This is a genomic window from Rhodohalobacter sp. SW132 (assembly GCF_003390325.1).
In the GTDB taxonomy this organism is placed as follows: Bacteria; Bacteroidota; Rhodothermia; order Balneolales; family Balneolaceae; genus SW132.
The window spans coordinates 1-230,686 of the sequence record NZ_QUOK01000008.1 but is presented as its reverse complement, the minus strand read 5'-3'; the positions used below and the strand labels follow the sequence as shown (position 1 = coordinate 230,686).

The window sequence follows — 230,686 nt, the reverse complement described above, 5'->3', positions numbered from 1 at the left end:
CCGGGCGGCATCCACCCATCCGATACTTTCCGGGCCGGCGTATCAGAGAATTGAGGATTCACCCATTGATGAATTACTGGTTACCGATACCATTCCGTTAAGGAAACCATCGGAGAAAATTAAAGTTTTAAGTGTCGCCAACATCTTTGCTGAAGCGATACAGCGTATCCATACCAACGATACGATCAGTGCACTTTTTGATGATTAATCAATAATTGATAGAACCATGACGCAACCAGAAATATACCCATTAGAGGGAACTAAAAGAGAATCAGGCAGAAAGGAGTCAGACAGGCTGCGTGATGAACTTCGAATTCCTGCCGTACTCTACGGTCCGAAAATAAAAGAGAATCTTCATTTTTCAATTCTTGAAAGTGATCTTGAAAAAATTCTCGCCGTAAGCCAGACGAAACTTCAAACACTTAAAGTGGATGGTGAAGAATACCGCACCATGCTGAAGGATGTGGATTTTGATCCAGTTTCAGATCGTGCTCTTCATGCCGATTTTTACGTTCTCGATTCAGATGTTCCGGTTACACTGAATGTTCCTGTTCGCATTAAAGGTACGGCAATTGGTGTTCGTGACGGTGGTGGACGTGTGTTCCAGCCGATGCGTATTGTTCGTATCCGGGTACTGCCAGATAAAATCCCTGCGCAATTTGAGGTGGACATTACAAATCTGGAAATCGGAGATTCAATTCATGTAAGTGATATTGAACTGGAAGGCGCAGAAGCGCTGGATGACGACAGCAGAACCATCGTAACGATTGCACCACCGAAATCAGAAGCTCTCTTTACATCATCTATCGCCGAAGCCGGTATTGAAGATGAAGCTGAGGAAGATGCTGAACTCGAAGAGGGTGAAGAGCTTGAAGGCGAAGAGGGTGAGTCTGAAGAAGGTGATGAAGCTGAAGAGGCTGAAAAATAACATCAGTCCCTCCGGCTTTTTAAATAAATAGCTTATGTCTCTGATCGTTGGTTTGGGTAATATCGGTTCCAGATTTGAAGGAACCCGCCATAACATCGGTTTTGAGCTGGCAGACAAACTGGCCCGCGAATTATCCGTTTCATTCAGAACGGATGGCGGGCCTTTTTTGATTGCGGAAGGCTCTTTTAAAGGGAAACCGGTTCATATCATCAAACCAACTACGCTAATGAACCTTAGTGGCCGTGCTGTTTCAAGTGCGCTGGCTCTAACCGGCAGCCGTCTTGAAGATTGCCTGGTTTGTTACGATGATATCAACCTGCCGCCTGGGAAAATACGGCTGAGGCCGTCTGGCAGTGCTGGCGGACATAACGGAATACAGAACATAATCGACCGGATGCAATCAAGGGAGTTTCCGCGCCTGAGAATTGGAATAGGCGACGACTTTTCAAGAGGCCGGCAATCCGACTACGTGCTGGGGCAGTTTACCAGCGTTCAGCGTGAAGAAGTGGATCGAGCCCTTGAAGATTCTGTCGAAGCCGTTTTCACATTTCTCAGAGCCGGCATTGATATGGCGATGAATCATCACAATAGCTGAGATGTAAACCGATCAAACCTAAATCAAACCGGAGAAGCATGGATATTTTCAAACTGATATATGAGCACGATCTCAGGTTAGACCAGCTGAAAAACAGGCACACCGACCGATCCACACAGGATATCTCATCCACTCTTGAAGATTTTTTGAAGCCCGATCTTACCTACTCCAAATTTTACTTTACCGGCACACGGCTCGACAAAGAGCAGTTTGGCTTGAACATACTCGACCGGTATGATGAGATCATGGAAGCTCTCGATTTTCTGTTTGATGAATATCACATTCATGTTTTGGGTAGATCTGAATTGCTTTCTGAGGCTGTGGAAAAAGCAGAAATCGGAGAACCGATTGTGATTTCGAAACAAAGTGAAGTTTCATGGAATCTCAAATCATTGGTTGTGGATTTCAACAGCAATGCGGGACATAAAAAAGAGTCCATTGCAGAGCTATTAAAATCAGACGATCTCTTACTCTACAAAGAACAGGCTCATAACGGGTTTGATCTGCATCTTTTCTCAAAGAACAATATCTACAGGGATCTGTTCTATCCGCTGCAAGCCCTTGTGAATAAGCAGTTTCGTTTCTTCAGCATCAACGGAAAGCGGGTGCGGTCCGAGAGAAAATTTTATTTTGAAACATGGACCCTCGAACGGCCGCCACACGGAGCGGAAGAGGTGTTTCCCGAAACGGTTCTTTGAAGTTTCAAAAAACTCATTTCATGACGGGTCATCAGACTGCTTTTGATAGAATAATGAGGCGTGGCGAATGCTGCACATCAAACGAGCCTCCGTTGTAATCTCCCCAGACGTTGAGCGGTTCAAACCCGGATGAGGTCAGGTTTTCAGCGAACCAGTTTTTATCGAACAGCTGAACACGTTCGGTATACTCTTTTGGAGAATGGTTATGGCCTCCGTCAAATCGAATTATTTTATAGACAAACCCATCTTCAATATACCGGGTGATGCTGTACTGAATACCGTTATGTTCTCCTGATTCGGATGGAACCAGTTCTCGCTCCACTTTTTTGGCGTTCATAAAATCGATCAGAAAAAGGCCGTTTTTTTTGAGCATGGTTCGCACGTTTTTGAGCACCTCAATATTCTGATTTTCAACCATGAAGTACCCAAACGTGGTGAACAGGTTTAGAGCCGCATCAAAAGTGTCCGGGAGCGGATTTCGCATATCATTGACGACAAAAGATACATTTCTAAGATTACGCTTCCGGGCGATTGCCTGTGCTTTTTTTATCGCCTGGGGTGAAAGATCGAAGCCGGTAACGTGGTATCCCCGCTCGGCAAGTGAGATGGAGTGGCGGCCTCTTCCACACCCCACATCCAGGATTTTAGGATACTCTTCCCGTGGAATTCTCTGTTCGATTAAATCGGCAAGTTTGTTTGCTTCTTCTTCGTTTCTATAGGCGTACAATAATTCATACAGCGGACTGTCAAACCAATCTTTATACCAGCTCATTAATAAGATTTTTGAAACAGGATTCTGAGATTAAGCATCTTACATGTGTTGAGGTTTTTACTATCTTTGCCCCAACCTGATGAAAAATACAATGATGACATTTACGCAAAAGCTACAAAGGAGTGTGAGATCTTCCAATTCTGTTTTAAGTGTTGGGCTTGATCCCGATCCAATAAAGATTCCGCAGCCTCTAAAAGCACAATTTCCAGATAAAGAAGAGCTCGTTTTTGAATTTTGCAGACGTATTATTGAGGCTACAAAAACGGAAGCCGCGGCTTATAAGCCAAACCTTGCATTTTTTGAAGCACTCGGGCCCGGCGGCTGGCGCGTTCTGGATGCGCTGATGGATCTGATCCCTGCCGCAAAAGTAACAATAGCAGATGCTAAGCGCGGTGACATCGGTACAACAGCTGAAAAGTATAAAGAAGCTTTTTTTGATGAACTGCATGCCGATTCGGTAACACTGAATCCGCTGATGGGCTTCGATACACTTGAACCCTACTTTTATGATGAGAGCAAAGCGGTATTTGTACTCACCATCACATCAAATAAAGGTTCAGCTGATCTGCTGCGTCTTCCTGTGATGGGGCGGGCATCCGTTGGAGAATATATTGCTGAGCATCTTGCTGCAGCACAGAATAAATCAGCCACACATTTGGGGATGGTTGTTGGTGCTACACAACCCGATTCTGCCCGCCAGGTTCTTAAGGTGAACCCGAATGCACACCTGCTGATGCCTGGCATTGGTGCGCAGGGTGGAGACCTAAATCTCATTGAAGAGCTTCTGAAAGATCACCGTGGAATTCCTATTATCAACTCATCGCGGTCGATTATTTATGCAGGCGGGGACATGGAAAACTGGGAAGAGCTGGTGCAGAAAAAAGCTGCGGAAACACGCGTATCACTCATGGAAATCACAAAAAAATATCTGACACACCAGGAATGAAAACGATTATACTGTATACCGATGGAGCCTGCAGCGGAAATCCCGGCCCCGGCGGCTGGGGCGCACTCCTGATCTGGAATGGTAAGGAAAAAGAGTTATCGGGCGGTGAAACGCATACGACAAATAACCGGATGGAAATGAAGGCCGTTATTGAAGGCCTTAAGGCGCTGAAAGAGCCGTGCAAGGTGAAAATACACAGCGATAGTGCTCTCATTATAAATGCATTTAAACAAAACTGGGTGAAGAACTGGCTGAAAAGGGGCTGGAAAAAATCAAATAAAAAGCCGGTGGAGAATCGGGATCTTTGGGAGGAGATGCTGAAGGTGATGGAGCCTCATTCCGTTGAATGGATCAAAGTGAAGGGCCACTCCACGAACGAACTCAATAACCGGGTGGACCGAATTGCCGTGACTGCATCAAAGAAATATAAATAGATAAATAAAGGGTCTTTGAAGTCCTCATTAAATCATTTCACACATAATCCTGCTATACTATGAGAAATCTAAAAATTGGTTTTATCGGGTCCGGATTTATTGCGCGATTCATTGCAAAAGCGATGATACAGGTGCGCCACTGCGAGATTTCCGCTATTTATGAACGTTCTGACTCCAAACAGCTCGCAGGGTTTGCAGCTGCTAATGGCCTGGGAGATCCGATTGTCTCAAATTCTATTAAAGAGATTGTGGACGCCAGTGATGCCGTTGCGATTTTGACGACAAATTTTGCACGTGTAACTACCATGGAGCAGATCGCCGGGGCGGTAGAATCCGGATCGGAGTTGAAAGGCGTGATTTGTGAAAAGCCGCTGGGCCGGAATGTGGAGGAATCACAGAGAATGGTGGACCTGGCCAAATCAGCCGGTCTAAAAACAGCATATTTTGAAAACATGCTGTTTATGAGCGCCATTAATAGCGGGCTGGAACAGCTTCGCCCGCAGATGGAGTCGATGGGTGGACTGATGATAGCCCGCAGTACTGAAGAGCATGCGGGTCCACACAGTTCCTGGTTCTGGGACCCGACACAGCAGGGCGGGGGAGCCATGTCGGATATGGGCTGTCACAGTGTAGCCGTATGCCGTCACATGCTTACACCGCCCGGTAAAGATCCGTCATTTCTAAAACCGGTGTCGATGCAGTGCGATATGAGCCTGCTGAAATGGGGTCAGCCTAAATACAGGAAGAAGCTTCTGGACACGTATGGTGTGGACTATTCAAAAACACCGGCCGAAGATTTTGCCACGGGAATTGTAGCGTTTCAAAATCCGGAAACCGGACAGATTGTAAAGGGCCAGTTCACAGATTCCTGGATGTTCGATAAGCAGGGCCTACGTCTTTCCATGGATGGACTCGGGCCGGGATATGCCTTGGAGGTGAACACGCTGATATCGCCTTCTGAAATATTCATAGGCGATGAGGCGGCTGAGGCTGTGGCCGATTCGGAAGCTGCGCTTGAGAAATCAACTTCAACCAGAGGCCTGCTGGCCATCCAGCCCAACGAAGCCGATCTGTATGGCTACGTCGCTGAGTTGAGGGATGCCGTGGATGCATTTTTGAAGGGTCAAAACGGCACGCTTACCTGGGAGTATGGCCTCGAAATATCCAGGATTGTCCAGGCCGCATATCTTTCTGCGGAAGAGAAACGAACTATCGATCTGACCGATCCAAGCGTCATCGATAAACTTGAAAGCTACACGTCAAAAATTGCCCGTGGCGAAGGGGCTGACGTTCTGTTTTGAAAAGCGAAGGTGGACTCACCCACTCGTTGATTGAATTCTGAACCTTCCAAAGTCATGGCACACTCAGATGCGGCATCTCTCATTCTGGTTCGAACTGTGGATCCTGCAATTGGCAATTGTTACACGATGCGAAGACGCGAGATCACGGATCGGGGTCCGCGATGACGTTGGTAATCATGTGAGCTTAATGTCAGTTATAGCTTAGCAAACTCTGGCAGGATCCCGCGAAATGCACGCGGGAACTCTACCAGGTTTGTAAAACTACCAGCTGCCTGCTGTATACTGTTAATTTATATTATTGTCCTACAAAGAAGAGGGCGTTGGCAAAGAGGAGTTTTCCATTCTCCCAGAAGCCGCGGAAGAGCGGATTATCTACCATGTAGACTACCTGCCCTGAACCTACTGACTGAACACCAAATGTGAGGCTGCTTTCAAGATTCTCTTTAGCATGAACGCCTGCGAATCCGCTGATGTGTGCATTTTCACGAACCGTTCCAACATTCCAACCGCTGTTCAGGTAGTTATATGCGGTGGCATTTCCTTTGAGTGAGAAATAGTCTGAATCATATCCGTATGCCAGCGGGTGAGTGTTATCCAGTGTGGTTCTGAAAATGGAGCCCGGTGTGCGGTTCATGGCTGCTTCACGGCTGCGGTCTTCATAGATTCGAAGTGCCGATTCCGGCTCGTTATCCGAGTCAAGCGCTGCAGTTTTCCGGCTGATGCTAAAACCATCGATTCCGGAAAGTACCTGCACCGCCTGGTCGATTGCGATCAGGTTGCCTCCATTTCGAACCCATTCACTGAGTTTTTGCTCTCCGCTGTCGTTGAGCATATCGGAATAGGTTCCGCCCGGCATCACAATGGTATCAAAACCGGTGAGGTCGGTTCGGTTAAAATGGTGTGTGTGAAAAAGCGAGACCGGGTAGTTGAGCTGCCGGTCAAAAAAGTGCCACACTTCACCTGCTGCAAGTGACGACGTTCCATCACCCAGAAAAAGCGCAACATTCGGGGCTTCGATAAACTGAACATTTGCCGATCCAAAATCTGATCCGGTGTCTACAAATCCCGTGGATGAGCCGTAAATGGAGCGTTGGTGTTGTTCGGCAGCATCCCGGACAATCGTGTCAAAATCATTTCCAAGCCGGCGATTGTTGTCTCGTGTAATCACCAGTGTGCCCCGGCCAAATTCTTTTCCGGAAATCTCAAACGGTACGGTTGAAAATCTGCTTTTTACACCATTTCTGATCAGCTCTGCAAGGAACCGGGCATCATCCATACTTCCCCACTCGGATACATAAGCGTACGGCCTTTCAGCGCCGCTATATTCAAAATTACGCAGATCATCAGCATTCAATTCGGATTGGGGATCTATCCGGGTTTCGGTTGCAAAGCCGTCGAGGCCGAACCTGTAGTGCGTTTCCCACGCCGTGATATCGTATGTGAGTGAATCAGAAAGAGCGGGATCCGGCTCAAAAAGTACACGGACAAGCTGCGATTTCGGCTGATGAGCACTGATAATAATATCTTCCTCAGATATGGAGAATCGTTCCGTCTCTCCGGTTTGATAGTTAAATCCATTCGCTGATCGGGATGAACCTGCGCGCCCGTACCGGATTTGCTGCGAATCAAGATACCTTAGCAGGTTGTGTATTTTATCGGGATGATTACCGGCGTTAACAATAAACGACCGGTAGGTTCCGGCCGGGTTTTCTGCTGCCTGCCTGAACTGGTTTTCAAATTCAGAAACCACTCGTTCAGCGTGTTCTGCCGTCACCTCAATCGTAGAAATTCCTGTGATGTGATGGTGGGTCAGCCTGTCGTTCAGTGTCAGCGTGTCTCCCTCCTGGGTGATCACCGCAGCACCGGCAAGCCCGTGCCCGGCCTGTTCGTAGGTCATCCCGATCGCGCCGTTAAATGTGGGCCAGGTATCCCCGTAACTTGGGTAGAACAGATCAAACCGTTCACGGGTAAAATAGTGCCACCCTTCCTCATCAAAATAGCGGATGTTGTTCATCCCGATGGTGGTCTGAAACTCCCGCTGCCAGTCGGTGATCGCTTCGTGGAACGGTTCAGCAGCAGGCGCAAAATAGTAGGGTGCATTATAGCTCTGCTCATGAAAATCTACGTGAACATGGGGCATCCACTGCTGATACACTTCAGAGCGCTGCTGTGACTCTTTTTGCACCTGCCACGCCCAGTCGCGGTTCAGGTCGAAGTAGTAGTGGTTGGATCGTCCGCCCGGCCACAGCTCCCGGTGTTCCCGGGTGTTTACATCAGGATTATATTCCGAACCAACCATCGTTCGGAACCAATTCACATAGCGGTCTCTTCCATCGGGATTTAGCATCGGATCCAGAATAACAACCGATTCAGCGAGCCACTCAGCCGCTTTTTGATTGGCCGGATCTGCCAGCTCATGCAGTGTTTTCAGTGCCGCTTCGCTGCTGGAGGTTTCATTCCCGTGAATGTTATAACTGAGCCAAATTATCGCTTTCTTCAGATCTGTGGCTTCACCCTCCATCAGGCCGGTCATTTTCAGATTATTTGTTCTGATTTCTTCAATTTGCTGCTGATTCGCAGGTGAGGAGATCACCAGGTAGACGAGCTCCCGGTGCTCATAGGTTTCTCCATAGGTGTGCAGTGTTACGCGGTCTGATTCCTCTGCCACGTGGCGCACATAAGAGAGAACATTGTGGTGAGGCGTGTAGCGTTCGCCGAGTTCATATCCCAAAAACTGGTCAGGTGTCTGAAGCTGGGCTGAAGCCTGGGTTGAAAAAAAGAGTAATAAAAAGAGTGATAAAAAGGCCGTTGTTAGTCTGGTCATTCGAAAGCAGGGGTTATAATTTGTAAAGGAAAGCTAACTTACTTAAATCCTATCTTTGCTAAAAGCAGCATTTCTGCAGTATATCGGCTGAAGTTCAGAATAAGAAACTGTTTGGATAGCTGGTCTGAGAATTTTGAAAATAAACTTTTACAACATCAGCGGGCTGAAAAATTGAAATTTAACGTTGTCAGGTCGACAACTATCTGATACAAATTTCACACGATTATACTTCCTAACCTGGAATAATAGATGAATCTACGGGCAGTGCTACTTCCGCTTTTAATGCTGAGCCAGGCATTAGTTTTAAGTCTTGTTTCTATCGGTGTGTCCTATTCGCAACAAACTGAGGTAACAGGATCCGTGCTGACCCCGGGTGATGACAGTTATGAACAGCTGAGCGGGGCAACTGTTCAGGTTTTTTCACTTCCCGATACCGTTCGCATAACAGGAGCCGCGACTGACAGGGCAGGAGAGTTCAGCGTTCGAATTCCGGCACAACATGAGTCGGTCTATTTTCAGATCTCTTATCTTGGGTTTTTGAGTCATGCTGAGTCGTATCTGTTAGATGAGCTTTCTGAACCGCTGGAAATTGTGCTTCAACCGGCAGCGATGGAGCTCGATGAGTTTCAGGTAACCGCAAGGCGCCCCCGGGTTGAAATTCGAGGCGATACCACATCTTTTCATGCTGATGGTTATCGAGCTAACCGGGACGCAAACGTTCAGGATCTGGTCACACGGATGCCTGGATTTATGATGGAAAATGGCCGTTTACAGGCACAGGGTGAAGATGTGGGGAGAGTATTGATTGATGGTGAAGAGTTTTTTGGGGATGATGCCATGCTCGCACTCCAGAATCTCCCGGCAGAGATTGTTGCGGAGATTGAAGTGTTCGACCGCGATGGCGAACAGGCACGCTTTACGGGATTTAGCAGCGGCGATACAGAACGAACAATAAATATTGTTACGCGAGATGGACTGAATCGAGGCCAGTTTGGCCGCATCCACTCCGGGTATGGTTCACTCGACCGGTATATGGCGGGCGGAAACTACAACTATTTTCGGGGAGATCAGCGGATTTCAGTTCTGGGAATGAGCAATAATGTAAACCAGCAAAATTTTTCAAGTGAAGATTTGCTGGGGATTTCAGAAGCTTCCGGCTCAGGGAGGCGGGGACGCGGCGGTCGCGCCACCCGTAATTTTATGACGGGCGGACAAAGCGGCATCAGTTCCGTGAACTCAACCGGGATCAATTATAACGACCAGTGGAACGATAACTGGCGAGTAAATGCGAGCTACTTTTTTAACCTGACCGACAACACGCAGAATATCAATCGCGAACGTCAATATCTGACCGGATTTTCCGCGGATCAGCTGTACGATGAAGATGCTTTTGGCAACAGCGATAATTCCAATCACAGGTTTGATATGCGCCTGGAGCACTCCATAGATGACCGGCGTTCGCTTATCATCTCACCGCAAATCAGTCTGCAGCAGAACACCAGTTCCCGCACGGTGGATGGATTTACACTCGATTCCGACAGGCGGCTGATCAACGAAATCCTCACAGAAAATAGCGATGAACAGTCCGCTTTTTCCTTAAACAACACCATTCTATACCGGCACAGTTTTGAAACCGACGGACGCACATTTTCTGCAAATTTCCGAACAAATGTTAACGACCGCAGCTCATTCAGAAATCAGTTTGATGAGAGCCTGCAATTCGATGAGCCGGATAACCGGGTTACGAACGATCAGCAGAGCGAAACGTTTCACGGCGGGTATGATCTGCGTGGAAATCTTACCTATACCGAGCCGCTGACGGAAAATTCCCGTCTGCTGGTAAGTTACCGTTCAACGTATGACGATAGCCGTTCGGAGCAGGATCTGTTCAGGTATGATGAAATGACCAACAGTTACAGCCTGATTGACTCTACTCTTTCCAGCAGTTTTGATAATCGTGTGATCACCAGCCGGATGCGCGGAAGCTATCAGTTAAACAGGGAGAACTACCGGGTAAATGTGAGCCTTTCGTGGCAGCATACGGCGCTGGATGGTGAACAGCATTTCCCGGTGGATGCGGTAACCCGCCAAACGTGGCAGAATTTAATGCCCGATGCGGAGTATCGGTATAATTTTGGAAGAAGATCAAACATTCGAATACGTTATAACACCGGTACCCGAACGCCATCGGCACGGCAGCTTCAGGGTGTGATTGATAACTCCGATCCGCTTCGGTTCACCACCGGAAACCCGGATCTTGAACAGCAGTTTGATCACCGTTTTTCAGTGCGAATGCGTCATACCAATCCGGAAAAGGGGAGTTCCACATCACTGTTTGTGTCGATGAACTACACGGAAAATTATATTGGAAACCGTACTGAAGTAGCTGCCACCGATACCTTGCTTTCCGGTGATGTGCTTCTGCGACAGGGCGGGAGGCTGGTGGCACCGGACAATATCGGAAGTGGCCTGAATCTCTATTCAAGAGTTGATCGCAGTTTCCCGGTAGATCTTATTCAAAGCAATGCCAACCTGAGTGCCGGAGTCAACTTTTCGAGAAACCCTTCGTTTATCGACAGCCGCAGAAACGAGACCGATAACACAAGATTGAGCAGCGGTGCCTCGGTCAGCAGCAACATCAGTGAACGGGTGGATTTCCGTATGGCCTACTATGCAAACTACTCTATTGTGAATAATTCCATTCGTCCTGAGATGAACAATAATTACTACACCGGCCGGGGAAGTACAGGTTTTAACCTGATGCCGTGGGGAGGACTCAATATTTCAAGCGATTTGAATTTTCGCCACTACGAAGGTTTGGGTGATGATTTCAATCAATCCACATTCTTTTGGAACGGTTCGATCGGCTACAAATTCCTGGAAGACCGGGCGGCAGAGTTCAAACTAACCATTTTTGATATTCTTGGGCAGAACAATAACATCAACCGGAATATTCTGGAAGATTATATTGAAGATTACAGAACCAACGTGCTGACCCGATATGCGATTTTTTCTTTCAGCTACAATTTCAGATCATTCAGCTGACCGGCACAAAGAATCAGCGTTGGATTCTATTTGACTCTTTCCGGTATCCAGAATACACTGAAATTCTAAATCTTCGAAACGGGACTTCCGGGAATGCGTTCTATCAAACCGAAAGAAAAACAGCAGAACGGTATACAAAAAATTTTTTTTAGATGGGTTCTCCAACTCAGTACGCTACTTCTCTTTCTGATTTTTCTGATATCTGTTCCGGCTGAAGCGCAGGATCGGATCCCCATTACCATTCTGCATACCAATGATGAACATTCGCACCTGATACCGCATCCCGCCGTGGATCATCACCCGGAACGCGAAAACCCCGCAATTGGCGGATTTGCCCGGCTGGCCGGAAAGGTGAATGAGATCAGGCAGGAGAAAGAGCGAAATGGGGAGCCGGTACTACTCTTCTCCGGCGGAGATTTTATTGGAGGGCCATCGTTTGGCTGGCTGGCGCTTTCGGGACATGCAGCTGAACTCACCCTGATGCAGGAAATCGGTTACGATGCCGTCGTAATTGGAAATCATGAGTTCGATTTTGGAACCGAAGTACTTGCAGAATACCTGGCGGCGGCAGGATACCCGGAGGCTCATGAACACACCGCCGTGCTTGGAACCAACCACCTTGTTCCTGAAGATCACCCGCTTGCCGAAGCAGATATCAAAACAACAGTTTTAAAAACGCTCGACAATGGTCTGAAGATTGGAGTTTTTGGTCTGATTGGGGATGATGCGATCAGTAAAACAGCTTTTCCCGAACCGGTCGAATTCAGAAATTATCTTGAAGCCGCCGAAGAAGCTGTGGCTGAGCTGAAGGCAGAAGGCGCTGAGCTGATTATCTCCGTAAATCATTCCGGTGAGATTGAAGACCAGATATTGGCGAGAGAAGTGGAGGGGATTCACGTGATTGTTGGCGGCCATTTTCACACTCCGTTATACGAGCCGATTGTTGAAGGCGAAACGGTAATTGTTCAGGCCGGGTCATACACGGAATACCTGGGACGGCTTGAATTATACTGGCTGCCGGATGATAATAAAGTGGAGATCCGAAACCCGGAGTACGATAACCCATTTCTCATCCGGCTCGACTCCTCCGTTGAACCGGATCGGGAGATTGCAGAGCGTGTGAGAATGTATGAGCAGGAATTGAATGCCTTAGTGGAAGAGATGACCGGCGGATTCGTGAATGATATTCATCAAACCATAATGCACTCCCGGTTTTCACTGAACCGTGCTTACAAACAGGAGTCGGCCATCGGGAATTTCATTACAGATGCCATGCGGATTGAAACCGGCCGCGCGATCGGGGAGCGGGTTGATGTGGCGGTTCAGGCGAACGGAGCCATTCGCGGAAGCATCCGCCCGGGAACAATGCCATGGTCGGAAGGGGAGGTCTCTTTTTATGATTTAATGATTACCACCGGGCTCGGTTCCGGTCCTGATGGCAAACCGGGTTACCCGGTTGTAGCATTTTATCTTACCGGGGAGGAGGTGCGCCGCGCGATGGAAGTTTCCGTTTTACTTTCCGAAATGCTGATGGACAACTACTTTTTGCAATTTTCCGGCGCATCCATGGAGTATGATCCCAAGAGGGCGCTCTGGCTAACGGTGCCGGTTATTGATCAGCCGATTCCAAGTTCCCGGTCTGTTTTGAATGCATCGTTATATGAAGGCGATGGTATTCAGCAGGAGGATGGCATGCGTCCGCTGGAAAAGGGTGATCAGGAGCTCTATCATGTGGTTACCGACTACTACATCGCCGGTTTTTTACCGATGGTTGGGGAGCTTTTACCGAGCCTGGGAATCGAATTTAAAAATAGCCGGGGCGATATTATAGAACTGGACGACGCAATTGTGAAACAGAATGGAAGTGAGCTGAAAGTATGGCAGACGGTAGCAAATTACGCACTATCGTTTTCTGATGAAGATTCAGAAGAATCGGTAATTCCAGCGGTGTACGAAGAACCGGGAAATCGGCTGATTCGGGTGGAAGCCCGGTCACTTTACTTCTGGCCGCTTGTGGGAGTGATTCTGCTGGCGGGCGGTTTGATGGCGCTGCTGTACCGAAGGCGCAGGTTGAAAAGAGGCTGACGAACGTGGATTTAGATCGGGTTCTATCCTATATATAACCGAAACGCCTGAAACCTCAGTTTGATTAATAAATTAGGTTTTTAAGAGTCCCCCTTTGAAGGGGGAAAGACACACAAAGTGTGTCAGGGGGATGACCTGATAGCCTTGATTCAAACAATAACGTATTTTTAGAGCTCAAAACTCTACACTTCATCCCCCATTGCCCCTTCGAGAGGGGGGACACTCCTTTAAATTATTTCAATCAATAGAATTAAATACCATAGGAATTGTACTCATCTCTGAAGATAACTTACCGGGATTCCAACTATTCAAACAGGTCAGAGCTCAAATAACGATCGCCGCGATCGCAGGTGATGCAAACAATCAATCCATCACTTAGTTCTTCAGATAGCCGGATCGCTGCAGTAAGCGCGCCTCCGCTGCTCATTCCGCCCATAATACCTTCCTCTCTGGCCATTCGGCGGGTCATTTCGCGGGCTTCTTTCTCACTTACGTCAATGGTTCGGTCCACCCGGTCAGCTTCAAAAATCTTCGGCAGATATTCGGGCGACCATCTTCGGATTCCGGGAATGGATGATCCTTCCGTAGGCTGGGTTCCAACAATCTGAATATCGGGATTTTGACGTTTCAGATAGCGCGAAACGCCCATGATGGTACCGGTTGTTCCCATTGCGGAGACAAAGTGCGTGATCTTTCCATCGGTATCCCGCCAGATTTCAGGGCCGGTTGTCTGTTCGTGAAATTTGTAGTTATCCGGATTGGCAAACTGGTTAAGCTGGAAATACCCTTTCTCATCCGCCATTTCCTGGGCGAGCTGACGCGAGTATTCAATCGTTTTATCTGCCGGGGTGAGAATCACTTCGGCACCGTACGCCTTCATCGTTTTGATCCGCTCAGCTGTGGCGCTTTCCGGCATCAGGAGTTTCATATTCAGGCCTTTTACGGATGCAATCATAGCCAGTGCAATCCCGGTATTGCCGCTGGTTGCTTCAACAAGTGTATCTCCCGGTTTGATATCTCCCCGCTCTAGTGCGCCGCTGATCATACCAAGCGCCGGGCGGTCTTTTACACTGCCGCCGGGATTCTGACCCTCCAGCTTGCAAAAAATGCTCACATTTTTATTGGCTGGAATCTGCTGCAGTTTGATGATGGGCGTGTTTCCGACGAGGTCTTCAATATTCATTGTAAAAGGGTGTTGAACAGGTTTATAGATTTATTAAAAGAATTCGGTGTACAGTATTGATGTATAGAAATCGCGAACTGTATTAATTAATTTACCATCATTTTAATCCTTCGTGTTCCCGCGGCTTTGCAGGTTTACAAAATTACCGGAACGTAATCGTATCCGTTTCGCCATCGCTGTTCGTCATTTTGGCCTGATAATAGATTTTTGAACCTTCCGGCACACTTTCAGTCAGCCAAACATTGCCGCCGATAGTACTGCCTTTACCGATCACAGTTTTTCCGCCAAGGATTGACGCCCCGGCATAAAGAACCACGTCATCCTCTATTGTTGGATGCCGTTTTTTACGTGCATCTTCTTTTTTAACGCTGAGCGCACCCAGCGTAACGCCCTGGTAGATCTTTACATTTGAGCCGATTTCTGTGGTTTCGCCAATTACAATTCCCGTACCGTGATCAATGCAAAAGTGGTCACCGATGGTTGCTGCCGGATGAATATCTATCCCGGTTTGTCGGTGGGCGTGTTCGGAAATAATTCGCGGAATCAATTTCACGCCCAGGGAAACCATTTCATGGGCGATTCGGTGAGCCGTGATGGCATAAAACCCTGGATAAGTCCGGATCACCTCCGCCCGGCTGTTAGCTGCCGGATCCCCCAGGTACATGGCATCGATATCCATCAGCAGGCGCGAATGGATATCAGGCAGCGCGCTGAAAAATCGCTCTTCAATTTCCTTCTCACCGCTGCGGATACACTCCCGGTTTTGGCTCAGGATGGTTTTGAGTTCACTGTTCAGGGTGTTGAACATCTCCCGAAGTGCAGATTCATTCTCCACGCGGTTAGCTGAAAACTCAGGAAAAAGCGTTCCGACAAGTTTGTCAAAAAAACGAATGACTTCATCCGGGGGAGGGCATGAAGATGCATCCCGGTGTGAAGCCAGCAGGGTATCGATAAAAGACTGTTTCATAGCTGAAAGGTACCGAAAAAACCTTGTTTGGTAAATTAGTCGGTTTTTTGATTCAGAAACTGAAATAACCCCATCAGAAAACGATCAGAAAACGAACGGTCAAGCATTTGATATTCACCAGGGAGACCGGATTCAGAAACCTGGAACAGATGATTGGTATCAGGAATAATCACGTATTCAAGAAACTCACTGTAGGGTTCCAGTTCGGCGATGTTTTTTTCGGAAATTACCTGGGCGTCGTTTTCTGCGAAGATTGCCAGCATGGAAATTTCAAGTTCTGAAAGTGCATCGCGCGGGTCAGTTTCTATAAATGATTTAAACCAACGGCTTTTGGCACCTTCAAGCTGACGGTTTACCTGTGAATCGATAAAGCTCTCCATATCACCAAGAGTTCTTTGCTGGGCTTCCGGCAATTCTTCAATCTGGTCCCGGAGTCGTCCGGCAATATCCTCTTCAAGCTCACTCCATCCGTCACCGCTTCGCACGGCTTGAAATACTTTATTTTGAAATTCCAGGTTTTGCTCCACAACGTCATCAGGGATCTCCTGTAATTCAGCAATCCGTTCAATTTGAGCGGTAATCACTTCATCACCGGGAAGAATGGGTGTAGCCATCAACACAAGTTTTTGCGGAGCAAGCTCCCGGGCTGCAAGCAGGGCAACCACACCACCCTGGTTATGACCAAGATAGATCGTGGTGGAGAATGAATTCTCTGCCGTATCGCCGGAAAAAAATGTTGCAACTCCTTTCAGGTCTTCGGCAAGTTCCGGGATACTCGCATCCTGAACGCCAGTTGAGGATCCTGTGCCCCGTTCATCATAGCGAAACGTAAAAAATCCACGATCCGCAAACTGAATTGCCAGTTCACGGAAAAGATCAAATCCTCCAATGGTATTATCACGGGTTTGATCACCGCTGCCGGTAGCCAGAATGATCAGTGTTGAATCATTAAACGAGTTTGGAGTAACCAGGCTGCCCGTGATTTCATGAGTATCGAAAGGGATGGTAATTTCCTGTTCCGTATGATCGCCAATAGGGGAGTCCGGGCCCGATAACTCTTTTGACAACGTGAATGGATATTCTGAACCGCCGTGCAGATAGGTTCCGCTGATGAAGTCTGGTGATGATTCTGTGAAAGAAGCCCTGAATTCAGCAGCCCCGCTGCCGGTTTGAAATGTGAAAACAAGAGAGTCAGCCGTTAAATACGGTACTTCAACCGGAAGTTCATACGATGCATGCTGCGGGATATTTATGGCGCCGTCTGTCTCCTCATAAATGGTGTTGAAGATGACCGAAAAGGACATGCGTTCCCCGCTAAAATCGATAACACCTTCCCAGTTGCCATCAAGATATGAGTTTGCCTGTGCAAAAAGGCCCGATACCGAACAAATGACGATACTAACAAAGAGAGTGAAAAATTTCATAAAAAAAAGAACAAATGCATTACAGAAAAAAAGCCTGACGCAGGGAATGTACGGCAGGCTTTAGATTTATAAAAGACCTTCAGCTTTTAAGTTACTCAGATTGAGCAACTCCAATGACGCCGCAAGCAAGACGCGCACCGGCATCCCCGGTTGGCTGACTTTCAAGGTCGTCCTCGCCTGCATGAACAATCACACCTCTGCCAAGAATAGAATCTTCCCCGGTGAATGAAAGAACGGGATCAACATAATCGATATCGGCGATTCCGTTCTCATCGGCAACCAGGTTCCCCATATCGCCTACGTGGCGCTCGTCATCTTCCGGACCGGCGTGTGGCTGATCATGCGGATCAAAGTGCCCGCCGGCTGAAGTGCCGTCAGGAGCGGTGCAGTCGCCAAATTCGTGAATGTGGAATCCGTGTGCGCTATTGGGTTCGAGCTGACTGATTTCCGCTACTACGCGAATTCCTTCATCTGTCTGGTAAAATCGAACGACACCTTCTGCCTGACTTCCCATGGTTGGATGCAGGACAGTAACGAGTTCATAAAAATCGGCGTTTTCAGCCTCAGTTTGATGGTTCATGTTATTCTGTTCAGCACAACCTGCAAACAGTATGAGTGAAAATGTAATCAATGTGAGTTTAATAGTATCAAGCATATCGATTTAATTGTTTTGAAGTTACGGGTTACGGATAGTTCAGATGTACACATCACTCCACTGAGCGATCAGTCTGCCGGTATACTTGCTGTAGGTTTTGTCGGTCAGCAGGTGATCAGCTTCGTGTAATGAAATAAAGCTTTTTGGGTGTTTTGCCAGTTTATAGAGATGAGCAGCATTTTTGATCCCAACGGTTTTATCCAGCGGGGCATGCATGATAAGCAGGGCGCGGTTAAGCTTACGGACCCGCTCATCCATCTTGGTGGCTTCCAAATCATCAAGAAATTGTTTTTTGATTTTAAAAGGGCGTCCGGCCAGTTCAACGGTGGCTTCGCCGGTTTTTTCGATTTCATCCAGTTTAATTGAGAAATTTTCTTTTACGTGAACCGGATCTGCAGGTGCCCCAATGGTTGCAACGGCTTTCACAGAATCGATCTGGTGAGCAGCCTGAATGACGGCAGCTCCACCAAGTGAATGCCCGACCAATATCGAAGGTGACTGAAGATTTTCATCCATGTAGGTGGCTGCGGCAATCAGATCTTCAATATTTGAAGAGAAATTGGTATTCGAAAATTCACCCTCGCTATTTCCAAGGCCTGTAAAATCGAATCTAAGGGTGGATACTCCGTGAGAAGCCAGTGATTTTGTAATATGGCCTACTGCTTTCAGATTTTTAGAGCATGTAAAACAGTGAGCGAACAATGCATACGCTTTAGGTTCGCCATCGGCTTCATCAAGTCTTGCAGAAAGCCGGTCGCCCATCGCCCCGCGAAATTGTATCTCTTTACTGTCCATCGTCAATTCTATACCCTTTTTTCGAGTGCACACCATGATTGATTCTGTGGTGTGTAGTGAGATAATGTAAATATGTTGCAGTTCGTTCAGCGTCAACCTGTTACCGGAGAATTAAAATGGGACGCTCCGGAATAAACTCCATACCGATCCAAAAGGTATGGATCCAAGTTGATACCTCGTGGGCTTTTCCCCGAGGTATTTATTCGAACCGGATCCATTCATGATCCCTGAATGATTCATCCGGTGATTTAAAGAGCTGGAAACTTCTTGTAACCCGCTAATTAGATGAACAAAGTGAACGAATTCATTAATGGCTGGATTAAAGGTCAGCACAATACTGAAACTTTAGAAAATAGTAGTATTAAGAAGATACAGGGTAAAATGAGATCCATTTTTAAATATTTTACATAAAGCTGTTTTTTTTACTTGATGCATAGTATGCATAAGACGACTTTAACCCCATTCATTGAAAAAAATCATTCAACTATATGTATATACACAAAATTGCTACAAAACTATTAATTGGAGCGCTTTCGCTTTTCCTGATTACGGGCTGCGGAATTTTCGGTTCATCTACCGATGACGCCCCCGCTGACAGGCCCACTCCGCCGAGAACAGCCCCTAACGATAATGAAATCAAACCTTTTAGTGAGGTTATTGAAGATTCGTTTGAGAAAGATGACGGACTTTTTACGGTTTATGAAGACGACGGTACGTTTTACTACGAAATTCCAGACTCACTCCTGGGGCGTGAAATGCTGATGGTATCACGAATATCCAGAACAGCAGATGGCATCGGGTATGGCGGTGAGCGACTCAGTAACCAGGTTTTACGCTGGGAGAGACGTCAGGATGATATTCTGCTTCGGCGGGTGTCGTTCCAGAATACGGCAAGCGACTCTCTTCCGATTTATGAAGCGGTAAGAAATTCAAATTTTGAGCCGATCATCATGTCTTTTGATATCAAGGCACTGAATGAAGATTCAACCGGTACGGTAATTGATGTTACAAACCTCTTTTCTACGGATGTCCCGGCGCTTGGCCTTCAGCAGAATCGCCGGCAGCAGTACCAGGTACGCCGGCTTGACGGCAGCAGAAGTTATATAGAACGTATTCGAAGTTTCCCTGAAAATGTAGAAGCACGTCATCTGCTGACTTACGAAGCGGGAAATCCACCCTCGAATTCAGCAACCGGCGCCATCACACTGGAAGTAAATCATAGCATGATCCTGATGGCGAAACAGCCGGTACAGGCACGCACATATGATGAACGCGTGGGTTACTTCAGCGCAACTCAGCGCGATTACGGGCGGGATGTTCACCGGGCAGAACAGGTGCGTAACATCACCCGCTGGAACCTGGTGCCAAAAGATAAAGAAGCGTATTTGCGCGGAGAACTGGTTGAGCCGGAAGAACCGATCATTTTTTATGTTGACCGGGCAACTCCCGAACGCTACCGGGAGTGGCTGATTCAGGGTGTGGATGACTGGCAGGTTGCATTTGAGGCTGCGGGTTTCAAAAATGCAATTTACGGTAAAATGGCTCCGACTGAAGAGGAAGACCCAGATTTTAGTCCAGAAGATGTTCGGTACAGCATGATCCGATATTTCGCGTCATCGACCCAAAATGCATACGGGCCACATGTAAATGATCCGCGTTCAGGGCAGATTATCACCTCATCTATCGGATGGTTCCATAATGTTGCCAACCTGCTTAGAAACTGGTACTTCGTACAAACTGCTGCTGCAAACCCCGAAGCGCGTGCTGTGGATATGGATGACGAAGTAATGGGGGAACTTATTCGATTTGTTTCCGCTCATGAAGTTGGGCATACACTTGGCCTGCCGCATAACTTCGGTTCCAGTTATGCCACGCCGGTTGATTCCCTGCGATCACCAACGTATACCGACAACCACGGTACGGCACCTTCGATCATGGATTATGCACGATTTAATTACATTGCGCAACCCGGCGACGGCGTCACAAACTTCCTGCCGCGTGTGGGTGAGTACGATAAATGGTCTGTAAAATGGGGATATACCTGGTTTGGAGATATGCCGATAGAAGAGCAGCGTGATACGCTGAACAAATGGGTTCGAGAGCGTGCAGACGATCCTCACTATTTCTACGGCAGGCAAACCTCCAGCAGAATCGATCCAAGATCTCAAAATGAAGATCTCGGGGATGATGCCATGCGCGCCAGTGAATATGGGCTGGCAAACCTGCAGGTCATCACGGATAACCTGATCGACTGGATATCAGAAGAAGGCTCTGATTTCAGCCACCTTTCAGAACTCTATGGAAATGTTGTGGCACAATGGGGACGATATATGGGGCATGTTGCCGCAAATATTGGTGGTGTATTTGAAGATCATAAAACGTTTGAGCAGGATGGAGCTGTATACAGCCCTGTATCTGTAGAAGACCAAAAACGCGCGATGGAGTTTCTTGAGCGACACGCTTTCACGGCACCAACTTGGGTATATAATGAAGATATTCTCAGCCGTATCAACCAGGCCGATTTTGTGGACTCTTTCCGCGGTCGCCAGGCCAGTGTGCTGAATAACATCCTCGATCCTCAGCGACTTGCACGGTTGATTGAGTATGAAAACCGGGCCGAAAATGTCTACTCACCATTTGAATTTATGGATGATGTACGGTCAGCGGTATGGACGGAACTGAGCGGCGGATCAGAAATCAACGTTTATCGCAGAAATCTGCAGAGAGCCTACGTTGAACGGATGGAGTATTTGATGACGGGAGACCTTCCTTCCATTCCGGCAGCATTCCGGCAGCAAATAGGTTGGACACAGGTAAATGTAAGCCAGTCTGATATTCGCCCGATGGCAAGAGAACAGCTTGAACAACTTCAGAGTGATGTGCAGAGTGCTAAAAACCGCACAAATCATCGTGCAACCATTGCACACCTGAATGATATAGACAGGCGCATTGATAATATACTGGACCCTTCATAAAGCGAAGGTATTAAATCAGATAAGTACATAAAAAAGCCGCGTTTCGAAAGAGACGCGGCTTTTTTTATCAGGTTATATATCTGCAAATTTCATCCGGATCAATAAAGAAGCCGTTCTGCCGCCGATACAAATTTGCGGGCATCACGCCGTGAAAAGTTTTCTACCACCTTCGAATCGTTGAATTCCAGATCACCAAATATCTCTTTGCCATCTTTATTTAGTATGATTAGCCTTCCGTCTGAATATGAAATCTCATCTATTTCATAATAGGGAATAATCATTGCGCGATCGAGGAAGGTTTGCACGCCGCTGCTTACCATCGACTTTATGATTGCTTCAAATTGGGAGTCGCTTTTATCTCCCTGGATCTCCGCAGCCATCTTCTCCAGACCTTTATTAGAAAATTGAATGACGAGATCGTTCTCGGTCAGCAGCAGGTCAACTGAACCCTCACGGGTTTGTATAGCTTCAATTGCATCGGAAGGCGGAATTCGTTCCGTGAAAAAGACGTCCATTTCATCATCAGAAATGGTGATACCACCCGATTGGCCAATAACCTGGGCAGCAAGAGCAAATTGAAATAGTATGAAAAGAAATGCAGTAGAGAGAATCTGGTTTGATGGTTTCATAATTTCGAAGATGAAGAATTGAAAGGCATTTAAGCCTTGTAAATGTTCTGTTCGAAATTTTACGGGATCGTTTGGAAAAGAGTTTCAACGACGGGGTAAAATAAAAAAAACCACGCCCTGAATGTCAGAACGTGGTTTAGGGTAAAAAATTGAACGGATTTAGTAACCGGATGAGGTATCTTCCGGAGGTAAAATAACCGAATCGATTACATGTACAACACCATTACTGGCTTCAATATCCGCTTCAGATACGGAGGCTTCATCCACACGCACGCCATAATCGGATACCGAAATTGAAACTTCGCTTCCTTGCACAGTCTCGGCACTCATGCCGTCACTCAGATCGCCAGACATTACTTTGCCCGGTACGACATGATAGGTGAGAATTTCAACCAAAAGTTCTCGGTTTTCAGGCTGAAGCAACGATTCCAGCGTACCTTCAGGCAGTGCATCGAAGGCTTCGTTGGTGGGAGCGAAGACAGTAAACGGTCCGTCACCTTCAAGTGTCTCTACAAGGCCTGCAGCATCTATAGCTGCAACAAGTGTAGAGAGGTTTTCATTTTCAGAAGCAAGTTCCACAATATTATGGTGATTGTGATCCTGTTCTTTTTCAGTGGTTGTATGAGGTGCCATTGCGAAAAGCGTTATCGCAATCAGCGCCACAAAAGTGGTTTTAATAATTGTCATTTGATTCGTTGTTTAATTGGGGGTTAAGGATTCTTTCAACAAAGATGCTCTCTGTATATTTGAATCATACGCTGTAACGACCTGCGATTTAGTAATGTTCCCGCAGGTAATATGCTATCTCAGTAGGTGGAAATGCCTATCTTACTGACGGGCAGCAGGTTAATAATCAGTGAAAATTATTTTACAATTGGCAGTTAAATAATTTGAAGAATATATGTGCTGTATGAGAATCTGAACGGGAAAAAGAAGATAATTTGTGATGATTTGAAAAAGATTTTGAAAAACATCCGTTACGTGAAGGGCAATTCGATGCTCTGTGAAATAAATTTTAAGTTCACGATAGGTACATGCTTTAAAGCTTGTGTATAAATGACAGAACAAACAGATGAATAATCCGTCGGATCAACAATTTACTTTGTGGGCGAAGCAGATCAGCCGGTCAAACCGTAAGGCTTTTGATGAACTGTTTCGGAGCAGTTATCCCGTTTTGGTACGGTTTGCGGTGCGGTATACCCGTGACCGAACCGCGGCCTGCGATGTGGTACAGGAGTGTTTTTTCACTCTGTGGAAACGACGTGAAAGGGTTGATCCGGAAAAATCCCTGAAAAGTTTTTTGTATACAATGGTGCGCAACCGGGCACTCAATCTGATTCGTGACAGGTCAGGCGTTTATGTGGATCATGATGTGGCATCTGGTCAGTCAGTTGAAGATTCAGAACATCCGGAAACGGCTCCCGGCGATGAAGATTCACTTCAGCAGAAGTTTACAAATTGGATTGGCGATCTGCCGGAACGCCAAAAAGAAGCTTTTCAACTAAGCCGGTTTGAAGGGCTCGACCATGAAGAAATTGCCGGGGTTATGGATGTATCCCCGAAAACCGTAAACAATCATATCGTGGCTGCACTCCGGACATTGAGGGAGTGTTACGATGAATATCAACAGGAAAAGAGCAAAATCCAGGATGTCTGAGAAAGATAAAAAACCGAAAGATACCCACCCTTTGCAAGATGAAGATCTGCAAAAGATATGGGATGTTTCTGCCGGCGCAGATGAGTGGAAAGATTTTGATTTGCCCGGGGAATCTGAAACCGAAGATGCACTGAAGGATCTGCACATACGGCTCGAAACAGAGTCGCAGAAACCGGAGATTTCCGGCTACATTCACCGTTACAGCCGTTACCTGGTCGCTGCAGTAGCACTGATCCTGTTTGGCGCAGTGCTCTTTTTTATGCCCCGGAATGTTACCGCGCCCTACGGTGAGATTGCGGAGCTCGAGCTGCCCGACGGCAGCCTCATTGAGCTGAACAGCGGTACGACTGTGCAGTTTAACCGTCTGTTTGGGGTAACCAACCGAACACTTTCTCTTAACGGAGAGGCGTGGTTTGATGTGAAAAACGGAAATGTACCATTTATCGTGAAAGCCAACGGAACAGTAACCGAAGTTACAGGGACTGAATTTTCAGTTCGCTCCTGGGCAGATGATCCAGGTGATAAAACCCGTGTAGCTGTAAAAAGCGGTTCGGTTCTCTTTTTCCCGGAAGGAATGGATCAGAACAGGGTAAATCTCACGGCAGGATACAGATCAACGTGGAGTGCCGGCAGTGTTAAGCCTGAAGAACCAGCCGAGGCGGATATGGAACTCATTACCGGCTGGCGGGAGCGAATGTTCGTATTTTATGATGAACCGCTGGGCCATATTTTCAGGGAAGTTGAACGTCGTTTCGGCGTGAGGGTTGATCTGGAAAACAGCCGTGCTGCCACAGAAACGCTAACCGGGTATTACCGGCAGGTGGAGAGTGTTGAATCGCTGCTGGATGATATCTGTACCGTGGCCGGCTTAAATTACGCGAGAACCGCTAACGGTTTCAGGGTTTATTAGCATCTCCAATTATACTTAAAGGCAATTTCTTTGGATTAAATGAAGAATTTTCGTGAGTTGACCGAGCTCAAAATCTATCAATAACGAAGTCAGATGAAGCTACTCCGGATTTATATTGTTTTGGCCGTATCCGCGCTGTCTGTTTTTAGCGTGCCGGCCGCTGCGCAGGATAGTGACCCGGTACGTTTCAGTTTTGATTTCAGGGGAGAGTCGCTGGAAACGGTACTCGACCGAATAGCACGAGAAGCAGAAATAGATCTTGTTTACGATCCGGATATTATCCGGGGTGCTGAGGTGTATCAGAGAGTTCAAAATCTTGAAATCAGAGACCTTCTAAGATCGGTACTGTCCGCTCATGGTCTTGATTTCCTCACGCTTTCATCCGGGACAATCGTGATCGTAACGGTTGCAGCGGAAGACCCAGCCTACGGTGTGTTTACGGGGAAAGTGGTTGATGGCCGTACCGGGCACCCGCTTCCGGGAGCCACCGTGATGCTGGCAGATGCATCAGGCGGAACCAGTACAGGACAGTCCGGCAACTTTGCTATATCAAGGCTGATCAGCGGGGAGTACACCATCATTTTTAGCTATGTGGGATATGAAGCGGTAACTAAATCGGTACGTATCCCGCCAAATGAGCGCATACAGGAGACAGTGAGCTTGCAACCGAAGCAGCTCACTGTTGCTCCTGTAATTGTTGAATCTCATCGCCCGGGAGTTTTTGGCAGCTATTCGAATTCAAATCCGAACAACGGAGAAACTCTTGAAGCGGAAGCCATGATGAGTAGCCCTATCAGGGATTTGAGCCTTGTGCCCGGAGTTCAGCACGGTTTACCTATGAACGGAATTCAGCTGCAGGGCAGTCAGCAGAGCGAAAACCGGCTGCTGCTGGACGGGGCACCGGTCTACAATCCGCACTCAATCGGGAAGATGTTCAGCGCGTTTAGTCCGCACGCCATCGGGCGGGTAACCCTGAACCGCGCAGGATTCGGTGCTTCTGAAGCAAGCAGCCTGTCAGGTGCGGTGGATCTATCCCACGATTTAGGAGCTGTGGGAAATCGGGGAGCCACACTTCAGGCAGATCCCCTGGCGATTAACCTGCGGGGCGACTATTCATTTGATTTGGGTGATGAATCTTCACTGCAGGTGATGAGCGCGTTCAGAAACAGCTATTGGGATACGTACAGAGACCCGGTTTTGCGAGAGTCGCTCCGGTCCTGGGATCAAATTGATCCGCTTATACTAAATCAGACGGAAGCGATTGAAACCGATGCCGCACTTTACAGTCCGGTTGATCATGATTCAGAGCTCAATTTTTATGATGCTCATTTTGCTTCCCGTCTTACCATTAACTCTTTTAATGAACTCTATGCTTCATTTTACGCATCGGAAAACGAATTAAATACAGCGGTGCTGAATCGCTCTATCCCTGACGTGAATGTGGTGCCTTTTTTATATGCTGCTGAGCAGTATCAATGGAAAAACAGGGTTGGGCAAATCAGCTGGAACAGTCTGTTGTCCCCGCGAATCAATTTCCGGACGAAGATGAGCTATAGTTACGGTTCGTTCAGTCACAGCAGTGACATCCGTACCACAAATGCCCCTATATGGTTTACAACTACATTGGACCGGGCATCTTTTTCACATGAAATTGGTGGTTCGGGCAGTTTTACAGAACTGCCGGGATCCATCGAGGGGAATAATATTCATCATTTCAGGGCCGGTTCTGATCTGACCTACAGCTTTTCATCAAACTTTGAAGTGGAAACAGGTTTACATCTCGATCACGTCCGTTCCGGTGTTGATGTGGAAGAAGGAAACTACCTGCCTACATTTTCCAATGTAAAATCTTCAATGGTCAGCTCTCATCTCACGGGAAATTACCGTTTTGGAAGCTTTTGGCATCTGTCGTTAGGCAGCAGGCTGACGTATTTAGACGGCAATCAAACCGTATATGCCGAGCCGAGAATATCCGTACAGTACGACAAGGCAGAATCGCGCATCGGGTACTGGTCGGCCCGGATTTCAGGGGGGCTATACCGGCAGTTTATTAATGAATATTCGATCACAAATACGGGAGCTTCGGCAGTTGTGCCGGGATTTTCAATCTGGTCTCATGCCGGCAATGAAGAGATTCCAAAAGCGTATCATCTTGCCGGATCATGGTATCTTGCACCCTCAGAAAACAGTACACTTCGGCTGGAAGCGTACTATAAATGGCAGCCGGTAACGAACATCACATCATACAGAAACCTTCTTACCGGAGAGGATTTAGACCGTTCGGAAGTGAGCGCGTTTGCCGAATCAACTGAGATGAGAGCCCTGGGCGGAAGCATTCGTGCGAACCGGTCGGTTGCCAATGATCGAATATCATTGATGGGCGGCTACGATTACAGCTTCACCCGGGTAGATATGACATCGCAATTCGGGAAAACGGTTCCGGCTCCATGGAGTGACCCTCATCGTGTGCAATTCCGAATGATGTGGAGAGTGCTCTCTGACTTAAAGGCATCTGTGCGCTGGCAGGGGATTTATGGGCGGACCTGGGCTTATCGGGAGGCGTATTACAACTATTTGCAGCTTGCTGAACCGATCAATGCTGAAGGGTTCGATTTTAGCAGCCCGGAGCAGGATTTTTTAAGCCCCTTTAGTCAGGTAGATTTTTCGCTGGTCTATTCCCCGTCAGCCGGGAGGGCCGATATGGAACTCCGTCTCGACCTGGTGAATATCCTCAACAGGAAAAATGAACTTGAAAAAAACCTTGTGCCTGTATTTGAAAATGGCAGTGTAACAAGGTACAGAACCGGTGAAAGAACGATGCCCGGGTTCTACCCATCGGTAAGTCTTCAGATATCCTTTTAGGCTATCGTGGTATATGTGATTACCTGGTTCAGCACTCTCTATAGAAAAAACCGCTCTCCCCGAGAATCATTTTCCAGTCAAGTAGGTGTCTGATTTTCTGATGTGTATAAAAGGTAAACCCAAAAGAAAAAATATCACACATTATGTTACATGCAGAAAGATGGAATACCCTGTTGATTCTGATCATTTCAGCCATATTCTTCTCCTGCGAGAGCGTGCTCGATTCCGGTGAGGATACCCTGCCTATTGACTGGGAAAATGGACAGTCAATCGCTGAGGCTGAAGATGGCCATCTTACAGCCGGCGAACGCCAAGAGTGGTATAAAAGTGCAGTGGAACTTGCGCTGCGTGATGTAAATTCGGCGGACTCCACAGAAGTTGAAATTCCGGACGGTTTGGTGGATCTGTACTATAATGCGCTCGTTCATGTGGTAAATAGCGGACTGGATGAAGCAAATCGGGTAACCAATGAATTCGAAATCCGAGCCAGGCCCCGCATGAAGCATGGTGAAATTATAGTGATGCCGGATAAAGAAGGTGCATCGGACTGGCTGCAGGCCTGGAGAGAAGGGGAAACGGAAACAGGGAATGCAGCAGTGGATGAGCTGATTCAAAAATATGACCTGGTCTTGGAAAGCTATTCTGAAACTGAAACCAATTCGTACGGAACGGCAATTCTTGCTACTGAAAAGCTTCTCAACCCCGTTGCGATGGCAATGGACTTTGAGAAAATTGAAGAGATCATTAATAGTGAGTCAAACAATATTGCAGGTGATGGAAATGATATCCTTGCCGGGATTGAAGAAACATTTATCTCGTTTCGGTATAAAAAGAAATGGGGAGATTGCCCTGCTGGTTGTATTCACACCCGTTACTTCGAATTTCACATTAATGCCTTTGGCAACGTGCAATTTATTGATGAAGGCGGGGATGATTTCAACGAAGATGGGGTTCAGTAAAAAATCCGTATCTAAGCTAGTTTCAGAAAGCAGCTTTGAGAAATTGAATAGATACTGTAGTTTAACAGAAATTAAAATGACTGTGGGTTAAGAGAATAAAATGAAATCAATAATTATTACAACAGTGGCTGCAATCGTGCTTCTGTTATTTGCTGTTACCATAGCTTTTGCAGGTGACGGAGAAATCATCTCATCAGGAACGTTTGATGCATTTACACAATCGGTTAATCAGACAGGTGTTCCGGGAGGAAATCTGTTTTCTGTTATGATAGGCCTTTTCTCCGCCTGGTTATTTTTGATTGGTTTGATGTGCCACAGACTTGAACAAATTCCGGGTGTGAAACAGAAATCGGGCAGAAGCCTGGATTAATCAACGATTTTGCATCCCCAGCCGGAGTGGGTTTCAGAAGAACTTCGCGAGCCGAAGCGGGGTGGTCGGTAAAAGAGCCGAACACCATCCGAATATTGATCCTTATCAAAAAACGGCAGTTCTATGCAGTCCCGGTTTTCTTTGAACAGGTTTGGAGTTTCGTGATTCAAATACTCCCGGGTTTTGCTATACAACTCTTCAATATATCCTCCTGTAACTTCCAGATCATACACAGCCAGCGAAACAACCGTTTGTACAGATTCTGTAAGTCTGTCGTAAGACTCTGCTGCAATTTTTTCGGCAAGATGGCCCGGATCGATATCCGGAGACTCGTTAAGTAATTCGAGGGATGTGAAATTAATGTGAGACAGATGCAGGTTTTGTGGAGATGCGAGCAGGTATCGCGCGGTTTCCTGAAGATATTTCGCCATGGCCGGTGTTCCGTTACTGCAGCTTGAAAGAGCAACGAGATCGTAGGAGTGATCTTCACCGATAAACGCGCTCAGCCCGGTCGCAAACGCCTTAGTATCAACCACAGTGTTTGAATGGGATGCGTTATATCCCCTGTGAACTTCCAAAGGTATTTCGTGGCCAAAATATAAAAAATAGGCCGGTTTGTCTGCCGGATCCGGATCTGAACCATATAATGCATGCAGCCGGTTTTCGGCCTCCATAAATAGATCATCAGAGGATCGGCGATACTTTATACGCTGAATTTCCTGTCCGTTTTGGAAATGATAAAACTGACTTTTTCTGCGGGGAATCAACCCCAGAAAGTTCTTTTCCGCCCGATGATGAAAGATATAAACCTCACCTGTTTCGGCTTTTTTTGCTGCATTCAGAGCTTTATCAAGGGCGTGTTCATCGGCATGAATTGCTTCTCCGCCGGATTGATGGAAGAGATAATCGGAATCACCATGGATGTAAAAAAAGAGGGTATAATCGGGAGATTCTTCAGGAACCGGTTCTTGTGAAACCAGTGAATGGGTGCTGCATCCCGTAATGAGCAGGAGCAAAAGTGAAAAAAACGTGAATAAAGATGTGTGATCGTTCAATAAGTAAGGAATAAAACAGGCATCTTCCTTAAATCAGAAAGATGCCTGATGTGAGTGAATTGTTATATGCGTTACAAGAGCAGCAGTATCAATACAATTAGCAGTGCAGAGGTGAGGCTGATGGTAACCGTCCGGTTGGCCTGTTCCATCATCTGTTGAGAGAAATTGGAAAAATCATCGAGATCTTCATCTACAATCTCGTCAAATCCGTCGAGTCCGTTAAGCTCGCTTTTTCTCTCTTCAACATCTTCTTTAAATGAGATCAGCTGCGCCTGTTCATCATCTGAAAGGTTTGCTGAACGCTCGATTCGCTCAATGGCAGTGAGCATATCGTCAAATGAATCGTTCAGATAAGTCCGTTTTTCATCTGCACTTTCAGCCTGCTCAACTTTTTGGACTGTTTCATTAAAATGCTGTTTAAATATTTCAGAGAAACTGCCGGACTGTGCAAAGGAAGTCTGGAATGTGAAAAGAACAATCGTAAATAGTAAACCTGCCTTAATAGTTTTCATAGTGGTTAAGGTATATTTGGGTTTTATTTAACGGTTTGTAAGCTGCAATCCATCAGGTAAAATAGAAGAAAAATTATTCTCCGCAATTTCTGATCATTAAATGGTAAGAATAAGCCATCTTGCAGCCGTTTATTGATAGCGATATATACATAACTATTCAGCTGACAGATATTTGTTCCAAAATGAGAATTTGAAACACGTGTTCGAAAGTGGGACACCCAATAATCTGATTACAATTGGACCAACTCAGCCATTTCCCGATGTTTTCCTGTAATTGAGTTGCCCCGACTTGTGGATATGCTTCTGCAATTAAAGTTGTGAGGAAGGATCTTCAAATTCATGACTTATTTCTCTTACAAAAACACCAAGTTTAGATCGTGTAGGCTCAAAATCTACCTTGATTCCATACGAATGAAGTCCGCCGGTGCAAACTGGACCGATTGAAGCAACGAAAAGATTATTCATGGCTTCCTTCAAGGGGCTTTCCATCCCTTTTTCCGATGCCACCTGCATAACATGATCAATTTGCGTTTTACTTGTAAAAAGCGCCATCGCTACATTTCCATCCAAGACGGCCTGTATGCCCTTCATCAAAGGTTTCGTGTCATCCGGTAATTCCCAGCGGTATACGCGTACCGGTAAAACGACAGCTCCTCTCTGTTTGAGTTCACGAAGGAGATCATCATTTGATTCACCATACTCCTGTACCGCCACTGTTTTTTCTGTCAGGCTGCTGGTCTGTTCATCATTATCCATCGATTCAAGAATCTCCTTCCATGTATTAGGGGCGGGTACGGTAACCTCAAACGACACCTTGTATTTTTTTAGTACCCGAATTGGTTTGGGCCCTCGAACCACAATTGTGACACTTCTCAATGCGTCCAGTATTTTCTCCAGCTCATACCTTGTTTCGAGGGCATTAATCAGCATTTGAGTACCTACGCCGGTTGTACAGATGAGAATATCAATCTCACCGTTAAAAAGTTTTTTACCGAACCCGAAAACTTCGTCGTGCTTTTCGAGCGGCACTTCCTGCATAGAGGGAGCACTGATCACATTCGCTCCATATTTCTCAAGAAGATTGGCGGCTGATTCGGATAATCGGCTTTCAAAACAAACAGCATTTAATCCCGATAGTGGTTTATCTGATGTCATATCTGAATAAATTTTTAGTCCGGATGAGTATCAACAGAGAGAAATAGAGTATAGATTTAACTATAAATTAACGTGAGTTCAAGATAAAATCGATGGATAAAAAAGTCCCCCTTAGAAGGGGGAAAAGGCTCGAAAGAGCCTTGGGGGATGATCCGCTGAGCGTTGATTTGATCCAAATATTTAATTTATGGCTTTAATTTCACTACTGTTCATCCCCCATTGCCCCCTTCAAAGGGGACTTTTAAAATCTTAATTTATGAATCGAACTCAGGTAATTAAGCTTTTTCCTCATTAATATTCAACCAGCGGAATAAATTCTGTTTTGGCACTGCTGCACAGCGGACAGATATAATCACCGGGTAATTGATCAAAAGGTGTTCCGGGTTTTACGCCGCTATCGGGGGCGCCATATTTTTTGTCATATACGGTCATACAATTGCTGCATTGATAGCTCGAAACCTGTTTATATGAACTCTTTTTTTCAAATACAGTTTTAATTTCATCCGGTTCTTCTGTAGCCAGCTGCTGGAAATAGATCTTACTTAATTTAATCAGCAAAGTCGGAAGCTGGCGTTTTTCAACATGTTTGGAAAAATTGAAATATTCTGAATGATTCGGATTAAAATCACGTGCATAAAGTATATTATATAACGGTTCGCCATTCAGCCCTGATGTCTCCGACGATTTTTCAATCACCACAGATGTGAACAACAGCATATCGGGATTTGTTTTGATTGTAAACGTAAGCCCATGTGTGCTGATATCCTGCTGATCCAGTTCCCTCACAAGATAGGTTTTGAGTTTCAGAGCCTCTTCATCCATCACGGGCAGATGCCAGTTCAGTTCCAATGAGGAGTGGCGCAAATTAATGCCATACCTGCCCATCAGTTTTTCCCAGTAAATCCGTTTTTTTGGGTGGATTCCTTTAATAATAAAAGATTTCCACGGAGTGATGCTGATTTTGCCCACTTTCGTTTCCTGGCATAATCGACAGGCGTCTTTTAGAAATTCAATATCAAAACAATTATTCCTCCAGTATAAACCGAGCCAGAATAAATTATTCTGCATTGCATTTAATCCTTCATAATAAGGGAACAGGGCAGTTGGCGATGCGATCTCTTCATCAGCAGTTACGCTGTGGAACGTTGAACCATTTTGTACTGCGTCGAATAAACGACGATGATTCATCCCCGGAGACTTTTTCAGTTTTTTTTCAATTTCTTTAGCGATAACGGCGATCTCATTTTCATGGATCAGGGCAGGCCAGGGTGTAGGAGCTTTATTCCCGTTTTCAGTTGGCTGGCGAATAAAAAGATGCCAGTAATGCTCCTGTTTTGAGGCGATAAAGTTTAAATGACCGGTAAAAAGAGGCACCAGGCTTTGGATAGGATCGATAATATTCACCTTCAAAACAGGCTGATAATCGAAACTGTCGAGTATATAGTGAAATATGTCTTCCTTCAGCCACCAGGTGTTATCTGTGATGTTAACGGCCACATAGGAACTTACTATATTTTCATACTGTAAGGGTGCTTTCAGGAGCTGGGAATCGGTAAAATTGTATTTCAATCCTGTTTCATCAAGATGAGAGCGAACATTTTCTTCATCCGAATCCACTACCGGAAACAGAATATCCTGGCGGGACCCAAACATGACATAGGAATTACCAGCTTTGCCGGAAGCTTCCATAATACGGATCAGATCTGCCGGTGATATGACGCCACCTTTTACAAAAACCCGTACAAGAGGTGTTGGGATCGCATTGTTATTATTATTCATGCTAATACAAATTTTTCGTTCAGTATCTGCTGCACCTCTGGTTTACAGCTTCCGCAGCCAAGTCCTGCTCCGGATTTTTCACATAAATCATTAAAATCCTCACATCCGTTTTCAATCAGTTTTTCAATATTCCCCCGGCCCACATGGTTACAGGAACAAACGGTTTTCCCGATAACCGGGTCCCTCGATTTACCCGAACGTAACAGCTGTTTCCGTAAATCGGACAGTTCCATTTTTGATTCTATCAGGCTTTTAAATTCAGCAAATTCATCTTTATCCCCCATCAGAATCGCACCTACCAGCCGGTCATCCTTGATGATGCATTTCTTATAATATTGCTGTGATTTGTCAATAAAGAGAATCTCTTCATATCCCTTTTCTCCGGATGGCACAACCGGCAGCCCGATAGAACAGAGGTCCAGATCCGAAAACTTGAGAATATTCATGCTGATGGAGCCATCGTATAAGGCAAGAGAATCTCCCGCCAGGTTTTTGGCTACTATATCCGCCTGTTGTTCCGCAGCGGCTGTAATTCCGTTCAGTTTTCCGCGATGCTCGGCAATTTCTCCCATGGCAAAAATCGATGGGTCTGACGTTTGAAGTGTATCATCAACCAACACCCCTCTTCCGCAATCAACTCCGGCTTCTTTCAGAATTTCTATATTTGGCCGTGTTCCGATAGCAAAAACTACAGCATCGCAGTGTAATTTTTTGCCGCTTTTTAAAATAGCACCGATTCCCTCTTCAGGTATATATTCGGGATGAGCCTGCGTATGGATTTGCTTTACCTGGTCGTTCACATGAACCGTAATTCCTTTCTGTTCCACAAATTCCATCAGCAACTCGGCTGACAGCGCATCCAGCTGACGCTCCATCAACCTGGAGGCAAGCTGGACGATTGTGATATCGATATCGATTTCGGTTAATGCGGCCGCGAGTTCAAGTCCCAGCAATCCTCCGCCAATGATGAGAACATGAGCCCCATTGTTCACATATTTTTTCAATGCATCAGCATCGGCACGCGTGCGCATGGTAAAAACACCGGGTTCGTCCACTGGTTCGTTGGGAGGGACAAATGCACGGCTTCCGGTACCGGCGATCAGCTTATCGTATGAATGAATTTGACCGCTATCGTCTGTTATTGTTTTGTTTCCCCTGTCGATCGATGTAACTGAGGTGGAATCGTACAGGTGAATATTCAGTTTGTCTATTTCATTTTTCTTGAATTTAAGCAGATCCTCCCAGCTCAGGTGCTCCGTAACATATTCCGGCAGCAGCACCCTGTTATAGAAAGGAGTCGGTTCGTTTGAAAAGACATGGATTTCATCTGTTTGATTCAACTCTCTGTAGGTATTCACAAAACGATAGGACGAAGCTCCGGCACCAATCACAATAATCTTTTCTTTTTCTTTTGTGATTTTTTCAACCTGAACGGTACTGTACTTAAAATCAGGTTCTTTGGAAATCGGATCAATCAGGTTACGGGTTAGATTATTAGCCCTGGCAGTTGATTTACCATTTAATTTTCCCCAGTGCATCGGCAGAAATACCAATCCCTTTCGCACATCCTCCGTAACCCGGGCATGTACCTTTACTTCTCCCCTTGAATTCAGAATCCGGATGTTTTCGCCATCTTTTATATTTCTGTTTGCGGCATCTTTGGGGTGAATCTGCAGAAAAGGCTTGGAAATATGCTGTTTGAGTTTACTCACTTTCCCGGTCTTGGTCATCGTATGCCACTGGTCACGAATACGGCCGGTGGTGAGGACAAGAGGAAATTTGTCAGTCGGTTTTTTGGATGTGTTTGCAGGTGAATCGAGCGGAAAAAGCTGTGCTTTTCCGTTATCGGTATAAAATGTATGATCCGTGAAAAGACGTTTTTGGCCGCTGGAGTGCAGGTTGTTTAAGGGCCACTGCACGGTGTTCTGGGCTTGCAGATGCTCATATTTCAGGCCGGAAATGTTGATATTGGTTCCGGCGGTCAGCCTGCTGTACTCTTCAAATATTTCTCCGGTTGTTTCAAAATCAAACCCGTGGAAACCCATCGCTTTTGCGAACCTCATCAGAATTTCCGAATCGGGCAGCGCTTCCCCCGGCGGGTCGACGATTTTTTGGAGATGGCCGATCCGTCTCTCCGAATTGGTCATCGTGCCTTCTTTTTCCATATGTCCGGCAGCCGGCAGTATCAGATCTGCATATTCCAGCGTATCAGATTTGCGGGATATATCCTGAACAACAACAAAACTGGCCTTCTTTAAGGCTCTTTCAGCTTTATTTACGTCCGGTAAACTCACCATCGGGTTGGTGGCAATGATCCATACGGCTTTCAATTTTCCCTCGTCGAGGGCATCAAACATTTCTGTTGCCGTATATCCCGGTTTTTCCTGTATACCCGGAACGTCCCAAAAATCTGCCACTTCCTGTCTATGCTGTGGATTAGATAAATCTTTGTGAGCAGCCAATAGAGAAGCCATGCCGCCAACCTCACGCCCGCCCATAGCATTGGGCTGGCCGGTGAGAGAAAAAGGGCCGGCGCCCGGTTTACCAATCTGCCCCGTTATCAGGTTCAGGCTGATGAGTGCAAAATTTTTCTTTACCCCGATTGCGCTTTGGTTTAATCCCATCGCCCACATGGTGATAAATCCCTCGGCATCCCCAATCCAGGATGCTGCCTGAAGTATTTGATCCGTTTCAAGTCCGCATATTTGAGCAGATTCTTCTACGGAATATTTAAAAACGGATTTTCGGTATTCATCAAACCCATCTACATGATTCTCGATAAACTCCGGGTTGATGTCTCCGCGTTCAATCAAAACCCTCGCAATAGCATTGCAAAGATAAATATCTGTACCCGGATTCAGAGGCAAATGGAGGTCCGCCAGTTCACAGGACTGAGTTTTTCGCGGATCAGCGACGATGATTTTCACATTCGGGTTTTCGGCTTTATGCTGTTCGATTCTCCGGAATAAAATGGGATGACACCATGCCGGGTTTGCTCCGGTAATGAAGAAGCAGTCGGCCTGCTCAATGTCATCATAGCAGATAGGAACAGCGTCTTCTCCCAGCATTTTTTTATAGGCGGCCACCGCTGAACTCATGCAGAGGCGGCTGTTGGTATCGATGTTGTTTGTGCCAAGAAAGCCTTTCACCAGTTTGTTGGCCAGGTAGTACCCTTCGGTGAGGCATTGCCCTGATACATAAAATCCAACACTGTCGGGACCGTATTTTTTCTGGATGGATGTAAATGCAGCGGCTGCCCGTTCCATTGCCGTATCCCAGCTTACTCTTTTGAAGGGGTGCGCTTTACTCCATTTCATTTCAGGATACAACAGCCGGTCGCTCTGGTCTTCAACAACATACTTCAGGTTCAATCCCTTGGAACAAAGTTTCCCTTTATTTACCGGGTGATCCGGATCTCCCTGAACGGAAATATTTCCTTTATGATCTTTATTAACCACAATTCCGCAGCCCACACCACAATAGGAACAGGTTGTTTTATAGGACTCGGGTTGATTGCCTGACATATTTATCAATTATGAGTTTCTAAGGAGTGTCCCTTCGACAGCTGGCGGGATCGCTTCCCCTTCGAGAGGCTGTGAGAAAATAAATCAACAAGCATTTAAAAAACACATTCTACTTTACCACGAAGTCACGATGACATTAGGAATCACGAAGGCTAGTAATTTGATTTTGTTATACTTCGTGTACCCTCGTGGCTTTGCGTTTTCGTGGTAAAAATAAATGGCCGATATCTTCTTTATTAAGTATTTCCTCACACCCTCTCAAAGGGAGACTTTTATCCTTTCCGTGCCAGAGGGTCGGAGAATTAAACCACTTATAATTAAATTTCATGGTGAATCACCCGCTTCAATTAACTGACTCCACTTCTGCTTTCTCACTCTCTTCAGGTACAGGTTTGATATTCGGATCAAAACCGTTTTTCATCTCTTTTTGACCGTTGGAATAGGCCTTTAACGAGAGGTTTAACTCGCGCCGGGTTTCCACTTCATCCCGTGCTGAAAAACGAACCAGAAGAGCTGCAAAGGAACACACCAGTACAATGCATCCAAGAATAAAAAGAGCGTCCGAATAGGAAAATTCCTCATATCTGAATAAAAATCCTGCGGCCACGGCACCTGTATTTCCACCTGCTCCAACGATACCGGAAATGGCACCTACTGCCTTTTTATTCACAAAAGGGACAACCGAATAGGTCGCTCCCTCTGCCATTTGCACACAAAGGCTGAATAATATCATAGCGGCAATAGCATAGAGAAGCACTGACATTTGAGAAAACAGAATAAGTGTAACTCCTTCGAGAAAAAGAATCCCAAACAAAAACCATACACGGCCCCGTAATCCAAATTTGAGCCCAAACCGGTCGCCCAGGTAGCCGCCTGTAGACCGGGCAAAAATATTCATCAAACCGAAAAGGCCTGCTATCAAACCTGCCGTTTTTAAATCCATACCAAACGTGTCGATATAGTAAATGGCAGCGATATTGTAGATTGTTAATTCTACTCCAAAACTGGCTCCATATATTAAAAAGAGGGCCCACACCCTGTAATCTTTTACTGCCTTTCCAAATGCGTTATTACTCTCTTTGAATTGTGCATCATATTTTTCAGGGTTCAGCTTTTTTAAGTCGCTAAGATTCCCTTCAGGATAATCCTGTGTGAAATTATAATAAATAACAGCCATCACCAGCATGGCTATGCCCGGAACTACCATCGCTAACCTCCAGGATATAGCATCTGTGAAACCGAGTGCCAGGAAGCCTCCAAAAATCAGAGGCATGATCATTTGAGTTACGCCGCCGCCGAGATTTCCCCATCCGGCTGTTGTAGCATTTGCCGTGCCTACTACGTTTGGAGCAAACATCATAGAGGTGTGATACTGGGTGATGACGAACGCGGCTCCGATAACACCAATGGCCAATCTGAATAGGAGGAATGATTCGTAACTGTTTGCCAGGCCAATCAGCATAACCGGTATAGAACCGAAGACAAGCAGGGCCGTATAGGTAATTCTTGGCCCGTAACGATCACAAAGCCAGCCGATGAGCAACCGGGCGAATATGGTAATGGCAACGGAAGCAATAATTGTATTGCCAATCTGAGTCTGTGTCAGTGATAACTCCTCCCTGACAACAGCCATAAGCGGTGCAATGCCAAACCATCCAAAAAAACAGAGGAAAAAAGAAAACCAGGTGATATGGAACGTTCGCATTTGAGGGCTTCTCAAACTGAACAAATTGATTTTCGGAGCTTTAACGGTATTTCGATCTTTCATAACGACAGAATTATAAAAGGGTTCGATTTAGTAACAGATTTTGTCACGGAGGTTTTTACTCTTTCTGATTCTCTTCTGATCCTGTATGGGTACATTTTATATCCCCACATATACATAACCGGCTTCTACTTTAACCGGAAAAGTTTGCAGTGAATACTCTTCACCGTCCAGGTTTTCTCCCGTTTCGAGGGAAAATGTTTTTTTATGAAAAGGGCAGGCTACTTTTGGGATACCGTTTTTATCTCCGATCATCCCCCGTGAGAGAATCATTTGTAATTTATGCGGGCATAAATTCTGACAGGCAAACCACTCATTACGAGACGTGAAATTAAATACGGCGACCTGGAGGTCGTCAATTTTCACACATAATCCACCGTTACGCGGAAACTCTTTAACAGGTGCAGCTTTATACCAGGTTGCTGCTTCTTTAACCGAATTCATCATGATAGCAGGTTTTTTGTTAATCAGATAGGAATACACAATCAGTGCAAACAAAGCTTATAAAGTGGTCCTTTTAGTCACTAACGACTATTATGTGGTTTCTCCCCATCCTTCCGGGACTTTTTGTTCTCTGTATTCTTTGAATTTTATAGTGGGATCCGGGTCATCGGAATTGACAAAATGCCGGAATTTCTTTTGCAGATCAGGATTCTCCACCACTTCTTTCCACTCACATTTGTATGCATCTACCAGCCTTTGCATCTCTTTTTCCAGATCGTCACCAATTTCCAGGGCATCATCTACGACCACTGTTTTCAGGTATTCGAGCCCGCCGTCGAGTTTATTAATCCATGTGGAAGTGCGGGTAAGTGGTTCTGCTGTTTTGATGTAAAACATCAGAAACCGATCCAGGTATTGTATGCAGGTTTCTTCATCAATATCTGAGGCAAGAAGCATGGCGTGTTGTGGTTTGGAACCGCCGTTGCCCCCTACATACAGGTTCCATCCTTTTTCTGTAGCGATGAGTCCAAAATCTTTTCCCCGTGCTTCCGCACATTCACGGATGCATCCCGATACGCCGCCTTTGATTTTATGCGGTGCGCGCAGGCCCCGGTAACGTTTTTCAATATCGAGGGCAAACGTAACCGAATCATGCAGGCCATACCTGCACCAGGTTGAGCCGACGCAGCTTTTCACGGTTCGTAAAGCTTTTGCATAACCGTGGCCGCTTTCAAATCCGGCTTCAACCAGTTCTTGCCAGATATCCGGCAGCTGGTCTACCCGTGCACCAAGCAGATCGATTCGCTGGCCGCCTGTGATCTTGGTATATAAACCATATTTTTTGGCCACCTGGCCTATAACAAGAAGTTTATCAGGGGTGATTTCACCACCGGGTACACGGGGAATTACCGAATAGGTACCGCCCCGCTGAATATTAGCCAGGAAACGGTCGTTTGTATCCTGAATCGTATCCTGATTGATGATCAGGTCGTTCCAGGCACTTGCCAGAAGTGAAGCAACTGCCGGTTTACAAACTTCGCAGCCATCGCCTTTCCCAAACTGATCAAGCAGATCATCATACGTGGTAATGTTTTTAACTTTAATGATGTCGTATAACTCCTGGCGGGAATATTCAAAGTGATCACACAAAGATTTGTCTACAGATTTACCCATCTCTGCCATTGTATGATTCAACAAATCTTTTACAAGGGGGGTGCATCCGCCGCAACCCGTACCAGCTTTCGTATGAGCCCGGATTTCGCCCATTTCTGTGACATCCTCATTTTTGATGAGGTCTGTAATTTGCCCTTTCAAAACATTTTCACATGAACACACCTGTGCATCCTCGGGCAGGTCTTCGACTCCATTTCCACCTCCGGATTCTCCCCGGTTGCCCAAAATCAATTCTTCAGGGTTTTCAGGGCACTCCATTTGATTTATAAATCGTTGATGGAGTTGAGTATACGCGCGGGCATCTCCCACCAGGATTCCGCCAAGCAGCTTTTTCCCGTCTTCAGAAACAACAATTTTCTTATACGTCCCTTTAAATCTGTCCTGGTAGACAATGGGAATGGCGTTCTTTTCCGTAAAAGGATCCCCAAAACTTGCCACATCGATGCCAACAAGCTTTAACTTGGTTGACAGATCAAAGCCAGTGAATTCTTTGTAGTCAGTGTTTGCAATCTGCGAGGCTACCACTTCGGCCATTTCATATCCTGGCGCTACCAGTCCGTATACCATTTCATTATGTAAGGCCGCCTCTCCGATTGCGTAAATGGATTCATCATTCGTTTTCATTAAATCATTTACCAGAATCCCACCTCGTCCGCCTGTATCCAGGCCACATTTTTTGGCTAATTCATCCCGGGGTCGTATTCCGGCAGAAATAACCAGCATATCAACCTTAAGTTCGGTTTCATCGGAAAATTTGAGACTTTCCACCGACCCATTTCCCGTAATTTTCTGCGTTTGTTTATCAGTGAGAATTTCAAGATCAAGATTCTCAAGTTTCTCCTGGAGGGTAGCTGCTCCGGATTCGTCAAGCTGGCGGGGCATAAGCCGCGGAGCGAATTCTACAACGGAAGTATCCAGGCCCATATCGAGCAGAGCTTTTGCCGCTTCAAGTCCCAGCAGCCCTCCGCCAAGAACAGCCACCCGTTTGCATTTTTGTCCATATTGCTGAATAGCTTCCAGGTCTTCAATCGTGCGGTATACAAAAACACCCTCTTTATCCGTGCCATCTATCGGGGGTACAAATGCACTGGAACCGGTAGCGAGGATTAATTTGTCATACAGGTCCCGGTTGCCTTTATGAGTGAGGATGCACCGGTTTTCGCGGTCAATATCCACCACAAGCTGCGAGGTATGCAGGGTGATGTCATTATCTTCATACCACTTTCGGGGAGCCATCAACAGATCTTCACTGTTTTTTTCACTGAAGAAATCGCTTAGATGAACTCTGTCGTAAGCCGGCCGGGGTTCCTCGCCATATACTGTAATTTCAAGTTCATTTGGAGCTGCTTTTTGTCGGAGCTTTTCACAAAACTTGTAACCGACCATGCCGTTTCCCACAACAATTACTTTTTTAGTACTACTCTCCGGATTTGATTTGTCAGAATTGCTCGAAGTCATAAAATAAAATTATTGACAATTATCAATGCAAATGCATACTAACTCCTTAAATTATAATGTCATTAAAGATTGTACTCAAAATTTATTTATTGAAGACATGATTTTGTCAAACAATAATATCTCTTTTCATAAAGAAAAGCGCTTTTTGTCAACTCATTTTTTACAATTAAAAAGTAAATGGAAGCGCTTCAATAAGATAAATAATAGTCGTTATTACACTGTGATTATTAAATTTTGTGCGTGTAGAAGAGGAGGTTCCTAAAAATAAATTATGATGTATACCAGATGCGGAAATATATGAGGAGCAATCAGTTCGAAGGGTTGATTAGGATTACCATGATTTCTTCCCTGGGTTCGAAATGAATCAAACGTGTTGTAAACCGATTGACTGCTACTTAATTTTCTATGCCCATTTACATCTTTTAGCTTCATTCTCTTTAGCCAAACACTATTTTCAACAAAATTGTACGGCATTTGATTTTCGGTTACATTCCGCTGCATCTGCTGATAATGAATACCTTCATTCAACAAATAGATGATTACATTATTTATTAGTGGAATGTTGCCTGAAATGGCCCCATGAATGGTAGGTACTATCAATCGGTTGTGATATGGACGAACCGCGCCACCGGGGACTGGCAAATACATTTAATATCAATACAAAATACTTAGGGTTTATGGATAACAGATACCGTCGGATTAAACAGCGCCTGTTTTCAGGCTGCAGGATCTTCACACTTTTTATAGCCGCACTTTTACTGCCGCTGAACGCGTGTGCACAAACTTCACCTGTAAACGGCATTCAGGACAGCTCACCGTCAGTTCATGCATTTACGAATGCTACGGTTGTGGTTTCACCCGGAGAAACGCTTGAAAATGCAACGATTGTGGTTCGGGGAGGCGTAATTGATCAGGTTGGTACGGGTATTGAGCCGCCCGCCGACGCCCGGGTGTGGAATTTGGAAGGGAAAACGATCTATCCCGGATTTATCGACCCGTATACGGAAGTTGGAATGCAGAATCCACGGGAAGATCTGGATCGCGGAAATCTCTCCTGGAATGTTCAGCTTCGAGCGCACTTAACGGCCGAAGGAGAGTATGAGCTGGAGGATGATGGAAGTGAAGAGCTCCGAAAGCTCGGGTTCACAGCGGCAAATTCAGTGCCTCCGCTCGGAATTTTTAAAGGCCATTCTGCAGTAATGAGCCTGGGAAATGGTTCGGTATCAGACCGTGTGATCCGGGACAGGGTAGCACAGGGGGCGTCACTGACCCGAAGCTGGTCGCTTGGTTACAGTTATCCAACCTCGGCAATTGGCGGAATCGCATTCATCCGTCAGACTCTGTATGATGCAGATTGGTATCAAACTGCACATGACACATACCGGTCAAATCCCCAGGGCCTTAATCGTCCGGAATCGAATGCCGCGCTGGCCGCTCTTGGGGATGCGGCACAGGGAAATCAGCCCATGTTATTTGCCGTAAACAGTGAAGAGGAAGTCTTAAGAAGCCTCCGTCTAACGGAAGAATTTAACATCACGCCGTGGATTCGGGGAAGCGGGCATGAGTACAGAATTGTCGATTATTTGTCAGGCCGTGACATACCGCTGATCCTGCCGCTCGCATTTCCGGAGAAACCGGATGTTACCAGTCCCGAAAATGCTCTTGGAGAAAACCTCTCAACGCTTCGTCACTGGTATCTTGCACCGGAAAATCCTGCGAGAATTGCCGAAGCCGGGCTCCTCTTTTCGTTTACTACAGACGGGCTTAATAATCTTTCCGATTTTCTTCCAAACGTTCGAAAAGCTGTTCATGCCGGCCTCGATGCCGAAACAGCGCTCGCTGCTCTGACGATCAACCCGTCCAGCCTGCTGGGAATCAGCGATACCCACGGAACTCTTGAAGAGGGGAAAGCCGCAAATCTGATTATCACAAATGGCGACCTGTTTCATACAGAGGCAAAAATTCTTGATGTTTGGGTTGATGGAGATCATTACCGGGTAAATCCGGCGGCGACCATTGATGCAAGAGGTGAATGGGCCGTATCTGCAGGAGATGTTGAAGGTGTGATTGAAGTGAAGGGAACTGTCGGCAGTCTGAACGGAACCATTACAATCAACGGAGAAGAGATTGATCTATCCGCCGTATCGGTTGAAGAGCAGGCCCGGAGATTCAGAGCTACATTCCCCGGAGAAGAGCTTGAGATGACCGGAAGAATACGCCTGACAGCATCCATTTCCGGTGATGAACTGATCGGCTGGGCAGAGATGCCGGACGGTGATCGGATCAGTTTTACCGGCGAGCGAACGGCTGCCGGGGAACAGGATCAGCCCGAAGAGATCTCACTGCCGGAACGGACACTTGAACTTGCTGATATCCGTCCAAGTATGGAATACGGCCGCGAATCGATACCCGATCAGCCCTCAGCTGTACTTGTACAAAATGCTACAATCTGGACCATGGGCGACCAGGGAATTCTTGAGAATGCAGATCTGCTGATCCGCAACGGGGAAGTAGCCGAAGTTGGACAAAACCTGAGTGCACCGGGCAATGCGGTTGTCATTGATGCCGAAGGCAAGCACGTTACTCCCGGGCTGATTGATGCCCACATCCATTCCGGAACCGATGGCGTAAATGAAGTAGGAAATGCAATCGTGCCGGAAGTTCGGCTGGGTGATGTACTTAACATCAACAACATCTGGATGTACCGGCAAATCGCCGGCGGCCTGACTACCGCTCACGTGATGCACGGATCGGCGAACCCGATCGGCGGACAAAATCAGCACATTAAAATGCGATGGGGTGCTTTATCCCACGATCTGAAATTTGAAGGCGCACCGCGAACCGTGAAATTTGCACTGGGTGAAAATCCCAAGCGAGTAGGTTCTGATCGCTATCCCGAAACCCGAATGGGAACACAGCACATTATAGAAGACCGCTTTTCAATGGCTCGTGATTATCAATCGCGCTGGAACGAGTGGAATGATACAGGAGCGGGAATTCAGCCCAGAAGAGATCTCAGAATGGAGGCGATTGTAGATATTCTGGAAGGGGATATCCTGGTGCAGTCGCACAGTTATCGTCAGGATGAAATCCTGGCACTGATGCGCGTGGCCGAGAAGTTCGATTTCACGATCAAAGCATTTCATCACGGAGTTGAAGCCTACAAAGTAGCTCCTGAGCTGGCTGAACACGGAGCCGGCGCTGTGGTGTGGTCCGACTGGTCTTCTTTTAAAATTGAAGCGTACGACGGAACCATTTTTAATGCCAGACTGCTGGATGAAGCCGGAGTTGTTACCTCGCTCCATTCCGATAACAGCCAGATCGCATCCCGTATGAACTGGGAAGCGGCCAAAATGGTGCATGCCGGAGTAGATCCGGAGATAGCACTCTCAATGGTTACCATCAGCACTGCAAAACTGCTGGGTATTGATGATCGCGTTGGATCACTGGAACCCGGTAAAGATGCAGATTTTGTGATCTGGAACGGTGATCCGCTCTCAACATTCACAAAAGCCGAGCAAACCTGGATCGATGGGCGAAAATACTTCGACCTTGATGAGGATGCCGAATTGAGGCAGGCTATTGAACAGGAGCGATCGCAGCTCATACAATATTTACTGGAGGTAAACTGATGAGACGAACAAATCAATTTTCCGACCAGCCATTTACCGAAAATTACTCAACTGAAAAGATGCAACCTATGAACCGATCATACGCAGCACAATATTCAGCCGCGAAAGAGCCCGGTTTCGCTCTCAATCGAACGGTCTGCGCCATGCTTGCAGCTCTCTTATTCTGCATAATGATTTTTTCATCCGCCAATGCCCAGACGCCAGCTGCAATGCAGGATGGTGTTATTGCCCTTGAGGGAGCGACCATTTATACCGTTTCTGACGGTGTGATTGAAAACGGAACCATCGTGTTTGATGATGGCGTGATTACCGCAATTGGCACAAACGTTCAGGTGCCGGCAGGTGCAGAACGGGTTGATGTTTCCGGCAAGGAGATTTATCCCGGGCTGATTGACGGGTATAGCCGCATGGGAATCTACGAGATTGGCGCGGTTGATATGACCGTAGATATCAACGAACTGGGGCGCTTTAACCCGAATGTTACTCCGGAAATCGCGTTCAACCCGGAAAGCCGCCACATCGGAACGGCGCGCACCGCCGGAGTTTTAACTGCCGTGACGACACCGGGCGGCGGACTCGTTTCAGGTCAGTCGGTAGCCATGAAAATGGACGGCTGGTCGTGGGAGGATATGGTTCTGAAGCCGGGCCTTGCACTTATCGTAAACTGGCCATCTGCAAGCAGTGATAATTACGAAGATGACCTGCTCGAGCTGCGTGATTCGTTTGCTTCTGCAAGATCGTACCATAAAGCGAAAATTGCGTATGAGGCTGGAAACGCAAGTCGAAAAGATGTGGATTCCAAACTGGAGGCGATGATTCCGGTACTGGAAGGAGATCGGCCGGTTGTTGTGGAAGCCGACGAACTCCGCCAGATCCAGGACGCCATCACCTGGGCCGGTGAAGAGGAAGTTGACCTGATTATCATGGGCGGGCGGGATGCTCACTATGTTGCAGATCATCTTGTGCAAAAAGAGATTCCGGTAATTGTAACATCTGTGCTGACATCCCCAAACCGACAGTGGGAGCCGTATGATGGTCGGTACAGCCTGCCTGCGCGACTTCATGAAGCAGGAATTACTTTTGCAATTGCTGGCGGGTCAAGTGCTCCGTACGCTTTCAGATTACCGAATGAAGTTGGCGCTGCAGCGGCGTACGGGCTGGATGCTGATGAGGCGCTTCGGTCCGTAACCCTTTCAGCGGCAGAAATTCTGGGAATCAGCGACAGAGTTGGATCTCTGGAAGTGGGCAAAGATGCTACACTGCTGATCACCACCGGAAATCCGCTGGAGTACAGCTCGCAAATTGAACAGGCTTATATTGAAGGCCGTAAAATTGATATGGTGGACGCCCATCGTATGCTGTATGAAAAATATCGCGAGAAAGTGGATCAGCGTGTGAATCGATAGTTTCTTTTTGCTGATAAATCAATATCAAAAAGCCGTCCGGAAAAAGGTCATTTGAACCACATCCCGGACGGCTTTTTTTGTTTAGAATGGAGGAGTTAAAATTCTATGGAGTAAAATTGAAATTTCACCACTTCTCTTCTTCACTCCCTCTCTCCCTCTTTACCACTCCCTCACACGCTCTCCATCTTCTCCTTCAGCCAGTAGATCACATCTGCGGTAACTTCATCCCTGTTGGTTTCGTTGAGCAGCTCGTGGCGTGCGCCTTTATAAAGATTGACTTTGAGATCGGCAACACCACTCTCCTCAAAATGTTTCTGCAGTTTTTTGATTCCATCTCCCATGTAGGAAACCGGGTCCTGGTCCCCTGAAATAATCAATATTGGTGTTTCTGGATGACGCCCGGCAAACGGTTTGTGGCTGTGAAGTTTCATCAGGCCGCTGAAGAAATCGCTGTAAAATTCTACTGCCGGCACAAAACCGCATTGTGGATCATCCACATATTTGTCGACTTCATTTTCATCCCTCGAAAGCCAGTCGTTATCGGTTCGATTTGGCTTGAACATGGCGTTAAAAGGGCCAAAAGTGAGGTTGTGAATCATTTTGCTTCGATAGGTTTTCCCTTTCATCTCACCGATGATATTTGCGATGAGAAGCCCAACATAAAGAAGTATCGGCGGCTTGCCGTTGCTCCCGGAGTAGATAATTCCATCCGGAGAATTCTCGTAAAGCTGCATGTATCGCTGGGTGAGAAAGGATCCCATACTATGAGCGAAAAAATAAAGGGGAAGGTCGGGATGTTTACCCTGAATCTCTTTTCGTACTGTATTCAGGTCGTCGGTCATCTGGTGAAAACTGTCGTCGCTGTCTATAATTCCGAGCCGATCGGCGTCTGTTTTTCCATGTCCTCTGTGGTCGTACGCATATGCGGCAAAACCCTGTTTTGTCAAAGCTTCTGCAAAGCGGCTGTAACGGCCGGAATGTTCAATCATACCGTGGATAATCAAAACAACAGCATTTGGCGTGCCTTCATCCGGAAGCCATTTTCTTGCATAGAGATCTTTCCCTTTTGCGTTGATAAAAAAAGTGTCTGATTTCATTTTTGTGCTTTGTTAACCCTGATTTTATGCTGTAACCTGATTTCTAAAATTGAGTAAGTGGCTGACACGGTCCAAAAGGGCGTACAACAAGGGATATTATCATCAGTACTGTCATACCGGACTTTGATCCGGTATCTCCTGCCTGTATTAAGGATAGGAGATCCCGTATCAAGTACGGGATGACGCCCTTTTGGACAGTATTAGCCACATTTTAACTTTTAAATAAGACATTATTAATAGAACTCAATTAATAGAACTCAGGTCTGTATTGAAAAAAATATGCTCCCCCTGTTACACCAGATCGCCGGCGCCGCTAATCGAATACAATAACTATATAAAAAACATCCAATAATGTTTCTTGAATTCAATCCCCTGTTTTTTCTTTTTCCGCACAATTACTCAACAAGTATGGATCTTCCTGCCCGTCCGGTTTTGCTGAAGCCGGCCAGGCGCACGGTTTCGTCACCGCTCAGCTCCACAGGTTCACTGTAAACCGGGGAGTTTTCGGTCGGCTCACTGCCGTCAAGGGTATAGCGAATGGTTATCCCTGGAAGTGCGATGTTTGCGTGAAGAGATCCGTCACGAATCACTGCTCCAGGGGGCGGAATCCGGTAGTTGATCTCATCATAAAGACGATCGAGGCGGGGAAGTTCAACGCTCCCGAGGCGATTTGCGAACTCATTCCAGGCGGCCAGGCGTTCCCGCTCGAAGTCATCGCGGTTACGTAGATCGCCCCATTCCGGTTGTCCCGCCCAGGCGCGTTCGGCAAGTCCCAGCAGACGGGGCAGAATCATATACTCCATCCGGCCCGGCTCATTCACCGTCTCGGTCCAGAGCTGTCCCTGGAGTCCCAGGATATTATCGCGCGCATCGTTTTCCAGGTTTTCCATCTCGTCAAAGTGATCCTCAGCAAGAGGGTTGCCGTAGTTATCATCCCGGGCATTCATAAAGAGATTAAAAGGGGCAAAAGAAAAGGGGACTTCCGTGGTGAGCATCGCTGCCCAGTAGAATCCCGGTTCTTTCCAGTGCTTGTCGTAGGCCATGTCGAAATAGAAATTGGATGCGTGCGACATCACAACATCATACCCGCTGTTGGCCAGGGCGTAGGCGCGATCTTCAGTGCCGCCACCCCAGATGTTTGACCAGACATAAGGAATTGAAGAACCGGCAAAGTCGGGATTGATTGTCATGCCTCCATCATTCTCTTCCCGGAACGCGATTTCTTCCCACCCGGCCATTGTGATGCTGTGCGGCTCGAGTTTGCGGATCAGCCGCTCAAAGAAGTAAGTCTGCAGATCGCGTACGTTCTCAATCTGCTCCTTTTCCATCAGATCTTTGCATGCCGGTGAATCCGTCCACGTGCCCCGGGGTACCTCATCCCCGCCCATGTGAATCACATTCAGCGGCGCACCCGCCTCGTTATGCATATCAATCAGCTCGTCAATCACAACGTCCATAAACTGGTAGGTCGATTCCAGGCAGACATTGATCACATTGTCCGTATAGTTTTGGATTGACCGGTAGGATGACACATCCTCAGGGTCGTGCAGCCTGTGGCGGTCTGGATGATCATCACCGGCTTCGTTCAGCCGTTCATACCGGTGCTCCATCGCAATGATTGCCGCCCGTGCATGGCCCGGAACATCAATTTCGGGAATTACCTCGATGTGCCGTTCGGCTGCATACTTCAGCAGGTCGATGTACTCATCACGCGAATACCATCCGCTGCCAAAAGAGTTGTTCGGTGTGGGATCCGGACCTGAGCCGTAGGCCGGGATCATAAACTCATCCTCGGTTTCGGTGTGCCCCCTCCGGCCGCCAATTTCCGTCAGTTCGGGCAGCTCCTCTATGGCAATCCGCCATCCCTCATCATCGGTCAGATGAAAATGAAACTTGTTAAGTTTATAGGTACCCATGATGTCAAGAAGGCGTTTCACATCCTGAACCCCGTGGAAGTTTCGGGAGACATCAAGGTGCATGCCGCGATAGGGGAACGCCGGTTCATCATCAATGATTGCAGCGTCGATGGCCAGGCCGTTATCCCCGCGGTCTGTAATCAGGGATCGCAGCGTCTGAATTCCGTAAAATGCACCGGGCTTCTCACTGGCAGTCAGATTTATATAGTCCGGTGTGATCTCAAGAGTATAGGCTTCGCGGGATTCAGAGCCGGTATCTGCCTGAAGAATTCGTATATCTGCAGACTGCTTATCAGAAGTGGTAAGATTTATATCAACCCCGTGTTCCCTCATCAACGTGCTGCCCAGGGATGCTGTATTCACCGCGAAAGCATCATCCGTATAAATATGTAGAACATCGGGGAAACGAAACTGCCCCTCGTTCCTGGTGTAAGAGGCGGGAGTTGGCGTAACGGGCATTAACTGGTCTCTTTCAAGCTTCGTGAGCCGTTCATTTTGTTCAAACGTGACTTCCGGAGTCGGCACAGGTATATTATCCCCCGGTGATCGGTTGAGCTGCTCTTCGGTTTCAAACGGGAGTATTGTGACCGACTCCACGGTCTCAATAGACTCATCATCAAACACAAAGTAGAAACCCTCGGGGGCATCTGACGATTTGATTGCGAAAAATTGAGCGAGGTACTCAATTTCCCTGCGCTCACCCGGGGCTATCGGTTCAAACTCTTCGGCAGGTTCAAGCTTAAAAAGATATCCGTTGATATGGGAAACCGTGTAGTCATCAGGAAAACTGTCCGGATCCAGGATTCTGATTGAGGTAAAGTAGAGTGCCCATCCATCAGCGGGCAGCGGCTCCTCTCCGTTATTGATCAGCGTGAGTGTTGCGCTCAGTTTGTTGTCGGGCTCAAAGTTTGAGTTTAATTTCCAATTGATTTCAACAGGTGAGACGCTGAACTTTTGATCGGACTCCTGGCTTGTGCAGGAGAGGAGCAGGGGGGTAAAAATTGAGAGGAATAAGATCGTGAAAACGATCAAATTAACGGTAGAAGTTGTATTGTGTATGATCACCACAGATTGTTTTAAAGTGATAAGTGAAGAGCTTATTTGAATATAATTGAACTCCAGGTCTGTATTATATTCAAATCAATTGAGAAGTTTTAACCTTATGCCCGTTTTCTTAAAGATTTATGAACCAGAAGGTTCAACTTCTGTACCACAATGGGCACAAAGGGTCACATGGAACTGTAATAGAGGATGAGGATTCTTCTTCTGTAAGAGAGTAAGTTTATACTAAGAAGTTGTTAATGGATCATATGGATAAGCATCCGCCAGGGTCTCTCTTGATATCTTTTATCTGTCATCTTCAGCAACACACTCGAGGAAAGATGTAACCTGGACCAAGAGTCCTGAACCCTGAACTGACAACGCTGGGAGGAATTTCATTTCATGTTCAAAAAATGAGCGCTCCGCTCAGTACTCTACGAGGTTGTATACACTGCACCTGTCAGCTTTTTTTGGGTACCGACCCTTCGGTAAACCTTGATATGCGAGGCAGTAGTCACGCTGTCAGGTCTGTTCTTCGCTTTGCGCAATGCCTTAAATCCAGACTCTGACAGGATCATGCCCCGAAGCAATCCGGGACCGGAAAACCGGCGACGCGTGAACTCTACCCGGTCTTATCACTTGCACCATGAACCCTGAAAATCACATCACCCATTTTATCCCCAGTACAACACCAAATTGGGTGCCGATGAGTGAGCCGCGGTCGTAGGCTATTTCTGTACTGATAGTGAGGGGTGGTCCATTAAATTGAAATACTCTCTCTGCGCCGACAATTGTCGAATATTGATTTCGTTGGGATTCAAATGGATCGGAACGTGTTCCAAAGTTCCGGCTATAGGTTAGTTTTCCGTGCAAAGTAGTGCTTCCAATAACACTCTGCAGACCGATATGATGAGCCACAATTCTGTTATTATCAATACCTAAATTGTCATCCCTTAGAGTAAAGATTGGATTGCCGATCGTCCTGCGGTTATAGGCCCAGCCAGTTTGGTAGATGCCGTGGTTGTAGTAGTTTTCATTTCCCTGGCTCATATCTCTGCATGTTCCGGACGGTAATTCGTTGCAGGGTACGCCATCCACCTCGTTTACAACCCGGGGGCCGTCCTGCCATTTTGTGTACATATATTCATAGACCAGTTTAGAAATCGGCAGGATAAACTCATTGTCAAACTCAAGCAAAATACCCGTCAGTGCATCCTGCGGGCTTTTCAGCTTTAAATTATCCTTCGTCTCCAGAGGAAACTGGCGGTACCCTTTGACGTCTAAATTGTTGAATTCAAGGAAAAAGCCAAAGTCCCATGCCCCCAGGTGATCTCCAAGCATGTAATCTCTTTCACCGGGCGGGGCATTTTCATCACCACCAATGGCAATTGCAACGCGGAAAAAATCTTCAAAAGTTGATGGAAGTTCGCCGAATCTCGGATGTGTACCTCCCCATTTGGCATAGTGTGCCATTCCTCCATACAGATTGAGAGGAATGGAGCCTCCAAAACGGGCGTGGCCTACTTTCTCGTGGTACAGCAGATTTTCGGTTAAACGTCTGCTGCCGAGCCAGCCGTGGGCCATGTGTCCTTTAATCTGAATAAAATCCTGAGTGAAGGGGAGGGAAGTCCAGTCCGAAAACCCGGCCCGGATCTGTGGGATGGGTGAGGCATTACCGCTTACGCCCAGCGAGCCCATGCCCAGCTCAACATCGGTAATAGGGGAGGAGTAGTTAAACCGTCCCGCCTGCAGGTATACTCCGTAACCTTCAAGCTGCAGGTAGCCTTGGTTGAAGTTATTGGTAGATTGTTTTCCGGGACGAGCAATAAAATCCACTCCATAACTGAGGGTTAGTTGATTTGTTAATTGGTTATTCGTGCTGTGTGCCTGCAGTCGGGTCAGTACCTGGCTGCCGTTTGGTGCAAATATCCCATGGCGATTGCTTTGTATCCAAAACGGGGTAGTATCATTGGAGTTTGCAATGATTGTTGTTTCGAAACTCAATTCTGGAAGTGAGAGTTGGGCGTTTGAATGTATCGGTGTTAAAAGAAAACCAGCCAGGAACAGCAGGACAAAAAAAATGAAGGTATCTTTTTTGGAGTACATCATGGGGTGTTTATCGTATGAATCAGTGGTATGATAAGTGTTTTATTGGATAGAAACTTATGGAGAAGAGTGATGTACTCAGTGGTCACTGACTCACATTTTCCTGTTTCCAAGCCAGGTATCCCGTTTGGGTATATCGCTCCTGCTATAAAGTTATTCATCAGGCTTGTACTATTTCTGCATAATTCCTTACCTTATCTGTTCTTGCTGAGATATGAAATGCATGAGCAGAAAATCGTTATTTTAAAATCTTGACATACTGAACAATGAGACGTTAGATTGTGAGACACAAGATCTGATGAGATTGTCTCATGTCTCATGTCTCTTTTACATGCGCCCGTAGCTCAACTGTCCCGAAATCCTTCGGGATGACTTCGAATCAGAAGGCTTGATCTGCTGCGTGAGAAATGATTTTTGATTTACTGATAATAACTGCGCCCGTAGCTCAACTGGATAGAGCGTCTGACTTCGGATCAGAAGGCTGAGGGTTCAAATCCTTCCGGGCGTACTTTTTCAGTGTGTCAGTATTCAGTCTACAGTAAACAGTGTGTTTAGATTATAGTACATGCCACCCTGTAAAAACTGTACACTGGCACACTGTATACTGTTTACTGAAACGCACCCGTAGCTCAACTGGATAGAGTATCCCGAAGCGTCGGGACGGTTACAGGTTCTCCCAAAGGGATGCCATCGACAGAATCGTTACGTATATATAATTTGTTGTTATTTTATTGAAAGTAGTGGTAAGACTCAGGGTTCAAGATACAGGAGACAAGTTTAACCTACCACTTGCACCCTGAACCTTGCCACTTAAATGCACCCGTAGCTCAACTGGATAGAGTACCTGACTACGAATCAGGCGGTTACAGGTTCAAATCCTGTCGGGTGTACAGACAAAAGCTCCGATTTCTAAATAGAGATCGGAGCTTTTTTTATTTGGGTTGCAAAGTGATGAAATCTGAGCGCTGATATTTCGAAGCTGTGCTTTCTATTGATGCTTTGACGGGGCAAGAAACTGTTGCCTACAGATGGCGATAAAGTTTTTTCATGCGTGGATATGTTGCAATTGCTACCAGAGTAAAGGGGGATCCGGATCCCATTGATACTCCCAGTGGAAGATGTAACAGACAGCAAAAACAGATTATAAACTGTCTGTCACCGATCTATTTGATGAGTGTCATCTTTCTGGTTTCCACAAAGGAACTGCCGCTGTTAGTCCCGGTATTGCGTGCCTGAATCCGATATAAATATATTCCGCTCGACAGTGCTGATGCATCAAATGGCACATGGTGATATCCTGCCGTTTTGATCTCATCGTGAAGCAGCAAAGCAACCCGTCGTCCAATAAGATCAAATACTTCAAGACTGACCTCTGATGATGAAGGCAGCCCAAACCGGATCTGTGTTGTCGGGTTAAATGGATTTGGGTAGTTCTGCCCGAGTGAGTAGTGAGCAGGAAGCTCATCCGGTATGATTTCGGAAGATGTTGATAGTGCAGGAGGAGCGCTTATATAGTGAAATCCGCTTTGAAGCGACCAGGATTGACTATCCTGGAGTCCGGCCAGCGGCTGTGCGTTTGTATGCCGAACCGTAAACTGCTGATTGCCGGACTCGGCAAAACCGGTTCCCACAGACCAGCTTTTAATTTGATACTGTTGTGCGATAACTTTTTCAGTCTGGAAAAAAAGAATCAATAGTGCTGCCGTACCGAGAGTTGTAAATAGCTTTTTCATTTTTGGTGGTTTTAAAACTAATTCTGAAAATTTATTTTCCCGAATTCATTTAGATTTAATAGGGGTTTAATCCATCAATTCCATTGATCTCTCTTCAAGGACCTGGTAGTCTTCAAATCCGTCCCTAACACCGTAAACCACAAAATCAAACTCTGTGTCGAGGTCTCCAAAGCGATATTCCAGGGCAACTACAAGTGTTGTATTGGAAACCTCTTCAACATAGAGTGGTGCCCAACTACCTACAGGCGTGATAGTAGCGGTAAGGTTCTCTTCATGAGTAACCAGTGTGAAATGTTCCGGGAGTTCGATGACAGCCCTGCCATTTTGGGTTGCGGCTGAACCACGCCAGTAAACACCAGATTCACCTGCCTCAAGAGAAGTGTATCGAATCTGTTTCGAGGGATCGTGCGGATGAGGGTGGATAAAATTCTTAGCACCAGTAACCATCAAATCACCATCTATTGCCACCTCACCCATACCGGAAAATGCTATACGATCATGATCTTCGCGATGAAATAATCTTGGGTTTCCGGCAGGTCCCGTGCCACGGAATATGACATACGCAATGTTAGATGACGCATCAGTATTAATTAATAAATGTCCGGTTGTGTTGATTTGTCCATCAAGATTCAGATTTCCGGTAACATCTATTCCACCATCAGCATATATTTTGTCCTGCACCCGATGCTCGCCATGTACCCGAATTCCATCAATATCAGAAAAATGGATTCTGTTATCGATTGAGCTATGATACATACGCGGATTAGCAGTATGTGTGTTGTTGCGAAAAACCAGGTAAGAGAATTGCCCATTTCCCTCAGGATTTACAAAAAACCGTTCGGCAAAAATTCCTTCTTGTGACGATATAGTACTTTCAGTCTGAATACTTCCGGATGTTTCAATCGAAATGTCATCTTTGAGCTGATTGCCGGATATGTAGTTATCCGGCAGGCTGATGCCAAGCGGTTGGTCACTGGTGCCGTCACCGATCATGGTGGAATCAACAGAAACGGAAGTGAGGCCGCCATCGGGCGTTTCGGCAGTTAGCACAAAGTTGCCATCCTGATCTCGTTCAATCGAGATGTTATCTCCCTCTATCAAGGTATTTTCATCGATTTTCAATCCCGTTATGGCCTGGTTCGCGATCAGGTTTCCGGTCAGGTATCCATCCGGCAGGTTGATGCCAAGCGGTTGATCACTGGTGCCGTCGCCAATCATGGTGGAATCAACAGTTATGGATGTAAGGCCGCCATCGGGCGTTATTGCAGAGACGACAAAATCACCATCTGAATTTCGTTCAATGGATATATTATCACCCTCAATCAGGGCATCATCAGCAAGTGAAGCACCGTTTACGGATCCGTCAGCCACAGAATACGCATGGAGGGCATAAGGGGCTGCGCTTAACGGCATTCGTGGTGCAAGTTGCTCGCCTCCATCAATTTCAATCCCCAGCCAGTAAGGCCGATCAAATGGAATATCTAATTGATCTTCGGTGCCAAGCTGAGCATTGAAAACACCGTTTTGTACCTGAAGAACCTGCGTTTCTCTCCAAAGGTGGTCTCCTTCTGTATCCGTATCATAGATTCTGAATGTAAAGATATAGGCTCCGTCATCTACAGGTTCACCTGATTCATTTACAAGAACACCCTGGTGCGAAATCGTTTGAATGGCCTCGGTGGTTTGGGCAAACAATTGACTGCTGTGCAAACTTAACAGAAGTGCGGATACAATTAGAACAACTTTTGAGAAAGTAGCCAGATACATATTTTCCATAGTAAACAGAATTTATTAGATCGTTTTATTTAGATATCGGTTGTGATGGAAGTTTTATTAAATATTCCTAAATGTCTTTATCTGACATCATAGTGGAACAGCAAATTTGAGTTATGCCGCCTTCAGTAGTGGTAAGCGTATTTTTTTTGAGATAAATCTCATCTCTTCTTAAATGGGATGAGAATCCTGATAAGGCAGTAGGGCCAGGGTTGCAAGCAAACCGGGGGCTCAGGTAGTTTGAAAGTAGATAGGGAATACTGGGTGCAATGGATTGGTAGTATTGGATCTGTTTTCGATGAGAAAAGTCACGGGATTTCAGGCCCGGTTTGCCGCGATGAAATCGGCTTGATTGAATTGGTGAGTTGAAAGGAGGAGGTCTTTTCGGTGAAAAAATCGATTTATATCAAATCAAACAACTGTTCACCGTAAGGTACTCATTTTTGCAGAGCAGAAAGAGCCCCCCTGATCTTCCGGATGGTAATAAAATCAGTGGCGAAAAGTTCGACCGATCAGTCTGAAAGCTAAGGAGGCTCTATATGCAAAATGGGCTGGTTAAGATTTGTCCCCCTCCGATTCCGATCGTTCGTGGCCGGGCCGGGAGTGAGAAGGTGGATCACTGGCCGGAAAGGTTTGTCTGAGTTCTTTGTCTAACTTATTTTTTTCTTTCTTTTTATCCTGCTTATCCGGTTTATTTTTCTTTTCATCACTCATAACAATCCATTTTTTTAGTTGATAAGAAGTCGGTCTCAAATGTATTTTTACATTGTAATATAGAACTTCAATGTTATCAACGAATTTGAGGATAGATATATTTGGTCGAAAATCATGATAACCGGATAGTCCCCAGAATACCTGTTGGTTTAAAGAATTAAGATGTATGATTTGAAAAAACTATATTGAAGCGGTAATCCTTAAATAATAATACATTATGGAACTTTCTATACATAGCTGGATGCGCTCTGAACCTATTGAAACCACAATAGAACGAATTGCCGGGCTGGGTTATAAAAAACTGGAAATCGAGGGCGAACCCTATACCTACGACACTAAAAAAGTTGGGAAATTACTGAAGGATCATGGGATCTCCTGCTGGGGTTCGGTTACGCTGATGATGGAACAGAGAAACCTCCTGGCAAGGGATGAAAATCAGCGTGCGGCGTCTATCCAGTATGTGAAAGACGTGATCCGCATGGTGCATGAACTGGGTGGCCAGATGATTGCCCTTGTTCCCGGAACTGTAGGCAAACTGGTACCTGACGGCACTCCTGAAGAAGAGTGGGAGTGGGCTGTGGGTGCCATGAAAGAGATTTATGAATATTCTGAATCGATGGAAGTTTTGATTGGTATTGAACCCATCAACCGGTTTGAAACCTATTTCATAAACCGCGGCGACCAGGCACTGGCTTTAGCGAAAGAAATCGGGCCCAATTGCGGCGTCTGCCTGGATGTATTTCATATGAACCTGGAAGAAGATGATATGTTTGAAGCCATCCGGCGCACCAAAGGAAGGCTTAATGGATTTCATGTTGCAGACAATAACAGGTTTGCCCCGGGAATGGGTACGCTCAACTGGCCCAAAATAATAGAAACTCTAAAAGAGATTGATTACGATGAGGCACTTTCGGTGGAATTTTGCCCGCCGGTTGACCGCACACCCGCTAATCTTTATCCTGATATGATTGAGGAAAATCCCGTGGGTCTGACGGCCGAACAGAAAAAATTTATTGAAGATCACGGAAGCTCCTCAATTACTGAATCATTTTATACTGAACTGACCCGAAAATCAGCTGAAACCCTTTTGCCGCTCATTCGATAATCTGAACTCTAAACTTTACCCCATTTATAAATTGCCGGTAATATGATCATAACCAATGTAGAAGCTTTTTGGCTTCAGTGCCCTATTGCAGAATCCAAACAGCATATTTCAGATTATGGACTGCTGACTCACTTTGATATGACGTTAATCGTAGTTACCACGAAAAGCGGTCTAAAGGGATTTGGAGAAGCTAAAGCTGCAGTGGGCTCTTCAGGAGTTTGTGCATCCATTGTGAGTTGTGTTGAGAATGAACTCAAACCGTTGTTGGTGGGTAAAGATGCCCGGAATATCACTCGTATCTGGGAACATCTCTATAATGGTACAAGAGATCACTATGCGCTTTCGAGAGGCAGAAAATTCCCAATTCTTGGCCGCAGGGGAACCACCATTTCGGCAATCAGCGGAATTGATACCGCACTCTGGGACCTGAAAGGAAAATCACTTGAAAAACCAATCGTTGAAATTCTTGGGGGATCATGCCGGGATTCTATGCCGGCTTATGCCAGCGGCGGCTGGGCTGATGCAGACCAGATCGGAGAACAGCTTGGCGGCTATGTGTCCAGGGGATTTCAAGCTGTAAAGATGCGGGTTGGTGTGATGGATAATACGGTTAATAACAGTGTGAAACGGGTTGAAGCTGCACGGGAAGCAGTGGGGCCTGAAGTCAAGATTATGACGGATGCACACGGGACCTTTAGTGTCCCCGAGGCAAAACAATTTTGCCGCAGGGTGGAAGATTGTAACCTTTATTGGTTCGAAGAGCCGGTCAGCCCCGACAACCCAAAAGGGACAGCCGAAGTGAGAGCTTCAACAACCATTCCTATTGCTGCCGGAGAAAGTGAATATACAAGCTTTGATATTCGGGATCTGATTCAGCTTAGAGCCATTGATGTCGTACAACCCGATGCCGCCATTATTGGAGGAATTTCGGAAACTATGAAAACAGCACATCTTGCCAGTGTTTTTCAGCTTGAACTGGCGCCTCACTGCTGGGGATCCGCATTTTCATTTATGGCCGGTGTTCACGCAGCTTTTGCATCTCCATCAGCCACCATCATCGAATTTTCTCTGGGTGGAAATCCAATGATGTACGAATTGGTAGAGGAATCGATCGAAGTTTCGGACGGGACAATTAGTGCACCTGAAAAACCCGGACTGGGCCTGACACCGAACTGGGATTTCATCCGGGAATACAGTCAGACCGTTTAACGGATTTAAAGCGAAAAAAAGAACCCTCATTTTTGTGATTCTGTTATTATAGGGCAAAAATGTAAATATTTAGTATCACCATACATACAACTCAAAAACCGGACGCATCATGGCAAAAGCAGTAAAAATTAATCATGTCACGCTTATCGTGGATAACCTGGAAAAGGCAACTGAATTTTATGAAAAGGAATTAGGCCTTGAACCTCTTCCTGCGTTCAATTTTGATTATCCGGCCCAGTTTTTCATTATCAATGATGATCAGCAGCTTCATCTTACCGAGTGGGAGGATACGACGTCCTTTCGGGGCCACCTTTGTCTACAGGTAGATGATTTTAATGCGATATTTAAACGGATGAAGGAGCTCCAGGTTGTTGATGTGGAACCGTGGGGGAAAGTTCGGCGCCTTCCCGATGGTGCGATGCAGATGTTCGTTCGTGATCCATCCGGAAATCTTGTAGAACTTTCATCAGATCCGGAAGCCCAGATTGACCCTGAAATTTTCGAGGATTCACTTTTCGGAGAAGGGCTGTATAAATCAAACAGAGAAGATAATCGGGGATTAAAAAGTGATAACGCCACTCTCTATCACAAAAAAAAGTAAACAGAAAAGAACTAAAAAGGAATAGTGAGGGTCTTTCAGATTCTCAGAATCCGGTATAAAACGTATGAAAAAAAACGTTCTGCTTCTTGAGACCATCGCCGCTGAAGCTGATTCAAAACTGCGAAAACAAGCCGCCGTTTTTGAGGCATTCAACGAAACTGATCCCCTGAAAATAACAGGAAATGAATCTGTACAGGCTATTATCACCAGAGGGAAAGGGCGGGTGGATCGGGTATTAATCGAAAAATATCCTGACTTAAAAGTAGTTGCCCGCTGCGGGGTTGGATTGGATAATATTGATGTAGATGAAGCTACAACACGAAACATCAAAGTTGTGAATGCACCTGGTTCTAATTCAGATACAATGGCTGAACACACGCTTGCATTGATGCTGATGCTCGTGAGAAATACATGGAAAACAGTTTCGGAGGTAAAGCAGAATAACTGGGAGTTTCGAAATCAGTACAGTGGCGATGAGATACATGGCAAAACCCTTGGAATCTTAGGTACTGGTAATATCGGAAGTCGCGTTGCCCGCCTCGCAAAAGCCTTTGGAATGAACGTGATTTTCTGGAATGAATTTCCCGCGCAAACCAGGTCAGATTCCTATTCGCTTGAAGAAGTTCTGAAACGATCTGATATTATCTCCATTCACCTGCCTCTTCTGGAAGAAACCAGGAACCTGCTGGGTGAAAAAGAGCTTGGGATGATGAAACCGGGCAGCTTTCTGATTAATACGGCCCGTGGTGCTGTTATCGATCAAGATGCACTGTTAAAAGCATTAAACCAGGGTAAAATAGCCGGTTTTGCTGCCGATGTACTGGCTGTTGAACCGCCCGGCAAAAACTGCCCGCTGCTCACTCATCCTAAAACAGTTATCACACCCCACACGGGAAGCTTAACAGACACCACCTATCGGAACATGTGTCTGCAAACAGTAGAAAATGTACTTGCTATCCTTTCAGGAAAGGAACCGGACTCTTCCGTTGTTTTTAATAGAGATGATTTGACCGGATAAGCTGAGATATCAGATTTCAGTGGTGCCTTATCGCTGTGTAGAGGGCAAATATCTCAGATAAATAAGATACCCCAGACCCATCTTCTATGTAAACTTCTTTTTGGGCATGGAAGGAGCAGCCGGTTATAAAAGAATTAGAACTGGATTATACCCTTTTCATCAGCCCTTATCCTCTCTCTAAATATTTTTTGAAAAATTAGCTTCAAACTTTTGCTAATGTTAAAATATATTAGTAACTACGCAGTTAATAGTATTCATTTAGAAGCCTGGTATCATCAAGAAACGGGGATGGTTTTTAAATGCAGTGATAGATGTTTTTCCAGTCTGAGTACCTGAAAAAGATATTTTAACAATTTACAACCCTCATCATGGTTAAAAAAATTACTTATTCCATTCTTTCAATAGGGGTATTAATTTCAATTTGGGCTTTTTTGGGGAGGGATACAGGTGAACATTTTGATATTTTTGTAAGTCCTCAATATGGTGATTTTAAAGTTTCGGTAGCAACAACCGGTGAACTTCAGGCAAAAAACTCCATTCAGATCAGGGGCCCGCAGGGTGCACGCGAAATTCAGATCTGGAATATGACCATACAGAACCTTGTGCCGGAAGGGACCATTGTCAGCAAGGGAGATGTGGTAGCAGAGATTGACCGTTCAGAGGCCCTTACCCGGCTGCAAAATGCTGAGCTTGAAGTTCAGAGGGCTGAATCACAGTTTGAACAGGCTCAGCTGGACAGTTCTCTTACCTTGTCACAAGCCCGTGACAATCTTGAAAACCTTCATTTTCAGCTTGAAGAGAGACAGATTGCTGTAGACCAGTCAGTATATGAATCACCCGCCGTGCAGCGTCAGACCCAGATTGAACTTGAACGTACGGAACGCCAACTTGCCCAGGAGCAGCAAAACTATCGCACACGGGTGCGCCAGGCTGAAGCGAGTATACGTGAGATAGAAGCCACTCTTACTCAGGAGAAAAATGGCCTTGACCGGATCATGAGAGTAATGAATGATTTTACCATTCTTGCACCCGAAAACGGTATGGTGGTATATGCCAGAAACTGGCAGGGACGTAAAACCACGACGGGCAGTAGTATTAATTCTTTTGATCCTGTAGTAGCTGAACTCCCGGACTTTAGTGTAATGGAATCCATCACCTACATTAATGAAGTGGATATTCAGAAAATACGCACCAATCAGTCTGTTCAGATCGGGCTGGATGCTATTCGTGACAAGGAGCTCACCGGGGTTGTGACTTCAGTTGCCAATATAGGGGAGCAGCGCCCAAATTCTCACTCAAAGGTATTTGAAGTAAAAATTGAGATCAATGAATCAGACACCACCCTTCGTCCGGCTATGACAACCAGCAACGAGATCCTGGTTGAAACCATTGAAAATGCTTTGTTTGTTCCTCTTGAATCGGTCCACAACCACAATAATGACCATTTTGTGTTCAAAAGAGAGGGTATTCAAACTGTGATGCAGCAAATTATTATGGGCGCAAGAAATGACAATGATATAGTAATCCTTGAAGGTATTACAGAAGATGACCAGGTGATGATTTCCATGCCTCCCGATACGTCTGCTATGAGAAAGATAAGGTTGCCAGAGAATGTGCTTGAAAAGTATAGAGATGAGCTGGTGCCGGAAGAGGATGTTGTTTCTGAACAGGAAGCAGACATCGTTGAGGCTCCCTGATTTTTATACCACAAAAACACTTATACCACTAAAACAATAGCCTGAAATAATCATCATTTGTATCAAATATTTTCATACAACCTGGACATTGCTATAGAAGCAATCAAACGAAACAAGCTTCGCTCTTTCCTTACATCCCTGGGTATTATATTCGGAGTAGCTTCTGTTATTGCTATGCTTGCCATTGGAACCGGTGCTCAACAGGAAATTCTCTCCAATATGCAGCTCCTGGGGACTAATAACGTCATTATTCAGCCTGTGGCAGAGCAGAGTGAGGGGGAGGTTGAGGACAGTGAGGAAGAATTTCTGAATCAGCGTCGGTTCAGCCCCGGTTTCACACTCGAAGATCTCTATAGCATTCAAACCCAGATTCCGCACGTACAAGCCGTAACTCCAGAAATAATCTACGATACTCAATTTATCCGGGCGGGTCAGATGAGGAGCGGAAAACTTGTTGGTGTAAACGATCGCTATTTTGATATCAATAATTTTGAAATTCACTCAGGTACAAATTTTACGACTCTACACTTCGAGGAGTCTATACCGGCTGCCATTATAGGGCATGGTGTGAGAACCCGGTTTTTTCCGGGGGAAGATCCTATCGGAAAAAAGATCAAAGCCGGAAATGTCTGGTTTACAGTTGTTGGGGTGCTGCAGGAACGGCAGCTGACATCCAGCCAGATAGAAAACCTGGGAATCCGTGACTATAATCAGGATGTTTTTGCTCCTGCAGAAAGTGTGCTACTGCGATATGGAAACAGGGCACTGGTTACGAACCGGGATGTGCAGGCTGCACAGGCGGCGGAAAACAATCCAAATGCCGAAGTACAGCGCGACAGGAACTATCATCAGCTCAACCGGGCTATCGTTCAGGTGACAGATAACAGTTACAGCGTGACGATAGCCGAAATTATTTCGCGAATGCTTGAACGTCGTCACAACCAGGTAGTGGATTTCGAAATTATCGTTCCTGAATTGCTACTACAGCAAGAGCAGCAGACCCGAAGAATTTTTAATATTGTACTCGCGTCTATAGCTTCCATTTCGCTATTGGTAGGTGGTATTGGCATCATGAATATCATGCTGGCATCGGTCGTTGAACGTTACAGAGAAATTGGTGTGAGGAGAGCTGTGGGCGCAAAAAGACAGGATATTCAGCTTCAGTTTTTAACCGAGGCTTTGGTTATTTGTGTTGCAGGAGGCTTTCTGGGCGTTGTCGTGGGAATTGGGTTCAGTTATATCGTCGAAGTTTCAGCCGGAATTGTATCCATTGTAACCATCGGTTCAATACTGATTTCATTTGGTGTAGCGACTCTCATAGGAGTGGTATTTGGCTATTTCCCTGCTAAGAGAGCTGCCGAACAGGAGCCGGTCACCGCACTAAGGCACGAATAATCCAATGGGAATTCAAGAGTTCATCAGAGAACAATGGCAAGCTTGAGACATAACATTTATATGATTAAAAATAAACTGGCGGTAGTAGTTCTGTTAATCACTTTATTTAGCATAACGATTCATAAAGAAGCGGTTTGTCAGAATTTCGATGACACTTATCCGCTGACGCTGCAGGAGTCGATTGATCTTGCTATTGATCTGAGCCCGCTTTCCCAAAGTGCACGTTATGCTCTGATTGCCAACCAATGGCGTTACCGATCGTTCAGGGCAGATCTGCTGCCGGGCCTCAGTGCCAGCGGGAATGCTCCAAATTACCGGCGTTCTTTTCGTGATAATCTTAACCCGGACGGTACTACTTCATTAATCTACACTCAGCAATCCAACGCATCATTTGGTCTTTCCATTGAACAGCCGGTTATGCCTACAGGGGGTAACCTTTCCATTTCAACAGGTATAACAAGACTTGGTGTTTTTGCAAACGAAAACACCTATTTATGGAGTTCAACACCAGTGGTGATCGGCTACAGTCAGCCATTATTTCAATTTAACGAGTTGAAATGGAGAAACCGGATCGAGCCGCTTCAGCTACAAATTGCTCAAAAAGAATATACTGAAGCGATGGAGAGCCTGTCCCTCACAGTAACTCAGCGCTACTTTGATCTGCTTCTATCCAGGATAAACCTGGATATTGCAGAATTTAACGTAGCTGCAAACGATTCAATTTATAACATATCACAGGGCAGGTATAATGTTGGCAATATTGCCGAAAACGATCTGCTTCAAACAGAACTTCAGCTCCGGAATGCAGAATCCTCACTTACACAGGCTCAGCTGAATTATGATCAGCAGATAGATAATTTCAGACTTCTGCTTGGCCTTAGCCCTGATATCCCGATAGAGGTCGATATTCCTGAAGATGTCCCTGAATTTCATGTTGACCAGGAGAGAGCCCTGCAGATGGCAAGACTCTATAACAGCATGTATCTCAACTTTGAAATGCAGACGCTTGAAGCGGAGCGTACGCTTGATATGGCAATGAAACAGAGTTCATTTTCTGCAACGATCCAGGCAAATTACGGGCTTAATCAAACCTCAGAGAATTTTTTAAATACCTACCAGGAACCACTTAGCCAGCAGTTTGTGGCCCTCAATTTCCAGATTCCGATATTTAACTGGGGTAAACAGAGAGCCGAAGTAAATTTCGCCAGAAATACCCAGCGGCAGGTGGCAGATGATATCGCTTTTGAGCAGGCACAGTTTGACCTTCAGGTGCAAAACATGGTTGCGGAGTTTCATCAGCTGAGGGATCAGGTACTGCTGGCGGAACTCTCTGAAAGGATAGCCGACCGGCGGTATGAGGTAGCACGCAACCGGTACCAAATCGGGCAGATTGATATTACAAATCTCTTTATTGCTCAAACAGAGCGGGATGCAGCGCTCAGAAGTTATATCCAGGCCATTCGAAACTACTGGATTAGTTTTTATAATCTTCGCCGCATGACACTCTTTGATTTTGAGCAGGATGTTGTCATAACTCATGACCTGTAAAAAAAATGATGGAATATTTTCCCGCTATTCTGTTTCCAGCCGGCTCGGGTCCCAACCCGTGATACCGCGGTTGTTCACCGCAACAACGGAAATTTCTTTTGACAGATCGGCGTTGCGAATGGTAATCTGCTCCGATGCTGTTTCCTCAGTCATTTTCTCTCCGTTGCGATGGGTGAAGCTTACCCGGTAAAAATCAATATCCGATTCAGCGGATGGATTCCAGCTCAGTTCTGTTCGACTCCGGCTTCGTTCGCGGTATTCAAGTCCCGTTACTTTTGATGGGGCGTTGGAAAGCATCATCAGTGTAGCCGTTGTGGAACGGGCAACTTCCTGTACAAGGTTGTGATTGATCGTTTCCAGTCGGTCAGTTGGTTGGTGATAGTTGGGGTTTCCCAGGATCGGGTAGGAGCCGATGCCGCCAATCACATCACCGTACGCATCAAAAAATACGTGGGCGTCGGTATTGCGATAGTAGCGCGAATCGTAGGTGATCAGGTCAGAAAACAGAATGGCCCCGGAGTGCTGTACATCCCGGATTCCGTAATTGGAGAACCGGATGGTATCATCCAGGCGATGGTGGCGGGTCCATCCCATCATGTCGTTATTAATCACTCCGGCTGCGGTAAGTCCTTCCTGATCTGCAACACGGACAAATTCACGTGCCCCGAGCAGTCCAGACTCTTCCGCTGTCAGCGAAGCAAAAATGATGGTTGCCGGCTGTGGGTTTTCGGCAAGTACACGGGCCGCTTCGAGAAGTACGGCCGTTCCGGTGCTGTTGTCATCGGCGCCCGGACTGCGCAGCACAGAATCGAAATGGGAGCTGAGAATGTAAACGACCTCAGGATGCTCGGTGCCTTCCAGCCTCGCAATTACATTGGCTGTTTCAATATCACCCGAAGGACTGAACCATTGCAGCTCCGGCTCATATCCAAACGACTTCAGGGTTTCATAAATATATTCCGATGCTTTTTGATTTCCGGGCTGGGTCATATGTTTTGATCCAAAATCGTAAAGCGATTTCTGGTAGTGATAAAGCCGCGTGATATTCACTTCCTGCGTTGCACTTCGCACCTCATCATAAATCGGCTCGTACATATTTTCCGCCCGGCTGCGGAGATCCAGCTCGTTTTCAAGATTTTTTCGGAGTCGTTCCAGCATCGCTTCCCGGCTGATTCTCTCTCCAATCCGAACCAGGTAAACACCCCGTTCAGGAGTTATGGTATTGCCATCCCGTTCGGCTACCACAAGCAGATGTTTTCCATCCGGGCTCGGTTCCCACTCATACTCCATCGAAACGGTTCTTACGCTGTTGTTGTGAAACAGGCGATAAAATTCTTTCGTGCTCACATCATAAATATGGGATCGCCGGTGGCGCGCTTCACCCATCATGCCAAGTACGCGTTCATCATCCAGAAAATGCGGGAAAAGTTCGTGCTGAATATCAAACGTGAGTGGTTCTTCCGAGCCATCAGCGGTGTGAACCAGGTGGATATCCCAGCTGATGCCTGAACGGATCATAAATGCGAGCTTACTCCCATCCGGCGACAATGCAGGATTTTGAATGGCGTCTTCCGATGACACCAGTGTGATAGCTTCATAATCTTCACCCGAAAGATCTGCGCTATGGATGTGATTTTCTCCGCCGGATTCTGTCATAAAAGCCAGGCGATTTCCAGATTTCGACAGAACCGGTGATTCCCCAATCCAGCTCTTCGTTACAGTTCCATCACCATTCAGCAGAACCACGGAAGGTTCGGTTTCGGTTTGATGGGTCTCTCGCTCCGGATCGGTTGGAAATGTAGAGCGGGGATTTATTGTCGCTATTATTCCTCCATCAGGCAGGGGGCGGGGATAGTCGAAAAAGTTTTCACCGGCTGTGATGCGTTCCGGAGCGGTATCACTTGTAAGATCCATTTTGTAAATATCACTTTGAACCGGTTCATTTGGATTCATTCCGGCAAAGTAAAGGCTGCCATCCTCTGCAAAAGCCGGACTTTGAACGATCAATTCATTTGTGTTGATGGGATCTGTACGCCCCGATTCCAGATCTACGAGCACAAAAGAGCGATGCAGTGCCTGCTCATATTGGAGTGCATCCCGCGCTCTGAAAATGCCCGCCCGGTCCCGTGCATCAAATGCATCCTGTAGCTGCTGCTGCAAATCGAGAGCTTTTTCTGTGGATTGAACCTGCTGAATGATTGCGTGATTTCCGGCCGGAGAGAAGATCAAATCACTGCCATCAAGGGTATGCAAAATCTGAATACTATCTTCCAGAATCTCCGCGATCTGCGTGACGCCATTTTCTTCTTCCCAGGAAAAGTGGCGATTATCCGGGCTGAAAACAGGATTTCGGCCATCCACAGCAACCGTATCAACCCTGTAGAGTTCACCGGTGAGCGTGGCGATCTCATCGAAATATTGATCGGCTTGCGGACCTTCAAGAATTTCGATCATCTGTTCCAGTGCGGCGGGGTAATCACCGGCGTCCCACTTGAGATAGGCATCGAAATAGGGATCGGAAACGTAGGCCGCAGCAACAAAAACGGCAGCGATGATTGTGAGAATCGTAGCGCGAATATAGGTCATAAAATGGATCGTTGAATGAGAAAAATATCTGCAGGAAAATAGAAAAAATCAGGAAGACCGAAAGGTGAATTTGTGAGCCGAAATATTATGCGTGGTGAAGCTGATCCGTTATGAACTATTCAGAGATTTTAGAGACGGCTTTCATCAGCAGCCGCTCTGAGAATCCGCAGACGAACGCAATCGCAAAGTAGGTAAAGTGATTTTCAGGCCTTAGGCTGAAGTTGCCAAATACAATGTCAGAAAACTCCGATTCAAGCAAAATAAAAATAGCGATGGCAGCCGCTCCGCCCATAAAAACACGGATGGTAGTGAACAGATAATTGTTCAGGATTTCCGGATTTCGGAGTGAATTATCCACGGTTTTTACTTTAAACAGCGAACTCACAACACCGCCAAACAGGCCGAAAAGCAGAATGCCGATTAGCAGCGGAACTTCCTGAATCACCCGGTTTTCACCGTTAAAGGAGATCAGGTTTGAGAGATTGAGCTGGGATAGTACGATGAAGTACATAAAAATAGCTGCAAGCGAAACTGCCAGCAAGATCATCAGCGTTTTGATGACATTTCGCGTAAGCCGGTTTTTGTAATAATTGTTGTTGAAATGCTCATCACGGATCTGTGCGGCAAGAAAGAGAGACATATTGTCGATGCTGATCTGGCCATCGTTATTTTCGCTCAAGATATTCAGTACGCTCTGTTTTCTCCATTCATTTAAGTTGTTCGCTTCATGACGGATCCGTTCAGCCATCTTAGGCACATCCTGTTGTTCGAGTGCAAAAAGAGCCAGTCTCTTGGAGGTATGAAGGCTTTTCCAGGCCGCATCCAGTTTTCCGATCCGCATCTGCCGGGCTGCAATGTTAAGCAGCGCACCAGCCTGTTCACCCCAAGGCGGAATGGAACCATCGGGGAGCAGGTTGTCGCGAATTAAGAATTCGAGTTCACCGCTGAATGATTGCAGGTCACCCTCAAGCCGTTCAAAGGCAGATTTATTTACCGGTTTGGGTTTTGAGTTCGGGTTTAGGTTGAGATCACCGTCTTTGGAGAGAGATTTATAAACCCCATTCTCAGCCTCATCAGGATAGTTCACCTGAAGAATCAGCTGTTTCTCCTGCCTGTCTGTGATTAATTCCGCCGCTCTTTCCGGTCTCAGCCACTTTACCTGCACTCCTTTCGGCTGCTCAATCTTCCGTCCGCCCGGTTTCACCTGGAGATGCCAAAAAACGACAACTCCGGGTGGCTCCCGTTCAGGATAAAAGAGTGAATCGGCGATCTGAATGTGATCAAGTTCGGCTCCGACCAGCCGGCCGATTTTCTGAAACCGGGCTGACTGACTTAATTGTGATCCGTTTGGCTCAATCACCGGCAGCTTCCACTCCCGAGTGCCATTTAATCCGGAAAGGATAGCGATCGTGCGCTGACCGGAGTGATACTTCCACACAATTCCCCCCATGGTTGAAGACCGCACACTGCTCATAATTTCTGTTTGATCTGCCGTTTCATCAAGCCTAAAGCGTAGTTTATTTTTTGATAATGTACAAAAATGGAGTAACTGTTCACATCCGGGTACAGTTATAAATTCTATAGATAATGATAGTGGAGAGTTTAATTTCGATGATAGTATTTCTCTCGAAACGCCTTACCTTTGCAATCCAAATTACGGGTAATAAAAAAATCGGATGATGATTCAGGTACTGATACAAGAAATGTTGATCTCTTTTTCCGGGCTGCTAAATAATGCTGCGCAGAGCAGTTTATTGGAGCAACTGGCGGGAATTCTTCCCGAAGAAATGCGTGGCGAGCATACGGTAGCTGCTATTGGGCTTTTTGTGATTTTTATGATTGCGGGAATTGTCCACCTGATTATCCGCTACTGGATTATTCAATTGTTGCACAAGCTGGACGAGAAAACAGTCACGGAGTGGTATGCTGTTATTCTGAGGCATAAATTGCCGCAACGGGCACTTTTTATGGTTCCGCTTGTGGTGATCTATAACGGGATCAACCTTGTTCCTGAATTTCATGAGGATGTCACCAGCTTTATCGTCCGGATTACGGCCGCCGCGATGATCCTGGTTGGTGCACGCGTTTTTGATGCGTTTCTCTCTTCGATTCATACGCTTTACCTGATGAATGCTTCGAAAGACAGCGCTCCGATTAAAAGCTATATTCAGCTTGGTAAAGTGATCATCTATATCATGGCCGGTTTCTTTATTATTTCCAGCCTGGCTGACAAATCACCGTGGTATTTTCTGAGCGGAATTGGTGCGATCATGGCGATTATTCTGCTGCTGTTTCGCGATACGCTCCTCTCGCTGGTTGCCAGTGTACAGCTCACCAACAATGATTTGATCCGGGTGGGAGACTGGATTGAAATGCCTCAATTCGGCGCAGATGGCGATGTGATTGATATTGCGCTGAACACTGTACAGGTACAGAATTTTGATAAAACGATTTCGGTGATTCCCACTCACAAGTTTCTTGAGCATAGTTTTAGGAACTGGCGCGGTATGCAGGAGGCAGGCGGACGGCGTATCATGCGTTCCATCAATATTGATATTTCATCGATCCGGTTTTTAACCATTAATGAAATCGAGCGGCTGAAAACATCGCACCTTTTGAAAGATTATATCGAAAGTAAAATGGATGATGTTCATGCCTACAACAAAAAGCATCTCAAAACGAGCAATTCAACGCTTACAAACGGCCGGTGGCTCACAAATGTCGGGACATTCCGCGCCTACGTTATCGAGTATCTGAAAAAACATCCGCGTTCGAAAAAGGAATTAACGATGCTGGTGCGTCAGCTTGAACCTACCGATAAGGGATTACCACTGCAGGTGTACGCATTTGTAGATACAACAGTTTGGGCGGAATACGAGGGAATTCAGGCTGATATGTTCGATCACCTGCTTGCCGTTGCGCCAGAATTTGGATTGAGTATTTACCAGGAGCCTTCAGGCCGTGACTTCAGGGAGCTATCGGTTGTTCGTGGATAGTCTTCAATTTTATTCAGGGCGTATCAGCGAAACTCCGCGGTATACACAGCAAAAATCTGCGAAAAACAGAGCCGGGATTGATCTTGATACTATGAACAGACCTGTTCCTGCAGTTGGTAAACGAATGAGATATTTCGACCTGAATACTTATTAGACTGCTATGATTTAGACTGCTATGATAAAACCTGATCAACCCGCCTTGATCTCATTTTCAACGGGTTTTCCCTCTTCATAGTCAGTAAGATTTTGAAGCGTGATCTTGGTAATCTCGCGGAGTGCTTCGGCTGTCAAAAATGCTTGGTGTCCGGTGATCAGCGCATTTGGAAAAGCCATCAGGCGGGTGATTTCATCATCCTGTATCACCTCTTCTGAAAGATCTTCAAAAAAGAGATTCTCTTCCTGTTCGTAGACGTCAATTCCAAGAAACCCAATCTTTTTCTGTTTCAGAGCGTTGATCACAGCGGCGGTATCAATCAGTGCGCCGCGGCTGGTGTTGATAATCATCACGCCGGTTTTCATTTTGGAAATCGACGATTCGTTTATCATATGCCGGGTCTGCGGGATGAGCGGGCAGTGCAGGGAGACGATATCCGATTTTTTAAAAAGCTCATCCAGATCCACATACGATACACCGATCTGCTCTGCCTCTTCATTTACATTTGGGTCGAACGCTAACACATCGCATCCAAAACCGGTCATGATTTTGCAAAATGCGGTACCGATGGTGCCCGTGCCGATGACTCCCACGGTTTTTTGATGCAGGTTAAAACCAGCAAGCCCATCAAGCGAAAAATTGTTTTCACGAACCCGGTTATACGCTTTGTGTGTTTTCCGGTTCAGGGTGAGAATTAATGCTGCTGTATGTTCAGCCACGGCTTCAGGAGAATAGGCTGGCACCCGAAAAATTTTCACTCCCAGATCCTGTGCCGCTTCGAGATCCACGTGATTGAAACCGGCAGACCGCAAAGCGACTACCTCGATACCCAATTCGGAGATTTTTTCCAGGAGCGGACGATCAACTGGATTATTCACGAATACACAAACCGCATCGTATCCCTTGACGAGCGTCGCCGTTTTTTCTGTGAGAAGATCCTCAAAGTAGGTGATGGTATGAGAAGTCTGTTCTATAAGTTGATCAAAATAAGTGCGATCGTACGTTTTGGTGCTAAAGAAGGCGATCTTCATCGTGAAATCCCGGTTCGGTTGATTCAGTTGTTTATGAGCGGCGGATGGAAATTCAAAAAAGAAAGATTTACGGAAATCGTTCACGATTCGCCGCCAGTTTCGTTATTTTGGGCGGAGATTGATCAAACCACCAACTCAACCCGTTTTATGCGAAACGACGATGTTTTAAAAAGTATCAGCTACACGCTGGATCTGAAAAAGCCTGATATTGCAGAAATATGCAAATTGCGGGGCTATGAACCTACCCGGCAAGAAATGGAGGCCATTTTTTCTGATGAAAAAGAGGAAATCACGAAAATTGACGGAACCGTTGTGGAGAAGGATGTAAGCCATGAACTCACGGCCCATTTTCTGGATGGATTGATTATCCACAAACGCGGCCGGCAAAAAGGCAAAAAACCACCACCGGTTGAACTTCCGGTAACGAACAATACGGTTTTAAAGAAACTCCGAATCGCATTTACACTCCGGGAAGAGGATGTGATTGAGATTTTAAACTCTGTTGGATTTTCAATTTCGGGATCTGAGCTTAGCGCCCTCTTCCGGTCTGAAGATCACAGAAATTTCAGGCCGTGCGGAGATCAGCTGCTTCGATATTTTCTTAAAGGACTCGCGGACAAGTACAGAAATGAAGAGTAGGTCCTCCAGAAAATTGTGGGGAAATCTATTCCCACAAAGTGTAAAAACTTAGGAAAATCATCTGATAAGTGATGGATTCAAAAAGGGGATCAAATCAGGACGCAGAATACTTTAAAAAAATCACTTTTGAGATTTTTTTTGATAGTTTTATTTGAAATTTTACGCATTATTAATGCAAGATGGGTATAACTTTCAAACAAAATTCAGGTTTCAGAAATGGGTACTTCTTTTTCTAACAGGTTTATTTCAGGCAGTTTATTTTTGGTTGTTCTCGCACTGATTGCGATTTCCTGCAGCCAGCTTCAGGAAGCGGCTTATCGTGGTGCGACAAATGCGGTGAGTGACGAAGTGGAACAGCGGGTATATCGTGGTGTCAGCAGCCTTATCGCGGGATACACAAGTGATATGCTCTACCAGCTCGCATATACTCAGGCGTTTATGGTAGGCGGATATGGCGCCGGATTTGAAGATTTTGAAGAGGGACAGGGAGCCGTCTGGCGGATGGAAACGGAGGGTGAAGAGGAACGAGTTAGCTTCACCACTGAAAGAGCATTGGTCAAAAAGGATGAAGATGGATCGAGCTGGTGGTATCTGAGTTATCAGCCCGAAGATGATGACGCCATTGAGTACGAAATTAAATTTAATCGCTCTATGGAACCGCTGGAAATGTATATGAGAAATCCGGAATCGGGTGATGTGGAACACCATGTATTCAGAGAAAATGGTGACACAGGAGATATTGACGGAGATTATGATGAACTGCGTGAGGATGGTTTTCATACGGCTTACTTCAACATGGATGAATGGGAAGAGTATCGTGAGGGAACAGAAACTATACGGGTAGGGTCGAATAGTTTTAACACCACTATTCTGTTTTATGAAGGAACCGAGGAAGAGGGGGATGAGCACATGAATGTGCGGTGGTGGATAACCGAAGAAGTACCCGGCCAGCTCATTAAGTATGAAATGCGGGATACAAATGAAGGCACACGCGTATCAGGTGAGATGCTGGATTTTCGGGATGATTATACCGTTCGGTTCGCGTCAAACTAATCCTGTTTTCAGGAAATCTCCCGGATTTTGAAAACCAATGGAAATTTGATAAATTGCATATGTCTTGATAGTAAAGTCATATGCTTATGTCGGAATATCCGTCAAATAATATCTTCAGAGATGCAGGTGTTGCATACGTATCGCAAAATGAGGCCGAAAAGGTAAAGATGGTCCGTGCTGGCCTTTTGAAAGAGTCCATCGAAAAGCTCTCGGAAATCACTTCAATTTCAGTAAAAGATCTGGTTACTGTGCTTCCGGTTTCTGAACGGCAGTTCAACCGGTATGATAGCAACACGCGCCTAAAAAAAGATCTCTCCGAGCATGTGTTAATTATTGCCGATGTTCTTCTGAAAGGAACCGATGTTTTCGGTTCACCCGAAAAGTTTAAAACATGGGTTTTTACACCGAATACAGCACTTGGGTCCGAAAAGCCGTTCACACTTCTCGATACAAGTTTTGGCGCCGCATTGGTTACCGATCTTCTTGGTCGTATAGAACACGGCGTCTATTCTTGATCAATATCTCATGAAAGCCTACCGGATTACAAGAGAGAAATATTCACGCGATCTGAGTGGTGAAGGAGCGCGCATGTATGGTGGCCGCTGGAACAGCAGAGGATATGCCATGTTGTACACTTCAAAACAGGCATCATTGGCTGCTCTCGAGGTTTTGGTTCATGCACAGATTCAGCTTCTTCCAAAAGACCTTGCTATGATTCGGCTTGATATCCCGGAAAGTTCAATAATTAAAAGCATAAAGGAAGATAAACTTCCAGCTGACTGGCAAAACTATCCGTCACCCGGCAGTGTGAAACGTATTGGGGATGAATGGCTTGAAAATATGGAGAGTTTAATTCTTAGCGTACCTTCAGCTGTGATTCCTGAAGAACCGAATTTACTGTTCAACCCCGGGCATCCGGATTTCTCATCAGTTAAAATAGAAAACATCAGGCCGTTCACTTTTGATGAACAGCTGTTTGATTGATCGGCTAACGCAGACTGAATTAAACTTGTCTGGGATCTTCAAACCTTTTTATTTGATTTGATACAGTAACTCAACATAAATCCTGCTCTGATGAAATTCTTCCTATATTCACTTCCAATTATTCTGGTTATTCTATCTGGCTGTTCACATGGAAATTCCAATGACTGGTCAGCCGGTACATGGGTTGATCTGACCCACGATTATTCAGAAGAGACACTTTTCTGGCCGACTTCCAGTACGTTTCATCTCGATACGGTTTTTGTGGGAGAAACGGACGCCGGTTTTTACTACGAAGCGTATGAATTTTGCACGGCTGAACATGGCGGTACACATCTTGATGCACCTATCCACTTTGCAGAGAACCGAAAAACAGTGGATGAGCTGGAGTTGGATCAGCTTACCGGCTACGCTTCAGTGATTGATGTTACGAATGAGGTGGAGGGTGATCGGGATTACCAGGTCCAGGTTTCTGATATTGAAAGATGGGAAGAGGAGCATGGAGAGCTTGCGGAGGAAACGATTCTATTGTTCAATACGGGAATGAGCCGTTTTTGGCCAGACGCTGAACAATACCTCGGAACTTCGAACCGGGGAGAAGCCGCACTGGCAGAACTCAGTTTTCCGGGAATACACCCCGACACAGCAAGATGGCTGGTCGAAAACCGAACTATTAAAGCAGTTGGGCTCGATACACCCAGCCTTGATTTCGGTCAATCTGAGCTGTTTGAAACCCACCAGGTTCTGTTTGAGGAAAATATACCGGGATTTGAAAATGTAGCAAACCTGAATCTGCTTCCTGCAACCGGAGCGTATGTGGTTGCACTACCGATGAAAATACGCGATGGGAGTGGCGCCCCGCTACGTATTGCAGCCCATGTGATGCAGGAGTAAACAGCATTCAAATGGCAATGTGGAGTGAGTGCTATCTTTCTACTTCTTTCAGCCGGGATTCAAGTTCACTCAATTTTTTTTCGATCTCCTGAAGCATGTGGATGATGATAATGTGAGTTTTTTTTGCATCGATACCTACAACACTTTCATCGCTCTTAATCTCTTTTTCAATCTCCTTGAATGACTCTTCTGACAGATTTTTATAGCTCATATCGCAGTTTGATTTGCCCGAATTTCAGGCGTTTCAGTTAAACGTATTGAATTGTGAGTTTAAAACCTTAGTTGGTTTCAAACCCGGAATTGGCAAGATCTTCGAAACCACCGATATTATGCACGTTTTCAAATCCGTGCTTTTTCATGATATCAGCAGCCTGTCCGCTTCTGTTTCCTGTTCGGCAGTAGAGGTAGTAGGTTTTATCTTTGTCGAGATCATCTACCTTCTCTTCAAATTCGCCGCTGTTAAAGTCGTAGTGCAGGTCCGTTTCTGCAAGATGTCCCTGATCAAACTCATTTTGAGTTCGAACATCAATAATTACGCCAGGTTCATTTTCTACTTTCTGCTTCCATTCACTCATAGTGCTGTTTTCTCCACTGTTAGAAATAAAACTATACAGGACGAGCCCTGATAGTGCAATAAATAATGTAATTAAAAGAGTTGAGGATCTCATAACCTGCCGTGAATTAACGATTCATTATAATGATGTTAGATGTCTGATTTCTGTAAACTATTGCGCATCGGTTATTTAATAAAAACACGGGTCGATTTTCTTCTGTTCCGGGAATGTTCAGTATTTTAAAAAAAAGTATAATAAAAGAACAGTACAGAGACTACAAGAAATATAATTGTCATTCCGCCGCCTGCTTTAAAGTAATCCCGTGTTTTGTAGCCGCCGGCAGTCATCATTAGTGCATTCACCTGGTGGGTTGGCAGCACAAAGGAGTTCCCGGCATTTACAGCGGCAAGAAGAACAAGCGGCCGGGGATCAACTCCTGCAATTAATCCAATGCTTACCACAAGCGGCGCCAGGACAACTACAGCTCCAACATTCGACATCACCAGGGAGAAGATCGTTGAAAGAATTCCAACCGTAAAAAGTAGAACCAGTAAATGACTTCCTTCCACCACCGTCATTACATTTTCTGCTAAAAACTCGGCTGTACCGCTGTTTTGCATTGCAACGCCAAGAGGAATAAGCCCGACCAACAGAAAAACCACCTTCCATTCCACAGCCTTATAGGCATCCTGAATGCTCATTACATTGGTAAGAACCATAACTACAGCACCTGTGAGAAATGAGATAGAGATGGAGAACCCGCTCATAGCCAAAACAATTGCAAGAAAGAAGCTGCCTGCTGCCTGCCACGTTTTGGAGGGATCTTTTCTTTCAGCCGTTACGGAAGTAGCAACTACAAATGGCTCACTGCTCTGCAGGTCCATAATGTGGTTCCACGGTCCGTATATGATAAATGTGTCACCGGGTTTGATTTTTCTGTCAGAAAAATCGCCCTCAACTTTTTCACCTTCACTGAAAAGCATAACCGGCTCCACAGCGTGTTTTTTCCTAAGTGAATACTGGCGTATGGTCTTTTCAACCAGGTCGGATCGGGGAGGTACAATAACTTCTGCAAAACCTGATTCTTCAGGGTCATCGATATCCTCAAAAATGCCGTATTTATCTGTCTGTTCAATCCCGAACTTTTGCGCAAACAGTGATATTTTCTTTTCATCGCCGTAGAGGGCTAAGATTTGTCCTGCTTCAAGTACCGTTTCGCGCCAGGGGGCAAAATTGGGTGATTTCTCTCTGCCGACAGCGAGAATGTTAATATCGTGAATACTCCAGATCCCTGTCTCTTCAACCGTTTTACCGGCCATGGGACTGTCTTTTGGTATTTTAAAATATTTGATATCCTTTTTTAGGTTAAATGCTTCGACAACTTTTTCCTGTTCGGTTTTTGCAAGCTTCCCATCGGTTTCACCCTGAGGAAGCATAAACTTTCCGAAAAAGAGGAAGAAGAGAATCGCGGAAAAAAGAAGAGCAATTCCTACCGGGGTTACTGCAAATAGTCCATAGGGATCAAGATCCGCGCTCTCCAGCAGGTCATTTGTCAGGATTAAATGCCCCGACCCTACCATGGTTAGGGTGCCGCCGATGATAGCTGCAAAACCTATCGGCATGATAAATACAGAGGCAGAGACTTTTATTCGCCGTGCGATATCAATAATGCTTGGAAGAAAAAGCGCAGCGGCCCCGATATTTTGAATCACACCGGAAAGTGTTCCGACTGACAGTGAGAGCGCCCCTAACACCGAGTTTTTTTTGGATCCCACTCTTTTCAGAAGCCATTTTGAAAAGCGCGACATCATCCCCGTTTTGGCAACACCTTCACCCAGAATCATAACGGCAATCATCGCCACAACGGCGTTGCTGGAAAATCCTGAAAGAGCTTCATGGCTTGTTAATATACCTGTCCAGCTCAGTAACAGCATAGTGATGATTGCGGTTACATCTATCCGGACAATCTCGGTCACCAGCATAAAGATGGTGAACGCCATTATAGAGAGGACGATTAAAATTTCAGTTTCCATGATTTTTGCGTGTCAGGTGGTTTGGCCCCCTCCGGTTTATTAAATATCAGTATGGATATTTTTTAAATCCGGGTCTGATTGCTCAGCGGCTTCAATTGCTCCGTCAATCGTCATAAAAAAATGCCAATCATTCGGATTTTTGCTCTTTCGGTTGATCAGGTCTCTCACTCTTGCTTTAACCTCAGTAAGGTGAAGGTCGATGTGTTTCTCCCCAAGATCTTCTTTCAGTTTAAAGAGTTCATCCAAACCTGTAGAATCGATATCATTTACACCGTTCAGGTCCAGGATCAGGCATTCTGTGAAGGGATTATTTTTAATGATTTTATCAATCTGTCTGCGGAAAAATTCTGCATTGGCAAAATGGAGAGGGGCATCAAACCTGTAAATCAGAATCTCTTTCTGTCGCTCGGTTTCGTAACGATCTACATTTCGAAAAACATGAGTATCCGGAATGCGCCCTAGTATCGTTTCATTGGGACGGGCCGACCGGTAGACAAGCATGATAACTGAAAGCGTGACACCCAGTAAAATTCCTTCTTTAATGCCAACAAATAGTGTTCCGGCAAATGTGGCGAGGAACATGTATCGGTCGTAGTGTTTCAGTTGCCATAATTTTTTAAAGTGCTCAATATCAATCAAACCGTAAACCGCCAGCATGATGATGGCTCCCAGAATGGCTTTGGGAAGGTAGTAGAAGACCGGTGTTAAAAACATTAGGGCGATGGCCACCACAGCTACAGCAAACAGGCTGGTTACGGGGGTTTTTCCGCCCGATTCATACGAGACTGCCGTACGTGAAAAACTTCCTGTTCCCGGGTACGCCTGGAAAAAAGCTCCCACAATATTGCCGGTGCCGATTGCTGCCAGCTCCTGGTTTGCATTGATAGTGTACTCATTTGATTTCTGTTGAACAGCTTTGGCCACCGCAATGGCCTCCATATATCCAACCAGGGCAATAGCCATCGCCATTGGGAACAGAGCCTGCGTCATTTCCCAGCTTATAACCGGAATTTGAAAACCGGGAAGTCCGCGGGGAATTTCACCTACCACAGATACACCAAGGTGGTTTAGATTTGTAGTATATAGCAGTCCGATTCCAAGAATCACAACAACTACTGGGCCGGGAATGGAAGGTGCTTTTTTCTTGAATACAAAAAGAATGATAATAGCAGCTATGCTAACGACAAGAGTCCACACGCTAACCTCGTTCAGCTGAAGAGCGATACCGTAAACAATTTCGTGTAATCCACCAGAGACCGATTCCACTCCAAAAACATGATGGAGCTGACTCAGCCCGATGTAGATCGCTGCCGCGGAAATAAATCCCGAAAGAACAGGGTGAGAGAGCAGGTTGACAAGAAAACCCAGTTTTAAAATCCCAAAAAGGAATTGCAGGCCGCCCACCAGTAGTGCAAGAAGAATACTCATGGCGATGTACTCTTCCGGGGTACTTGCTAAAGGATTGATGGCTGACGCTACAAGGAGTGAGACAAGTGCAACCGGCCCCACGCTAAGATGGCGTGAAGTTCCCATCAAAGCATACATCACAAGCGGCGCCAGTGCTGCATAAAGACCATATTCAGGTGGCAATCCCGCAATTAAAGCGTACGCCATTCCTTGTGGAATCAGCATGATGCCGATCGTCAGTCCGGCGCTGAGATCTCCCTTCAATGCCTCTTTATTATAACGTCTAAGCGTTTCAGCCAGGGGGAAATAGTTGATGATATGCTTAGCTAAGGTAGTCATGGTTGAAGAAAGAGGGCCGGCTATACTGATTCACCGGCCATCTGTGTGATTTTGTTAAGAAGCAGGTACGTTTTTCATGTACTCGGTAAAATTGTCATCGATCAGGGCAACTTCAAAGCCTTTCTTTTTCAGAAAAGCGGCTGCCACTGCCGACCGGCCGCCTGTCATACAGTGGACATAGAGCTTTTTGTTTTTTGGCAGGTCGTCTATGTTAGCAAGCAGACGTGTATGCGCGGAGTTAATAGCGCCGTCGATATGGTTTTCTTTGTATTCTGAAGCTTTTCTTACATCCAGAACCTGTTCTTCAGTTCCCAGGTCTTCGACCACATCAAATCTGACCAGCTCAAGGGTATCCATCGCGCCATCCTGTTCTTTGTAGAGCAGCAGATCCCTGGCTGTAATAAATCCCTTTACGTGGTCCAGGCCAATTCTGTAGAGATCCCGCACAGTCTCTTCAAGTTGGTGCTCTTCAACTACCAGGTAGATATCCTCATCTTCCGTTATGTATGATCCCGCTACGGTGTTGAACTGTTTATTTAATGGAGAAAGCAATGAACCGGGTATGTGTCCGGATGCAAAATCATTTAGCTCCCTTGTATCAAGTACTACGGCGTTCTCCTTGTCTGCAAGCTTGCTGATCTGGTTCAAATTTAGCCGATTTACGGAGGGTAATCCGCCGATCAGGGCCGGGCCAATTTTGTTATCTCTTTTCATGCGGGCAAAATAGAGAGGCGGTTCGGGCTGGCCTTCGAGAATAAAGTCTACAAAACTATCTTCTGATGTAGCTGACTTGATTGAGCTATTGTATCGAAGCTCATAGCCAACCGTGGTTTCGGGAATGGCGCCCAGAGCTTTACCGCATGCACTCCCGGCACCGTGACCTGGCCAGACTTGCATATACTCAGGAAGCTTTTTGAACTGCTCTACAGTACCGAAAAGTGTTCGGGCTGAGGGTTCCATTACATCCAGCTGCCCGGCTGCAGACTCGAGCAGGTCTGGCCGTCCAACATCACCAACAAATACAAAATCGCCTGTGGCAACACCCATCGGCTCATCTGCGGCGGCTCCATCGGTGATGAAATAACTCAGGTGCTCAGGAGTATGTCCCGGTGTGTGCCATGCTTTAATAGTAATGTTTCCAATTTTGAACTCATCACCATCGGTCATAAACTCATAATCGTAGTCACTGCCGATCAGCCACTCATACTTCCAGTCTTTATCGCCTTCGTCAGATGCGTAAACCTTTACTCCCCGTTCAGCAAATTCCCGCAACCCGGAAATGTAATCGGCGTGAATGTGTGTATCAACAGCGGCTGTAATGGTTAACCCCTGTTTTGCAGCATGATCGATATACTGATCGATATCCCGCATCGGGTCAATTACTACAGCTGTTCCATTGGCTTGGCAGCCTACCATGTAGGCGTACTGCGCCAGTTTTTCGTCAAAGAATTGTTTGAAATACATAAGATTTCTCCTATTGGTTGTTTTGTTGTTTGATATTCGTGAAATAGTCCCCCTTCGAAGGGGGGATATCTAAAAGCGCTTAGCTTTTAGATTGGGGGATGATTCACCCAGGCGTTGATAAAACTTCTAATTCAACCTATAAACCATGCTCTTCAAGTCATCCCCCGGCATAAGCTGCGCTAATGCCTGCCCCCTTCAAAGGGGGACTTTTAATTTCCAGCCCTAACCCCATCAATGCGGTAATTTATCCCTCAAAACACCATACGTATATGTGCCGGCAAGTGCTGCCAAAATCGGGATCACCATTATGGTTAATCCACTTCCAAGCAGTGCAAACATCGGGCCCGGACACGCCCCTAAAAGAGCCCACCCTAATCCGAACATACTTCCGCCAATCAGGTATCGCTTAACCTGAGATGCATCTTTGGGCGGAATCGAAATGGGGTTTCCCTGCGCATCTTTCATGTTATTTCGTTTTATGATCTGCACGGATATTATCCCGACAATCACGGCTAATCCGATAACTCCATACATGTGGAAATCATCAAACCGAAACATTTCCTGGATTCTGAACCAGGATACTACTTCTGATTTTACCAGTACAAAACCAAAGGCTGTACCGATTAACAGGTATTTTAAATATTCTGAAAATTTCATTTTTCTGTCCTCTAAATTAATTCAGTATGATTGGATAGATGAAGAATGTCATGATCAATCCGCCGATGAAGAAACCGATTACGGCGATCAGTGAGGCCATCTGAAGGTCTGATAAGCCTGAGATTGCGTGGCCTGAAGTACAGCCGCCGGCGTATCGCGCTCCAAATCCAACCAAAAATCCACCAAGCACTAATACGGTGAGCCCAACGCCGGTTCCAAGCATATCCCAGGCAAACAGATCATCAGGAACCAGTCCGCTGAAGTCTGTTATTCCGAGCGACTGCAGGTCAGCTATCGTTGAAGCCGCCAGGGCTATTGGTTCCGGGTTGGCGAATATGTATCCGCCTAAAAAACCACCTAAAACGGTTCCAATTAAGAAGGTGAAATTCCACTTACCGGCTGTTTTCCAGTCGTAGTTGAAGAATTCAACGTTCCCGAAGTTACAGGCTGCACAGGCGTGCCGGAGATTGGCAGACACCCCAAACATTTTACCGCCAAGAAGTAGTAAAACGGGTACGGTTAATCCGATAATGGGACCGGCCACATACCAAGGCCATGGTTGATATAAAAAGTCTAACATGATTTTAAATTCGTTTATTTTTTGTTTCTGAGATAAAGATACTGAACTTGTATGAACTTGTCAATACAAGTTGGTTTAGTAATTCTTACGCCCTCCCTTTCAGCATTCCCTGCCAATAGATCATTGGCAGTAAATCCTTTTTCATGTGGTACATACTCCGGCGCTCTTTAGCTTGGTTAAAAGGGAAAGATGGGGTCATTTTATTCTCGTAATCAAATTCAGCAAGAATTAACTTATTGTAGCCAGTGATTAGCGGGCAGGACCCGTAACCGTCATAAATGAAATTTTCATCAATTTTCCCCTCCTTTTGCAGTGATGCCAGGTTGCCCGTAACTACAGGGGCCTGCTTGCGTACAGCCGCACCGGTTTTTGCGTTAGGCGTACTGCCTGCATCTCCCAATGAGAATATGTTCGGATACTTTTTATGCTGAAGTGAATGCTTATCAACATCAACCCATCCCTCTGAATCTGCAAGCGGGCTGTTCTTTATAAAATCAGGCGAACTCATAGGTGGGGTAACGTGCAGCATATCATACTCAATTTCCATCTCGTCCACCGGTTTTCCATCTTTCATAATGTCGTAAACGGCAATTTTTTCGTCAGCTTTAATCTCCTTCAGATTATGCAGAAGTTTAACGTCAATCCCGTATCGCTTAATAACCGGCTGCAGCGCTTCGGCAATCTCGGGTACCCCAAAGATCACCGATCCTGCACTGGTAAACGTCACGTCTATATCATGTAAGGCTCCACTGTTTTTCCATGAGTCTGATGACAGATACATGATTTTTTGTGGCGCTCCCCCGCATTTAAACTTGGTGTTAGGCTGTGTGAAGAGTGCACGGCCTTCCTTCAACATATGAATACATTCATGCACATAATCTACCTGATTGTAGGCGTAAATACTGCAAATACCTTTTGTTCCGATATTTTCTGCAAGGCCAGGTATGGCATCCCAGTCAACCTGTATACCCGGTGCAACCACCAGGAACTCATAAGAGTAGAATGTACCACATTCCGTTTCAACGATATTCTGCTCAGGATGAAAAGCAACCACATAATCTTTAATCCAGGCCACATCGTTGGGCATAATATCCTTCATTAATTTCTTTGATTTTTCTTTATCAAAAACCCCCGCACCATTAAAAGTCCACATGGGCTGGTAGTAGTGCACATCGGAAGGCTCTATAATTGCAATATCCGGCTTTTTTAGTTTTTTCTTGAGCTGTGCAGCTGCGGTGATCCCGCCGGTACCACCACCTATTATTAAAAACTGGTGGTGATTAGCGTACGGACGAGCCTTATCAGGCTTCACATTTTTCCCCGTATATGTTCTTAAATTTTCCATAGAGCTGTTCCTAATTGGTTTTTTATTATTTAAAGAAAGCTAAATAGAAATACATGTAAATACAAGTATTGATAATTAGGGTATCTCTCATTATATTGAATCTTTATAAAGCTAAGTAAACTAAAGTACATTCATGAAATTAAAGGACGGTATACCGCGACACGCACAGATCACCAACTGGCTTCGAACCCAAATTGAAGCAGGTGAGTTTAAACCGGATGAAAAGCTCCCTTCTGAAAATGAACTGGCCAAAAAGTTTGATGTAAGCAGGGTAACGATCCGCAGAGCCCTTCAGTCGCTTGAAAGTGAATCCATAATATATCGGTGCCAGGGGCTTGGATCTTTTGTTAGCGATGAGCGGGCGCCTCATAATCTGATTCGCCTAACCGATTTTAACGAGGATATGGCCAAAGCCGGGTTGAAAGCTTCATCGGAAGTTCGTGATTTTATAACGGTGGATGCACCCGACTGGCTGGCCGGTATCCTGGAGATCGAAGAGGGCACAAAAGTGATACGCATCGACCGGCTGAGGCTGGGCGACGGTGAGCCGGTGGCGTTCGACAGCACATGGCTGCCCATTCTATACGGACAGCTTCTGGATAAAGAGAATCTTGGCGAGACCACCATTTATCGCCAGCTCGAAGAGAATTACGATATTCCCATTGTTCGCGGATGCTACCGGATGACTGCCGAAATAGCGGATGATCAGCTTGCGTCTGATCTGAAAGTCCCCAAAAATTCACCGCTGCTGCTGATCGACAGGACATCATTTACGATTGGCGGAAAAGCCGTTTACTACCAGAAACGATTTTACAGAAGCGACAAGGTCATTTACGAAATGACGCTTGAACGGAATCAAAACGATCCGACTTCAACTGAAATGCCGCTCAAGGAATTTGTGCCTGTGTTTAAATCCCAATAAAAATGTATTTCAATATGAAACTCATTCTCCTGTTATTCATCATATTCGCGCCTATGACTGCACTATCCGGCAATGACAATTCATCAGAAGACCTTTTTATGGTACTCACTTCCGGTGATGCTGAAACGCAAATGATGGCGATGGTACTTGCAACTCAATCCGCCAATCAGGATGTAGCTGTCCGGGTTCTTCTCTGTAGTGAAGCCGGCGAACTGGCGATCAGAGGTGTGGAATCTCCCGAATTTGCCCCCGCCAACCGTTCCCCGAAACAGCTGCTGAACGGACTAATCGACCGCGGTGTAAACGTAGAAGTCTGTGGAATTTTCTTGCCTAACCGGGAGTATACGGAAGAGGATCTAACTGATGGTATTGGGGTTGCCGCTCCGCCTGAGGTCGCAGAATATATGAGGAGAGAAGGTGTGAGATATTTCACATTCTGAAATGGAATCATCCGCTATAAAAACCTTACTAATCGTTGGCGGAGGTCATGCCTCGCTGCCGGTTATCAAGATGGGGAGAAAGTGGAAAGAGCATGATATCAGCATCAGACTGATATCGGCAAAGCCGTACCTGATTTACTCCGGCGCACTGCCGCAATTTATGGCGGGATTTTATGAATGGAATCAAACCGCCGTTGACCTGAAAAATCTGTGTGAACGCTGCGACGTGCCATTTACAGCAGGCAGAGTCATATCGGTCAATGAGAAAAAGAATACAGTAACCACCTCAGAAGGCAGTACCATTTCTTATGATTACCTTCTTTTGAATGTGGGAGCATCAACCAGGCCGGTTATTGACGGAGAAAATATTTCGCCCGTGAAGCCGATGTCGAAGCTGCTGAAACTCAGGGAGAAATTAGTGTCCGGTTCGGTGCGGAAGCTTCTGATCATCGGGGGAGGAGCAGCCGGGTCTGAACTTGCCATGAACGTTTCACATCCTGAATTTAAGCACAGTTCAGACATTACGATTATTGATAACAATGATCGCTTGCTCTCATCTTACCCCGCTAAGCTGTCGGATGAAGTTACATCTATTTTGAAAGAGCGGGGTGTGGCAGTGATTACCGGGGAAGAAACTTCAACTGGCTTCACCAAAGCGTTTGATGAAGTAATTCTTGCGGCGGGCAACCAGCCGGGATCCGTTTCAATAAATCACAATTTCAAAACCGGTACAAAAGGTCGCATATTAACTGAAGAGTCGCTCCGGGTGCGGGGAAATCCTACCGTTTTTGCGGCGGGTGATGTGGCTGATGTGAACGGGAAAGATTATCAACAGATTGGCGTACATGCGGTGAAGCAGGGAATTGTACTCAGGAAAAATATCAAAGCGGCTATTCTCGGCCGGCCGCTGACCAACTACAAACCCTACTTCACGAATCCCCTGATTATTTCAAACGGGCCAGATTCTGCTTTTTTCATCATGAACCGATGGGTTCTGAAGGGCAGGATGTATGCCGTGTTGAAGTATGTGCTGGATATGCGCTGGCTTGATAAGTACACAAAAACTCCGGAGCAAAGAAAATCGGACGTTAAGTTGTTCAGAGAAGGAGTAAATCGATCCGGCAAAAAATAATTTCGGCAGATGATAATCATATTGGCATTAACAAGTCCGGGCTTTGCAAATAGAATCCTATCAAGGGAAAAATAATATGAGAGTAAGCATGGGATATGCTCTGTGTGAATAAAATTGTATCACATTGAAGGTTAAAAAATAAAAATAGTATCAGTATTGATATTAATTGTCAGGGTGTGCACATTTGCCCCGGGGGAGAGATCATCTACTTACTAATCAAAAATTTTGAATCTTTTCTCTATTCATCGCGTAACGAACCTGATGTAATCATATCTAATCAATCTTCAAGCTATGTTAAAAAACAACAAATCAATCTTGAGGCTGTTACTTGCGGCAATTATTTTATTGCCGGCACATCTTGTAAATGCCCAGAATCTCGAAACATTTGAACAGAACGTAACTGAGTTTACGCTGGACAACGGCCTTCACTTCATCATCGTAGAAAGAAACGTGGCACCTGTTGCACATTTCTTTACACTTGTTGATGTGGGATCAGCCAATGAACCGGTGGGCAGAACCGGGATCGCTCATATATATGAGCACATGGTTTTCAAAGGAAGTAAAACCATTGGAACAACGAACTACGAAGAGGAGGTCAAATATATCGACCAGATGGACGACGCCTATAAAGCGTGGTTGAGAGAGTATAACAAATTTGAACCGGACGAAGAGAAGCTGGATGAACTGTGGGCAGCATTTCAGGAGCTGCAGGAAAAAGCCGGGGAATTTGTAGTGAATAATGAGTTTACTCAGATTATCGAAAGGGAAGGTGCCTCGGGAGTGAATGCATTCGCTTCTACCGACGCAACCGGATATTTCTACAGCCTGCCGCAAAATAAAGCCGAGCTTTGGTTTATGCTGGAAGCCGATCGTTTTATCAACCCGGTAATGCGTGAATTTTACATTGAGAAAGATGTGATTTATGAAGAGCGGCGACAGCGAACAGATTCAAACCCATTTGGCCGATTGCTGGAAGAATTTGCTTCCACAGCATATTCTGCCCATCCTTATAAAAACCCTATTGTAGGCTGGCCGTCTGATATCCGAAACACAACGATTGCAGATACCTGGGAGTACCACGATAAATTTTATGCACCGTCAAGTTTTACAATTACGATTGTTGGCGATGTAGATCCCGCTGAAATGAGACGCCTTGCTGAGAAATACTTCAATCCGATGGAGTATAAGGATCCTGCACCGGAGCTTCTGGTTGAAGAACCTGAACAGCGCGGCGAACGGCGGTTTGTGATTGAAGAGCAGTCCCAGCCGATCTATATGGAAGGATATCACACGGTAAACAATCAGCACCCTGACTACCAGGCACTCAACCTCCTGGCAGGAATTTTAACCAACGGACGAACATCACGCCTCTACAGAAAAATGGTTGTAGAAGATCAATCAGCACTGCAGGTTGGTGCACAGAATGGATATCCGGGAAGTAAATACCAGGGGATGTTCATCAAATTTGTGATACCAAACCAGGGAGTGGATATGGCTGATGTGGAACAAACACTTCGGGATGAGCAGAAAAAAATTATTGAAGAAGGCGTAACGGAAGAGGAGCTTGAAAGAGTACGTACCAATACGCGTGCCGGTCTCGTGCGAACACTTACCTCGAACACCGGTATTGCGCGCACACTTGCGTTCGCTCACGTAAATGGCGGCGACTGGAGAACCGCATTCACCGACCTGGAGCGATTGAATGATGTTACTGTTGAGGATATACAGCGAGTGGCAGAAACCTATCTCAAGAAAAGTAACCGCACGGTGGGGATGATACAAAATGTGCAGGACGACGGCGAAATGGTAAGTAATTAAGCAGAGGTGCTAACTATGATAATCAATAAAATGAAACAGCTTTCAATACTTTGCATGATGCTTCTATTCGCAGCATCGTGTGCTACACAGGAACAGGCAACGCAACAGAGCGCACAGCCTGTAGATGTAAACAGCCTGGAATATCCCGATTTGAATCCATACCAGATTCCGGATATTGAGACTTTCGAGCTGGATAACGGCATCACGTTTTATCTCGTTGAAGATGATGAGGTGCCGCTGATCAATCTGAATATGATTGTTCGTGCGGGTTCCTTTATGGAACCGGCTGAAAAAGTGGGTCTTTCCTCCATCATGACAAATGCCATGCGAAATGGCGGTTCAGAAGCATATCCCGAAGAGGAACTCAATCAACTGCTTGAAGACCGGGCAGCAAGAATTGAGTTCGGAATGGGACGCACCAGCGGTTCCGCTTCCTTGAACGTTCTGAAAGAGGATTTCAATGAACTGTTGCCGGTTTTAGTGGATGTGATGACAAATCCATTAATGCCTCAAGAGAAAATTGATCTTGCAATTCGTCAGCAGCGTTCTGGTATCTCCAGGAGAAATGATGATGCTCAACAGGTTGGATTTCGTGAATTTCAAAAACTGATTTACGGTGAAGATTCTCCCCAGGCCCGGGTTACAGAGCTTTATACGCTGGATGAAATCACACGCGATGATTTGATTGAGTTTCACAGCAAGGCGTATACCGGGGAAAACCTGATGATCGGCCTCGTAGGTGATTTTAAAGTCGAAGAGATCAGGCCGCTTCTCGAAGAGGCGTTTGCGGATATTCCGGCAGGAGAAAGAAATGAACTTGAATTTGATGAGATCGACTATGAGTTCGAGCCATCTATCCACTTTGTGGATAAGCGGGATGTAAATCAGTCCGTGGTATTGATGGGGCATATTGGCGGATTCCGCGACAACCCGGATTATGCTGCACTTCAGGCGATGAACGAAGTGTTGAGCGGTGGATTCTCGGGGCGTCTTTTCCAGAATGTACGGTCTGATCAGGGTCTGGCCTATTCTGTGTTTGGAAACTATGGAAGCAGCGCGCTCTACAGGGGACAGTTCTATGCCGGAGTGTTTACGCGCAGTGAAGCTACTGCCGAAGCCATAGAAGCGGTTCGCAACGAAATGAAAAAACTGCAGGATGAGCCGGTTAGCACAGAGGAACTTGAAGATACGCGTAACTCCATTCTGAACTCACTCGTTTTCAGAACTGATAGTCGAAGCAGTGTGCTAAATCAGCGGATGAGTAATGAATATTTAGGATTGCCGGCAGATGCGTTTGAAACGTATATCGAAGAACTTCGCGAGATTACACCGGAAGATATTCAGCGGGTTGCCCGCGAATACATGCGGCCGGAGGAGATGAAAATTCTGGTGGTTGGAAACGGAGCTGAACTGGGTGATCAGCTTGAGCAGTTTGGCACAGTTCAGGAAGTAGATATCACTATTCGCGAAACTCTTGAAGAGGAAGAAGTGATTGCGGGTGACGCCGCTGCCGGCCGTGACTGGTTGGATCGAATGGCTACAGCAGTGATTTCACAGGGTGATCTTTCCGGCGATTTGATTTTTGAAGCGGATAACACCGTCAATACTCCTCAGGGTGAAATGGTGATGGAAATGCGGCAAACCATCAATTTTGCATCCGAGAAGTTAATTTCTGAAATCAGTGCCCCATTTGGTCAGGTTACCATGCGTCTCGAAGATGGAGAAGGCCGGATGGTGATGGGCGGAAATGAGATGCCGATGCAGCCTCAGCAGAAAGAGCAAGTGCTGGCCGAACTCTATCGAAACCACATTTATCTTGCACTTAACAAAGATGATCTCGATGTGGATTTTATGGGGATGGAAGAAATCTCTGGAAATCAGTATGCACACATACGGATTAACGATGAGATTGCCCTGAACCTGTATCTTGATCCGGACACAAATCTGCCGATGGTTACAACCTATCGACAGTTCGATCCGCAGGCTGGTGAAACAGTTACCGTACGAATTGAGTCTGCCGACTGGCGCGAAAGCAGCGGTGTGATGATGCCTTACGAAATGATCGGATTTTCTGGTGACACACAACAGAGCCGCACTGTAATTCAATCACATCATATTGAGTGATTTTAAAAACAGCAGTTTATAGATTAAGAAAAGGCCGGGAAACCCCCGGCCTTTTCTGTTTTTGGTGAAAATTTGACCTCAAAAGACGTATACTGTTTCGAATCAAATACCTTGCGTTCAGTTCCTGGATTTGTTGATGAATTAAATAGATTAACGTTCTGTTTAGACTGCTTCGACCATTTTTTGCGAACTAAGGTAAAAACAAAAACTCCTGATATGAACCCATCTTCATCGTTACGTAAAGAGCAATTATTGTCTGGTGATCTCCCGGAAAAGGAGTATGCGCCTTACTATCAAACCTACACATCATTATGCAGGGGAGAGAACCTTTTGAAGTGCCTGGCGGACGGGAAAGAGAATTTCCTTGCGCTTGCTGCAACGTTGACAAATGAGAAGGCGCTCTATCGGTATGAAGAAAAAAAATGGTCATTAAAAGAAGTGATAGGTCATATCACCGATACGGAACGGATAATGGCGTTTCGGGCGCTATCATTTGCCAGGGGTGAAAAAGCTGAGTTCCCCGGATACGACCATAATGCGTACGTAGATGAAGCTAATTTTGATGAAAGGCCGCTAAATGAATTGCTAACGGATTATATCCATCTCCGGCAATCGACAATAGATCTGTTTGAATCATTTTCACCTGAGATGCTGCTTCGGACCGGAACAGCCAGCAAATGTCTTTTTTCTGTTCGGGCTCTCGGATTTATCATTGCTGGTCACGAGAGGCACCACATGAAAATTATAAAGAATAAGTATCTGCCGGGATTGACCTGATTGGTTGAATTATGGCAGCAATATTGCTCCCTTCTTGTTGACCTCTTTTTGTTTTGGGATCGGTTTTTTCCCGCCTGCATATCGAATCAGTTTATCCGTGATTTTTTCTGTATCTGCAATTTCCGGAAGAACTGCCCGGGATGAATCTTTTAGCCATTTCTGGATTGGGTTAACAGAATACTCACCGAGTTCGAACTGTACCGGCACTCCCATCTTTTCGAGTGCCATTGCATTGCATAACTGTTCGTACTGATTTTTGATTGGGACCACCATCAGTTTTTTCCCCAGGTAAATTGATTCGGCACAGGTTTCAAATCCGGCGCTGGTAAGAACTCCGGAGCACGATTCGAGACTTTTAAGAAAACTCTCGTTGCCAACCGGGTTCACAGTTACATTTTGCGTGGTATACGATTCACCACACAACGGAGAAAAGATTTCCCATCGAACCGAACCACACTGCCGGAAGATGGAAATCAGGTTTCGGTGATCATAGGCAGGGAGGTAGACCGAGATATGATCGCCATCCACAGGGTTAAGATTTCTGACGTCAGACCGGATGATTGGTCCCTCTATAAATCGATCATACCGAAGGAAATGAAAGCCTATTGCTTTATGAGAGGGTGCAAAATGTTTCAGAATCTGTTCTGCAAAAACCGAAGTTCGGGACGGACGCGGAGTTCTGCTTGATAAAAATGCAGCCTGGTGGCTCAATCCAATGCACCGTTTTCCCACTTTCATTGCAGCCCATGAACTAATGGGTTCGTAGTCACTCACCACAAGATCGTAGGATTCGATTTCCAGGTCTTTCACATCTTTCAAAAACCGGATGGGGTTCAGGCTGAGAGCTGTTTGAAGATAGGATACTCCACCGTTTGAATCGTATGTAAGGCTCAGCCCGGTGCGGTATGAAATATCAGGGTTGTCAAGTTTTAGTTTACAGTTGGTACCACTGATAAGCAGATCAACCTCAGCTTTTTGTGATAAAATCGGCAGAATTTCACGCGCTCTGCTGATGTGTCCGTGCCCGGTGCCTTGAATTCCATATAGTATTTTCATCCGATAACCATTTTTGAACCATTGGATTTGATTTGAAGAATCTTTTCGATTCTCTTTTCAGAGATAAAATCTTCTTCTTTATATCGAAACATGCTCCACTGCTCGCCATCGTACTCCAGCGCGGTTAGGTTTTCAACCCAGTCACCGGAGTTCATATAGATTACAGAGCCCTTATCATTGCTGAATCCTCGGATTTTTGGCTGATGAATATGCCCGCAAATCACGTAATCGTAATTCTGGTCGATAGCGAGATCGATCGCAGTATTTTCGAAATTGTCGATAAACTGAACCGCTTTTTTTACACTGTTCTTAATTCGTTTGGAGAGGGATATTTTTCCGCGGCCCATTTTGATGGAAAACCAATTCATGAGTTTATTGATCATAATCAGCATTTCATACCCTTTACCGCCGATTTTGGCGATCCATTTGGAATGCTTCATCGTAACGTCAAATATATCGCCATGAAAGATCCACACCTTTTCACCTTTTAATTCAAGCACCAGTTTATCACGAATAAAAAGCGGGCCCAGTTGAAGACTCGACACTTTACGCAGCACCTCATCATGGTTGCCCGTGAGGTAATAGATATCTGTTCCGTTCGCCATTTTTGTGAGCAGCGTTCGCAGCACCATCATGTGAGACTCCGGCCAATAGTATTTTCTGAAATTCCATACATCGATAAAATCACCATTCAGGATGATCATTTTCGGATCAATGGAGTTCAGATATTGAAGTAGTTCAAGGGCATGGCAGCCTACAGTTCCCAAATGGATATCAGAAAGGACAACTATATCAAGAGATCTTTTTTTCATAAACAGGATTTTTGCGTAATGTTACTGCCGTAATGAAAAATGAATTCACAAGTCAGTAAATCTGTTGGTAAATTAAATCCTTGAGTGTTAAGGCAGTATTGGCAGTGTGTTAGCGTTGTGTGAATTTTTGAAAAGCGAAAAATAAATGACCTCGGGTCAGACCCCGCGAGGTATCAACTCAGAACCTGAAATTTAAGTTCAAGGCGGAGTTTATCCTGCTCTCCTCCTGAATATCTACGGGATAGGGGGCGCTTTCCAATACGGCAGCTGACGGAGGGAATTAAAAAACTTATGATTCACTGAGGTCGTAAATAAAATCATCACAAGCGATCAATTTCCCCCGGGGCTTGGAAAAGAAAGAATGGAACATAAATTCGCGTACGGCATTTCCAGAGACTGAAAGGTGGGGAAGGATCCGCAATTCAGAATGTGGGTTTAGGTACGAATTTTAAAAAAGAGCAAACCACAGTAGACGAATTATATAGGATACTTCACACATACTGTTCTGCCGGTCTACAGTAATTTAGGATAAAAATGTATGAATATATCAGCCAGCCACATTCTTGCGGTGTTCAGAAATTTGCCAGGCGCAACGTTAATTGTTAATGCAGATCAACCGGATTTCACAATATATGAAGTGAATGATGCGCATCTTAGGTTCACAGGTTTAAAGAGGGAAAATATAGTTGGTAAAAAGATGTTTGATATTTTTCCGGGCAGCACCGAAAAAGGCCTTTCCGATTCGGCCAGGTCCCTAAAAGGCTCATTTGAAAAAGTATTATATACCGGAGAATCTGATCAGCTTGAAACGCTACGGTATGATATTGAGATGCCAGATACCGGGGAGTTTGTTGAACGGCATTGGAAGATTACAAACACGCCTGTTTTTGATGAAAGCGGTAAGATCATTTTTATCGCGAATTCAGCGAAGGATGTAACAAAGAGAGTCCGGTCGGAGAAAAGGAACCTTTTGTATCGTGAAAAACTCCTGAAGAATAAAAAAAAGCTGGATAGCATCCTGAATCATTCGCCGGATATCATCTGCACGATTGACGATGAGGGCAGATTTGTTCAACTGAATCGTGCGGTAAAAAAAATATTAAAATACTCTCCAGAGGAGCTGGAGGGTAAGAAATATATTAATTATGTAACCCCCGAGGATGTAGAGAAAACCAACAGAGCTGCCGCCATAATCAGAAATGGACGTCCGCTGCACAACTTTGAGAATCGGTATATCTGTGCCGATGGAGGAAGGGTGCCATTGATTTGGTCGGTGCGATGGGATTCAGAAGATCAATTGATGTATGCAACTGCCCGAAACGGTACGGAAAAAGTAGAGGCTGAACGTGAGCTTAGGGAAAGAAGAGAATTTATTGAAACGACGCTTGAAAACCTGCCTATTGGAATTGCTGTGAATACGGTAAGCGACGGATCTACGCAGTTGATAAATAAAAAGTTCTCTGAAATCTACGGCTGGCCACAGGAAAAATTGCAAAATGTTGAGATGTTTTTTGAACGGGTTTATCCCGATCCTGAGTATCGTGAAGAGATACAGAAAATGGTCTTAGCCGGGATAAACACAGGTAAACCGGAGAAAATGGTATGGGACAATATCGAGATCACCACACAGAAAGGTGAAAAAAAGAATATCACGGCACGAAATATCCCAATTCCAGACCAGGGCCTGATGATTTCTACTGTTCTTGACATCACCAAACAAAAAGAATATGAACGGGAGCTGGAATCATCCGTAAAAGAGAAAGAAGTGCTTCTTGCCGAGATTCATCACAGGGTGAAAAATAATCTCGCAGTAGTATCCAGCCTGATGCAGATGCAGGTTTTTAAAGCAGAAGATGAACAGCTCGAAAAGAAACTGTATGACAGCATGTTTCGAATCAATACGATGGCTACGATTCACGAGATATTATACCAGTCTGGCAGCTTTTCAAATATGAATTTTTCCGAGATCATCAAAAAATTGATCACCAACCTTCAGAAAGTGTGGCTTGCTGATAAAAATATTATTCATAACATCGAAGAAGAACCTGTTCAATTGAATATAAATCAGGCAATTCCGTGTGCTTTGCTGGTTAACGAAGTGATGTCAAATACATATAAACATGCATTTTCCGGAAGAGAAAAGGGTACTGTTGATGTGAAACTTCGAGGTGAGAATGGGAGAGTATTTGTAGAAATAAACGATAATGGAATAGGGCTGCCGGAAGATTTTGAAACAAAAGAGACGGATTCACTCGGAATTCAACTAATCAGGGTATTAACGGCACAGTTAAAAGGAGAGTCAGGGTTTAAGAGCAGCCAATCGGGGACATCCTTTAAACTTTCTTTCGATAAAATTCATACTGGTATGCCGGAATCGGTTGAGTAGTGTATCGTATTATCTATGATAAAATATAGGGTCGCAACAAATTTTTAAATACATACGGCACAAATCGTTTAAACGTTGAAATAAATTTTTTGTATAGGTGATGTCGTACAACTATAATATAATGGCTTAAAAAATTATGCTGTTAACCACCACGGATACTCCGGATGTGATGGACCATTTTCCTGATGCTGAATATCAACTGCTGCTAATCGAAGATAATCCCGGTGATATTGTTTTGATCGAGGAATACCTTGCATCAATCAGCAATGAAATGGATTGCGAAATTGCCAAATCATACCAGGAGGCAGAAAATCTGCTGAAAAAAAGTACCGTTCTTCCTGATTTGATTTTACTCGATCTGAAGCTGTCGGATGCTGAGGGAGAAGAGCTGATAAAAAATATCCTGGCCCTGAGTGAAAATACTGTACCGGTCGTTATTCTTACAGGATATGCAGATATGCAGTTTAGCATAAAATCGTTAAACCTTGGGGTATCCGACTACCTTGTGAAAGATGAGCTGAATCCCAACACCCTTTGGAAAAGTATCCGGTTTAGCATCGAGAGGAAGCAAGCATCAAAAAAACTTCGGGAATCAGAACAGAGATATCGGTATCTCTTTGAAAATAACCCTTCATCCATACTGATTTGGGACTTGCAGAATCGCCGGATTTTAGCATCAAATCATGAAGCAGAACTGAAATATGGTTTTACAAAATCTCAGTTTGTCAATCTGAAAATTGACGATATTTATAAGAACGAATCAGCTTCTGTACTTCCGTCAGACAGTAATGACTTCCGTGAGGGTAAAGCGCTGAACCTTGAAACCGGGCATTACAACCATAAAAAAAGAAATGGGACTGTTTTCTTCGCTGAAGTGAAAGGACACTATATTTTTTATGAAGGAAAAAAATCAGTACTTCTGCAAATTCAGGATGCAACCGAAAAAGTGAAAATGCAGGAGAAGCTTCTCGAAAGTTCACGCAGAGCTGAAGAGGCTGAACGAAACCGGATTTCATCTGAATTACACGACGGAATTGTGCAGCAGCTGGTTGCTTGTGGAATGTTTACCCAAAACATCGCCGATAAATTAAAAAGAGGTCAAACCGTAACCGAAGAGGTGGAGCGGCTTTATGATCTGCTGTTAAAAACCACCATGCAAACCCGAGATATCTCTCACAACCTGAAATCGGCTGAATTTGATGAATCTTCCCTCAGTGAATTGCTGGAGCAGCTTGTCCGTCAATTGGTGCAAGCCGGCTCTATTGAGTTTGTGCTGAATAATCACCTCAGGACAGAAACTGAATTTAAGCGTAAATTTAAAGTGAATGTGTATCGTGCGATTCAGGAATTATGCAACAACATTGTTAAACATTCCCAGGCTTCGCGGGCAGTAATCACTGCAGAAGAGATAAACGGATGTTTATATATAACGATTAAAGATGATGGAACGGGCTTTAATTATATTGATCCTGAAAGTTTAGGGTTTGGACTTAGAAACGTAGAGAGCCGTATGTTGCGGTTTGGTGGTGAGATCGAGTTTAGTAATACAAGGGAGGGTGGCCTCCAGGTTGATCTGGAGATTCCGTCTGACTTTATGTAAACGGACTTCACAATCCATAATAAATAATCTGTATGTCTGATAAAAAATACCGGGCACTGTTTAGAAATTCACCCGAAGCACTTTTTATATCCACGCAGGAAGGAAGGATCCTTGAGGCGAATGATGCAGCATGCAAAATGTTTGGTTATTCGCAGGAAGAGATCCTTCATCTTGAGGAAAAGGAGTTAATCGACCCGGAATCGCCATGGCTGAATGAGCGTATTAAGGAGAGGAATGAGACCGGCAGCACGAGAGGTGAACTGGTTGCTGTGCGCAAAAATGGAGAGCACTTCTGGTGTGAGTTTTCAAGTTCATTATTCCAGACAGATGGCGGAGAAACGCTCGCAAGCATAAGGATCATCGATAGATCTGAAAGCAAAAAGGCGAAAACCCGGGTCATATCACAAAAAGATCAGCTTCAAAAAACTTTCGATACACTGAGTGATGCAATTTTCACCCTTCGGGTTGAGGGCGAAGACAGATATCGATTTATATCCGTGAACCGCCAGTTCCTGCAGAATATGAATCTGCAAAAAAAGGACGTCATCGGTGCAGAACTGGAAGACGTATTGCCTGAAGAAGCAATCGATTTTGTGAAAGGTAAATATCGCGAGGCAATCCAAAAAAAAGAGAACCTTAGATGGGAAGAGACACTAATTCTCAGCGGCCGCCCGGTTACAGGACTGGTAAGTGTTACGCCCCTTTTTGATAAAAAGGGAAATGCAACACAGTTGATCGGTTCCATCAGTGATATTTCTGAACGTAAAAAGGCAGAAGAAGCTCTGCGAAAGGTGATGGATCAGTCGCTCGACGTCATCTGTACTATTGATGAAGAAGGCCTGTTTCGCAAGGTGAGCGGAGCTGCCAAAGAGTTATGGGGGTACAATCCGGACGAGATTATCGGAAAACCGTTTATGGATATGGTTCATCCCGGAGATGAGAAAAAAACTGCGAAGATGGCCGAAGAGATACGGCAGGGCAGATCTGTAACCAATTTCGAAAATCGCTACATTCGAAAAGATGGCTCTGTTGTGGATATAATCTGGTCAGCCCGGTGGGACAAGTTCGACCGGCTGATGTATTGTGTGGCAAAAAATGCAACTGAGTTGAAAGAAGCACAAAAAGCTGCTTTCAGAGAGAGAGAGCGGTACGAAAAAATGTTTATGCAGCTTCCCGCATTCGCCTGCATTCTGAGAGGAGTGAAACATGAATATGTGGTCACAAACCCTAACTACCTCTCGTTAATTGGTAAAGTGGATGTGATTGGTAAAACGGTACTCGAGGTATTGCCGGAAACTGCAGGCCAACAGGTAATTGAGCTGCTCGACCGGGCATTTCAAACAGGTGAAGTTGTACGGGAACGGGAAGTTTCCATGTGGATTGATAAAAACGATAGTGGGAATCTGGAGGAGATTATTCTTGATTTCACCTTTATCCCGAACAAAAACCGCGATGGCGAAGTGGAAGGATTGTTCACTTTTGGTGTGGATGTAACCGATCAGGTAAAAGCAAGAGAAGCTGCGGAAGAGTCGAACGAACGGTACGAATATGTAACACAGGCAACGTCTGATGCCATATGGGATTATGTACCTGCAACAGGGGAGCTATTTTGGGGTGAAGGGTTTAAAAAGCTGTTCGGGTACGAAAGAGAAAATGGAGAAGAGGGAATTTCACGATGGATGGATAAAATTCATCCTAATGATCTGAACAAGATCGAGGAATTGGCAGAACGGATGATGACCGGTAAAAAAGATCGGTGGGACCAGGAATACCGGTTTAAAAAAGCCGACGGTACATACGCTTTTGTACGTGATAAAGCGATTGTTGTGAGGGATGATGAAGGACGAACGGTGCGGGTGATCGGCGCCATCGAAGATATCACGTATCGGAAAAAAGAAGAGCAGCAGCTGCGTTTGATGGAGCAGATTGTTACAAATGTGAACGAAGCGGTAATGGTGACGCGGGCACTTCCGCTGGAAGCGCCCGATGGCCCGGAAATTGTTTACGTGAATGAAGCCTTCGAAAAAATGACAGGCTACAGTGCAAACGAAGTAATGGGCAAAACACCACGCCTGCTGCAGGGTCCGAACAGTGACCACGAGGCATTGGAAGAAATGGGAGAAAAACTGCGGCGATGGGAATCTGTTGAACTGGAAACCATCAACTACAAAAAAAACGGAGATGAGTTCTGGGTGCACCTGTCCGTAACTCCAATTTCAAACAGCAGTGGTGCGTATACCCACTGGATTGCTATTGAAAAAGATATTACGCTAAGAAAAAGCAGAGAACTGCAACAGGAGCTGATATCAGATATCAGCCACATTTTTAATGAGGCGGATAATGTGAGGTATTCTTTGCAAAAAACACTCTCGGTAATTCAGGATTTCGGCAATTTTCAACTGTCAGAAATTTGGCTGACAGATGAAACAGGAAGCTCCATTAAGCTTGCTGCGTCGACAGATCGCAGGATTTATGGACGAGAAGGTAATGATGAGGTTGAGGTATTGACATACGGTACCGGCTTGCCGGGCATTACATGGGAATCAGATTCTTTACAAATCTGGAAAGATTTGCAAAATCACAGCGATATTGTTCGTAAAGAGTTAGCTAAAAAGAAAAAAATAACCTCCGGGTATGGCTTTCCAATCAAGTATCGCGGAGATCACATCGGCGTGCTGGTTCTTGGAAAGTCGGCTTTTGAATCCGGAATTCAGCTATTTACCTCAGTTCTGAAAGCAGTGGCTCTGCATCTTGGCGAAGAAATTCAAAGAAAACAGGTGGAGGAAGAACTGTCACGTCTGTTTGATTCCGCACCGGACATTATCTGTATTGCAGGATTTGATGGATATTTTAAAAAAGTGAATCCAGCCATGAGTGAATTACTGGGTTATACAGAAGAAGAACTCTTAACCAAGCCGATCCTCGATTTTGTACATCCGGAGGATAGAGAAAAAACAGAAAATGAATTTAGCGAAACCCCAACAGAAGACGAAAAACACAACTTCGATAATAGATATATCACAAAATCCGGCAGTATAGTAAATCTTTCCTGGGCTTCCCGGTTATTTACGGAAGAAGGGATTGCTTATAGCGTGGCTAAAGATATAACGGAGAAAAAAGAGCTGGAAGAGTTACTTGCTCAGGCCAGCCGAATGGCTAAAATCGGGAGCTGGGAACTCGATTTAAGAAATGAAAAAATCTATTGGTCGAATGTGATTTATGAAATTTTTAATGTTGACCGTGAATTTGAACCCACTGTAGAAAGTAATTTAAACTTTTATAAAGAGGGAGAAGACCGGGAAAAAATGTGGGATGTTTCTCAAAAGGCAATTGAAACCGGTGAGTCATGGGATATTGAGGTTAAAATTAAATCTGCAAGTGGCAATGAAAAATGGGTCCGTTCCATTGGTGAGGCAGAATTTATTAATGGAAAATGTATACGGCTTTATGGCAGTTTACAAGATATCCATGAAAAAAAGGAGCTTGAAGAACTACTTAGTAAAGCCAACCGACTTGCTAAAATTGGCAGCTGGGAGGTAGATTTGATTGAAGAGAAGTTATTCTGGTCGGATATTACACGGCAGATTCACGAGGAAGAACCGGGATTTACACCTGACCTTGAAGACGGTATCAACTATTATAAAGAAGGTAAACCCAGAGAAACTATTCTTAAGGCCGTTGATGAGGCAATAAATAATGGCACTTCCTGGGATTTTGAACTCCCCATTATTACCGCAAAAGGCAACGAGAAGTGGATTCGTACAATTGGTGAAGCTGAATTTGCAGATGGGAATTGCGTCAGGATTTATGGGAGTTTTCAGGATATTCATGACCGGAAAAGTGTTGAAATTCGTCTGAAAAACACAACTGACAATCTTCCCGGAGTTGTTTTTCAATATTTACTGTATCCCGATGGTAACGACAGCGTGAAATATTTAAGTGAGGGATCTATAGACATTTGGGGGATTTCTGCAGAAGATGCCATGGAAGATTTTAACAGAATCTGGGCTAATTGTCATCATGAAGATATTCAAGGGGTACAAAAATCGATTCTCAAATCAGCTAATTCATTGGACGATTGGCATTATTCCTGGCGCTACTATCATCCCAACGGGACTCTCAGGTGGCAGGAAGGGTATGGCACTCCCCAAAAATTCGCGGATGGTACAGTAGTCTGGGACTCCATCATTTTCGATATCACCGAGAAAAAAGAGCTTGAAAATCTGCTTGAACAAACGACCAGGCTTGCGCGTGTGGGAAGCTGGGAACTTGACCTGCAAAAGAGTGACAACAAAATGTACTGGTCCGAAATGACCCGCGAAATTCTTGAAGTGGATGAGGAATACAACCCTACACTTACCGGCGGTTTTGAATTTTATACTCCTGAAAGTAAAGAAAAGATACAGGATGCCGTCGAGAATGCATTAAGCAGTGGTGAACCTTTTGATGAAGAGCTTTTACTGATTACTTCTCACGGAAAGAAAAGATGGGTCCGGTGCATAGGACAGGCTGAAATTGTAGATGGTGAAGCCAAACGGATTTATGGCAGTTTTCAGGATATTCATGACCGGAAATCTGCAGAAGAGAAACTCAAGAAAAAATCGAGACAAATCGATGCGATTTCAAAACTGAACAGTGCGCTGCTGAACTACCAAAACTGGTTCAGCGCTCTTGAGCAAAATCTTGAGATCATAGGGGAGGCAATTCAGGCCGATCGTGTTTACTATTTCCAAAACTATACCAACCCCGAAACCGGCGAGCAATTCACCAGCCAGAAGCTTGAGTGGACACGTGGAGATATAGATTCACAATTCGAGAATCCTGAAATGCAAAATATCCCTTTTTCTGAAGTTCCGGAACTTCTGGGACCTATGATAGATGGAAATCCATCGACCGCACTGAGGTCGAAAGTGCCGGATGACTCTATGGTAAGACATGTGATGGATGAGCAGAATATTAAGGCGTTTCTTTGCTTCCCGGTTGTTGTTAACGGAGATTTTTATGGATTTGTAGGCTTTGATAATTGCACGGTTGAACGGTTCTGGACCGACGAAGAAGTAGAAGCTCTCACTACTATTACTGCCAGCCTATCAACGGCTATTGAGCGCGACATCTCGGATCGTGAACTGCAAGAAGCCTATGCAGAGAGAAACAGAATTCTTGAGAGCATTTCTGATGCGTTTTACGCCGTAGATAAAAACTGGATTATCACATACTTCAATAGTGAGGCTGAGAAGGTTCTCAAACGTTCTTCTGATGAGATAATTGGTAAATCACTGTGGGAAGTATTTGCACCGGCTGCAGAAACTAAACTTTTTGATTTGTACCATAAGACTTTGGATAGTAATAAGGCTCGGTCATTTGAGTATTATTATCCGCCTCTTGAGGATTGGTTTGATATTTCAGCTTATCCATCGGAAGATGGAATCGCCGTTTATTTTAAAAAAATTACCCAGCGTAAGGAAGAACAAGCCCGTTTGGTAGAAAAAACTCGTCAGCTTGACGCTATTTCCATTTTCAACGGGCAGCTATTGAAACAGGATAACTGGTTGACTGCCCTTGATGAGTGCCTCTCCATGCTCGGAGAGGTCGCCCGGGCTGACAGAGTCTACTATTTTGAGAACAACTACGAGGATGAAAACACTGGTCCTCAAACCTCGATGAAAATCGAATGGTCGAGAGAAGGGATCACGCCTCAGATCAACCGGGCTGAACTACAAAATACTCCATTTCATGAGATTCAATCCTTTATAGATGTGCTGTCTTCCGGGCAGCCATACAACCGGATCGTTTCGGAGGTCGAAGATGAAACGATCAGAGAATTATTAAGATCACAGGATATTAAATCTATTCTGGCACTTCCGGTGATGGTTGGGAACCGGTTCCGCGGATTTATCGGCTTTGATAACTGTACGATGCAGCACCAGTGGACTGAAGATGAGTTTGCATTTTTACGTACGGTATCTATTAATCTTGCATCGGCAATTGAAAATGATGATGCCGAAATTGCACTCCAAAATGCATACTACGAGAAAAAAGAAATTTTAGAGAGTATAGGTGATGGTTTCTTTGCGGTAGATAAAAACTTTAAAGTTAGTTATTGGAACAGTAAAGCGGAAGAGCTGCTCAAAACCCAAAAAGATGAAATTCTCGGTGAATATTTGTGGGATGTGTTCAACGATGCCACAGAACTCGAGTCTCATCGTGCCTACAATCATGCACTGAAAAATCAGGAAGTGGTGCAGTTCGAAGATTATTATGAACCGATTGACAGTTGGTTTGAAGTCAGCGCCTATCCGTCTGAAGTTGGACTCTCGGTATTTTTCAGAGATATCACAGAGCGAAAAAGAGCGAATGAACGGCTGAAAAATCTCAATCGTAAACTTAAAAAGCAGGCTCGTGAACTGGAAGCATCCAATGAAGAGCTTGAACAGTTTGCTTTTGTGGCGTCACACGATTTACAGGAGCCCCTTCGGATGATCACAGGTTTTCTCGCACTGTTGGAAAAGAAATATGATTCGGTTTTGGATGAAAAAGGGAGGCAATACATTTACTTCGCAACAGACGGAGCCAAACGAATGCGACAGATTATTCTCGATCTGCTGGAGTTTTCACGTGTTGGCCGGGCAGATACAGAAAAAGAGCCTGTGGATGTAAAAAAGCTGATTGAGGATGTATTGACACTGAATAAAAAATTGATTGAAGAGAGCGGGGCTGAAGTTCATGTAGAGCCGCTTCCTCAAATTCATGCTGTTAAAAGTTCAGTGCGCCAGCTTTTTCTAAATCTCATAAATAATGCAATAAAATACCGCAAAAATGGTGTCCCCCCCCAGATTCTAATCAAATCTGAGGAGACTGAACTTACGTGGAAGTTCAAAATTACCGATAACGGAATTGGGATCAATCCGGCATATGCCGATAAAATTTTCAACATTTTTCAGCGACTCCATGGTACGAATGAATACAGCGGGACAGGGATGGGGCTTGCAATCTGCAAAAAAATTGTGGAGGAGCATGGAGGAAAAATATGGGTGGAATCCGAAGAGGGAGAAGGGAGTACATTCATTTTCTCTATCGCAAAGCATCAGATGGCCTATAATAATTAATAGTAGAATAAAGGCTCAAAAATTCATTCTGTTCTTATTTCTACTCATATTCATTACGGTAGATGGATTGAGGCAAATAAATGCACAATCGATAAGTGTGCGAATGTCAGACCAGCAATTTGTATCAAAAAATTGGGATAACACGAGAGGCTTACCTGTAAATACGGTATTTAGTGTTTTGAAAGATGAAACAGGTTTTCTCTGGGCAGCAACTGAAGAAGGTCTTGTTCGGTTTGACGGCAAAAATTTCAGGAATTATAACCAGGAAAGTGTGCCGGAGATTGTATCACCCATGTTTTATGACCTATCTAAATCAACTTCGGGAGGGGTGTGGGCAGCCAATGCAAACGCAATTGTTCACGCATACGGAAATCAAATAGATGTATTTGAAGCGAGAGATTTTGTAGAAGGCACCTGGTTAACCAGCATATCAGAAGATGGCCGGGGAAATGTTTGGGCCGGCACTCACGATGGTGATCTGATTGTTTTGACAGATGGCGAAATACAATTAGCTGCCGGATGGGAGAGTAAGAATAAAGGTTCCATAATGACTCTGCAACGTGTTTCGGATGGGTTATTGATTGGTACCCGCACCGGACTTCATAAATATAATTTCGATTCAGGTGATATTCAGGAAATCCCTGATTTCTCAGGATATGAAATCAGGGCTGTAGCAGAATCCAGCGATGGGAATATCTGGGCCGGCACCCGGAATTCCGGAATACTTCACCAGGTTCAGGATTCTGTGGTAGTAATTGATGATTCGAAGGGGTTGGCGAACAACCAGGTAAATGTTTTACGGCTAACCGATGGCGGACGTATCTGGGCGGGAATGGGGTCGGGGGGTGTGCAATTGATTACCAATCAGGAAATTGTAACGCTCAGAGAAATTGAGTTCGGCTACAATGAAGTGAACGATATTTATATTTCTGATTCCGGAAATGTGTGGTTATCCGCTACCGGCTATGGAATCATACAGATGATTCCGGCCGATATTCGAATGCTGAGAGAGGAAGACGGACTTTCAAATGAGATAACGCTTGCCATTTACCAGGATCAGAATGGTGTGGTATGGACCGGTACGGCAGGCGCCGGCGTGAACAGAATTGAAAATGGAGAAATATCCCATATTACTCCCGAAGCAGGAATTGCACACGGCGTGGTTCTGGGGATCTATGGAGTGGATGACTACATTTATTTTGGCACCGGGTACGGAGTGTATCGGTACAATCCACAATTGAATGAAATTGACCGCACTTTTACGACGGATGACGGGCTTGCCGGCAATGTGGTGCAAGCTATTTACCAGGATAGCCGTGATAATGTATGGATAACATCAAGAAATGGCGGAATTCACAGGCTATATAATCATACAGATTTGGAAAGAGTAGAGGTTCCCGAATCATATGAAAATGCAGAATTTATCAGCATTCTTGAAGACAGCAATGGTGATATGTGGTTTAGCACAACATCAACCGGGATTTTAAAGCTGGACCGGGATGATAATGCCACCGGGTATTCGATTCATCACGGACCGTCATCAGAAATGGTTTTGAGCCTTTATGAAGATCCTGAAGGGTCAATATGGGCTGGTACAAACGAGGGACTGCTGGTGTTGGAAAATGGTGCATTTCGGTTGTTTAATCGCAGCCATGGCCTGCAGTTCAACGGAATATTCAGAATGATTGAGGATGACCATGGTTATTTGTGGACTTCCGGAAATTTTGGAATTCAGAGAATGAAAATTGATGATTTATTAGCACTAAAGCATGATGAAACCGGAGAAAAAAGAATAAATGTAAGATTATTTGATACCTCTGATGGCATGGCCAATCATGAGGTAAATGGAGGGGTTTTTCCAGCTGGGTGGAAGATGGAGGAGGGGGAAATTTGGTTTCCAACAATGCAGGGAATTGCAATAATTAATCCAGTTTCATTTGCCGAAACGGATGAAGATATTGATGTTCATATTTCATCAATGCAGTTTGGTGAAAATGAGTTCAGTGTGCATGATAATATTTCAATTCCACCCGGCGTGCATAACTTAGAGATCCATTATGTGAGTTTTGATTTTAAAAAACCTCACACTATCAACTATAGTTTCAGGATAAGAGAACTGGGCAATGATTGGCAACAAGCCGGAAACAGAAGTGTAGCATATTTCACAACGTTAAATCCGGGTAGTTATACTTTTGAAGTAAAAGCAGAGCAATTTGGTGTAGAATCTGAAATGGCATCTCTTTCTTTTGATGTAGAACCCTTTTTTTACCAAACCAGGTTGTTTACAGCTTTACTATTAACGGGCCTGTTTATGGCGGGTTATTTTGTTCACCTTTTTTATGCGAATTCACGGCAGGGAAAAGAACTGAAGAAGGAGATAGGTGAGAAAACAAAAGAGATACAAGAGAGAAACTGGTTACTTGAGTCTTTATTGAAAGACCTTGAAAATCAAAACAAAGTGCTGAAAGATGTGGCCTGGGTTCAGAGTCATGAACTGAGGGGACCATTATCTAAAATACTTGGAATGATAGATGTTATAAAAAATTATGAGAACTATGATTCTATACAAAAAGATAAAGATCAGCTATTGGATGAAATTGATTCCGCGGCCAAAAATTTAGATGAAATTATACGTAAACTGATTGCCAATATCGATGAGTTTGAAATTGAAGGAGAGGTATAGATGAGTTTACCGGTTCTGATAGTAGATGATGACGCGGGGGTATTGTTTCTTCACGAGCTGATGGTAAGAGAAAGCGGGTTTTCTGAAGATATTTTGACTTTTAACGGAGCAAGAAAGGCTTTAGATTATCTTGAAAAACAAAAAGACAAAATTTCGGCCGGCATCATTTTTTTAGATATAAATATGCCGGGAATGGACGGCTGGAAATTTTTAGAGTTATTGGACGAGTCAGGTCAATTTGAACGGGTATTTGTGGTTATGGTTTCCTCATCAGTAAACCGGTCAGATCGTGATAAAGCAAAATCTTTTCCGCATGTAATCGACTATATTGAAAAACCTCTTGATTTTGAAGCTTGTGAAAAGGTGAAGAAGCTTGAAGCCATAAGTAATTTTTTTGAAGACGGAATCTCATAAATACTAGTTTTGGTTTCGTCGTAGCTTTTCTTGATACTATCTCTTTACCAATCGTGTTATCTAGGCAACTGTTATTTGATTCTGCACAACCTGTGTGGTAGTGCATTAATACCGAAATTGTCATTAGAGTTTTCTGTACGTATCGAACAACCATAACGTCACGAGTCTTTTTTTGTTCGGATAGTACTGTTAATAAAAAATCAACAATAAGATAGGGGAAGTTATTATGGCATTTACTGCGGTCAGCAAGTTTGAGGTTCGTAATAATATGGAGGACCAGGTACGCAAAGCGTTTATAAACCGACCGAAACTGGTTGAGAATGCCGATGGATTTATAGGCCTGAATGTGATTAGTCCAAAAGAGAACCCAGCAGAATTCTGGTTGATAACTCACTGGAAATCTGAAGATCATTTCCATCACTGGCACGATCATCACCGAAGCGAATCACACAAAGGAATTCCAAAAGGGCTGAAATTGGTGAAGCGAAGTTTCGAGCTGCGGTATTTCGATCATATAACATCCTGAATTAATTTATCCGGAGATAAATTTGGAAGATAAAATCATCGAAGAAATAACCCGCCTTAAGGAGGAGCTGGCCGGCAGGATAACTGAACTTCATTTCAATAATAATCCCGGGCTGGAAAAGCGGTATGGCGAAGCAGGAAGAAAAAAGTGCTTCGATGATGCAGTTTACCACCTGAACTATCTTATTGAAGCTATCAGGTTGAATAGCCGTCAACTTTTTAATCATTATCTTGAGTGGGCATGGCATATGCTTGAAGCCAGGAATATACCTCAGGAAGATCTCGTTGAAAATATTGGGTATATAAAAAAGGCGATATCGGAAAAAACCAACCATTCAGGAATTGTGATTGAATTTCTTGACTCGGGTGCAAATCACCTGGAAGAGCTGAAACCTGCAGAGCAGACCTATATTGTGAAAAGTAATCCGCTTTATGAGGAAGCGAAGAAATACCTTGAGCTGCTGCTGGACGGGAAAAGAAACCATGCCGCAGAGTTGATTGATGAACTGGTTAAAACCGGAACGCCGGTGGAGCAAATTTACGAATACATTTTCCAGGTCACCCAGTACGAGGTAGGCTCACTTTGGCAGATGAATCAGGTTACTGTTGCTCATGAACACTACTGCACAGCAGCCACGCAGCTCATTATGTCGAGGCTTTATCCTATTATTTTTTCAACAGAGAAACATGGATCCAGGATGGTGGCTTGTTCAGTATCAGGTGAGCTGCATGAAATCGGTATTCGCATGGTTTCTGATTATTTTGAAATGGATGGCTGGGATTCCTATTATCTGGGTAGCAATATGCCTGATGGGCACTTGATTGATGCGATCAGAGAGCATAACGCAGATTTGCTTGCCATATCGATTACACTGCCATTACACATTGGTAAAGTAAAAGCGCTGATTGAAAAGATTCGGGGAATTGAAGAATATGATAATCTTAAGATAATGGTCGGAGGATATCCGTTTGGTGTGATTCCCGGTTTAGAGCAAAAAATTGGTGCCGATGCCACAGCCAGAACGGCGGCCCAGGCTGTTGAGACTGCAAATGAAATGGTTAAACCGAATATATCACAGTGATTTTGCTGTAAATTGTGTAACAAAATGTAGCATAATAGTTTAGTTCAATGGTTTAGAGTTGTTTAAAAAATTCTCTGTGAAATATCCGGGTGAAGTACAATGAAAAAATCTAGTAAAATAACAAGCGGTTTATATTTAATGTGTAACCGGAATGGCCAAATTGAGGAAGTAATTTTCGATGAGCTGAATCTGGTGCCCAAGAATCAACTGCCGGTACCCTTATTTGATATTCTTGACAGTGAAAGTATGTCGAAGGCAGCAGGTTTCTGGAGTGAAGTGCAGAGCAGAGAGTTTGTACGAGAATATGAGCTCCTCGTTGCAAGAGGGAATCAACTATCTCTTCCTCTGAAGTTTACAGCAGGAACGTTCAACAACAGAGTATGGGTAATTGCCGCTCAAAGTGAGAAAGGGTTGAATGAAATGCTCGATGAATTGATGCTGATTAATAATGAGCAGCAGAATATCATCCGCAGGACAGAGAAGAAACTGAGCCAAACCGGCCAATATGCAGGAACCCAGTCATTCGACTCCTACGATGAAATAACCCGGATGAATAATGAACTGGTAAACGTCCAGAGGCAACTCATCAAAAAGAATGAAGAAATTAACCGATTAAACAATGAGCTTAAACAAAGTAATAAAGAACTTGAACATTTTGCACACTCCATCTCACATGATTTAAAGGAGCCGCTCAGAATGGTCACATCTTTTTTAAAGCTTTTGAATCAACGCTACTCTGGTCAGCTTGATGAAAAAGCCGATAAATACATTCATTTTGCAGTAGATGGTGCTGGCAGGATGAAAGTGTTGATTGATGACCTGCTCGAATTCTCACGTGTTGGAAGGGTGAACAGTACATACGAAAAAACCGATTTAAATCATGTGCTGGAAAACGTCATGAAACTGCTTGAACACATTATAAAAGAACAAAATGCAGACGTTAACTGGAATCACCTGCCTGAAATTCGCTGTCAAACTATGCCTATGCAGCAACTTTTTGCGAACTTAATCTCAAACAGTATCAAATATCGGAAAGAAGATGAACAGCCGGTTGTGAACATTGATTACAAAGAAAAAGCGAACCAGTGGCTTTTTTCCGTGCAGGATAACGGTATAGGTATAAATTCAGAGTTTCATTCGGCTGTTTTTGAAGTATTCCGGAGAATAGATACAAATTCGGATGTTTCAGGTACCGGGATGGGGCTCGCAATTTGTAAAAAAATTGTGGAGGAGCATGGAGGGAAAATTTGGGTGGAATCGGAAGAGGGAGAAGGGAGTACGTTTATTTTTACAATAAAAAAATTGTGAATCAAGAATAGCTTTCGGCCATTCGTCTAAATGTAAGCATGGGTAATAGAGTCTTATCAGAAGATCTAAAAGAACCTGGATTTGTACTTGTGGATTAAGTTGAAAATAACTTATTTACGGCTACATACTTAATATATATTATAACATTCAGCTATCTAATGATTTGTGCTTAATTATACATCTGCAGGCTAAAACCTGATACTGTTTGAGTAAAACCTTACCCCAATACTCATCTGGAATCCTGAAAACCAATATTCTGAATATCTTAACCGATAAGCCAAAATAAATTAGAAAATTTCGCCTCACTTCCGTAGCGTGTTCAGAAACATGAGTGTATTGGAGGGCGGGATGACTTTATTACTGGGATAAAATAAAGCCCATTCAAAAGTTAGAGATTTTGGACGTTAAACAATTGAAAGAAGAATGAGAAAACTTCACGCAGAAAAAGAATACAGTTTTCCTGAAAGTATTGGCCTGCAAAGTTTTTTGTCTAATTCAATAAGAATAGATCGGAGAAATAATAAATCTTTATCCGCAGTAGAGATGTAAAAAGAGTGCGATTCAGAATTGTGCTATTGAATATTTTGAAGAATGATAAATTTCAGACAAATAAATCGATCGAAAAAATGTCTGAAGTAGCATTTAAAAATAATTTTTAAAAAGATGAACACACATGTATCCTTAGAGGAGACGTTGAGGATTGTCCGGAAAATTGCATCCGATGAACTTACTCCGCGTGCAGAAGAAATTGATAAAACAGGCAAGTGGCCTGAGAAGTCAATCCGGGCATTGCAGCAGGCGGGATTAGGTGGTATTGCAATACCTTCTGAACTGGGCGGTCATGGGCAGGGTCTGACCGGTGTCGCAAAGGTTTGTGAAATACTGGGTCATGAATGTGCTTCAACGGCCATGTGCTTTGGTATGCACCTGGTGGGTTCTGCTGTGTTAGCGGCAAAGGCAACCCCGCATCAAAAAGAACATTATATCGCCCCTATTGTAAAAGGAGAACACCTTACAACTCTGTCGATAAGTGAGCCCGGAACAGGGTCTCATTTTTATATACCCGAAGCAGAGCTTAAAAATGAAAAGAATGGAAAGTACACCCTGAATGGGACCAAATCTTTTGTGACAAATGGTAGTTACGCAGATTCATACGTGGTATCTGCTGTTATACCTGCACCTGATACAGCAGTTGGACAATTTACATGTGTGGTCGTAGATAATCGATCTGAGGGACTGAACTGGAAGGGGAAATGGGAAGGAATTGGGATGAAAGGCAACTCTTCACGTACCGTTGAAATAAATAATCTCCGGCTGTCAGAAAATAATATTCTGGGGGAGAAGGGGGATCAGATCTGGTATGTTTTTGAAGTGGTTGCCCCCTATTTTTTAACGGCTATGGCAGGCACCTATTTAGGTATCGCTGCCTCTGCTTTGGAAGAAGCAACCAATCATTTAAACAACAGATCTCATACCCATACCGGAACTGCTTTATCTCATCAGCCCGTTTTGCAGCATCGCCTTGGGGCAATTTGGGCTAAGGTTGAAAGTGCACGGCAGCTTCTTTATTCAGCAGCTGAAAAAGGAGATACCGGGAGTCCGGATGCTTTGCTCTCTGTTCTAAGTTCCAAAGCGGTAGTTTCAGATTGTGTTGTGGAGGTTGTAAACGAAGTCATGACTCTGATGGGAGGCAAAGCCTATGCATCTGAAGGAAAACTTTCAAGACATTTGAGGGATGCCCGCGCATCACACGTTATGGCTCCCACTACCGATCTGCTAAAAACCTGGATGGGCAGGGCTCTGCTTGACGTCCCGCTTTTGGGAGATTAATCTGTCAATAACGAAAAAATGATGGTTGAAGAGGCTACCACATTGGAAAAGGATTTAATACTGCTGATACAGTCGCAAAATCACGATCTTGAAGATCTGATTCCGACATCTGTAAAAAGTCAGAATATTCGATGCAGGTTTGTAGAGGATTTTTCTGATCTCATGGATAAGGAAATGGAAGGTCAGATTATCACTTTTATAGTCGGGAGTGATGTTCAGGATCCTGTTCAAAGTGCCCAGCGTTTACATTCCCTTGAAAAAGATGCCAAAATTATTCTTTTAAGGGATTCTGAAAAGAAAAAAAGTATACTCAAAGAGGCCATTCGATTCTCTCCATTTATCGGTATGGAAGTATTTTGCCTTGATCAATCCAATGAATCAGACCTGGAAAGTCTGTCCGGAATTCTTCAGGACAGTTTGCAAGCTGTACAATACCGGTCAATCATTGCTGCTACCAATTCCCAGATACCCTATTCTGTACCTGCTCAACTTCAATCTCAAAAATTTAATCATCAGTTTATCAACAAACTGATGGATATGGCCCCTATTGGTATTGCAATTATCAACAGGAAGGGAGAAATATTGGGATGGAATAAAGAAGCGACTTCTATCTTTAATAGAAATGAATCACAGGTTTTGGGAAACCCCCTAAGCCAGCTGTTTCACCCTCCGGAGAGGCGTAAATTGGATAAATATCTGCAATTGGGTTTCCAGGATCAGAATTCGGCAAACAACTTCGATCTAAATAGAAAAAAAGATAATACAACCCGGCAATTTCTAAATTTCAAGGTATCACTGTTCACACATTCTGAGGTGCCTGAACCTGTTCTTATAACAGTGATTAAAGATATAACAGAGCGTAAACTGGCAGAAAAGAAATTACAGAAACTGAATCGCTCCCTAAAGCACAAAACGAAAGTACTGGAAGCTTCAAATGCAGAACTGGAACAGTTTGCCTTTGTTGCATCTCACGATCTGCAGGAACCCCTTCGAATGATTACAAGTTTTTTGTCCAGGCTCGAAGAAAAGTATGATTCAGTATTGGATGAAAAAGGAAAAAAATACATTCATCTTGCAACAGATGGTGCGCAAAGAATGCGGCACATTATTCTTGACCTGCTTGATTTTTCACGCATCGGCCGAATAAATATGGAAAGAAATAAGGTTGATGTGAACCAGGTTCTTCAAGAAGTTATCTCGCTTAATAAAAATATTATTAAAGAAAACCGAGCCAAAGTTAAGTCAGAGTGTGAAATGCCGGTAATAAATGCTGCTGAAGGTCCCATGCACCAGTTATTTCAAAACCTTCTGAATAATGCAATAAAATACCAGGAAAAAGGAAAGCAGCCTGTCGTAATTATCTCGTGTAAAGAAGATCAGGAATACTGGCAGTTTTCAGTTCGGGATAACGGAATCGGTATCAATCCTGAATATACTGACAAAATTTTCAATATTTTTCAGCGCCTCCATGGGAATGATGAATACAGCGGAACCGGGATGGGTCTTGCGATCTGCAAAAAAATTGTGGAGGAGCATGGAGGAAAAATTTGGGTTGAATCAGAAGAGGATGAAGGGAGTACATTCTTTTTTACATTGAAAAAAAATGGGAATCATCCCTCAGGTTAATCCGTAATTTTACATAGGTTAACAATTTGAAATAGCCCGGCGATAAGAGAAGTAGCACATTGGGCAGGCATATAGTTTAAAATTTTTTTGTTCAATACAATCAGACACCACCAAGTAATTTATTAATGCTTACACTTTGCGATGTTTCTCTGAATTATTGAATCCATTATTCTGAAAAGTTTATTCACGGTGAAGATTTTTTATGTGGTGAAGTAATAAAAGCTGTAATTTGATTAAAAAATAGCTATCAGTTGCTAAATCATCTGCAGGCATTCAGCTAATATGAACGATTCGTACTGTTTCGAAATTTAGCAGACACGAATGAACGTCCACTAGCTATGCATGTGCGCTGGTGATTCAATTTTTTAAAAAAAAATCCTCGGGAAAAAAGAGGATTGTTGAGTCAGCTTCCGGTCTTTAATGAGATTGTAACTCATATCAAAAATACACCGATCTTAAATTCTCTTCTCGATAACTTCTGCATTAGGGGGGAATAACGACGATCCCAAAAGATGCAGAAAAGATGTACGGAAGAGAAAAAATGGTTTAAATCTGAATTGGAGAACCGGCAACAAAAATAAGCCGATGTTGAAAATTAAATTTCAAAAGAAATTTCGGAAGGGGGAAAAAAGAAAAGTTGACGTAATTGATGCCTATACCTAAATAAAGTTTATGTTTTTATTTATGTGAATTGTAATAGGTTTTATTTGTTAATTCTGAACAAAAATCAGAGTTAACAAGATGTAAGTTGTTGAAAAAGTTTATTTATTACAGAAGTTTTTTTATAGATTGAACCTAATGTCATCTATTCATTCATCTGTATTGTGAGTACCTGTGTATTTTTAAAAGAGTGGAAATAACCAGGTTAAGAATGTTATTATGAACGTAAAAAATTACACTATGAAGTCGGTACAAATATTATTGGTTGAAGATAATGAAGGTGATATCATGCTGATTGAGGAGGCTTTCGATGAGGCAAAGCTTGCCAACAATCTAAATGTGGTGAAAAATGGTGAAAAAGCTATTCAATTTCTCAACAAAGAGGAGCCGTTTACCAGTGCAGTTACCCCGGACCTGATCATTCTTGATGTAAATCTCCCCCGTAAAAACGGTCACGAAGTTTTGCAGTACATTAAAAACAGCAGTAAACTAAAGCATATACCTGTTATTATGCTTACCACCTCCTCATCAGATAAGGATATTTCTCTTTCATATGAAAATCACGCGAATTGTTACATCACCAAGCCGGTTGAGGTTAACGATTTTCTGAGAGCGGTTACCAGCATTGAGGATTTCTGGATAAGTCTTGTACAACTGCCAACGCATACATAATGTAGAGTACCATGAAGAGAGATCAACGCTACTTAGATATTCTTCTGGTCGAAGATAATGCAGGGGATGCCCTGCTCGTTAAAGAATTTATGGAAGAGGCTTTTGCAAATGTGGTTCTTCAAAAAGCCACTACCTTTTCTGAGGCTGAAAGCCATCTGCGTGATAAAAGTTTATATGACGCAATTTTGCTTGATCTGTCACTGCCCGATTCCGATGGAATAGAACTTGTACTTAGTGTGCTTGATCTTGCGAAAGGCGCTCCTGTTATTGTGTTAACCGGCTATTCAAATCTCGAATTTAGTGTGGAATCACTCTCCAGCGGAGTTTCTGACTACCTTTTAAAAGATGAACTCTCCTCAACGCTCCTGTATAAAAGCATCGTATACAGTATTGAACGAAACTCTTTTTCGCTTAGACTAAAAAAATCAGAGAGAAATTATCGTCATCTGTTTGAACTTAGTCCGGTTCCAATGTGGGTGTATGATCTCACAACACTGACGTTTCTGGATGTGAATGAGGCGGCGATAAAACACTATGGATATTCCAAGGATGAGTTTTTGAAGATGACAATCCGTGATATCCGCCTGCAGGAGGAACGCGAAAATATGGATAAGGCGATTCAGTCGATTCGGTCTGAACCGATGGCCACAGGGTCGGGTATTCATCGCCATAAAAAGAAAAATGGTGAAATCATCCAGGTGGAAGTTAGCGGCAGCGCGATTGAGTATAAAGACAGAAGTGCCCGGCTGGTGCTGGCCGATGATATTACAGAAAAACTCAGGGAGCAGCAGAGACTCAAACAACTGGAATCGGTAGTCACAAATACTACGGAGGCGGTAATTATCCTTGAAGCAAACCCTGCAGACGGGCAGGGCCGCAAGATACTTTACGTAAATGATGCGTTCACCCAAATCACGGGGTATACCCGGGATGAAGTTTTAGGAGAGACTGTTGAATTTATGTACGGGCCGCGTACCGAGCAGGAAAAGCTGAACCGGATTACATCTGCCATGAAAAACTGGGAAATCTGTAATATTGAACTGATCAACTACAAAAAAGATGGCACCCCAATCTGGATTAATACCTCTCTCGTACCGGTTGCGGATGAAGAAGGGAATTATGTTCAATGGGTGTCAATTGGCAGAGATGTATCCAGACAAAAAGCGTATGAAAAACGCCTCGAAGATTCTCTCGATGAGAAAGAAGTTTTGCTTTCAGAAATCCATCACAGGGTTAAAAATAACCTGGCGGTAATATCCAGCCTGATGCAGCTTCAGGCGTTTAACGCTACAGATGAAGAACTTGAAAAGAAATTGCATGACAGCGTTTTTCGTGTGAGTACAATGGCCACAATTCACGAAATTTTATACCAGTCAGGCAATTTTTCAAAACTGAATTTCTCTGAAATTATTGAAAAACTTATCCACAATCTCGAGAAAGTACTGGGCGGTGATACCGTTATTGAGCACTGCGTGGAAAAACAGCCTATAGAACTGAATATCAACCAGGCCATACCGTGTTCATTAATGATTAATGAAGTGATCACCAATGTGTATAAACATGCATTTAAAGGAAGAGAGAAGGGGAAATTAAACGTTCGACTTGAATTGAAAGACGGTGAAGTATTTCTGGAAATCGCCGATAATGGAATAGGACTGCCAGAATATGCAGAAGTGGGAAATACAGATTCCCTGGGTCTGCATCTGATTCAGGTACTTACAACACAATTAAAAGGTGAATCAGACCTGAGTAGTGACGAAAACGGTACACGATTTACTCTGAGTTTTCAGAAAATGGATGTTTCAGGAATCGGTAGTTCAAGCATGTGATTTAATCAAAATAACGTTTCAGCCCTCAGTCAAAGCTTGACTGACGGCGGGCTCCCTTAACAACATGATTTACGATATAAAAACCAATTACCGGCTATTGGTAGTAGAGGATAACCCCGGCGATTATGCGCTGATCGAGGGCTATCTGTCTGCAGTTTCCTTTGTTGGGCAGCTCGATCACGCAAAGAACTTTTCCGAAATGAACCGGATGCTGAATGGCGTTTCAAAAACGGACTATCATGCGGTGCTACTGGATTTGAAACTGCCCGATAAAGAGGGTGAAGATCTGATCCGGGAAACCATAAAGCTGGCTCATCCTGCCCCAGTAATTGCGTTAACCGGGCTGTCTGATATGTCGTTTAGCGTTCGTTCACTCAGTATGGGGATTTCAGATTATATCGAAAAAGATAAGCTGGATTCGTATGGACTCTGGAGAAGTATTCGGTACAGCATTGAACGAAATGCGATGTATAAAAAACTGAGTGCATCGGAAAAGCGGTATCGTGAGCTCTTTGAAAATAACCCGTCTCCGATGTTGATTTGGGATCCGGAAACAGGGCAGATTCTTGATTCAAATACGGAAGCGCAACTTAAATATGGGTACGGGGAAAAAGAGTTCCAAAACCTGACTGTTAATGATATTCAGCTGAACAAATTTGAAAGGCCCATTAATGGAAATGGGCGAAATAGTTTTGATTACTCCCATTATCCCCCAAAACAGATCTGGCGCCACAAAAAAAAGAATGGCGAAATATTTCTGACAGAAATAAACGGACATTTGATAGAGTTTAAAAACAAAACTGCCACATTGATGCTTCTGAACGATGTAACGGAGAAAATTGATCTTCAGGAAAAAATGATTGAGAATGTTCTGCAGGCTGAAGAGCGAGAACGCAACCGTGTGGCCAGGGAGTTACATGACGGAATTGTGCAACAACTGGCCGCTTGCGGTATGTTTACGCAGAATCTGATGGATGAAATTAACAATCCAGATTCGCTGAAAGAAAAAATCAACAAACTATACGAATTAATGCAGCAAACTACGCTGCAAACCCGTGACCTTTCACACAACCTGCAGTCGGCAGAATTCGATGTTATGACGATTTCTGATCTGCTTCGCCGACTGGTTCAGCAGCTTACATCCTCTTCCCATATCGATTTTTCCCTGAAAGATCATCTGCCCGACCATATTGAGCTGCCGACAAAAGTAAAGGTGAACCTATACAGAATTGTGCAGGAGTTGTGTGCGAATATCACGAAACACTCCGGCGCTACGAATGCAGATATTATCATTGAGCACACCGGTGATCAGTTAATATTAAAAATCCGGGATAATGGAAAATATTTTGATCCCGAAACGGCAGATTCACACGGGGCAGGACTAATCAATGTGAATAGCCGCGTATTTCGCTTGGGAGGATCTATAAATTATCAGCCTCTCGAAATCGGCATGATGGTACAGATTGAGATTCCTCTGGAGGATTAAATCAGATACTATTTAACGGCAAATCCCAAGATATTTTCAATACTAAAATTTAACTGAATACAATAGGGTTTATGATATTGGGTTAACTTTTTGAATTCGAATTCTATCAACCAAAGAGCAAAGTGTTTATTTAATTAATGTCTCAATCTTACAAAAATAAATATAGAACGCTGTTTGAACACTCTATCACGGCATGCCTGATTTTATCTGAAGATGAGAAAATTCTGGACGCCAACCCTGCAGCGTATACATTATTTAAATATTCACATCAGGAGTTAACAAATAAATCTCTTGTTGATATTCTGGATATCAGCAAGGGTGTCAATTCTAATGAACCGATTAAGACTGAAGGAGTTTGCAAAGACAATTCCAGAATTATTTGTACCTGCAAAAGGTCGGATATTGCCCTGGATGCAAATCAAAAGGGAATTCTTCTCCAGATTTCAGACAGCACGGATGAAACAGAAACGAAGGATCGCCTGCATGGCCTGACGGATAATATTCCCGGTGTTGTTTTTCGATTTCGAATAAATGGAAAAGGGACATCAGAAATTATAAATATTAGCGAAGGTGCTGAGATAATTTGGGGGATTTCAGCAGATGAGGTGTTGCAGGATAATAGTGTAATTTACGAACGGTACCCAGAGGATGACCTGAAAACGCACAAAGAATCTATCTATGCTTCAATGAAGTCGATGAGCAGCTGGATGGATGAATGGCGATATAATCACCCGGATGGAACACTCAGATGGCACCGTGGAGTGGGAAATCCTAAAAAATCGCCAGATGGCAGTGTCGTTTGGGATGTAATTGTGATGGATATCACGATGGAAAAAGAGGAAACGCACCGGATGTCGATGCTGGAGTCTGTTGTTACCAATGCCAATGATTCTGTGCTGATTACCACGTGCAGCCCGATAGAAGCACCGGATGGGCCGGAGGTGATATATGTAAACCGGGCATTTACTGAAATGACAGGATATAGGAGCGATGAAATCATCGGCAAAACGCCCCGTATTCTTCAGGGCCCGAACAGTGAAGGGGATGGGCTGCAAAAACTAAGAATGGCGATTGCCAATGAAGAATCTGCAGAAGTTGAATTGATCAACTATAAAAAAAATGGAGAGGAGTTCTGGGTGCATATCTCCTTCAGCCCCGTGTACGATAATGATGGGGAATGTTCTCATTTTATCGCTATTGAGCGGGATATCACGGAGAGAAAAAACCGTGAGCTGCTGAACACTCTTCAGGCCGATGTGAATCGCCAGTTTAATACACATGATTCTCTTACCGATACTTTTGACGCTGTTCTGGATACGATCATATCTTTTGGGAATTTTAAAATTGCAGAAATATGGCTATTAAATGAGAATGGTACATCTATTGATCTGCAGGGGTGTCGTAGATCGGAAAGTGACGCAGCCAGGTTTTATGAGGAATCAAAATGGAATCGTTCATTTCGGAAGGGTGAAGGCATGCCCGGAACAACCTGGCAAACAGGGGAAACTCAGTTTTGGCGAAATCTTGGTGAAAATGAAAAGTTTGTAAGATGCAATGCTGCAAAAATTACGGATATACAAACCGCCTATTGTATTCCGGTGACCCATGATCGAAAAATTATTGGTGCACTTCTGTTAGGACTGCGTGAAGATCAGCCAAGAGAACGGTATTATCTAAGTTTGTTGAAAGAGCTGGGGCATGACCTTGGGTCTGAAATCAAGCGAAAACAGCTGGAGCAGCAACTCAGCAGAATCTTCAGTTTCTCACCAGACATAATTTGTGTGGCCGGAATGGACGGATACTATAAGCGGGTGAATCCGGCGATGAGCCGAATGCTTGGCTATACCCAGGACGAACTGCTTTCTCATCCCATTACTTCATTTACCCATCCGGATGACCGCCTTCGGACGGAAAAGGAGGTAGATGCACTGGCCACAGGAAAAGGGCAGACGAATTTTGAAAATCGATTGATTACAAAATCCGGTGAAGTTGTCTGGGTGTCATGGACAACCAGAACCTTTGAAGAGGAGGGCAAAGTTTACAGTATTGCCCGCGATATTACCGAACAAAAAAAATTGGAACTGCTGCTTGAACAAGCCAGCAGCTTATCAAAAATCGGCGGTTGGGAGGTTGACCAGGCCAATAAAACAGTTTACTGGTCTGATATTACATACGAAATTCATGAAGTGTCTCACGAATTTGAACCCGATTTACAAAACGCAATTCATTTCTATAAGGAAGGAAAAAGCCGTGCAGCTCTTTCAGAAGCCCTGAATGGGTTAATGAACAGTGGAAAACCGTTTGATATTGAGGCTCAGATCATAACAGGTAAAGGAAATGAGAAATGGGTTCGGGTCATCGGGGAGGCTGAAATTCTTGAAGGGCGATTCAAACGGTTATATGGCAGTTTCCAGGATGTTGATCAGCTGAAACGTGCTGAAATTGCAAGTAAAAAAGCAGCTGAACAGCGGGCGAATATTCTGGAAAGTATATCGGATGCGTTTTATGCGATCGATGATCAGTGGAATATTACCTACTTCAACAAAGAGGCTGAAAATTTGCTGAACAAATCAGCTGATGATCTGAAGGGGAAAAATTTCTGGGATGTTTTTCCTGAAGCAAAGGAGACCGAACTGTATCAAAAGTATAGGGTTGTGGTTGAAAACGGTGAACCGGAAACATTTGAATATTATTACCCCCCTGAAGAATCATGGTTTGAAACATCAGCCTATCCGGCAGAGGACGGAATTACGGTCTATTTCAAGCAAATAGATGAACGAAAAGAATGGCAGCAACGCATTTTAAACAAAACACGCCAGCTCGATACAATCGCACTTTTTAATGGACTGCTGATCAAAAAAGAGAGCTGGAAAGATGCACTTTTCGAGTGCATGGAAAAGTTTGCCGACGTAGTAGATGCCGACAGAGTTTATTATTTTAAAAATGAGCAGGACGAAAATTCGGGCGATTTGTTTGCGAAATTGGAATTGGAATGGGCGTCCGAAAAGTGGCCGTGTGATACCGTGGAATCAAAAATACGGGAATTGCCGCTAAGTCAGCTCGATCAGTTCGTGCAGGTACTGTCAGAGAATAACCCACTCTCTGTTCGCGTGGCTGATGTCAGTAATGAAGAGTTGAAAGGGGCGATAGAGGCTCAAAATGTAAAATCAATTCTGATGATTCCGGTATTTACCGGCGGGGTATTTTACGGGGTGATCTCCTTTGAGGATTGCGAAAGTGAAAGGGTGTGGAACGAAGAAGAGATCTCTTTTCTGCAGACGATCGCAATCAACCTGGCGTCAGCTATTGAAGGCAAACAGGCAGAACATGCTATTCAACAGGCGTACGAAGAGAGAAACCGGCTCCTTGAGAGTATTGGAGATGCTTTTTTTGCAGTAAACCGGGAATGGACAGTGACCTACTGGAATAATGAAGCTGAAAAAGTTCTTCAAATGCCAAGAGAAAATGTTGTTGGAAAAAACTTGTGGGATATCTACAAGGATGCCACTGAGCTGGACTTTTATTATGAGTACCATCGGGTCATGAATGAGCAGTGTTCGGCAACGTTCGAGGAGTATTACCCCACGCTGGATAAGTGGTTTGAGGTTAGTGCGTATCCCTCACCCGATGGAGTGTCTGTATTTTTCAAAGATATTTCAGACCGAAAAGAGTGGGAAGAGAGGCTAAAGAAACTAAACCGCGATCTCGAGCAGAAATCAAAAGACCTGGAAGTTTCCAATGCAGAACTGGAACAGTTTGCGTTTGTGGCATCACACGATCTGCAGGAACCTCTTCGGATGATTACCAGTTTCCTGTCTCTTTTGGATAAAAAGTACGGAGAAAACCTGGACGATAAGGCGAAGGAGTACATATATTTTGCATCTGATGGTGCTCGTCGAATGAGGCAGATAATTCTCGACCTTTTAGATTTTTCCAGAATCGGCAGGGTGGAAAATGAAAAAAGGATTGTTGATCTGAATGAAGTAGTAGAGGTAACAAAACTGCTGAATAAACAAACAATCGAAGAAAAAAAGGGGGAAATAATTGCAAACGATCTGCCGAAAATAGTTGCTGAAGAACCATCAATAAAACGTTTATTGGCCAATTTGGTAAACAACGCGCTTAAATATCAAAAAGAAGGCGTTCCTCCACGGATTATCATAACCGCTGAGGAGCAGCCGAATCAATGGGTGATGCGTGTAGAAGACAATGGAATTGGTATCAATAAAGAGTACAGCCAGAAAATCTTTAATATTTTTCAGCGGCTTCACCCAAAAGAGGAGTATCCCGGAACCGGGATAGGGCTGGCAATCTGTAAAAAAATTGTGGAACAGCATGGAGGCGATATCTGGGTAGAATCAGAAGATGGAAAAGGTAGTGTGTTTAGTTTTTCACTTCCCAAGGTATCTCTAGGTGAGAACTTGTCAAATGACGATCTAAAATAAACCATTCATTCACACCATGAGAGATGAATATTCTTTAGTAAAGCTCTCCTATATGATGTGAAAATTCCGTTCATTGATCCTAAGAGGAACAACAGTTGAGAATAATTCAGCCAAATTAAATAGTAAGGGGAGATATTATCTGGCGAAAATATAAAAAAATTGTTATCAGAAACTGTACAGAACCGGGTTTAGGCAGTGGTTTGTACTACTGGAGAAATCATCTGTTTGCCGCTACGGTTCTCTATATTCTGCCGCTTGGAATACTCGGTTTTGTGCCGGGAATTTATCTGGCTGTTCTGGAAGGATTATGGTACCTGGTTGTAGCGGATTTGATCGGTATTTTAAGCCTTTTGATTATCGCATTTGTACCGGCTGTGCCTGTTTACATTCGTAAGCTACTATTTATTGGGGTTTTCTATAATATTTCAATCGCCCTTCTTGTTTATCTTGGCCTCTATGGTCCCGGTATGATGTTTCTCGCTGCATTGGTCGTATTTACCGTGCTGATACTCGATCGGGTTTACGGTGTGATTTCCCTGGTACTGAACATCTCAATCTGTACCTTTTTTGCTGTAGCAATATACTATACTCTTTGGGATATCCCTCTTACCCAATTCTATGACCTTCAAAGCTGGATTGCTGTTTCGAGCAATCTTGTAATTTTGAGTGCGCTTGCGGTTCTTCTGATCCCGCGCCTGTTTAACGGTCTGCAAAAAAACATCGATGAACAGGAACGGCTCAAAAGTCAGCTCGAGGTAAAGCAGAAGGAACTGGAAATTTCACTTGATAAACTATCAGATAAAAACAGGGAGCTTGAAAGTTTTGCGATGGTTGCGTCACACGACATGAAAGAGCCGCTACGGATGATAGGTAGTTTTATGCAATTACTGAAGGATAACTACTCCGAACGACTGGACGATAAAGCAAAAAAATATATTCATTTTGCAGTAGACGGTGCCAACAGAATGAGTGCTATGATTGATGAATTGCTGGAGTACTCACGGATCGGCCGTAAATACAGTGAACTGGACCAAATTGATACAAATCAACTGGTACTCCAAGTAATCGAGTACCTCAGGCCGGTAATGGAAGAAAAAAATGCGAAAATCGAAAAGGGCGATCTGCCGAAAATTACCGGGGTAACGGTTGCGGTAAAAATGCTGTTTCAAAACCTTCTTGAAAACGCATTAAAATATAGCGGTGATCGTTCACCCCGAATCACAATTACAGCAGAAAAAGTAAAAGAATTTGTTCAATTTGAAATTTCAGATAACGGGATCGGAATTGAAGAAGAATATCAGGATCAGATTTTCCTAATGTTTAAACGCCTTCATTCGAATTCCGAAATTAAAGGTTCAGGTATGGGTCTGGCGATCTGTAAAAAAATAGTAGACCAGCATGGTGGTTCAATTCGTGTATTTTCCACACCAGGAGAGGGAAGTACATTCATATTTACTTTTCCAGAAGAGAGCAAAAAAGTATCGCCTTTGGCATAAAACAGATTTTACGGAATTATAGAATTCTAAAGAAAGAATCGTAAATACTCTGTTATATTGGGCTTGTAAAATGATGGCGTGCATTGCTTTTCTGCTTAACCAAGCAGAATATTTACGTGTATCAGGGCAAAAAATATCGGGATATCATCTGAAATTTACACCGGTCTTCGAACGGATCTGTTTTCCAGAAAAGGATATGTTTGAGTTTTCAAAACATTAGATTTTCGCCGGATTACCGGCAGAGTGTAGCCTTTTTCCTGCTGATAAACGATATTAAATTATTGTCCATAATAGTATTTGATGCTGTACAAAAAAGAAATGGCTTTTGGCAGTACAACAAGCGGCAAACGATAGCAGGCTAAATGCTTTATTTAGGTACGTTTGCTAACCGCTTTAAGGTTTAGAGAAAAAAAGAACAAAACTTTAGGTTAAACCAATACGGGTGAATTGCCGATAACCGACAAAGGTGTGTCCGCTCTTCACTGTTGTATAGAAATGAATGAAGAAGAAGTATGGATCCTGTACACATTTTACTTGTCGAAGATAATGAAGGCGATATTTTTTTAATCAGGGAAGCGTTTGAAGAAGCTCGCGTGATCAACACCATCACTACTGTGAAAGATGGTGAAAAAGCGATCGATTATCTTGAACGAAAAAACGAATATGCTGACGTAACTGAACCGGACCTCATTTTACTCGATGTAAATCTTCCAAGAAAAAATGGGCATGAAGTACTGGCCCACATTAAAAACAGTGAAGATTTAAAACACATACCTGTAGTGATGCTTACAACGTCATCTGCAGAACAGGATATTGTAATGTCGTACAAAAATCATGCAAACTGCTATATAACAAAACCGGTTGAAGTAGACGATTTTTTGAATACGATAACCAAAATTGAAAAATTCTGGATACAGCTTGTTAAACTTCCGTCGAGACGTTAGGATTATTTTTTATGGATCAGCGTGAAAAGAGATATACATTTTTTGTCATTGAGGATAGCAGGGGAGACTACACGCTGGTTGAAGAATATCTGAACGAGCAGTTTCGATTCCCTTCAATTGTTCATGCGGCAACCTATAAAGAGGCTGAAGAAATATTCGAGAAGACCGAAATTCATAACTTTGATTGCATTCTGCTGGACCTCTCATTGCCCGATAAAAGTGGCGAAGCCCTGATTGAAAGTGTAATTCAGCATACCGGGAATATTCCCATCGTTGTACTTACCGGATACACGGATATTAACTTCAGTATGAATTCCCTTGCCAGGGGAATTTCCGACTACCTGCTGAAGGATGAACTCTCCCCCTCACTGCTGCACAAAAGCATTATTTACAGTATTAAACGCAGTAATTTTTCGGAGACGATCAAGGAATCAGAAAAAAAATACCGGGATCTTTTTGAACTCAGTCCGGAACCGATGTGGCTGATCGACTCTAACACAGAACAAATCCTGGATGTCAACAAAGCTGCGGTAAAACATTACGGATACTCAAAAAATGAGTTCCTGGCAATGACTGTTGAAGATATTTATGCTGAGCCGATTACTGAGGCTGCGTGCAAGAGTGTATCAGGCAATGGGGTTTATGTAAAACACCGGAAAAAAAATGGTGATATTATTACGGTGGAGACGGATTGCAATCAAATCAGCTATAAAAACAGAGATGCCCGGCTGATACTCGCTAATGATGTTACAGAAAAGCTTAAGGATGATCAGCACCGAAAACTACTCGAATCGGTGATCACAAATACAGCAGAATCGGTTGTGATTATCGATACATCCGGGAAAACGCACGAAGCGAAAATTGTGTATGTGAATGACGGTTTTTGCAGCATGACCGGTTACAGTGCCGAAGAAGTGCTTGGCAGAACTATTGATTTCATGCACGGTGAAAAAACGGATCCGGGAGATGCAGGGAGGATCAGAGAAGCGATCATCGAAAAGAGATCCTGTGAAGTGGAAGTGATCAACTACAGGAAAGATGGCAGTACTCTGTGGATGCAGACGCTGATGGTGCCGGTTGCAAGTAAAGCAGGTGACTATGATCATATGGTGGCAATCGGACGGGATATTACAGAACGGAAGCGTTCAGAAAATGAGCTGCAGGAATCACTGGAAGAAAAAGAAATTTTGCTAGCCGAAATTCATCACAGAGTAAAAAATAACCTCGCACTGGTGTCCGGTATGTTGCAAATGCAGGTGTTTGATGAAGAGAATGAAGAGGTTATCAATAAACTCAATAACAGTATGCTGCGCGTTGAAACCATGGCGAGCATCCATCAATTACTATACGAATCGAGCAGCTTTTCCAGGCTTGAATTTTCCCGCATCGTAGATAAACTGATGAAGGCGATTCACAGCTCATTTAGTGCAGATAAAAATATTGAGATTGAGATTGAAACCGAGCCATTTGAGCTGAATATCAACCAGGCTGTTCCGTGTTCACTTATCATCAACGAGGTGATTACAAATACCTATAAGCACGCATTTAAAGGGCGGGATAAAGGGTGGATCAAATCCAGCCTGCACCGTGAGAATGAACAGGTTATGTTTAAAATTGAAGACGACGGCAATGGACTACCGGAAGATTTTGATATCGACCAGCTTTCATCACTGGGCACAAAAATTATCACGGCCCTTGTAAAACAACTCGGCGGCACATTTACACTCGAACCACGCAAAGAGGGCGGTACGAAGTTTCAGCTCGAATTCCTCGTGAAAGATGATGAAGTTGCCGAATAGTATATTTCTAAGTTAGTTTCGATAATTCATAAAACTCTGTGTTGATTAGTGTGGGTAGCTTCATATTTTTATAATTCTCTCGGTGTAATTGAAAAGTTCACTTAAAATCAGGTCTGGTGGCTGTTTTCAATATGCTATCGAAAATAATTTGAGGGAAAAATAAAGGATAGCACAAACGTTATGTCTCAATAAAGATTTTTCTGGCAAGTAGTAATTTACATCTTGGGATTTAACCGGCCTTGGCAGTGTGAATGAGGTGGTTAGGTTGATCGGAGCGTATGAGATTGCTTGTATAAAGCACACCGGCCGGATCTCTTAAACTGTCTCTGAGAGTTGCGGACCATTGCTTTATACATCTCATAGCGGAGAGAGACCTCCGAATGAGCAATGGCACAGCCCGGTGGTTTTTGGTTACTTTTTTCCAGAAAAAAGTAACAGGCCAAAGTAATTGTTGCGATTACAAGATTTCGTGCTACCTATACAAAATAGTATAGAGCCACCTATAGAATAAAAACCCTGTCCCGCCTTTCTCTTTTCAGCCTCACAGTTTACATTCAGTAAACGATTCAATTCTTTTCCAAAATAAATAAACAGAGCTATGGCCGAAAATAATCAGAAGAAAATTATTCACATCCATCTGGGAGATCAGAACTACGAAACTGTTTTATCAGCCGGCCGGCACGAACTGCTCGCTGATGAACCGAAACGCTCCGGAGGTGAGGATAAAGGGCCCGATCCGTACGACTATCTTCTGATGTCACTCGGTTCGTGTACCGCAATCACACTGCGAATGTATGCCGAGAGAAAAGAGTGGCCGGTGACGGATATCTTTGTGGAACTTCGTTATTTTAGAGATCACGCTGAAGATTGTATCGACTGTGACGAGAAAAACTCAAAAATTGACAAAATCGAAAAGGAACTGATCGTTAAGGGTGATCTCTCTCAGGAGCAGCTCGATAAACTTCTGGAAATATCGCATAAATGCCCCGTTAACCGAACGCTGCAAGGTACAATTGAGATGGACTCAAAAATTGAACAGAGATAACACTATCCATACATACTTCAGTTTCTTTTCTGAAAAGCAACTGTGTTGGATTGGCAGTCTGCATCTGTTATATTCGTGTTCATTTCTGAACGGAGGAGGAACTCCGGAATTATATAAACACTATTGAATGCCGCTGAAATACATCTATTTCGACCTCGATAACACACTTCTGGATCACAATCAAGCCGAATCAAAATCCCACGAAGCGATCCATTCTATATTTCCGATACTGCAGAATGTTACAATGGAAGACTGGCTCAAAACCTATCAGGTGGTGAACCACAATCTGTGGGTAAAGTACCAGGATGGAGAAATCAGCCGTATTGAACTGCACTATTCCCGGTTTCATGATACCTTGAAAGAGCTCGGTCTTGATACGAAAGATAGCGAAGAGATCGGGACAACCTATATGAATAAATACCGGAATTTCTGGGATTGGGTTGATCAGGCAGAAGAGACGCTAAAACTGACCAGCAAACGATTTAAGGTTGGTATTATAACGAATGGTTTTAAAGAAACGCAGCATCTGAAATTTGATAATCTATCGCTAAACCGTTTTACAAATCAGATGGTGATTTCAGAGGAGCTGGGTGTTTTAAAGCCGCATCCGAAGGTGTTTGATCACGCTACTGAACTTGCGGGAGTGGAGAGAGAACAGATTTTATATGTTGGTGATTCACACTCATCGGATGTGATTGGCGGGAAAAATGCCGGCTGGAAAACAGCCTGGTTTACCGGCGTTGTGGGGGAAGAAGAAACAGAAGTCGAGCCTGATTTCAAGTTCAGCAAATTCCCCGAACTACAGCGCTATCTTAAGCTGATCTGATCGTTCTGATAGATGCTCTCCTAAAAAGCATTAACGGAGTGTACAAAACCGAAATATCTTAAGAAGACTGTGAATATAATATTGAACACCCCTCCATATGGAGTGTATTTGGGACATAGGGAGGGGTCGGGGGCATAAGCGCTAACTTAAAATCGTGAACACTTTAATTATTGTTTCAAAATGTCTGGGACTGTCCAAAAAGAGCGTAGTATTGTAGAAAAGTTATCTATTTCGTCATCCCGGACCCCGATCCGGGATCTCCTACCCTAATAAATGCAGGAGATACCGGATCAAAGTCCGGTATGACGCTCTTTTTGGACAGCCAAACTGTATCAAACACTACTATATTTGTTTAAGTTAGCGCTTATGGGGGACGGGGTGGGTGAAAATGAACGGATACTCTATTTGGCGGTGTGCTAAAGATATTTACTCTTTTTCAGCACTTCAGTTTGAAAATCCTCAGAATCGAAGGGGAAAAGTAGAGTGAGAATTCGTATTTTACGATGATATAAAAGAAATCGAAAATAGTTCTCACTCAATGTCTCAAACGAAGGTACACGAACCGGAAGTAACGCTCGAACTTGCTATTGAACACGGCCTGAACGAGGAAGAATTTGAAATGATCAAATCGTATCTCGGCAGGATCCCAACCTTTTCTGAGCTGGGTGTCTATTCCGTGATGTGGAGTGAACACTGCTCCTACAAAAACTCCATTCTCGAAATTAAAAAACTGCCCCGTAGCGGCCCTCAGCTTCTTGTTGATGCAGGTGAGGAGAACGCCGGACTTGTGGATATTGGCGACGGACTCGCGTGCGCATTTAAAATTGAAAGTCACAATCACCCTTCAGCGATTGAACCGTACCAGGGAGCGGCTACCGGTGTGGGCGGAATTCATCGCGACATTTTTACCATGGGAGCGCGTCCGGTTGCATCCCTGAACTCACTTCGGTTTGGATCGATGAATGAACCCCGGGTTCGATATCTGCTCGACGGGGTGGTTCGCGGAATCTCCGATTATGGAAATTCATTTGGAGTACCGGTTGTAGGCGGTGAAGTCTGCTTTGATGAAGCGTACGAGGGAAATCCTCTTGTAAATGCGATGAGTATTGGTCTGGTAAAAGTGGGCGAAACGGCTTCTGCAATTGCTGAAGGGATCGGGAACCCGGTGATTATTGTAGGTGCAAGTACAGGCCGCGATGGTATTCATGGTGCAACCTTTGCATCGGAAGAGATCAGCGAAGAGAGTGAGGCCAAACGGCCAAGTGTTCAGGTTGGTGACCCGTTTACTGAAAAACTTCTTCTTGAAGCGAGCCTTGAAGTGCTGAAAACCGGCGCCGTTGTGGGGATGCAGGATATGGGAGCAGCCGGAATTGCATGCTCTTCATCCGAAATGACCGCAAAGGGAGGACAGGGAATGCGTCTCGATCTCGATAAAGTTCCAATGCGGGAAGATGGAATGACGGCCTACGAATTGCTGCTCAGCGAAAGCCAGGAGCGCATGCTCGTGGTAGCGGAAAAAGGACGGGAACAGGAAGTAATTGACGTTTACGAAAAATGGGACCTAAACGCTGTTGTCATTGGTGAAGTGGTTGAAGGGGATAAAGTAACCTACCTGAAAGATGGTGAAGTGAAGGCCGATATTCCCGCGGATTCTCTCGTGCTTGGCGGCGGTGCACCGCAATATGAACGGGAAGCGGTACGCCCCAAATACCTGGATGAAGTTCAGTCATTTGATTTCTCCACTTTGTCGCATCCGAAAGATCATAACAAAACATTGAAATCACTGTTATCCGCTCCGAATATCGCATCCAAACGATGGGTACATGAACAGTATGATACCATGGTGCGAACCAATACAGTGAATGCTCCCGGTGCTTCAGATTCCGGTGTGATTCGCATCAAGGGATCCAATAAAGGTCTTGCGGTTAAAACCGATTGCAACGGGCGATATGTCTACCTGAACCCGCGGCGCGGCGGGCAGATTGCGGTGGCAGAATCAGCCCGCAATGTGGTGTGCAGCGGAGCCAAACCGGTGGCTATTACTAACTGTCTCAATTTTGGAAATCCCTACAAGCCTGAAGTATACTGGACATTTCGGGAGGCGGTTGGCGGAATGGGAGACGCATGCAGGGCGCTGAATACACCCGTAACCGGCGGAAATGTAAGTCTCTACAATGAAAACCCTAACGGTGCGATTTTCCCAACACCGGTTATCGGTATGCTGGGCATTGTTGAAGATGTTGAAAAACATATCATGACGCCCGGTTTTAAAAACAGCGACGATATTGTCTATTATATTGGAAGCCGGCGCCACGGACTTGGCGGCAGTGAATACCTGAAAACCGTTCACGGAATTACTTCAGGAGATGCCCCTGAGCTTGACCTTGAGTTTGAAGTAAAGCTGCAGAAGATTTTGCTTGATGCAATCCAAAACGGAAAAATAAATGCGGCCCACGATATTTCTGACGGAGGTATTGCGGTTACCCTTGCTGAAATGGCAATCTTCTCCGGAATCGGGGCGAATGTTTCTGTCAAAGAACTGAACGGGTCGATCATCGACGTACTCTACAGTGAGGCGCAATCTGGTGTGGTAGTTACCGTACCGAGGTCCGATGCACGCTCTCTCGAGGTGTTTTTTGATAAACACGATCTGCCGTATGATGAGCTCGGTGTTGTGGGTGGTAAAAAGCTGATCATCGACGAATTCGTTGAAACTCCGGTTGAAGAGCTGAAAGAAGTTTATGAGTCTGTGATTCCAAAAGCGATGGGGCAGTAGAGATATTCTGTTTCATAACCAGGCGATTTTCGCGAACGATTCTCATCACCATTTCCTTGTTTCGATGAACAAAGAATTGAAATGATGCGGTATCAAAATTGAAAAATGTGTTGATACCGCGAAGGAATTTACAGAACCATTATGGATGATAAAGTAGTATTGATTGTAGGCGGATCGGGTGGAATTGGCCAGGCATCTGCTGATCTATTCACCAAAGCCGGAGCCAAAGTTGTACTGGCAGCACGCGATCGCTCAAAAGCAGATGATAAAGCGAAAGAGATTAACGATTCAGGAGGAGAAGCTTTTGTGATTGAAGTGGACGTCACTGACCTGGCCTCGGTTTCTGCTATGGCACGAGAGGTGCACGAAGATCTTGGGCAGATTGATGTTTTGGTAAACGCTTTTGGGGTAGGCCTGATCCAGCCGGTGCTCGATATCAAACCCGATCACGCCAAAGAAGTATTTGACGTAAATGTGTTTGGTACATTTCTTGTTACACAGGCGGTAATGCGATACATGGCCACAGATAAACAAGGACGCATCATTATGTTTCCCGGCATTCTTGGCAAAGCTGTAATGAAAAACACCTCGGTCTATTCCGCATCAAAATATGCGGTGACAGGATTTACAAAAGCATTGGTTGTAGAGCAGCGACGCGGAAATATCAAATTTTCACTCCTCTATCTTGGCGGAGTCGACACGGAGTTCTGGGATAATCCGAATGTAGATATGCGGGTTCAGAAAGATAAGATGCTAAGCCCGCAAGAGGTCGCAAAAGCGGTCTACTATGCAGCATCACAACCGGCGCAATCAGTGCTTAACGAAATAGTGATTCAGCCGGAATCTCACCAAATGGTCTAAACCCCGGTTGACGGCTGCCCCGAGGGGATCACTATGTGGCATTTGCGCAACCTGCCAGAGTAGCCGAGCGCTTTTTTGCGAGGATTCCTGGCAGAGTTGCTAACTACAGTGATACTCAAAACCTGAGTTCTATTTAAAAATGTCAAAAACAGTCCAAAAAGGGCGTCATCTCGCATCCCGAAGGCGTTCGGGACGTGATCTCACGTCCTTATCAAGGCAGGAGATACCGGATCGGAGTCCGGCATGACATAATTATTGACGAATTAAATTAACTAACGCCCTTTTTGGACTGTTTTTGTTGATATACGAAAAATTTAAGAATCGAACTCAGGTTCAAAATAAATCCTCGGTCCGCAGATACAGAGTGCAGACGAGGTTCTTACCCCGCCCCCGAGTCAGATCGAACTACCATATCCTTCGTGAGCCAGCATCCGGCCGGTTTCGTCGTACGATTCCTTATCTTCCGGCGCCCACGTTCCGAGTCCGTCAACGTAACGGTTGTACATGCAAAAGGCGGCCGCAATCAAAACTGTATCGTGGATTTCACGGTCTGTTGCTCCTTCACTCCGTGCAGCTTCGATATCTTTCTCCTCTACCTTATTGCCTAAAATCTGCACTTTTCCGGCAATATTGAGCAGTTCACGAAGCTTGTCTGAGATTTCCGTTTTCTGAAACCCGTTTTTGATATCGTCCAGAAGATCCAAATCTCCATCCAGGTGGTGTGCTGCAGCCGCGCCGTGGCAAGAGTGACAAAAATGGCACTCATTGCGGTGAGAGACATACGAAGCAATCATTTCCCGTTCGGCAGAAGTAAGTGTTGATGGCCCTCGTAAAAGGATTTCGGCCAGCTCATTGAGCGGTTTAGCCGTTTCCGGGCTGTATGTCATCAAACCGACAATTCCCGGCAGATCGTTATTCAGATTAATATAGGACATGGTTCTCGCTTTTGGTTATGTGATAGCATTGTGATGTCATCGTTAAAATATTGTGTAGTGAGTCTGTCCAAAAAGTGGATTTTTATTAATCAGCGCCAAATTAATTCAAATTTTTGAGTTAAACTTGAGCACCTGATCTTTTTGACCCACCCCCGGCCCCTCCCTATGTCGCAAAAACACTTCATATGGAGGGGAGCTCAATAAAACATTCATAGCCTACTTAAGGTATTTAGGTTCTGAGAATTCAGTTCATGCTTTTTGGACAGCCTCACTGTTTTGAAGATCTTGTGACTTTTGATGCCACAGTAGATACTTACCTGTTATGTTACTCCGCAACAGGGCATTTTGCAAGTGAAGTGGTAAAACTCTTTTGCAAAATTGACATTCCCTCATCAAGCTGATCTTTCTGAATGGTGAGCGGCGGTCGAAACCGGATGGTTTTTGTGCCGCAGCCAAGGATCATCAATCCATTTTTTAAGGCCTCTTTTAAAACGGCATCCCGGGAATGCGTATCCGGCAGATCGATAGCACAGAAAAGTCCTTTACCCCTGGGGTTGGATAGATGTTCGGAGCTATCGGCCCAATCTGAAATTTTTTGTTGCAGATATTCACCTGTTTCAGCGGCGTGATCAACAAGTTTATCCTCTTCAATCACTTCCAGAATACGATCAAACCGAACCATATCCACCAGGTTTCCTCCCCATGTGGAATTGATACGTGAGGAGACGTGAAAACAGTTTGTGTCGATATCATCAACTCTGTCGGATGCAAGAATTCCGCAAACTTGTGCTTTTTTACCGAAAGCGAGGATGTCGGGTTTTACGTAGTGCTCATGGCACCAGAATTTCCCGGTAAGTCCAACCCCGGTTTGTACCTCATCGTAAATCAGCAGTGCATCATATTCATCAGCCAGATTTCGCAGTTCACGATGATATTCGGTTCTGAAATGGTTGTCGCCGCCTTCGCCCTGGATCGGTTCAAGCAGAATACAGGCGATGTCATCTTTATAGATTTCAAAATATTGCCGTGCCTGGGCGAGAGATTTTTGTTCTTCTTTCTTCACTGCCTCAAGACTGGTTTCATCCAGCGGGTGGCTGACGGTTGGATTGTGAATTCTTGGCCAGTCGAATTTCGGGAAATATTTTACTTTTTTTGGATCGGTGTTGGTAAGCGAGAGCGTATACCCGCTGCGGCCGTGGAACGCTTTGTCGAGATGAAGAACTTTGTGCCCTTTCTCGTGCCTGTAACCTTTCTCAAAATTTTTCTGCACTTTCCAGTCAAACGCCACTTTAAGGGCATTTTCTACGGCAAGGGCTCCTCCGGAAACAAAAAAGGTATACGGCATGTAATCCGGGATGCCGACCCGTGAAAATGTATCCACAAAATGGGCCATCTCTTCTGTATAGACATCAGAATTGGACGGTTTATTAATGGCAACCTGACCCAGTTTTTGAACAAAATCGGGATCTTCAGCCAATCGGTCATGATTCATTCCCAGCGGATTGGATGCAAAAAACGTAAAGAAATCGAGATACTTCTTACCGGTAACCGAATCGTGGAGATAGGCGCCTTTACTTTTTTTCAGATCGAGAACAATTTCAAAACCGTCTGCCAGTATATGTTTTTGCAGGGTCGGTCGAACATCTTGGGGGGATATCATCAGTATAGAGCTCCGTTTGATTATTATATTGAATCGCGAAAATATTACTATGATAATGATAACAAACAGAACCGGCAAAAATCAAAATCGCTGATTTGGATTGAATTAGTCCTTTGAGCCTTCCAAATAGCAGGTTTTTGCAATCAAATTTAACTTTAGTGAAGATAGGAGTAGATTTACACCATCAAATCCCGAAATAAAAAAACCCGGCAATTCAGTAAATAAAACTGAAGTTGCCGGGTTTTGTAAATTGGTCCGTAAAAATGCTGAAAGAAATTACTTAATCAGCGTCATTCTGCGGGTTTGCGTAAAGTTATCAGCCTGGATTCTGTACAGGTAGACACCGCTTGAGAGGGCACTTGCATCGAATGATACATTGTATTGCCCTGCGCTCTGGCGGGTGTCAACCACGGTAGCCACTTGCTGTCCGGTTACACTGAATACTTCGATTCTTACATTGGAAGCTTCAGGTAACGCATAGCTGATTGTTGTTGTGGGGTTGAAAGGATTCGGGTAGTTTTGATTGAGTTCAAAGCTTCCCGGCAGGATGTCTGAAACCTCTTCGTTACTTGTTGCAACTCCGAGTTCAATTACGTTTCCATCAGGCAGAACTACAATACCACCAAATGCGGGACCGTCGTTATTTGCTGACGGATTCAGGAATCCGCTGGCGAGAATAACACCGGTGCTTCCTGCGAGAGTGGACACATCTGCATCAAAAGATACAAGAGGTTCAGTACCGCCTGCGGCAAAAATGTCAATTACATATTCACCGGCTGGCACATTGATGTAATCATCTGTGTAATCGGTGAATGAGAATCCATCCGCAAGCTGAGCAACATCACGTGCAGCTACATCAACAGCAGGTGCATCAGGAGAACCGTGGTATAAAAGGAACTCGAATTCATTTTCATCTGCAGCGGTTGTTGATGCGTTAGGAATGACATCCAGGAAAAATCCAGTATCCACGCCATCTGGATTATCAGCAAATGCTGAAGGATCAAGCACGCCGGTTGCAACTACGTAATAGCTCCAGCCTGAGGTGAACTCAACTCCTGCAAACTCAATACCTGCTTCGATGCCGGCATCTTCCGGTGAAACCACAATATCAAGCGGCGTATCTCCGGGAAGTTCTAAAAATGGAGTTGCTGTTCTGAATTCTACACCCGGAAGCGTCAGCTCACCGTTCACAAAAACGTCAACAGATGCGGCTGCTGGGTCCGGCGAATTATGAATGATTTGTACATTTGCCATATCGGCATCCGTAACTGCATCAAGCAGAACCGTCGTGCCATCAGGCAGAACGGCTAACAGGCCAAATCCGTTATCTTCACCGGCATAATCGGTGAAAAATCCGGATGCAAGTACGACTAGGGCGCCGCCTTCAAGTCCGAGATCAGCGAGGGGTGCTTCAAATTCAACCAGAACATCACCGCCGGCACCTGCAATTCCTACAATCTCATTTTGCGGGCTGAGCGGTACATAACCTGTGAACTCAGGAAATGCGAGGTTAGGAACAGCTGCGGCATCTTCAACCTGGGTAAGATAGATATCCACAGCGGGTGCATCCGGCGAGCCGTGATGAATGTTGATGTCGGTCATCGCTGGGTCGGAGGCTTCGGTTTGACCTGCTCCGTAGACTTCAAGAGAAAATCCGGCAGCATCGGGAAACTCAGCTTCGTCTACAACACCTGATGCGACAACAATATAGTATCCATCTTCATCGAGGGTGTAGGTGAAGGGTCCGACGGCGTTCTCAATTCCGGCATCGGCGGGGGCGATCTGAATATTCAGTTCTACTCCGGCGGGTACTTCGGTGAAGGCCGTTGCCGCACGGAAATCAACTCCGGTTAGGAATTCATCACCATTCACAAAGATATCTACAGAGGATACTGCAGGATCCGGTGAATTATGGATGATTTGGAGATTCGCGGTTGGATCTTCCTCTTCAACTGCATCAAGCAGAACCGTTGTGCCATCAGGCAGAACAGCCAGTATTCCAAAACTGTTTCCGTAACTCGCATACTCTTCAGTAAAAAATCCGGATGCGAGTACAACTAATGCGCTGCCTTCAAGGCCGAGGTCAGCGAGCGGTGCTTCAAATTCAACCAGCACATCACCGCCGGCGCCTGCAATTCCTACAATCTCATTTTGCGGGCTGAGCGGTACATAACCTGTGAACTCAGGGAATGCGAGGTTAGGAACAGCTGCGCCATCTTCAACCTGGGTGAGATAGATATCCACAGCGGGTGCGTCCGGTGAGCCGTGATGAATGTTGATGTCGGTCATCGTTGGGTCAGAAGCTTCGGTTTGACCGGCTCCGTAGACTTCAAGAGAAAATCCGGCAGCATCGGGAAACTCAGCTTCGTCTACAACACCTGATGCGACAACAATATAGTATCCATCTTCATCGAGGGTGTAGGTGAAGGGTCCGACGGCGTTCTCAATTCCGGCATCGGCGGGGGCGATCTGAATATTCAGTTCCACTCCTGCGGGTACTTCGGTAAATGCAGTGGCATCGCGGAAATCAACACCGGTTAGGAATTCATCACCATTCACAAAGATATCTACAGTGGAAACTGCAGGATCTGGTGAATTATGGATGATTTGGAGATTCGCGGTTTCGTCTTGTGCAAATGCACTTGAAACCGCTACCAGCATCACTAAAAAAGCAGACGTAAAGTAACTTAGAAACGTAAATATACGGTTCATAGGATTGGGGTTAAGTTGGGGTTACAGTGAATCCTGACAACCTTCACACATATATTTGTGAGAAAGGATTTCAGAGAACTGTTCTGAAAATTTGAAAACCGCTAAAAGTTAGGGTTCCAAAAAGTCAGATATTTTCAGAACTATCGAATAAACTTCCGGTGAAAAGAGATCGTTCCCATAAAATCGTGAGTGGCAGCAATTTTGATTTAAAATTCAGAATTCCGGCAGATGTGAGGAGAGTAATTCCGGCCGGTTGTTCTGAAAGCCTGTTTTTTAGAAATGGAAAACAGGGCATAAAAAAATGCCCTGTTTAAAATTGGAAGATTAGAAGAGAAGTTCAGGAGCGATTAAACTCAAGAATTGTTTTTTCTATAATTTTGATGCATTCATCAAGCTGTTCGGAGGTCATCACCAGCGGAGGGGCAAACCGGATGATATTTCCGTGTGTCGGTTTTGCAAGTAACCCATTTTCTTTCAGTTTCACACAGATATCCCACGCCGTACTGCTTCCTGGGCTGTCATTAATTTCAATTGCGTTCAGAAGGCCTTTGCCGCGAACCGTATTGATTAACTTCGATTTCTCTTTCAGTTCGTTCATTTTATTTCTGAACTGAATTCCAAGCTTACGTGCGTTTACAGCCAGGTTTTCATCCCGGACGACATTCAGCGCCGCTATCGCTACTTTTGCTGCCAGGGGATTTCCGCCGAAAGTTGACCCGTGCTGACCCGGTTTGATGACATCCATTACCTCTTGATCAGCCAGCACCGCTGATACCGGGTACACTCCGCCTGACAGTGCTTTTCCAAGAATTAGAATATCTGGTTTTACATACGTTTCAGGCTGCCGTTCACAGTGGTTTTCGCAGGTGCAATCTCCGCAAACCGCAAGCAGGCTGCCGGTTCGGGCAATGCCGGTCTGAATTTCATCCGCAATAAAAAGAGCATCGTACTTATGGCACAAAGCTTTCGCCTTTGAAAGATAATCTTCATCAGGTACCATCACACCGGCTTCACCCTGTATCGGTTCAACAAGAAAACCTGCAACCGAATCATCCTGCAGTGCGCTTTCAAGATCATCAATATTGTTGTATTCAACTTTTATAAAACCCGGAGTGTAGGGGCCGAAATTTTTCTGAGCATCTGTATCATTCGAAAAGGAGATGATCGTTGTAGTTCTCCCGTGAAAGTTATTTGTGCAGACAATAATCTTCGCTTCGTTTTCAGGGATTCCTTTCTTTTCGTAGGCCCATTTCCGGCAGATTTTGATAGCCGTTTCCACACCTTCTGCCCCGGTGTTCATTGGCAGAACTTTATCAAACCCGAAATATTCGGTGATAAATTTTTCATATGGCCCCAGCACATCGTTATAAAACGCACGTGAAGTCAGCGTGAGTGTTTCTGCCTGCTCCTTGAGTGCCCCGATAATGGCGGGATGGCAATGGCCTTGATTTACCGCTGAATACGCGGATAAAAAATCGAAATACCGGTTTCCCTCCGGATCCCACACATAGACTCCATCACCTTTTGAGAGTACAACCGGCAGCGGATGATAATTGTGGGCACCATATTTGTTTTCGAGTGCGATTGCGTCTTTTGTAGATGTCATGCAGTTACATTTAATAAAAATTTACAACCCTAAGATAGCGAATAGAAGTTGGAGGGGCGACAGAGAATTTTGAAAGATTTTAGGGGAAGCGGATCAAGTTTAAAGAAGATGATAAGCATCATTTTAGGATAGAGTAGCAAATGGCAGTAAAAAGTCATGTAAGATACAAGCTATCGATTTAATTTTTATCTGGTTTGTGGGGGAGGTCTTGATGTAACTCTCTGTAGTCTGGAAAAAGCAGGGTATGATATTGGATATGAGAAATATTTGTCAGAATGTAAACGCTTTTTTTGATTAGATATGGCCTGTTCTGAATTGAGATAAAAAATTAGTTTTAAATAGTTGTTAAAAAGCACTAACATTGGTGATGGGACGGTATAAGATAAAAAATATGCGAAAAGACTAATTTATCCGGGATAAAATACAATGCACTTCTGGAAGGTAGTTACGCAAGTTTTCCAATTATGCCGTCAATCTATTGTAACTATAATCATAAGTAATTTAGAGGTACCATATGCTGAAGAAGCTACTTCTTTTCACGGCCGTGAGTCTGATTTCGGTCCCGTTCGTTTTTGCACAGACGAGCAACATATCAGGCACGATAACGGATTCGGAGACAGGTGAGCCAGTCCCGCAGGCAAATATCTACATAGTAGAATTGCAACGTGGTGATGCTGCCAACTTCGATGGATATTTTGAAATCAACAATGTTGAGCACGGAACCTATACGTTTCGCATTACTTCGGTTGGATATCGACCTATTCAGGAAGAAGTAACTGTAAATGCAAACAACACTTCCTTTGAGTTCGAACTGAGCCCGGATCTTCGCTTGTTAGACGATGTTGTGGTTACAGCTTTCGGAGTCCAGAGAGAAGAACGATCACTCGGATACTCTATTCAGGAGATTTCAGGTGATGTGGTTTCGCGAACCGACAGAAATAACATTGTCGGCGCATTATCAGGCCAGGTTTCGGGTGTCCAGGTTGTTGGATCTTCCGGAGCAAATATCGGCGGTTCAGAGCGTATCCGGATTCGTGGTGCAAACGGACTTTCGGATGGCCAGCCTCTTTTTGTGATTGACGGTACACCCATGGATAACAGCTCATTTTTGATATCAGGCGGTGGAAATGCCCGGGGTCGTGACCTTGGAAATCTGATGTCTGATTTAAATATCCAAAATGTTGAATCGATTTCAGTACTGAAAGGTGCGGCTGCATCAGCTCTTTACGGAAACCGGGCTTCAAATGGTGTGGTTCTTATAACAACCAGAAGCGGTCAGATGGGAGAAGCTCAGCGAATCCAGGTAGATTATTCAAACAGTACCTATTTTGAAAATGTGAGTCTGCTCCCCGATTATCAAAATGAATATGCCGGCGGATACAATCAGAACTTTATTGAGTATACGGATCCCGTAACCGGAGGAACCTATAACGGATTAAACTACGCAGCTGATGAAAGCTGGGGCCCCCGAATGGATGGCCGGATGTATCGCCCCTGGTGGTCATGGTTTGATCACGATTTTACAGGAGACGGACAAAGTGATTATGGCCGTGAAGTAGCCCTGAATCCTCAACCGGACAATGTTCGGGAGTTCTTTGATACAGGTGTACGTTTGTCCAATTCACTGGCTATTACAGGCGGATCAGAAAACAGCTCTTTTCGCGCTGCATTAAACCACACGACACACAATGGAGTAATTCCAAATTCACAAATTGATAGAACTGCTATAAACTTTAACGGAGCATTATCGCACACCGATAGGTTTAATTCACGTGTTGCATTCAATTACGTGAATACAAGCGGTGAAGGCCGGCCGGCGCAAGGTTATTCTCCGGCTCAGGGAAACCCGATGCAGTCGTTCAATCAGTGGTTTCAGCGACAGCTTAATATGGACATGCTCCGTGAATACCGAACCGCAGACGGAACTCCAACCTCGTGGAATATCCGGTCGAATACCGACCTCAGACCACTCTATTGGGATAGCCCGTTCTTCTCCATCAATGAAAATACTTCAACTGATTCGCGAGACAGAATTTTTGGGAACTACTCTCTTTCCTATAATGTGCTGGACAATCTTGAGTTGATCGGTAAGCTGCACCTGGATACGTACAGTTTTACTGCAGAAGATAGAATTGCGTCTGGTGGACTTGAGCAGGATTGGTTTTACATTGCCCAGCGAACACGGCGTGAAGTAAACTATGAAGCCGGACTTCAGTTTGAAGAGAATTATGAAGATTTCTCTTTCAATACCTATTTAGGGGCCAATATAAGACAGGAACGATACAGTTCACTGATTCAGCAGACAGCGGGTGGACTCTCAACACCAAACTTCTATAACATTGATGCATCCATCGACAGACCAAATGTTTCAAATTTCAAGTCTGAAAAAGATGTAAGAAGCCTCTATGGTAACTTAACCGTTGGTTTCAGAGATCTGATTTACCTTGAAGGTTCTGTGAGAAATGACTGGTCTTCAGCTCTACCTGCTAATGATAACTCTTACCTCTACTATAGCCTTTCCAGTAGTTTGGTGTTTACTGAGTTCGATGTTTTTGCAAATCAGGATGTATTATCATTTGGTAAACTGCGGGCGTCGTTAGCGCAAGTTGGAAACGATCTCGATCCATACCAGATTTTCCAGACCTTTAGCACAAGTACCCCATATGGGAATAATCCGACTCAGACCGTACCGAACACGCTGAACAACAATCAGCTTCGTCCGGCAATCTCAACAGATTATGAGGTTGGAATTGACTTACGGTTCTTTAACGGTAATCTCAGAACCGATGTAAACTATTTCAATTCTATTCGCGAAGATGAAATTCTTAGTTTGCAGGTTCCTGGTGCTGCCGGATTTAGCCAGGCTGTTGTGAATGCAGGTAAATTTACAACAACCGGTTGGGAAGTATCGCTCGGTTCCACTGTGTTTCAAAACCAAAACTGGAATGTGGATCTTGGATTAAACTGGGCAACCTCGAACGCACAGGTTGATGAACTTGCAGAAGGCATTACAACCCGATTGCTTGAAAGCGGATTCTTCGGTGCAGCTCTGTATGCTGAAGAAGGTCGTGAGTGGGGTAATATTGTAACTACCGGCGGATATGGTGGTTTTGCAATCCATGAAGAAACCGGACAGCGTATCGTAAACGACAATGGCCGGTATGCAATTGAAACCAACAAAGATCTTGGGAATATTTTACCGGATTGGACAGGTGGATTCCGAATGGATGTGAACTACAGAAACTTCTCACTTGGAACATTCTTCGATTACCAAAAAGGCGGGCAGTTCTACAGTCTTACAAAAATGTTCAATGCATACTCCGGACTGGGAGCAGAAACTGTTGGAAACAATACGCTTGGAAACCCGCTGCGTAACCCCGTAGTTAATTCTGCAGGCGAAGCTGTTGCATTCGTACCGCTCAACGATGCGGCTTCAAATTCAGGAGGTGTACTTGTTGAAGGGGTGAATCCTGATGGAAATGAAGTGGCATACCTTTACCAGGCGTCATTGCACTATCCATATATGTTTAATATAAAAGAGGAGTGGATTTATGATGCAAGCTATCTCAAACTTCGTGAAATCAAACTGACCTACAATTTGCCTTCAGAATTCCTTGCGAATCTGCCGCTGCAACGGGCCAGTGTTTCACTTGATATTCAGAATGCATTTCTGCTCTACTCCAGCGTTGACGGTATTGATCCATCCATCATTCAGAATAATGCAAACGGTTTTGCATTCTGGGAAGGCGGCGGACTGCCACCAACACGAACAATTGGTTTTAATATCAATTTGAGCTTCTAAAAATCTTATAAACATATATTATTATGAATATTCTTAAACCAACAATAAGTAAAGCAGTTGCGATAGCAGCAGGTATTCTGCTGCTGGTTGCTTGTGATGATTTTGGGAGTCTGAATGTGGACCCCAACAATCCGTCACAGGTGAGAACCGAACTGCTTCTTACAAATGTTCAGCGCGATCTTAGCAGTGTTTCCGGGGCCGTAATCGGGAACCTTTGGGTTCAGTATATGGCAGAAACCCAATATGATGACGATTCCCGGTACTCTACGACCACATCCAATTTTAACGGATGGTATACCGGGCCTTTGATGGATCTGCAAACCATCATTGACCTGAATACAAATGAAGAGACAAGGGATGATGCCCTTTCAGGCGGAAGCAACAACAATCAGTTAGCCGTTGCAAGAATTCTGAAGGCATACTATTACCATATGATGACAGATCGATGGGGAATGCTCCCTTACTCTGATGCACTCCAGGGCAGCGAAAACTTCAGCCCTTCATATGATTCCCAGGAAGCCATTTACCTGGATATCATAAATGAACTGAATGAAGCCGTAGATCAAATGGATGGGGGAGCTGGCGTGAATGGCGATATCATCTTTAATGGGGATATGGATGCCTGGGCGATATTCGCAAACAGTATTCGCGCAAGAGTGGCCCTTCGCATGGCTGATACCAATCAGTCTGGTCTTGCGGCTACAGAATTTGCTGATGCAATCAACAGCGGAGTGATCACGGAAGATGTGATGTATCCGCATCTTGCGGAAGCAGCCAATCAGAATCCATGGTTTGCACGGTTCATAACGCGTACAGATTATGCCCTTTCTGATGTACTTGCAGACTACATGATAGATCTGGATGATCACCGTGTGTTACGATATGGTGATCCGGCTCCGGACTTTTATACCGAGGGTGAAGAGATTACATTTGATAATATCAGGGGGATGCCTTATTCAGTAGAGAATCCCGGAGATATTACCAATGCGTCTATTTCATTCCCCGGTATGGCCATTCGTGCACAAGATGCACCACTTCCCATAATTACAGTCTCAGAACTTCATTTTGCCATGGCAGAAGCTGCTGAAAGAGGCTGGATCTCTGGTGATGCAGAAACCTATTATCTGGATGCGATTGAAGCCTCCTGGAATCAGTGGGATGTATATGATGAAGGCGACTTCCAGAACTACGTAACTAACCCGGAAGTCGCTTACGACTCCGGTAGCTGGATGGAGAAAATTGGAACTCAGAAATGGGTGGCACTTTATCCAAACGGATACGAAGCATGGGCAGAATGGAGAAGACTTGGATATCCTGAGCTCGAGCCACACGATTTCCCACTGAACCAAAGTGGTGAAATCCCCAGAAGACAGGCGTACCCAACATCTGAATCGCAGATTAACGAAGAAAACTACGATGAAGCTGTTTCTGCACAGGGCCCTGACACACCGGATACCAGGCTCTGGTGGGATGTGAATTAATCACATAAATAAATAAACAATTTAAAAAAGCCGATTCCTCAACAGGATCGGCTTTTTTTTTGGTCACGAATTATGTTGAAAAAATGAAGGCGGCTTGTGAATTCAACCGCCGATGGGATCCACAAACCATGAAGTAATGATTTTCAAATTCGCTGCGATTCGTAAATCCACATGGCATGTAATTTTATAAAGTGCATTTCAAGGCTATACATCTGTAAGGAAAACTGATAATCGTGTAACACAAATTTTGTGGCAAATCTTCACATTAACATCCATACTGAGATTAGAGAGCATTTATGAAAGAAGATTTATCACAGATACCGATACCGATCGGATTGATGTTTGCCATCAACACGAAACACGGTGTATACAACTTGAAACTGAATAAAACCCAAAACTAATGAAAGCTTTATGCTGGCATGGAAAAAACGATGTTCGAATAGACAATGTCCCGGATCCTGAATTACATCAAGCGGGAGATGTTATTTTAAAAGTTACGTCAACAGCTATTTGCGGATCTGATTTACACCTCTTGAGCGGCTTGATGCCTACCATGGAAGAGGGTGATATACTTGGCCACGAATTTATGGGAGAAGTTGTAGACGTTGGGAAAGAGGTGACGACACTAAAAAAAGGTGACAGGGTAGTTGTACCTTTTACAATATCTTGCGGACTCTGTCATTTTTGCGGTGAAAGTTTGTTTTCACTTTGCGATAATAGTAATCCCAATGCAGATCAGGCTATCGAAGTAATGGGCCACTCACCCGCCGGTTTGTTTGGATTTTCACATATGTTAGGCGGTTTTTCAGGTGGGCAGGCTGAATATGTTCGGGTTCCTTACGCAGATATTGGCCCTGTAAAAGTACCGGACTCTCTTTCAGATGATAAAGTTCTGTTTCTTTCAGATATTTTTCCAACAGGATACATGGCTGCTGAAAATGCAGATATCACACCTGGTGATATTGTTGCCGTCTGGGGATGTGGTCCGGTAGGTCAGTTTGCCATTAAAAGCGCATGGATGTTAGGAGCAGAAAGGGTTATTGCCATAGACAGAGTTCCGGAAAGATTAAAAATGGCAAAAGAGATGTGCGATGCTGAAATCATCCATTCAACGGATCCTTCTGAAATTTATGAAACCTTGATGGCGATGACGGATGGACGGGGCCCGGATTGCTGTATCGATGCTGTAGGGGCGGAAGCTCACGGTGGAAGCACGATTCGCAGCATCAAAGATAAAGCAATGGGAAAAGCACATCTCGATGTTGCAAAACCCTACGTACTGCAGCAGATGATCCAGTGCTGTAAAAAAGGCGGCACAATATCCATACCGGGAGTGTATGTAGGACCCGTTAACGCTTTTCCAATCGGCAGTGCCATGAATAAAGCACTAACATTCAAAATGGGACAAACTCATGTGCAACATTACTTAAAGCCACTACTGGAAAAAATCGCCAATGATGAAATTGATCCGTCATTCATCATAACTCATCAGCTTAAACTGGAAGATGCACCGGAAGCCTATAAACTATTCAGAGATAAGAAAGATAGCTGCGTGAAAGTTGTGCTAACTCCATAATTGAATACTTAGGTGTCCCAGTGTCGAACTCGGGAAAAGAAAGATATACAAGAGATATGTGAGTGATATTGGACACCATGTAACCGCGAAAAACTGCTTCGCAACAACAGCGTCTGGATTTGTTTAACCTACCTATAAACAAAAAAAGCCTGACCGCTATATACGATCAGGCTTTTCTAAAGTGGCGGGGGTAGGATTCTCCCGAAGGGATCGCTATGCGAGAACCAACGTCCACCAGCCGGCGGATAAGAGCCCGGCGAGCTACTGTCCCAAAATATGAGATCGAAACAATCGACGTCCTCGGGCAGACTTCAACTCTTTTTCCCTTTTTATTGCATCGGCCTTTTCATCAAAATTTTCTGTATGCACGATAATCCAAGGTCGAAATTTGATCGTCCACCCTTTCTTGCCTAACTCATTGTGAGATTTAAATCTCTCAGGAAAATTTTGTAGATCTACCGATGTAAATCTTATCATATTTCTCAGAATGTAAGACGTATACGGTATGTTGTTTTTCCACTCCCTTCTCTCTTTGTTAAAACCTGGGTTTGATGAATAATGTCAATTTTTAATTAAATTTTGAAATAGAACTCTGGATTAATGTAAAAAAGCTCAAATAATTTTGAGAGCAATGATTCTATTCAAAATTGGTGGGGTAGGGTTCGGACTACGTCCGCCAGCCGGCGGATAAGAGCCCGATGAGCTACCCCAAATCACTTATCTAAAATAAAAAGGCTCAACTGCATGAGAGCAATTGAGCCTTTCTAAAGTAGTGGGGGTAGGATTCTCCCGAAGGGATCGCTATGCGGGAACCTACGTCCGCCAACTGGCGGATAAGAGCCCGACGAGCTACCACGAAATCATTGTATCAAAATGATGAAGCATAAAAACAAAAAAGGCTTGACCGTTTTGCAACGACCAAGCCTTTTAAAAGTGGCGGGGGTAGGATTCGAACCTACGACCTTCGGGTTATGAGCCCGACGAGCTACCAGCTGCTCCACCCCGCGATGTAACAATTTAACCGAGCATCTAACTCTGCGCTTTCATCTGCGCCAATACTCAATCAGATCCCTAAGATACGAGTATTTATGATACATTATCAATAGCTGATTTGATTTTATTTTCTATCAAGGCCACAGCTAAAGATTCTATCTAAATACTCCGGTTAGTAGTAGAAGTAGATTAATAGTGCATTCATTAACGTATAAACCTTAATAAAATTTGATTCCAAGTCGATAAGTCCGTAGTTATGCCACTGCATTGAAACAGAGTAAAATAACAGCATCTGATGCATCCGATCGATTTATCGATCTTTATAATTTACGTAATCGGGTTGCTGGCATTTGGTTATTTCTTCTTTCAGAGAAACAAAGGAGGAGATGACTATTATGTCGGCGGACGAAATATGAACAGTTTCCATATTGGGCTCTCAGTAGTTGCCACAGATGTTGGCGGAGGGTTTTCAATCGGACTTGGGGGACTGGGATTTGTTATGGGTCTCTCCGGTTCATGGATGCTGTTTACCGGCCTTATTGGCGCCTGGCTTGCGGCGGTTTTTCTCATCCCTAAAGTGAAACAAAATCCCGCATTTGATAATGCATACACATTTCCGCAGATATTTGGCCACTATTATAGTGCAAACGTAGCTTTCGTTGCAGCCATTATATCTGCTATCGGATATGCAGGCTTCACCAGTTCTCAGATGCTCGCTGGTGCGAAGCTCGCAAGCGGAACTTTTGCGGATCTGGAACTACAGACCGCACTCTATATTATGGGCGTTGTGGCTGTAGTCTATACGGTAATGGGTGGCTTAAAGGCCGTAATCTATACCGATACCATTCAGTGGACGCTGTTGATGTTCGGTTTGATATTTGTCGGAGTTCCCATCGCTTATATTGAAATCGGTGGAATGGAGGCGATCCGGGCAACGGTTGATCCGGCTATGTTAACCCTTACCAATATTGGCTGGCAGGATTTGGTTTACTGGGCAGTCACAATCGTACCGATTTGGTTTGTGGGGATGACCCTCTACCAGCGGATCTACGCTTGCCGTGATGAAAAAACAGCAAAAAAAGCGTGGTATGTTGCAGGACTTTTCGAGTGGCCCGTCATGGCCTTTTTGGGAGTGCTTCTGGGCCTTTTTGCACGCGTTGCAGCCGATCAGGGGATGTTCGCGTACCTGGGAGCTGCAGATATTTCCGCAACAGATCCCGAAACCGGCCTCCCCATGCTTCTCAGAACTGTACTTCCGGTCGGTTTTCTGGGAATTATGATGGCAGCCTACTTTTCAGCAATTCTTTCTACAGCAGATAGCTGCCTGATGGCATCCTCAGGTAATGTAGTAACAGATTTGATCGGCAGATTTAAAGAATTTAATTCAGACAGCAGCCGTTTTGTCCGCCTTTCTCAAATTACCACTCTAATTATTGGAACATTTGCTCTCCTGCTGGCTTCCACAATGGAAAACGTATTAGACCTGATGCTCGATTCCTACGCATTTATGGTTTCAGGCCTTTTTGTGCCGGTGATTGGGGCACTTTACTGGAGCAGAAGTACACCTGCCGGAGCAATGGCTGCAATGATTTTAGGTGGAAGCACAACCATAACTTTGCGATATTCAGGAATTGAACTGCCGTATGATCTCGACCCCAATGTATTTGGAATTACAATGTCGGCAATTGCATTTATATGTGTGAGCCTGCTAACAAAACAACAAAAAAATTAACCGAATGGAAATTAGCTACAGCATAATTGAATCAGATGAGATCAATCCCACTTCTTTCACGCGCGATGATATAGCGGATTTCCTTTTAGATCATCTCGACCAGTACGGAGATACCCGCGAGGCTATTTTAAAATGTATAGCCTATGCGTTTAGCGACGGACCGGGTCAGGATGGTTTTGTACTTCTGGCACATGCCGATAATGAAATACTGGGAACCGTAATTATCAACAAAACAAATATGAGCGGTTACATACCAGAAAATATTTTAGTGTACATTGCTGTACACGGTAAAACAAGAGGAAAAGGTGTGGGGAAAGCACTAATGAAAAATATTATTGAAAATACAGACGGAGACATTGCCCTGCATGTTGAGCCGGACAATCCCGCAAAATTTCTGTATGAAAAATTTGGATTCACCAATAAATACCTCGAAATGAGGCTGAATAAATAGATGGCATACGTCAAACTCTACCGAAGCGAACTGCGCCATAATTTTGAATACCTTGATGCACTCTTCAAGAAAAATGGGATTAAATGGGGGATTACCACAAAGCTGCTCTGCGGAAACAGAGATTTTATCAATGAGGTGATTAATCTCGGTGTAGGAGAAGTACACGACTCCCGGATCAGTAATCTGAAAGTAGTAAAAAAGGTCGATCCCGAAACGGTTACCATCTACATCAAACCGCCCCCAAAAGATACGATTCCAGAGCTGATTAAATATGCTGATATCAGCTTAAACACGGAGCTTTCCACTATGCATGAACTCTCGGAAGAGGCTGTCCGGCAGGACAGGATTCATAAGGTCATTATTATGATCGAGATGGGAGATTTGCGGGAAGGTGTGATGCGCGACGACCTGGTTGATTTTTATGAAAAAGTTTTCCGGCTTCCGGGAATTGAAGTCGTTGGTCTTGGAACCAACCTGAACTGTCTGCACGGGGTGATGCCGGATGGCGATAAGCTCATTCAGCTGGCACTGTACAAACAAATAATTGAGCTGAGATTTAAAAAAGAGATTCCGCTCGTATCTGGCGGCACCACGGTTACCATTCCTTTACTGCTGAGAAACCAGCTGCCGGACGGTATTAATCACTTCAGGGTAGGGGAAGCACTCTTTTTTGGTAAAGATCTGTTTTCGGATGGAATCATTGAAGGAATGAGTGACCAGGTCATGGAGCTCTACACGCAGATCATTGAAATATCAGAAAAGCCGTTGGTTCCAACAGGCGATATGGGTGTGAATCCCCAGGGTAAAACGACGCAAATAAAGACAGAAGACATGGGGAAAACCGCATACCGTGCGATTGTTGATATCGGTACACTCGATATCCAGCCCAATTACCTCATTCCCGTGAACGAAAATATCACAATCACAGATGCCAGTTCAGATATGCTTGTTCTTGATGTAGGCGAAAACCCAAGCAAATACAAAGTGGGGGATAAAATTCGTTTCAAGCTGAAATATATGGGTGCTCTTGGTTTGATGAGCTCCGATTATATTGAAAAGAAAGTAGCCGATTAAAGATTCCTGGTTTAGCTATTTTGGCAGAATAATTACTGGTTAAACGGCAATCGTTTATTGACGAAGAATTGAAGAACGAAAATCAGATAAAAGTCCACGCGGTTATGATACCGCCATTTGATTCCATTCCGGAAGTGGACTTTTCAGGCGGCTTCAACCCTGCATTGTTGAAAGATGGATGGGGAATCGGCGGGTACAATGAACGGAGGGAAAACATGTACATCGCTCCTCAATATAAAAATGAGCGGAATATCCATATGGGTGTCGATATCTGGGCGCCCATTGGTGAACCCGTTTATGCTCCGGCAGATGGAATAGTTGCCTACACTGCAAATCATGATGAAGCTGGGAATTACGGCGGAACCATAGTGCTCAGGCACCTTTTTAAGGGACGTGAACTATTCGCTTTATATGGACATCTCTCCCTTCATTCACTGAATATATCGCAACCTGGTAAGAATGTTATGGCAGGTGAACGGATTGGCTGGCTGGGAGATGAGTCAGAGAACGGCAACTGGCATCCGCATCTGCATTATCAGCTCTCATTTAGCGATCCGGAAGAAGCAGACATGCCCGGAGTAGTATCTGAAAAAGAGAGAGAAGCTGCACTGAAGCGATATCCGGACCCTGAAAAAATTTTCGAATTGTTGTACTGCTGATTTTCTTCAAACAATAAAGTAAACCGTTCTCACCTCAGGTATCAAAAGGTTTACAATTCAGAAAGACGATTACAGGGTGTGTTGAGTGTACATTTTTAGTACCTTCCAAAAAACAAATATCTGCACTACCCGGCAAAAATAAGCCATTACATGCTATCTGAACAGACCCTGAAAAAATTGATTCGCTACCGGCATGAACTCCATGCAATTCCGGAAATTTCTCACAAAGAGGAAAAAACGGCCGCATACATTAAAGAAAAATTAGAACAGACCGATCCCGACTCGATAATAGACGAAATCGGGGGCCACGGATTGGTCGCTATATATAACGGAACGGATCCGGAAAACGGGCCGGTACTTATGATTCGGGCTGAACTGGATGCACTTGCCATTGAGGAGCAAAATGAGGTGTCATATAAATCAGAACACACTGGCAGAATGCACGCATGTGGTCACGACGGTCATATGGCGATTGTGCTGGGTGTCGCGGAGTGGCTTCGTGATCATCGGCCGGAAAAAGGTAAGGTAATGCTTCTTTTTCAGCCGGCGGAAGAAACGGGTGAAGGCGCAGAGCGTATGCTTTCAGATCCAAAATTTAAGGAATTTCATTTCGATCGGGGATTTGCACTGCACAACCTGCCCGGCTATAAAAAAAATACTGTATATATAAGGAGTAAAACGTTCGCACTGGCATCTGTCGGAATCAAGATTACACTGAGCGGAAAATCCAGTCACGCAGCATTTCCTGAAGAAGGAATCAATCCGTCGGCAGCATTGGCAGAGCTGGTGAATAAACTGTGTGAAATTCAGAAGAAACTGTCATCATCTGATGATACCCGGGTGTTGACGATCACCTATTTAAAGGTTGGCGAACCTGCGTTTGGTATTAATCCGGGACAGGGAGAGGCCGGCGTGACTATTCGGGCTGAAACTGATGATAAAGCAAAACAGTTGTACGAGAGAGTTGTGAAAACTATTGAAGAAATTAATAACCGGTTTGAATGTGAAATTACGCATGAGGAGAGTGAACCGTTTGCGGCAACTGTAAACGATGAAGATGGTGTAGAAAAACTAAAACAGGTTGCAAAAAAGCAATCGATTAACATTGAAGAACTGGATGAACCCATCCGATGGAGTGAAGATTTTGGGAGCTTCAGAAAAAATGGGCCGATTACCCTTTTTGGCCTCGGTGCCGGTGAAAAACATGAAACGCTGCATTCCGAAACATACGATTTCAATGATGATTTGATTGCGTGTGGAGCCAAAACTTTTTGTGAATGGATAAAAAGCGAACTAAATGAAGGATAAATTCTTACGCCCGTCATACATCGAATTAGACCGGAAAGCGCTGTTAAATAACCTGGTTTTTTTAAAAAAACAGGGAAAAAAATCGCTGAAATATTCTTCAGTCATAAAAGGCAATGCATATGGGCACGGAATCTCCACTTATCTGCCAATGGCAGAGAAGTGTGGTATGGATCATTTTTCAGTCTTTAGCGCTGATGAAGCATATGCAGCCTTAGAAAACCGGAAAAATGCTTCAACCGACATAATGATCATGGGAATGATTCGCGATGAAGAAGTTTCCTGGGCCATCCAAAATGGAGTTGAGTTTTATGTTTTTGAAGAAGAGAGACTGGAAGCTGCAATTGAGTCTGCAAAGAAAGAAGGAAAAAGAGCAAAAATTCATCTTCAAATAGAAACCGGGATGCACAGAACCGGTTTTGAAGAAGACAACTGGGGAAAAACATTTAAACGGGTCAAAAACCATTCAGACTGTCTGGAGTTATCAGGAATATGCACACACTATGCCGGGGCTGAAAGTGTGGCGAATTACTATAGAATTCAAAATCAGGATCAAAAATTCAAACGGGCTCTCAAGGTAGCAAAAGAGATATTTGATGAGCTGCCTATCATACACGCATCAAGTTCAGCCGCATTTCTGACCTACCCGGAAATGCACTACGATATGGTAAGGATAGGAATTGCGCAGTTCGGATTCTGGCCCAGTCGCGAAACCTACATGCATATTCTCAAGCAAAACCAATCGTACTCGATTGATCCGCTGATCCGCGTACTGAACTGGAAAAGTGAAATTATGAGCACGAAATGGGTGGATGAGGGTGAATTTATCGGATATGGTAATGTATTTCTAACCAGCCGTAAAATGCGTATTGCCACCGTACCGATCGGTTATACGCACGGCTTTGGAAGAAATCTGACCAATACGGGTTATGTATTAATAAACGGTGAGCGTGCCCGGGTCGTAGGTATAGTCAATATGAATATGCTAACTGTGGAAATAACGGACATGCCCGATGCAAGAAAAGGAGATGAAGTGGTGATTATTGGGAAACAAAACGGCCAGGAAATCACCGTAGCCTCTTTTGGTGAGATGAGCAACAACCTGAATTATGAAGTGCTTACAAGGTTGCCATCTGGGATTCCCAGAAATATAAACGGTTAGGACGGAAAAATTATAAAAAAAGAAGAGAGAGTGTTTCAACATTAAAATTCGAGGGTATAAAAGAGTATAAAATAATATCAAGAGCAGCTTCCGGGAGTTAAGGAGGAGTGTATTTGGGGCAATATATTAACCCAACGATTGCAAGCAGAAAAGTTTAAAAGTGCTCCTTTTCTAAATGGTAACTTATAAGGATGAGAATATCCAATTGACCGGTTTCAAAAAGAACAAGCGGTAAATCTGGTGTTTTATCAATGTCAAAACATCGGGTAACGCCCACAATATTTATAATTCCAAGAACTGTCCCTCTCTGCCTATACTACCAATTATAATAAAAATAAAGATGCCTGAGGACAGGTTTCTTGCGAAGCTTCCTCTATGACACAGCACTAACCAGTAGCTATTTCATATGTCATGATATTGATAATTGAATACGGTTTCGCTTACCAAATGCTTTAATAAAAAAGGTATTTATAGATCAGAGGATAAAATCATGTGATTTCACTCGCTGGATTTGTTATTTCATTAAAAAAAAAATCCTCTGACTATACTAATTGAAAGCGTTTACATAAAGTTACAAGTAGCTTGTTTTTAAGAAATTCTCTGATTTTTAGTGTGTTGGTATAAGTAGTATAAAAACAATATTTTAAGTGTTTTTATTTGTGATCCAAATACGCTAATCAAGGTTGTGTTGCGCGCATTGTTGTAATAGTAAGTAAAATGACATTAAATATTGTATTTCATTTGAGAAGAATTATTGGTTATTTACTTAAAATTTTGGTGTAAGCATCAAAATTTTGCTCTGTATATGGATAACTATTAACAATAATTGAGGTTACGTATGTTTAAAAAGTTACTGACCGTAATAACTATGGTACTGCTTACGGCCCAGGTTGCAAACGCTCAGTCGATTGCCGGGCAAGTAACAGATGCCACAACCGGTGAATTTCTCCCCGGTGTAAATGTTCTGATACAACAATTACAGCGAGGGGATGCCACTGACTTGGATGGTCAATTTCAAATTGACAATGTTCCATCTGGAACGTATACATTGATTGTCACGTATATCGGCTATGAACGATATCAAACGACTGTTGAGATAGCCGATTCAGATATCGCCGTTGATATAGAATTAACTCCAAGTCTTGCTGCTTTAGATGATGTAGTTGTTACTGCATTTGGTATACAGCGAGACAGGCGTGCGCTTGGTTATGGAGTTGCAGAAGTTTCAGCAGATCAGATAGTAGATAGAAATCAACCAGACTTATCAAGAGCACTAACTGGCCAGCTTTCCGGAGTTGATGTTGGAGCAACAGGTGGCGTGACAGGATCTGGAACGGACATAGTAATTCGTGGATTTTCAACCCTTACCGGATCAAATGCTCCATTAATTGTGGTTGATGGAGTTCGTTTCGATGGAGACAGAAATGAGACGGATAGCTGGGCTCAAGGTGGTGGTGCTCAAACTACTCCAAATAGATTGCTGGATCTGGACCCCCAGAACATTGCAGATGTAACCGTACTCAAAGGACTTAGTGCAACTGTATTATATGGTGAACAGGGGAGAAATGGTGTGATTTTAATCGAAACCAAGAGTGGTTCTTTTAGAGATACAGCACCAGGTTTCCAGATCTCCTTTGACCAGTCGGTCTATGCCACACAGATTTCATCCCGTCCAGACTACCAAAATACCTATGGAATTGGTTTCGACCAGAACTTCGGATGGTTTTTCAGTAACTGGGGGCCCAGATTTGATACTGATGATCCAAGACTTTTTGGCGGACAATTCAGAGGATTTGATGATGATGGAACAGTGCTAACCGGGCATCCCTTAGGTAACCATGGAGCAACAGCTGATGCTTTTCCTCAACTGGCTGGAACGAATTACCGATACGAACCAAGACAAAATCCGGTTGATGCATTTTTCCGAACAGGGCTTGCTTCTACTTCGAATTTAAGTATTGCAGGTGGTATCGATGATTTACGCGTAAATGTAAGTTACTCCAGAACCGGTGAGGAAGGTTTCACACCTAATAATGACCTGACCAGAAATTCCTTCTCAGTTGGAGCCCAATATCGAGTAACGGATCGGTTTACTGCTTCCACGTCATTTAATATGAGTTTAACTGACATTAATTCTCCACCATCAGCTGCCGGTGGTGGTAGCGGACCTGCTTCAGCAACTGGTACTACTTCAGTTTTTGGAGATGTATTTTACACGCCAAGAAGTATCGACTTAAATATACCGTTTGAAAATCCGGTAACGGGCGGCTCCGCCTATTACAGAGCTGGAAATGATATTCCGCATCCCAGCTGGACAGCTAACAATAGTGGTGTTACAAATAGCACAGACCGTTATTATGGGCGAACGCAACTGACTGTTGATGTTACGGATGAGGTTGCCGTTTCCTATAGATTAGGTTACGACAGCTACACTGAGAATCGGTCATACTGGCAAAATCCAGGAGGTGTACGTCCTGACTTTCTGTTGGATGGATTTTACCAAACCATTGAACAGCAAAGAACTTCCTGGGATCACTCACTTAACCTAAACTTTGCTTATCAACTTACACAGGATTTTAGTTTTGATGGAATTGTTGGTGGGCAATTCGAAACTTCAAAATCTGAACGACAAGGTATGGAAAGTGAGAACATGATTGTGCGTGGATTTTTTAACCACTCGAACTTCATTGACCAATCTGCGGTAAATTCGTTTGGCGACAATAATTTCCAGAGATTAGTTGAGCGACAAACTGCAGGTATCTTTGCCAATTTAACGCTCGGATATCAGGATTTTGTTTATTTGAACTTAGCTGGTAGAAATGATTGGTTTTCAACACTTGAACCTGATAATCGAAGTATCTTCTATCCATCCGCAAGTTTATCCTATATTCTGACTGATCACATTGATCTGGAAAGCGACTTCCTGACATATGTGAAACTATATGCAGGGGTTGGGACTTCAGCTGGCTCCCCTGATGCATATAGTACAAGAAATACTCTTGGAACAAACGTTCGTGGGTTTGTGAATCGGGACGGTAATGTGATTACACGAAATAGCACAAGCTCATTTCTTGGAAATATGGATCTTAAACCAGAACTCCATACTGAATATGAGATTGGTACAGACCTTAGATTCTTGAATGGCAGAGTTGGACTTGAAGCGATGTATTTTACCCGAAATACAACCGACCTTATCACACAAGCGCCGATTGATCCTGCTACAGGTTATACTTCAACACTTGTAAATATTGGTGAAATCAATAACCAGGGACTTGAATTGACGCTGAGGGCTACACCTATAGCCAGAAGCCTGCAATGGGATGTGCGGGGTAACTTTTACACTTCTAAAAGTGAAGTACGAGAGTTAGGCGCTGACCTGGAACGTATTCAGGTTGGCGGCGGATTTACTGATCGAGGTAATTTCGCAATTCCGGGTGAGCCCTTTATGATAATGCTGGGATCGACCATTGTAAGAAATGAAGATGGAGTTCCGCTTATAGGACCAACCGGAAACTACATTATCGAAGATGATATTGACATCATTGGGGACCCGAATCCTGATTACACCCTTTCTGTTTCCAATACTTTTAGGTATCGGGGTGCATCTCTTTCGTTCCAGGTCGATTATCAGGAAGGAGGAGCTATGTTCAGTACCTGGATAAGCTCGTTGATGGCACGTGGTCTCACAACCGATACAGATCGTGTAAATAGAAATAACACATTTATTCTTCCTGGAATAAGCTCTGAAACGGGTGAAGAGAATACCGTACAAATCAGTGTAAGTGATGTGTTTTTCGACAACTTTGGATTTGGTGCAGATGAACTCAGGGTTTATGACATGACCCATGTGCGGCTGAGACAGGTTTCACTCTCTTATGATCTGCCTGTAAATGTTGTGGATCGATCGCCATTTGACAGAGTTACCTTTTCGATTACAGGAGATAATCTCTGGATGCACGCATTTAACGTGCCTCAAGGAAGTGGATTCGATCCAGAAGTGAACTCCATTGGTGGAAACTCTCGTGGGTTTGAATATTTCACCGGTCCTGCTGCCCGTCGGTTTGGCGGTAGTGTAAGAATCCAGTTTTAATCACAATCTGAAAAACAATTACACTATGAAATTCGCACAAAAAGTTTTAGGAATAGCAATTTTATTGCTGTTTACAGTACAGTGTGAGGTGATCGATTCGGACTTGCTTGAAAGTCCAAATGCGCCCACCCCTGATCAGGTTGACCCTGACTTTCTGTTAAACAATATTCAGATGCAGGCCCGCAGTGTTCATAGATCAGCTGCATCACTTGGATCCGAAATGTCACGCATGAGATACATGTTTGGGGATACGTATAGCGGTGCTTACACACCTCAAAGTTTTAATACGTATTATCAAAATTCGTATTCGAGTGTTTTAATTGATGTAAACAACCTGCTCGCTATTACAGATGAGGAAGAGTTGTATTTTCATTCAGGGATGGCCAAAATACTGAAAGCCTATACCCTGATCGTACTCGTTGATAATTTTGGTGATGTTCCGTATGAACAGGCTTTGCTGGGAAGTGAGGTATTCAACCCACAAGTAGATCCTGGTGAATCTGTCTATAATGCAGCACTGGATCTCCTGGAGGAGGCTAAAGCTGATCTGGCAAATGAAGACAGGATCGGAATGCCTAATCGAGATCTTTACTACCCAGGTCTGAGTACAGCAGACAAGGTAGACAGGTGGACTCGGGTTGCCAATACCATCAAACTCAAGGCGTATCTCAATACTGGAAATGTAGCTGCAATTAATGATCTTATTGCTGAGAATATGCTGATTTCAGCACCAGCTCATAATTTTACATTTGAGTACTCCACAACCCGGACGAACCCCGATTCCAGACATCCATCATTTACCAATAATTATGTAGACCTTGCAAGTGACTATATGTCGGTCAGTTACATGAATATGATGGTAAATGATAAGCACGATGAGTTCGGAAGGGATCCAAGGATGCGCTATTATTTTTACAGACAATCCACCTCGGATGCTGATGATATTAATGACAACACCTGCCTGGGAGCTTCTACACCCGGCCACTTTCAGTCAAGTGACCCGCACTGCCTGATTGATAATGGTGAAGGGTACTGGGGGCGTGACCATTTGATCGATGACGGTATTCCGCCAGACGGTGGTCTCCGTACAACTTTCGGCGTATATCCCGCCGGTGGTGAGTATGATTCAAATCTTGGTATTTCTGTAGATGAAGATATGGGATTAGAGGGTGCTGGATTCGACCCAATTTTAATGTCTTCCTTTACACACTTTATGCTCGCTGAAGCGCAGACTACACTTGGCGCTGACGGAGATGCCAGAGCAAGTTTTGAAACAGCTGTGGAGCAGTCTCTCGAAGCCGTCCAGGATTTCGGGGAGCCAGTAGCTGCAGGAAATGTAGGAGAAATTACTGCTGATGTAATCAGTGATTATTTAGATGTTGTTATGGCCAGATGGGATGATGCGGGATACGATAACGTGAGGAATATTTCTAAAGAATATTACTTTGCGTTATGGCCAAATGGTTATGAGGCGTATAACCTGATGAGACGAACCGGATACCCAAACAGGGAGGATAATCTGCAACCTGCCAGAACATCAAATCCTGGAAACTGGTACTATTCATTCATATATCCAGCCAACCTTGTTGATAGGAATTCTAATGTCAGCCAAAAGGATAGAACCGAACGCGTGTTCTGGAATGAAGGTGCAACGTTCAACTTTGACTTTTAAACGGACATAATTACAACGGATATATTATTATGAAATACTTAAAATACATTTTCGTGCCTGCCTTAGTAGGCTTATTGATATCATGTGATGCATTCAGTGATCCGGATCTCCCGATACCTTTGGATGAAACCATGGAAAATACGGGAGCATTTCTGAGAGTTCTGGAAGTGGAAACCGCCGCTTTTGATATTCTGAATCTTGAAACAGCAGCATACGAATTTTCTGCTGAATATTGGGATGATGAAGGCCAGTCTCTATTGGACAATGTTACCTTCTATGCTTCATATCAAAGTGTTGATGGTTCGGTAGAATTGGATCGAGCTTCATTCAAAACGGTGAATTTTTCTGAATTTTCAGAGCATGAAACCTCAGGATGGCCGTCTGCTAATTTCTCCCTTGCGATTGCTGATATAAATGCAGCACTCGGAATAGATGCAGAGGACAATAGCCTGGGAGATCGCTACCAAATCGATTGGACCTTAAACTTAACAGACGGAAGATCATTCACAGTGGACGATATGAGCCCCGCTGTATCTGGTGGATTTTTTAACTCACCTAGTTTTGCCAATGTGGATGTATCTGCACGTATTGAACCGGAGCTTTTTGTTGGGACATATCGTTTCACACAGCAGAATAACGGTTCACTTGGCCCGGTATTCGGTGTGCCAAACGTTTACAGCGGAATGGAGTTTGAAGCAGACTTAGCAGTGGATCCAAACAACGACTTCAATGGCAGAGTCTTTGAAGAGGCGTATTTGGCTGCATTTGGAGCTGGTGCCCACTCAAATCAGATTATTATCAGGCTTGCAGAAGATACTGATAACAATTCGGTTACATTGGCAGGTTCATTTAATTCGGGGTTAAGTTGTGGAGGCCCGCCGTTGCAAATAGGACCTGAAACACAGCAATTAAGTCAGTTTGATCTGGAAGACGATAGTGAATTTACGTTTGCTCTTAATGATAACACAGAAAGTGCATGCGGAGGTTCACCTACAATGGTTACTTTTCAAGTTGAAAAAATCTGATAACAAGTATAAAATAAGTGACTACATCAAACCGGTTTGGGGTATTGCCTCGAACCGGTTTTTTTGTGTTTAAAATACTCTGTCTCTCGCAGTGGCACATAGGTTTTTTGATGTTTCTTCATCATATAAAAGTCAAGGTCTTTTAACCAACCGCCGTTGTAAATGCCTTTTTATAATAGCGCTTCATTAAAGTAAGTCAATTGACTCTCATTAAAATAGGTAGTGTAACTTGAGGGACAAAACTTACTCACTAAGGGTAATGACCACAGTTTCTCTAATAAACGATCCGAAAAAGCCGAGGCCATTTTCTACCACACCAGAATCAGTATTTATAGCTCCTCCGAAAGGTTGTGCAGTGGCCCATTCCGCTCCATAATGGGTGTAAGTGATCTCAATAAGTGAAGTATCGAGTTGGCTGCAGGATACTGTAGGGAACAGCCTGAAAGGGTCGAAATATGGATTATCAGGCAGGATTGGTGTAAACACTTCCACCAATAAATTAGAAGGGCTTAAACGAATACGCACTTCATCGGACTCATCAATTCGCTCTAATTCATCTGCGAAAACTTCCAAATCTCCGGTGTGTTTGATTCCTTGATATTCAGCTGAGATTGTTAAATGGATTCGTTCCGGATAAGCAACATTTTTAAAAGTAAAATTAATACTACTTAAACACTGTACATTCTCCGAAGGAGTTAAAATAAGTTCTGTTTGTTCAGGTGTTTTAACTTTGCTTTTGGATACGAGGCCGTCGGATCGCTCTGCAGCTAAAAGATACGTTGTATCGAAATTTATTTCTTCCTCTATTATATAGTTATGGGTCAGGTTTCCCATAAAGTTTATAGTCGTATCACGTAAAGTATGGATTTCTCCAGATTTCATATTTTCGAAAGTAACAACTCCATCCAAAGAGTTCATTTCGGAAAGGAAGGGTTCGTCAATATTGCGGACACGTACATAGTTTGGAGATTCTCCAACCTGCATATATCCGTAAAAAGAAAAAATTCCCCGGTCATCCTCTATTGGATTTATGCTGTTTTCCTCACATGAGCTACACAGTAGTACTGTTAAAGTAAAAAGAAGGATGATAGCAAAGCGTGACTGATGACTTTTCATTGGTGGATTAAATTCGATAGAAATATGATTCAGTGAGATCTTTTAACTGTAAGTCGAGAATGTTTTATCGTATACGGGTTGTGATTGAAACGTAGGGAACCAAGGGTAATTGATCCACTTGTTGCATTGTGTTAACATCAAAATAGAAGACGTTTCGTGTGTTAAATGTGTTTATTAAGCCTGCTTCTGTTTGAAGATTTATTCGAGAAGAGAGTGAAAATGTGCGATTTAAGGATACGTCTACTCTTTGAAATGCAGGAAACCGTGCATTAAACGGCTCCGAGAATAACGTTTGTGCGGTGCCCTGATGCCTCAGCGGATGTTGATCTGGCAGGTTTTGGAGTGCTAAATCGAAAGCATATATCCGTGTAAATGTCCCTCCGCTGCTGTATTGCCAATTTATATTACCCGTGAATTTACCAAACTCATAGGATGCAATCACATTAAGCTGATGCCGGCGATCATGGGTTGGATTGTAGCGAAAACGGTCCTGATCGATCCATGCAACTAAATTATTTGTGGAAGCCTCGTACGTTACTACAGCTAACCCATATCCCATAGATAAATAAAGAGATGAAAAATTAAGTTCTATCTGCGCATCAGCTCCATAAGATAAGCCATTCGCCAAACCGGTTTCCAATGTGTTTCCAGGTTCCCGGGTCCACCGGGCAACTGGAATATTTTTGTGGGATTTTCCAAAAGTTTCAAAATTTACTTCAATATGATTGTTGAATTGATGTCTGTATCCCAAAATTCCATGGATAGATTCGGGATATGGATCGCCCTCATCAGTCGGTTTGTAAATTCCAAATACGGTACCAGCATCTCTTTCGTCAGTAATAGCTTCATAAAATTGGAAATAACGACCTATCGCAAAACTGAACTCGCTGTGGTCGCTATTTGTCGGCCGATAGGTCACCCGCAGCCGTGGTTCAAGTGTGGGTGAGAGATCTCTGAGTTTAGTTTGGGATGTAAGTCCGGGTTGAATTGTAATTCCTGAATTGGGCTCCCACTTCGAAGAGAAGTAGAGACTAAATGTGGTGGCAATCTCATCCAGTGATGAGCCCAAACCGAGATATCTTGCCTCCCTTCTGGTATTATCTGCAAATAACTGGTCCAGTTCAGATGTATAACGTATAAATTCAACTTTAAATCCATAGTTTGAACTAATACCCAAAAACCTCACATTATTATCCAATCGCATATATCCCATATCAAGATTGGATGTTCGCCCGGTGTTATCTACTCCCGCTTCAGAACTTGTATATCCGGTGTACCCTATCGTAAAATCAATCGGATATTCAAGCTCCTCAGCAAATCCGAGACATCGTAATCCCGCCACAGTGTTGGTCCAGTTGAGGTTTACCTGCCGGACTGGGTTGATCTGTCCGTTGTCATATGTTCGAATTGCAGTAATATTACAGGTGAGATTTGGCCAGTTGATCGAATATCTGCCAATTAGATCATAAAATTGAACGGGAATCTCTTCATTAATGATAGAAGGGCTCGTGTTTTCAATAATGGAGTGGCGGCCCATTAAAAAGAAGGAGTGACGATCCCTGGTGATAGGACCTTCCAGCTGATAGGAGTACAAGTAAGGGCTAACGGCAAATGCTCCCTGATGTCTTCTCATACTTCCCTGGCGTAGATTCACATCCATCACGGCAGAATTTGCTCCGGAGTATTCAGCTCCGAAACCACCGGCATATACATCTACGCTGCTCAATGCTTCCTGGGGAAAAGCTGAAAACAGGTTGGATATATGAAATGGCTTGATAATTGGCATATTTTCAACCAGAACTAAATTCTGATACGGGGTTCCCCCTCTGACAAAAAGCTCACCGCCCCGGTCCCCAGTTGTAACTATGCTCGGCAATGTTTGCAGATAAGCCGTCAGGTCACCACCGGGCCCGGCACTGGGCACCCTTTGCAGTTCTTGTCCTGTAATAGTTTGACGTCCCGCTTCACGCCTGACCGTTCCTGCCCGGTGTTCTGCTGAGACGATTACCTCATCGAGCTCTTCACTTGTTGCACGAAGCTCTGGCCTGTAAATACGTGTTTGGCCGGGTTCAATCTCGATGAGGCTCAAATGAGTTTCCAACCCGATGTAGCTGATTTTAATTTGATAGATACGGGCAGGAATGTTCGAAAATTCAATAAACCCATATGAATCAGTGACTCCGGCAAAAAGAGTGTCAGCATCTGGTTCAGCAAGAATAACAGTGGCTCCAACAATGGTAGTACCTTCCTCTTCTGAAATTGCTACAACTCGCAGAGTGGCATCATGGGTTTGTGCAATCACCCAGAGTGGCATCAATAAAACTAGAAATGCAGAAAAGATAAGGAGACAAGATTGCCCTAACAGGTGCAGGAAGAGTTGATTTAATCTTTTAGAAAGTTGTATTGAGCTCATGAACAAAAATCTTAAATGGCTTAAGTAGTTATGCAAGTGAATTCAGTACCCTTTAATCTGTTTTTTTGGTGTAGATAGCCATGATTTTAAATAGTGGAGAACACTATTTCATATTGTAATTACCAATATTAAGGTGAGTGATTGTAAAAGAGATTAAAGTGGGATTTTACAGATAACAAAAAAACTGATACTAATTTTACTCTTTACAATATAAGAACCTCTGCCTGAACCCATTAAGTGAATGTATAAATGAGTTTTGGATTCGAATTATATAAAATAAACAATACAAATACTCTTGATCCCTTAATAATTTATGGCCCCTTCAAATTATCGGTTGACTCTCAAAACCACTTGGATTTTCTCAAATTTGAGTAATAGTTGTAAAAAATATTTCGGAACATTACTAATTACTATTCATAGAGTTGGATTTAAAGTGTGTGATGTACGTTTAATAATTTAGAAAAATTTAGGTATCAAAAGCGTAAATAAAACAATTGGATAGTGAAGTGTGGAATTGAAAATCCAAAATACTTACGGTGTTGATAGGGCCACGCAAAACAATATTATCTGGATGTTATTTTTTAGCTTTTGTTTTTGAGTGACCTTTTTATAGCTTGGAACGATTCTCAGCGCGCTAGTCGAAGAGATTAGTAAATAGTTTGAGAATAGATTTACAACAAAAACAAAAATAAAGTTAGTTCGAAATGAAAAAACTGATACTTATCGCATTCAGTATTGTCTTTTCGTTTTCAGCATATGCGCAAGACCGATCCATATCGGGTGTTGTCACTGATGCTGAAAACGGGGATCCAATTCCCGGTGTTACAGTTATGGTAGTGGGTACCAATATTGGTGACGCTACAAATACAGAAGGGGAATATTCAATAGTAGTACCGGAAGGAAGGAATTTACTTCGATTCTCTTCAATAGGTTATCGCACTGTTGATGAGCAAATTGGAAATAGAAATGTTATTAATGTTGAAATGGACGCAGATGTCGCTCTTCTTGACGACATCGTAGTTAGCGGATATTCAGCAGTTCCAAGACGGGAAATTACAGGATCTCAAAGCCAGGTAAGAGGCCGGGACGTTGGTGGGTTAGACATTCAATCACCAGACCAGGCTCTTCAGGGACGAATCGCTGGTGCAAGAGTATCTAACTTGAGTGGACAGCCAGGTGGCTCGACATACATTAGAGTTCGTGGTATCGGATCAATTAACGCAGGGAATAATCCACTCTATATTGTAGACGGAGTTCCAATATCTGATGTTGATCGTTCAGGGACTTTGGGTTCTTCCAGTGCATCGAATGCATTGAACGCAATTAATCCTCGGGATATTGAATCTATTGAGGTTCTTAAAGATGCAGCTGCAGCCGCAATTTATGGTGCGCAGGCTGCCAACGGAGTAATCCTGATTACAACCAGGCGAGGTGCCACAGGAGCCACTCAGTTTAATCTTTCTGCAAATTATGGCGTTAGTGAAGAGCTAAACAGACTTGGCGTTATTGAAGGGCCTGAATGGGTTGAGCTCCAATACGAAGCATTTGAATGGTGGGGAGAATTTAATAACAACCAGAACTGGCAAGCAGTTGCTGCAAACAATATTGGTGGCTGGACAATGCAGGATGTAGAAGAGGGAAATGTACCTCACTACGACTGGCAGGATGCTCTGATGAGAACCGGTACCACACAACGGTATGACTTGTCAGCGAGTGGCGGTAGTGAAGATACACGTTTCTTTATTTCAGGTGGTTACAATAATACACAAGGTGTAGCTATTGGAACAGATATGGAACGGATGAACCTTAGAGCCAATATCGATCACCAGGCAACTGATAGGTTATCATTTGATTTGAACCTGAACGCTTCTTTTACCGAGCAGAACGGTGCACTTCAGGAAGGTTTTTTCTCTGGAAGTCCTTTCTTCGCGGGTCAGTGGCTGCGTCCAACGGATCCAATCTATAATGAAGATGGCACGTTTGCCCAGGCTTCAGGCGGTGGTTATAATCCGGTTGCAGCAAATGAATTAGATGACAGAAACAGCACTCAAAAGCAACTTATTGGTAATATTTCAGCTCTGTACAACATCTCAAGTAACCTGAATTTCAGGTCAAACTGGGGACTGGATTACAGAACAACTGAAGATATTGATTATCGTGCTCCCGAATCACCTGCCGGTAGCGCATTAGGCGGGTATCGATTCGACGCAAACAGAAATGTGACGAACTTTACAACGAATCAGATTGTAAACTACTTCAATACATTTGCTGATGTACATAGTGTTCGTGCCTTAGGTGGTTTTGAATATCGCCGGGAAGCGAGAGAAACATTTTCTGCTTCCGGTCAGGGCTTTCCAAGCGGCTTGTTCAGAACGCTGCAAAACGCAGCAGAACCCCTCAGTGTATCTGGATTTGGTTCAGAGTACCGCATCGCAAGTTTTCTGTCACGTGTACAGTATGACTATGATGACACGTACCTGACAAACGTTAGTGTTCGGTATGATGGTTCTTCAAGATTTGGTGAAGACCGCCGATGGGGTCTTTTCTATGCCGGTTCACTCGGATGGAGAATCTCCAACAATTCTTTTATGGATTTCACAGATTCATGGCTTGATGATTTGAAATTCAGAGTTAGCTATGGTATCACTGGAAACAGTGCCATCGATAACTTTGCATCACGTCAATTGTTTACATCCGGTGGAGCGTATAATAACAACCCAGCGTTAACGCCATCAGGTTTGGGCAATAACCTGCTTACTTGGGAAGAGTCCGCCACGATCAACCTTGGTCTGGACTGGGAAATCTTATCGAGTAGAATCTATGGTTCATTCGATATTTACAGCAGAGAAAATTCCAAACTCCTGCTGGATAGAGAACTTCCTAGTGATAGCGGATTTAGTGATCTGACTGAAAATGCCGGCAGAGTTCAAAACGAGGGTATCGAATTAGAAATTGGTGCCGTATTGGTAGACCGGGCCGGATTTCTCTGGACAAGTGAGTTTAACATCACATGGCAGCGAAATGAACTGCTGGAACTCAATGAAGGAGCAGAACGAATCGGGTCAACTTATTTTGTCGGCCGTTCGTTAACAGAATACTACATGTATCGCTACGCCGGAGTTAATCCTGCTGATGGCCGCCCAATGTTTGAAGACAGAAACGGTAACATCACCTATACTCCTACCACGTCAAGTGAGATTGAGAATGATGACAGACAATTTGTCGGTGATTCATTTCCCAGCAACTTTGGTGGATGGTTTAATAAGTTTAACTACAGAGGGTTCCAGTTGGATGTGCTCTTCCAGTTTAACTACGGACAGACCAGTTACAACAGTTTCACCGGAAGTTTTACGGATGGTGCATTCTTCAGAAGAAATGGTCTGATCGAAAATTCTCGTAACAGATGGACAGAACCTGGCCAAATTACAAGTGTTGAGCGAGCTTACATCAATAGTTCATATCCTGGCAGAACCACTGGATTTACCACATCAACAAGGTTCCTTGAAGATGCATCATATATCCGGTTGAAGAATCTTCAACTCGCATATCAAATTCCAGGCGCAACAGTCCAGAGATTAGGACTCAGAAATACCAGAATTTTTGTACAGGCAACAAACTTGCTCACATGGACGAATTATTCCGGTATTGATCCAGAGGTAGTGGGTACCAACAATGCGATTTACCCACAGTCCAGAACACTGACCACAGGAATTGAAATAGGATTTTAAACATTATTATGATGAAATCGAACATACTTAAAATTACACTCATTACAGCAGCTCTATTAGCTTTTATGGCCTGTGATGACATGTTACAAGTGGAGCCTCAGCAGTCAGTAGGATCTGAAGTAGCAACACAATCAGGTACCGGTATTCTTGCTGTATACCACCGAGGTTACAGGGCCCAGATGTTCCAGAATTACTGGGGACAAAGAATGGCTATTGCAGGAGATGCTCTTGCAGATAATGCTGTAAGCAATCCTGACAACTCAGGACGTTATACAGGTGAACCAATCAATAGTTTGGGTTCAGGTGTTGGCGGATGGGGCAGATATTCAGGGATCAATGACCTGAATACAGTTCTCAAATATGTCGGCGATGTAGACGGATTAACCGATAACCAAAGAGTTCGGATAGAAGGAGAAACACTCTTTTTAAGAGCTCTGGCTTATCACGACCTTGTTAAAGTTTACGGTTATGAACCAAACAAGATTGTGGATGGCTGGGATCGCGGTGTAATCCTCCGTACGGAACCAACCGAAACCATCGATGCAGCTGATCTCAGAAGTCGGGCATCTGTTGTTGAAGTATATAATCAGATTGAAGAGGATCTCCTGCGATCGATTAGTAATCTTTCGCAAGTAGATGGAAATGCACCGCATTTCGCAAACCTTGCCGCCGCACACGCACTTTTATCCAGAGTGTATCTGTATTGGGAGCGATGGGATGATGCCATTGATCAGGCAACATTAGCTATTGAAGCGTCTCCTGTTGGAGTAGCACCACCAGATGCCGTTGCTGGTATGTATAGTGCAGAGCCTAATCCTGAGTCTCTCTTTGAACTCAAGTTTACATCATCAGAATCTCTTGGTGTGAACGTTGCGCTTTCATCAGCACTGACACCAATCAGTTGGTGGGACCTGCTTCCATCGGATGAATTGCTTGCAACATTTAGCGAAGATGATGTTAGAAATGAGCTTTATCCGCTTGCTTCAGAGAATTACCCGGATGATGTGCCTGAAACAAACACAAACCGATATGTGGCCAAATACGAAGCTACTGTAGCTACCCACACGGATAATGTTCCGGTTATCAGGATTTCTGAAGTATACCTGACAAGAGCTGAGGCATATGCTGAAAGCGGTGATGATGCAAGTGCATTAGCTGACCTGAATGAGATCAGAACAAACAGAGGTTTAGCTGCGCTTGACTCTGCACCAGCTGATTTTATTGAAGAAATTCTTCTTGAAAGAAGGCGAGAACTCGCATTTGAAGGTCACAGATGGCAAGATCTGAAAAGAAAAGGTTGGGATGTTGTAAAACCTGCCGCAACGGGTCCTGCGCCAACTCTTGTGTTTGGTGAGAACATTCAGTTCCTCTCACAAATACCGAATGCACAAGTGACTCTCAATCCTAATTTAGAACAAAATCCTGGATACTAAGATGAAGAATTATTTTAATCTGAAAATACTTGCTGGTCTCTTGCTAGCAGGTATTATGTTTACCGGTTGTTTCGACGAAATCACTAAAACATATGATGGGCCCCCTGTTGTTGAGTTTGCACAGTATGAGCAACCAAACTCAAATAACAACTATACTTCAACATTTACGTTCGCCCATGATGCTGATGGATCTACAGATATCTCTCTGCGTCTCAATTTAATTGCTCCTCATTTCGATTCCGATACGCATATCGGATTTGAAGTAGTACAAGAGCAATTTGACTTGGATGGTGAGCCTGTAGCAGCAGCAACTGCGGTTGAAGGAACTCATTTTGAAGTACTGACAGGCAACAATCAGGCAGTATTTCCTGCGAATTCCAGTTTCAGCAGTATCGACTTAAGTTTGATAGCTGGCGGTTTGGATCCTGAGGAAAGCGTGCAGTTAATTCTTCTGCTCACAGAATCAGATCAATTAGCCCCTGCTGAAAACTACAAGTACTATCGTGTAGTTCTTCAGAAAGCAGCTGTACCTGATGAGGATGATGATTAAATAATATTTAATCAAATCTAAAGTTTTACAAGGCTGTCTGAATTTTCAGGCAGCCTTTTTTTATGCCAAAGATTTCAGGCTGTAGAAGTGGATAAACTGTTTAGTATTTTGATTTGGTATCGCAAATCTAAATCGATGTGCAAAGTTTGTCGGCACATTCAAATCTGATATAATTTCACTGTCTTCTGCGTCTGTTGCGGTTGTGTAAGTAAAGGTTCCAGTTGCTGGCACTCACTCATGGATGATACTTTTTTCTCCCCCAAGAGATTCAGGCAATAAGATTTGATTAACCATCCCTGGATATAAGCGTGAATGGAACTAGCCAGAGGTAGATCACTAATCCAACAGGTTGTTGCTCAAGTATATGCCTGAAGCTGAATAGGCAGATGTCCTCGAGTAGTTTCTACTGATCCGGTTGATTTGTCTTGTGAGGGTAAACTTTTAATCCTGAGTTCGACATTGGGATACCCGAGAGATTTATCATATGCATCAAAATATCGTCCATTCATACGTTTGCTCTGTGGCTCTTGTATTTATTACGCCAGATTGTGACGATACCTCTTGCACAATGCTTAGTCAGGAAACAGTGTTTGATTTGATACACCAGGATGAAAGTCCTCATCCTTAGAGAATCAGAGAACATCAGCCTGCGTTTAATAAATTCTGAAGCCCGAAACCGGGAGAGCCGAACCCACGATTATGAGGCGATTAACTTATTGTTAGTATTGAACAAAGAAGCCTACTGAAGAAAAGTGTCGAGCCCAGGAAGATATTATATGGAAGCCTCTATCCCTTTCAAATGAAATATACCGAGATTGATGGGGGTCTAATTTAAACCTTGGAGATCCCTCATTACAAATTCGCCTCAAGGATCCTTCCGGTTCGCCAGAGTTCTGTCTGTTGGTAAATGACGTTAAAGTAGTTTTGGCTCCGTTCGGCAATGTAATGGTTGAAGGGGAAATACTCGTTTGGATTGCGGTTTCTCTCGAAAAAGAAGTTTCGACGCGGATCTCTCCTGTCATACGAGTAGGACCACTGCATGCGGTTCAGGCTTCTGTCAACATACCAGGGCGGGCCGAAAAGAATAAAGATCATCCCCATGTCTGTTTTCCATCCCTCTTTGAAGTTTGAGAACTGTTTATTTGCCTGTTCTACCCGTTCATAGTATAAACTAATCACGGACCTCGCCCTGCTTTGGCTGCCTACATTTGAAAGCCAGAAGCGATCCACAGCCTCTTTTAAAGAATCGGGATCCTGTATTTCCATCATCTCACGGTGACGTCGCTCATCCATCAGGTAAATCAAGGGTTCAGCCATTTCACGAGAAGATGCTACAGACGGATAATTTTCGGCTTTAACAGCAAAGTCGCGGGCACGATAGATCGTTTCACCGGTCTGGTTCGTGGTTTCAACTTCAAAACGGTAATTTCCCCGGGGAAGCAAGGCATACTTAAATTCAATTAGGACACTTCCAGCCTGTTCAAGCACCCTCACGTTGTTGTCGATCTCTTCAGGATTTCTTACATCAATCCCCTGGTACTGAATAGAGGATGTAGAATAATTATTGTAACTGAGCCGGCGGGCTGCGGTGGTGTCTGCACGATATTTTAAAAGTGATGCTTCTACCGTAAGAGGGTCTTCAATATCATTATTTGTTACCTGGAATTGCAGTTTCAGACTGTCAATTCGCGAAGGTACATCATACGTGGTAATTGGGTTAAACTCAGGTCCTGCAGCAACAGTTTTACCTGCCAGGCGAATAGAAGTGAGATTTGTAACCGGGTTTTGAGGGTCAGGGATCAGAGTGTCTGTTGTTCGTACAACGGTCCGCCCTGAACTGTTATCTGTGACGGAGACCTCAATTTCGTAGTTTCCTGGGTCCACATCTAAATCTCTGTCGTAGCTGAAAACTTCCTGATTCATATAATCACCAGGATCGTCGGAAATAATGTCAAGCTGTTCTCTTGCTGATTTCGAAAAATTTCCGTCAATTTGATTTATTCTGATTTCAACCGTCACCTGTGCAAACGTAACATCATCAATGGTTCGGTAAATCAAACTGCCATATACAATTTCGGTATTTACACTGATGTAAGAATTATCGTCCTCGTCAAGTAGTCCGATGGCCGTCATACGAACTTCAGGATAACCATCCTGAAACTGATACATACTGCCTCTCTCAATATCAGGATTCATAGATCGTGCACAACCGAGAAACAGGAAGATAACAGCACCGATTACGCACAATTTTCTATATGGGAATATTCCATTTTCCATAATCTTATTTAACAAATAATTAGTAACGAAAACAAGTAGAATCGAAAGTTCTGTAAGAATTAAACAGAAATATTTAAAAATCAATTCTGCCCGGTTAGTAGAAATATATGTTTGAGTATAAAATGTACATATTGATCGTCTGTCTATTTCGATTCATAGACTGCATCTTATCTGGAATAAAAAATGAAAAGGAGCCTAAATTTCTTAATTGAATGACAAACGATAGTATGTTGAGAATTGCAGACAATAGTCCTCTCATAAGCATGTAACGGTAAAAACCCTTCCGTCTTATATTGGTTTACAAAAACACTTCCGAACAGGTGATAATTGCTTATATTTGCAGCAACGAACAATAAATTTAATACAGAGAATATATTTATGCTTTCAGGTTCCCGAAGAACGAAAATCGTATGTACGCTTGGTCCCAGCTCAAACACATTTGAAGATATAGAGCGGCTTTACAGAGCAGGTATGAACGTTGTGAGAATTAATTTTTCCCACGGTTCTCACGAAGGCCATAAAAAAACGATCGGTTATGTGCGCGAGGTAGCCAGGAAGCACGAATATTCAATTCCGGTTTTGATGGATTTGCAGGGTCCGAAAATACGAATCGGACAAATGGAGGGTGATAAGCAGGAAATTATTGAAGGTGCGATTATAGAGATTACCACGAAAGATGTGATCGGAACCTCAAAACTTGTTCCCATCGACTATCCAAATCTTGTGGAAGATGCGAGCGAAGGAAATCAGATATTAATTGATGATGGGTTATTGGAGCTGAAGGTTATTAAGAAGAATGAGCACTCTCTCACGGCAAAAGTAGTCGTTGGCGGCACACTCAAATCGAGAAAAGGTGTAAACCTTCCGGATGTGAAAATATCGATGTCGTCTCTCACTGAAAAAGATATTGAAGATCTTGAATTTGGCCTTAAAGTGGGTGTGGACTTTGTAGCAATGTCTTTTGTTCGTTCTGCAAAAGATGTGCAGGACGTAATATCAAGAATACGTGCCGCTGGAAGTAATGCCTCAATTATTGCAAAAATTGAAAAGCCCGAAGCGGTTGAGGTAATCGATGAAATAATTGAAGAAGCTGATGGTATCATGGTGGCAAGGGGAGATCTTGGAATTGAGATTCCAAGCCAGAAAGTGCCGATGGTTCAGAAAAAGATTATCGAAAGGTGCCGAATTGCCGGAAAACCGGTGATTACCGCAACTCAAATGCTCGATTCCATGATTAATAATCCCCGGGCTACACGAGCCGAAAGTTCTGATGTTGCCAACGCAGTAATGGACGGCACAGACGCCGTGATGCTTTCCGGGGAAACCGCAGCCGGTAAATACCCTGTTGAAGCTGTGCAGGCAATGGACAAAATTATCCGTTCGGTTGAAGATAATGCTGATTCACTCTACTACAGCCTGAAATACCGCAAACCGGAATGGAAGGAGAAACAAATTGTGGAATCACTTGCCTATTCATGCGTTACCATTGCTGAAAACGTGGAGGCAAAAGCGATCAGTACGCTCACACATTCAGGAAACACAGCACGACGGATCGCAAAATTCAGACCCCGTGTACCTATTGTGGCCTTTACTGAAAGCCGGATTGTCCGCCGTCAGCTGAACCTTGTATGGGGAGTAGAATCTGTGCGGCTGGAAGAACTTTTCGATACGGACAGCAGTGTGAAGCTGATGGAAAACTATTTACAGGAAAATGGACTGGTGCAAAAAGACGACAGAGTCATTATCGCAACAGGTATGCCGCTTGCAAAAAGAGGCCGCACAAATATGGTAAAAGTGAGTACAATTCAGGAAGAAGGTTAGCGTTTATTTGACTGTGAAGAAGGCATTACAAATAGCAATCGTTGTTTTTATATTGGCCGCATGCGGAACACCGCTTGAGCAGCCGTGGAGAAATTTCAATGCCTATTTTAATACCTTCTATAATGCTCAGCAATATTTCAGCGACGGGCTGGAGCAGAATGAAAGACAAACTCCGGATGTAAATCCTCTTCAGCCAATCCAGGTTTTTCTCCCTCCGACAAATGCCGGCCTTCAGGACTTTCAGCGTGCGATTGAAACGGGTGCATCTATCTTAAGAGATCATCCGGAATCGAAATATGTTGAGCCGTCTATCGCGATAATCGGGAAATCGTATTTCTATCGGTCTGAGTTTTTTGCCGCACTTGAAAAATTTCAGGAGTTAAGTACTATTACATCGGGTAAAATGCAGCAGGAAGCGATATTCTGGCAGGGCAGAGTGTATCATCAGATGGGAAGTTATAATGAGGGGCTTCGTTTTCTACAGAGTGAAATTGACCTGATTGAAGATTGGGATTCTGAAATGCTGGCCAAAACCAGGGTGATGCAGGCGCAACTACACATCGCCCAGGAAAATTGGTCTGCAGCAAATGAACTTTTGCAAGAAAATATATCCGGAATAAATGACCGTGACACAGAGTCGCGTGCTCATTTTTTGCATGGCCAGGTGCTGGAACGCCTCGAGAATTACGAAGAAGCCCGATTAGCATACGGCAGCGTTCACAGTTCCGTCTCTTCGTATGATCTATTGTTTAACGCGAATCGGAAAGAGGCAGAAGTTGCCCGCCGGATCGGGGAATATGATCGGGCGTATGACCTCTACCGAAGCATGGAGCGGAGTGATAAAAATACAGAGTCGCGGACTGAATTACAGTACGAAGTGGCACGAACTGTTCAGCTGAGAGGCGAGCCGGAACAGGCTCTTAATATGTATGAACAAGTGCTTCGCAACCCCATTCGTGCTCCGCAACCCGTTACTCGTGCGAAAGTGTTTAACGGGATGGCCGAAATCTATCGGCACAATTTTGGGGACTTTGAGATGGCCGCTGCATATTACGATTCCGCTTCCCTGGAAAGAGTAGACAGAAACAGGCTTCCGCAGGATTTTAATGCGCGCTCTCTTGCCAATTCATTCGGAGAGTATGCCCGGGTCTCAAAAGAGATTGCGCACATGGACAGCCTGCTTTATCTTGGTCAGCTGGAGCCCGCGGAATTTGATTCAGTGATTGCTGAAATTCAAAGACAGCGTCAGCAGGAGATTGAAGAGGAAATACAGCGAAGGGAAAGACAGCAGGATCAGGCTGTAAATGTCGACCCAGATGATTTTGATTCAGTAGCTGAAGCTGCGGAATCTACAGAGCACGGATTTCTGAACATACGCAACCAATTAATGGTTGCGAATGCCAGTATTCAGTTCCAGGCTATCTGGGGAGATCGTCCGCTTGCAGACAATTGGCGGCGAAGAGCATCTATCACAACTGCAGCCTCAGGTCTGGATCCTGTTGAAATTGAAAATGGTGAAGTTGTTGTTGCTGAAAACAATGTAATTGAAAGAGAAAGCTCGTTCCAGGTTTCCGTAGACATCAGTGAAATTCCGTTCAGTGAACAAGCGCAGGATAGCCTACGTGCAAGAATTGAAAACCGGTACTATTCTCTCGGGAACGTCTTTTTTATGTCATTAAATATGCCCGACAGTGCTAAAGTATATTACGAAAGGATTGCAGCAAGTGACAGAAGTACTGACCTGATACCCCGCTCTCTCTATACGCTGGCAGAAATTGAGCTGGCCGATCAGAATACTGAACAGGCACGTCACTGGGGGCAGCGATTGGTTGATGAATATCCGGAAACAGAATTTGCAAGGAGAACAGCATCAAGACTGGACCTGGTTATGCCTGTTGGTGACCTCACTGAAGAAAGGTTTGTGGAAGATATTTATCGGGATATTGAATCCCGGCGGGGTGAAGATCCTGTAGAGAATGCAAAACAGCTGAAAGAGCTTGCGAACTCTGGCGCACTTGAAAGTCAGCGCCCTCTGTTGTTGTACGAAGCAGCCAAAGAGTATATGCGTGCTGCACAGATGCAGGAACCGGATACAACCGGGAAGGTTAGAAACTGGTTTATGTTAAATGAGGAGTGGAACGGCCGCAAGCAGGAGTTCGCCGAACTAAAAGATTCGGCATCTGCAGTGGTCCGGGATACCACGCTTACAGATTCCGACATCTCGTACTGGAGGCAAATTGCAGACTCAACTCTTATAGAACCCGACTTCCACGCTGTTTTCCCATTTGAAGGTGCATACTGGGATAGTACCCGCTCTGTGCTGGAAACCATTGAAGAGACCTATGCCTCAAGCTCTGTTATACCGCGGGTTCGCGTTTTGAGGCAAACACTTCAGCAGCCTGAACCGCCAACAGAGCAGGCTATCCCTGACAGCCTTGCGGAAGATCAATTACGGTCTGTAGAACTCCCTGCGTCGGAACTGCTGGAATGTAGTGAGGCTTATCCCGGGTTAGAAGTAGCGGGCGGAATTGATTCATTTATGGAAAGCATATCATACCCTTCGTGGTCTACGAGAACATCAATGAGCGGAGAATTGGTTTACAGGCTGGTTATTTCACCAGAGGGTGATGTTACGGATTATGAGCAGATCAGCCGGATGGACCGAACGGGTATTCCGCAGGCGTTTGAAAGTGCTATTGAAGAAAATCTACGGTTTGAAAATCATCCGCACGACAGTGAACTTCAGTGCACATTTACTTTCAGGTATCAAACGCGTTAGGATGGAATAAAAAAATCAGCACGTAACGATTACGATCTGATCTGGTAAACATGATCCAGGTTATGCTCTTCCAGATACCGGAGAATTCCGCTGTTTATTCTTTTTACGAGGGATGGTCCTTCGAAAACCATTCCGGTATAGATTTGCAGAAGATCAGCTCCCGCTTTGATTTTTTCTATTGCGCTTTCGGCATCAGTCACACCACCCACCCCGATTATCGTTTTTTCACTTTTCGTATGCTCAGAAATTTGCCGGATAATATCCGTACTTTTATCCCGAATTGCCCGGCCGCTTAGACCACCCTTTCCAATGCGTTTCAACCTGCCTGACGAGGTTTTGAGTGCGTCTCGCCGGGCTGATGTATTTGTTGCTACATAACCGCTGACGGCGAAGCTCTCTGTTATATCCAGTAACTCTACCAGCTGATGTTCATCAAGGTCAACGGAAAATTTTATGAGTACCGGGGGATCGGAGGCATCATTTCCCACTTCAAGATGTGAAAGAAGTTTGTTAAGCAGTTCAGGATCTTCAAAGGTTTTGCCCTCGGTAGTGTTGGGGCATGATATGTTGATGGTTATATAATCAGCTACTTTTTTAGCCAGCGTAAAGCTAAAGTGGTAATCTTTAAGTGCCAGTTCACCGCTGATATCCGGGTTGTGGGTTTTGGCAATATTCACACCTATTGGCACGTCATGTTCATGTTTTTTTAAACGTTTGATGATCGTTTTAGCGCCATCGTTGTTTAGCCCTAACCGATTGATAAGTGATTGATCTTCCGGTAACCTGAAACTCCTTGGCTTGGGATTCCCGGTACAGGCATTTGCCGTTATGCTCCCCACTTCGAGAAAACCAAAACCGAGTGCCTCCATCAGGTAGGTTGTCGTTCCGTTTTTATCAAACCCGGCGGCAAGACCCACGGGATTTTTAAATTTCAGTCCCCAGATTTTTTGATGTAAACGAGAATCATTTTTTGAATAAATTTTTTCCGCTAACCCGGTTAAAATACGGTTCTGACTTACGAACCCTGCAGATTGGATGGCAAGTTCATGCGCATAATCAGCAGAGAATTTGAAGAGGATTGGGCGTACTGCTACCTTATAGAAATTCATACGGTGAAAATTTTGATGTAAGTTAACCATCGAACCGCTAAGTTCGAAGTCGATTCTTTAACAAACAAAGAGAAGCAACTGAATGAGCAGGAAGAACTCCCTACGGCAAACCGATGTAATCTATCACCACCTGAAAAAAGCCGCCGATCATTTTGAAAACAAAGAGATTGTAATACTTGAATCACAACTCAGCGGGCACCCCGAATCAAACCGGACATATATAGCGGCTTTCCCGCAAAAAAAACTCATTATAGAAGGGTTTGAATCGAGGTGGACAGGCAACGGAAAGCAGCAAACATTTACGGATAAACCGTGGGAGATATTTAAATCGTTCAGGCGAGAATCGGGATGGTTGTTTGGATACATCGGGTACGATATGAAAAATTCCATTGAATCCCTGAGTTCCGAAAACCAAAAGCTCTACAGAACTCCTGATCTTTTTATGATGGAACCCTCCATTCTATTTGTGATTGAGAGCGGTGAAGTGGATCAGCTGCTGGGAGAAACGCTCCCTATTCCTGATGTAGATACACAGAACAGTGCGCGGGCTTTACCTATTAAAAATATCAAACCGGGAATCTCAGAGAGTTCCTATCAGCATGCGGTTGAAGAAATTAAAGGGTTAATCGCTGAAGGTGATTTTTATGAGATGAACTATTCATATCCAATATCAGCAGACTATGATGGAGATCCTTTTCAATTATTCAGGCGGATGAGTGGTGTTAATCCCGTTCCTTTTGCCAGCCTGATCGAGATGGATGATTTTACTGTCTGCTGCAATTCACCGGAAAGATTTCTGAAGAAGGAGGGGAGCACAATTTTGTCGGAACCCATTAAAGGAACATCGGGCAGAAGCACGGACCCGGAGATAGATCTGAAACTCAGAAATGAGCTGAAGAGTGAAAAAAATGAGGCTGAAAACCTGATGATCGTAGACCTGGTAAGGCATGATCTCTCTAAAGTATCGCGCCCCGGTTCTATCAAGGTTAGCAAACTGTACGATATTCAGAGTTTTGGAACCGTTCATCAGCTGATTTCACGGGTTGAAGGGGAGCTGAGGCCCGACACAGACCCGGTGGACGCAATTAAAGCCTGCTTTCCGATGGGATCAATGACGGGTGCACCAAAATTACGGGTGATGAAACAGATCGAAAAGATGGAGAGTTACAAGAGAGGAATCTATTCCGGGGCAATCGGATATATCAACCCAAACGGAGATTTTGATTTTAATGTGGTGATACGCTCCTGTATCCTTCAGAATAACAGACTGCACTATCCGGTCGGCGGGGCGATCACCGGGGATTCCAAACCGGAGGAAGAGTGGGAAGAAACCAAAATAAAATCCCGTGTTCTCACATCTCTTTGATTATCGTGAAAGCTGGTGTTCGATAATTGATCAGTGTAAAACGCACCGGTGCAACGTCATCCCGCACTTTACCGCGGGGATTTCTTCGGGGGATGCGGGATCTCCCATCTACGCAACGTGGAAATGTTTGCCACTGGCAGTATCTAAAGCTCGAACAAAAATGGGAGATGCCGGATCGAAGTCCGGCATGACGGTATTGATGATAAACTCCACAGTACCACGCCGTTTTCAAACAATATCAGCCGCTTTTTTACTCATTTTTTAAAAAGCACTTAGGTTGAAATGAAGTTGCCGTTTTTTAAGTTTTGACTTCTGCACAGAGAACTCAATTCAAAACATTTACATGAGCAAGAAAGTCGGCACGTTAGGTGAACTCAAAGAAAGCGGGTGGAAATCAGTTTCTGTTAAGGATGAACTGCGGAGAAATCTGATCACAAAAATGCGCAGCGGAGAAGAGCTGTTCCCGGGAATCCTGGGTTATGATCACTCGGTTATTCCCCAACTCCAAAATGCCATACTCGGCAGACACGACCTGCTGCTACTTGGGCTAAGGGGTCAGGCAAAAACGAAGATTCTGAGAATGCTGGTACACTTTTTAGATGACGAGATGCCCATTGTTGCAGGCTCCGAAATACATGACGATCCCTATCATCCCGTTTCAAAATATGCAAGGGAGAAAATTGAACAGGATGGGGATGATACGCCGATTGAGTGGATTGGCAGAGAGCAGCGATACGGAGAAAAGCTCGCCACACCCGATACAACCGTTGCGGATCTCATAGGAGATCTCGACCCGATTAAAGCTGCATCAAAACGCCTTACACTCGCAGATGAGGAAGTGATTAATTTTGGCCTGATTCCAAGAGTGAACCGGGGCATTTTTGTCATCAATGAACTCCCTGATCTTCAGCCGCGAATACAGGTTGCGCTCTTAAACATCATGCAGGAACGTGATATTCAGATTCGCGGATTTAATATCCGTATTCCGCTGGACCTGTTCATGGGTTTTTCTGCAAATCCCGAAGATTATACAAACCGCGGAAATATTATCACTCCGCTGAAAGACAGAATTGACTCTCAAATCATCACGCATTATCCAAAAAATATTCAAATTGCGGAAGAGATTGCCGGGCAGGAGGCGTGGACAGAACGAGATGGGGAGCTGTCAGTTCAGATGCCGGATGTCTATCGCCGGATTCTGGCACGGGTGGCTTTTGAGGCGAGAGAAAGTGAATATATCGATCAAAAAAGCGGTGTATCGGCGCGTATGACCATAACGGGTTTTGAACAGGTTATATCAGCGGCAGAACGACGAATGGTGTCGAATGGTGAAACATCCACGACGCTGCGGATCACAGATTTATTTCACATGGTTCCGGCTATTACCGGCAAGCTTGAACTGGTGTATGAAGGAGAGCAGGAAGGGGCGGTGAACGTAGCTAAACATCTGCTCGGCAGGGCGATTAATTCTGCTTTTAAAGAACTACTGCCCGATCCCCAGCAGAAAAAATCTGGTGAAGAAAACGGTCACCCATATCAGCAGATACTGGACTGGTTTGCAGCCGGAAATTCACTCGAACTGCCTGATTCGCTTCCGGATAAAGAATACCGAAAAAGATTGGATAAAATTACCGGACTGAAGGAGATCGCAACTCAAATTGAAAGCGTTAAAGGTGGGGATGAATATGCTGTGATGGATTTTGTGATAGAAGCGCTCCATCAGAACTCCATGCTCGGAAAGGAAGACCTGGATGAACAGCGAACCTATAGTGATATGCTCGGTTCCATGCTTGGCGGCATGGGAGAGTTCGATGAAGATGATTATTCTGATTTAGAATGATCATTGCAATAATTTCAGCGAACCCTTATCTTAACTGTTCTACGACAAAATCAAAAAGATTGTTGAGTTATGAAAAAAGGAATCCATCCTGACTATAAGGAAATTACCGTTATAATGAGTGACGGTTCTGAGATGAAAACCAGAAGCACCATCGAAACAGAAGATGGTATATTCAAGAGCGAGATTGATTCAAAAAATCATCCGTTTTACAACAAGGATCAAAAGATCCAGAAAAAAGCCGACCGTATCGATCGTTTCAACAAGCGATACAAGCGCAAGTAAATTCTGTTTCCATTTTTAAAAGGATGTATTGTATTGTCAGTACATCCTTTTTTTATTTAAAACCGTTCGTATGGCACTGGATATCAAATCATTTGAAGTGGGACCTTTTGCGGAGAACACTTATCTGCTGACTCAAGGTGGTGAATCCATTTTGATTGACCCCGGTTTTTCGAATAAGAAAGAATTCTCGAGATTTCGCGCTGAACTTGGCAACCAGAACAGCCGGTTGATTGGTGTTCTGCTCACTCATGCGCATATTGATCATGTCCTGGGACTGCCATTTGTGCTTTCTGCATTCGATACGGATGTATACCTGAGCCACAAAGATTTACATCCCTGGAATCATATTTCAGAACAGGCTGCAATGTTCAGACTTAAAGCGGATGAACTGTCATTCACCCCGGAAAAACTGGAAGAGCAAAAAGCATTTACGCTGGGGTCGTTTACTATGGATCTGCTATATACGCCAGGTCATGCTCCCGATCATCTTTCTATCTATTTTGAAGATGAAAACCTACTGATTGCGGGAGACACCCTATTCAAAGGAAGCGTGGGGCGGGCGGATCTTTACAAAGGAGATATGGATCTGCTTACAAAATCAATCCGAGATAAAATTTACACTCTGCCTGATGAAACAGTAGTGTACCCGGGGCACGGACCTTCTACCACGGTTGGACAAGAGAAGAAAAACAATCCGTTTGTTAAAGGATAGAAGAACATCCAAATACATTAAAGTGTTGTGTCATCGGATGAGTTTTTTTGAAAAGTCGAGTCACGCTGAATCAATTCAGGATTTCTGAATGACTCATCCGATGACTGCCTTTAGATCGCTGACCAGTTACACGGCACTACTGTGGTGTGATCGATGAAATGATGGGAATGTTTGGATGAAGATCTTTCCTTAACCCGTTAAATCAGCACTGGCCTGGCATTAATTTTTTTTACTGGAATTGGCCAGTTGCTGCAGGCGAAGAATTTCCTCATCATACGCCTCCTTTTTAGAGCTATTGGCCAGCCTTAGCTGTTGGTAGACACTGATAGCTGCGGTGTAATTTTTCTGCTTTTCATGAATCAATGCAAGAGTTTCAGTTACTATATCGTCCACATTTGCGGAACTCTCGCTAAGATCGCGTTTTTCAGCATCATCCTCAGATAACCTGATTCGTTTGGATTCCACACCGGATAGTTTTGTGATCAACTGATCGAGATCTTCAATTGGGTGAGAACTTTGCGTTTTTCGCGGCGCAGGCTGAAACGAGGGCAGGTTTGTAGATGGAACCCAGGCATTAAAAAGATCGGGATGCTGGATATAATAGGGGAGCTGACTGAAAAATTTGCTGCCGGGGGCCAGGATTTTTGCAGATAGTGCGAACTTCACAGCTGCGGTATTATTCCCTGCTTTCCGGCATAGTACGGCCAGGAAAAAATAGCCTACAGCCCCGCTGTTACGGCGGGTAACGTGGTTTTCCAGTTTTTTTATCGTTCCCTGGGGATCTTCCTCAAAGAGATCGAAATAGATTTTATAGGATTCGGGTACTTCGCCAGTAGGTAAATCCATCAAAAGAGAGCCAAATTTTAGTTACACGTTTTTATCGAGCAAGATATCCTTAGATAACTGGGATCAACCATTATGCTCAATTTAGGTAATTAGTGGATAGTACAAAAATGTTTAGATATTGTCACTACCAATTACTCACTGCATCATTAAAAGCATTGTTTGCAATTTGTTGCAGCGCCGCTTCGGCTGCTTCAAGCTCACCGTCCACCGGGTTTTGGAGAACATCATACGTGGCACTTCCGGTGAAGTTTTTACTGTATTCAGGCTGATCGTCCCTGGCAAATTGAAACGTTGCCCGCACCACGATTTGAATTTCATTCAGGTTTGCCTGTTCGTCACCTCCCACACTGAATGGCCGGTTTCTATAGGATTGAATAGTGCCTTCCATCCATGAATCTGCTCCCTCCCGATCATTATTTAACGAGAGGCGACTCTGGTTCACAAATCGGTTGATAAGCGCATTATTAAGCCGATCTGATAAATCTCCCAGGCCGCTTTGCGAATTATCCGGGAAGAATGGAATATAAATATTTCTGACATCCGACGGTATACTGGTGCCTGTAAAACTGTATTGAACACAGGCAGGAATGGTCAGAGCGAGCAGAATAACGACTATGAGAAACGAGCGTTTATTGGAGTTCATACTGATCCAGTTTTCTGTACAGGGTGCGTTCACTAACACCGAGGGCTTCCGAAGCTTTTCTGCGGTTACCTTCGAATTTCTTTAACGCTTGCTGAATCAAAAACTTTTCTGCTTTTTCAATGGATGGAATTTCATCTTCACCAAAAAAAGATTGAATTGCCGAGCCTTCAGCCGGTTCTTCATTTTCATTACGGTTCATCGAACGTATTCCCAAACTTTCTTCCCCGTGCTCGTTGGTATAGACTGAAATATCATTTGGGTCAAATTCACGCGGCATCGCTTCGGGCAATGCTTTTATCTCCTTTTGACTGAAAGAGGAGTAAAGAAATTTAGCCAGCATCTTTTTAAGATCTGACAGGTCGGTTCGCATCTCGACGAGTGCACGGTAGATCAAAGTTGGATCCTGAGAGGAGCTGGATTTAAATTCATGCTCATCTTCACTATCGCTTTTCGCTGCAACAACGGGCAGATTATCCGCCGAGCCCTGATGCTGTCTTCCTTTCAGATATTTCTGAAGACGTTCTTTATCTATAAACTGAGATTTTTCAAGAACAACAAGCTGTTCAGCCACATTCTTCAATTCACGTACATTCCCCGGCCACCGGTAGGAGATGAGCAGCTCCCGGGCTTCATCAGAAAAACCTTTAAATACTGAATCGTATTTTGAAGAGAATTCGTTGACAAACTTTCTGAAAATGGGGACTACATCTTCCTGGCGATCACGAAGCGGAGGAAGCTTAATTTTAACCGTATCGAGGCGGTAGTAGAGATCTTCTCTGAAGTTACCCTGCTGTACTTCCTCCCAGAGATCCTTATTAGTTGCCGCAATAACCCGAACGTTCGATGTATACATCTTGCTGGAACCCACACGGAAAAATTCGCCGGATTCGAGAACTCTTAGAAGTTTCACCTGGATATTTTTGGGTGTATCGGCGATTTCATCTAAAAAAATGGTTCCGTTATCCGCTTTCTCAAAATATCCCTTGCGCGCCTCATGAGCCCCGGTAAATGCGCCTTTCTCATGACCGAAAAGCTCACTTTCAATGATCCCTTCCGGAATAGCGCCACAGTTTACAATTACCAGGTCAGAATTTTTTCTTTCACTGATTGAGTGAATAGCGCGCGCGGTTACATCTTTACCGGTGCCGCTCTCACCCTGCAGCAGAACGGTGATATCTGTTTTGGCGATCTGCCTGATTTTGTCCACAACCTGGCGGATTGCAGCAGACTCTCCATTTAAACCAAATCTTTCCTGTAGTGCTTGTCTGTCCATAAATAATTTATTTTTTATACCCTGAAAAATAAGAAAGAATGTGATCTAACCATAAAACGAAATGACGTTTTGTCAGATTCGTGAATATAGATGTGCTCACAACGATCCAGGCTAATAAGTTCACTACGGAAAATTCGATTCATTGTACTTCTGCCCCGGGGCAGTTCATTTCACCCAGAGTCGCCCTGATTAATCCCATTGTCCCTTCGTGAGGGTGTGAGAAAATAATTTATAATAACCTAAAAATATACCGCCAAGGTTGCGCGAAGTGCGCAAAGAATACGAATAAATAACCTCTGCGGCTGCTTGCGCCCCTTGCGGTTAAAAACATAAATACACCAATTTTTTGACAAGGTATTTTATCACAGTCTCTCGGAGGTGGAACACTCCAGAATAAACTTCATATCGATCAAAAAGTTATGGGACCAAGAGCTGGGAGTGATTTTGACAATGCGAACTGGTCTGGTCCTATAATTGGATTATGAATGTTTTATTCGGCCTGAATAATAATTTAGACAGCCGCGGGATTCACCCTTTACTTTAACAGAAAAAGATTGTTTGTTAGTAAATTATTTAACGCGTTTAGCAGTTATTGTATCTGAATCTGTTATGGTTCAGGCATTTTTGGGAATAATGAATGAGTTTGAATCACGAATATCTGACTTTGTGAATTGTATTTTCCATGAACGCTTATTCATCAATTACTGCCAAACGCGTATTTTTTATTGAACCCATACCGGTTTTACTTTATGAGCTACCCCCGATTTACAGACTCTTTTAAAAAACAATTACAAAAACATTACTCCTTCATCTACGGCGACGAAAAAGTGGAGTATTGTCTTCAACAGACACACAAACTGTTGGATGAGTACGATATGAGTCCGGCAGAAGGTGATTTTTCGTTTAAAAATGTATGGTCTCATCAGGATCAGATACTGATTACGTATGGTGATATGGTTCAGCCGGATGAAGGTGAGCCTGTGTCAAAACTCCATAAACAGCACGAATTTCTGAATGAGCATCTGAAGGGATTTATTTCATCGGTACATATTCTACCCTTTTACCCGAGCTCATCCGATGACGGCTTTTCGGTTGTGGATTATAAGCGGGTAGATACCCGTGTGGGCGGCTGGGATGATATAGAAGAAATGAGCAAAGATTTCAGGTTGATGGGCGACCTGGTGATGAATCATGCATCCCGCCACAGCAGCTGGTTTAAGAAATATCTGAGAAATAAAGAACCGTATACCGATTATTTTATTGAAGTGGATCCCTCTCTGGATCTGAGTGAAGTGACGCGGCCGAGGAGTTCACCTTTGCTCACGCCGGTTCACACCGATAAAGGTGAGAAGTTTGTCTGGACAACCTTCAGTGATGACCAAATTGATGTGAATTTTGCAAACCCTGATCTCCTTTTCCGATTCATCGATATTTTCCTGTTCTACCTTAAAGAAGGTTTGTCGGTGATTCGGCTGGATGCTGTAGCATTTATATGGAAAGAGATTGGCACATCTTGCATACATCTGCCGGAAACGCATGAAATTGTGAAACTGATGCGAACGATTGTAGATCATTATGCACCGGAGACAACACTGATTACCGAGACCAATGTGCCGCATAAAGAGAATATCAGCTACTTTGGTGATGGTGATGAAGCTCATATGGTTTATCAGTTCAGTCTGCCGCCGCTGCTTTTACACGCTATTCTCACGGAGAATGCGTCGTACCTCACGAGGTGGGCAGAATCACTACATACGCTTCCCGAAAACTGTACCTATTTCAATTTTACATCATCGCATGACGGCATTGGAGTACGGCCGCTTGAAGGGCTGGTGCCGGATGAGGAGTTTGCAGCCCTCGTAGAGGGTATGAGAGGCAGAGGCGGGTTTGTATCGGAAAAGCAGAATCCCGATGGAAGTTTAAGCCCCTACGAGTTAAATATCACCTATTTTGATGCATTTTCAGACTATAACGGATCTCAAAGTATACAGGAACGGCGTTATATCTGCTCTCAGATCATTATGTTGAGTTTACAGGGTGTTCCCGGTATCTACTTCCACAATCTGACGGCTACCCGAAACAACATGCGAGGCGTTTCCATAACCGGGCGGTACCGAACCATTAATCGTAAGAAATGGGGATATAACGAACTTGTTGATGCGTTAAACGATCCGGACACCAATACCTATCGTATTTTTAACAGGTACAAGGAGATTCTGGAGAAAAGAAATCAACACCCGGCGTTTCATCCGTTTGGAAAACAGAAAGTTTTTGATGCAGATCCGGACCTGTTTTGCATTGAACGGGTCGATCCTGAAGGCATGGAACGGGTTTTTGTAGCTGCGAATCTTACAGACGAAGAAAAGATCTTAGATATTACCGGAGATCAGTTTCCCTTCGAAAAGAATAAAAATTACGACGATATACTCAGTGAGAAGGTGTGTATCTCAGAGGGAACTCTGACACTAAAATCTTACCAGGTGGCCTGGATTATGATCTGAAATCGCTAAACGATCAGATGCATTCGGCGATCTGGCTCAGAGTAGTTATGACGATATCCGGTTTTAGATTTTTAGTACGTGAATCGTCTTTTCTCCATTTCAGAGATCGGTTGTCTCCGGCAAACAGAGCGGTTTTCATACCCATTTCATGGGCCGGGTACACATCTTTCAGCATATCATTACCAACATAAAGATAATTTTCAGGCTGCAGGGCCGGGTATTTTTTTGATGCTTTCTCCATGAAATTCTCATAGAACTGAAGTCCCGGTTTTTTTCTCGACTCTTCAAATGACCAGTGAAGGAGATCCTGATCAAACCCGAGCGATGTGAGATTATGGCCTGCAAGTGCTTCGAATGCGATGGGCGTATAAAATTGAGAATTAGAAATGATGCCCAGGATCATCTCTTTGTTGCGGAGTATTTCAAGTGTTTCATGGAGATCCTCCATCGGCCAGACCGGGTTCATTCGAACTTCAAACTCCACGGCCATTCGCTCGTGATCATCCGATGATGTAGAAGAGCGAATCAGTCCTTCGGCGTACATCTGGTTCAATACATTTCTCCAGACTTTCCGGATATCGGGCTCAGGGTATGGAATTCCACTCGCCTTGATCTCCTGGATCTCATCTGTGACGACCTTGTTATAGATCTCATATCCACGTTTTCCCGCTTTAGGATCAGATACTTCAATATCTGCACCATCAAGAGCATCGAGAAGCAGCTGGGAGTCGGAGTTTCCATCATCGATTCCAATATCCCCTACTCCGGAAATAAATAGTGTACCGTAAAAATCGAAAATTACGGCCTTTATCCCTGTAAGTTTAGTGAGTTGCGGCTGCTCTCCGGTGGGTTCAGGTTGAAGCGGGTTTGAAAGCTCTTTAAATCGTTCAGCAAGCAATGTTTTCTGTTTCATGATAATGCCAAGTCAATTCTGATTTGCCGAGTTAAAGAAATACCCTCATCCGCTGACTTCACGCCATCGGATGAGTGGATAGGACTTAATGGGTTATTTTATCAGGTTATGTGAGGGATAATGTAGAGCTCAGAGAATTCACCGGATGAAGCGAATTCATCCGGTGAAGATTTTCATCCAATAAATCCGTCACTATATTAATAACACAACTTTACGAACGGCCGAATTTTTTGCGATACTCTTCAATCTCAATCATCGGAGGGCGTTCCTCTTCAATAATTGAAATTTCATTCTGCTGATATTGGCTTTTTGTAACCTGGAATTGCCTCAAAATGGTTTCGTGATCCACGTTCTCAAATTTACCGAGCGCCTGTGCCCGTTTGAGAAACGTTTGAAGAATTCCGAACGACATTTTACCCAGTGAGATGGTGGGTTTATTTTCGTGCACCCGTTTGTCGAGATCTGTCTGGGCGAATGCTTCCAGCCCAAACTTGTGATGAACATCAATCAGGTGCGAGGTTTCAACACCGTATCCGATTGGAAACGCAATTCGCTCCAGCACTTCGCGGCGTACGGCATATTCGCCTGAAAGCGGCTGAATAATAGCGGTGAGTTCGGGAAAAAACAGAGAAAACAGAGGCCTGACCAATATTTCGGTGACGCGACCTCCGCCTGAATTTCTCACACCGCCAGAGACGGCGAGAGGACGATCGTAAAACGCCTTCACATACTTTACTTCCTCACGATAAATCAGCGGGGCAACCAGCCCATAAACGAACCGGGGGTGTATGTTGCTGATATCCGCATCCACATAGACAATGATATCTCCTTTCAGCTGATGAATTGCTTTCCAGAGATTTTCGCCTTTCCCCATTTTTGGTTCCAGGTTGGGGAGAATTTCAGACGAGAGATAAGTGTCAGCGCCGTACGTTTTTGCAACTTCAAGTGTGTTGTCATCCGATCCTGAGTCGATTACAGCAATTTCATCAATCAGGGGATAGCGATTAACCAGTTCAGACTTAAACAGGATAACTTCTTTACCGATTGTTTTTTCTTCGTTCAGTGTGGGAAGGCAAAGCGAAATCGTGAGACCGTGTTTCTCTTTTGCTTCAACAAGTTTCTTAATGTCCCAGAATTGAGAATGGTGGTAGGTATTTTGGTCGATCCACTGTTGCAGATTATTCACAGAATCCTCCATCTGTAGCGATTAATATTCCAATGAGTTGAGCCAGCCCTTTATAGATCGGTTCAATTTTGACAGATTCATTCATTTTGTGAATTCTGTCACCCGATGTGATGCCAAGCGTGAGTGCCGGAATTCCTTTATCAATAAGGGCGGCCAGTTCTGATGTGCTTGGGGCAAGGCGGGGTTCAATTTCCAGATTTTTCATTACGGATCGTGCGCATTCATTCAGCGGATGTGCGTATGGAATTCCACCGGGCCGCCGCCGGGCAAAGATATCGAGCTCTACTTCATCACCGGTTTTCGAGGCTACTTCCATGGCAATATCCTGGATAGTTTTCCCGACATCTTCCACCACTTCTTCCGATTCAGATCGCAATTCGAATCCAAGTGTAGCTTCTTTGGCGATGGTATTGAATGATGAGCCGCCGGAAATGGAACCCATCACCACGCTTGTGCGCGGGCGTTTAGGCAGGCGCATGTCATTTAATTTGTTGATCACTTCATTCAATGTAAGAATGGCGCTGGCGTCCCCGAACCGTGACCAATCGTACGTTTCAGGCACTTTACAGGTGATTTCACCCCGCAACATCCCGATAGAGGTGTAACTGAGCCTGCCGAGCTCCACACCTTCAATACAAAGTGCATTTTTAATGTTGAAGTCGTTGTTATCAAGGAAAAACCGGATTCCCTCAAGGTCGCCACGGCCGAGGCTTTTAGTGCCTCCAAAAAGAATCAGGTTGTTTTTAAGTTTGATATCCAGCTCCTCAAGGATATAGGGAAGAGTAGCCAGAACAGCGAGCCCGAGACTGTTGTCCGCAACGCCGGGCCCTGTAATACTATCGGATGTAACCTGCATGGTGTGATCGGTTTTAGACGAAAACACCGTGTCGGCGTGAGCATTAATTAAAATCGACTTTTCACCCTCCGTGCCGTTCAGTACCCCAATGCCGTTTCCGCATTCATCTATGGAGCTTTCAGGGAGCCCAGCTTCATTAAATCGATTGAGAAGGAATTCTATGCGATCCTCTTCACCAGTGGTGGGAGAGGGAATTTCGCCGATCATAACAAGATTGGCCAGCAGAATCTCTCTGAATTGAGCGAGTTGATCCTGGAGGTTATCCAAAGAACCAATAACAGATTTTAAACTCATATTGTATGGTATGGTTGAACATTAAGTTCTAAAGGTAGTGTGGGAAAGAAACAGTAAACAATTACCAATATAAAGCAAATTTTTAATGTAAATCATTTATATCTGTTAAATTTGTGTGAAGCCGGTGCCATGGGGTGATGGGGGCTCGCAGTGTCGCAAAGGTGCAGCGCAGACTCAGATATGATTGTGAGTTTAAAAAAATACGGAAGGAGTAAGATTTTAATCCGTATCGAGACTGTTTACAACGTACTTTCGCAGCGCCTTAACGTCTTTACGAGAGATCATCGAGATACATAACTTTGCATAGGTACAGTCTGTTTAGACTCTACAAATTCTACGTCAGCGAGCTTTTCAGCTTCATTGTAATGGAATCTACAATAAGGTAAAGCGAGGGAATAATAAAAAGAGTCAGTAGTGTGGATACAAGCAGTCCGCCAACCACAGAAAGCGCCAGTGGCTGCATAAGTTCGGCTCCTTCTCCAAACCCAATAGCAAGGGGAAGCATACCGCAAACGGTAGTGAGCGTTGTCATCAAAATCGGGCGAAAACGAATTCGTCCTGCTTCAAGGGCTGCATCAAACGCAGAGAGTCCTTTTTCGGATTTTCCAAGTTCAATGTATTCTACCAGCAGAATGGCATTATTCACAACGATACCAACGAGCAATATAACCCCCAACATAACCGGTGCTCCCAGTGTGGTGCCGGTCAGCCATAATATCAGGGCTACACCAATCAGTGCGAGCGGGGCGGCTGTAAGTATTACGAGTGGATTAGAGAGACGTTCATACTGAACCGCCATCACCACAAAGACAAGAAACAGGGCAAGCAGCGTAACATTCAGCAGGTTTCGGTTTGTCTCGCGTATAACTTCTTCTTCGCCGCCGTAAATCAGTGTATATCCTTCCGGAAGCTCAAAGCCCTGCAGACGTTCCCGGATGATATCATTTACCGATCCCACATCGGAAACTTCCCGGTTAACATCTCCATTTATGCGATAGATTCGAACCTGGTTTTCTCTTTCAATGTGAGCCGGACCGTCACCGAGAGAAAACGTTGCAACGTCTCCCAGCCGGATCGTTTGATTGTTTTCGCGAAAAAGCAGCAGATTTGAGAGATCTTCTGTATTGGCAACCTTGTCGCGCGGGAGCATAACCCGGATATCATATTCTGTAATTCCTGTGGCGTACCGGGTTGGCACAGAGCCGCCAACAGCAGTTTGCAGTGTGCGTCCCACATCCGAAACATTCAGTCCGTAATCGGAGGCACGTTCCCGGTCTGTGCGTATGCTGAGAAGTGGTGTACGATCATCCCGCGCAATTTCAATATTACTGAGCCCTTCAATTCCCTGGAGCTGAGGCAGCATTTCCCTGCCCAGCTGGTCGAGCACATCAATATCATCACCCACAATTCCAATGGAGATATCAGCACCGGCCAGATTGGTGCGAATTCCCGGAATACTCGGAGGGCTTGCTGAAAGGCGTGCTCCGGGGATTTCGAGTTCATGCAGTTTTTCTTCCATATCAATGACCCAGCGCCCTGCAGAGATAGTGCGTTCTGAGGCGGGAGTCAGCGTGATGGAAAAGCGGGCGGTACCGGGGCGTTCGTTTAAAATTCCGCCGCCAAGGTGGCCACCGGTCAGGCTGAATACATTCACAATATCCGGCATTTCGTTGATTTTCTCTTCAACCTGCAGTGCGTAAGCGTTGGTTACATCAGGCGGAGCCCCGGGAGGGAGGTTGATATTTACGCCAACATTTCCATCATCCACTTGCGGAAGGAACTCGTTGCCCAGCGTTCCCATCAGGTAAAATGCTCCTATGAGCAGAAGAAATGCGAAGGAGACCACCCAATAACGCAGTTTTAAAACAGGGCGCGCAATTTTAAGGTAGTAGTTTGTTGCAGACTTCAATCCCCGGTTGAATCCGCGAATGAGCCGGCTGTTTTCAAATCCGCTGCTGTATTTTACTTTAGTAAAGAGAGCCGAAAGAGTGGGGACCAGCGTCAGGGCCGCAGCCAGTGATGCAAGAATTGCAAATGAAATGGTAAGGATCAGTTCCTGGAAGATCATAGCAGCAAGGCCGGTAATAAGCAGAAACGGCACGACTGCGGCAAGGTTAGTCATCGTAGAAGCAACAACAGCAGATGTAACTTCTTTGGCACCGTCAAACGCAGCGGCATCCGCAGATTTACCAAGTTCGTCGCGGTGGCGATAAATATTTTCGAGCATCACAATGGAGTTATCGAGCAGAAGCCCAACCCCAAGTGCCAGGCCGCCAAGACTCATAATATTGAGCGTGAGATTACCGAGCCCCATCATTGTAAATGTAGCCAGGATGGCGATGGGGATCGATATCCCGATCACAAACGCTTTGCGCAGACTTCCGAGAAAAAGGAGCACTACAATCATCGCAAGAACTCCGCCCAGAAAAGCGGCGGCGCTCACGGCACCGATCGAATTTTCAATAAAGAAGGATTGATCGGTTACCACCTCAAACTGGATGTCATCCGGTATAAATCCACTCTGCTGCAGGCGATTTACTTCGCTTTTAACTCCGTTGATCACTTCAAGTGTGTTTGCGTCGGGCAGTTTGGTTACCGCAAGCTGGGTAGCCTGTTCCCCGTTAAGACGCACAAAAATACGCTGTTCCCGGTTTCCATCCACAACATCAGCAATTTCATGGAGATGGATTTTCCTGTCTGTGTCAGGCACCGAGATTAAAATGTTACTGATGTCTTCCACCGACTGAAAACGGCCGTCGGATTTAGCCATCACATCAAATGTATCGGAGGTTACCTGCCCGGCAGCCAGATCAACATTTTCATCATTCAGTGTCTGTTCAATATGCGATATAGGTATCCCATAGTAGTTGAGCCTGTCCTGGTCCAGAATCACCTGGATTTCGCGGATCAAACCGCCGGCAACTTCAACGCCGCCAACACCGCCGACCGACTGCAACTGGGGCGAAAGTCGCGTTTCGAGCCAGTCACGAACCTCCATAGGGTTGCGAATCGTTGATGTAAAAGCAGCTTCGTAAACCGGATCCTGAGAGGGGTCGAATTTGTAAACTCTGGGCGGATCGATATCAGGCGGGAGCTGCGTGCGGGCAAGCTCCATATTCCGAGAAGCATCCTGCAGAGCGAGGTCGATGTTTGTACCGTACTCAAAAATCAGGTTCACATTTGTCCGGCCTTCCGATGCGCGGCTCTCAATACTCACCAGGTTCTCCGTAGCTGCGAGATTCGATTCCAGAACCCGCGTAACCTGTTGCTCCATTACCTCGGGCGCGGTTCCGGGATAGTTAACCGTAACGCGGATTTGAGGGTAATTAATCGTTGGCAGGAGATCAACAGCAAGACGCTCCAGGAAAAACATTCCCAGTACGATAACGACAGACGCTATGGCGATGGTCCCCACCGGGCGGCGAATTGTCGTAGCCGTGATCCCGCGTTTTTGAAGTTCTGCCTGATTTTCGGTGCTTTTTTTGGGTTCCTGCATCACTCAATCCACTCGGTAATTCTAACATGAGCGCCTTCATTTAAATTAGTAGGATTGGTTCCTACCACTACATCACCTTCCAGTAGGCCTGATGTGATTTCGGTTCGATTTCTGCGTGCCACACCAATTTCTACATCGACGCGAACCAGTGAATCATTTTCTATTTTAAAAAGAAATTGTTCACCCCGCTGAGATGCCAGTAACGCTTCACTGGGAACGGCCAGAGTCTTTTCACGCCGGTCCACATCAAAGGTTGCGCGTCCCATGAATCCCGGCCTGACAATGATTTCGGGTGAATTGGTAAGTGCAACTTCAACGAGGAATCTTCGGCTTGATGATTCCGCAGAAGGAAAAATCCGGCGCACCGTTGCTTCTATCGGCTGATCCGGGTAGGCATCGAGGTAAACACGTACCGAATCACCGCGGTCAATGTGGATGACATCCAGTTCAGACATTCCGGCTCGAATAACCAAAGTTGATGTATCTTCAATTCTAAATAGCTGTTCATTTGCTGAGACAGGCGATCCGGGTTCAATGTATCGTTCTGTAACCACACCTTCCGTTTTAGCGCGGACAACACCAAGTTCAGCCCGGGTTTGCCAAACCTCTTTTTCCGCTTCTGCCACGGCCAGTTCCGCCTGAACATCTTCATATTCCGACCGGCTGATGGCATCTCCATCGAGTAGCCGTTCTATTCGTTCTACACGCTGCCGAACCTCATGTACCTGCGCTTCGCTTCTTCGGAGTTCGGCTTCAGTTTCGGTTAAATCATATGCGGCCAGGCGGTCTCCGCGCGAAATTTCATCACCTTCTTCTACATCCACCGATTCGATGATTCCAGCAAAAGGTGCTCCTGCAATTCGAATATGCAGAGCTTCAACTGCCCCCGATGCGGATACAGTTCGGGAAAGATCCTGCTGAATAACCTCGTACCCCGCAACAGGAGTCCCGGATTGTTGGGCTGATGACTCTTGAGGCTCATTTTCTGAACATGAAAAGAGTATCAAAGTGAATAGAAAAAGCAGGAAGAGATCCCGGAAATTGATCATTTGAGATGAATTAATTTTTGTGTCAACCGATAATAGGTGCAGAACCTTTTTCATAGAGCGTATAGCATCAGCTAATGATAATGAATTTTAGGTGCCCAATCGTTTAAAACGGGGCAAACTTTTAAAGACTTTATCATTTGAATAGTGTGTTTGCGGTGTGAAAAAAAATGTAACGAATCAATATTTGAGTCGTCATATGTCTGTGAACGATAGCGTTCCCCGGCCGTGAGTACTCAATCCGGAGAAGTATAAATGAAAGAATTACCAACTGAAACGGAAATAATCCAGAGAATAGCAAAAGGAGACCGGGAGTTATACAGGCACCTGGTTGACCGCTATTCTCCGATGATTTTTCACCTTGTTCGTTCATTCGAAAAAAATGAAGAAGAGGTGAAAGGACTTGTACAGGAGATTTTTGTGAAAGCATATTCAAAGCTGAATACTTTTGGAAACCGGGCAAAATTTTCAACGTGGATCTATTCGATTGCACACAACCACTGCCGTGATTATACGAAGAATATCCGCCGAAAAAACAGCCGGTTCAGTGAGCTTGAAGAGTCGTTCATAGAGAACCGGAAAAGTGTGGATTTACAACCTGACGAGACGATGGAACAGGACGAATCCAGCCGTTTATTGTACAGCGCGATCCGAAAACTCGGGCCGGGGCAGTCGGAACCTCTGCTGATGCGGTACCGTGACGGAATGAGTTTTAAGGCGATATCTGAACAGATGGAGATATCGGAATCAGCACTGAAAGTTAGGGTGCATCGGGCCAGGGCTGAACTAAAGCAATTACTTAAGCAAGGTGAACAGTTATGAGCAAGAACAGACATAAAGATGAACAGCTGGTTTCCCGGTTTCTGGATGGTGAATTATCACCTGAAGAGGAGAAGAATGCGCTGATCCGGATAGCTGAGGACGAGGAACTCCGGGCAATGCTTCGGTTTGATCGATTTTTGTCAGATTCTTTGCACGAAGTCCCCGACCTGGAAATGTTTGATGTTCCGGAAGGTTTCACAAATGATGTGATGCATCAAATTGAACAAATGGAGCACGAAACTGCCCGGCAGCCGGTTTGGTACGAACCATTTTTTGAATGGATGAAACAATGGTTCACACCAAAAGAGTACACGTTTCGCCCGGCTATGGTTATGGCTACGCCTGCTCTTCTTTTGATGCTGACTGCTGCCTTGTTTCTGATGCCTTCCGCTGACGAGACTTCACTCAATGAGTTCGGTACAGAGACAGAATTTGTGGTGGACCACGTAACAGACGAAGTTTGGATTCGGTTTGTTTACATCGATGATGATGCCTCCGAGATGGCTGTAGCCGGCAATTTTAGCGATTGGGAACCCATTGAACTGGACAGCCGGGTAATGGGTGATAAAACGGTCTGGACCGGACTGGTTCCTGTTGAGCGTGGAGAACATCACTATATGTTTGTGAAAAACGGAGAGGAATGGCTCGCAGATCCACTCGCTGAAATTCAGCGGGATGACGGGTTTGGGAATAAAAATGCCGTGATCTATTTATGAAAAAAGTCGGATTACTTATGATCAGTTTTCTCTGTACCGGAACACTGTTTTCGCAAACACCGGGAACATCGATTACGGTTGAATCGCAAGCCGGATATTCCACAAACACATTTTTGCACCCGATGATAAACGAATGGGACATATCTGACAGCGGTGCATTTACCCGTCTGATTCCTTCAGCACAAATATTCTGGGCCACGGGAAGATTTTCGGCCGATCTGTCCGGCGGTTATGTTTTAGAGAATATTTATGATGAACGAAATAACTGGAACGGCGGATTCGGATCTGCTCAATTTCGATATCGGTTGAGTGAAACCGTTTCAGCCGGAGCCGGGGCAAGTGGCAGCCGGTTGCAATCAGAATTTGGAAAACAGACTCTCTCATTCATGCCAGAAATCGAATGGTCGCCGTCGCTCTTTACCAGGGTTCGCGCCCGGGCCGGTTCATCCTTCAGAACGTATGAGTTATTAGACGACACCGGAGAAATTGAAACGACTGACAGGTTTGATTTCTACGGCGTTGAAATGGAGCACTGGCCGTCATTCAGATGGCAGCTTCGCGGCGGAGTGTACGGGCTGGCAGATAAGAACTTGTTTGAGAATCACAGCATATCCGCCTCTTTAAGCAGGGTTATTGGGCAGTCGGCAGGTATCGCACTTTCGGTTTCTGCAAATCGATACACCAATCGTTTTACCATAACTCCAGATGGCGGCGGGCCACAGTTTGGACCGACTCGGCCCGAGGAAGAGGAATCATTTGATCAGATCGACCGGCTTTTACGCGGCAGCCTGAATTTTACATTTCCGGTTGCGGGGAATTTTTCCGGAAGGGGTTCTGCCGGATTGAATCTTTTTCTTCCCGGAGGCGGAGAATCCCGGTCGGATGTGGAGGCATCTGTTGGGTTGAGATACACATTTTCTGCGTCATCGATGTTCAGAAATTCCGGGAACAATGTTTCGCCTGAATGGGACCAGCTTAGAAACAGTGCCGTTATGGTATCTATAGAGTACAGGGGCGACGGGGATCTCTACATTACCGGTGAATTTAATGACTGGGAGCAGCCTGGTGTTCCCTTATCAAAAGTCAGCGGCAGAAAGTATGCCGCAGAACTGAATCTGAACCCGGGAATTTACGAGTATAAAGTACTTCTGATAGCAAACGGCGAAGAGACATGGGTTGAATTCACCGACGAAACAATGACCGTGAGTGATGGATTTGGCGGTACAAACGGATTGATATTTTTAGATTAGTTGAAACAATGAGGACAGATATGAAAACTATACACACACTTACCACACCGGCACTGTTTCTTAGCATAATTCTTGTTTTGATCCTGTTTACACCTCTGTCTGCAGTATCGCAACAAAGCGATCTTCAGCAGGTATCGGACAGGGCAGTAGCTGCGGGAATTGAGCAGAACAGAATCGAATTGATAAGAGAACGTGCTGCCTCACGGGGTGTCGACGATTCAATCGTTGCACGTATGATTGAGCCCGCGGCAGACCTTGCAGAAAAGGGAATGCCAACGGATTTTATCATCCAAAAGATGATGGAAGGGTTTGCTAAAGGAGTTCCGGGCGGACGAATGATTCCCGTATTAGATGTGATCCAAAGGGAGACTCCACAGGCAGTTGCATTATCAAACCGCTGGATGGAAAAGCCGGAAGTTGCACCGTATATGCAGGGTTTAGGTGGGGGGCAGGAGCAGTTTCGCCGGGAGTTGGTTAATGCGAATCTGAAGTCACTTACACAGAAGGTGCCTTCAGAAACTATTGAAATGGTGCTGAACGAGCTGGGGCAGCCTGCTGTGCTCGAAAACTCATCTCCCCGGGCGATAGCAGCAGCAGTGGGGATTTTGCCTGATCTGCCGGCGTCGATGCTGAATGAGGCAGGTGTTCAGGCGGTGATTGCAAATGCAGTACGCGGAGGGTTTTCAGCGAATGAAATTCAGCGGTTACCGGGTGCGGTGAATGCCGCTGAGAGGCGAAGCCAGCTTCCGGCAGCCTCCGTACTTGATGGCTTATCAAACCAGATAGGAAACGGAATTCCTGCCAGCCAGATTTTACAAAATTTGTTCAACGGGAATGTGAATGCGGGACCACCATCGAACATTCCGGGGCGACCCGGGAACCCACCAGGCGGCAGACCTGGCCAGGGGCCTGGAAACCAAGGGAATTAGTAAGAAATTTCAGAGTTCACAACTCTATTCACAACGCGAGTTCCTTATCGTATAAGGACCCACTTTACTCCTGCCATTTCTTTATTCATGTAGAGTAGAGTGGCTTTGAGTAATACGCTGATTTTCACAGATCATATTCTATTCATTCATCACGCATCAGAAATACTCCGCGAAATACACTGCGAAAAACAAAGTCGAGCTTCATATTTATTCATAAATCTGTTGAATGAATCTTAAGGAGAGTCACGCGGGTAAGCGGCTTGGATGTTGGCCTGAGTCTATTTACGCAGGCAGATCAGATCATAAAAATCTAAAGATTAAAATTTTTTAATAAATATTGTAACCGATCCGGAACCTGGTCGTCATATCACTGTAACAACCCCAAATATATATCATAAACAACAGACGAGGTTTACCATGAGTATTCAAAAACAATTAAAAACGCTCACATATTTAGTAATAACATCAGCCCTGCTTTTCTGGGGTTGTGAATCCACTCTTAACACAGAATCAGGTAGCGGAACGGGATCCATGGTTGTGAAACTCCATGACGCACCGGTTGACTACGATGAAGTAAACATATCCGTGGCACGAGTTGAAGTGAACAATACTCAAAACGAAGATGGCTGGATTGTGATCAGCGAGCCGAACGAGATCTATAATATCCTGGATCTGGTGAACGGGGAAATGGCCGTTCTTGCGGATGCTGAACTGGAAGTAGGCACATACGAGCAGATTCGCTTGATTTTGAATGACGCGAATACGGTAGTCATTAATGGCGAAACGTTCGAACTGTTTGTGCCCAGTGGTGAACAGACAGGCGTGAAACTTAATATCAACGCGGAAATTCTGGAAGGAATCCAATACACGCTGCTTCTTGATTTTGACGCCAATCGATCGGTTGTAAAAAAAGGCGTACAGGATCTGTACAACCTTAAACCTGTAATTAGAGCAACAAACGAAGCAATAACAGGTAACATTTCCGGAACTATTTTGCCGATTGATACCCGGGCGACGGTATATGCCATACAGGAATCGGACACGCTGTCTACTACCTTTGCGGATACTTCCTCCGGTGAGTTTACACTCGTGGGTTTGGAGTCAGGCAGCTATACGGTTTCTGTTGAGCCAAGAGAAGAAGGGTTTGAACCGGCTGCACTTGATGAAGTTAGCGTGACCGTAGGAGAAACCAATGAGATTGGAGAGATAGAACTCAACACATTCAATGACGATGCTGATGAAGGTGGGGAGTAAGATCAACGATAAGTAGCAGCAGTTAAAAACAAAAAACCCGGCATCTTGACCATGATGCCGGGTTTTTTTGTATAAAAAATTCAAAACTTCTCAGGCTGTTACAGCTTGTTTACTGAAAAACTCCTGGGTCGTTGTCTTATACAGTGGCTTGCCAATCAGCGTAGCGGAGGTGCATTCTTCAATTTCTACAGCTACGTAATCACCTTTTTGATAGTGTTCTCTGTCAAATACCACCATCTTGTTGGTATCGGAGCGGCCACTTAACTGTTCGTCTGATTTTTTGCTGGTACCTTCTGCAAGGACGATATGGATTTTGCCGATTTCATCTTTATTGCGTTTCTCCTGGATTTCCATCTGTTGTTTAATAATCTCAGAGAGTCGTCGCTTTTTTACCTCTTCGGGCACATCATCTTCATATTTTCTGTGTGCAAGTGTTCGCTCGCGTTCACTGTAAGCAAACATATAGGCGAGATCGTACTCAACGGTTTTCATCAGGCTCATTGTGGCTTTGTGTTCCTCTTCCGTTTCACCGCAAAATCCAGCAATGATATCCGTGGAGAGGCTTACACCGGGAATGATTTCCCGCATCCGGTTGGTGAGCTTCAGATACTGTTCGCGGGTGTACGGGCGACGCATTCGCTCCAGCATGGTGTCGCTGCCTGCCTGGGCCGGAATATGAATATAGTTGCACAAATTGGGCCGTTCGGCAATCAGGTGCAGTAACGGTTCCGGGAAATCCTTGGGGTGCGGTGATGAAAATCGAAACCGCATTTCCGGATCAACCTTGCTGGCTTCATCCATCAGCCGTGTGAAATCGATATCCTGGTATTTATAAGAATTAACGTTCTGACCCAGCAGCGTAACTTCTTTATATCCCTGCTCGCTGAGCTGAGAAATCTCGCGAAGAATACTTTCCATTGGCCGGCTGCGCTCACGTCCGCGTGTGAACGGGACCACACAGAATGCGCACATATTATCACAGCCACGCATGATCGATACAAATGCTGTCAATCCGTTTCCGCTTGTACGAACGGGAGTGATATCAGCGTAGGTCTCTTCGAGAGAGAGAAGCACGTTTACAGCTTTTCGCCCATCGTCCACTTCCGCAAGTAAATTCGGAATATCACGATAGGCGTCGGGACCCACAACAATATCAACCAACTGTTCCTGGTCGATGATTTTATCTTTTACCCGCTCGGCCATACAGCCCATCACGCCTACGGTAAGATGTTTTTTCTCTCTCTTTATCGATCGAAACTCTTTGAGGCGATTCCATACCCTGGTTTCTGCGTTTTCGCGAATAGAGCAGGTATTTACAAATATAATATCTGCCTCTTCAGCTGTTTGTACCGGTGTCATACCATCCTCAATAAGAATGGAGTTCACAACTTCCGTATCGGCAAAATTCATCTGGCAGCCGTACGTTTCGATATAGAATTTTTTATCGGTCATAAATTGGATACAGAATTAAATAGAACAACCAAGATACGAATCCTGGCCGAAGGGATAAATGTGAATCCGCAAAAGATTGCCCGAAATCTTATGGATTGCTAATGGACACTAATTCTACTTCAAAAATCAGTGTGGCGCCGGGATAAATCGGGCTTTGCGGGTTGGGATTATCTCCATATGCGAGTTCGGCAGGAATATAAAACTCAAATGTTGCTCCTTCATTCATCAGCTGAATACCTTCTGAAAAGCCTTCAATTACATCGTTAAGAGGAAATTCTGACGGCATGGATTCGGGAGATTGGTCAAATATTTCACCGAAAATAAACGTGCCGGTATAATTTACCTGTACGGTAGATGTGGCACCCGGCGAATCACCATCTCCCTCTTCAATGATTTTGTATTGAAGGCCGCTATCGGTCACTACAACATCTTCTTCAAGGGCGTTTTCTTCAAGGAAAATCGAATCATAGGCGCTGTCATGAATGAGTTCAATTTCATAAATCAATGCGGCGCCACGCGGAATTCCCTGCAGTGGATTACCATTTGAATCGAGGGCAAGCTCAGATGGCAGTACAAATTCGTAAATGGAACCGATCGTCATTAGCTGAACACCTTCCCTGAGACCGGAAATCAGATTTTCGACCCGTGCAATAGCGGGCTGTCCCGCTTCATAGGTGTTATTAAATTCACTTCCATCAACAAATGAGCCGACAAAATCGATGATAATTGTGGTTTCTTCCGTGGGGCTTATTCCGACAGAATCTTCAACAACCCGGTACTGCAGGCCGCTTTCGGTTACGGTAACATCATCTCTTTGCGCATTATCTTCTAAAAATTGCAGGTCAGCAGTGTTGTCATAATCGTCATTGGGTCCGCTTGTATCGAGGCAAGAGGTGATAACCAGGGCAAAAGCAAGCAGGAGGGACGGCAGTGTAAATCGTTTCATTTCAGGGTGGTGTGTGAGAATTTGTGATGTTGCAATTGATTCTTCATTGTATCTGAAGAACCGTAGTAACCGGCATTTGGTTGCAATACCTATCCGTTATTTTATTGTATGATGTTACATCATATTAAGTACTTCGTGCGGGCAGTGCCATGATATTCTTTTTCAATACGGGAAAATCAGAAACCAGCTGCCTGTCAATTTTACGGGGGAGATTCTCGTCATAAAACTCAGGTTCGGTTGAATCTTTCCAAAAAGAACGGTTTCTATCGATCAGCGGAATAAATTCTGAGATATCATCTGCATCATAAAAAAGAATTTTTCTATGCAGATCTTCAAAGCCATCCTGTACCTGTTTGGCGAGCATTACTTTAAACGAGGAGCTCGTGTGATGCTGTTTTTCGTCCGAACTGTTTAGATATAAATTCTGCAGTCCGAAAAGGTTCATCCGAATCTGTTTCAGGATTTCCAGGCACTCCGGGCGTGTAACTACCGCATCCGAAGATTGGCGATAGTACTGAAAGTTGCGCATCAGGCGTTTACCGGTGGCAATGCTCATTGCCGTTACGGCAGCAGCGAATGATAATGCAGAATCGTTTTTGTTTAATTTGGCCATTTTTCGGGATTGGCACGCCATCGGTTTAAAAGATCAATATCGCTCTCTTTCACTTTGCCTTCTTCAAGAGCTACGTCAATCAACGTAGCATAATCGGTGAGCGTATAAACCGGGATGTTATGCTTTGAAAATCGCTGATTGGCCTTGTCGAATCCATAGGAGAAAATAGCAAGTACTGCTGCGATATTTGCGCCGATAAAGTTGAGTGCATCAACAACGGATATGGCGGATCCGCCGGTGGAAATCAAATCTTCAATAATGACGGTAGTTTGTCCTTTGTCAACACCGCCTTCAATCTGGTTGCCAAGGCCGTATGCTTTTGCTTTTGCACGTACATATGCCATTGGTAAGTTCATGCTGCCGGCCACCCATGCGGCATGGGGAATGCCTGCTGTTGCAGTTCCGGTGATGACATCCGGCGTTTCAAGTTCATCCCTGATGATGGAAATGAAGGCAGACGCGATTTTTTTTCGAACTTCAGGATATCTGAGTGTGAGCCGGTTGTCGCAATAAATTGGAGAGTTCCAGCCCGATGACCAGGTAAACGGGTCATTTGGTCTGAGCAGAACGGCATCAATATCCAGGAGAGATTTTGCAATCTCCCGGGAAAATTTTTTATCTACAATGATGGGTGTTTTATCTGTGGTAATCATAAAATGGGTATTCCGAAATGGTAATTTCTTTCTTCACATGATGTCTCTTGCAGCAACGTTATCCATTTCATTTTTTTGGAAAGCCGTTGTATTAAAATAGTGTACTGATATACATAATAGCTGTCAGGCTAAGCGATGCATAAAACCCTGCAAGCAAATCATCATACAATATACCATATTTTCCGCGGAATTTCTCCACCGCCTTTATCCCTAACGGTTTGGTAATATCAAACAGCCTGAAAAGGACAAAGCCACCCAGCAGGTGGAGTATATTAAGCTCAACGCCGAACAATGGCAGGTAGAGTGCAAAAACAAGAGCCTGGCCCGCACACTCATCCATCACAAACTCCCCGGGATCAGGTCCTAACAATTTAATGGCGGCAGGTGCTGAGATAAGGGATAACATTGAAGCGACGATCGTGAGCAGTATCAAACCGATGTATCCGCCAAGCAGGTACGAGGCATAGATAAAGGGCAGAAAAAGCAGGCTGCCCCAGGTTCCGGGCGCTTTGGGCAGGTATCCGGCGCCAAAAAGTGTACCGACCAGCAGCAAAAAAGATGTACGTGTATTTGACAGGGTCATTTGCTGTCAGAAAAAAGCTTTCGGTTGACATACAGATATTCCACTCCTGAGTAAACCGTAATCGCTACAACTACCATCATCCCCCAGTACATGATGTTGGTGCCGTAAATAGTTTGAACAATTTCGTGCGTGGTACCCGGAATAAGCAGTAAAAATCCAAGAAGGAGGGCAACATAAAGATACCCCATCTGGATAGCGGTCTTGGCTTTGGCTGTTTTTCGGGTTTCCATCATGATGCCTTTTCTGTCGCTGTAAACGCGCAGCATTGTGATGGCAATATCACGAAATACGATTACACCAATGGCCCACCAGGGAAATTGAGAGGGATCGAGAAATGGGAGGCAGACAAATGCCGCAAAAGTGAGTACCTTATCGGCAAGCGGGTCGAGGAATACCCCGAAATCACTTTCTACCTCATATCGCCTGGCGTAATATCCATCAAAATAATCAGTTAAGGCGGCTATAGTGTATACAACAAGACTGATTCCACGCAGCCACAGATCATCCTGAATAAACAGCAAAAGGAAGATCGGTGCGAGAATCAATCGCAATGAACTTAATATGTTTGGTAATTTTTCCACGCCTTAAAGGTAATGGTGTACGGATTAAGTTGTAAGGAAGAATTTCAGAACAAATTTCATGATCGTTTCGCAAACTGCTATTTTCAACATCATGAATAAAGCACATATCATTTCTATAGGCAACGAGCTTCTGATTGGCGATACCATCAATACAAATGCTTCGTGGATTGGAAAATTCCTTCACGGCGAAGGGTTCGATGTTGAGCAGGTTATTACCCTGCCCGATGATTACAGTCTGCTCGACGAACAGCTCCGTGAGAGTATGAAGAGTGCAGATCTTGTAATAACTACGGGCGGACTTGGCCCCACGCACGATGATATCACAAAAAAAGTAGTCACGGATTATTTTGGTGTGTCCCTGGTTACGGATCAAAATGTGCTGAACCATATCAAGAAAATTTTTGAGTTGAGGGGATTGAAATTCAGCCATTCAAATGCTGACCAGGCTCTTGTACCTGAAAACGCGAACGTACTGTTCAATAAAAAAGGGACCGCTCCGGGCCTTTGGCTGAAAGAAAACGGCAGCTGTCTGGCCGTGCTGCCCGGAGTTCCTCACGAGATGAAGTACCTGCTTGAAAATGAAGTGAGGCCCAGGCTTGATAATCAGTTTCCGGAGCGCGTGAAACTCACCATGCAATATTTTCATACGGCCGGCGTACCGGAAAGTACCTTAAGCGATGACCTGATCGGCGATCTGACAGAATATTTCAATAACGGGCTTGATGTAGCGTTTCTGCCAGGTGCAGGCGGCGTGAAAGTTCGGGTTGAGTATACCGGATCGAAACCTGAAACATCAGAATCTGAACTGTTGAAGTTCAGAGAAAGAATCCTGGAACGAGCCGGGGATATGATTTATGGTGAAGGGCGGGAGTGCGATCTGGCGTCTGTTGTCGGTCAAATTCTCGCAAAACGAAATCTTACAATTTCAGTTGCGGAAAGTTGTACCGGCGGACGGCTTTCTGATGAAATCACAAATATTCCCGGCTGCAGCCGATATATGGCCGGCGGGGTGATCGCGTATTCAAACCGATTAAAAATAAACATGCTTGGAGTTAAAAAGAGTGATCTGGACAGAGTTGGGGCTGTGAGTGCTGAAGTTGCCCTTCAGATGGCGAAAGGCGTAGCTGAACGAACGGGCGCCTCAATTGGCGTATCCACCACGGGTGTAGCCGGGCCGGGTGGTGGAACGGCTGAAAAACCGGTTGGAACAGTATGGATGGGTTTTTGGCTGGATGGCGATCATTTTGCGCTTAAGGGAAGTTTTACGGATGATCGGGAGATCAACAAACAGAGAACCGCAGCGGTTGTTCTCGAAACCGTCCGTCGAAGACTGCTCTCCATTGAAACCCTACCGTATAATCTTATTCCGGTAACTCCTTGATCTACTTTCTTCTTCACATAGTAGCATTTTCTGCTGTTTTCCAGGATACTCTGCCGCCGCCGGTTTTGCCGGATACCCTGATCCTCGAAACGATTGATCCCGATACCGTGATCCAGAACGGGCTGCCTGATGAGGAGCCGGAAGAAACAGAAGAGCCGGAAGTGATTATTCCCGTTCATGTATGGAACTACGAAAATCGTGCGGGATTTTCTATCGAAGTGACCGACAGCACTCTCCGGTGGATGAATATGCTGAGCCTCACGCAGCACTATTCAAGGAGGCCGGGCACGATCACCTACCGTACAGGTACACTATGGCGGATGGATGGTATTGATCATCACGCCTACGAGAACCGCCATTTTGAATCTGAACTGAACGGAATGAGAATCAATGATCCGCTCACAGGTGCAGTAAACTGGAGCCGTGTACCGACTCATAAGGTCATCTCCATGAGCGAATCAGATTACGGGCCGCTTTACAGAACATCCATCCGCTTGCGGGATCACTACCTGGTGCAGCCAAGAACGTATCTGAACTTTGATGAGAGCAGCTACGGCTACAGGAATCTCGAATTTTCGGCAACGCATAACATCAACCAGGAAACAAATCTTGAGCTTTCCTATTGGGACCGGCGCGATGGTATCGGTTATAACCGGAGTAGTGTTGAGGGAAACCAGATTGTGTTTAAAGGGTATCATCAGCTGAGTGAGCAGTGGCTGTTGCGGTTGGGTTATATCAACAATTCTATGGATCAGGAGCAGTCGTTTGGGTACCAGCTGCAGGACCCATCACTCTTTACATTCAATCCATTTATTGAAACTCCAAACCGGGGCGGGGCCGAATCCATCGAAGGGTCAAAAGATATCTACGTTCAGCTGCACCACCGGGATGATGCACAAAGTATCGTGCAAAGCCAGTTTGGGCTTCACTATCAATCCAGTGAAAGAACAATTGAATTTGCCACAGATACCAGTGCAACGAATTTCAGAAATGTTGAACTTTTTGCCCGTCACCGTATCGGAAATGAGCGGGCGAATTTTACCGCCACAGCCCGGCCATATATGCTGGAAAACCGAACAGAGCAGCTTATGGAAAACCGATGGTTCGGTATGCGCGGGGATCTGGATGCAAACCTGTTAACCATTGGTGGCCTTTCGTTCTACCTTCAGGGCGGGGGAGATGTAAGAAACGATTCACGATATGATCTGTACAGTGGTGGGCGTGCGAACTGGAGCTTCAGCCAGGTTTTTGAAATATCATTTTTTGGCGGATATTCTGACCGTTCGCCGGATCTTCAGGCCCTTTACTGGCAATCAAACCAGTTTTCAGGGAATCCGGATCTGCTGAATGAGAGGTCGGTCACAGCAGGTTCAGAAGCAAAAATAGGACTCGGACGATATTTTCGGGCAGGCGGCCGTGCGGATTACAGGCAGACGGAACAGGGCGTGTTTGTGGATCGGCTTACACAAAACGGAGAAGATGGTGAATTTGTGAATATCGATCCATTTACAACACTTTCGGGAACAGGATGGCTGGAACTGGAGTCTACACTTTTTGAAGGGATGGTTTCGGCCACCTATAAAACATTTGAATCATCTGTTTCGGAAAATCCGGTTAACTTTGGCCTTCAGAATTCCGGCGACAGAGTGTGGCTAAAAGGAAATTTTTACTGGAAAAACTATCTGTTTGATCGCGCTACGTTTGTCAAAGCGGGCATTTCAGGAATGTATTCCCCGAATTTTGTGAGAACTGCTGAGTATATCACGCCGCTCAACCGGTGGCAGCACGGCACACATGAATTTTATAACGTGCCGTTCAGCCGTGTGGATATTGATGTATCTGCCCGTGTGCGGTGGCTGATGGTGCTATTGCGCTGGGAGAATATATTTGATCGCGTCGTTCAGCCCGGATACTTTGAAACCGTAGGATACCCGATGCCGGAACAGCGATTTATATTTTCATTACGAGTTTTATTTACGAATTAAGAACTGAACATGAGTCTATCATATTTAATTAAAGAAGGTGTGGCCGGGTTATCACGAGCCAGGCTGGCCGCATTCACATCTATATTTTCACTGTTTCTTGCAGTCCTTTTGATAGGTGTGCTCACCCGAATCGGGTTTAACGCCTACGAAGTTGCTCAATTGCTGAGGCAGCAGGTTGAGATTGAGGTGTTCTTGCAAAACATCGATACACAAACCACAAATGAACTTCAGCAGAGCATACAAAATGAGCCGTTTGTTGAAGAACTGAATTATATTTCAAGAGACAGCGCATCCATGATTTTTCAGCAGGAATTTGGGATGGGAGGTGAAGCGTTAGCAAGCCTGAACTTTTTACCGGCTTCCTTCAGGCTGAAGATTTCGGATGATGCTACCGTGGCACAGGTGGATTCACTGGTTCAGGTTGTGGAACAATATCACGGTGTGGATGAAGTTCAGTTTAACCTGGCCCTGCTGGAATTGCTCGAAGCCCGAACGGATCAGCTTGCGATTGGGGGTGCAGCTATAGGGATGTTTATTCTTTTTATTGCGATGATTCTTGTGTTTAACACCATCCGGCTCACGATCTACGCGAAACGCGATCTTATACGAGCGATGAAACTGGTAGGTGCCACCAATGGATTTATCCGCCGACCGTTTTTGGTCGAAGGAATTCTGCAGGGAATCATTGCAGGAACCGCCGCTTCTTTTGTGATTTACCTGTTATTTGAATGGATAGTACCCACTTATTTGTCGCAGCTTGGGATACTCACCTGGCCGTTCGGGCGATGGTATTACCTGATTGGCGGCGTGATGATTCTCGCTATGGCGATGGGATGGTGGGGGAGCCGATGGGCAGCCCGTAAATTTATTAAGGACACTACAATCAGCAGTTAAGGAAACCGGTTATAGCAAGTAGCTGAACTTACTCCTGCGGAGTCAGGCTCTTAATTTTATCCCCGGTCTCTTTTCGCCGGTTACACTCTTCTGTATTATTGCAGGTTCCGAACAGATGCAGTGAATGCGCTTCAATGTTGAAATCGTAAATCTTTTCCATCATTTTCTGGATTTCCAGGATTCTGGGGTCACAAAACTCAATCACTACGCCGCACTCTTTACAAATCATATGGTCATGCTGCTGGTATGCGTATGATCGCTCATAGTAATACTGATTTTTACCAAACTGCTGACGCTGAACCAACCCGCATTCGATCAAAAGATCCAGAGTATTGTAAACGGTTGCCCGTGATACCCGTGTGCCGGTCTGCTTCATGTTGAAGAAAATGTCATCGGCGTCAAAATGCCCTTCAGAACGGTAAATCTCTTCCAAAACCATAAATCGTTCCGGAGTCTGTCGTTGATTCCGTTCTTTCAAATAGGTTCGGAAAATCTCTTTAACAAGTTGAATTGTCTCCTCGTGTGCCGGGTGTGCCATGATAAAAGTTGTTAACAGGTGGTTCAGTTGAACGAAAGGTTTTCAAACGATCTTATGTAGTCTGTGGTATATTCTGAAAATCGGATTTTAGGTCTATTAAAATTAATCAGATCTTTTATCTTACACTATATCTACCATACATATAAACAAAGATCACCGATCATCATGCCTACAATTGTCGCATTTGAAACCATTTCGGAACTTTTCGAGAATCTTGTAGCAAAATACGAAAAATCTGACAAAACAGCGTTCGCCTTTAAGCCTTCTGCTGATGAACCCTATAAAACCATTACATGGAGTGAAGTTCGGGATGATGTAACGGCCGTTGCAAGTTACCTGCTTCAGCAAGATGTGCGAAAAGGTGACCGTGTTGCCATACTGAGTGAAAACCGGTACGAATGGGCGGTCGTAGACCTTGCGATTCAGTCTGTTGGGGCGATAAACGTATCGGTTTATACCACGTTACCGGCGGCACAGTGCGAATACATTTTGAAAAACTCCGAATCAAAAATCTTTTTTGTTTCCACCGGAATTCAGCTGAAAAAGGCGATTGAAGTGTTTGACAACTGCGAGGATTTAAAGCAGGTGATTGCATTTGATGAGCCAAAAGTTCAGGATTACATCGAAAAAGAGTATGTGAAACTCTTTGATACCATCTGCACCGCCGGGATTAAAGCGGAACCACAGCAGTCTGAGAAACTGAAATCCCGCAAAAAAAATATCAAACCGGAGGATGTGGCTACGCTGATTTACACATCAGGAACAACCGGGAAACCGAAAGGAGCAATGCTTACGCAGCGTAATATTGTAAGCAACGTAAAGGCCGCACATGATGCGATTTCCATTGGAGAAAGCGATCGTTGTTTATCTTTTCTTCCGCTTTGCCACTCCTTTGAACGAACTGGCGGATACTATGCTATGATTGCCGGAGGCGCCGAAATCTACTACGCTGAAAGTGTAGATACTGTCGCCCGAAATATGCTTGAAGCCCATCCCACCATCGTGGTAAGTGTTCCGCGGCTGTTTGAAAAAATCTATAACCTTGTGAAAAAAAATGTAGAGGAAGGCAGCGCCATTCAGCAGTCCATCTTTAACTGGGCACTCAATGTCGGCGAAAAATACTGGCACGGTAAACGTGGTTTGGTCAGCATACAAAAAGCGATAGCTGATAAACTCGTATTTAGTAAACTGCACGATCGGACCGGTGGAAATATTCACTTTTTTGTATCGGGGGGGGCTGCACTGCCGGCTGAAATCGGAACATTCTTCATGTCAGCCGGACTGAATATTATTGAAGGATATGGCCTGACCGAAACGTCTCCCGTGATGTGCTGCAACCGGTATGGTGAAGAAAAAATGGGAACTGTTGGAAAAGTGATTAACGGCGTAACCGTTGGAATTCAGCGGCTGGATGACAATAAAATCATTGCACAAATCAGCGGTGAAGATTACCCTACAGAACTTACTTCTGAACCGGGTGAAATTCTGAACCGGGGCCCAAATACCATGAAAGGGTATTGGAAAAATGACGAAGCAACCCAGGAGATGATCGACGAAGATGGCTGGCTGCATACCGGTGATGTCGGCCGATTCGTAGACGGGCGCCTGGAAATCACCGATCGAATCAAACATATGATCGTAAATGCCGGTGGAAAAAATATCTACCCGGGACCGATTGAAGATATGTTTAAAACCAGTAAATGGATCGATCAGCTTGTAGTCGTTGGCGAAAAGCAGCCATATATGGCCGCACTGATTGTTCCCGATTTTGAAGCGCTGGAAAATTATGCAAAACAGAACAGCATCTCGTATGAGAATATGGATGACCTGCTTGGCAAAGAGGCGATTGTGAATCTGTTCAGCAAAGAAACCCGCTCATTTTCAAAAGAGCTGGCATCTCACGAGAAAATCCGGGACTTCAGATTACTGCCGAATGAGTTTACCGTAGAAACCGGTGAGCTTACGCCTACGCTGAAAGTAAAACGCAGAGTGATTGAAGATAAATACGGCCACCTGATTGAAGATATCTTCAAGGATGCGTGACCGGTTTTTTGATACGATTGTGGTAAAAAAAGAGCAGGTTTATTTAAATTAAACCTGCTCCTTAAAATCTGAAGTTAAAAAGAGGAAAATCGGACTACCCGTCTTCAAATTCGGTATCCGCTTTCGGCTGTTTTCTGGCGTTGATAAATGATTTTACGCCGGCAACGATAAAGAAAATACAGAGAATCGCCATCACGGCCTGTGCGTACGCTGCAGCCGGGCGCTCCAGCTCTCCGCCGGTCAAAACACCAAGCACGCTCATTAATCCTCCGAAAGATCCGCCAAGGCCCAGGATGGCCAGCAGCAGAGCTGCGTGCATCACATGTTTGCGCATCGATTCATTTCGGGTTCCAAGAATTCCGAGGGCTACAAAAACGATTCCAAAAAATGCCGGAATCAGGGCGGTTGCGCTGGCGGCACCGGTTGCGATGTAAGAGATCGCACCGAGTAAAATCATAATAACACCGATAGTTGTTGATAGTTTTGGCACAGTTTCCTGGGTTTAAGAGTTTTGAATAAATATATCGAGAGAATTTATAAACGTGTTGACCCGGCGCCGGTTTACACCTAAATCACCTCTGCCAACACGGCTCCGGCTGGAGATATGCAGAACAGAATCTCCGTTTTTGTGAGCTTCAATGCGGACGTTGAAATCATCGCGGAAGCCAAATACAGGTATGCGAAATACGGCATCTGTTTGAAGGGTTTGTGAAGCTTGGTCAATTTTTTCTGCACCCATCTCGCCGAGAATCTGTGGTAAAATATCGAAAAGTGAGGACGGATCAGAAGATATTTTTTTAGAGATGCGCACGCAATTGGGCGAATCTGGACAAGCGGGAAGCGGATTATTCCCGGGCTGAAGTTCATCACTAAAATCCGAGTTGGTGGAACCCTTCAGCGGTCCAACCAGGTTAAGTAGAATGATCAAAAAAAGTGCCAGCAGGCCGGCAATAATCCAGGAAAGTTTCATAAGAGTGGTACCTGTTTGGAATGAATTTTTATGGTACGACCGGCTAACAAGTTCGGAGAAAATTACATTTCTTAATTCCCCATCTATCCACCGGACATCTCAATACACTCTTCTACAGTTGTTGCTTCCTTCAGGATATCGAGGTTTTTCTTGCGGATAAAACCTGCTTTTGCGGCCTTTTGTATCATGAATTGGAGCGGATCGTAAAACCCATCAATATTAAATAGCGTAATCGGCTTTTGAATGATTCCGATCTGGTTCCATGTGATGATCTCAAAAAGCTCCTCCATCGTGCCAAATCCGCCGGGCATGGCTACAAAAGCAGAGGCCAAGTCTGCCATTTTTGATTTCCGTTCGTGCATATCGCTCACCGTTATCAATTCGGTGATACCGGTGTGGGCCACCTCTTTGCTGAACAGGTTCCCGGGAATCACGCCGGTGACGCGGCCCCCGTTCTGCATCACCGAATCGGCCAGGGTTCCCATCACACCGAGAGAGGATCCGCCGTATACAAGTTCGATATCCCGGCTGGCCAGCTCAGCTCCAAAGTGTTTGGCAGCGGAGAGTATATTCGAATTTATTCCCGGTGATGAGCCGCAGTAAACACAAATTCTCATGATGTCACTTTTGTCATTCGGCTCAAAACTGCTTCAAGCTTATCCAGGAAAAAATGAACCTGTTCCACCGTGTTATCTTTACCGAAAGAGATTCGAATACTGGAATTGGCCAGTTTGTCGGATAACCCGATTCCCTTTAACACGTGTGATGGTTCAACCGCCCCGGATGTGCAGGCTGATCCGTTCGACACGCAGATTCCCTCGATATCGAGATTCAGGAGAAGCATTTCGCCATCGAGTCCTTTTTCGTCATCCGATGTAAACGCCAGGTTGATGATATGAGGCACTCCGTCCTGAACCGGACCGTTTACCAGGTATCGGCCGCTGAAACGGGATTCAAGTCCGTCAAACAGCTCTTTTCTAAGTTTTTTGTAGTGGGCGCTGTGATCCTCCACGTGATCGATACAATATTTGAGCGCCTGCGCCAGCCCCACAATTCCTGCCACATTGGATGTACCGCCACGCCGGCGACGCTCCTGTGATCCGCCTTGAAGCCACGGAAGCCACGGGGTTCCGTTTTTTACGTAGAGTACGCCGATCCCTTTCGGGCCGTATATTTTGTGCCCGCTCATACTAAGCAGATCAACCCCCAGCTCTTTCACGTTCACCCGAAGCTTACCCACGCTTTGTACCGTATCGGAGTGAAACGGAACCTTTTTTTCCCGGCAAACATCAGCGATCTCTTTGATCGGAAGAATGGTTCCGATTTCGTTGTTTACATGCATCAGGCTTACAATCGCTGTGTCATCAGAAATCGCCTCAGAAACTTGCTGCGGGGTGATCAGTCCATTACTGTCGGGCTGCAGATAGGTTACTCTGCACCCTTTCATTTTCAGGCTTTCGGCGGGATGGATGACGGCGTGATGCTCGATAGGAGATGTGATGATCTCTGTTTTTCTTGTAGCATTTACCACGCCTTTAATAGCGGCATTATCGCTTTCGGTGCCGCCGCTTGTAAAGATGATTTCCGACGGTTCCGCACCAATTAATTTGGCGATCATCTCCCTGGAGTCTTCAATCGCAACTTTTGTTGCCCGGCCGAACTGGTGGGCGGAATTGGCGTTTCCAAACTGGTGTTTGTAAAACGGAAGGATTTCATCCAGAACCTTGTCATCCACAGGTGTTGTGGAGGCGTGATCAAAATAAACTATGTCCATATCTGCAGCTTTTTTCATGATGGGACAAAATATCGAAAATGAGTGTTAAAAGCAGAAGTTCAAATCTCTGATTTAAATCCATGGATCCCACAGAAGAAACTATTTCCAATCGAACGGTACAACCTGTATTTTTAATAACCCGAAATAATTTGAAAAACTAACAAACCGAAAAAATGGCTAAACAAACACTGAAAGACGTTGATTTAAAAGGTAAAACCGTATTGATGAGAGTTGATTTCAACGTGCCGATTAAAGATGGAAAGATCGGAGATGATAACCGGATTGTGCAGGCGCTCGAATCGATCAATTATGTGGTTGAGCGCGGGGCGAAACTGATTCTCACGAGCCACCTCGGCCGCCCCGGCGGTGAGCCTTCACCGGAGTTTAGCCTGAAGCCGGTAGCCGATCACCTTGCAACTCTGGTGGATGTGCCGGTCCATTTTGCCGAGGACTGCATCGGGGAGAAGGCTGAAAAAGTGATCAAATCAGCCAAAGAAGGAGAAATTGTGCTTCTTGAAAATGTTCGCTTCCATCCCGAAGAGAAAAAGAACGATCCTAAATTTGCGATGAAACTCGCCACGCATGCCGACATTTTTGTGAATGACGCGTTTGGAAGCAGTCACCGGGCTCACGCTTCGGTAGCCGGCGTAACAGAATTTTTACAGCCATCGGTTTCCGGTTTTCTGCTCGAAAAAGAGATTCAGTATCTCGAAGATAGCGTGAACAGTCCCAGTCGTCCGTTTGTAGCCATTCTGGGCGGGGCAAAAGTTTCCGATAAAATTGGAGTGATCGAAAACCTGATCTCCAAAGTAGACACGATCATCATCGGAGGCGGGATGACCTATACGTTCTACAAAGCGATGGGGCTCAATATCGGGAATTCGCTGGTGGAGGATGATAAAGTTGACCTCGCCAAAGAACTAATGAAAAAGGCTGAGGATAAAGGCATCGATTTCATGCTGCCGATCGATTCGGTGGTTGCTAAAGAATTTAGTAACGATGCGGAGCACAAAGTTGTGGACCGCGACGGCATTGAGGATGGCTGGATGGCGCTCGATATTGGACCGCAGTCGTCTATTGCATTCAGCAACCGCATTAAAAACGCGCGAACAGTTCTCTGGAACGGCCCGATGGGTGTTTTCGAAATGGAGAATTTTTCTGATGGAACCTTCACCGTAGCGGAAGCTCTTGCGGATGCCACAGCGAATAACGGCGCTATTACCATTATTGGCGGCGGTGACTCAGCAGCGGCGATCAAAAAATCGGGACTACAGGATAAAGTCTCACACGTTTCAACCGGTGGCGGTGCCAGCCTGGAGTATCTCGAAGGAAAAGAGCTGCCCGGTGTTGCCTCACTGACGAATAAGTAGTCGTCAGCTTTAATTTATAACCTGCGCATTGTAAACATCCCGGCCATGAACTTTTGGAGCGGGGTGTTTACAATCAGGCGGGCGATCAGGTTTCTGCCAAACGGGAATGTCCGTTTTCTGCCCAGCCACATGTTAATCTCAGCGCGAAAAGCCACATTTTTTGCGGTTTTTATAGCATTTTCTGAAAATCGTTTTAAATGTACTTCTTTTCTGCCGGGCTTATCTAAGCACGTTTGAATCGCTTTTGATGCGCGTTCAGCGGTGATCCACCCCAGGTTCATTCCCTGCCCGCCAATCGGGCTCACAACATGAGCGGAGTCTCCCGCAAGCAGAATTCTGCCCGAATAAAATCGTTCGGCCAGAAAATGCTGCACGCCAAAACTGCTGATCATCCTGCCCGTTTCACCCGCAAGATCCTCCCCGATTCGCTCCCGGATGAATTCCTCTAACATCTGTTTTTGATTCTGTTTGATGTAGGATGGAGTTTTAACCACCCATCGGCGCATTTTATTTGGCAGCGGGAATGATTCAATCAGCCCATTTTTATGCAGATAAACGGCGGCTTCTGTCCCAAAATTGGTTGTATCAGGGTAATCTCCCATGACGTAGGTGTCGGGATACGGTTTCCCCGTAAACCTGATACCGGTGATCTCCCGTACCGCACTGTTTTTTCCATCACATCCCACAGTGTAGAGCGACCTGATTGTATGCTGCAGGTCCTCTTTTTGATAGGTAACCTCAACAAAATCCTCGGATTGCGATATTCCGTTTACCACCGCACCGCGGATGAGGGATACAGAATCCAGGTGAGTCACCCAGTGTTCAAGAATTTCTTCGGTGCGGTTTTGAGGCAGGGCGAGAATGTAGTTGAACGGTTTTTTGCATCGCGAAAAATCAACGGTCCCGATCCAGTTTCGATCGACGTATGCGCGTCCTTTCTGTATTTTGATCCCTTTTTCAGTGAATCGGGAAGAGATACCCAGCTTCTCAAATAACTCCAGGGAAACGGGATGGATTCCGAGCGATTTGGAGTGTTGATCGATCTGATTTCTGGCTTCGAGTATGGTTACGCTGTGTCCGGCGCTGCCAAGCGTCCCTGCAAGATAGAGTCCGACCGGTCCGCCGCCAACAATAAGTACATCTGTTTTGGCCCGGTTTTTCATCGAACCTGTTGTTTATCAAATATCGCAATCAGCCGAAACGGAAATTGACGGATTACCCGCCAGCCGTCCGGCAGCTTTTCCCGGAGTTCATCCGCCCGGTAACTGCGGCGGATGGAGGTTATGCCATCTTCAGCAATAAAACTATTACGGAACAGAATGGGCGCGATCAACCTGAACAATCCGTACCCGATATCACTCCGCTCAATATCACTGAAAAGAACAAGATCTGTGGCCAGGCTTTCTGCATCCCGGCAAATTTGTTGCAAATCCTCTGTATTGAGATGATGAAGCAGGTGATTGGAGATTACAACCGAATAGCGTTCACCCCGTTCTGATAACTCAGAAGAAGATTGCTGCAGATAACGGATTTTCGGGTTGCCGGTTCTTTTTCGTGCAAATTCAATAGCACGCGAATCGGGATCAATTCCGGTGAATTGCACGTTCAGACCATCTTTTTCTGTGAATGATGACAGTGCCCGGAGAATATCGCCGCCGCCGCACCCGATATCGAGAAGAGCAGACTCATTTTTCTGCTGATTCAAAGCAGGATGAATGAATTTTCGGTAGATCCTGCCCCAGCCGCCAAGCAGACGATTCACTGTGGCAAACTGTTGGTAGGTGTTGGTCAGCTGCTTTGGATCGCAGTTTGCGTCATCCATCTTTTCAAGGAGGCCGGGATCTCTTTCTGAGAGGAAAAGAGGCATTTCAGGAGTGCATGCGCGTTAAAAGTGCAGATTCAATGGTAATTCCGGGTCCGAATGCAACGGCCATAGCGGTTTGCGGCTCATCACTGTGGTTATTTTCCAGGAGCTCTCGCAGAACAAAAAGAACAGTTGCGCTGCTCATATTTCCATAATCAGACAGAACCGAACGCGAAGCCTGGAGCGAATCTTTGGGCAGATCCAGGGTTTTGCTGAAGCTGTCGAGAATAGCCCGTCCGCCGGGATGTACGCCCCATAAATCAATCTGATCGACGGATAATTTGTGTTTTTTAAAGACTGACTCCATGAATGGCTGTATACCACTGCTGAGAATAGACGGCACATAGCTTGAGAGCACCATGTTGAACCCGTTATCGCCAATAGACCATGCCATATCTTTCTCTCCCTCCGGTGTGATCAAGGATGCAAAATTATCAATCCGATAAAAGTTCTCCTTCTTGGGCTTTTGACTGCTCACGATCGCACCAGCTCCGCCATCAGCAAAAACAGATGCTGAAATGAGATTATCGGTCACCGGCGCAGACTGGAAATGAAGTGTACAGAGTTCAACCGAAACAACCATAATATTTGCATCAGGATCTGCAGAGCAGATTCGGTGCGCAAGTTTTAGCGCGGGTAAGGCCGCATAACATCCCATAAAACCCAGGTTATAACGTTCGGTTTCGGGCGAAAGGCCCAGGGATTTGATGATGTCAAAATCGGGCCCGGGTGAATAAAATCCGGTACAGGATACGGTGATCAGATGGGTGATATCTCCGGCGCTGAAGTCGGACCCCGCTATTAATTTTTGAGCAACATCTACAAAAAGTTTTTTTCCCTGCTCAATGTAGACGTCGTTTCGGCTTTGAGTGCCCGGCGAGGAACCCTGACCATTAAAAAAAAGCTTGAAGGCACCCTCTTTTTTGAAATCATCCACAACGGAGTGTCTGGTTTTTATTCCGGAACGATTGTAAATATGGTGCAGCAGACGAGTCTCTTTTTCGTCTCCATCTACAATCTCTTTCATCCTGTCTCGCAACTCCTCCTGCCGGTACTGATGCGGGGGAACCGATTGCTCAATATTGTGAATATATACAGACATTCTGTTTTCTTTGATTATTCGGCTCCCGAATCTGAACAATTGGCTGAGGACCCGGCACCGTTACACCGCTGATATAATCAACCTGCGTTATCCGTTGCGTTCTATACTGATGGAAGTTCAATATGGACAATTTCGTTCGATCTGAATCATTGTAAATTTTTTTGCTGTTTCTTACATAATTAGATAAAATTCCCTCTACATCATCAACAAAAAGCTACGAGAAGCTTTGGAAACATCGAGACGTTGCAATTCAATTATGAAACTTTTTACACCACTATTCACTCTTTTTTTTCTCTTCCCGATCTACTCATTCGGTCAATTCAGTAATACAGAAAGTGATATTACTACTGAAGTTTATAATTTACAATTTACAAACAGCCAGAGTTTTCATGCCTCTGTACCCTATTACGCACAGAATGAGATTGATTATCGAATGGAAACCGGGCTGTTTTTTGGATTCTCTCACCCCGGAATAGAAGCGTCTTTGTTGCAGCCGTATATACCGGTTTACGGCAGTTTTTTCCTCGGTTTTGCAGGAGAACGCAGTTCAAGGGCGTTGGTGCCAGATACGTGGGTCAGTGGCATAACTATAGGCCGTGAATATTACGTCAGAGGCTCGCTGGATGATGTTACAGAGGAGAGGGTTTCTCTATACTTTCGGGCTGGCCCCGGGATTGGCCTTGCCGGAACAGGATCTTTTCTGGGACCCGATGCTAACTACTATTTTGGATTTAACGGGCAGCTTATTGCCGGAATGGATGTTCGGCTTTCAGATCGCACAAAATTATATCTGCATGTCGGCGGCAGATCACTTTGGTATCCGGCACTGGATGATATCGGTTTTTTTGTGACTCCATATTTCTCATTTGGGGTGCGTTTTCTATTGCATGGCGGAGATCCCGCCCCTGTACGATTTCGTTAAAACCGTTACACACGCATCAGTTTTCCTGTCTTAATATAAAACCTTGTGTTATGCAGAATTCCTGCCACGGTTAATCCAGCAATCAAGCCGATCCAAAAACCGGGTGCTCCATATCCGAATGTAAATCCAAGAAGATAGGCTGTTGGAATTCCAATGACCCAATAGGCAACAAGGTTCACATACATCGGGATTTTTGTGTCTTTCAAACCGCGAAGTGCACCGTAACCGCTTACCTGAAGCCCATCAGATATCTGAAAAATGGCGGCCATGTACAGAAGCTGAACGGCGATGGCTGTTACATCGGCATCTGATGTATAAATGGCAGTAATCGCTTCAGGAAACAGAAATAGAATAGTGGCTGTACAGATCATAAACAGGGTTGAAATTCCCACGCCCACGTAACCGCGAAAACGTGCTTCTCCAGGTTTTCCTTTCCCGACAGAGTTTCCGACACGGGCAGAGATTGCAATGGAGAGTCCGAGCGGAATCATAAAACAGATCGATGCAAAATTAATCGCGACCTGGTGAGCCGCCACTTCGATAGTGCTTAGCGTGCTGATCAGCAGGCTTACTGCGGCAAACATGCTCACTTCCATCGATGAACTAATGCCGATGGGTGTACCGATGCTTAAGAGTTCGCTCAGATATTTCTTTTCGGGCCAGCGGAATTTTCCGAAAATATCAAATCGCTTATATGGCGGATACCAGACGGTAAACCATAATAAGGCAATAAACATGATGGTAAAAACAAGCGACGAAGCATAACCGGTTCCAATGGCCCCGAGTTGGGGAAATCCAAACTGCCCAAACATTAAAACATAGTTCGCCGGGATGTTTACGAGCGTTCCGATTACGGCAATATACATGGCCGGACGCGTGACGGATAAGCCCTCGTTAAAATGACGCAGAGCCGAATATGCGAATGCGGGAAAAATCCCCCAGCTGATTGCTTTCAGATAACCTGCGGCAATGGGTATGATCTCTTCGGTAACCTGCATCAAAACAAAAACAAAATCGAGATTTCGCAGGATGAAGAAAGCGGGCAGTGCAAGTATCTGGCTCAGCCAAAGCACCTGGCGTGCATTTTTACCGATATCATTAAGGTTGCGGCTGCCCATATTCTGTGCCACAATGGGGGTGACAGCCATCAGGCATCCCATGCAGAGAACCACCAGCGGCATTAATACACTTGTGCCCACGGCAATTGCTGCGAGATCTTCCGGTGAGAGGCGGCCGGCCATAATGGTATCCACAAAACTCATGCTGATCTGCAAAAGCTGCGTAATGATAACAGGGAAGCCGATCTTCATGAGAAGTCCGGTTTCTGTTTTTATCTTTTGGCGGTATGTGAGCTGATTTTGATCCATCTAAATTTTTGCGATGCAGATGGTACAAAAAATCGAGCTAAATCACCGCACGAAATCCGGAAATGATTTCAGAGAATTGAGCCGGGCAGCCTGGTGTTGTGTTAATCCTAAACCTGATAGGTTTGAAGAATACAGGTCTGATAATAATAGTCTGGTTATGAAGTAAAAAAAAGCAATAAACCTAACAGGTTTTACCAGCCATTTCATCGATGACTATAAAAGGAGTGAGATCCTTTTGACACCAAGCTGCCAAAAAGGTTTTCAGGATGAAGAGGGTTTTTTGGGAAGGTGTATGGTAAATGTTGTTCCTTGCCCGGGTTTTGATTCGAATGAAATGTCTCCATCATGTGCTTCAATAATTTTTTTAGTGATGGCAAGACCAAGTCCGGTTCCCGAGGATTTTGTAGAGAAGTTTGGTACAAAAATAGTGTTTCGATTCTTTACCGGTATCCCTATACCATTATCTGCAATGCTAATCTCAAGTTCTTCATTCTGAAACCCGGCATCAATTTGAATTTTTGAATTTCCATTTTCACAGGCTTCAATACCATTTTTAATTAGATTAATAAGTACACGGCGAATTTCATCCTGCACACAATGAATGGTAAGATCTTTCGATCGAATGTTCAGCTCAATTTCTACACCTTCATCGTGGCCATACAGATCGGCAACCGATTCAAGCAGAGGGTTCAGGTTTACCGGTTCAAACGGATCGCGGATCGGCTTTGAAAATTTCGAGAAATCACTGGCAATCTTGTTGAGTGATTCTATCTGTTCAATAATATTGGCCGCGGTTGTTTCGATGATTGGCTTGAGAGCGAGCACATTATCAGGGTTTGCTTCGAGCTGGCGCTGCAGATGCTGCAGGTTTAATTTCATTGGAGTCAGCGGATTTTTTATTTCATGTGCCACCTGTTGTGCCATCTCTTTCCAGGCGGATTCCCTCTCCGCTTTAATAAGCTCTTTTTGGGCCTCATCGAGTTTGTTGACCATTAAATTATACGCTTCTGCAAGCGATCCGACCTCATCCTGGCTGGTAACGGGGATTTTAGTTTTCTGCTCTCCCCGTGAAATTTTATTCAATCCCTTCTGAATCAGTTCAAGCGGGCGTGTTAACTGGTTTGAAAACACAATGGCTCCAATTGTAAAGAGCGAAAAGATTACAAGGTAAATTCCAAAGAGGTAGCTGGTGGTTTCAAGAAGCTGATCGGTGTAAACGGGAGATTGCGTAAATGTGGGTATGGCAATGGTGCCAACCGGCTGGTTATCATCATCTACAATGGCGCGGTATCCCACCATAAGCGTCTCTCTGCCGAGTTCCACGGTTGATACGATATGCCTCCGCTCCCGATTGTAAAGAAATTCGTAGGCATTAAATGGTAGAATGGTTGGAATCAGGTGTTGTTGAAATATCTGCGGTGTCGTTGATTCTACCACCCATACGTTTTGATAGAGTATGGCATCTACATTTAGAGGAGTCGTAACGTCAGACAGTGGAATCTGGAATGAATCAGTCGAAATTTCCGGGGATGCGAGCTGGATCGATTCTCCCAGGTTTTTCAGTGTATTTACCAGATCGCGCTCAATATTTTTTTCCGTTTGATTGCTGATAGCAAATTGTGTGGCAAAAATCAGTACGGTTAAAAAGAGGAGTGTGGCCAGTGTAAATCCGTCAATCAGACGATTTTGGAACCGTTTGCTTTGGCTGAAAAGGTGAAAAGGCCGTAGTCCGCAAATAGATAAAACCGCCATCACAAATAAACCGAAGAATAACAGGGGTAAAAAGAGTCTGAAAAAAGAGAACAGGTGGTTTGTGAAACCCGGTTTAGGGGTGCTGACTTTCACAATATTTCGATCACCTACCCTCAGTAGAATTTCTCTGAAAGAACCCTGGGCGGTTCGGGTTGTGATGAATGCGAGTGAATCCTGCATAGCAATATTTCGCTCAACATCCGAAAGACGGTTGTATTCAGGCTGATCGTTATAAATACCTTTAGTAGCGCTGCGAACTACGCGGTTTCCGGTAAACTCGGCCATGTAGAAACTTTTTCGCCAGTCTTCGCCAGTAGTGGCCGTCATCACTGCGCGGATCGGTTTATTAAAATCGGGCCGTTCCTGGTAGATTGAACCGGTGATCCAGGCGATAATATTGCCTGGATTGGTGTTACTGTAGATAGGAATCCAGCCACGGAAAAAGGATCGAAAATGTTCTCCGATACCGGTGGGTCGATCCCAAATAATTGGCCGGTTCGTTTCCATACGCAGCTGCTCGCCGCGATGCGAACGATTCATTAATTCAAGATCGAAAATTGAGGACCATCCCGGCGAATCAATACTGGTTGAATAATCTGAAATCATATCCCCATCGGCGCGTACAAGATGAAAATCGAGCGTATAGTTTTGCCACTCTGTCTGTATCAAAGACTCTATTACCCGCTCAAATCTGGATTGCGCTCTTTCGGGTGTTTCAAAAATATCTTCATCCGGAATATCCTGAATCCGAAATTCGATGGTCTGAAGAATAGATCGGAGAATGGCCTCACTATCGCTTTCGGCCTCTGCTGCATATTCTGTGGCAATGGAGTGAAGTTCACTGTCAGCGCGATCCGGTGTGGTATTCCAGATAATATAATAGACGGAACCGGCTGTAAAGAGTAACAGGATAATCATGCGCCGAAATCCCGACATAGTTGTGAAAAAGTCAGGATAGCGGGACATCAACCAACCGGTAAATATAAACGCTGAAAAAAGGAATAGAATCAGCAGAAATTGCCATCCAAGGAAAAATCCTTGATCAGTAAATTGATCGATACCAAACGATGTGGCAAGAAATGCAAAAACGGAGGACAAGAAGATAAGGACAGCCTTATCCTGTTCAAATTTGAAAAGGAATTGCGAAACAGCCAGGCTGATTCCCGTTATGGCTGCAAAAAACAGCGACGCTGAAATATAAAAAATCAGGGTATTCAGCGGAGGAATCAATTCCAGATCCAGAAGCGGAATGGCAGTGTCTGCAGTTAATTGTTTGGTGCTTATCACAAAAAAGAGAATCAGGAGAAGCTGTACAACGCCATACATCAATGCAATCAGTGCACCTTTAATCTGCATCTGCCGGGACTTTACCGGGTTGTATCCCCGAAGTGTATTGATGGCGACAAGGCTGAAGAGCAGTAAAAATAGCGCATTGAGAAGATATTCACCCAGAATCAGCTGGGTCTGAAGAACATCGTCAGGCCCTCCGGGAAGAAACAGCATTCCCCACGATTCAGCAACAGAATAACGAACCGCCAGGAACCACATTAGTGATATGAAGCCAATCTGAAACAGCAGGGAATACCAGCTTTTATGATTTACAGCAAATACAATAAAAAACAGAAAAAGTGCTGCAATGATCGCAATATGAAACAGGTATCTCGATTCAGAAATTGCATCAAAAAAACTGGCTTTGAAAGCCTCATAATCGGTGTCTTCGGCGTACACCACTCCAACACTGTCTGATGCGCTGGTTGCAAGAACCCTGTATGGCATGTTTGAATCAGGCGGGGGCTGGGAAAAGCTGTATCGGACCGGGTAGAGATTTGTTAACGAGGGGTGGTCAGAAAGTGTGAAATTAATATCACCTGCAATGGGCAGATTTGTCGTGTGGGAAAGTTTACGCCCTGCAACAAGCTGGTATGAATCATCTTCAACCGAAAACGTAACCTGGGCAACTAATACCGATAGGTTATTACGTTTCTGCAGATACGTTTGAACAGAATCGGACTGGCTGCTTTCGAAAGGCGGCGGAATTACAATATGAAACCCGTTCCAGCTCCAGGGGATGCCGTTCCGGTAGAGGATCACTCCCCAGAAATCATGGTTTGAAAGTGACCGGTAGATAAACTGCCTGTTTTGCTGCTGACTGATGATCTCCTGAAGTTGCTCCAGTAAATTCTCGGTATCACGTGTTAAATCCGCCTGAAAGTTTTCGAAGAGTACAAGCCCCTGGTCTAAGCTTTCCTCGATGATGGGTTCAGGTGATTCGGGCAGTTGGCCGGTCCGGGAGTTGTTATATTCAAAAAATCCGTACAACGCCAATATGAGCAGCAAAAGTGCTCCTGGCAGTATCAACGGATTTTTTAAAAGAAGGTTCAACTATCTTTCGCTAAGGTGTCTTCTAATTCTGTCCGGACGGCATCACTCCACATTTTTTCAATACCGTAGTATTCACGTTTTTCTTCACTGAAGATGTGAACCACAATATTTACGTAGTCCAGTATGATCCAGCGCCGGATCTCCATTCCCTCTTTTTTCCAGACGGATTCACCGAGGTCTTTTTTCGTTTTTTCGGTAACGCTGTTGGCAAGTGCACGGATTTGTGTGTCCGATGATCCGTGGCATACGATAAAATAATCGGTTAAAGTAGTAAGCTCCCGTACATCAAGCAGTACGATATTTTTTGCTCTCTTTTCGAGAAGTGCTTCGCTAATGGTTTCTATCAGCTTTGCAGAATCGGCAGTTTTGGTTTTGGAATCTGTCGAAAACTGTCCGCTTTTAAGAATAGATTTATCTGTCATAGGCAATTATTAGTTTGTTATAAATTAAGGGATTCATAATCGGCGCCAAGTACTAAAGTTACATCCAGGTAAAACTCTCCGGAAATTTCCCGGAGGATCTGTTTTTCATCAATCCCGAGTGCACTGGCAACCCTTCGGGCATTTTCCAGCTGTGCAGTCCGGGCGATCACAATTGTGTTTTCAACATTAAAATGGTCGAAATTACCGGTTTCTACAACATCAAATCCATAGTTCCGAAGTGTACCGGTGTATGCCGTTGCAAGGCCGGGAATACCACATCCGTTTAATACTTCAAGTTGTATTACACTACTAATTAATGCGGGATCTTGTTCCGATCGGTCTGATATAATTCGCGGGTAGAGAAGACGGGTGATGAGTGAAAACACCAGGATCACAAGTAAAAACCCTAAAAAACCAATGGCTGCATTCAGCAGTAGTGATGATCGTTCAATTCCTTTATTACTATCTGCCATTTACGATTCAGGTACTACCAGGTAGAATAATTTCCGCCAAATGGAGAACGGTTGCCTCTGTGAAATCCGTGGTGCCCATATCCGCCATAACCGAAAGGTGAGTATTGATACGGACGTTGAGAAAATTCTAAAGAAATATTTGTTCGGTCAGATATCTGATAATCAAGCCGGGCACGATCAATTATGATCCGTGATCCGAGACTTTCGTTTGTCATGTAACTATTGCCGAAAGGGGAATGCAGAAAAGATACATCAACTTGTGCGTCCATTCTTTCGCTGATATCAAACAGCATAGAATTTGTGTATGCGTTAATATTTTGCATCTGACCGCCAAAACTACTGAAAGTCATAGAATAGGAGTGATTCATCGTCATGTTCAGCGCATTCATCCAGCTGCCGGTCGAGGGCTGATGATCTGTGCTGACAACACCACTATACTCTGATGATCCGCCCAAATCCTCTCTCAGCTGGGCATCAGCAACTGAATAGGATAAAAAAGTTATAGAAACGAGCAGTAGTATGATTTTCATGGCGAAAGTAATTTCATTGTTGATCTATAATCAATAATACATAAACGGTAACACTTAGTAAACAATTTCACACTGAATAGAAAAAATTATAACGCATCAGCAGTTTGAAAAAACGGTTCACAACTTCGTTTGTTGTACCATAAAAAAACAGGTATATTATTAAGCTGAATTCTTTTATAAAACGCAAATACAAAACACTTCTGCCGTATGAAGATGAAACTTACCGATTTCAAATTTGAAATCGAAGATTTTAATGTTCCTGAAGAGCCGGTAAACCCTCGAGATTCCTCAAAACTTATGGTGCTAAACCGTGAGGATCAATCAATCAAGCATGAGACATTTGCTGACATTCATAAATATGTGAATGAAGGTGATGTAATTATCTATAATAATACCAAAGTATTTCCGGCGAAACTGAAAGGAAAGAAAGAGAAAACAGATGCGGATATTGAAGTTTTTCTTTTAAGAGAGCTGATGCCGGAAAATATGCTTTGGGATGTGCTGGTTGAACCTGCACGTAAAATCCGGATTGGAAATAAGCTCTATTTCGGGGAAGATCTGATGGCAGAAGTTGTAGATAATACAACGTCTCGCGGACGAACCATTCGCTTTTTGTATGAAGGATCGAATGAAGAGTTATATGAAAGATTAGACGAAATCGGCGACATGCCGCTTCCACCATACATCGAACGGGAACCTGTGGAGGGCGATAAAGAACGCTATCAAACCATTTTTGCCAAAGAACGCGGTGCTGTGGCGGCCCCAACGGCTGGAATGCATTTCACAGAAGAACTTGTTGAGAAAATTGAGAAAAAAGGCGCCGAATTTTTGCCGGTAACTCTTCATATCGGATGGGGAACGTTCCGTAATGTTGAAGTGGAAGATCTTACCAAGCACAGAATGGATTCTGAAAACTTCCTGATCTCTAAAGATACTTCTGATAAAATTAATACGGCTCTGAAGAGTAAAAAAAATAAGGTTATTGCATGCGGCACATCCGCGGTTCGGGTTATCGAAACCAGCGTGATGGCAAGTGGTATGTCGAAACCGGGAACAGGGTGGACTGATAAGTTTATTTATCCTGATTACGATTTTAAAATCACTGAAGCGGTAATTACCAATTTTCACAGACCTGAATCAACTCTTTTAATGCTCGCAGCAGCATTTGGCAGTTACGATTTCATTATGAAGGCGTATGAAGAAGCCAAAGAGAATGATTACCGTTTTTTCACTTTTGGTGATGCGATGCTGATCCTCTAAACGGAGTTTTTGTGACCAATCCGGCATTTTCATTGATTATACCGGCGGCTGGACAAGGCAAGAGGATGCAGTCAGAAACTCCCAAGCCGTATCTGGAGCTGAAAGGTATAACTATTCTGGAGAGAACGCTTTCAGCATTTTCGGAAATTTCAGGTCTTTGCCAGGTTATCGTATCAACCTCGTCACAATATGAGGAACAGACCCGTAAACTGCTGAAACGGAAATTTCCGGATATTTCAGTTGATGTTGTGAGCGGCGGCAGGGAGCGTCAACACTCCATTTATAATGCGCTGATGGTAGTGCTGGATGAGGCTGACCTTATTGCTGTCCATGATGCGGTGCGTCCATTTGTACTCGATTCCACAATTTCACAATGTCTCCGGAAAGCGTATGAAACGGGCGGGGCAATACCGGGTGTTCCTGTTAAGGATACAATCAAGCGGGTGGATAGTAAGGGGTTCATAACCCAGACACCCGACCGGACAGATTTATGGCAGGCACAGACACCACAAATTTTCAAAAAAGAAATTTTGTTGAAAGCCTACAAAAATGCGATTAAAAAAGATTTTCTGGGAACAGACGATGCTTCACTCGTTGAAGCTATAGGAGAACGGGTCAGTGTAGTTAAAGGAAACCGAAATAATTTCAAGATCACGTATCCGCTCGACTTTAGGATCGCAGAACTTTTGACAGATGAAAATTATCACGGCTAATGAAGAATATCAGAGTAGGTTTGGGGTATGATTCACATATTTTTGCTTCCGGGAGAAAATTAATCCTCGGCGGGATTGACATACCATATACGGCTGGCTTAAAAGGACATTCCGATGCCGATGTGCTGCTTCACTCTCTCACTGATGCCATACTTGGAGCAGCCTCACTGGGTGATATTGGGTCGCATTTTCCCGATACAGATCCGGAATTTAAGAATGCTGACAGTGGAGAGTTGTTGAAAGATGTAATGCGGCTGGTCAGAAAAAAAGGATATGAATTCGGGAATGGAGACGCCGTAATCGTAGCAGAAGAACCTAAAATGAAGGCGTATATAGCTGAAATTGAGGCAAATATTAGCAGGCTGATTGGTTGTGAAAATGAAGATATTTCCGTGAAAGCAACCACAAATGAAAAAATGGGAGCAATCGGGCGCAAAGAAGGGATTGCTGTCCACTCCGTAGTTTTGCTGATGAAGGTATAATGTCATGGAAACAGTTACCGGGGAGCTTATCGATTGGATTTTGACGCTGTCTCCATTGAGTGTTTATGCGATATTTGCACTGGTGGCATATCTTGAAAATGTAGTTCCGCCAATTCCGGGTGATATCCTGGTGGTATTTGGGGGGTATCTTGCCGCAGAACAGGTTGTTGGTTTCAACCTCTTGTTGCTGTTCACTACAATCGCTTCAGTGATTGGTTTTATGAATATGTATGGTATCGGCTATTATTTTGGGGATAAAATTGAGGCCCAGCGTCAAAAATTTTGGCTGATGAAAGTGGTTGATGTAAAATATTTTGACCGGGGCAAGAGATGGATGCATCGATGGGGTCAGGGTGTTATATTAGCAAACCGTTTTTTAGCGGGTACCCGATCTGTTATTTCGGTAACAGCAGGGCTGACTAAAACACGCGTTTTGTCAACTGTAATTTCTGCTACGATCAGCTCACTGCTTTGGAACTTAATTTTGCTTGGATTAGGTTGGTTTGTGCATGAAAACTGGCAGATTATTGGTCATTACCTGAATATATATGGCTGGTTTGTTCTTGGGATAATTGTTTTGGCTGTTGCCGGAAGATTTCTCTTCGTACGCTATGTAAAACAAGGCGCGACAGAAAACAGAGAGATTTAAAAAATAGTGTTCTTTTTTGTTGCTTAGTTATAAATAACTTTTTAAGTTTCAGGTCTTTCAATGATACGAAAGAGAGATCGGTACGTCGGGTTCGTATTATTGAAGTTTTGACATATTGAAAATGATTGCCAGTGTAGCTCAGGGGTAGAGCAACGGTTTTGTAAACCGTCGGTCGTCGGTTCGAATCCGGCCACTGGCTCATTACTTACTTTGGGGGGATACCAAAGCGGCCAACTGGGGCAGACTGTAAATCTGTTGTCTTACGACTTCGTAGGTTCGAATCCTGCTCCCCCCACTTAAAGATTTTTTAATGCAAACTGATACAATTAGCGGGCGTAACTCAATTGGTAGAGTGTCACCCTTCCAAGGTGAATGTTGCCAGTTCGACTCTGGTCGCCCGCTCTCTGAAACAAGCCGATATAGCTCAGAGGTAGAGCACTTCCATGGTAAGGAAGGGGTCGTCGGTTCAATTCCGACTATCGGCTCTTCAGGTAGCAGGTTAAACTAACAAACTCAATTCTTAATAATATTTAGTC

The 230,686-nt window shown here is 44.6% G+C and carries 167 protein-coding genes and 7 tRNA genes (1 of these 174 cut by a window edge); 100 read left to right on the top strand and 74 right to left on the bottom strand.

Translation table 11 applies throughout. The annotated features are described in order from the left end of the window. The 4 genes in view from DYD21_RS15300 to DYD21_RS15285 are tightly spaced (at most 38 nt apart) and all read left to right on the top strand, a layout consistent with a single transcriptional unit that may run on beyond the window. Positions 1 to 208 carry the end of a ribose-phosphate pyrophosphokinase gene (locus tag DYD21_RS15300; protein ID WP_116037893.1) on the top strand. 725 nt of this gene lie to the left of the window's left edge, so only the last 208 of its 933 coding nucleotides appear in the window; its start codon lies off the left edge, out of view; its stop codon occupies positions 206 to 208. A gap of 18 nt (positions 209 to 226) precedes the next feature. After that, positions 227 to 928, top strand: a complete 702-nt coding sequence (locus DYD21_RS15295; protein WP_116037865.1) for a 50S ribosomal protein L25 — start codon at positions 227 to 229, stop codon at positions 926 to 928. Between the two features lie 34 nt (positions 929 to 962). After that, entirely contained in the window at positions 963 to 1,523 is a 561-nt protein-coding gene (gene pth / locus DYD21_RS15290) for an aminoacyl-tRNA hydrolase (RefSeq protein ID WP_116037864.1), read from the top strand. A gap of 38 nt (positions 1,524 to 1,561) precedes the next feature. Further along, positions 1,562 to 2,221, top strand: coding sequence for a hypothetical protein (locus tag DYD21_RS15285; protein WP_116037863.1), 660 nt, complete (start codon positions 1,562 to 1,564; stop codon positions 2,219 to 2,221). A 31-nt stretch (positions 2,222 to 2,252) separates the two neighbouring features. Here DYD21_RS15285 and DYD21_RS15280 read toward each other — a convergent pair whose 3' ends face one another. Then, positions 2,253 to 2,993: a bifunctional 2-polyprenyl-6-hydroxyphenol methylase/3-demethylubiquinol 3-O-methyltransferase UbiG gene (locus DYD21_RS15280; protein ID WP_116037862.1), complete on the bottom strand. Its 741-nt coding sequence runs from the start codon at positions 2,991 to 2,993 to the stop codon at positions 2,253 to 2,255. 79 nt (positions 2,994 to 3,072) lie between these two features. Between DYD21_RS15280 and pyrF the strand changes: the two genes are divergently transcribed. The 3 genes from pyrF to DYD21_RS15265 are packed head-to-tail and all read left to right on the top strand — an operon-like array spanning position 3,073 to position 5,674. Further along, positions 3,073 to 3,939 (top strand): orotidine-5'-phosphate decarboxylase, encoded by an 867-nt coding sequence (gene pyrF, locus DYD21_RS15275; protein WP_116037861.1) that lies wholly within the window; start codon positions 3,073 to 3,075, stop codon positions 3,937 to 3,939. Next, entirely contained in the window at positions 3,936 to 4,373 is a 438-nt protein-coding gene (gene rnhA, locus DYD21_RS15270; protein WP_116037860.1) for a ribonuclease HI, read from the top strand. The genes pyrF and rnhA overlap by 4 nt, the downstream gene beginning before the upstream one ends. A gap of 59 nt (positions 4,374 to 4,432) precedes the next feature. After that, a complete protein-coding gene (locus DYD21_RS15265) occupies positions 4,433 to 5,674 on the top strand; it encodes a Gfo/Idh/MocA family protein (protein WP_116037859.1) in 1,242 nt (413 codons plus the stop codon). Between the two features lie 295 nt (positions 5,675 to 5,969). On the opposite strand, the gene DYD21_RS15260 is transcribed toward DYD21_RS15265, so the two are convergent. Further along, positions 5,970 to 8,498, bottom strand: coding sequence for a M14 family metallopeptidase (locus tag DYD21_RS15260; RefSeq protein WP_116037858.1), 2,529 nt, complete (start codon positions 8,496 to 8,498; stop codon positions 5,970 to 5,972). 249 nt (positions 8,499 to 8,747) lie between these two features. On the opposite strand from DYD21_RS15260, the gene DYD21_RS15255 reads away from it, so the two are divergent. Together DYD21_RS15255 and DYD21_RS15250 are read left to right on the top strand one after the other, a co-directional pair. Next, positions 8,748 to 11,543 carry an outer membrane beta-barrel protein gene (locus DYD21_RS15255; protein ID WP_116037857.1) on the top strand — a complete coding sequence of 932 codons (2,796 nt, stop codon included), beginning with the start codon at positions 8,748 to 8,750 and terminating at the stop codon, positions 11,541 to 11,543. A gap of 93 nt (positions 11,544 to 11,636) precedes the next feature. After that, on the top strand, positions 11,637 to 13,628 hold the full coding sequence (locus tag DYD21_RS15250) for a bifunctional UDP-sugar hydrolase/5'-nucleotidase (RefSeq protein ID WP_116037856.1): 1,992 nt from the start codon (positions 11,637 to 11,639) through the stop codon (positions 13,626 to 13,628). 304 nt (positions 13,629 to 13,932) lie between these two features. Here DYD21_RS15250 and cysM read toward each other — a convergent pair whose 3' ends face one another. From cysM to DYD21_RS15225, 5 genes are all read right to left on the bottom strand, one after another. Continuing rightward, a complete protein-coding gene (gene cysM / locus DYD21_RS15245) occupies positions 13,933 to 14,811 on the bottom strand; it encodes a cysteine synthase CysM (protein WP_116037855.1) in 879 nt (292 codons plus the stop codon). Between the two features lie 142 nt (positions 14,812 to 14,953). Beyond that, positions 14,954 to 15,778: a serine O-acetyltransferase gene (locus DYD21_RS15240; protein WP_116037854.1), complete on the bottom strand. Its 825-nt coding sequence runs from the start codon at positions 15,776 to 15,778 to the stop codon at positions 14,954 to 14,956. Positions 15,779 to 15,813: 35 nt separating this feature from the next. Then, a complete protein-coding gene (locus DYD21_RS15235) occupies positions 15,814 to 17,202 on the bottom strand; it encodes an alpha/beta fold hydrolase (RefSeq protein ID WP_116037853.1) in 1,389 nt (462 codons plus the stop codon). A gap of 91 nt (positions 17,203 to 17,293) precedes the next feature. Next, a complete protein-coding gene (locus tag DYD21_RS15230; RefSeq protein ID WP_233505557.1) occupies positions 17,294 to 17,857 on the bottom strand; it encodes a superoxide dismutase family protein in 564 nt (187 codons plus the stop codon). 39 nt (positions 17,858 to 17,896) lie between these two features. Then, positions 17,897 to 18,652 (bottom strand): S9 family peptidase, encoded by a 756-nt coding sequence (locus DYD21_RS15225; protein WP_116037852.1) that lies wholly within the window; start codon positions 18,650 to 18,652, stop codon positions 17,897 to 17,899. A gap of 488 nt (positions 18,653 to 19,140) precedes the next feature. On the opposite strand from DYD21_RS15225, the gene DYD21_RS15220 reads away from it, so the two are divergent. Further along, positions 19,141 to 21,627, top strand: a complete 2,487-nt coding sequence (locus DYD21_RS15220) for a zinc-dependent metalloprotease (RefSeq protein WP_116037851.1) — start codon at positions 19,141 to 19,143, stop codon at positions 21,625 to 21,627. 98 nt (positions 21,628 to 21,725) lie between these two features. Here the strand turns inward: DYD21_RS15220 and DYD21_RS15215 are convergent, their stop codons facing one another. Both DYD21_RS15215 and DYD21_RS15210 read right to left on the bottom strand, forming a co-directional pair. After that, positions 21,726 to 22,256, bottom strand: a complete 531-nt coding sequence (locus DYD21_RS15215) for a hypothetical protein (RefSeq protein ID WP_116037850.1) — start codon at positions 22,254 to 22,256, stop codon at positions 21,726 to 21,728. A 159-nt stretch (positions 22,257 to 22,415) separates the two neighbouring features. Further along, positions 22,416 to 22,943: a fasciclin domain-containing protein gene (locus DYD21_RS15210; protein WP_233505556.1), complete on the bottom strand. Its 528-nt coding sequence runs from the start codon at positions 22,941 to 22,943 to the stop codon at positions 22,416 to 22,418. Between the two features lie 385 nt (positions 22,944 to 23,328). On the opposite strand from DYD21_RS15210, the gene DYD21_RS15205 reads away from it, so the two are divergent. From DYD21_RS15205 to DYD21_RS15185, 5 genes are all read left to right on the top strand, one after another. Next, entirely contained in the window at positions 23,329 to 23,913 is a 585-nt protein-coding gene (locus DYD21_RS15205) for an RNA polymerase sigma-70 factor (protein WP_116037849.1), read from the top strand. Continuing rightward, positions 23,906 to 24,823, top strand: a complete 918-nt coding sequence (locus DYD21_RS15200; RefSeq protein ID WP_158607321.1) for a FecR family protein — start codon at positions 23,906 to 23,908, stop codon at positions 24,821 to 24,823. The genes DYD21_RS15205 and DYD21_RS15200 overlap by 8 nt, the downstream gene beginning before the upstream one ends. 93 nt (positions 24,824 to 24,916) lie before the next feature. After that, a complete protein-coding gene (locus tag DYD21_RS15195; protein WP_116037847.1) occupies positions 24,917 to 27,685 on the top strand; it encodes a carboxypeptidase-like regulatory domain-containing protein in 2,769 nt (922 codons plus the stop codon). 143 nt (positions 27,686 to 27,828) lie between these two features. Next, positions 27,829 to 28,644, top strand: coding sequence for a hypothetical protein (locus DYD21_RS15190; RefSeq protein ID WP_116037846.1), 816 nt, complete (start codon positions 27,829 to 27,831; stop codon positions 28,642 to 28,644). Positions 28,645 to 28,744: 100 nt separating this feature from the next. Continuing rightward, positions 28,745 to 29,014 carry a hypothetical protein gene (locus DYD21_RS15185; protein ID WP_116037845.1) on the top strand — a complete coding sequence of 90 codons (270 nt, stop codon included), beginning with the start codon at positions 28,745 to 28,747 and terminating at the stop codon, positions 29,012 to 29,014. On the opposite strand, the gene DYD21_RS15180 is transcribed toward DYD21_RS15185, so the two are convergent. The 8 genes from DYD21_RS15180 to nirB form a co-directional block, all read right to left on the bottom strand. Next, positions 29,011 to 30,030, bottom strand: coding sequence for a hypothetical protein (locus tag DYD21_RS15180; RefSeq protein ID WP_147303610.1), 1,020 nt, complete (start codon positions 30,028 to 30,030; stop codon positions 29,011 to 29,013). The two genes, DYD21_RS15185 and DYD21_RS15180, sit on opposite strands and share 4 nt — an antisense overlap. A gap of 110 nt (positions 30,031 to 30,140) precedes the next feature. Further along, complete coding sequence (locus DYD21_RS15175) at positions 30,141 to 30,581, bottom strand: hypothetical protein (RefSeq protein ID WP_116037843.1); 441 nt, start codon at positions 30,579 to 30,581, stop codon at positions 30,141 to 30,143. 309 nt (positions 30,582 to 30,890) lie between these two features. Further along, positions 30,891 to 31,736 (bottom strand): uroporphyrinogen-III synthase, encoded by an 846-nt coding sequence (locus DYD21_RS15170; RefSeq protein ID WP_116037842.1) that lies wholly within the window; start codon positions 31,734 to 31,736, stop codon positions 30,891 to 30,893. Positions 31,737 to 32,027: 291 nt separating this feature from the next. After that, positions 32,028 to 33,515 (bottom strand): rubredoxin, encoded by a 1,488-nt coding sequence (locus DYD21_RS15165; RefSeq protein ID WP_116037841.1) that lies wholly within the window; start codon positions 33,513 to 33,515, stop codon positions 32,028 to 32,030. Continuing rightward, complete coding sequence (locus DYD21_RS15160; protein WP_116037840.1) at positions 33,512 to 37,039, bottom strand: nitrate reductase; 3,528 nt, start codon at positions 37,037 to 37,039, stop codon at positions 33,512 to 33,514. Before DYD21_RS15160 ends, DYD21_RS15165 begins: the two co-directional genes overlap by 4 nt. A gap of 343 nt (positions 37,040 to 37,382) precedes the next feature. Then, positions 37,383 to 38,807, bottom strand: a complete 1,425-nt coding sequence (locus DYD21_RS15155) for an MFS transporter (protein WP_116037839.1) — start codon at positions 38,805 to 38,807, stop codon at positions 37,383 to 37,385. Between the two features lie 96 nt (positions 38,808 to 38,903). Beyond that, positions 38,904 to 39,251, bottom strand: a complete 348-nt coding sequence (gene nirD / locus DYD21_RS15150) for a nitrite reductase small subunit NirD (RefSeq protein WP_116037890.1) — start codon at positions 39,249 to 39,251, stop codon at positions 38,904 to 38,906. Positions 39,252 to 39,338: 87 nt separating this feature from the next. Beyond that, positions 39,339 to 41,879 carry a nitrite reductase large subunit NirB gene (gene nirB, locus DYD21_RS15145; RefSeq protein WP_116037838.1) on the bottom strand — a complete coding sequence of 847 codons (2,541 nt, stop codon included), beginning with the start codon at positions 41,877 to 41,879 and terminating at the stop codon, positions 39,339 to 39,341. 611 nt (positions 41,880 to 42,490) lie between these two features. Between nirB and DYD21_RS15135 the strand changes: the two genes are divergently transcribed. Both DYD21_RS15135 and DYD21_RS15130 read left to right on the top strand, forming a co-directional pair. Next, positions 42,491 to 45,511, top strand: a complete 3,021-nt coding sequence (locus DYD21_RS15135; RefSeq protein WP_116037836.1) for an amidohydrolase family protein — start codon at positions 42,491 to 42,493, stop codon at positions 45,509 to 45,511. Further along, positions 45,511 to 46,917: an amidohydrolase family protein gene (locus DYD21_RS15130; RefSeq protein ID WP_116037835.1), complete on the top strand. Its 1,407-nt coding sequence runs from the start codon at positions 45,511 to 45,513 to the stop codon at positions 46,915 to 46,917. The genes DYD21_RS15135 and DYD21_RS15130 overlap by 1 nt, the downstream gene beginning before the upstream one ends. Before the next feature lie 170 nt (positions 46,918 to 47,087). On the opposite strand, the gene DYD21_RS15125 is transcribed toward DYD21_RS15130, so the two are convergent. From DYD21_RS15125 to DYD21_RS15115, 3 genes are all read right to left on the bottom strand, one after another. After that, positions 47,088 to 48,014, bottom strand: a complete 927-nt coding sequence (locus tag DYD21_RS15125; protein WP_116037834.1) for an alpha/beta hydrolase — start codon at positions 48,012 to 48,014, stop codon at positions 47,088 to 47,090. Between the two features lie 395 nt (positions 48,015 to 48,409). After that, entirely contained in the window at positions 48,410 to 50,962 is a 2,553-nt protein-coding gene (locus DYD21_RS15120; RefSeq protein WP_158607320.1) for a family 20 glycosylhydrolase, read from the bottom strand. Between the two features lie 669 nt (positions 50,963 to 51,631). Continuing rightward, complete coding sequence (locus DYD21_RS15115; protein WP_116037832.1) at positions 51,632 to 53,080, bottom strand: capsule assembly Wzi family protein; 1,449 nt, start codon at positions 53,078 to 53,080, stop codon at positions 51,632 to 51,634. A 431-nt stretch (positions 53,081 to 53,511) separates the two neighbouring features. Here DYD21_RS15115 and DYD21_RS15110 point away from each other — a divergent pair. Together DYD21_RS15110 and DYD21_RS15105 are read left to right on the top strand one after the other, a co-directional pair. Beyond that, positions 53,512 to 53,585 (top strand) — tRNA-Arg (locus DYD21_RS15110). Between the two features lie 308 nt (positions 53,586 to 53,893). Further along, a tRNA-Arg gene (locus tag DYD21_RS15105) sits at positions 53,894 to 53,967 on the top strand. 273 nt (positions 53,968 to 54,240) lie between these two features. Here the strand turns inward: DYD21_RS15105 and DYD21_RS15100 are convergent. The 3 genes from DYD21_RS15100 to DYD21_RS21240 all read right to left on the bottom strand — a co-directional run bounded on the left by DYD21_RS15100 (position 54,241) and on the right by DYD21_RS21240 (position 57,297). Next, a complete protein-coding gene (locus tag DYD21_RS15100) occupies positions 54,241 to 54,810 on the bottom strand; it encodes a T9SS type A sorting domain-containing protein (protein ID WP_116037831.1) in 570 nt (189 codons plus the stop codon). 66 nt (positions 54,811 to 54,876) lie between these two features. Continuing rightward, positions 54,877 to 56,586 (bottom strand): hypothetical protein, encoded by a 1,710-nt coding sequence (locus tag DYD21_RS15095; protein ID WP_116037830.1) that lies wholly within the window; start codon positions 56,584 to 56,586, stop codon positions 54,877 to 54,879. A gap of 552 nt (positions 56,587 to 57,138) precedes the next feature. Then, a complete protein-coding gene (locus DYD21_RS21240; RefSeq protein ID WP_199535561.1) occupies positions 57,139 to 57,297 on the bottom strand; it encodes a hypothetical protein in 159 nt (52 codons plus the stop codon). A 217-nt stretch (positions 57,298 to 57,514) separates the two neighbouring features. Between DYD21_RS21240 and DYD21_RS15090 the strand changes: the two genes are divergently transcribed. From DYD21_RS15090 to DYD21_RS15060, 7 genes are all read left to right on the top strand, one after another. Further along, complete coding sequence (locus DYD21_RS15090) at positions 57,515 to 58,402, top strand: sugar phosphate isomerase/epimerase (RefSeq protein ID WP_116037829.1); 888 nt, start codon at positions 57,515 to 57,517, stop codon at positions 58,400 to 58,402. 42 nt (positions 58,403 to 58,444) lie between these two features. Next, positions 58,445 to 59,611, top strand: a complete 1,167-nt coding sequence (locus DYD21_RS15085; protein ID WP_116037828.1) for a mandelate racemase/muconate lactonizing enzyme family protein — start codon at positions 58,445 to 58,447, stop codon at positions 59,609 to 59,611. 109 nt (positions 59,612 to 59,720) lie between these two features. Then, entirely contained in the window at positions 59,721 to 60,212 is a 492-nt protein-coding gene (locus DYD21_RS15080) for a VOC family protein (protein WP_116037827.1), read from the top strand. Between the two features lie 64 nt (positions 60,213 to 60,276). Continuing rightward, positions 60,277 to 61,230 (top strand): 2-hydroxyacid dehydrogenase, encoded by a 954-nt coding sequence (locus DYD21_RS15075; protein ID WP_116037826.1) that lies wholly within the window; start codon positions 60,277 to 60,279, stop codon positions 61,228 to 61,230. A gap of 368 nt (positions 61,231 to 61,598) precedes the next feature. Next, entirely contained in the window at positions 61,599 to 62,927 is a 1,329-nt protein-coding gene (locus DYD21_RS15070) for an efflux RND transporter periplasmic adaptor subunit (RefSeq protein WP_116037825.1), read from the top strand. 57 nt (positions 62,928 to 62,984) lie between these two features. Continuing rightward, positions 62,985 to 64,322 carry an ABC transporter permease gene (locus DYD21_RS15065; protein WP_116037824.1) on the top strand — a complete coding sequence of 446 codons (1,338 nt, stop codon included), beginning with the start codon at positions 62,985 to 62,987 and terminating at the stop codon, positions 64,320 to 64,322. Positions 64,323 to 64,382: 60 nt separating this feature from the next. Next, complete coding sequence (locus tag DYD21_RS15060) at positions 64,383 to 65,870, top strand: TolC family protein (protein ID WP_158607319.1); 1,488 nt, start codon at positions 64,383 to 64,385, stop codon at positions 65,868 to 65,870. Positions 65,871 to 65,894: 24 nt separating this feature from the next. Here DYD21_RS15060 and DYD21_RS15055 read toward each other — a convergent pair whose 3' ends face one another. Both DYD21_RS15055 and DYD21_RS15050 read right to left on the bottom strand, forming a co-directional pair. Continuing rightward, positions 65,895 to 68,456, bottom strand: coding sequence for a M20/M25/M40 family metallo-hydrolase (locus DYD21_RS15055; RefSeq protein ID WP_116037822.1), 2,562 nt, complete (start codon positions 68,454 to 68,456; stop codon positions 65,895 to 65,897). A 115-nt stretch (positions 68,457 to 68,571) separates the two neighbouring features. Further along, on the bottom strand, positions 68,572 to 69,930 hold the full coding sequence (locus tag DYD21_RS15050) for a hypothetical protein (protein ID WP_147303608.1): 1,359 nt from the start codon (positions 69,928 to 69,930) through the stop codon (positions 68,572 to 68,574). Between the two features lie 202 nt (positions 69,931 to 70,132). Between DYD21_RS15050 and DYD21_RS15045 the strand changes: the two genes are divergently transcribed. Next, a complete protein-coding gene (locus DYD21_RS15045) occupies positions 70,133 to 71,452 on the top strand; it encodes a mechanosensitive ion channel family protein (protein WP_116037820.1) in 1,320 nt (439 codons plus the stop codon). Between the two features lie 189 nt (positions 71,453 to 71,641). Here the strand turns inward: DYD21_RS15045 and DYD21_RS15040 are convergent, their stop codons facing one another. Next, positions 71,642 to 72,637: a 2-hydroxyacid dehydrogenase gene (locus DYD21_RS15040; RefSeq protein WP_116037889.1), complete on the bottom strand. Its 996-nt coding sequence runs from the start codon at positions 72,635 to 72,637 to the stop codon at positions 71,642 to 71,644. A 147-nt stretch (positions 72,638 to 72,784) separates the two neighbouring features. Between DYD21_RS15040 and DYD21_RS15035 the strand changes: the two genes are divergently transcribed. The 5 genes from DYD21_RS15035 (at position 72,785) to DYD21_RS15015 (ending at position 76,204) form a co-directional block, all read left to right on the top strand. Continuing rightward, a complete protein-coding gene (locus tag DYD21_RS15035) occupies positions 72,785 to 73,276 on the top strand; it encodes a DUF1456 family protein (RefSeq protein WP_116037888.1) in 492 nt (163 codons plus the stop codon). Between the two features lie 216 nt (positions 73,277 to 73,492). Continuing rightward, positions 73,493 to 74,329, top strand: a complete 837-nt coding sequence (locus tag DYD21_RS15030; protein WP_116037819.1) for a hypothetical protein — start codon at positions 73,493 to 73,495, stop codon at positions 74,327 to 74,329. A gap of 86 nt (positions 74,330 to 74,415) precedes the next feature. After that, entirely contained in the window at positions 74,416 to 74,844 is a 429-nt protein-coding gene (locus DYD21_RS15025) for an antitoxin Xre/MbcA/ParS toxin-binding domain-containing protein (protein ID WP_158607318.1), read from the top strand. Positions 74,845 to 74,854: 10 nt separating this feature from the next. Continuing rightward, the gene (locus DYD21_RS15020) at positions 74,855 to 75,313 is read left to right on the top strand and encodes an RES family NAD+ phosphorylase (RefSeq protein ID WP_116037817.1); all 459 of its coding nucleotides are present in this window, start codon (positions 74,855 to 74,857) and stop codon (positions 75,311 to 75,313) included. Between the two features lie 90 nt (positions 75,314 to 75,403). Continuing rightward, positions 75,404 to 76,204: a cyclase family protein gene (locus tag DYD21_RS15015; protein ID WP_116037816.1), complete on the top strand. Its 801-nt coding sequence runs from the start codon at positions 75,404 to 75,406 to the stop codon at positions 76,202 to 76,204. A gap of 31 nt (positions 76,205 to 76,235) precedes the next feature. Here the strand turns inward: DYD21_RS15015 and DYD21_RS15010 are convergent, their stop codons facing one another. The 8 genes from DYD21_RS15010 to DYD21_RS14975 all read right to left on the bottom strand — a co-directional run bounded on the left by DYD21_RS15010 (position 76,236) and on the right by DYD21_RS14975 (position 84,583). Beyond that, positions 76,236 to 76,415: a hypothetical protein gene (locus tag DYD21_RS15010; protein WP_116037815.1), complete on the bottom strand. Its 180-nt coding sequence runs from the start codon at positions 76,413 to 76,415 to the stop codon at positions 76,236 to 76,238. A 67-nt stretch (positions 76,416 to 76,482) separates the two neighbouring features. Further along, positions 76,483 to 76,779: a rhodanese-like domain-containing protein gene (locus DYD21_RS15005; protein ID WP_158607317.1), complete on the bottom strand. Its 297-nt coding sequence runs from the start codon at positions 76,777 to 76,779 to the stop codon at positions 76,483 to 76,485. Positions 76,780 to 76,997: 218 nt separating this feature from the next. Beyond that, positions 76,998 to 78,791, bottom strand: a complete 1,794-nt coding sequence (locus DYD21_RS15000; RefSeq protein WP_116037813.1) for an SLC13 family permease — start codon at positions 78,789 to 78,791, stop codon at positions 76,998 to 77,000. A 39-nt stretch (positions 78,792 to 78,830) separates the two neighbouring features. Continuing rightward, a complete protein-coding gene (locus DYD21_RS14995; RefSeq protein ID WP_116037812.1) occupies positions 78,831 to 80,537 on the bottom strand; it encodes a SulP family inorganic anion transporter in 1,707 nt (568 codons plus the stop codon). Positions 80,538 to 80,591: 54 nt separating this feature from the next. Next, positions 80,592 to 82,001 carry a rhodanese-like domain-containing protein gene (locus tag DYD21_RS14990; RefSeq protein WP_116037811.1) on the bottom strand — a complete coding sequence of 470 codons (1,410 nt, stop codon included), beginning with the start codon at positions 81,999 to 82,001 and terminating at the stop codon, positions 80,592 to 80,594. A gap of 231 nt (positions 82,002 to 82,232) precedes the next feature. Next, positions 82,233 to 82,658: a DUF6691 family protein gene (locus DYD21_RS14985; RefSeq protein WP_116037810.1), complete on the bottom strand. Its 426-nt coding sequence runs from the start codon at positions 82,656 to 82,658 to the stop codon at positions 82,233 to 82,235. A gap of 16 nt (positions 82,659 to 82,674) precedes the next feature. Continuing rightward, positions 82,675 to 83,238 carry a YeeE/YedE family protein gene (locus DYD21_RS14980; protein WP_116037809.1) on the bottom strand — a complete coding sequence of 188 codons (564 nt, stop codon included), beginning with the start codon at positions 83,236 to 83,238 and terminating at the stop codon, positions 82,675 to 82,677. Positions 83,239 to 83,323: 85 nt separating this feature from the next. Beyond that, positions 83,324 to 84,583, bottom strand: a complete 1,260-nt coding sequence (locus DYD21_RS14975; protein ID WP_116037808.1) for an FAD/NAD(P)-binding oxidoreductase — start codon at positions 84,581 to 84,583, stop codon at positions 83,324 to 83,326. Between the two features lie 133 nt (positions 84,584 to 84,716). Between DYD21_RS14975 and DYD21_RS14970 the strand changes: the two genes are divergently transcribed. From DYD21_RS14970 to DYD21_RS14945, 6 genes are all read left to right on the top strand, one after another. Continuing rightward, on the top strand, positions 84,717 to 85,505 hold the full coding sequence (locus DYD21_RS14970; protein ID WP_116037807.1) for a GntR family transcriptional regulator: 789 nt from the start codon (positions 84,717 to 84,719) through the stop codon (positions 85,503 to 85,505). A gap of 53 nt (positions 85,506 to 85,558) precedes the next feature. Beyond that, positions 85,559 to 85,945, top strand: a complete 387-nt coding sequence (locus tag DYD21_RS14965; RefSeq protein ID WP_158607316.1) for a DsrE family protein — start codon at positions 85,559 to 85,561, stop codon at positions 85,943 to 85,945. Position 85,946: 1 nt separating this feature from the next. Further along, positions 85,947 to 87,077 (top strand): NAD(P)/FAD-dependent oxidoreductase, encoded by a 1,131-nt coding sequence (locus DYD21_RS14960; protein WP_116037805.1) that lies wholly within the window; start codon positions 85,947 to 85,949, stop codon positions 87,075 to 87,077. A 291-nt stretch (positions 87,078 to 87,368) separates the two neighbouring features. Then, the gene (locus DYD21_RS14955) at positions 87,369 to 88,895 is read left to right on the top strand and encodes a pitrilysin family protein (RefSeq protein ID WP_116037804.1); all 1,527 of its coding nucleotides are present in this window, start codon (positions 87,369 to 87,371) and stop codon (positions 88,893 to 88,895) included. 15 nt (positions 88,896 to 88,910) lie between these two features. Further along, entirely contained in the window at positions 88,911 to 91,019 is a 2,109-nt protein-coding gene (locus DYD21_RS14950; protein WP_116037803.1) for a pitrilysin family protein, read from the top strand. Positions 91,020 to 91,235: 216 nt separating this feature from the next. Further along, on the top strand, positions 91,236 to 91,796 hold the full coding sequence (locus DYD21_RS14945) for a DinB family protein (protein WP_116037802.1): 561 nt from the start codon (positions 91,236 to 91,238) through the stop codon (positions 91,794 to 91,796). Between the two features lie 9 nt (positions 91,797 to 91,805). Here the strand turns inward: DYD21_RS14945 and DYD21_RS14940 are convergent, their stop codons facing one another. Further along, on the bottom strand, positions 91,806 to 92,852 hold the full coding sequence (locus tag DYD21_RS14940; RefSeq protein WP_116037801.1) for a glycosyltransferase family protein: 1,047 nt from the start codon (positions 92,850 to 92,852) through the stop codon (positions 91,806 to 91,808). After that, the gene (locus DYD21_RS14935) at positions 92,849 to 93,664 is read right to left on the bottom strand and encodes a UDP-2,3-diacylglucosamine diphosphatase (protein ID WP_116037800.1); all 816 of its coding nucleotides are present in this window, start codon (positions 93,662 to 93,664) and stop codon (positions 92,849 to 92,851) included. Before DYD21_RS14935 ends, DYD21_RS14940 begins: the two co-directional genes overlap by 4 nt. A 538-nt stretch (positions 93,665 to 94,202) precedes the next feature. On the opposite strand from DYD21_RS14935, the gene DYD21_RS14930 reads away from it, so the two are divergent. The 21 genes from DYD21_RS14930 to DYD21_RS14830 all read left to right on the top strand — a co-directional run bounded on the left by DYD21_RS14930 (position 94,203) and on the right by DYD21_RS14830 (position 133,063). Then, on the top strand, positions 94,203 to 96,050 hold the full coding sequence (locus DYD21_RS14930; RefSeq protein WP_116037799.1) for a PAS domain S-box protein: 1,848 nt from the start codon (positions 94,203 to 94,205) through the stop codon (positions 96,048 to 96,050). Positions 96,051 to 96,186: 136 nt separating this feature from the next. Next, on the top strand, positions 96,187 to 97,650 hold the full coding sequence (locus DYD21_RS14925; RefSeq protein ID WP_116037798.1) for a response regulator: 1,464 nt from the start codon (positions 96,187 to 96,189) through the stop codon (positions 97,648 to 97,650). A 32-nt stretch (positions 97,651 to 97,682) separates the two neighbouring features. Then, the gene (locus DYD21_RS14920; protein ID WP_116037797.1) at positions 97,683 to 104,756 is read left to right on the top strand and encodes a PAS domain S-box protein; all 7,074 of its coding nucleotides are present in this window, start codon (positions 97,683 to 97,685) and stop codon (positions 104,754 to 104,756) included. 103 nt (positions 104,757 to 104,859) lie between these two features. Continuing rightward, positions 104,860 to 107,439: a two-component regulator propeller domain-containing protein gene (locus tag DYD21_RS14915; RefSeq protein ID WP_158607315.1), complete on the top strand. Its 2,580-nt coding sequence runs from the start codon at positions 104,860 to 104,862 to the stop codon at positions 107,437 to 107,439. Next, entirely contained in the window at positions 107,440 to 107,853 is a 414-nt protein-coding gene (locus tag DYD21_RS14910) for a two-component system response regulator (protein ID WP_116037795.1), read from the top strand. A 226-nt stretch (positions 107,854 to 108,079) separates the two neighbouring features. After that, a complete protein-coding gene (locus tag DYD21_RS14905; protein ID WP_116037794.1) occupies positions 108,080 to 108,379 on the top strand; it encodes an antibiotic biosynthesis monooxygenase family protein in 300 nt (99 codons plus the stop codon). A 22-nt stretch (positions 108,380 to 108,401) separates the two neighbouring features. Further along, entirely contained in the window at positions 108,402 to 109,460 is a 1,059-nt protein-coding gene (locus DYD21_RS14900) for a B12-binding domain-containing protein (protein WP_116037793.1), read from the top strand. A gap of 192 nt (positions 109,461 to 109,652) precedes the next feature. Then, positions 109,653 to 110,768 carry an ATP-binding protein gene (locus tag DYD21_RS14895; RefSeq protein ID WP_158607314.1) on the top strand — a complete coding sequence of 372 codons (1,116 nt, stop codon included), beginning with the start codon at positions 109,653 to 109,655 and terminating at the stop codon, positions 110,766 to 110,768. Between the two features lie 663 nt (positions 110,769 to 111,431). After that, a complete protein-coding gene (locus DYD21_RS14890) occupies positions 111,432 to 112,598 on the top strand; it encodes an acyl-CoA dehydrogenase family protein (protein ID WP_116037791.1) in 1,167 nt (388 codons plus the stop codon). A gap of 18 nt (positions 112,599 to 112,616) precedes the next feature. Continuing rightward, complete coding sequence (locus DYD21_RS14885) at positions 112,617 to 114,224, top strand: ATP-binding protein (RefSeq protein ID WP_116037790.1); 1,608 nt, start codon at positions 112,617 to 112,619, stop codon at positions 114,222 to 114,224. Between the two features lie 900 nt (positions 114,225 to 115,124). Continuing rightward, positions 115,125 to 115,556 (top strand): response regulator, encoded by a 432-nt coding sequence (locus tag DYD21_RS14880; RefSeq protein ID WP_116037887.1) that lies wholly within the window; start codon positions 115,125 to 115,127, stop codon positions 115,554 to 115,556. Positions 115,557 to 115,567: 11 nt separating this feature from the next. Beyond that, positions 115,568 to 117,385: a PAS domain S-box protein gene (locus DYD21_RS14875; protein WP_116037789.1), complete on the top strand. Its 1,818-nt coding sequence runs from the start codon at positions 115,568 to 115,570 to the stop codon at positions 117,383 to 117,385. Between the two features lie 64 nt (positions 117,386 to 117,449). Then, a complete protein-coding gene (locus DYD21_RS14870) occupies positions 117,450 to 118,871 on the top strand; it encodes a PAS domain S-box protein (RefSeq protein ID WP_116037788.1) in 1,422 nt (473 codons plus the stop codon). A gap of 137 nt (positions 118,872 to 119,008) precedes the next feature. Continuing rightward, the gene (locus DYD21_RS14865; RefSeq protein ID WP_116037787.1) at positions 119,009 to 123,316 is read left to right on the top strand and encodes a PAS domain S-box protein; all 4,308 of its coding nucleotides are present in this window, start codon (positions 119,009 to 119,011) and stop codon (positions 123,314 to 123,316) included. 200 nt (positions 123,317 to 123,516) lie between these two features. Further along, complete coding sequence (locus DYD21_RS14860) at positions 123,517 to 124,812, top strand: ATP-binding protein (protein ID WP_116037786.1); 1,296 nt, start codon at positions 123,517 to 123,519, stop codon at positions 124,810 to 124,812. Positions 124,813 to 125,324: 512 nt separating this feature from the next. Next, complete coding sequence (locus tag DYD21_RS14855; RefSeq protein WP_116037785.1) at positions 125,325 to 125,756, top strand: response regulator; 432 nt, start codon at positions 125,325 to 125,327, stop codon at positions 125,754 to 125,756. Positions 125,757 to 125,767: 11 nt separating this feature from the next. Then, positions 125,768 to 127,555: a PAS domain S-box protein gene (locus tag DYD21_RS14850; protein WP_116037784.1), complete on the top strand. Its 1,788-nt coding sequence runs from the start codon at positions 125,768 to 125,770 to the stop codon at positions 127,553 to 127,555. 598 nt (positions 127,556 to 128,153) lie between these two features. After that, the gene (locus tag DYD21_RS14845) at positions 128,154 to 128,600 is read left to right on the top strand and encodes an OsmC family protein (RefSeq protein WP_116037783.1); all 447 of its coding nucleotides are present in this window, start codon (positions 128,154 to 128,156) and stop codon (positions 128,598 to 128,600) included. 127 nt (positions 128,601 to 128,727) lie between these two features. Further along, complete coding sequence (locus tag DYD21_RS14840; protein ID WP_116037782.1) at positions 128,728 to 129,426, top strand: YjjG family noncanonical pyrimidine nucleotidase; 699 nt, start codon at positions 128,728 to 128,730, stop codon at positions 129,424 to 129,426. Positions 129,427 to 129,964: 538 nt separating this feature from the next. After that, positions 129,965 to 132,202: a phosphoribosylformylglycinamidine synthase subunit PurL gene (gene purL, locus DYD21_RS14835; protein ID WP_116037781.1), complete on the top strand. Its 2,238-nt coding sequence runs from the start codon at positions 129,965 to 129,967 to the stop codon at positions 132,200 to 132,202. A 141-nt stretch (positions 132,203 to 132,343) separates the two neighbouring features. Further along, on the top strand, positions 132,344 to 133,063 hold the full coding sequence (locus DYD21_RS14830; RefSeq protein ID WP_116037780.1) for an SDR family oxidoreductase: 720 nt from the start codon (positions 132,344 to 132,346) through the stop codon (positions 133,061 to 133,063). Positions 133,064 to 133,458: 395 nt separating this feature from the next. On the opposite strand, the gene DYD21_RS14825 is transcribed toward DYD21_RS14830, so the two are convergent. The 5 genes from DYD21_RS14825 to rocD form a co-directional block, all read right to left on the bottom strand. Beyond that, positions 133,459 to 133,998, bottom strand: coding sequence for a carboxymuconolactone decarboxylase family protein (locus DYD21_RS14825; RefSeq protein WP_116037779.1), 540 nt, complete (start codon positions 133,996 to 133,998; stop codon positions 133,459 to 133,461). Positions 133,999 to 134,323: 325 nt separating this feature from the next. Beyond that, positions 134,324 to 135,658 (bottom strand): L-lysine 6-transaminase, encoded by a 1,335-nt coding sequence (gene lat / locus DYD21_RS14820; protein ID WP_116037778.1) that lies wholly within the window; start codon positions 135,656 to 135,658, stop codon positions 134,324 to 134,326. 276 nt (positions 135,659 to 135,934) lie between these two features. After that, complete coding sequence (locus tag DYD21_RS14815; protein ID WP_116037777.1) at positions 135,935 to 138,370, bottom strand: DUF4397 domain-containing protein; 2,436 nt, start codon at positions 138,368 to 138,370, stop codon at positions 135,935 to 135,937. Between the two features lie 124 nt (positions 138,371 to 138,494). Continuing rightward, positions 138,495 to 138,665 carry a hypothetical protein gene (locus DYD21_RS21130; RefSeq protein ID WP_158607313.1) on the bottom strand — a complete coding sequence of 57 codons (171 nt, stop codon included), beginning with the start codon at positions 138,663 to 138,665 and terminating at the stop codon, positions 138,495 to 138,497. Positions 138,666 to 138,707: 42 nt separating this feature from the next. Beyond that, entirely contained in the window at positions 138,708 to 139,976 is a 1,269-nt protein-coding gene (gene rocD, locus DYD21_RS14810; RefSeq protein ID WP_116037776.1) for an ornithine--oxo-acid transaminase, read from the bottom strand. Between the two features lie 514 nt (positions 139,977 to 140,490). Here rocD and DYD21_RS14805 point away from each other — a divergent pair. The 3 genes from DYD21_RS14805 (at position 140,491) to DYD21_RS14795 (ending at position 146,835) form a co-directional block, all read left to right on the top strand. After that, the gene (locus DYD21_RS14805; RefSeq protein WP_116037775.1) at positions 140,491 to 143,778 is read left to right on the top strand and encodes a SusC/RagA family TonB-linked outer membrane protein; all 3,288 of its coding nucleotides are present in this window, start codon (positions 140,491 to 140,493) and stop codon (positions 143,776 to 143,778) included. Between the two features lie 23 nt (positions 143,779 to 143,801). Continuing rightward, complete coding sequence (locus DYD21_RS14800; protein WP_116037774.1) at positions 143,802 to 145,259, top strand: SusD/RagB family nutrient-binding outer membrane lipoprotein; 1,458 nt, start codon at positions 143,802 to 143,804, stop codon at positions 145,257 to 145,259. A 400-nt stretch (positions 145,260 to 145,659) separates the two neighbouring features. Beyond that, the gene (locus tag DYD21_RS14795) at positions 145,660 to 146,835 is read left to right on the top strand and encodes a zinc-dependent alcohol dehydrogenase (protein WP_116037773.1); all 1,176 of its coding nucleotides are present in this window, start codon (positions 145,660 to 145,662) and stop codon (positions 146,833 to 146,835) included. A gap of 261 nt (positions 146,836 to 147,096) precedes the next feature. Here DYD21_RS14795 and DYD21_RS21535 read toward each other — a convergent pair whose 3' ends face one another. Together DYD21_RS21535 and DYD21_RS14785 are read right to left on the bottom strand one after the other, a co-directional pair. Further along, a complete protein-coding gene (locus DYD21_RS21535; RefSeq protein ID WP_199535559.1) occupies positions 147,097 to 147,312 on the bottom strand; it encodes a GIY-YIG nuclease family protein in 216 nt (71 codons plus the stop codon). 457 nt (positions 147,313 to 147,769) lie between these two features. Beyond that, a tRNA-Met gene (locus tag DYD21_RS14785) sits at positions 147,770 to 147,842 on the bottom strand. 281 nt (positions 147,843 to 148,123) lie between these two features. Here DYD21_RS14785 and DYD21_RS14780 point away from each other — a divergent pair. The 9 genes from DYD21_RS14780 (at position 148,124) to DYD21_RS14740 (ending at position 160,998) form a co-directional block, all read left to right on the top strand. Next, positions 148,124 to 149,560, top strand: coding sequence for a sodium:solute symporter (locus tag DYD21_RS14780; protein WP_116037772.1), 1,437 nt, complete (start codon positions 148,124 to 148,126; stop codon positions 149,558 to 149,560). A gap of 4 nt (positions 149,561 to 149,564) precedes the next feature. Further along, entirely contained in the window at positions 149,565 to 150,011 is a 447-nt protein-coding gene (locus DYD21_RS14775) for a GNAT family N-acetyltransferase (RefSeq protein ID WP_116037771.1), read from the top strand. Then, positions 150,012 to 151,085, top strand: a complete 1,074-nt coding sequence (locus DYD21_RS14770) for an alanine racemase (protein ID WP_116037770.1) — start codon at positions 150,012 to 150,014, stop codon at positions 151,083 to 151,085. It abuts the gene before it with no gap. 104 nt (positions 151,086 to 151,189) lie between these two features. Next, a complete protein-coding gene (locus tag DYD21_RS14765; RefSeq protein ID WP_147303606.1) occupies positions 151,190 to 151,744 on the top strand; it encodes a peptidoglycan DD-metalloendopeptidase family protein in 555 nt (184 codons plus the stop codon). Between the two features lie 150 nt (positions 151,745 to 151,894). Beyond that, positions 151,895 to 153,052, top strand: a complete 1,158-nt coding sequence (locus DYD21_RS14760) for an amidohydrolase (protein WP_116037768.1) — start codon at positions 151,895 to 151,897, stop codon at positions 153,050 to 153,052. Then, on the top strand, positions 153,042 to 154,211 hold the full coding sequence (gene alr, locus DYD21_RS14755) for an alanine racemase (RefSeq protein WP_116037767.1): 1,170 nt from the start codon (positions 153,042 to 153,044) through the stop codon (positions 154,209 to 154,211). Before DYD21_RS14760 ends, alr begins: the two co-directional genes overlap by 11 nt. Before the next feature lie 838 nt (positions 154,212 to 155,049). Continuing rightward, positions 155,050 to 158,301, top strand: coding sequence for a SusC/RagA family TonB-linked outer membrane protein (locus DYD21_RS14750; RefSeq protein WP_116037766.1), 3,252 nt, complete (start codon positions 155,050 to 155,052; stop codon positions 158,299 to 158,301). Between the two features lie 25 nt (positions 158,302 to 158,326). Continuing rightward, positions 158,327 to 159,973, top strand: a complete 1,647-nt coding sequence (locus DYD21_RS14745; protein WP_116037765.1) for a SusD/RagB family nutrient-binding outer membrane lipoprotein — start codon at positions 158,327 to 158,329, stop codon at positions 159,971 to 159,973. Between the two features lie 29 nt (positions 159,974 to 160,002). Next, positions 160,003 to 160,998 carry a hypothetical protein gene (locus tag DYD21_RS14740; RefSeq protein WP_147303605.1) on the top strand — a complete coding sequence of 332 codons (996 nt, stop codon included), beginning with the start codon at positions 160,003 to 160,005 and terminating at the stop codon, positions 160,996 to 160,998. 243 nt (positions 160,999 to 161,241) lie between these two features. Here DYD21_RS14740 and DYD21_RS14735 read toward each other — a convergent pair whose 3' ends face one another. Next, the gene (locus DYD21_RS14735; protein ID WP_116037763.1) at positions 161,242 to 162,114 is read right to left on the bottom strand and encodes a hypothetical protein; all 873 of its coding nucleotides are present in this window, start codon (positions 162,112 to 162,114) and stop codon (positions 161,242 to 161,244) included. A gap of 64 nt (positions 162,115 to 162,178) precedes the next feature. Next, entirely contained in the window at positions 162,179 to 164,428 is a 2,250-nt protein-coding gene (locus tag DYD21_RS14730) for a TonB-dependent receptor (RefSeq protein ID WP_158607312.1), read from the bottom strand. Positions 164,429 to 165,231: 803 nt separating this feature from the next. On the opposite strand from DYD21_RS14730, the gene DYD21_RS14725 reads away from it, so the two are divergent. Genes DYD21_RS14725 through DYD21_RS14715 form a run of 3 tightly spaced genes read left to right on the top strand, consistent with a single transcriptional unit; the run spans position 165,232 to position 170,238 of the window. Then, complete coding sequence (locus DYD21_RS14725) at positions 165,232 to 168,255, top strand: TonB-dependent receptor (RefSeq protein ID WP_116037761.1); 3,024 nt, start codon at positions 165,232 to 165,234, stop codon at positions 168,253 to 168,255. 11 nt (positions 168,256 to 168,266) lie between these two features. Beyond that, positions 168,267 to 169,688: a RagB/SusD family nutrient uptake outer membrane protein gene (locus tag DYD21_RS14720; protein ID WP_158607311.1), complete on the top strand. Its 1,422-nt coding sequence runs from the start codon at positions 168,267 to 168,269 to the stop codon at positions 169,686 to 169,688. Position 169,689: 1 nt separating this feature from the next. Beyond that, positions 169,690 to 170,238, top strand: coding sequence for a DUF4843 domain-containing protein (locus DYD21_RS14715; RefSeq protein WP_116037759.1), 549 nt, complete (start codon positions 169,690 to 169,692; stop codon positions 170,236 to 170,238). Positions 170,239 to 171,090: 852 nt separating this feature from the next. On the opposite strand, the gene DYD21_RS14710 is transcribed toward DYD21_RS14715, so the two are convergent. Then, a complete protein-coding gene (locus tag DYD21_RS14710; RefSeq protein ID WP_158607310.1) occupies positions 171,091 to 172,434 on the bottom strand; it encodes a GWxTD domain-containing protein in 1,344 nt (447 codons plus the stop codon). A 459-nt stretch (positions 172,435 to 172,893) separates the two neighbouring features. Here DYD21_RS14710 and pyk point away from each other — a divergent pair, with 459 nt between their 5' ends. Continuing rightward, a complete protein-coding gene (gene pyk, locus DYD21_RS14705) occupies positions 172,894 to 174,336 on the top strand; it encodes a pyruvate kinase (protein WP_116037886.1) in 1,443 nt (480 codons plus the stop codon). Positions 174,337 to 174,349: 13 nt separating this feature from the next. After that, positions 174,350 to 177,115 carry a tetratricopeptide repeat protein gene (locus DYD21_RS14700; RefSeq protein ID WP_147303604.1) on the top strand — a complete coding sequence of 922 codons (2,766 nt, stop codon included), beginning with the start codon at positions 174,350 to 174,352 and terminating at the stop codon, positions 177,113 to 177,115. Positions 177,116 to 177,144: 29 nt separating this feature from the next. Here DYD21_RS14700 and DYD21_RS14695 read toward each other — a convergent pair whose 3' ends face one another. Then, positions 177,145 to 178,224 (bottom strand): quinone-dependent dihydroorotate dehydrogenase, encoded by a 1,080-nt coding sequence (locus DYD21_RS14695; protein WP_116037756.1) that lies wholly within the window; start codon positions 178,222 to 178,224, stop codon positions 177,145 to 177,147. 82 nt (positions 178,225 to 178,306) lie between these two features. Between DYD21_RS14695 and DYD21_RS14690 the strand changes: the two genes are divergently transcribed. The 4 genes from DYD21_RS14690 to DYD21_RS14675 all read left to right on the top strand — a co-directional run bounded on the left by DYD21_RS14690 (position 178,307) and on the right by DYD21_RS14675 (position 182,424). Next, on the top strand, positions 178,307 to 179,590 hold the full coding sequence (locus DYD21_RS14690) for an anthranilate synthase component I family protein (RefSeq protein WP_116037755.1): 1,284 nt from the start codon (positions 178,307 to 178,309) through the stop codon (positions 179,588 to 179,590). A gap of 343 nt (positions 179,591 to 179,933) precedes the next feature. Continuing rightward, positions 179,934 to 181,430 carry a magnesium chelatase gene (locus DYD21_RS14685; RefSeq protein WP_116037754.1) on the top strand — a complete coding sequence of 499 codons (1,497 nt, stop codon included), beginning with the start codon at positions 179,934 to 179,936 and terminating at the stop codon, positions 181,428 to 181,430. Between the two features lie 69 nt (positions 181,431 to 181,499). Then, positions 181,500 to 181,712, top strand: coding sequence for a 50S ribosomal protein L31 (gene rpmE, locus DYD21_RS14680; RefSeq protein WP_116037753.1), 213 nt, complete (start codon positions 181,500 to 181,502; stop codon positions 181,710 to 181,712). Between the two features lie 70 nt (positions 181,713 to 181,782). Then, the gene (locus DYD21_RS14675; RefSeq protein WP_233505555.1) at positions 181,783 to 182,424 is read left to right on the top strand and encodes an MBL fold metallo-hydrolase; all 642 of its coding nucleotides are present in this window, start codon (positions 181,783 to 181,785) and stop codon (positions 182,422 to 182,424) included. Between the two features lie 219 nt (positions 182,425 to 182,643). On the opposite strand, the gene DYD21_RS14670 is transcribed toward DYD21_RS14675, so the two are convergent. From DYD21_RS14670 to DYD21_RS14660, 3 genes are all read right to left on the bottom strand, one after another. After that, positions 182,644 to 183,270, bottom strand: a complete 627-nt coding sequence (locus DYD21_RS14670) for a hypothetical protein (RefSeq protein WP_116037752.1) — start codon at positions 183,268 to 183,270, stop codon at positions 182,644 to 182,646. Between the two features lie 124 nt (positions 183,271 to 183,394). Further along, on the bottom strand, positions 183,395 to 183,913 hold the full coding sequence (gene lptE, locus DYD21_RS14665) for an LPS assembly lipoprotein LptE (protein ID WP_116037751.1): 519 nt from the start codon (positions 183,911 to 183,913) through the stop codon (positions 183,395 to 183,397). After that, entirely contained in the window at positions 183,900 to 185,186 is a 1,287-nt protein-coding gene (locus DYD21_RS14660; protein ID WP_116037750.1) for a sigma-54-dependent Fis family transcriptional regulator, read from the bottom strand. The genes lptE and DYD21_RS14660 overlap by 14 nt, the downstream gene beginning before the upstream one ends. 749 nt (positions 185,187 to 185,935) lie before the next feature. Between DYD21_RS14660 and DYD21_RS14655 the strand changes: the two genes are divergently transcribed. Further along, positions 185,936 to 187,687 carry a sugar phosphorylase gene (locus DYD21_RS14655; RefSeq protein WP_116037749.1) on the top strand — a complete coding sequence of 584 codons (1,752 nt, stop codon included), beginning with the start codon at positions 185,936 to 185,938 and terminating at the stop codon, positions 187,685 to 187,687. A gap of 13 nt (positions 187,688 to 187,700) precedes the next feature. Here the strand turns inward: DYD21_RS14655 and DYD21_RS14650 are convergent, their stop codons facing one another. From DYD21_RS14650 to DYD21_RS14630, 5 genes are all read right to left on the bottom strand, one after another. Further along, complete coding sequence (locus DYD21_RS14650) at positions 187,701 to 188,600, bottom strand: HAD family hydrolase (RefSeq protein WP_116037748.1); 900 nt, start codon at positions 188,598 to 188,600, stop codon at positions 187,701 to 187,703. Positions 188,601 to 188,811: 211 nt separating this feature from the next. Beyond that, on the bottom strand, positions 188,812 to 189,798 hold the full coding sequence (locus DYD21_RS14645) for a glucosyl-3-phosphoglycerate synthase (RefSeq protein WP_116037747.1): 987 nt from the start codon (positions 189,796 to 189,798) through the stop codon (positions 188,812 to 188,814). Further along, complete coding sequence (locus tag DYD21_RS14640) at positions 189,779 to 190,936, bottom strand: M20/M25/M40 family metallo-hydrolase (RefSeq protein ID WP_116037746.1); 1,158 nt, start codon at positions 190,934 to 190,936, stop codon at positions 189,779 to 189,781. Before DYD21_RS14640 ends, DYD21_RS14645 begins: the two co-directional genes overlap by 20 nt. A 334-nt stretch (positions 190,937 to 191,270) precedes the next feature. Continuing rightward, positions 191,271 to 194,432, bottom strand: coding sequence for an efflux RND transporter permease subunit (locus DYD21_RS14635; protein ID WP_116037745.1), 3,162 nt, complete (start codon positions 194,430 to 194,432; stop codon positions 191,271 to 191,273). Continuing rightward, on the bottom strand, positions 194,432 to 195,481 hold the full coding sequence (locus tag DYD21_RS14630) for an efflux RND transporter periplasmic adaptor subunit (protein ID WP_158607309.1): 1,050 nt from the start codon (positions 195,479 to 195,481) through the stop codon (positions 194,432 to 194,434). The genes DYD21_RS14635 and DYD21_RS14630 overlap by 1 nt, the downstream gene beginning before the upstream one ends. A 252-nt stretch (positions 195,482 to 195,733) precedes the next feature. On the opposite strand from DYD21_RS14630, the gene DYD21_RS14625 reads away from it, so the two are divergent. From DYD21_RS14625 to DYD21_RS14605, 5 genes are all read left to right on the top strand, one after another. After that, positions 195,734 to 196,300, top strand: a complete 567-nt coding sequence (locus DYD21_RS14625) for an RNA polymerase sigma factor (RefSeq protein ID WP_116037743.1) — start codon at positions 195,734 to 195,736, stop codon at positions 196,298 to 196,300. Then, positions 196,297 to 197,016 carry a hypothetical protein gene (locus DYD21_RS14620; protein WP_116037742.1) on the top strand — a complete coding sequence of 240 codons (720 nt, stop codon included), beginning with the start codon at positions 196,297 to 196,299 and terminating at the stop codon, positions 197,014 to 197,016. Before DYD21_RS14625 ends, DYD21_RS14620 begins: the two co-directional genes overlap by 4 nt. Positions 197,017 to 197,033: 17 nt before the next feature. Then, positions 197,034 to 198,266, top strand: a complete 1,233-nt coding sequence (locus DYD21_RS14615; RefSeq protein WP_147303603.1) for a glycogen-binding domain-containing protein — start codon at positions 197,034 to 197,036, stop codon at positions 198,264 to 198,266. Between the two features lie 20 nt (positions 198,267 to 198,286). After that, on the top strand, positions 198,287 to 199,195 hold the full coding sequence (locus DYD21_RS14610) for a hypothetical protein (protein ID WP_116037740.1): 909 nt from the start codon (positions 198,287 to 198,289) through the stop codon (positions 199,193 to 199,195). 417 nt (positions 199,196 to 199,612) lie between these two features. Beyond that, positions 199,613 to 200,449: a DUF4382 domain-containing protein gene (locus DYD21_RS14605; protein ID WP_116037739.1), complete on the top strand. Its 837-nt coding sequence runs from the start codon at positions 199,613 to 199,615 to the stop codon at positions 200,447 to 200,449. Between the two features lie 90 nt (positions 200,450 to 200,539). On the opposite strand, the gene miaB is transcribed toward DYD21_RS14605, so the two are convergent. The 6 genes from miaB to pgsA all read right to left on the bottom strand — a co-directional run bounded on the left by miaB (position 200,540) and on the right by pgsA (position 205,277). Further along, positions 200,540 to 201,901, bottom strand: a complete 1,362-nt coding sequence (gene miaB, locus DYD21_RS14600; protein ID WP_116037738.1) for a tRNA (N6-isopentenyl adenosine(37)-C2)-methylthiotransferase MiaB — start codon at positions 201,899 to 201,901, stop codon at positions 200,540 to 200,542. Positions 201,902 to 201,989: 88 nt separating this feature from the next. Continuing rightward, positions 201,990 to 202,847 carry an FKBP-type peptidyl-prolyl cis-trans isomerase gene (locus DYD21_RS14595; RefSeq protein WP_116037737.1) on the bottom strand — a complete coding sequence of 286 codons (858 nt, stop codon included), beginning with the start codon at positions 202,845 to 202,847 and terminating at the stop codon, positions 201,990 to 201,992. A gap of 124 nt (positions 202,848 to 202,971) precedes the next feature. Continuing rightward, positions 202,972 to 203,460 carry a hypothetical protein gene (locus tag DYD21_RS14590; protein ID WP_116037736.1) on the bottom strand — a complete coding sequence of 163 codons (489 nt, stop codon included), beginning with the start codon at positions 203,458 to 203,460 and terminating at the stop codon, positions 202,972 to 202,974. After that, complete coding sequence (gene pyrE, locus DYD21_RS14585; protein WP_116037735.1) at positions 203,448 to 204,113, bottom strand: orotate phosphoribosyltransferase; 666 nt, start codon at positions 204,111 to 204,113, stop codon at positions 203,448 to 203,450. The genes DYD21_RS14590 and pyrE overlap by 13 nt, the downstream gene beginning before the upstream one ends. A gap of 91 nt (positions 204,114 to 204,204) precedes the next feature. Further along, positions 204,205 to 204,696 carry a phosphatidylglycerophosphatase A gene (locus DYD21_RS14580; RefSeq protein WP_116037734.1) on the bottom strand — a complete coding sequence of 164 codons (492 nt, stop codon included), beginning with the start codon at positions 204,694 to 204,696 and terminating at the stop codon, positions 204,205 to 204,207. Beyond that, a complete protein-coding gene (gene pgsA, locus DYD21_RS14575) occupies positions 204,693 to 205,277 on the bottom strand; it encodes a CDP-diacylglycerol--glycerol-3-phosphate 3-phosphatidyltransferase (RefSeq protein WP_233505554.1) in 585 nt (194 codons plus the stop codon). Before pgsA ends, DYD21_RS14580 begins: the two co-directional genes overlap by 4 nt. Before the next feature lie 91 nt (positions 205,278 to 205,368). Here pgsA and DYD21_RS14570 point away from each other — a divergent pair, with 91 nt between their 5' ends. From DYD21_RS14570 to DYD21_RS14560, 3 genes are read left to right on the top strand one after another with little or no spacing between them, the layout of a single operon-like run. Next, on the top strand, positions 205,369 to 206,658 hold the full coding sequence (locus DYD21_RS14570) for a competence/damage-inducible protein A (RefSeq protein WP_233505553.1): 1,290 nt from the start codon (positions 205,369 to 205,371) through the stop codon (positions 206,656 to 206,658). Beyond that, on the top strand, positions 206,655 to 208,643 hold the full coding sequence (locus DYD21_RS14565; RefSeq protein WP_116037733.1) for a hypothetical protein: 1,989 nt from the start codon (positions 206,655 to 206,657) through the stop codon (positions 208,641 to 208,643). The genes DYD21_RS14570 and DYD21_RS14565 overlap by 4 nt, the downstream gene beginning before the upstream one ends. 9 nt (positions 208,644 to 208,652) lie before the next feature. Next, positions 208,653 to 209,537: an ABC transporter permease gene (locus tag DYD21_RS14560; protein WP_116037732.1), complete on the top strand. Its 885-nt coding sequence runs from the start codon at positions 208,653 to 208,655 to the stop codon at positions 209,535 to 209,537. A gap of 28 nt (positions 209,538 to 209,565) precedes the next feature. On the opposite strand, the gene DYD21_RS14555 is transcribed toward DYD21_RS14560, so the two are convergent. Continuing rightward, a complete protein-coding gene (locus DYD21_RS14555; protein WP_116037731.1) occupies positions 209,566 to 210,075 on the bottom strand; it encodes a Fur family transcriptional regulator in 510 nt (169 codons plus the stop codon). 165 nt (positions 210,076 to 210,240) lie between these two features. Here DYD21_RS14555 and DYD21_RS14550 point away from each other — a divergent pair, with 165 nt between their 5' ends. Next, the gene (locus DYD21_RS14550; protein WP_116037882.1) at positions 210,241 to 212,118 is read left to right on the top strand and encodes a long-chain fatty acid--CoA ligase; all 1,878 of its coding nucleotides are present in this window, start codon (positions 210,241 to 210,243) and stop codon (positions 212,116 to 212,118) included. A 94-nt stretch (positions 212,119 to 212,212) separates the two neighbouring features. On the opposite strand, the gene DYD21_RS14545 is transcribed toward DYD21_RS14550, so the two are convergent. The 4 genes from DYD21_RS14545 to DYD21_RS14530 form a co-directional block, all read right to left on the bottom strand. Continuing rightward, a complete protein-coding gene (locus DYD21_RS14545; protein ID WP_116037730.1) occupies positions 212,213 to 212,575 on the bottom strand; it encodes a hypothetical protein in 363 nt (120 codons plus the stop codon). 45 nt (positions 212,576 to 212,620) lie between these two features. Next, positions 212,621 to 213,088 carry a DUF1499 domain-containing protein gene (locus DYD21_RS14540; RefSeq protein ID WP_116037729.1) on the bottom strand — a complete coding sequence of 156 codons (468 nt, stop codon included), beginning with the start codon at positions 213,086 to 213,088 and terminating at the stop codon, positions 212,621 to 212,623. 83 nt (positions 213,089 to 213,171) lie between these two features. Further along, positions 213,172 to 213,705, bottom strand: coding sequence for a TIGR00730 family Rossman fold protein (locus tag DYD21_RS14535; protein WP_199535557.1), 534 nt, complete (start codon positions 213,703 to 213,705; stop codon positions 213,172 to 213,174). After that, entirely contained in the window at positions 213,702 to 214,862 is a 1,161-nt protein-coding gene (locus tag DYD21_RS14530; protein WP_116037881.1) for a cysteine desulfurase family protein, read from the bottom strand. The genes DYD21_RS14535 and DYD21_RS14530 overlap by 4 nt, the downstream gene beginning before the upstream one ends. A gap of 173 nt (positions 214,863 to 215,035) precedes the next feature. On the opposite strand from DYD21_RS14530, the gene pgk reads away from it, so the two are divergent. Beyond that, positions 215,036 to 216,232, top strand: coding sequence for a phosphoglycerate kinase (gene pgk, locus DYD21_RS14525; RefSeq protein ID WP_116037728.1), 1,197 nt, complete (start codon positions 215,036 to 215,038; stop codon positions 216,230 to 216,232). Positions 216,233 to 216,246: 14 nt separating this feature from the next. Here the strand turns inward: pgk and DYD21_RS14520 are convergent, their stop codons facing one another. Genes DYD21_RS14520 through DYD21_RS14510 form a run of 3 tightly spaced genes read right to left on the bottom strand, consistent with a single transcriptional unit; the run spans position 216,247 to position 219,198 of the window. Further along, on the bottom strand, positions 216,247 to 217,395 hold the full coding sequence (locus DYD21_RS14520) for an FAD-dependent monooxygenase (protein WP_116037727.1): 1,149 nt from the start codon (positions 217,393 to 217,395) through the stop codon (positions 216,247 to 216,249). After that, the gene (locus DYD21_RS14515) at positions 217,392 to 218,099 is read right to left on the bottom strand and encodes a methyltransferase domain-containing protein (protein ID WP_116037726.1); all 708 of its coding nucleotides are present in this window, start codon (positions 218,097 to 218,099) and stop codon (positions 217,392 to 217,394) included. The genes DYD21_RS14520 and DYD21_RS14515 overlap by 4 nt, the downstream gene beginning before the upstream one ends. A 1-nt stretch (position 218,100) precedes the next feature. Beyond that, on the bottom strand, positions 218,101 to 219,198 hold the full coding sequence (locus DYD21_RS14510) for a type III polyketide synthase (protein ID WP_116037725.1): 1,098 nt from the start codon (positions 219,196 to 219,198) through the stop codon (positions 218,101 to 218,103). Between the two features lie 256 nt (positions 219,199 to 219,454). Here DYD21_RS14510 and DYD21_RS14505 point away from each other — a divergent pair, with 256 nt between their 5' ends. Next, positions 219,455 to 220,120 carry a hypothetical protein gene (locus tag DYD21_RS14505; protein ID WP_116037724.1) on the top strand — a complete coding sequence of 222 codons (666 nt, stop codon included), beginning with the start codon at positions 219,455 to 219,457 and terminating at the stop codon, positions 220,118 to 220,120. Between the two features lie 5 nt (positions 220,121 to 220,125). Here the strand turns inward: DYD21_RS14505 and DYD21_RS14500 are convergent, their stop codons facing one another. From DYD21_RS14500 to DYD21_RS14480, 5 genes are all read right to left on the bottom strand, one after another. Further along, positions 220,126 to 221,430, bottom strand: a complete 1,305-nt coding sequence (locus tag DYD21_RS14500) for an MATE family efflux transporter (protein ID WP_233505552.1) — start codon at positions 221,428 to 221,430, stop codon at positions 220,126 to 220,128. 318 nt (positions 221,431 to 221,748) lie between these two features. Further along, entirely contained in the window at positions 221,749 to 225,621 is a 3,873-nt protein-coding gene (locus DYD21_RS14495) for a HAMP domain-containing sensor histidine kinase (protein ID WP_116037722.1), read from the bottom strand. Further along, positions 225,618 to 226,043 carry a ribosome silencing factor gene (rsfS, locus tag DYD21_RS14490; protein ID WP_116037721.1) on the bottom strand — a complete coding sequence of 142 codons (426 nt, stop codon included), beginning with the start codon at positions 226,041 to 226,043 and terminating at the stop codon, positions 225,618 to 225,620. The genes DYD21_RS14495 and rsfS overlap by 4 nt, the downstream gene beginning before the upstream one ends. Positions 226,044 to 226,060: 17 nt before the next feature. Then, a complete protein-coding gene (locus tag DYD21_RS14485) occupies positions 226,061 to 226,516 on the bottom strand; it encodes a LytR C-terminal domain-containing protein (protein WP_116037720.1) in 456 nt (151 codons plus the stop codon). Positions 226,517 to 226,530: 14 nt separating this feature from the next. After that, positions 226,531 to 227,046: a hypothetical protein gene (locus DYD21_RS14480; RefSeq protein WP_116037719.1), complete on the bottom strand. Its 516-nt coding sequence runs from the start codon at positions 227,044 to 227,046 to the stop codon at positions 226,531 to 226,533. A 213-nt stretch (positions 227,047 to 227,259) separates the two neighbouring features. On the opposite strand from DYD21_RS14480, the gene queA reads away from it, so the two are divergent. The 8 genes from queA to DYD21_RS14440 all read left to right on the top strand — a co-directional run bounded on the left by queA (position 227,260) and on the right by DYD21_RS14440 (position 230,635). Next, positions 227,260 to 228,306, top strand: a complete 1,047-nt coding sequence (gene queA / locus DYD21_RS14475) for a tRNA preQ1(34) S-adenosylmethionine ribosyltransferase-isomerase QueA (protein ID WP_116037880.1) — start codon at positions 227,260 to 227,262, stop codon at positions 228,304 to 228,306. Positions 228,307 to 228,317: 11 nt separating this feature from the next. After that, complete coding sequence (gene ispD / locus DYD21_RS14470) at positions 228,318 to 229,019, top strand: 2-C-methyl-D-erythritol 4-phosphate cytidylyltransferase (RefSeq protein WP_255415937.1); 702 nt, start codon at positions 228,318 to 228,320, stop codon at positions 229,017 to 229,019. A gap of 8 nt (positions 229,020 to 229,027) precedes the next feature. Beyond that, positions 229,028 to 229,501 (top strand): 2-C-methyl-D-erythritol 2,4-cyclodiphosphate synthase, encoded by a 474-nt coding sequence (gene ispF, locus DYD21_RS14465; RefSeq protein ID WP_116037879.1) that lies wholly within the window; start codon positions 229,028 to 229,030, stop codon positions 229,499 to 229,501. Between the two features lie 4 nt (positions 229,502 to 229,505). Continuing rightward, a complete protein-coding gene (locus tag DYD21_RS14460) occupies positions 229,506 to 230,150 on the top strand; it encodes a DedA family protein (RefSeq protein ID WP_116037717.1) in 645 nt (214 codons plus the stop codon). A 127-nt stretch (positions 230,151 to 230,277) separates the two neighbouring features. Further along, a tRNA-Thr gene (locus DYD21_RS14455) sits at positions 230,278 to 230,349 on the top strand. A gap of 13 nt (positions 230,350 to 230,362) precedes the next feature. Then, positions 230,363 to 230,445 (top strand) — tRNA-Tyr (locus tag DYD21_RS14450). Between the two features lie 34 nt (positions 230,446 to 230,479). Further along, a tRNA-Gly gene (locus DYD21_RS14445) sits at positions 230,480 to 230,552 on the top strand. A gap of 11 nt (positions 230,553 to 230,563) precedes the next feature. Then, a tRNA-Thr gene (locus DYD21_RS14440) sits at positions 230,564 to 230,635 on the top strand. Positions 230,636 to 230,686: the final 51 nt, after the last annotated feature.

What these genes read in the sequence shown, in the direction of transcription:
- DYD21_RS14855 (WP_116037785.1), top strand. Translation starts at nt 125,325, where the DNA reads ATGGATCCTGTACACATTTTACTTGTCGAAGATAATGAAGGCGATATT.
- DYD21_RS14875 (WP_116037789.1), top strand. Translation starts at nt 115,568, where the DNA reads ATGAAGAGAGATCAACGCTACTTAGATATTCTTCTGGTCGAAGATAAT.
- pyrE (WP_116037735.1), bottom strand. Translation starts at nt 204,113, where the DNA reads ATGATTACCACAGATAAAACACCCATCATTGTAGATAAAAAATTTTCC.
- DYD21_RS15070 (WP_116037825.1), top strand. Translation starts at nt 61,599, where the DNA reads ATGGTTAAAAAAATTACTTATTCCATTCTTTCAATAGGGGTATTAATT.
- DYD21_RS15075 (WP_116037826.1), top strand. Translation starts at nt 60,277, where the DNA reads ATGAAAAAAAACGTTCTGCTTCTTGAGACCATCGCCGCTGAAGCTGAT.
- DYD21_RS15130 (WP_116037835.1), top strand. Translation starts at nt 45,511, where the DNA reads ATGAGACGAACAAATCAATTTTCCGACCAGCCATTTACCGAAAATTAC.
- DYD21_RS14865 (WP_116037787.1), top strand. Translation starts at nt 119,009, where the DNA reads ATGTCTCAATCTTACAAAAATAAATATAGAACGCTGTTTGAACACTCT.
- DYD21_RS14980 (WP_116037809.1), bottom strand. Translation starts at nt 83,238, where the DNA reads ATGTTAGACTTTTTATATCAACCATGGCCTTGGTATGTGGCCGGTCCC.
- miaB (WP_116037738.1), bottom strand. Translation starts at nt 201,901, where the DNA reads ATGACCGATAAAAAATTCTATATCGAAACGTACGGCTGCCAGATGAAT.
- DYD21_RS14870 (WP_116037788.1), top strand. Translation starts at nt 117,450, where the DNA reads ATGATTTACGATATAAAAACCAATTACCGGCTATTGGTAGTAGAGGAT.
- DYD21_RS15095 (WP_116037830.1), bottom strand. Translation starts at nt 56,586, where the DNA reads ATGGAAAATATGTATCTGGCTACTTTCTCAAAAGTTGTTCTAATTGTA.
- DYD21_RS14655 (WP_116037749.1), top strand. Translation starts at nt 185,936, where the DNA reads ATGAGCTACCCCCGATTTACAGACTCTTTTAAAAAACAATTACAAAAA.
- DYD21_RS15025 (WP_158607318.1), top strand. Translation starts at nt 74,416, where the DNA reads ATGTCGGAATATCCGTCAAATAATATCTTCAGAGATGCAGGTGTTGCA.
- DYD21_RS15115 (WP_116037832.1), bottom strand. Translation starts at nt 53,080, where the DNA reads ATGATGTACTCCAAAAAAGATACCTTCATTTTTTTTGTCCTGCTGTTC.
- DYD21_RS14965 (WP_158607316.1), top strand. Translation starts at nt 85,559, where the DNA reads ATGACTGCACTATCCGGCAATGACAATTCATCAGAAGACCTTTTTATG.
- DYD21_RS14535 (WP_199535557.1), bottom strand. Translation starts at nt 213,705, where the DNA reads ATGAGAATTTGTGTTTACTGCGGCTCATCACCGGGAATAAATTCGAAT.
- DYD21_RS14485 (WP_116037720.1), bottom strand. Translation starts at nt 226,516, where the DNA reads ATGGCAGATAGTAATAAAGGAATTGAACGATCATCACTACTGCTGAAT.
- DYD21_RS15215 (WP_116037850.1), bottom strand. Translation starts at nt 22,256, where the DNA reads ATGAAACCATCAAACCAGATTCTCTCTACTGCATTTCTTTTCATACTA.
- DYD21_RS14840 (WP_116037782.1), top strand. Translation starts at nt 128,728, where the DNA reads ATGCCGCTGAAATACATCTATTTCGACCTCGATAACACACTTCTGGAT.
- DYD21_RS15045 (WP_116037820.1), top strand. Translation starts at nt 70,133, where the DNA reads ATGATGATTCAGGTACTGATACAAGAAATGTTGATCTCTTTTTCCGGG.
- DYD21_RS14460 (WP_116037717.1), top strand. Translation starts at nt 229,506, where the DNA reads ATGGAAACAGTTACCGGGGAGCTTATCGATTGGATTTTGACGCTGTCT.
- pth (WP_116037864.1), top strand. Translation starts at nt 963, where the DNA reads ATGTCTCTGATCGTTGGTTTGGGTAATATCGGTTCCAGATTTGAAGGA.
- DYD21_RS14935 (WP_116037800.1), bottom strand. Translation starts at nt 93,664, where the DNA reads ATGAAAAAAAGATCTCTTGATATAGTTGTCCTTTCTGATATCCATTTG.
- DYD21_RS15175 (WP_116037843.1), bottom strand. Translation starts at nt 30,581, where the DNA reads ATGAAAACTATTAAGGCAGGTTTACTATTTACGATTGTTCTTTTCACA.
- DYD21_RS15225 (WP_116037852.1), bottom strand. Translation starts at nt 18,652, where the DNA reads ATGGACAGTAAAGAGATACAATTTCGCGGGGCGATGGGCGACCGGCTT.
- DYD21_RS14725 (WP_116037761.1), top strand. Translation starts at nt 165,232, where the DNA reads ATGAAAAAACTGATACTTATCGCATTCAGTATTGTCTTTTCGTTTTCA.
- DYD21_RS15235 (WP_116037853.1), bottom strand. Translation starts at nt 17,202, where the DNA reads ATGAAATTTTTCACTCTCTTTGTTAGTATCGTCATTTGTTCGGTATCG.
- DYD21_RS15280 (WP_116037862.1), bottom strand. Translation starts at nt 2,993, where the DNA reads ATGAGCTGGTATAAAGATTGGTTTGACAGTCCGCTGTATGAATTATTG.
- DYD21_RS14825 (WP_116037779.1), bottom strand. Translation starts at nt 133,998, where the DNA reads ATGTCCTATATTAATCTGAATAACGATCTGCCGGGAATTGTCGGTTTG.
- rocD (WP_116037776.1), bottom strand. Translation starts at nt 139,976, where the DNA reads ATGACATCTACAAAAGACGCAATCGCACTCGAAAACAAATATGGTGCC.
- pgk (WP_116037728.1), top strand. Translation starts at nt 215,036, where the DNA reads ATGGCTAAACAAACACTGAAAGACGTTGATTTAAAAGGTAAAACCGTA.
- DYD21_RS14750 (WP_116037766.1), top strand. Translation starts at nt 155,050, where the DNA reads ATGTTTAAAAAGTTACTGACCGTAATAACTATGGTACTGCTTACGGCC.
- DYD21_RS15260 (WP_116037858.1), bottom strand. Translation starts at nt 8,498, where the DNA reads ATGACCAGACTAACAACGGCCTTTTTATCACTCTTTTTATTACTCTTT.
- DYD21_RS15100 (WP_116037831.1), bottom strand. Translation starts at nt 54,810, where the DNA reads ATGAAAAAGCTATTTACAACTCTCGGTACGGCAGCACTATTGATTCTT.
- DYD21_RS14650 (WP_116037748.1), bottom strand. Translation starts at nt 188,600, where the DNA reads ATGAAACAGAAAACATTGCTTGCTGAACGATTTAAAGAGCTTTCAAAC.
- DYD21_RS14520 (WP_116037727.1), bottom strand. Translation starts at nt 217,395, where the DNA reads ATGAAAAACCGGGCCAAAACAGATGTACTTATTGTTGGCGGCGGACCG.
- DYD21_RS14830 (WP_116037780.1), top strand. Translation starts at nt 132,344, where the DNA reads ATGGATGATAAAGTAGTATTGATTGTAGGCGGATCGGGTGGAATTGGC.
- DYD21_RS14800 (WP_116037774.1), top strand. Translation starts at nt 143,802, where the DNA reads ATGAATATTCTTAAACCAACAATAAGTAAAGCAGTTGCGATAGCAGCA.
- DYD21_RS15020 (WP_116037817.1), top strand. Translation starts at nt 74,855, where the DNA reads ATGAAAGCCTACCGGATTACAAGAGAGAAATATTCACGCGATCTGAGT.
- DYD21_RS14815 (WP_116037777.1), bottom strand. Translation starts at nt 138,370, where the DNA reads ATGAACCGTATATTTACGTTTCTAAGTTACTTTACGTCTGCTTTTTTA.
- DYD21_RS14610 (WP_116037740.1), top strand. Translation starts at nt 198,287, where the DNA reads ATGAAAACTATACACACACTTACCACACCGGCACTGTTTCTTAGCATA.
- DYD21_RS15155 (WP_116037839.1), bottom strand. Translation starts at nt 38,807, where the DNA reads ATGAAAGATCGAAATACCGTTAAAGCTCCGAAAATCAATTTGTTCAGT.
- DYD21_RS15090 (WP_116037829.1), top strand. Translation starts at nt 57,515, where the DNA reads ATGGAACTTTCTATACATAGCTGGATGCGCTCTGAACCTATTGAAACC.
- DYD21_RS15285 (WP_116037863.1), top strand. Translation starts at nt 1,562, where the DNA reads ATGGATATTTTCAAACTGATATATGAGCACGATCTCAGGTTAGACCAG.
- nirD (WP_116037890.1), bottom strand. Translation starts at nt 39,251, where the DNA reads ATGATGAATTCGGTTAAAGAAGCAGCAACCTGGTATAAAGCTGCACCT.
- DYD21_RS14605 (WP_116037739.1), top strand. Translation starts at nt 199,613, where the DNA reads ATGAGTATTCAAAAACAATTAAAAACGCTCACATATTTAGTAATAACA.
- pyrF (WP_116037861.1), top strand. Translation starts at nt 3,073, where the DNA reads ATGAAAAATACAATGATGACATTTACGCAAAAGCTACAAAGGAGTGTG.
- DYD21_RS14975 (WP_116037808.1), bottom strand. Translation starts at nt 84,583, where the DNA reads ATGGAAAATTTAAGAACATATACGGGGAAAAATGTGAAGCCTGATAAG.
- DYD21_RS14555 (WP_116037731.1), bottom strand. Translation starts at nt 210,075, where the DNA reads ATGGCACACCCGGCACACGAGGAGACAATTCAACTTGTTAAAGAGATT.
- DYD21_RS14720 (WP_158607311.1), top strand. Translation starts at nt 168,267, where the DNA reads ATGAAATCGAACATACTTAAAATTACACTCATTACAGCAGCTCTATTA.
- DYD21_RS14740 (WP_147303605.1), top strand. Translation starts at nt 160,003, where the DNA reads ATGAAATACTTAAAATACATTTTCGTGCCTGCCTTAGTAGGCTTATTG.
- cysM (WP_116037855.1), bottom strand. Translation starts at nt 14,811, where the DNA reads ATGAATATTGAAGACCTCGTCGGAAACACGCCCATCATCAAACTGCAG.
- pyk (WP_116037886.1), top strand. Translation starts at nt 172,894, where the DNA reads ATGCTTTCAGGTTCCCGAAGAACGAAAATCGTATGTACGCTTGGTCCC.
- DYD21_RS15195 (WP_116037847.1), top strand. Translation starts at nt 24,917, where the DNA reads ATGAAGCTACTCCGGATTTATATTGTTTTGGCCGTATCCGCGCTGTCT.
- DYD21_RS14985 (WP_116037810.1), bottom strand. Translation starts at nt 82,658, where the DNA reads ATGAAATTTTCAGAATATTTAAAATACCTGTTAATCGGTACAGCCTTT.
- DYD21_RS14780 (WP_116037772.1), top strand. Translation starts at nt 148,124, where the DNA reads ATGCATCCGATCGATTTATCGATCTTTATAATTTACGTAATCGGGTTG.
- DYD21_RS14615 (WP_147303603.1), top strand. Translation starts at nt 197,034, where the DNA reads ATGATCAGTTTTCTCTGTACCGGAACACTGTTTTCGCAAACACCGGGA.
- DYD21_RS14880 (WP_116037887.1), top strand. Translation starts at nt 115,125, where the DNA reads ATGAAGTCGGTACAAATATTATTGGTTGAAGATAATGAAGGTGATATC.
- DYD21_RS15200 (WP_158607321.1), top strand. Translation starts at nt 23,906, where the DNA reads ATGTCTGAGAAAGATAAAAAACCGAAAGATACCCACCCTTTGCAAGAT.
- DYD21_RS14675 (WP_233505555.1), top strand. Translation starts at nt 181,783, where the DNA reads ATGGCACTGGATATCAAATCATTTGAAGTGGGACCTTTTGCGGAGAAC.
- DYD21_RS14620 (WP_116037742.1), top strand. Translation starts at nt 196,297, where the DNA reads ATGAGCAAGAACAGACATAAAGATGAACAGCTGGTTTCCCGGTTTCTG.
- DYD21_RS15295 (WP_116037865.1), top strand. Translation starts at nt 227, where the DNA reads ATGACGCAACCAGAAATATACCCATTAGAGGGAACTAAAAGAGAATCA.
- DYD21_RS14745 (WP_116037765.1), top strand. Translation starts at nt 158,327, where the DNA reads ATGAAATTCGCACAAAAAGTTTTAGGAATAGCAATTTTATTGCTGTTT.
- DYD21_RS15210 (WP_233505556.1), bottom strand. Translation starts at nt 22,943, where the DNA reads ATGACAATTATTAAAACCACTTTTGTGGCGCTGATTGCGATAACGCTT.
- DYD21_RS15170 (WP_116037842.1), bottom strand. Translation starts at nt 31,736, where the DNA reads ATGACATCAGATAAACCACTATCGGGATTAAATGCTGTTTGTTTTGAA.
- DYD21_RS14955 (WP_116037804.1), top strand. Translation starts at nt 87,369, where the DNA reads ATGTTAAAAAACAACAAATCAATCTTGAGGCTGTTACTTGCGGCAATT.
- queA (WP_116037880.1), top strand. Translation starts at nt 227,260, where the DNA reads ATGAAACTTACCGATTTCAAATTTGAAATCGAAGATTTTAATGTTCCT.
- DYD21_RS15265 (WP_116037859.1), top strand. Translation starts at nt 4,433, where the DNA reads ATGAGAAATCTAAAAATTGGTTTTATCGGGTCCGGATTTATTGCGCGA.
- DYD21_RS14850 (WP_116037784.1), top strand. Translation starts at nt 125,768, where the DNA reads ATGGATCAGCGTGAAAAGAGATATACATTTTTTGTCATTGAGGATAGC.
- DYD21_RS15185 (WP_116037845.1), top strand. Translation starts at nt 28,745, where the DNA reads ATGAAATCAATAATTATTACAACAGTGGCTGCAATCGTGCTTCTGTTA.
- lptE (WP_116037751.1), bottom strand. Translation starts at nt 183,913, where the DNA reads ATGAACTCCAATAAACGCTCGTTTCTCATAGTCGTTATTCTGCTCGCT.
- DYD21_RS14670 (WP_116037752.1), bottom strand. Translation starts at nt 183,270, where the DNA reads ATGGATTTACCTACTGGCGAAGTACCCGAATCCTATAAAATCTATTTC.
- DYD21_RS14925 (WP_116037798.1), top strand. Translation starts at nt 96,187, where the DNA reads ATGCTGTTAACCACCACGGATACTCCGGATGTGATGGACCATTTTCCT.
- DYD21_RS15240 (WP_116037854.1), bottom strand. Translation starts at nt 15,778, where the DNA reads ATGAAACAGTCTTTTATCGATACCCTGCTGGCTTCACACCGGGATGCA.
- DYD21_RS15125 (WP_116037834.1), bottom strand. Translation starts at nt 48,014, where the DNA reads ATGAAATCAGACACTTTTTTTATCAACGCAAAAGGGAAAGATCTCTAT.
- DYD21_RS15080 (WP_116037827.1), top strand. Translation starts at nt 59,721, where the DNA reads ATGGCAAAAGCAGTAAAAATTAATCATGTCACGCTTATCGTGGATAAC.
- rnhA (WP_116037860.1), top strand. Translation starts at nt 3,936, where the DNA reads ATGAAAACGATTATACTGTATACCGATGGAGCCTGCAGCGGAAATCCC.
- rpmE (WP_116037753.1), top strand. Translation starts at nt 181,500, where the DNA reads ATGAAAAAAGGAATCCATCCTGACTATAAGGAAATTACCGTTATAATG.
- DYD21_RS14910 (WP_116037795.1), top strand. Translation starts at nt 107,440, where the DNA reads ATGAGTTTACCGGTTCTGATAGTAGATGATGACGCGGGGGTATTGTTT.
- DYD21_RS15010 (WP_116037815.1), bottom strand. Translation starts at nt 76,415, where the DNA reads ATGAGCTATAAAAATCTGTCAGAAGAGTCATTCAAGGAGATTGAAAAA.
- DYD21_RS14530 (WP_116037881.1), bottom strand. Translation starts at nt 214,862, where the DNA reads ATGGACATAGTTTATTTTGATCACGCCTCCACAACACCTGTGGATGAC.
- DYD21_RS14560 (WP_116037732.1), top strand. Translation starts at nt 208,653, where the DNA reads ATGAGTCTATCATATTTAATTAAAGAAGGTGTGGCCGGGTTATCACGA.
- DYD21_RS14765 (WP_147303606.1), top strand. Translation starts at nt 151,190, where the DNA reads ATGATACCGCCATTTGATTCCATTCCGGAAGTGGACTTTTCAGGCGGC.
- DYD21_RS14595 (WP_116037737.1), bottom strand. Translation starts at nt 202,847, where the DNA reads ATGAAACGATTTACACTGCCGTCCCTCCTGCTTGCTTTTGCCCTGGTT.
- DYD21_RS14480 (WP_116037719.1), bottom strand. Translation starts at nt 227,046, where the DNA reads ATGAAAATCATACTACTGCTCGTTTCTATAACTTTTTTATCCTATTCA.
- DYD21_RS14960 (WP_116037805.1), top strand. Translation starts at nt 85,947, where the DNA reads ATGGAATCATCCGCTATAAAAACCTTACTAATCGTTGGCGGAGGTCAT.
- DYD21_RS15190 (WP_116037846.1), top strand. Translation starts at nt 27,829, where the DNA reads ATGTTACATGCAGAAAGATGGAATACCCTGTTGATTCTGATCATTTCA.
- DYD21_RS21130 (WP_158607313.1), bottom strand. Translation starts at nt 138,665, where the DNA reads ATGCCCTGTTTTCCATTTCTAAAAAACAGGCTTTCAGAACAACCGGCC.
- DYD21_RS14540 (WP_116037729.1), bottom strand. Translation starts at nt 213,088, where the DNA reads ATGAAACTTTCCTGGATTATTGCCGGCCTGCTGGCACTTTTTTTGATC.
- DYD21_RS14660 (WP_116037750.1), bottom strand. Translation starts at nt 185,186, where the DNA reads ATGGACAGACAAGCACTACAGGAAAGATTTGGTTTAAATGGAGAGTCT.
- DYD21_RS14885 (WP_116037790.1), top strand. Translation starts at nt 112,617, where the DNA reads ATGATGGTTGAAGAGGCTACCACATTGGAAAAGGATTTAATACTGCTG.
- DYD21_RS15005 (WP_158607317.1), bottom strand. Translation starts at nt 76,779, where the DNA reads ATGAGTGAATGGAAGCAGAAAGTAGAAAATGAACCTGGCGTAATTATT.
- DYD21_RS14710 (WP_158607310.1), bottom strand. Translation starts at nt 172,434, where the DNA reads ATGAATCCTGATATTGAGAGAGGCAGTATGTATCAGTTTCAGGATGGT.
- DYD21_RS14570 (WP_233505553.1), top strand. Translation starts at nt 205,369, where the DNA reads ATGAATAAAGCACATATCATTTCTATAGGCAACGAGCTTCTGATTGGC.
- DYD21_RS14775 (WP_116037771.1), top strand. Translation starts at nt 149,565, where the DNA reads ATGGAAATTAGCTACAGCATAATTGAATCAGATGAGATCAATCCCACT.
- DYD21_RS14545 (WP_116037730.1), bottom strand. Translation starts at nt 212,575, where the DNA reads ATGATTTTACTCGGTGCGATCTCTTACATCGCAACCGGTGCCGCCAGC.
- DYD21_RS14695 (WP_116037756.1), bottom strand. Translation starts at nt 178,224, where the DNA reads ATGAATTTCTATAAGGTAGCAGTACGCCCAATCCTCTTCAAATTCTCT.
- DYD21_RS15035 (WP_116037888.1), top strand. Translation starts at nt 72,785, where the DNA reads ATGCGAAACGACGATGTTTTAAAAAGTATCAGCTACACGCTGGATCTG.
- DYD21_RS14805 (WP_116037775.1), top strand. Translation starts at nt 140,491, where the DNA reads ATGCTGAAGAAGCTACTTCTTTTCACGGCCGTGAGTCTGATTTCGGTC.
- DYD21_RS15205 (WP_116037849.1), top strand. Translation starts at nt 23,329, where the DNA reads ATGAATAATCCGTCGGATCAACAATTTACTTTGTGGGCGAAGCAGATC.
- DYD21_RS15160 (WP_116037840.1), bottom strand. Translation starts at nt 37,039, where the DNA reads ATGTCAGGCAATCAACCCGAGTCCTATAAAACAACCTGTTCCTATTGT.
- DYD21_RS14940 (WP_116037801.1), bottom strand. Translation starts at nt 92,852, where the DNA reads ATGAAAATACTATATGGAATTCAAGGCACCGGGCACGGACACATCAGC.
- DYD21_RS14930 (WP_116037799.1), top strand. Translation starts at nt 94,203, where the DNA reads ATGAATATATCAGCCAGCCACATTCTTGCGGTGTTCAGAAATTTGCCA.
- DYD21_RS15040 (WP_116037889.1), bottom strand. Translation starts at nt 72,637, where the DNA reads ATGAAGATCGCCTTCTTTAGCACCAAAACGTACGATCGCACTTATTTT.
- DYD21_RS14770 (WP_116037770.1), top strand. Translation starts at nt 150,012, where the DNA reads ATGGCATACGTCAAACTCTACCGAAGCGAACTGCGCCATAATTTTGAA.
- DYD21_RS14645 (WP_116037747.1), bottom strand. Translation starts at nt 189,798, where the DNA reads ATGGAGGATTCTGTGAATAATCTGCAACAGTGGATCGACCAAAATACC.
- DYD21_RS15050 (WP_147303608.1), bottom strand. Translation starts at nt 69,930, where the DNA reads ATGAGCAGTGTGCGGTCTTCAACCATGGGGGGAATTGTGTGGAAGTAT.
- alr (WP_116037767.1), top strand. Translation starts at nt 153,042, where the DNA reads ATGAAGGATAAATTCTTACGCCCGTCATACATCGAATTAGACCGGAAA.
- rsfS (WP_116037721.1), bottom strand. Translation starts at nt 226,043, where the DNA reads ATGACAGATAAATCTATTCTTAAAAGCGGACAGTTTTCGACAGATTCC.
- DYD21_RS14590 (WP_116037736.1), bottom strand. Translation starts at nt 203,460, where the DNA reads ATGGCCAAATTAAACAAAAACGATTCTGCATTATCATTCGCTGCTGCC.
- lat (WP_116037778.1), bottom strand. Translation starts at nt 135,658, where the DNA reads ATGATATCCCCCCAAGATGTTCGACCGACCCTGCAAAAACATATACTG.
- DYD21_RS15055 (WP_116037822.1), bottom strand. Translation starts at nt 68,456, where the DNA reads ATGACCTATATTCGCGCTACGATTCTCACAATCATCGCTGCCGTTTTT.
- DYD21_RS15085 (WP_116037828.1), top strand. Translation starts at nt 58,445, where the DNA reads ATGATCATAACCAATGTAGAAGCTTTTTGGCTTCAGTGCCCTATTGCA.
- DYD21_RS21535 (WP_199535559.1), bottom strand. Translation starts at nt 147,312, where the DNA reads ATGATAAGATTTACATCGGTAGATCTACAAAATTTTCCTGAGAGATTT.
- DYD21_RS14890 (WP_116037791.1), top strand. Translation starts at nt 111,432, where the DNA reads ATGAACACACATGTATCCTTAGAGGAGACGTTGAGGATTGTCCGGAAA.
- DYD21_RS14625 (WP_116037743.1), top strand. Translation starts at nt 195,734, where the DNA reads ATGAAAGAATTACCAACTGAAACGGAAATAATCCAGAGAATAGCAAAA.
- DYD21_RS14630 (WP_158607309.1), bottom strand. Translation starts at nt 195,481, where the DNA reads ATGATCAATTTCCGGGATCTCTTCCTGCTTTTTCTATTCACTTTGATA.
- DYD21_RS14635 (WP_116037745.1), bottom strand. Translation starts at nt 194,432, where the DNA reads ATGCAGGAACCCAAAAAAAGCACCGAAAATCAGGCAGAACTTCAAAAA.
- DYD21_RS14690 (WP_116037755.1), top strand. Translation starts at nt 178,307, where the DNA reads ATGAGCAGGAAGAACTCCCTACGGCAAACCGATGTAATCTATCACCAC.
- DYD21_RS15000 (WP_116037813.1), bottom strand. Translation starts at nt 78,791, where the DNA reads ATGGAAACTGAAATTTTAATCGTCCTCTCTATAATGGCGTTCACCATC.
- DYD21_RS15250 (WP_116037856.1), top strand. Translation starts at nt 11,637, where the DNA reads ATGCGTTCTATCAAACCGAAAGAAAAACAGCAGAACGGTATACAAAAA.
- DYD21_RS15030 (WP_116037819.1), top strand. Translation starts at nt 73,493, where the DNA reads ATGGGTACTTCTTTTTCTAACAGGTTTATTTCAGGCAGTTTATTTTTG.
- DYD21_RS14795 (WP_116037773.1), top strand. Translation starts at nt 145,660, where the DNA reads ATGAAAGCTTTATGCTGGCATGGAAAAAACGATGTTCGAATAGACAAT.
- nirB (WP_116037838.1), bottom strand. Translation starts at nt 41,879, where the DNA reads ATGACTTCGAGCAATTCTGACAAATCAAATCCGGAGAGTAGTACTAAA.
- DYD21_RS14730 (WP_158607312.1), bottom strand. Translation starts at nt 164,428, where the DNA reads ATGCCACTCTGGGTGATTGCACAAACCCATGATGCCACTCTGCGAGTT.
- DYD21_RS14920 (WP_116037797.1), top strand. Translation starts at nt 97,683, where the DNA reads ATGTCTGATAAAAAATACCGGGCACTGTTTAGAAATTCACCCGAAGCA.
- DYD21_RS14515 (WP_116037726.1), bottom strand. Translation starts at nt 218,099, where the DNA reads ATGCCTCTTTTCCTCTCAGAAAGAGATCCCGGCCTCCTTGAAAAGATG.
- DYD21_RS14580 (WP_116037734.1), bottom strand. Translation starts at nt 204,696, where the DNA reads ATGACCCTGTCAAATACACGTACATCTTTTTTGCTGCTGGTCGGTACA.
- DYD21_RS15060 (WP_158607319.1), top strand. Translation starts at nt 64,383, where the DNA reads ATGATTAAAAATAAACTGGCGGTAGTAGTTCTGTTAATCACTTTATTT.
- DYD21_RS14500 (WP_233505552.1), bottom strand. Translation starts at nt 221,430, where the DNA reads ATGAAGATCGGCTTCCCTGTTATCATTACGCAGCTTTTGCAGATCAGC.
- DYD21_RS15230 (WP_233505557.1), bottom strand. Translation starts at nt 17,857, where the DNA reads ATGCTTGATACTATTAAACTCACATTGATTACATTTTCACTCATACTG.
- DYD21_RS14715 (WP_116037759.1), top strand. Translation starts at nt 169,690, where the DNA reads ATGAAGAATTATTTTAATCTGAAAATACTTGCTGGTCTCTTGCTAGCA.
- DYD21_RS14945 (WP_116037802.1), top strand. Translation starts at nt 91,236, where the DNA reads ATGAACCCATCTTCATCGTTACGTAAAGAGCAATTATTGTCTGGTGAT.
- DYD21_RS15220 (WP_116037851.1), top strand. Translation starts at nt 19,141, where the DNA reads ATGTATATACACAAAATTGCTACAAAACTATTAATTGGAGCGCTTTCG.
- DYD21_RS15255 (WP_116037857.1), top strand. Translation starts at nt 8,748, where the DNA reads ATGAATCTACGGGCAGTGCTACTTCCGCTTTTAATGCTGAGCCAGGCA.
- DYD21_RS14950 (WP_116037803.1), top strand. Translation starts at nt 88,911, where the DNA reads ATGATAATCAATAAAATGAAACAGCTTTCAATACTTTGCATGATGCTT.
- DYD21_RS14990 (WP_116037811.1), bottom strand. Translation starts at nt 82,001, where the DNA reads ATGTATTTCAAACAATTCTTTGACGAAAAACTGGCGCAGTACGCCTAC.
- DYD21_RS21240 (WP_199535561.1), bottom strand. Translation starts at nt 57,297, where the DNA reads ATGAGTGATGAAAAGAAAAATAAACCGGATAAGCAGGATAAAAAGAAA.
- DYD21_RS15135 (WP_116037836.1), top strand. Translation starts at nt 42,491, where the DNA reads ATGGACGAACCGCGCCACCGGGGACTGGCAAATACATTTAATATCAAT.
- DYD21_RS15165 (WP_116037841.1), bottom strand. Translation starts at nt 33,515, where the DNA reads ATGAATAATAATAACAATGCGATCCCAACACCTCTTGTACGGGTTTTT.
- DYD21_RS14915 (WP_158607315.1), top strand. Translation starts at nt 104,860, where the DNA reads ATGTCAGACCAGCAATTTGTATCAAAAAATTGGGATAACACGAGAGGC.
- DYD21_RS14845 (WP_116037783.1), top strand. Translation starts at nt 128,154, where the DNA reads ATGGCCGAAAATAATCAGAAGAAAATTATTCACATCCATCTGGGAGAT.
- DYD21_RS14970 (WP_116037807.1), top strand. Translation starts at nt 84,717, where the DNA reads ATGAAATTAAAGGACGGTATACCGCGACACGCACAGATCACCAACTGG.
- DYD21_RS14735 (WP_116037763.1), bottom strand. Translation starts at nt 162,114, where the DNA reads ATGAAAAGTCATCAGTCACGCTTTGCTATCATCCTTCTTTTTACTTTA.
- DYD21_RS14685 (WP_116037754.1), top strand. Translation starts at nt 179,934, where the DNA reads ATGAGCAAGAAAGTCGGCACGTTAGGTGAACTCAAAGAAAGCGGGTGG.
- DYD21_RS15015 (WP_116037816.1), top strand. Translation starts at nt 75,404, where the DNA reads ATGAAATTCTTCCTATATTCACTTCCAATTATTCTGGTTATTCTATCT.
- DYD21_RS14995 (WP_116037812.1), bottom strand. Translation starts at nt 80,537, where the DNA reads ATGACTACCTTAGCTAAGCATATCATCAACTATTTCCCCCTGGCTGAA.
- DYD21_RS14510 (WP_116037725.1), bottom strand. Translation starts at nt 219,198, where the DNA reads ATGTCTGTATATATTCACAATATTGAGCAATCGGTTCCCCCGCATCAG.
- purL (WP_116037781.1), top strand. Translation starts at nt 129,965, where the DNA reads ATGTCTCAAACGAAGGTACACGAACCGGAAGTAACGCTCGAACTTGCT.
- DYD21_RS14640 (WP_116037746.1), bottom strand. Translation starts at nt 190,936, where the DNA reads ATGAGTTTAAAATCTGTTATTGGTTCTTTGGATAACCTCCAGGATCAA.
- DYD21_RS14505 (WP_116037724.1), top strand. Translation starts at nt 219,455, where the DNA reads ATGAAACTTTTTACACCACTATTCACTCTTTTTTTTCTCTTCCCGATC.
- DYD21_RS14550 (WP_116037882.1), top strand. Translation starts at nt 210,241, where the DNA reads ATGCCTACAATTGTCGCATTTGAAACCATTTCGGAACTTTTCGAGAAT.
- DYD21_RS14760 (WP_116037768.1), top strand. Translation starts at nt 151,895, where the DNA reads ATGCTATCTGAACAGACCCTGAAAAAATTGATTCGCTACCGGCATGAA.
- DYD21_RS14905 (WP_116037794.1), top strand. Translation starts at nt 108,080, where the DNA reads ATGGCATTTACTGCGGTCAGCAAGTTTGAGGTTCGTAATAATATGGAG.